The sequence below is a fragment of the Skermanella mucosa genome (assembly GCF_016765655.2).
Classification (GTDB): Bacteria; Pseudomonadota; Alphaproteobacteria; order Azospirillales; family Azospirillaceae; genus Skermanella; species Skermanella mucosa.
Genome location: NZ_CP086106.1, coordinates 4,427,119 through 4,653,320 on the forward strand (window position 1 = coordinate 4,427,119; position 226,202 = coordinate 4,653,320).

At 67.8% G+C, this 226,202-nt stretch carries 212 protein-coding genes, 1 other RNA gene and 1 pseudogene (2 of these 214 only partly in view); 124 read left to right on the forward strand and 90 right to left on the reverse strand.

What is annotated here, in order from left to right; all coding sequences use genetic code 11:
* The 4 genes from JL100_RS20585 to JL100_RS20600 form a co-directional block, all read right to left on the reverse strand.
* Positions 1-521: the start of an FAD-linked oxidase C-terminal domain-containing protein gene (locus tag JL100_RS20585; protein ID WP_202684638.1), read on the reverse strand. It extends 892 nt beyond the left edge of the window; the window shows 521 of its 1,413 coding nt (coding positions 1-521); its start codon is at positions 519-521; the stop codon falls past the left edge of the window.
* A gap of 95 nt (positions 522-616) precedes the next feature.
* Positions 617-922, reverse strand: a complete 306-nt coding sequence (locus JL100_RS20590; protein WP_202684639.1) for a c-type cytochrome — start codon at positions 920-922, stop codon at positions 617-619.
* Between the two features lie 65 nt (positions 923-987).
* Positions 988-2,238, reverse strand: coding sequence for a PQQ-dependent sugar dehydrogenase (locus JL100_RS20595; protein ID WP_202684640.1), 1,251 nt, complete (start codon positions 2,236-2,238; stop codon positions 988-990).
* Positions 2,239-2,373: 135 nt separating this feature from the next.
* Positions 2,374-5,964, reverse strand: a complete 3,591-nt coding sequence (locus JL100_RS20600; RefSeq protein WP_202684641.1) for a hydantoinase B/oxoprolinase family protein — start codon at positions 5,962-5,964, stop codon at positions 2,374-2,376.
* Positions 5,965-6,065: 101 nt separating this feature from the next.
* Here JL100_RS20600 and JL100_RS20605 point away from each other — a divergent pair, with 101 nt between their 5' ends.
* The 3 genes from JL100_RS20605 to JL100_RS36875 all read left to right on the forward strand — a co-directional run bounded on the left by JL100_RS20605 (position 6,066) and on the right by JL100_RS36875 (position 7,547).
* Positions 6,066-6,863, forward strand: a complete 798-nt coding sequence (locus JL100_RS20605) for a DUF3750 domain-containing protein (protein WP_202684642.1) — start codon at positions 6,066-6,068, stop codon at positions 6,861-6,863.
* 61 nt (positions 6,864-6,924) lie between these two features.
* Positions 6,925-7,188, forward strand: a complete 264-nt coding sequence (locus JL100_RS20610) for a type II toxin-antitoxin system ParD family antitoxin (RefSeq protein WP_202684643.1) — start codon at positions 6,925-6,927, stop codon at positions 7,186-7,188.
* Positions 7,185-7,547: a type II toxin-antitoxin system RelE/ParE family toxin gene (locus JL100_RS36875; protein WP_202684644.1), complete on the forward strand. Its 363-nt coding sequence runs from the start codon at positions 7,185-7,187 to the stop codon at positions 7,545-7,547. The genes JL100_RS20610 and JL100_RS36875 overlap by 4 nt, the downstream gene beginning before the upstream one ends.
* Positions 7,548-7,585: 38 nt before the next feature.
* Here the strand turns inward: JL100_RS36875 and JL100_RS20615 are convergent, their stop codons facing one another.
* Complete coding sequence (locus JL100_RS20615; RefSeq protein WP_202684645.1) at positions 7,586-8,152, reverse strand: GNAT family N-acetyltransferase; 567 nt, start codon at positions 8,150-8,152, stop codon at positions 7,586-7,588.
* 260 nt (positions 8,153-8,412) lie between these two features.
* Between JL100_RS20615 and JL100_RS20620 the strand changes: the two genes are divergently transcribed.
* The 23 genes and pseudogenes from JL100_RS20620 to JL100_RS20730 all read left to right on the forward strand — a co-directional run bounded on the left by JL100_RS20620 (position 8,413) and on the right by JL100_RS20730 (position 35,519).
* Positions 8,413-9,150, forward strand: a complete 738-nt coding sequence (locus JL100_RS20620) for a TerB family tellurite resistance protein (RefSeq protein ID WP_202684646.1) — start codon at positions 8,413-8,415, stop codon at positions 9,148-9,150.
* Positions 9,151-9,209: 59 nt separating this feature from the next.
* Entirely contained in the window at positions 9,210-11,033 is a 1,824-nt protein-coding gene (locus JL100_RS20625; RefSeq protein WP_202684647.1) for an ATP-binding cassette domain-containing protein, read from the forward strand.
* A complete protein-coding gene (locus tag JL100_RS20630; protein ID WP_202684648.1) occupies positions 11,030-11,905 on the forward strand; it encodes a DMT family transporter in 876 nt (291 codons plus the stop codon). Before JL100_RS20625 ends, JL100_RS20630 begins: the two co-directional genes overlap by 4 nt.
* Positions 11,902-12,630: an N-acetylmuramoyl-L-alanine amidase gene (locus JL100_RS20635; RefSeq protein ID WP_202684649.1), complete on the forward strand. Its 729-nt coding sequence runs from the start codon at positions 11,902-11,904 to the stop codon at positions 12,628-12,630. Before JL100_RS20630 ends, JL100_RS20635 begins: the two co-directional genes overlap by 4 nt.
* Positions 12,631-12,703: 73 nt before the next feature.
* An RNA gene (gene rnpB / locus JL100_RS20640) (RNase P RNA component class A) lies at positions 12,704-13,121 on the forward strand.
* Positions 13,122-13,633: 512 nt separating this feature from the next.
* On the forward strand, positions 13,634-14,134 hold the full coding sequence (locus JL100_RS20645) for a division/cell wall cluster transcriptional repressor MraZ (RefSeq protein ID WP_202684650.1): 501 nt from the start codon (positions 13,634-13,636) through the stop codon (positions 14,132-14,134).
* A 9-nt stretch (positions 14,135-14,143) separates the two neighbouring features.
* The gene (gene rsmH, locus JL100_RS20650) at positions 14,144-15,103 is read left to right on the forward strand and encodes a 16S rRNA (cytosine(1402)-N(4))-methyltransferase RsmH (protein ID WP_202684651.1); all 960 of its coding nucleotides are present in this window, start codon (positions 14,144-14,146) and stop codon (positions 15,101-15,103) included.
* The gene (gene ftsL / locus JL100_RS20655) at positions 15,100-15,525 is read left to right on the forward strand and encodes a cell division protein FtsL (protein ID WP_202684652.1); all 426 of its coding nucleotides are present in this window, start codon (positions 15,100-15,102) and stop codon (positions 15,523-15,525) included. Before rsmH ends, ftsL begins: the two co-directional genes overlap by 4 nt.
* A complete protein-coding gene (locus tag JL100_RS20660; RefSeq protein ID WP_202684653.1) occupies positions 15,522-17,276 on the forward strand; it encodes a peptidoglycan D,D-transpeptidase FtsI family protein in 1,755 nt (584 codons plus the stop codon). The genes ftsL and JL100_RS20660 overlap by 4 nt, the downstream gene beginning before the upstream one ends.
* Positions 17,263-18,732, forward strand: coding sequence for a UDP-N-acetylmuramoyl-L-alanyl-D-glutamate--2,6-diaminopimelate ligase (locus tag JL100_RS20665; RefSeq protein ID WP_202684654.1), 1,470 nt, complete (start codon positions 17,263-17,265; stop codon positions 18,730-18,732). The genes JL100_RS20660 and JL100_RS20665 overlap by 14 nt, the downstream gene beginning before the upstream one ends.
* Positions 18,732-20,243 carry a UDP-N-acetylmuramoylalanyl-D-glutamyl-2,6-diaminopimelate--D-alanyl-D-alanine ligase gene (locus tag JL100_RS20670; RefSeq protein WP_228420816.1) on the forward strand — a complete coding sequence of 504 codons (1,512 nt, stop codon included), beginning with the start codon at positions 18,732-18,734 and terminating at the stop codon, positions 20,241-20,243. The genes JL100_RS20665 and JL100_RS20670 overlap by 1 nt, the downstream gene beginning before the upstream one ends.
* A 12-nt stretch (positions 20,244-20,255) precedes the next feature.
* Entirely contained in the window at positions 20,256-21,341 is a 1,086-nt protein-coding gene (mraY, locus tag JL100_RS20675) for a phospho-N-acetylmuramoyl-pentapeptide-transferase (protein ID WP_202684655.1), read from the forward strand.
* Positions 21,342-21,345: 4 nt separating this feature from the next.
* Positions 21,346-22,743, forward strand: coding sequence for a UDP-N-acetylmuramoyl-L-alanine--D-glutamate ligase (gene murD / locus JL100_RS20680; RefSeq protein ID WP_202684656.1), 1,398 nt, complete (start codon positions 21,346-21,348; stop codon positions 22,741-22,743).
* Positions 22,740-23,864 carry a putative lipid II flippase FtsW gene (gene ftsW / locus JL100_RS20685; protein ID WP_202684657.1) on the forward strand — a complete coding sequence of 375 codons (1,125 nt, stop codon included), beginning with the start codon at positions 22,740-22,742 and terminating at the stop codon, positions 23,862-23,864. The genes murD and ftsW overlap by 4 nt, the downstream gene beginning before the upstream one ends.
* Entirely contained in the window at positions 23,861-25,045 is a 1,185-nt protein-coding gene (gene murG, locus JL100_RS20690; RefSeq protein WP_202684658.1) for an undecaprenyldiphospho-muramoylpentapeptide beta-N-acetylglucosaminyltransferase, read from the forward strand. The genes ftsW and murG overlap by 4 nt, the downstream gene beginning before the upstream one ends.
* Positions 25,045-26,489, forward strand: a pseudogene (gene murC / locus JL100_RS20695) (UDP-N-acetylmuramate--L-alanine ligase); the annotation flags it as partial. The gene murG and the pseudogene murC, both read left to right, overlap by 1 nt.
* Positions 26,472-27,431, forward strand: a complete 960-nt coding sequence (murB, locus tag JL100_RS20700) for a UDP-N-acetylmuramate dehydrogenase (RefSeq protein ID WP_202684660.1) — start codon at positions 26,472-26,474, stop codon at positions 27,429-27,431. The pseudogene murC and the gene murB, both read left to right, overlap by 18 nt.
* Entirely contained in the window at positions 27,428-28,357 is a 930-nt protein-coding gene (locus JL100_RS20705; protein WP_202684661.1) for a D-alanine--D-alanine ligase, read from the forward strand. The genes murB and JL100_RS20705 overlap by 4 nt, the downstream gene beginning before the upstream one ends.
* Positions 28,345-29,253 (forward strand): cell division protein FtsQ/DivIB, encoded by a 909-nt coding sequence (locus tag JL100_RS20710; protein WP_202684662.1) that lies wholly within the window; start codon positions 28,345-28,347, stop codon positions 29,251-29,253. The genes JL100_RS20705 and JL100_RS20710 overlap by 13 nt, the downstream gene beginning before the upstream one ends.
* A 135-nt stretch (positions 29,254-29,388) precedes the next feature.
* Positions 29,389-30,657, forward strand: a complete 1,269-nt coding sequence (gene ftsA / locus JL100_RS20715; protein WP_202684663.1) for a cell division protein FtsA — start codon at positions 29,389-29,391, stop codon at positions 30,655-30,657.
* A gap of 189 nt (positions 30,658-30,846) precedes the next feature.
* Positions 30,847-32,670, forward strand: a complete 1,824-nt coding sequence (ftsZ, locus tag JL100_RS20720) for a cell division protein FtsZ (RefSeq protein ID WP_202684664.1) — start codon at positions 30,847-30,849, stop codon at positions 32,668-32,670.
* Positions 32,671-32,960: 290 nt separating this feature from the next.
* Positions 32,961-33,905 (forward strand): UDP-3-O-acyl-N-acetylglucosamine deacetylase, encoded by a 945-nt coding sequence (lpxC, locus tag JL100_RS20725; RefSeq protein WP_202684665.1) that lies wholly within the window; start codon positions 32,961-32,963, stop codon positions 33,903-33,905.
* A 102-nt stretch (positions 33,906-34,007) separates the two neighbouring features.
* Positions 34,008-35,519 (forward strand): class I SAM-dependent methyltransferase, encoded by a 1,512-nt coding sequence (locus tag JL100_RS20730; RefSeq protein WP_202684666.1) that lies wholly within the window; start codon positions 34,008-34,010, stop codon positions 35,517-35,519.
* A gap of 12 nt (positions 35,520-35,531) precedes the next feature.
* On the opposite strand, the gene JL100_RS20735 is transcribed toward JL100_RS20730, so the two are convergent.
* Positions 35,532-36,476 (reverse strand): bifunctional riboflavin kinase/FAD synthetase, encoded by a 945-nt coding sequence (locus JL100_RS20735; RefSeq protein WP_202684667.1) that lies wholly within the window; start codon positions 36,474-36,476, stop codon positions 35,532-35,534.
* 134 nt (positions 36,477-36,610) lie between these two features.
* The gene (locus JL100_RS20740) at positions 36,611-37,060 is read right to left on the reverse strand and encodes a MaoC family dehydratase (protein WP_202684668.1); all 450 of its coding nucleotides are present in this window, start codon (positions 37,058-37,060) and stop codon (positions 36,611-36,613) included.
* Positions 37,061-37,312: 252 nt separating this feature from the next.
* On the opposite strand from JL100_RS20740, the gene JL100_RS20745 reads away from it, so the two are divergent.
* On the forward strand, positions 37,313-38,116 hold the full coding sequence (locus JL100_RS20745; RefSeq protein WP_202684669.1) for an SDR family NAD(P)-dependent oxidoreductase: 804 nt from the start codon (positions 37,313-37,315) through the stop codon (positions 38,114-38,116).
* Between the two features lie 7 nt (positions 38,117-38,123).
* Here the strand turns inward: JL100_RS20745 and JL100_RS20750 are convergent, their stop codons facing one another.
* On the reverse strand, positions 38,124-38,747 hold the full coding sequence (locus JL100_RS20750; RefSeq protein WP_202684670.1) for a LysE family translocator: 624 nt from the start codon (positions 38,745-38,747) through the stop codon (positions 38,124-38,126).
* Between the two features lie 170 nt (positions 38,748-38,917).
* Here JL100_RS20750 and JL100_RS20755 point away from each other — a divergent pair, with 170 nt between their 5' ends.
* On the forward strand, positions 38,918-39,952 hold the full coding sequence (locus tag JL100_RS20755) for an alpha/beta hydrolase (protein WP_202684671.1): 1,035 nt from the start codon (positions 38,918-38,920) through the stop codon (positions 39,950-39,952).
* On the opposite strand, the gene JL100_RS20760 is transcribed toward JL100_RS20755, so the two are convergent.
* Together JL100_RS20760 and pyrC are read right to left on the reverse strand one after the other, a co-directional pair.
* A complete protein-coding gene (locus tag JL100_RS20760; protein WP_202684672.1) occupies positions 39,911-40,624 on the reverse strand; it encodes an orotate phosphoribosyltransferase in 714 nt (237 codons plus the stop codon). The genes JL100_RS20755 and JL100_RS20760 overlap by 42 nt on opposite strands.
* A 36-nt stretch (positions 40,625-40,660) precedes the next feature.
* On the reverse strand, positions 40,661-41,719 hold the full coding sequence (gene pyrC, locus JL100_RS20765; RefSeq protein WP_202684673.1) for a dihydroorotase: 1,059 nt from the start codon (positions 41,717-41,719) through the stop codon (positions 40,661-40,663).
* A 179-nt stretch (positions 41,720-41,898) separates the two neighbouring features.
* Here pyrC and hisS point away from each other — a divergent pair, with 179 nt between their 5' ends.
* The 4 genes from hisS to thiE all read left to right on the forward strand — a co-directional run bounded on the left by hisS (position 41,899) and on the right by thiE (position 45,772).
* The gene (gene hisS, locus JL100_RS20770) at positions 41,899-43,248 is read left to right on the forward strand and encodes a histidine--tRNA ligase (RefSeq protein ID WP_202684674.1); all 1,350 of its coding nucleotides are present in this window, start codon (positions 41,899-41,901) and stop codon (positions 43,246-43,248) included.
* A 348-nt stretch (positions 43,249-43,596) separates the two neighbouring features.
* A complete protein-coding gene (locus tag JL100_RS20775) occupies positions 43,597-44,034 on the forward strand; it encodes a hypothetical protein (protein ID WP_202684675.1) in 438 nt (145 codons plus the stop codon).
* An 86-nt stretch (positions 44,035-44,120) separates the two neighbouring features.
* Complete coding sequence (locus JL100_RS20780) at positions 44,121-45,050, forward strand: class I fructose-bisphosphate aldolase (RefSeq protein WP_202684676.1); 930 nt, start codon at positions 44,121-44,123, stop codon at positions 45,048-45,050.
* A gap of 83 nt (positions 45,051-45,133) precedes the next feature.
* Entirely contained in the window at positions 45,134-45,772 is a 639-nt protein-coding gene (gene thiE / locus JL100_RS20785; protein ID WP_202684677.1) for a thiamine phosphate synthase, read from the forward strand.
* A 20-nt stretch (positions 45,773-45,792) separates the two neighbouring features.
* On the opposite strand, the gene JL100_RS20790 is transcribed toward thiE, so the two are convergent.
* Complete coding sequence (locus JL100_RS20790) at positions 45,793-46,245, reverse strand: hypothetical protein (protein WP_202684678.1); 453 nt, start codon at positions 46,243-46,245, stop codon at positions 45,793-45,795.
* A 210-nt stretch (positions 46,246-46,455) separates the two neighbouring features.
* Positions 46,456-47,658, reverse strand: a complete 1,203-nt coding sequence (locus tag JL100_RS20795; RefSeq protein ID WP_202684679.1) for an aspartate transaminase — start codon at positions 47,656-47,658, stop codon at positions 46,456-46,458.
* Between the two features lie 223 nt (positions 47,659-47,881).
* Here JL100_RS20795 and JL100_RS20800 point away from each other — a divergent pair, with 223 nt between their 5' ends.
* The 4 genes from JL100_RS20800 (at position 47,882) to JL100_RS20815 (ending at position 52,696) form a co-directional block, all read left to right on the forward strand.
* Positions 47,882-48,601 (forward strand): hypothetical protein, encoded by a 720-nt coding sequence (locus JL100_RS20800; RefSeq protein WP_202684680.1) that lies wholly within the window; start codon positions 47,882-47,884, stop codon positions 48,599-48,601.
* Positions 48,602-48,693: 92 nt separating this feature from the next.
* A complete protein-coding gene (gene uvrB, locus JL100_RS20805; RefSeq protein WP_228420817.1) occupies positions 48,694-50,859 on the forward strand; it encodes an excinuclease ABC subunit UvrB in 2,166 nt (721 codons plus the stop codon).
* 115 nt (positions 50,860-50,974) lie between these two features.
* Positions 50,975-51,577, forward strand: a complete 603-nt coding sequence (locus JL100_RS20810; protein WP_202684682.1) for an ATP-dependent Clp protease proteolytic subunit — start codon at positions 50,975-50,977, stop codon at positions 51,575-51,577.
* 387 nt (positions 51,578-51,964) lie between these two features.
* Complete coding sequence (locus JL100_RS20815) at positions 51,965-52,696, forward strand: hypothetical protein (RefSeq protein WP_202684683.1); 732 nt, start codon at positions 51,965-51,967, stop codon at positions 52,694-52,696.
* Here the strand turns inward: JL100_RS20815 and tnpC are convergent.
* The 5 genes from tnpC to tnpA form a co-directional block, all read right to left on the reverse strand.
* A complete protein-coding gene (gene tnpC, locus JL100_RS20820) occupies positions 52,684-54,279 on the reverse strand; it encodes an IS66 family transposase (protein ID WP_407697026.1) in 1,596 nt (531 codons plus the stop codon). The two genes, JL100_RS20815 and tnpC, sit on opposite strands and share 13 nt — an antisense overlap.
* Positions 54,280-54,462: 183 nt before the next feature.
* Positions 54,463-55,296, reverse strand: a complete 834-nt coding sequence (gene istB, locus JL100_RS20825) for an IS21-like element helper ATPase IstB (RefSeq protein ID WP_202685797.1) — start codon at positions 55,294-55,296, stop codon at positions 54,463-54,465.
* A complete protein-coding gene (gene istA / locus JL100_RS20830; RefSeq protein ID WP_202685796.1) occupies positions 55,293-56,795 on the reverse strand; it encodes an IS21 family transposase in 1,503 nt (500 codons plus the stop codon). Before istA ends, istB begins: the two co-directional genes overlap by 4 nt.
* 222 nt (positions 56,796-57,017) lie before the next feature.
* Complete coding sequence (tnpB, locus tag JL100_RS20835) at positions 57,018-57,371, reverse strand: IS66 family insertion sequence element accessory protein TnpB (RefSeq protein ID WP_202685889.1); 354 nt, start codon at positions 57,369-57,371, stop codon at positions 57,018-57,020.
* On the reverse strand, positions 57,368-57,721 hold the full coding sequence (gene tnpA / locus JL100_RS36570; protein WP_407696879.1) for an IS66-like element accessory protein TnpA: 354 nt from the start codon (positions 57,719-57,721) through the stop codon (positions 57,368-57,370). Before tnpA ends, tnpB begins: the two co-directional genes overlap by 4 nt.
* A 181-nt stretch (positions 57,722-57,902) precedes the next feature.
* Here tnpA and JL100_RS20845 point away from each other — a divergent pair, with 181 nt between their 5' ends.
* The 4 genes from JL100_RS20845 to JL100_RS20860 all read left to right on the forward strand — a co-directional run bounded on the left by JL100_RS20845 (position 57,903) and on the right by JL100_RS20860 (position 63,400).
* Entirely contained in the window at positions 57,903-58,202 is a 300-nt protein-coding gene (locus JL100_RS20845) for a hypothetical protein (RefSeq protein WP_202685832.1), read from the forward strand.
* Positions 58,203-58,950: 748 nt separating this feature from the next.
* Complete coding sequence (locus JL100_RS20850; protein WP_202685830.1) at positions 58,951-59,334, forward strand: hypothetical protein; 384 nt, start codon at positions 58,951-58,953, stop codon at positions 59,332-59,334.
* On the forward strand, positions 59,331-60,224 hold the full coding sequence (locus JL100_RS20855; RefSeq protein WP_202685831.1) for an IS3 family transposase: 894 nt from the start codon (positions 59,331-59,333) through the stop codon (positions 60,222-60,224). The genes JL100_RS20850 and JL100_RS20855 overlap by 4 nt, the downstream gene beginning before the upstream one ends.
* 227 nt (positions 60,225-60,451) lie before the next feature.
* Complete coding sequence (locus JL100_RS20860; protein ID WP_228420819.1) at positions 60,452-63,400, forward strand: DEAD/DEAH box helicase; 2,949 nt, start codon at positions 60,452-60,454, stop codon at positions 63,398-63,400.
* Positions 63,401-63,879: 479 nt separating this feature from the next.
* Here JL100_RS20860 and JL100_RS20865 read toward each other — a convergent pair whose 3' ends face one another.
* The 7 genes from JL100_RS20865 to JL100_RS20895 all read right to left on the reverse strand — a co-directional run bounded on the left by JL100_RS20865 (position 63,880) and on the right by JL100_RS20895 (position 70,567).
* Positions 63,880-64,491, reverse strand: coding sequence for a LysE family translocator (locus tag JL100_RS20865; RefSeq protein WP_202682606.1), 612 nt, complete (start codon positions 64,489-64,491; stop codon positions 63,880-63,882).
* A 36-nt stretch (positions 64,492-64,527) separates the two neighbouring features.
* On the reverse strand, positions 64,528-64,824 hold the full coding sequence (locus tag JL100_RS20870) for a hypothetical protein (protein ID WP_202682607.1): 297 nt from the start codon (positions 64,822-64,824) through the stop codon (positions 64,528-64,530).
* 99 nt (positions 64,825-64,923) lie between these two features.
* The gene (aguA, locus tag JL100_RS20875; RefSeq protein ID WP_202682608.1) at positions 64,924-65,937 is read right to left on the reverse strand and encodes an agmatine deiminase; all 1,014 of its coding nucleotides are present in this window, start codon (positions 65,935-65,937) and stop codon (positions 64,924-64,926) included.
* Positions 65,938-66,370: 433 nt separating this feature from the next.
* The gene (locus JL100_RS20880; RefSeq protein WP_202682754.1) at positions 66,371-67,207 is read right to left on the reverse strand and encodes an ABC transporter permease subunit; all 837 of its coding nucleotides are present in this window, start codon (positions 67,205-67,207) and stop codon (positions 66,371-66,373) included.
* Positions 67,207-68,088 (reverse strand): ABC transporter permease subunit, encoded by an 882-nt coding sequence (locus JL100_RS20885; RefSeq protein WP_228421392.1) that lies wholly within the window; start codon positions 68,086-68,088, stop codon positions 67,207-67,209. The genes JL100_RS20880 and JL100_RS20885 overlap by 1 nt, the downstream gene beginning before the upstream one ends.
* 136 nt (positions 68,089-68,224) lie before the next feature.
* Positions 68,225-69,370 (reverse strand): ABC transporter ATP-binding protein, encoded by a 1,146-nt coding sequence (locus tag JL100_RS20890; RefSeq protein WP_202682609.1) that lies wholly within the window; start codon positions 69,368-69,370, stop codon positions 68,225-68,227.
* A gap of 96 nt (positions 69,371-69,466) precedes the next feature.
* Positions 69,467-70,567, reverse strand: a complete 1,101-nt coding sequence (locus JL100_RS20895) for a polyamine ABC transporter substrate-binding protein (protein ID WP_202682610.1) — start codon at positions 70,565-70,567, stop codon at positions 69,467-69,469.
* A 274-nt stretch (positions 70,568-70,841) separates the two neighbouring features.
* On the opposite strand from JL100_RS20895, the gene JL100_RS20900 reads away from it, so the two are divergent.
* Positions 70,842-72,110 carry an ATP-binding protein gene (locus tag JL100_RS20900; RefSeq protein WP_202682611.1) on the forward strand — a complete coding sequence of 423 codons (1,269 nt, stop codon included), beginning with the start codon at positions 70,842-70,844 and terminating at the stop codon, positions 72,108-72,110.
* Between the two features lie 9 nt (positions 72,111-72,119).
* On the opposite strand, the gene JL100_RS20905 is transcribed toward JL100_RS20900, so the two are convergent.
* Complete coding sequence (locus JL100_RS20905; RefSeq protein WP_202682612.1) at positions 72,120-73,463, reverse strand: glutamine synthetase family protein; 1,344 nt, start codon at positions 73,461-73,463, stop codon at positions 72,120-72,122.
* A 199-nt stretch (positions 73,464-73,662) separates the two neighbouring features.
* On the opposite strand from JL100_RS20905, the gene JL100_RS20910 reads away from it, so the two are divergent.
* The 5 genes from JL100_RS20910 to JL100_RS20930 all read left to right on the forward strand — a co-directional run bounded on the left by JL100_RS20910 (position 73,663) and on the right by JL100_RS20930 (position 78,271).
* Positions 73,663-73,974, forward strand: a complete 312-nt coding sequence (locus JL100_RS20910) for a hypothetical protein (RefSeq protein WP_202682613.1) — start codon at positions 73,663-73,665, stop codon at positions 73,972-73,974.
* Between the two features lie 135 nt (positions 73,975-74,109).
* Positions 74,110-75,207, forward strand: a complete 1,098-nt coding sequence (locus JL100_RS20915; RefSeq protein WP_202682614.1) for a TRAP transporter substrate-binding protein — start codon at positions 74,110-74,112, stop codon at positions 75,205-75,207.
* A 127-nt stretch (positions 75,208-75,334) separates the two neighbouring features.
* A complete protein-coding gene (locus JL100_RS20920) occupies positions 75,335-76,147 on the forward strand; it encodes a phosphatase PAP2 family protein (protein WP_202682615.1) in 813 nt (270 codons plus the stop codon).
* Positions 76,147-77,424, forward strand: coding sequence for an NAD(P)/FAD-dependent oxidoreductase (locus JL100_RS20925; RefSeq protein ID WP_202682616.1), 1,278 nt, complete (start codon positions 76,147-76,149; stop codon positions 77,422-77,424). Before JL100_RS20920 ends, JL100_RS20925 begins: the two co-directional genes overlap by 1 nt.
* A gap of 115 nt (positions 77,425-77,539) precedes the next feature.
* Complete coding sequence (locus JL100_RS20930) at positions 77,540-78,271, forward strand: hypothetical protein (RefSeq protein ID WP_202682617.1); 732 nt, start codon at positions 77,540-77,542, stop codon at positions 78,269-78,271.
* A gap of 29 nt (positions 78,272-78,300) precedes the next feature.
* Here the strand turns inward: JL100_RS20930 and JL100_RS20935 are convergent, their stop codons facing one another.
* A complete protein-coding gene (locus JL100_RS20935) occupies positions 78,301-79,632 on the reverse strand; it encodes an aspartate aminotransferase family protein (protein WP_202682618.1) in 1,332 nt (443 codons plus the stop codon).
* Positions 79,633-79,840: 208 nt separating this feature from the next.
* On the opposite strand from JL100_RS20935, the gene JL100_RS20940 reads away from it, so the two are divergent.
* Positions 79,841-80,389, forward strand: a complete 549-nt coding sequence (locus tag JL100_RS20940; protein WP_202682619.1) for a cupin domain-containing protein — start codon at positions 79,841-79,843, stop codon at positions 80,387-80,389.
* Here the strand turns inward: JL100_RS20940 and JL100_RS20945 are convergent.
* Positions 80,386-81,498 (reverse strand): DUF2336 domain-containing protein, encoded by a 1,113-nt coding sequence (locus JL100_RS20945; protein WP_202682620.1) that lies wholly within the window; start codon positions 81,496-81,498, stop codon positions 80,386-80,388. The genes JL100_RS20940 and JL100_RS20945 overlap by 4 nt on opposite strands.
* A gap of 180 nt (positions 81,499-81,678) precedes the next feature.
* Positions 81,679-82,428: a DUF6969 family protein gene (locus JL100_RS20950; RefSeq protein WP_202682621.1), complete on the reverse strand. Its 750-nt coding sequence runs from the start codon at positions 82,426-82,428 to the stop codon at positions 81,679-81,681.
* Positions 82,429-82,785: 357 nt separating this feature from the next.
* Here JL100_RS20950 and JL100_RS20955 point away from each other — a divergent pair, with 357 nt between their 5' ends.
* Positions 82,786-83,466, forward strand: coding sequence for a DUF2927 domain-containing protein (locus tag JL100_RS20955; RefSeq protein WP_202682622.1), 681 nt, complete (start codon positions 82,786-82,788; stop codon positions 83,464-83,466).
* Positions 83,467-83,490: 24 nt separating this feature from the next.
* Here JL100_RS20955 and JL100_RS20960 read toward each other — a convergent pair whose 3' ends face one another.
* From JL100_RS20960 to JL100_RS20980, 5 genes are read right to left on the reverse strand one after another with little or no spacing between them, the layout of a single operon-like run.
* Entirely contained in the window at positions 83,491-84,462 is a 972-nt protein-coding gene (locus JL100_RS20960) for a TAXI family TRAP transporter solute-binding subunit (protein ID WP_202682623.1), read from the reverse strand.
* Positions 84,463-84,468: 6 nt separating this feature from the next.
* Positions 84,469-85,137 (reverse strand): ABC-type transport auxiliary lipoprotein family protein, encoded by a 669-nt coding sequence (locus JL100_RS20965; RefSeq protein WP_202682624.1) that lies wholly within the window; start codon positions 85,135-85,137, stop codon positions 84,469-84,471.
* A 4-nt stretch (positions 85,138-85,141) separates the two neighbouring features.
* Positions 85,142-86,149 (reverse strand): MlaD family protein, encoded by a 1,008-nt coding sequence (locus JL100_RS20970; RefSeq protein WP_202682625.1) that lies wholly within the window; start codon positions 86,147-86,149, stop codon positions 85,142-85,144.
* A gap of 3 nt (positions 86,150-86,152) precedes the next feature.
* Positions 86,153-86,989: an ABC transporter ATP-binding protein gene (locus JL100_RS20975; protein WP_228420820.1), complete on the reverse strand. Its 837-nt coding sequence runs from the start codon at positions 86,987-86,989 to the stop codon at positions 86,153-86,155.
* 4 nt (positions 86,990-86,993) lie between these two features.
* Positions 86,994-88,136, reverse strand: a complete 1,143-nt coding sequence (locus JL100_RS20980; protein WP_202682627.1) for an MlaE family ABC transporter permease — start codon at positions 88,134-88,136, stop codon at positions 86,994-86,996.
* Between the two features lie 107 nt (positions 88,137-88,243).
* Here JL100_RS20980 and JL100_RS20985 point away from each other — a divergent pair, with 107 nt between their 5' ends.
* Complete coding sequence (locus tag JL100_RS20985; protein WP_202682628.1) at positions 88,244-88,759, forward strand: adenine phosphoribosyltransferase; 516 nt, start codon at positions 88,244-88,246, stop codon at positions 88,757-88,759.
* Here JL100_RS20985 and JL100_RS20990 read toward each other — a convergent pair.
* Complete coding sequence (locus JL100_RS20990) at positions 88,747-89,751, reverse strand: Rpn family recombination-promoting nuclease/putative transposase (protein WP_202682629.1); 1,005 nt, start codon at positions 89,749-89,751, stop codon at positions 88,747-88,749. The two genes, JL100_RS20985 and JL100_RS20990, sit on opposite strands and share 13 nt — an antisense overlap.
* A 107-nt stretch (positions 89,752-89,858) precedes the next feature.
* On the reverse strand, positions 89,859-91,064 hold the full coding sequence (locus JL100_RS20995) for an amidase (RefSeq protein ID WP_202682630.1): 1,206 nt from the start codon (positions 91,062-91,064) through the stop codon (positions 89,859-89,861).
* Positions 91,065-91,296: 232 nt separating this feature from the next.
* Between JL100_RS20995 and JL100_RS21000 the strand changes: the two genes are divergently transcribed.
* The 4 genes from JL100_RS21000 to JL100_RS21015 all read left to right on the forward strand — a co-directional run bounded on the left by JL100_RS21000 (position 91,297) and on the right by JL100_RS21015 (position 94,882).
* Positions 91,297-92,082, forward strand: coding sequence for a cysteine hydrolase family protein (locus JL100_RS21000; protein ID WP_202682756.1), 786 nt, complete (start codon positions 91,297-91,299; stop codon positions 92,080-92,082).
* A 58-nt stretch (positions 92,083-92,140) separates the two neighbouring features.
* Positions 92,141-93,811 (forward strand): CocE/NonD family hydrolase, encoded by a 1,671-nt coding sequence (locus JL100_RS21005; RefSeq protein WP_202682631.1) that lies wholly within the window; start codon positions 92,141-92,143, stop codon positions 93,809-93,811.
* Positions 93,808-94,398, forward strand: a complete 591-nt coding sequence (locus JL100_RS21010; protein WP_202682632.1) for an NAD(P)H-dependent oxidoreductase — start codon at positions 93,808-93,810, stop codon at positions 94,396-94,398. The genes JL100_RS21005 and JL100_RS21010 overlap by 4 nt, the downstream gene beginning before the upstream one ends.
* Before the next feature lie 109 nt (positions 94,399-94,507).
* Entirely contained in the window at positions 94,508-94,882 is a 375-nt protein-coding gene (locus JL100_RS21015) for a response regulator (protein ID WP_202682633.1), read from the forward strand.
* 6 nt (positions 94,883-94,888) lie between these two features.
* Here the strand turns inward: JL100_RS21015 and JL100_RS21020 are convergent, their stop codons facing one another.
* The 4 genes from JL100_RS21020 to JL100_RS21035 form a co-directional block, all read right to left on the reverse strand.
* Entirely contained in the window at positions 94,889-97,960 is a 3,072-nt protein-coding gene (locus tag JL100_RS21020; RefSeq protein ID WP_202682634.1) for an efflux RND transporter permease subunit, read from the reverse strand.
* 4 nt (positions 97,961-97,964) lie between these two features.
* Complete coding sequence (locus tag JL100_RS21025; protein ID WP_202682635.1) at positions 97,965-99,059, reverse strand: efflux RND transporter periplasmic adaptor subunit; 1,095 nt, start codon at positions 99,057-99,059, stop codon at positions 97,965-97,967.
* Positions 99,060-99,240: 181 nt separating this feature from the next.
* Positions 99,241-100,575, reverse strand: a complete 1,335-nt coding sequence (locus JL100_RS21030; protein ID WP_202682636.1) for a cytosine deaminase — start codon at positions 100,573-100,575, stop codon at positions 99,241-99,243.
* Positions 100,576-101,060: 485 nt separating this feature from the next.
* Positions 101,061-101,867, reverse strand: coding sequence for a creatininase family protein (locus JL100_RS21035; RefSeq protein ID WP_202682637.1), 807 nt, complete (start codon positions 101,865-101,867; stop codon positions 101,061-101,063).
* Positions 101,868-102,019: 152 nt separating this feature from the next.
* Here JL100_RS21035 and JL100_RS21040 point away from each other — a divergent pair, with 152 nt between their 5' ends.
* The 7 genes from JL100_RS21040 (at position 102,020) to JL100_RS21070 (ending at position 108,398) form a co-directional block, all read left to right on the forward strand.
* Positions 102,020-102,763: a phosphodiesterase gene (locus JL100_RS21040; protein ID WP_407696881.1), complete on the forward strand. Its 744-nt coding sequence runs from the start codon at positions 102,020-102,022 to the stop codon at positions 102,761-102,763.
* Positions 102,764-102,803: 40 nt separating this feature from the next.
* Positions 102,804-103,574: an SDR family oxidoreductase gene (locus JL100_RS21045; RefSeq protein ID WP_202682639.1), complete on the forward strand. Its 771-nt coding sequence runs from the start codon at positions 102,804-102,806 to the stop codon at positions 103,572-103,574.
* Positions 103,575-103,983: 409 nt separating this feature from the next.
* A complete protein-coding gene (gene uvrC, locus JL100_RS21050; protein WP_202682640.1) occupies positions 103,984-105,945 on the forward strand; it encodes an excinuclease ABC subunit UvrC in 1,962 nt (653 codons plus the stop codon).
* Between the two features lie 65 nt (positions 105,946-106,010).
* Positions 106,011-106,640 (forward strand): CDP-diacylglycerol--glycerol-3-phosphate 3-phosphatidyltransferase, encoded by a 630-nt coding sequence (gene pgsA, locus JL100_RS21055; protein ID WP_202682641.1) that lies wholly within the window; start codon positions 106,011-106,013, stop codon positions 106,638-106,640.
* 43 nt (positions 106,641-106,683) lie between these two features.
* Positions 106,684-106,935 (forward strand): molybdopterin converting factor subunit 1, encoded by a 252-nt coding sequence (gene moaD / locus JL100_RS21060; RefSeq protein ID WP_158046646.1) that lies wholly within the window; start codon positions 106,684-106,686, stop codon positions 106,933-106,935.
* Between the two features lie 4 nt (positions 106,936-106,939).
* Complete coding sequence (locus JL100_RS21065) at positions 106,940-107,413, forward strand: molybdenum cofactor biosynthesis protein MoaE (RefSeq protein ID WP_202682642.1); 474 nt, start codon at positions 106,940-106,942, stop codon at positions 107,411-107,413.
* A 214-nt stretch (positions 107,414-107,627) separates the two neighbouring features.
* Positions 107,628-108,398 (forward strand): substrate-binding periplasmic protein, encoded by a 771-nt coding sequence (locus JL100_RS21070; RefSeq protein WP_202682643.1) that lies wholly within the window; start codon positions 107,628-107,630, stop codon positions 108,396-108,398.
* 193 nt (positions 108,399-108,591) lie between these two features.
* Here JL100_RS21070 and JL100_RS21075 read toward each other — a convergent pair whose 3' ends face one another.
* The 3 genes from JL100_RS21075 to JL100_RS21085 form a co-directional block, all read right to left on the reverse strand.
* Positions 108,592-108,861, reverse strand: a complete 270-nt coding sequence (locus JL100_RS21075) for a hypothetical protein (RefSeq protein WP_202682644.1) — start codon at positions 108,859-108,861, stop codon at positions 108,592-108,594.
* A 90-nt stretch (positions 108,862-108,951) separates the two neighbouring features.
* The gene (locus tag JL100_RS21080) at positions 108,952-109,815 is read right to left on the reverse strand and encodes a universal stress protein (protein ID WP_202682645.1); all 864 of its coding nucleotides are present in this window, start codon (positions 109,813-109,815) and stop codon (positions 108,952-108,954) included.
* A 144-nt stretch (positions 109,816-109,959) separates the two neighbouring features.
* Positions 109,960-111,513 (reverse strand): bifunctional aminoglycoside phosphotransferase/ATP-binding protein, encoded by a 1,554-nt coding sequence (locus JL100_RS21085; RefSeq protein ID WP_202682646.1) that lies wholly within the window; start codon positions 111,511-111,513, stop codon positions 109,960-109,962.
* Between the two features lie 241 nt (positions 111,514-111,754).
* Here JL100_RS21085 and JL100_RS21090 point away from each other — a divergent pair, with 241 nt between their 5' ends.
* The 7 genes from JL100_RS21090 (at position 111,755) to pqqE (ending at position 119,199) form a co-directional block, all read left to right on the forward strand.
* Complete coding sequence (locus tag JL100_RS21090; RefSeq protein WP_202682647.1) at positions 111,755-114,898, forward strand: phosphoenolpyruvate carboxylase; 3,144 nt, start codon at positions 111,755-111,757, stop codon at positions 114,896-114,898.
* Between the two features lie 81 nt (positions 114,899-114,979).
* On the forward strand, positions 114,980-115,915 hold the full coding sequence (locus JL100_RS21095; RefSeq protein WP_202682648.1) for a phosphatase PAP2 family protein: 936 nt from the start codon (positions 114,980-114,982) through the stop codon (positions 115,913-115,915).
* A 108-nt stretch (positions 115,916-116,023) separates the two neighbouring features.
* Positions 116,024-116,101, forward strand: coding sequence for a pyrroloquinoline quinone precursor peptide PqqA (gene pqqA / locus JL100_RS21100; protein ID WP_084165078.1), 78 nt, complete (start codon positions 116,024-116,026; stop codon positions 116,099-116,101).
* A gap of 40 nt (positions 116,102-116,141) precedes the next feature.
* Positions 116,142-117,056 (forward strand): pyrroloquinoline quinone biosynthesis protein PqqB, encoded by a 915-nt coding sequence (gene pqqB / locus JL100_RS21105; protein ID WP_202682649.1) that lies wholly within the window; start codon positions 116,142-116,144, stop codon positions 117,054-117,056.
* On the forward strand, positions 117,053-117,787 hold the full coding sequence (gene pqqC / locus JL100_RS21110) for a pyrroloquinoline-quinone synthase PqqC (RefSeq protein ID WP_202682650.1): 735 nt from the start codon (positions 117,053-117,055) through the stop codon (positions 117,785-117,787). Before pqqB ends, pqqC begins: the two co-directional genes overlap by 4 nt.
* Before the next feature lie 3 nt (positions 117,788-117,790).
* Positions 117,791-118,069, forward strand: a complete 279-nt coding sequence (gene pqqD / locus JL100_RS21115) for a pyrroloquinoline quinone biosynthesis peptide chaperone PqqD (protein WP_202682651.1) — start codon at positions 117,791-117,793, stop codon at positions 118,067-118,069.
* Positions 118,066-119,199 (forward strand): pyrroloquinoline quinone biosynthesis protein PqqE, encoded by a 1,134-nt coding sequence (gene pqqE / locus JL100_RS21120; RefSeq protein ID WP_202682652.1) that lies wholly within the window; start codon positions 118,066-118,068, stop codon positions 119,197-119,199. The genes pqqD and pqqE overlap by 4 nt, the downstream gene beginning before the upstream one ends.
* A 1-nt stretch (position 119,200) precedes the next feature.
* Here pqqE and JL100_RS21125 read toward each other — a convergent pair whose 3' ends face one another.
* Positions 119,201-120,571: a hypothetical protein gene (locus tag JL100_RS21125; RefSeq protein ID WP_202682653.1), complete on the reverse strand. Its 1,371-nt coding sequence runs from the start codon at positions 120,569-120,571 to the stop codon at positions 119,201-119,203.
* A 198-nt stretch (positions 120,572-120,769) separates the two neighbouring features.
* Here JL100_RS21125 and JL100_RS21130 point away from each other — a divergent pair, with 198 nt between their 5' ends.
* Positions 120,770-123,640, forward strand: coding sequence for a DUF4214 domain-containing protein (locus JL100_RS21130; protein ID WP_202682654.1), 2,871 nt, complete (start codon positions 120,770-120,772; stop codon positions 123,638-123,640).
* A 67-nt stretch (positions 123,641-123,707) separates the two neighbouring features.
* On the opposite strand, the gene JL100_RS21135 is transcribed toward JL100_RS21130, so the two are convergent.
* From JL100_RS21135 to JL100_RS21145, 3 genes are all read right to left on the reverse strand, one after another.
* Positions 123,708-124,067: a nucleotidyltransferase domain-containing protein gene (locus JL100_RS21135; protein ID WP_202682655.1), complete on the reverse strand. Its 360-nt coding sequence runs from the start codon at positions 124,065-124,067 to the stop codon at positions 123,708-123,710.
* On the reverse strand, positions 124,057-124,461 hold the full coding sequence (locus tag JL100_RS21140) for a HEPN domain-containing protein (protein WP_202682656.1): 405 nt from the start codon (positions 124,459-124,461) through the stop codon (positions 124,057-124,059). The genes JL100_RS21135 and JL100_RS21140 overlap by 11 nt, the downstream gene beginning before the upstream one ends.
* A 62-nt stretch (positions 124,462-124,523) precedes the next feature.
* Positions 124,524-127,514 (reverse strand): bifunctional [glutamine synthetase] adenylyltransferase/[glutamine synthetase]-adenylyl-L-tyrosine phosphorylase, encoded by a 2,991-nt coding sequence (locus tag JL100_RS21145; RefSeq protein WP_202682657.1) that lies wholly within the window; start codon positions 127,512-127,514, stop codon positions 124,524-124,526.
* Between JL100_RS21145 and JL100_RS21150 the strand changes: the two genes are divergently transcribed.
* Together JL100_RS21150 and JL100_RS21155 are read left to right on the forward strand one after the other, a co-directional pair.
* Positions 127,513-127,665: a hypothetical protein gene (locus tag JL100_RS21150; RefSeq protein WP_202682658.1), complete on the forward strand. Its 153-nt coding sequence runs from the start codon at positions 127,513-127,515 to the stop codon at positions 127,663-127,665. The genes JL100_RS21145 and JL100_RS21150 overlap by 2 nt on opposite strands.
* Positions 127,662-130,862, forward strand: coding sequence for a YhdP family protein (locus tag JL100_RS21155; protein ID WP_202682659.1), 3,201 nt, complete (start codon positions 127,662-127,664; stop codon positions 130,860-130,862). Before JL100_RS21150 ends, JL100_RS21155 begins: the two co-directional genes overlap by 4 nt.
* Before the next feature lie 27 nt (positions 130,863-130,889).
* Here JL100_RS21155 and tyrS read toward each other — a convergent pair whose 3' ends face one another.
* A complete protein-coding gene (gene tyrS, locus JL100_RS21160) occupies positions 130,890-132,143 on the reverse strand; it encodes a tyrosine--tRNA ligase (protein ID WP_202682660.1) in 1,254 nt (417 codons plus the stop codon).
* Positions 132,144-132,297: 154 nt separating this feature from the next.
* On the opposite strand from tyrS, the gene JL100_RS21165 reads away from it, so the two are divergent.
* From JL100_RS21165 to JL100_RS21175, 3 genes are all read left to right on the forward strand, one after another.
* Entirely contained in the window at positions 132,298-133,368 is a 1,071-nt protein-coding gene (locus JL100_RS21165) for an anhydro-N-acetylmuramic acid kinase (protein ID WP_202682661.1), read from the forward strand.
* 92 nt (positions 133,369-133,460) lie between these two features.
* A complete protein-coding gene (locus tag JL100_RS21170; RefSeq protein ID WP_202682662.1) occupies positions 133,461-134,645 on the forward strand; it encodes a type II toxin-antitoxin system HipA family toxin in 1,185 nt (394 codons plus the stop codon).
* Entirely contained in the window at positions 134,638-134,865 is a 228-nt protein-coding gene (locus JL100_RS21175; RefSeq protein ID WP_202682663.1) for a helix-turn-helix transcriptional regulator, read from the forward strand. The genes JL100_RS21170 and JL100_RS21175 overlap by 8 nt, the downstream gene beginning before the upstream one ends.
* Before the next feature lie 7 nt (positions 134,866-134,872).
* Here JL100_RS21175 and JL100_RS21180 read toward each other — a convergent pair whose 3' ends face one another.
* Positions 134,873-135,535, reverse strand: coding sequence for an alpha/beta hydrolase (locus JL100_RS21180; RefSeq protein WP_202682664.1), 663 nt, complete (start codon positions 135,533-135,535; stop codon positions 134,873-134,875).
* 367 nt (positions 135,536-135,902) lie between these two features.
* On the opposite strand from JL100_RS21180, the gene JL100_RS21185 reads away from it, so the two are divergent.
* The 7 genes from JL100_RS21185 to rpmB all read left to right on the forward strand — a co-directional run bounded on the left by JL100_RS21185 (position 135,903) and on the right by rpmB (position 140,926).
* Positions 135,903-136,379 (forward strand): Rrf2 family transcriptional regulator, encoded by a 477-nt coding sequence (locus JL100_RS21185; protein ID WP_158046665.1) that lies wholly within the window; start codon positions 135,903-135,905, stop codon positions 136,377-136,379.
* Positions 136,380-136,408: 29 nt separating this feature from the next.
* On the forward strand, positions 136,409-137,551 hold the full coding sequence (locus tag JL100_RS21190) for a cysteine desulfurase family protein (RefSeq protein WP_202682665.1): 1,143 nt from the start codon (positions 136,409-136,411) through the stop codon (positions 137,549-137,551).
* A gap of 130 nt (positions 137,552-137,681) precedes the next feature.
* On the forward strand, positions 137,682-138,350 hold the full coding sequence (locus tag JL100_RS21195) for a molecular chaperone DnaJ (protein WP_202682666.1): 669 nt from the start codon (positions 137,682-137,684) through the stop codon (positions 138,348-138,350).
* Positions 138,351-138,501: 151 nt separating this feature from the next.
* A complete protein-coding gene (locus JL100_RS21200; protein ID WP_158046668.1) occupies positions 138,502-138,831 on the forward strand; it encodes a ferredoxin family 2Fe-2S iron-sulfur cluster binding protein in 330 nt (109 codons plus the stop codon).
* A 6-nt stretch (positions 138,832-138,837) separates the two neighbouring features.
* Positions 138,838-139,509, forward strand: coding sequence for a thiaminase II (gene tenA, locus JL100_RS21205; protein ID WP_202682667.1), 672 nt, complete (start codon positions 138,838-138,840; stop codon positions 139,507-139,509).
* A gap of 116 nt (positions 139,510-139,625) precedes the next feature.
* Positions 139,626-140,510, forward strand: coding sequence for a glutamate racemase (gene murI, locus JL100_RS21210; protein WP_202682668.1), 885 nt, complete (start codon positions 139,626-139,628; stop codon positions 140,508-140,510).
* A gap of 116 nt (positions 140,511-140,626) precedes the next feature.
* On the forward strand, positions 140,627-140,926 hold the full coding sequence (gene rpmB, locus JL100_RS21215) for a 50S ribosomal protein L28 (protein WP_202682669.1): 300 nt from the start codon (positions 140,627-140,629) through the stop codon (positions 140,924-140,926).
* 30 nt (positions 140,927-140,956) lie between these two features.
* Here the strand turns inward: rpmB and JL100_RS21220 are convergent, their stop codons facing one another.
* Positions 140,957-142,267 carry an adenylate/guanylate cyclase domain-containing protein gene (locus JL100_RS21220; RefSeq protein WP_202682670.1) on the reverse strand — a complete coding sequence of 437 codons (1,311 nt, stop codon included), beginning with the start codon at positions 142,265-142,267 and terminating at the stop codon, positions 140,957-140,959.
* A 90-nt stretch (positions 142,268-142,357) separates the two neighbouring features.
* On the opposite strand from JL100_RS21220, the gene upp reads away from it, so the two are divergent.
* Both upp and JL100_RS21230 read left to right on the forward strand, forming a co-directional pair.
* On the forward strand, positions 142,358-143,008 hold the full coding sequence (gene upp / locus JL100_RS21225; protein ID WP_158046673.1) for a uracil phosphoribosyltransferase: 651 nt from the start codon (positions 142,358-142,360) through the stop codon (positions 143,006-143,008).
* A gap of 125 nt (positions 143,009-143,133) precedes the next feature.
* A complete protein-coding gene (locus tag JL100_RS21230; RefSeq protein ID WP_323378273.1) occupies positions 143,134-144,819 on the forward strand; it encodes an iron ABC transporter permease in 1,686 nt (561 codons plus the stop codon).
* A gap of 22 nt (positions 144,820-144,841) precedes the next feature.
* On the opposite strand, the gene ppk2 is transcribed toward JL100_RS21230, so the two are convergent.
* The gene (gene ppk2, locus JL100_RS21235; RefSeq protein ID WP_228420821.1) at positions 144,842-145,786 is read right to left on the reverse strand and encodes a polyphosphate kinase 2; all 945 of its coding nucleotides are present in this window, start codon (positions 145,784-145,786) and stop codon (positions 144,842-144,844) included.
* 156 nt (positions 145,787-145,942) lie between these two features.
* Between ppk2 and JL100_RS21240 the strand changes: the two genes are divergently transcribed.
* Complete coding sequence (locus JL100_RS21240) at positions 145,943-146,290, forward strand: hypothetical protein (RefSeq protein ID WP_202682671.1); 348 nt, start codon at positions 145,943-145,945, stop codon at positions 146,288-146,290.
* On the opposite strand, the gene JL100_RS21245 is transcribed toward JL100_RS21240, so the two are convergent.
* Entirely contained in the window at positions 146,271-147,710 is a 1,440-nt protein-coding gene (locus JL100_RS21245; RefSeq protein ID WP_202682672.1) for a protein adenylyltransferase SelO, read from the reverse strand. The genes JL100_RS21240 and JL100_RS21245 overlap by 20 nt on opposite strands.
* A gap of 184 nt (positions 147,711-147,894) precedes the next feature.
* On the opposite strand from JL100_RS21245, the gene JL100_RS21250 reads away from it, so the two are divergent.
* Both JL100_RS21250 and JL100_RS21255 read left to right on the forward strand, forming a co-directional pair.
* Positions 147,895-149,025 (forward strand): hypothetical protein, encoded by a 1,131-nt coding sequence (locus JL100_RS21250; RefSeq protein WP_202682673.1) that lies wholly within the window; start codon positions 147,895-147,897, stop codon positions 149,023-149,025.
* Positions 149,022-150,356 carry a hypothetical protein gene (locus JL100_RS21255; RefSeq protein WP_202682674.1) on the forward strand — a complete coding sequence of 445 codons (1,335 nt, stop codon included), beginning with the start codon at positions 149,022-149,024 and terminating at the stop codon, positions 150,354-150,356. Before JL100_RS21250 ends, JL100_RS21255 begins: the two co-directional genes overlap by 4 nt.
* Before the next feature lie 30 nt (positions 150,357-150,386).
* Here the strand turns inward: JL100_RS21255 and JL100_RS21260 are convergent, their stop codons facing one another.
* The 4 genes from JL100_RS21260 to JL100_RS21275 all read right to left on the reverse strand — a co-directional run bounded on the left by JL100_RS21260 (position 150,387) and on the right by JL100_RS21275 (position 152,355).
* Positions 150,387-151,124: an endonuclease III domain-containing protein gene (locus JL100_RS21260; RefSeq protein WP_202682675.1), complete on the reverse strand. Its 738-nt coding sequence runs from the start codon at positions 151,122-151,124 to the stop codon at positions 150,387-150,389.
* Between the two features lie 46 nt (positions 151,125-151,170).
* On the reverse strand, positions 151,171-151,647 hold the full coding sequence (locus JL100_RS21265; RefSeq protein ID WP_202682676.1) for a hypothetical protein: 477 nt from the start codon (positions 151,645-151,647) through the stop codon (positions 151,171-151,173).
* A 103-nt stretch (positions 151,648-151,750) separates the two neighbouring features.
* Positions 151,751-152,080, reverse strand: coding sequence for a hypothetical protein (locus JL100_RS21270; RefSeq protein ID WP_202682677.1), 330 nt, complete (start codon positions 152,078-152,080; stop codon positions 151,751-151,753).
* An 80-nt stretch (positions 152,081-152,160) separates the two neighbouring features.
* Positions 152,161-152,355 carry a hypothetical protein gene (locus JL100_RS21275; protein WP_202682678.1) on the reverse strand — a complete coding sequence of 65 codons (195 nt, stop codon included), beginning with the start codon at positions 152,353-152,355 and terminating at the stop codon, positions 152,161-152,163.
* Between the two features lie 514 nt (positions 152,356-152,869).
* Here JL100_RS21275 and JL100_RS21280 point away from each other — a divergent pair.
* The 4 genes from JL100_RS21280 (at position 152,870) to JL100_RS21295 (ending at position 156,648) form a co-directional block, all read left to right on the forward strand.
* Positions 152,870-154,681 (forward strand): methanol/ethanol family PQQ-dependent dehydrogenase, encoded by a 1,812-nt coding sequence (locus JL100_RS21280; RefSeq protein WP_228420822.1) that lies wholly within the window; start codon positions 152,870-152,872, stop codon positions 154,679-154,681.
* Between the two features lie 97 nt (positions 154,682-154,778).
* Positions 154,779-155,219 carry a c-type cytochrome gene (locus JL100_RS21285; RefSeq protein WP_202682679.1) on the forward strand — a complete coding sequence of 147 codons (441 nt, stop codon included), beginning with the start codon at positions 154,779-154,781 and terminating at the stop codon, positions 155,217-155,219.
* A gap of 68 nt (positions 155,220-155,287) precedes the next feature.
* On the forward strand, positions 155,288-156,103 hold the full coding sequence (locus tag JL100_RS21290; RefSeq protein WP_202682680.1) for a quinoprotein dehydrogenase-associated putative ABC transporter substrate-binding protein: 816 nt from the start codon (positions 155,288-155,290) through the stop codon (positions 156,101-156,103).
* Entirely contained in the window at positions 156,100-156,648 is a 549-nt protein-coding gene (locus JL100_RS21295) for a PQQ-dependent catabolism-associated CXXCW motif protein (protein ID WP_228420823.1), read from the forward strand. The genes JL100_RS21290 and JL100_RS21295 overlap by 4 nt, the downstream gene beginning before the upstream one ends.
* A gap of 7 nt (positions 156,649-156,655) precedes the next feature.
* Here the strand turns inward: JL100_RS21295 and JL100_RS21300 are convergent, their stop codons facing one another.
* Complete coding sequence (locus tag JL100_RS21300) at positions 156,656-157,300, reverse strand: hypothetical protein (RefSeq protein ID WP_202682681.1); 645 nt, start codon at positions 157,298-157,300, stop codon at positions 156,656-156,658.
* Between the two features lie 56 nt (positions 157,301-157,356).
* Between JL100_RS21300 and JL100_RS21305 the strand changes: the two genes are divergently transcribed.
* Complete coding sequence (locus JL100_RS21305; protein WP_202682682.1) at positions 157,357-157,863, forward strand: DUF3280 domain-containing protein; 507 nt, start codon at positions 157,357-157,359, stop codon at positions 157,861-157,863.
* Between the two features lie 26 nt (positions 157,864-157,889).
* On the opposite strand, the gene JL100_RS21310 is transcribed toward JL100_RS21305, so the two are convergent.
* The gene (locus JL100_RS21310; protein ID WP_202682683.1) at positions 157,890-158,243 is read right to left on the reverse strand and encodes a hypothetical protein; all 354 of its coding nucleotides are present in this window, start codon (positions 158,241-158,243) and stop codon (positions 157,890-157,892) included.
* Positions 158,244-158,405: 162 nt separating this feature from the next.
* Between JL100_RS21310 and JL100_RS21315 the strand changes: the two genes are divergently transcribed.
* Positions 158,406-158,792 (forward strand): hypothetical protein, encoded by a 387-nt coding sequence (locus JL100_RS21315; RefSeq protein ID WP_202682684.1) that lies wholly within the window; start codon positions 158,406-158,408, stop codon positions 158,790-158,792.
* A 21-nt stretch (positions 158,793-158,813) separates the two neighbouring features.
* Here JL100_RS21315 and JL100_RS21320 read toward each other — a convergent pair whose 3' ends face one another.
* From JL100_RS21320 to JL100_RS21330, 3 genes are all read right to left on the reverse strand, one after another.
* Positions 158,814-159,677: a quinoprotein dehydrogenase-associated SoxYZ-like carrier gene (locus JL100_RS21320; RefSeq protein ID WP_202682685.1), complete on the reverse strand. Its 864-nt coding sequence runs from the start codon at positions 159,675-159,677 to the stop codon at positions 158,814-158,816.
* Between the two features lie 24 nt (positions 159,678-159,701).
* Complete coding sequence (locus tag JL100_RS21325; protein ID WP_202682686.1) at positions 159,702-160,622, reverse strand: quinoprotein relay system zinc metallohydrolase 2; 921 nt, start codon at positions 160,620-160,622, stop codon at positions 159,702-159,704.
* A gap of 216 nt (positions 160,623-160,838) precedes the next feature.
* Entirely contained in the window at positions 160,839-161,516 is a 678-nt protein-coding gene (locus JL100_RS21330; RefSeq protein ID WP_202682687.1) for a sugar transferase, read from the reverse strand.
* A gap of 234 nt (positions 161,517-161,750) precedes the next feature.
* Between JL100_RS21330 and JL100_RS21335 the strand changes: the two genes are divergently transcribed.
* Positions 161,751-162,335 carry an NADPH-dependent FMN reductase gene (locus JL100_RS21335; RefSeq protein WP_202682688.1) on the forward strand — a complete coding sequence of 195 codons (585 nt, stop codon included), beginning with the start codon at positions 161,751-161,753 and terminating at the stop codon, positions 162,333-162,335.
* An 85-nt stretch (positions 162,336-162,420) separates the two neighbouring features.
* Positions 162,421-163,530, forward strand: coding sequence for an S-(hydroxymethyl)glutathione dehydrogenase/class III alcohol dehydrogenase (locus JL100_RS21340; RefSeq protein WP_202682689.1), 1,110 nt, complete (start codon positions 162,421-162,423; stop codon positions 163,528-163,530).
* Positions 163,531-163,620: 90 nt separating this feature from the next.
* Here the strand turns inward: JL100_RS21340 and JL100_RS21345 are convergent, their stop codons facing one another.
* The 4 genes from JL100_RS21345 to JL100_RS21360 all read right to left on the reverse strand — a co-directional run bounded on the left by JL100_RS21345 (position 163,621) and on the right by JL100_RS21360 (position 165,899).
* Positions 163,621-163,959, reverse strand: a complete 339-nt coding sequence (locus JL100_RS21345; protein ID WP_158046694.1) for a Gas vesicle protein V — start codon at positions 163,957-163,959, stop codon at positions 163,621-163,623.
* A 154-nt stretch (positions 163,960-164,113) separates the two neighbouring features.
* On the reverse strand, positions 164,114-165,121 hold the full coding sequence (locus JL100_RS21350) for a Tim44 domain-containing protein (RefSeq protein ID WP_202682690.1): 1,008 nt from the start codon (positions 165,119-165,121) through the stop codon (positions 164,114-164,116).
* Between the two features lie 62 nt (positions 165,122-165,183).
* Entirely contained in the window at positions 165,184-165,537 is a 354-nt protein-coding gene (locus JL100_RS21355) for a hypothetical protein (RefSeq protein WP_202682691.1), read from the reverse strand.
* A gap of 119 nt (positions 165,538-165,656) precedes the next feature.
* Entirely contained in the window at positions 165,657-165,899 is a 243-nt protein-coding gene (locus JL100_RS21360) for an RNA polymerase sigma factor region1.1 domain-containing protein (protein ID WP_202682692.1), read from the reverse strand.
* A 317-nt stretch (positions 165,900-166,216) separates the two neighbouring features.
* Between JL100_RS21360 and JL100_RS21365 the strand changes: the two genes are divergently transcribed.
* The gene (locus JL100_RS21365; protein ID WP_323378275.1) at positions 166,217-167,545 is read left to right on the forward strand and encodes a GntP family permease; all 1,329 of its coding nucleotides are present in this window, start codon (positions 166,217-166,219) and stop codon (positions 167,543-167,545) included.
* 10 nt (positions 167,546-167,555) lie between these two features.
* On the opposite strand, the gene JL100_RS21370 is transcribed toward JL100_RS21365, so the two are convergent.
* Entirely contained in the window at positions 167,556-169,397 is a 1,842-nt protein-coding gene (locus tag JL100_RS21370; protein WP_202682694.1) for a sigma-54-dependent Fis family transcriptional regulator, read from the reverse strand.
* A gap of 213 nt (positions 169,398-169,610) precedes the next feature.
* On the opposite strand from JL100_RS21370, the gene JL100_RS21375 reads away from it, so the two are divergent.
* The 12 genes from JL100_RS21375 (at position 169,611) to JL100_RS21430 (ending at position 182,143) form a co-directional block, all read left to right on the forward strand.
* A complete protein-coding gene (locus JL100_RS21375) occupies positions 169,611-170,654 on the forward strand; it encodes an NAD(P)-dependent alcohol dehydrogenase (RefSeq protein WP_158046699.1) in 1,044 nt (347 codons plus the stop codon).
* A 151-nt stretch (positions 170,655-170,805) separates the two neighbouring features.
* Complete coding sequence (locus JL100_RS21380; protein WP_202682695.1) at positions 170,806-171,048, forward strand: CDGSH iron-sulfur domain-containing protein; 243 nt, start codon at positions 170,806-170,808, stop codon at positions 171,046-171,048.
* Positions 171,038-171,355: a hypothetical protein gene (locus JL100_RS21385; RefSeq protein WP_202682696.1), complete on the forward strand. Its 318-nt coding sequence runs from the start codon at positions 171,038-171,040 to the stop codon at positions 171,353-171,355. The genes JL100_RS21380 and JL100_RS21385 overlap by 11 nt, the downstream gene beginning before the upstream one ends.
* A 35-nt stretch (positions 171,356-171,390) precedes the next feature.
* The gene (locus JL100_RS21390; protein WP_158046702.1) at positions 171,391-171,573 is read left to right on the forward strand and encodes a hypothetical protein; all 183 of its coding nucleotides are present in this window, start codon (positions 171,391-171,393) and stop codon (positions 171,571-171,573) included.
* Between the two features lie 491 nt (positions 171,574-172,064).
* Positions 172,065-173,729, forward strand: a complete 1,665-nt coding sequence (locus JL100_RS21395; RefSeq protein WP_201078147.1) for an aromatic/alkene/methane monooxygenase hydroxylase/oxygenase subunit alpha — start codon at positions 172,065-172,067, stop codon at positions 173,727-173,729.
* An 86-nt stretch (positions 173,730-173,815) separates the two neighbouring features.
* Entirely contained in the window at positions 173,816-174,874 is a 1,059-nt protein-coding gene (locus JL100_RS21400) for an NADH:ubiquinone reductase (Na(+)-transporting) subunit F (protein ID WP_202682697.1), read from the forward strand.
* Between the two features lie 41 nt (positions 174,875-174,915).
* Positions 174,916-176,037 carry an aromatic/alkene monooxygenase hydroxylase subunit beta gene (locus tag JL100_RS21405; protein WP_202682698.1) on the forward strand — a complete coding sequence of 374 codons (1,122 nt, stop codon included), beginning with the start codon at positions 174,916-174,918 and terminating at the stop codon, positions 176,035-176,037.
* A 31-nt stretch (positions 176,038-176,068) separates the two neighbouring features.
* On the forward strand, positions 176,069-176,425 hold the full coding sequence (locus JL100_RS21410) for an MmoB/DmpM family protein (protein ID WP_202682699.1): 357 nt from the start codon (positions 176,069-176,071) through the stop codon (positions 176,423-176,425).
* Between the two features lie 41 nt (positions 176,426-176,466).
* The gene (locus JL100_RS21415; RefSeq protein ID WP_202682700.1) at positions 176,467-177,525 is read left to right on the forward strand and encodes an amidohydrolase family protein; all 1,059 of its coding nucleotides are present in this window, start codon (positions 176,467-176,469) and stop codon (positions 177,523-177,525) included.
* A 5-nt stretch (positions 177,526-177,530) separates the two neighbouring features.
* Entirely contained in the window at positions 177,531-178,346 is an 816-nt protein-coding gene (locus JL100_RS21420) for a metal-sulfur cluster assembly factor (protein WP_202682701.1), read from the forward strand.
* Positions 178,334-179,971, forward strand: coding sequence for a molecular chaperone GroEL (gene groEL / locus JL100_RS21425; protein WP_202682702.1), 1,638 nt, complete (start codon positions 178,334-178,336; stop codon positions 179,969-179,971). Before JL100_RS21420 ends, groEL begins: the two co-directional genes overlap by 13 nt.
* A gap of 234 nt (positions 179,972-180,205) precedes the next feature.
* A complete protein-coding gene (locus JL100_RS21430) occupies positions 180,206-182,143 on the forward strand; it encodes a sigma-54-dependent Fis family transcriptional regulator (protein WP_202682703.1) in 1,938 nt (645 codons plus the stop codon).
* Here JL100_RS21430 and JL100_RS21435 read toward each other — a convergent pair.
* Positions 182,137-182,763 (reverse strand): trimeric intracellular cation channel family protein, encoded by a 627-nt coding sequence (locus JL100_RS21435; RefSeq protein WP_228420824.1) that lies wholly within the window; start codon positions 182,761-182,763, stop codon positions 182,137-182,139. The two genes, JL100_RS21430 and JL100_RS21435, sit on opposite strands and share 7 nt — an antisense overlap.
* A 101-nt stretch (positions 182,764-182,864) precedes the next feature.
* Between JL100_RS21435 and JL100_RS21440 the strand changes: the two genes are divergently transcribed.
* The gene (locus JL100_RS21440) at positions 182,865-184,067 is read left to right on the forward strand and encodes a Bcr/CflA family multidrug efflux MFS transporter (protein WP_202682704.1); all 1,203 of its coding nucleotides are present in this window, start codon (positions 182,865-182,867) and stop codon (positions 184,065-184,067) included.
* 49 nt (positions 184,068-184,116) lie between these two features.
* Here JL100_RS21440 and JL100_RS21445 read toward each other — a convergent pair whose 3' ends face one another.
* The 3 genes from JL100_RS21445 to JL100_RS21455 all read right to left on the reverse strand — a co-directional run bounded on the left by JL100_RS21445 (position 184,117) and on the right by JL100_RS21455 (position 186,494).
* A complete protein-coding gene (locus tag JL100_RS21445) occupies positions 184,117-185,064 on the reverse strand; it encodes an Rpn family recombination-promoting nuclease/putative transposase (protein WP_202682705.1) in 948 nt (315 codons plus the stop codon).
* A gap of 87 nt (positions 185,065-185,151) precedes the next feature.
* Positions 185,152-185,337 (reverse strand): hypothetical protein, encoded by a 186-nt coding sequence (locus JL100_RS21450; protein ID WP_202682706.1) that lies wholly within the window; start codon positions 185,335-185,337, stop codon positions 185,152-185,154.
* A gap of 305 nt (positions 185,338-185,642) precedes the next feature.
* Entirely contained in the window at positions 185,643-186,494 is an 852-nt protein-coding gene (locus JL100_RS21455; RefSeq protein ID WP_202682707.1) for an extracellular catalytic domain type 1 short-chain-length polyhydroxyalkanoate depolymerase, read from the reverse strand.
* 897 nt (positions 186,495-187,391) lie between these two features.
* Between JL100_RS21455 and JL100_RS21460 the strand changes: the two genes are divergently transcribed.
* From JL100_RS21460 to JL100_RS21475, 4 genes are all read left to right on the forward strand, one after another.
* Entirely contained in the window at positions 187,392-188,081 is a 690-nt protein-coding gene (locus JL100_RS21460) for a LuxR C-terminal-related transcriptional regulator (protein ID WP_202682708.1), read from the forward strand.
* Positions 188,082-188,164: 83 nt separating this feature from the next.
* Positions 188,165-188,383: a hypothetical protein gene (locus JL100_RS21465; RefSeq protein WP_202682709.1), complete on the forward strand. Its 219-nt coding sequence runs from the start codon at positions 188,165-188,167 to the stop codon at positions 188,381-188,383.
* A 285-nt stretch (positions 188,384-188,668) separates the two neighbouring features.
* Positions 188,669-189,922, forward strand: coding sequence for a glucose-1-phosphate adenylyltransferase (gene glgC, locus JL100_RS21470; protein ID WP_202682710.1), 1,254 nt, complete (start codon positions 188,669-188,671; stop codon positions 189,920-189,922).
* 69 nt (positions 189,923-189,991) lie between these two features.
* Positions 189,992-191,623 carry an alpha-D-glucose phosphate-specific phosphoglucomutase gene (locus JL100_RS21475; RefSeq protein ID WP_202682711.1) on the forward strand — a complete coding sequence of 544 codons (1,632 nt, stop codon included), beginning with the start codon at positions 189,992-189,994 and terminating at the stop codon, positions 191,621-191,623.
* A 36-nt stretch (positions 191,624-191,659) separates the two neighbouring features.
* Here JL100_RS21475 and JL100_RS21480 read toward each other — a convergent pair whose 3' ends face one another.
* The 6 genes from JL100_RS21480 to JL100_RS21505 all read right to left on the reverse strand — a co-directional run bounded on the left by JL100_RS21480 (position 191,660) and on the right by JL100_RS21505 (position 195,983).
* A complete protein-coding gene (locus tag JL100_RS21480) occupies positions 191,660-192,058 on the reverse strand; it encodes a response regulator (protein ID WP_202682712.1) in 399 nt (132 codons plus the stop codon).
* A gap of 72 nt (positions 192,059-192,130) precedes the next feature.
* Positions 192,131-193,966, reverse strand: coding sequence for an MHYT domain-containing protein (locus JL100_RS21485; RefSeq protein ID WP_202682713.1), 1,836 nt, complete (start codon positions 193,964-193,966; stop codon positions 192,131-192,133).
* A 154-nt stretch (positions 193,967-194,120) separates the two neighbouring features.
* Positions 194,121-194,444 carry a hypothetical protein gene (locus JL100_RS21490; RefSeq protein ID WP_202682714.1) on the reverse strand — a complete coding sequence of 108 codons (324 nt, stop codon included), beginning with the start codon at positions 194,442-194,444 and terminating at the stop codon, positions 194,121-194,123.
* A 110-nt stretch (positions 194,445-194,554) separates the two neighbouring features.
* Positions 194,555-194,899 (reverse strand): hypothetical protein, encoded by a 345-nt coding sequence (locus tag JL100_RS21495; RefSeq protein ID WP_202682715.1) that lies wholly within the window; start codon positions 194,897-194,899, stop codon positions 194,555-194,557.
* 229 nt (positions 194,900-195,128) lie between these two features.
* Entirely contained in the window at positions 195,129-195,323 is a 195-nt protein-coding gene (locus JL100_RS21500) for a hypothetical protein (protein ID WP_202682716.1), read from the reverse strand.
* 114 nt (positions 195,324-195,437) lie between these two features.
* Positions 195,438-195,983, reverse strand: coding sequence for a YgjV family protein (locus tag JL100_RS21505; protein ID WP_202682717.1), 546 nt, complete (start codon positions 195,981-195,983; stop codon positions 195,438-195,440).
* A gap of 543 nt (positions 195,984-196,526) precedes the next feature.
* Between JL100_RS21505 and JL100_RS21510 the strand changes: the two genes are divergently transcribed.
* Positions 196,527-197,108 carry a hypothetical protein gene (locus JL100_RS21510; protein WP_202682718.1) on the forward strand — a complete coding sequence of 194 codons (582 nt, stop codon included), beginning with the start codon at positions 196,527-196,529 and terminating at the stop codon, positions 197,106-197,108.
* Between the two features lie 90 nt (positions 197,109-197,198).
* Positions 197,199-198,038, forward strand: coding sequence for an SDR family NAD(P)-dependent oxidoreductase (locus tag JL100_RS21515; protein ID WP_202682719.1), 840 nt, complete (start codon positions 197,199-197,201; stop codon positions 198,036-198,038).
* A gap of 34 nt (positions 198,039-198,072) precedes the next feature.
* Here JL100_RS21515 and JL100_RS21520 read toward each other — a convergent pair whose 3' ends face one another.
* Positions 198,073-199,470, reverse strand: a complete 1,398-nt coding sequence (locus JL100_RS21520) for a nucleobase:cation symporter-2 family protein (RefSeq protein ID WP_202682720.1) — start codon at positions 199,468-199,470, stop codon at positions 198,073-198,075.
* A gap of 90 nt (positions 199,471-199,560) precedes the next feature.
* The gene (locus JL100_RS21525) at positions 199,561-200,097 is read right to left on the reverse strand and encodes an aspartyl/asparaginyl beta-hydroxylase domain-containing protein (protein ID WP_202682721.1); all 537 of its coding nucleotides are present in this window, start codon (positions 200,095-200,097) and stop codon (positions 199,561-199,563) included.
* Positions 200,098-200,360: 263 nt separating this feature from the next.
* On the opposite strand from JL100_RS21525, the gene JL100_RS21530 reads away from it, so the two are divergent.
* From JL100_RS21530 to JL100_RS21555, 6 genes are read left to right on the forward strand one after another with little or no spacing between them, the layout of a single operon-like run.
* Complete coding sequence (locus tag JL100_RS21530; RefSeq protein WP_228420826.1) at positions 200,361-202,514, forward strand: TonB-dependent siderophore receptor; 2,154 nt, start codon at positions 200,361-200,363, stop codon at positions 202,512-202,514.
* Between the two features lie 6 nt (positions 202,515-202,520).
* Positions 202,521-203,300, forward strand: coding sequence for an ATP-binding cassette domain-containing protein (locus JL100_RS21535; protein WP_202682722.1), 780 nt, complete (start codon positions 202,521-202,523; stop codon positions 203,298-203,300).
* Positions 203,297-204,208 carry an ABC transporter substrate-binding protein gene (locus JL100_RS21540; RefSeq protein ID WP_202682723.1) on the forward strand — a complete coding sequence of 304 codons (912 nt, stop codon included), beginning with the start codon at positions 203,297-203,299 and terminating at the stop codon, positions 204,206-204,208. Before JL100_RS21535 ends, JL100_RS21540 begins: the two co-directional genes overlap by 4 nt.
* Positions 204,201-206,234, forward strand: a complete 2,034-nt coding sequence (fhuB, locus tag JL100_RS21545) for a Fe(3+)-hydroxamate ABC transporter permease FhuB (protein ID WP_202682724.1) — start codon at positions 204,201-204,203, stop codon at positions 206,232-206,234. Before JL100_RS21540 ends, fhuB begins: the two co-directional genes overlap by 8 nt.
* A gap of 4 nt (positions 206,235-206,238) precedes the next feature.
* A complete protein-coding gene (fhuF, locus tag JL100_RS21550; RefSeq protein WP_202682725.1) occupies positions 206,239-206,976 on the forward strand; it encodes a siderophore-iron reductase FhuF in 738 nt (245 codons plus the stop codon).
* A gap of 20 nt (positions 206,977-206,996) precedes the next feature.
* A complete protein-coding gene (locus JL100_RS21555) occupies positions 206,997-207,602 on the forward strand; it encodes an MSMEG_1061 family FMN-dependent PPOX-type flavoprotein (protein ID WP_202682726.1) in 606 nt (201 codons plus the stop codon).
* Between the two features lie 5 nt (positions 207,603-207,607).
* Here the strand turns inward: JL100_RS21555 and JL100_RS21560 are convergent, their stop codons facing one another.
* From JL100_RS21560 to JL100_RS21590, 7 genes are all read right to left on the reverse strand, one after another.
* Positions 207,608-209,146 (reverse strand): amidohydrolase family protein, encoded by a 1,539-nt coding sequence (locus tag JL100_RS21560; RefSeq protein WP_202682727.1) that lies wholly within the window; start codon positions 209,144-209,146, stop codon positions 207,608-207,610.
* A 23-nt stretch (positions 209,147-209,169) separates the two neighbouring features.
* Positions 209,170-210,003 (reverse strand): carbon-nitrogen hydrolase family protein, encoded by an 834-nt coding sequence (locus JL100_RS21565; RefSeq protein WP_202682728.1) that lies wholly within the window; start codon positions 210,001-210,003, stop codon positions 209,170-209,172.
* Positions 210,004-210,016: 13 nt separating this feature from the next.
* Entirely contained in the window at positions 210,017-210,820 is an 804-nt protein-coding gene (locus JL100_RS21570; protein WP_158046736.1) for an ABC transporter ATP-binding protein, read from the reverse strand.
* Positions 210,817-211,722, reverse strand: a complete 906-nt coding sequence (locus tag JL100_RS21575) for an ABC transporter permease (RefSeq protein WP_228420827.1) — start codon at positions 211,720-211,722, stop codon at positions 210,817-210,819. Before JL100_RS21575 ends, JL100_RS21570 begins: the two co-directional genes overlap by 4 nt.
* Before the next feature lie 80 nt (positions 211,723-211,802).
* Entirely contained in the window at positions 211,803-212,885 is a 1,083-nt protein-coding gene (locus tag JL100_RS21580) for an ABC transporter substrate-binding protein (RefSeq protein WP_202682767.1), read from the reverse strand.
* Between the two features lie 548 nt (positions 212,886-213,433).
* A complete protein-coding gene (locus JL100_RS21585) occupies positions 213,434-213,910 on the reverse strand; it encodes a hypothetical protein (protein ID WP_202682730.1) in 477 nt (158 codons plus the stop codon).
* A gap of 17 nt (positions 213,911-213,927) precedes the next feature.
* Entirely contained in the window at positions 213,928-214,119 is a 192-nt protein-coding gene (locus tag JL100_RS21590) for a hypothetical protein (protein WP_202682731.1), read from the reverse strand.
* On the opposite strand from JL100_RS21590, the gene JL100_RS21595 reads away from it, so the two are divergent.
* Both JL100_RS21595 and JL100_RS21600 read left to right on the forward strand, forming a co-directional pair.
* Positions 214,118-214,849 (forward strand): peptidoglycan-binding protein, encoded by a 732-nt coding sequence (locus JL100_RS21595; RefSeq protein ID WP_202682732.1) that lies wholly within the window; start codon positions 214,118-214,120, stop codon positions 214,847-214,849. The two genes, JL100_RS21590 and JL100_RS21595, sit on opposite strands and share 2 nt — an antisense overlap.
* 104 nt (positions 214,850-214,953) lie before the next feature.
* Positions 214,954-216,891: a di-heme-cytochrome C peroxidase gene (locus JL100_RS21600; protein WP_202682733.1), complete on the forward strand. Its 1,938-nt coding sequence runs from the start codon at positions 214,954-214,956 to the stop codon at positions 216,889-216,891.
* A gap of 292 nt (positions 216,892-217,183) precedes the next feature.
* Here JL100_RS21600 and JL100_RS21605 read toward each other — a convergent pair whose 3' ends face one another.
* Positions 217,184-218,509, reverse strand: a complete 1,326-nt coding sequence (locus tag JL100_RS21605; RefSeq protein ID WP_202682734.1) for a DUF3422 family protein — start codon at positions 218,507-218,509, stop codon at positions 217,184-217,186.
* 315 nt (positions 218,510-218,824) lie between these two features.
* Here JL100_RS21605 and JL100_RS21610 point away from each other — a divergent pair, with 315 nt between their 5' ends.
* From JL100_RS21610 to ligA, 3 genes are read left to right on the forward strand one after another with little or no spacing between them, the layout of a single operon-like run.
* The gene (locus tag JL100_RS21610) at positions 218,825-219,646 is read left to right on the forward strand and encodes an outer membrane protein assembly factor BamD (protein WP_228421393.1); all 822 of its coding nucleotides are present in this window, start codon (positions 218,825-218,827) and stop codon (positions 219,644-219,646) included.
* A gap of 8 nt (positions 219,647-219,654) precedes the next feature.
* Positions 219,655-221,334, forward strand: coding sequence for a DNA repair protein RecN (recN, locus tag JL100_RS21615; protein WP_202682769.1), 1,680 nt, complete (start codon positions 219,655-219,657; stop codon positions 221,332-221,334).
* Entirely contained in the window at positions 221,334-223,448 is a 2,115-nt protein-coding gene (gene ligA, locus JL100_RS21620; protein WP_202682736.1) for an NAD-dependent DNA ligase LigA, read from the forward strand. Before recN ends, ligA begins: the two co-directional genes overlap by 1 nt.
* A 3-nt stretch (positions 223,449-223,451) precedes the next feature.
* Here the strand turns inward: ligA and JL100_RS21625 are convergent, their stop codons facing one another.
* The 5 genes from JL100_RS21625 to JL100_RS21645 all read right to left on the reverse strand — a co-directional run.
* Complete coding sequence (locus JL100_RS21625; protein WP_202682737.1) at positions 223,452-223,736, reverse strand: acylphosphatase; 285 nt, start codon at positions 223,734-223,736, stop codon at positions 223,452-223,454.
* A gap of 97 nt (positions 223,737-223,833) precedes the next feature.
* Complete coding sequence (locus JL100_RS21630) at positions 223,834-224,091, reverse strand: 2TM domain-containing protein (RefSeq protein ID WP_202682738.1); 258 nt, start codon at positions 224,089-224,091, stop codon at positions 223,834-223,836.
* Between the two features lie 16 nt (positions 224,092-224,107).
* Complete coding sequence (locus JL100_RS21635; RefSeq protein WP_202682739.1) at positions 224,108-224,749, reverse strand: phosphoribosylanthranilate isomerase; 642 nt, start codon at positions 224,747-224,749, stop codon at positions 224,108-224,110.
* Between the two features lie 9 nt (positions 224,750-224,758).
* Positions 224,759-225,460, reverse strand: coding sequence for an orotidine-5'-phosphate decarboxylase (gene pyrF, locus JL100_RS21640; protein ID WP_202682740.1), 702 nt, complete (start codon positions 225,458-225,460; stop codon positions 224,759-224,761).
* Positions 225,457-226,202: the 3' portion of an NAD(P)/FAD-dependent oxidoreductase gene (locus JL100_RS21645; RefSeq protein WP_202682741.1), read on the reverse strand. It continues 448 nt past the right edge of the window; only the last 746 of its 1,194 coding nucleotides appear in the window; the start codon falls outside the window, past its right edge; it ends in the stop codon at positions 225,457-225,459. The genes pyrF and JL100_RS21645 overlap by 4 nt, the downstream gene beginning before the upstream one ends.

Genomic DNA, 226,202 nt, shown 5'->3' on the forward strand with positions numbered 1-226,202 from the left:
TTCTCGCGCATGGTGCCGTAGCGCACCGCGTTGGTGCCGCTGGCCCGGGTCGAGGCCATGCCGCCCAGGGAGGCGTCGGCGCCGGGATCGATCGGGAAGAACAGGCCGGTGTCGCGCAGGTGCTCGTTGAGCTGCTTGCGGGTCACGCCGGCCTGGACCGTGACGTCCAAATCTTCCGGGCTGACCCGCAGCACGGCGTTCATGCCGGAGAGATCGATGCAGACGCCGCCGCGCAGGGCCGCGACTCCCCCTTCCAGCGAGGTTCCGGTGCCGAACGGAATTACCGGCGTGTCGTGGCGGGCGCAGGCCGCGACGACGGCCGCGACCTCCTCCGTGTTCCGGACGAAGGCGACCGCGTCGGGCGGGACGACGGGGTGGTAGGATTCGTCCTTGCCATGGTGTTCCCGGACCGCGGCCGAGGTGCTCAGCCGGTCGCCGAGCAGGGCTCGAAGCTCCTCGATCAGGGCTGCGTCGGCGGGAGCGCGGGACTCCACGGCATGCGCGGTCGCGGGGGCGGTCATGGCGATTTCCTCAAGCTGGCGTTTTCCGGCAGCCTAAGGGAGCGGGCCTGCCGCCGCAAGGTCGTGTGGTGATACCAATTCCGCAGGCCTGCCCGTCACGGGCCGGGCTTGAGACCTTCGTAATAGGCCGCCAGCGCCTCGATCTCGGCATCGGTCAGGGACTTGGCGACGACGTTCATCACCTCGCTCTTTCGCGCGCCGCTGCGGAAAAGCTCAAGCTGCTGGACCATGTAGAGGGATTTCTGGCCGGCCAGGTTGGGGAATACCGGGGAAGTACCGATACCGTCGCGGCCGTGGCAGGTGACGCAGGTGCCCAGCTTGGGGACGTTCGGTGCCTGGGCGGCGGCGACGAGGGGAGTGAACGCGATGGCGGAGGCCAGCGCGGCGGCAGGCAACTTCATGACGACCCCGGAAATGATTCAGGAAAACCCGGGACGCGGACGAGCGCGCCCCGGGATGACAGGCGTTACTGGCCTTCGTAGGAGATGCGGTAGATCGCTCCGGCCGTGTCGTCGGAGACCAGGAGCGAGCCGTCCAGGTACTGCTGGACGTCGACCGGGCGGCCGAGATACTCGCCGGTCTCCTCGTCCAGCCAGCCCGACGCGAACACTTCCGTGCCCGCTGCCTTGCCGTCCGCCCCGATCCGGGTGAACATGATCCGGGCGCCGATCGGGGTGGTACGGTTCCAGGAGCCGTGCTGGGCGCTGAAGATGCCGCCCCTGTACTGCGCCGGGAACATCTTGCCGCTGTAGAAGGTCAGCCCCAGGTCGGCCGCGTGGGCGTCCATCTCGACTTCGGGGAAGACGAGATCGGCCGGCGGCTCGTCCTTCGACCAGTCCTCCGTGCGCACCTTGCCGCCGCCGTACCACGGATGGCCGAAATTCTGGCCGGCCTGGGTGATGCGGTTGATCTCGCCCGGCGGGATGTCGTCGCCCATGCCGTCCACCTGGTTGTCGGTAAACCAGAGCAGCTTGTCGGCGGGATTGAAGGCGATGCCGACCGAGTTGCGGATGCCGCGGGCATAGGTCTCCTGCCCCGTGCCGTCCCGGTTCATGCGCTGGATGGTGCCGTAGGGGTCCATGTTCGACCCCTTTTCGTTGGGCCACACGTTGTAGGGCTGCCCCAGCGAGACGTAGAGCTTGTTGTCCGGCCCGATGGTGCAGACCCGGGCGCCGTGGTTGAAGTGCTCCTCCTCCTTGGGCAGGAACTGGTCCTTGACGACCTGCACGGCGACGTCGGGCCCTTCGTAGAAGAACTCGACCGCCGGGAAGGCCAGCACCCGGTTATGCTCGGCGACATAAAGGATGCCGTCGGGGCTCATGCACATGCCGTTGGGGATCTTGAAATTGACGCTGGGGGCGAAGCGCTTGACCTCTTCCGCGTGGCGGTCCTTGTCGCGGTCGGTCACCGCCCAGACGTCGGTCTTGCGGGTGCCGACATAGACGGCACCGACATTGCGGCCGACCGCCATGTGCCGGGCGTCGGGCACGATCGCATAGACGTCGATCTTGAATCCGGGAGGAAGCTTGATCTTCTCCAGGTTCTTGCGGAGCTGGGCCAGCTTCGCCGGGTCCTGGGGCACCGTCTTGAGCGTCAGGTCGGTTCCCGTGGTCCGGAAGTCCTGGAGGCGGTTGAGATTCTCCTGAGCCAGGGCGGGCGTCCCGGCGAGGCAGGTTCCAAGCAGAAGGCAGCCGACGAAAGTCCTCAGACCAGGCATGTATGTTTCCTCCCGATTGTTTCACCTGGAACTTCTTGCGAGTCCCATGGCTTGCTTGAACTTAATTCCAAGAGTACTTGGTCAAGGGCCGGACGGGCGGACGCGCAAGTGGTAATACCAGGGAGCGGACAGGTCTCACCCCGCCCGCCCGAACCCTCCGCCGCTGGGTGTTTCGATCACCATCACGTCGCCGGCGCGCATTTCGACCTTTTCCGTCGGCCCGAGGGCCTGGACGGAGCCGTCGGTGCGCTCGACGCGGGCGCTTCCCGGTTCGCCAGGCTCGCCGCCGTCCATGCCGAACGGGGGCACCACGCGGTGGTTGGACAGGATCGCGGCGGTCATGGGTTCCAGGAAACGCATGCGCCGCACGGTGCCGTCGCCGCCCCGGTGCCGCCCCCGGCCGCCGGAGCCCCTACGGATGCGGAACGACTCCAGCAGGACCGGGAAGCGCCATTCCAGCACCTCCGGGTCGGTCAGGCGGGAGTTGGTCATGTGGGTATGGACGGCATCGGTGCCGTCGAAATCCGGGCCGGCGCCCGACCCGCCGCAGATCGTCTCGTAGTACTGGTAGCGTTCGTCCCCGAAGGTGAAGTTGTTCATGGTGCCCTGGGCCGCGGCCATCACGCCGAGCGCCCCGTACAGCGCGTCGGTGACGCATTGCGATGTCTCGACATTGCCGGCGACCACGGCGGCCGGATAGCGCGGTGCCAGCATGGAGCCCTCGGGAATGACGATGCGCAGCGGCTTCAGGCAGCCGTCGTTCATCGGGATGTCGTCGTCCACCAGCGTCCGGAAAACGTAGAGCACGGCGGCCCGGCAGACGGCGGAGGGAGCGTTGAAATTGTCGTCGAGCTGGGGGCTGGTCCCGGTGAAGTCGATGACGGCGCTGCGCGCCTCCCGGTCGATGGAGATCCGGACATGGATCTCGGCGCCGTTGTCCAGGCGCTGGACGAAGCTGCCGTCCCTCAGCACGCCGAGCACGCGGCGGACCTGCTCCTCCGCGTTGTCCTGGACGTGGCCCATGTAGGCGGTCACCGTTTCCAGGCCGAAATGATCCACCATCCGGCGGAGTTCCTGGACGCCCTTCTCGTTGGCGGCAAGCTGGGCCTTGAGGTCGCCGACATTCTGGACAGTGTTGCGCACGGGGAATCGGCCGGAGGTCAGGAGTTGGTGCAGGGCATCCTCCCGGAAGGTGCCGCCGTCGACCAGCATGAAATTGTCGATCAGCACCCCCTCCTCCTCGATCGTCCGGCTGTCGGGCGGCATGGAGCCGGGGGTGATGCCGCCGACGTCGGCATGGTGGCCGCGCGAGGCGACATAGAACAGGACCTCGCGGCCGGCATCGTCGAACACGGGGGTGACTACCGTGATGTCCGGCAGGTGGGTGCCGCCGTTGTAGGGATCGTTCAGCATGAAGGCGTCGCCCGGCTTCATGCCCGACTCTCCGGAGACGCCGCGGCGGCGGATGATGGCGCGGACGCTCTCGCCCATGGAGCCCAGGTGGACCGGCATGTGGGGGGCGTTGGCGATCAGGCCGCCCTCCGCGTCAAACAGGGCGCAGGAGAAGTCGAGCCGCTCCTTGATGTTGACCGAATAGGCGGTGTTCTCCAGCGTCACGCCCATCTGTTCCGCGATCGACATGAACAGGTTGTTGAACACCTCCAGCATGACCGGATCGACGCGCGTGCCGACCGCGACGCGCGACGGCAGGGCCTGGACTCGGATCATGACGAGATGGTCGCGGCTGGTGACCTCGGCGCGCCAGCCGGGCTCGACCACGGTGGTGGCGTTGGTCTCCCGCAGGATCGCGGGGCCGTCGATCCGGTCGCCGGGGCGAAGCGCGGTCCGGTCGAACACGGGGGTGCCGCTCAGGCTGGCGAGCGGCCGGAGCGGGGCCTCGCGGGGATCGGGCGCCAGTTCCGGGTCGTCGGCCGCCGCGGTGGAGCCGATCACCTCGACCGACACCGCCTCGACCACCAGGGGCTTGCCGGCCATGGCGAAGCCGTAACGCTGGCGGTGCGCGGTCTCGAAGGCGTAGTGGATGGTCTCGGCATCGCCGAAATCGACGGCCAGGGCGGTGTCGGTGCCCTGGTACTTCAGGTGTACAGTCCTGACCGCGCGGACATCGGCGCCGCCCAGGTCCTGGACCGAAAGCTCATGGCGGCCGTCGGCCTCCAACTCGTCCAGGGTGGCGGCCAGGGCCGGGATCAGTCCCGGTTCCAGCAGGACCTCCACCGCCCGCTCGCGGATCGTCACCGTGTCGGCCAGCCCCATGCCGTAGGCGGACAGGACGCCGGCATGGGGATGGATGAACACCCGCTTCATGCCCAGTGCGTCAGCCACCAGGCAGGCATGCTGCCCGCCGGCCCCGCCGAAGCAGGTCAGGGTATAGCCGGTTACGTCGTAGCCGCGCTGGACCGAGATCTGCTTGATGGCGTTGGCCATGTTCTCGACCGCGATCTTCAGGAAGCCTTCGGCGACCTCCTCCGGCGTTCGGGTGTCGCCGGTGGCCCGCCGGATCTCCTCCGCAAGCGCCGCGAACTTCTCCCGCACCACGTCGGCGTCGAGCGGCTGGTCGGCGTCCGGCCCGAAGACCCGGGGGAAGAAGTCGGGGTGGAGCTTTCCCAGCATGACGTTGCAGTCGGTCACCGTCAGCGGCCCGCCCCGGCGATAGCAGGCGGGGCCGGGATTGGCGCCGGCGCTTTCCGGGCCGACCCGGTAGCGGCTGCCGTCGAACACGCAGATCGATCCGCCGCCGGCGGCGACGGTGTTGATCCGCATCATCGGAGCCCGCATCCGGACGCCGGCCACCTGCGTCTCGAAGGTCCGCTCGAACTCGCCGGCATAGTGGGACACGTCGGTCGAGGTTCCGCCCATGTCGAAGCCGATGATGCGGTCGAACCCGGCCATGGTGGATGTCCGGACGGCGCCGACGATACCGCCGGCCGGGCCGGAGAGGATGGAATCCTTGCCGTGGAACAGGCGGGCGTCGGTCAGGCCGCCGTTCGACTGCATGAACATCAGGCGGGTATCGCCCAGCTGGGCCGCCACCTGGTCGACATAGCGGCGCAGGATCGGCGACAGGTAGGCATCGACCACGGTGGTGTCGCCCCGGCCGACCAGCTTCATCAGCGGGCTGACCTCGTGGCTGACCGAGACCTGGGTGAAGCCGACCGAGCGGGCGACGTCGGCGACGGCGCGCTCGTGCTCCGGATAGCGGTAGCCGTGCATGAAGACGATCGCACAGGAACGGATGCCGGCCTCAAAGGCGCGCGTCAGCCCGGCCCGCGCGGCGGCCAGATCGACCGGGACCAGCGTCCGGCCGTCGGCGCCCACGCGCTCCGGAACCTCGACCGTGTGGGCGTAGAGCTGTTCCGGCAGGACGATGTGGCGGGCGAAGATCTTCGGCCGCGCCTGATAACCGATGCGCAGCGCATCGGCGAAGCCCCGGGTGGCGACCAGGACGGTGGGTTCGCCCTTCCGCTCCAGCAGGGCGTTGGTAGCGACCGTGGTCCCCATCTTGACCGCGTCGATGCGGTCGGCCGGGATCGGCGCTCCGGCCGGGACGCCGAGCAGGTCGCGGATGCCCTGGAGGGCGGCGTCGGCATAGCGCTCCGGATTGTCGGACAGCAGCTTGTGCGTGACGACCGCGCCGTCCGGCCTTCTCGCCACCACGTCGGTGAAGGTGCCGCCGCGATCGATCCAGAATTGCCACTTGCCGGTCATGCCCTGCCTGCTCCCCTGATTTCCGAATTGGTTTCGCATCGCAACATTATTGAGGCACACCCGCTTGGAATGTGCCACCCCTTGGGATTATCTTCTATGTCATGAAAGCCATGATCGTTTCGATGGCGGTCCTGTTGTTTCTGCTGACCGGTCCGATGCTGGTGGTGGCGATGGGAACCGTGACGCTGGGGGGCCACTGGTCCACCGCCAGCCGACAATCCTCCAACCAGGCGCCCGACCCGGCGACGACACCCGAAGCGGTCGTGCAGGTCTATGCCGCGCGCGCCTTCTCGTGGCGGGGAGCCTTCGGCACCCATCCCTGGTTCGCCGTCAAGCCGGCCGGCGCCTCGGACTATACCGTGTACGAGAAGATCGGCTGGCGCGTCATGCGGGGCCTGCCGGCGATCTCGATCGCCCGGCGCACGCCCGACGGCTACTGGTTCGGCCAAAAGCCGACGATCCTGGCGGAACTGCGCGGCCCGGCGGCGGAAGCGGCTATCGCGAAGCTGGATGCCGCCGCCAAGGCGTATCCGTACAACGATACCTACCGCATCTGGCCCGGCCCCAACAGCAACACCTTCGCCGCCTTCGTCGGCCGGGCGGTGCCGGAACTGCGCCTCGACCTGCCGCCCACCGCCCTGGGCAAGGATTACCTGGCGCCGTGGAGCCTGTTCGCGTCGGCCCCCAGCGGGACCGGCTGGCAACTGTCGATCTTCGGCCTGGCCGGCGTGCTGGTCGCGGTGGAGGAAGGCATCGAGTTCAACGTGCTGGGCCTGACCGTCGGCATCGACCCGCTCGACCTCGCGATCAAGCTGCCGGGCCTGGGCCGCCTGGGGCCGGGTCCGGGCGCCGAAGTGGACGAGGAGATCCTGGAGCGCGGCCGGGACCGCGAGCCCTAAGAGTTAGTTTTGACAAAATTTGCCAAATAACCGATGCTGCGGCGACTGGATGGAGGGTCATATGCCGACCATGAATGTAAGCCTGCCAGCGGAATTCATCGAGTTCGTGGAAAAGGAGGTCGCCTCCGGGGAGTACGGCACGGCGAGCGAGGTGATCAGGGATAGCCTTCGCCTGCTAAGGCGCGAAAGGGCCGCTCGGGAGGAGCGGCTCGCGGTGTTGCGCCGCGAAATCAACATCGGGGTCGAGCAAGCGAGAAATGGCCAGTTTTCAAAACTGACCATTTCCGATATCGCGGCCTCGTTGCGGGACGAAGACTTGCCGTGAGCGGTCCGGGTTACCGGCTTACCGAAGCCGCTGCCGACGACACCCGGGATATACTCAAGGCCTCCGCCAGACAGTTCGGACCTCTGCAAAGAGAGCGGTACGCCAAACTGCTCATCAGGGCCGCGGAGATGCTGGCGCAGGATCCGGAGCGCCCCGGGTCCTGGAACCGGAACGATCTCAGGGAGGGGGTAAGGTCCTTCCATGTCGAGCATGCGGCCGGACGACGGGGAGCCGCCTCCCACATCCTGTATTATCTGACTCGGCACTTGGACGACGGTTCGAACACAATCGTGATCGTTCGCATCCTTCACGAACGGATGCAACCAGCCCATCATCTTCCCGAAACTTTCGACTTCTGACCTGATCTCGTTCCGGCGATGATCGGCGCCGGAATAACTCACGCCGCGGCAGGCTCCGGGTCCGGGGCGCCCTGCCACTGGTCGAGCATGCCGTTGACCATGGCCGTGCCGCCGTCGAGCGCTTCCTGGAGCAGGCTCACCTGGTCGGGCCAGGGCAGTTGAATGCGGCCGGTGACCTCGCCGCAGTCGCTTTCCAGGTCGCCGAGGAACTTGCGGGCGATCGCCTGCATGCGGCGGTTGCTGGTCAGGCAGATCAGCACGAGGCGGCGAATCGCCCGGTTGCGCGCCATGGTCAGGATGCGGCGCATCACGCCCGACCCGAAGCCCTGGTTCTGGAAGCCCGGCTCGACGCTGACCGCCAGTTCACCGGCGCCCGGCCAGACCTTCGGCTCGGTGCGCAGTTCGGCGACGGCGCGGAGCTCGCCGCGCACGAAGCAGCCGACCATGATGGTGAAGCGCCAGTCGATGCCGCGGCAATAGCCCGCGATCGCCTCATCGGTCTTGAAACCGCAGAAGCGGGCATAGCGATCGTTGGCCGAGAGCCGGAGAAGGTGATCGCGATACGCGTTCAGGTCGGTGGGAAGGAGCTTGCGATAGACCGTCATGGACGTGGTACTTCCGTGGAATAACTGCGGCTGACGCCTTCATCCCAGGAGCTTCCTTCCCTTGGTCGCGGGCTTCGCCCGCTTCTGGCCGATCGGTGCGGCCATTGCTACTATATTGCACTGCAGCAAACGACTCTGAAGGGGAATGGTTGCCGCGTCGCGAAAAATCCGTGGCTGGTAACGTCCATGTCACAGTTGGCGAAGGCGAAATCGGTGGCTATGCTCGGCACGTCGCCACTGCCGGACCTGTTGCAAGCATCATGAGTATCTGGGGAAAAGTTCTGGGCGGAGCCGCGGGCTTCGCCGTCGGTGGCCCGATCGGCGGTCTTCTCGGGGCGGTCGCCGGCCACGCCGTCGACCTGTACCGCGAGGAGGATGGCGAGGCCGATGCCACCCAGCAGATCGCCTTCACCATCGGCGTGATCGCGCTCGGCGCCAAGATGGCCAAGGCGGACGGCGTGGTGACCCGCCACGAGGTCGACGCCTTCAAGCAGGTGTTCAAGATCCCGCCCGAGGAAATGAAGAATGTCGGGCGCATCTTCGACCTGGCGCGCCGCGACAGCCAGGGCTGGGAACCCTACGCCAATCAGATCGCCAAGCTGCTGGCCGACCGCCCCGCCGTACTGGAGGACCTGCTGGACGGGCTGTTCCACATCGCGCGGGCCGACGGCGAGCTGCGCGAGGCCGAGATCGGCTACCTGGAAGGCATCTCGAAGGTATTCGGCTTTTCCGACCGGGATTTCCTGCGCATCCGGGCGAGCAACGGCTGCGCTCCCAAGGACGATCCCTACGCCGTGCTCGGCCTGACCCCGGACGCCACCGACGAGGAGATCAAGTCGGCCCACCGCGGCCTGGTGCGCGACCATCATCCCGACCGGCTGATCGCCCAGGGACTGCCGCAGGATTTCGTCGACATCGCGAACGACAAGCTGGCGGCGATCAACGCCGCCCACGACCGGATCCGCAAGGAGCGGGGCGCCGTGATGGAAACCGCGTGACCGCCCTGCGGAGTTAGCGCTTGCCGAGACCGGGGGGATTTCCTTTATAGCTTCGGGTCATGGCATCTAATCCTCCCCTGGTCGCGCTGATGGGCGCCACGGTCACTTTCGGCGGTCTGCCGGTGTTCGAGAAGATCGATCTCGGCATCGCGCGGGGCGACAAGGTGTGCCTGGTCGGACGCAACGGCAGCGGCAAATCCACCCTCATGAAGCTCTTGTCCGGACAGATCGCGCCGGACGACGGCGAACGCTTTCTCCAACCCGGCGCGCGCGTGGCCTATCTGGCGCAGGAACCCTCGTTCGAGGGCTATGCGACGGTCCACGATTTCGTCGCCGAAGGGCTGCCGCCCGACGACCAGGACGCCCTGCACCGGGTCGACGCGGTGCTCGACCGGCTGGCGCTGGCGGTCGACCGGTCGCCCATGGAGCTGTCCGGCGGCGAGGCGCGCCGCGCGGCGCTGGGACGGGCGCTGGTCTCCGCCCCCGACGTGCTGCTGCTGGACGAGCCGACCAACCACCTGGACCTGCCGACCATCGAGTGGCTGGAAGGCGAGCTGCAATCCTACCGCGGCGGGCTGCTGCTGATCAGCCACGATCGCGCCTTCCTGTCCAAGCTGTCCAGGCGGACCCTGTGGCTCGACCGCGGCGGCATCCGCGAGACCGAGCGCGGCTTCGCGGAATTCGAAACCTGGCAGCAGGAGGTCTTCGCGTCGGAGGAGATCGCTGCCCACAAGCTGGACCGCAAGATCGCCGCCGAGACCCAGTGGATGCGGGAGGGCATCAGCGCCCGCCGGACCCGCAACATGGGCCGGGTGCGCGCCCTGCAGCAGCTTCGCACCGACCGCGCCGAACGGGTGCGCGGCGGCCAGCAGGTCAAGCTGGGGGTCGCCGAGGGCGAGGCCAGCGGGCGCATGGTGATCGAGGCGGAGCACGTCGCCAAGGGCTTCGACGCGCCGGACGGGCGGCGGGAGGTCGCGAAGGATTTCTCGACACGCATCCTGCGCGGCGATCGGGTCGGCCTGATCGGCCCGAACGGTGCCGGCAAGACCACGCTGCTGAAGATCCTGACCGGCCAGATGCCGCCCGATTCGGGGACGGTACGGCTGGGCGTCAACCTGCAGCCGGTCTATTTCGACCAGCGGCGCGCCTCGCTCGATCCCAACGCCACGATCCACCAGACGCTCTGCCCGTTCGGCGGCGACAGCGTCTCGGTCGGCGGCCAGTCCCGGCACGTCGCATCCTATATGCGGGACTTCCTGTTCGACCCGAAGCTGAAGGACACGCCGACCCGGGCGCTGTCCGGCGGCGAGCGGAACCGGCTGCTGCTGGCGACCCTGTTCGCCCGGCCGTCGAACCTGATGATCCTGGACGAACCGACCAACGACCTGGACATGGACACGCTGGACCTGCTGGAAGAGGTCCTGAGCGACTATGACGGCACGCTGCTGCTGGTCAGCCACGACCGCGACTTCCTGGACCGGCTGGTGACCTCGGTCATCGCGGTGGAGGGGGCAGGCGAGGTCCAGGAATATGTCGGCGGCTACTCGGACTACGTCGCCCAGCGCCCGGACCGCGCCGCGCCGGAGGCGGGCAAGGCCCGGAAGAAGGACGCGGGCCCGCCGGCCGAGGCCAAGCAGCGCCGCAAGCTGAGCTACCAGCAGCAGCGCGAGCTGGACCAGCTGCCGAAGCGGATGGAGGATCTGGGCGGGAAAATCAAGGCGGCGGAGACGAAGCTGGCCGACGCCGACTTCTTCAGCCGGGACCCCGCCGGGTTCCAGAAGACCAGCGAAGGCCTGGGCAAGCTCCAGGCGGAGCTGGAGGCGGCGGAGGAACGCTGGCTCGAACTGGAGGCATTGCGGGAAGAACTGGAAGCCTCCTCTTGAGCCCCCGCGATATCGCCGCCGCCCTGGTCGTCATGGTGATCTGGGGCCTCAACTTCGCCGTGGCCAAGTACGGCCTGCGCGAATTCTCGCCCATGCTGCTGATGAGCCTGCGGTTCGCCATGGTGGCGGTGATGCTGCTGCCGTTCGTGGCGGTGCCGTGGGGACGCATGAAGGAGATCTTCGTCCTGTCGGTGTTGCTGGGCGGCCTGCATTTCCCGCTGATGTTCACCGGGCTGACCCGGGTGGACGCGGCGGCGGCCTCGATCGCGATCCAGCTCCAGGTGCCGTTCTCCTCCATCCTCGCGGCGATCCTCTACAAGGACAAGCTGGGCTGGCGGCGCGGCCTGGGCATGGCGATCTCGTTCGGCGGCGTGATCGTGATCGCCGGCGAGCCCCGGGCCATGGACGGCAGCTGGTACCTGGGGCTGGTGGTGGTGGCCGCGCTGATCTTCTCCATCGTCAACATCCAGATCCGCCGGATCGGCTCGATCAACGGCTTCTCGCTCAATGCCTGGATGTCCGTCATGGCGGCGCCCCAGCTGATCGCCGTCTCGCTGCTGATGGAGAGCGGGCAGATCGAGCAGATCAGGGCGGCGTCCTGGCTCGGCTGGGGCAGCATCGCCTACATGGCGATCATGGTCACCATCGTGTCCTACGCGTTCTGGTATCCTCTGGTGCGCCGCTACCCGGTCAACCAGACCATGCCGTGGACGCTGCTGGTGCCGGTGTTCGGCGTGCTGTCCGGCGTCCTGCTGCTGGGCGAGCCGCTGACGCCTGCCATGGTGGTCGGCGGGTCGCTGACGCTGGTGGGCGTCGCGGTGATCATGATCCGGAAAGCTCCGAAGCAGAACCAGAACCAGTCGGCGACATGACGCTCTCCCCGATCCCGCGATCTTCACCAAACCAGGAACCGCGCCCGGACGGCGTGCCGGTCGATATCCTGCTGGTCCACTACACCGGCATGCCGACGGGCGCCGAGGCCCTGGAGCGGCTGTGCGATCCGGCCTCCCGGGTCAGCGCGCATTATCTGGTGGACGAGGACGGCACGGTGTTCGCCCTGGTGCCGGAGGAGCGGCGGGCCTGGCATGCCGGCGTCGGCTTCTGGCTCGGCGAGCGCGACGTCAACAGCCGCTCGGTCGGCGTGGAGCTGGTGAATCCCGGACACGAATGGGGCTATCGCCCGTTCCCGCCGGCCCAGATGGAGGCCTTCGCCGCCCTGGCGCGCGGCATCCTGGATCGGCATGGGATTTTGCCCCACCGGGTGCTCGCCCACTCCGACGTGGCGCCGGCCCGCAAGGAGGATCCCGGCGAACTGTTCGACTGGCGCAGCCTCGCGGCACGGGGCATCGGGCTGTGGCCGGAACCGGACGCGCTGGACGACGGGCCGGGCTACGCGGTGGCGGAGGCCCAGGACCTGCTGGGCCGGTTCGGCTACGAGGTCGCGGCATCGGGCGTGCTGGACGCCCCGACCCGGATCGCGGCGACGGCCTTCCAGCGGCATTTCATCCCCGACCGGGTCGCGTTCGGCCTGGACCGGACCTTCATGCGCGTGCTCCGGGCGGCGGTCCGGCAGGCGGAAGCGCCCGTTTCCCGCTGATTCCGGCCTCTTATCGCCTTCGGCATTGCAATTCTGTTGCATCGCACCCGTCCAGTGCCTAAGTTCCCGGCCGCCAGGTGGCTGGATGGCCGCTTCCCATGGGATCCCATGGGGAGAGGAAAGTCCGGGCTCCACGGAAATACGGTGCCGGGTAACGCCCGGCGGGGGCGACCCCAGGGAAAGTGCCACAGAAAGAAAACCGCCAGCCCAGCGCCGGAGTTCGTCTCCGGAGTCGGCAGGCAAGGGTGAAAGGGTGCGGTAAGAGCGCACCGCGGCTCCGGCAACGGAGACGGCATGGTAAACCCCACCGGGAGCAAGACCGAATAGGGGCGGCTTGGCCACAAGCCTAGCGCATTTCCGCGCCGTCGCCCGGGTTGGTCGCGTGAGGCGTCCGGTAACGGGCGTCCCAGATGAATGGTCATCCACCGTCCCCTTCCGGGAAACCGGATCGCGGGCGGGGACAGAACCCGGCTTACAGGCCACCTGGCACCCCTTAATTAAGATTTTCCTAATTCAACTTTCAGGATGTTCCTGCCGGTCGTGGGTTTTCATGGGCCGGAAGCTGGGACAATGATGGGACGTATCGGGATAATCCTGTGGACAAGCTGTTAATGACTGTTCCGCATGATTTCCGCGGCCGATTTTCCGATCCGAGTCGGTCAATGATTCAAGGACTCGTCGTTTGAGTTCGCCCGATCGTTATAAGAACATAAAGTGAACAAACTTCAGAGACGCTCTTAAGATTAACTTGATGTTTAGGTTCTCGCTAAAAAGCGTGGCATCCACAATCCAACCTTGAGGAAAGACGAACGCAGCCGCGAAATTTCTTGATTCCAAAGGCCAATTACTGGCAACGGCATTGACGGCCCATGAAATCCCATGTTATCCCATACTCACCCAAGCTGCTGGGGCGGTACCCTTAAGGGCTAACTCCTGGGGCGAACCTAACCAAGGCGAAGGTGGTGCGGGGCCGATGGCTCGGACCGCAGGGCTTGAGGGTTACATGGCCATCTTCTTGTCCTCTTTCTTGAACAAGGTAGACAAGAAGGGCCGGGTGTCGGTGCCGGCTTCCTTTCGGGGCGTGCTGGCCAAGGACTCCCCCGAAGGCGTTGCGTCCAGCGTGATCGTGTTCCGCTCCCTACAGTTTTCTGCACTCGAAGCGTGTAGCCCGGAGCATATGGACAGGCTGGCCGAAACACTGGATCAAATGGACATTCCGCCGGAAGAGAAGGACCTCTTCCAGGCGACGATCTTCGCCGGCTCGATTCAGCTGGGGATCGACGCCGAGGGCCGGATCCTGATCCCCCAGGACATGCTGGATTTCGCCGGGATCACCGAGCAGGCCTCGTTCGTGGCCAACAACAAGACTTTCCAGATCTGGGAGCCGGCCGCCCACGCCGCCCGCATGGAAGAGGCGCGCAAGCTCAGCCGCGCCGCCGGCCTGTCGCTCAGCAGCATCAGCCTGGCGGGCCGCCGGCCCGCCGCCGCCCCGGCGAAGGAATAGGAGGGCGGCATGGCGACGACCTACGAACATGTCCCCGTCCTGCTGGAAGAGGTGGTGGCCGCCCTGGCTCCCCGGGACGGCGGCATCTATGTGGACGGGACCTTCGGCCGCGGCGGCTATGCCCGCGCGATCCTGGCCGCCGCGGATTGCACCGTCTGGGGGATCGACCGCGACCCGGCGGCGGTCGCCGCGGGCTCGGCCCTGGCGGAGGAATTCCCCCATCGGTTGAACGTCATCGAGGGTCCCTTCGGCCGGATGGACTCGCTGCTGCGCGAGGCCGGGGTCGAGGGCGTCGACGGCGTCACTCTGGACCTGGGCGTCTCGTCGCCGCAGATCGACGACCCGGCGCGCGGCTTTTCGTTCCGCAGCGACGGGCCGCTGGACATGCGCATGGGAAATCATGGGATGACGGCCGCCGACGCGGTCAATTCCCTGGGCGAGACGGAACTGGCCGACGTGATCTACCGCCTGGGCGAGGAGCGGATGTCGCGCCGGGTCGCCCGCGCGATCGTGGCCGCCCGCTCCGAGCAGCCGATCGAGCGGACCGCCCGGCTGGCCGAGATCGTCCGGCGGGTCGTCCCGAAGAGCCGCGACGGCATCGATCCGGCGACCCGGACCTTCCAGGCGCTCCGGCTCTACGTCAACGACGAGCTGGGCGAACTGGACCGCGGCCTCGCCGCCTCCGAGCGGCTGCTGCGCCCCGGCGGCCGGCTGGCGGTGGTCTCGTTCCACTCGCTGGAAGACCGCCAGGTCAAGGAATTCCTGCGCCGGCGGTCGGGCAACAGCCCGGCCCCGTCGCGTCACGCACCGGTGGAGCGGACGGCCGAAGCGGCGCCGACGTTCCGCCTGATCTCCCGCAAGCCGGTGACGCCCGGCGACACGGAACTCGTCAACAATCCCCGCGCCCGGTCAGCCCGGCTGCGCGCGGCCGAACGCACGAAGGCGCCGGCCTTCGAGGAGGCAGCATGATCAGCAAGTCCACGGTGATCTGGCTCGGTCTGGCGGGCCTGGCGAGCGGGGCATTGTTCCACACGAGCTACCGGGTGCAGGCGCTCGGCGAGGACCTGGCCGGGCTGAACCGCGCGATCATCCACGAACAGGAAGCCATCCAGATCCTGAAGGCCGAGTGGAGCTACATGAACGATCCGACCCGGATCGAGGAAATGGCGCGCCGCCACCTGGTGCTCGGCCCGACCGCCGCCGGGCAGGTGATCGCCTCGGTCGAGACCATCCCGGCGCGGCTGCACCCGGTCGATCCCGACGCGCCGCAGGGCCCCGCGCTTGTCGCCGGGACGGTGCCGATGCCGTCGCGCAAGCCGGGCGCCGGCAGCCAGCCGGCAAGCCCGCCGGCCGGTTCCGTGGTGCTCGCCACCTACAAGGTGACGCAATGACCGGCATCCATGCGCCCCGCCACTGGCATATCGACCGCGCCCAGGCGACGGCGGCGGCCGGCGGCCGCACCGCCGAGCGGCGTACCGGGGGCCGCGCCGCGCAGGCTTTGGAACAGGCGCGCAGCCGGCTGATGGTGACCGTCGCGGTCTTTGCGCTCGCCTTCGGCGCGGTCGGCGTCAAGCTGGTCGATGCCACCGTGATGAGCCAGGGGGGAGACACGGGCCTGGCGCAGGCCGCCTCCGCCCATGCCATCCCGGCCAGCCGCGCCGACATCGTGGACCGCAACGGCGTGCTGCTGGCGAGCTCACTGGCGACCGCGTCGCTGCATGCCGACCCCAAGCTGGTGATCAACCCGCTGGAGGCGACGCAGAAGCTGACCTCCGTCCTGACCGACCTGGACTACCAGGACACCCTGGCCAAGCTGAAGAGCGACAAGCGGTTCGTCTGGATCCGGCGGAACCTGTCGCCGCGCGAGCATTACGAGGTCAACCGGCTCGGCATCCCCGGCCTCTATTTCCAGCGCGAGGAGCGCCGGGTCTACCCGAACGCCAACCTGACCGCCCATGTCGTGGGTTTCACCGGCGTCGACAACAACGGCCTGATGGGAGTCGAGCAATCGTTCGACAGCCGCCTGAGGTCGTCCAGCGAGCCGGTCCAGCTGTCCCTGGACGTGCGCCTCCAGCACCTGGTCAAGCGGGAGCTCCAGAGCGCCGTGGACGAGTTCCAGGCCCTGGGCGGCGCCGGCATGATCATGGACGTCAAGACTGGCGAGGTCCTGGCGATGGTCTCGCTGCCGGACTTCGACCCCCACGCCCCGACCAACGACGAGAACGCGCGCTTCAACCGCAACACGCTCGGCGTGTACGAGATGGGTTCGACGTTCAAGATCTTCAATTCGGCCCTCGCCCTGGAGTCGGGCAAGATCCGCATGGGCGACAGCTTCGACGCGACCAAGTCGGTCCGGGTCGGACGCTTCACGATCAGCGACTACCACGGCAAGAACCGTTGGCTGACCGTCCCCGAAGTCTTCATGTACTCGTCCAACATCGGCTCGGTCCGGATGGCGCTGGAGGTCGGCACGCCGGCCCAGCGGGCGCTGATGGACAAGCTGGGCCTGCTCAGGCGGTCGCCGGTTGAGATCCCCGAGGTCGGGGCGCCGATGGTGCCCAGCCCCTGGCGCGAAGCCAGCACCATGACGATCGCCTTCGGGCACGGTCTGTCGGTCAGCCCGATCCAGATGGCCTCGGCCACCGCCGCCACGGTCAACGGCGGCCTGCTGCACCCGCCCACCCTGCTGAAGCGCGATCCCGGCGACCCGGTACCCGCGGAGCGCGTAATTTCGCCACAAACCTCGGACCAAATCCGCCGTCTGATGCGCTTGGTCGTGACCCAGGGCACGGCGACCGGAGCGGCCGCCCCCGGCTACGTGGTCGGCGGCAAGACGGGTACGGCGGAGAAGACCAGTGGGCGTGGCTATGCGAAGAAGGCCCTGTTGTCGTCGTTCATCGGCGCCTTCCCGATCCAGGACCCCCGCTACCTGGTGATGGCGATGGTCGACGAGCCGAAGGGCAACAAGCGCACCTACGGCTACGCCACCGGCGGCTGGGTCGCGGCACCGCTGGCCGGCAGGATCATCCAGCAGATGGGGCCGCTGATGGGCATCGCCCCGATCGACGAGAACCGGCCCGACATCCGCACGGCCACGGAAATCCATCTCAATCCCCGGGGAAGCACCCTTGCGTCTTACTGACCTCGCCTCCTCCGACACCGCCCCGGCCGCGCCGCTCCAGGCCCGCGATCCCCTGATCGCGGGCCTGACGAGCGATTCGCGCGCGGTGAAGCCGGGGTTCCTGTTCGCGGCCCTGCCGGGGAGCCGGGCCGACGGACGGGCCTTCGTGGCCGACGCGGTGGCGCGCGGCGCGGTGGCGGTGCTGGGACCGGCCGGCACGGTGCTGCCGGACGGGACGCCCGACGGCGTGACCCTGATCGAGGACGAGAACCCCCGGCGCCGGCTGGCGCTGATGGCGGCCCGCTTCTACGGGCGGCAGCCGGCCCATGTCGCGGCGGTGACCGGCACCAACGGCAAGACCTCCACCGTGCAGTTCGCCCGCCAGATCTGGGCCCTGCTGGGCCACCGGGCGGCCAGCCTGGGCACTCTCGGCATCACGGCGCCGGGGCTGGAGCGCTACGGCTCCCTGACCACGCCGGACACGGTGTCGCTTCACCAGGCGCTCGCCGAGCTTGCCGACGCCGGGGTCGACCATCTCGCCATGGAGGCGTCGAGCCACGGACTCGACCAGTACCGCCTGGACGGCGTGACGATCGAAACCGCTGGTTTCACAAATTTGTCACGCGACCACCTGGATTACCACGGCAGTATGGAGGCTTACCTCGCGGCGAAGTCGATGCTGTTCGACCGCGTCCTGCCCCCCGGCGGGACGGCGGTGCTGAACGCGGACGCGCCCGAGTTCACCCCTCTGTCAGAGCTGTGTTCGCGGCGTGGTCATCGCCTGATCGGCTATGGCACACAGGCGAAGGAGCTTGCCTTGCGCGACCTGATCCCCCTGCCCCACGGACAGCGCCTGAAGCTGACCGTGCTCGGCCGGGACCACGACATCGACCTGCCGCTGGCCGGGCGCTTCCAATGCATGAACGCGCTGTGCGCGCTGGGCATGGCGATCGGCACCGGCGCCGACCCGGACGAGGCGGCGGCGGCGCTGGAACGGCTGGACGGCGTCCGCGGCCGGCTGGAGCAGGTCGCCCGCCACCCCTCGGGCGCCCCGATCTACGTGGACTACGCCCACACGCCCGACGCGCTGGAGACTGTGCTGAAGGCCCTGCGTCCCCACGCGGCTAAGCGGCTGGTGGTGGTGTTCGGCTGCGGCGGCGACCGCGACCGGGGCAAGCGGCCGGTCATGGGCGAGCTGGCGGACCGGCTGGCCGACCGGGTCATCGTGACCGACGACAACCCCAGGACCGAAGCGGCGGAGGCGATCCGGCGCGAGGTCATGGCCGGCTGCCCGGACGCCGAGGAGATCGGCGACCGCGCCGCGGCGATCCGCGCCGCCGTCCGGGACCTGGCCGAGGGCGACGTGCTGGTGATCGCCGGCAAGGGCCACGAGCAGGGCCAGACCGTCGGCACCGTGGTGAGGCCGTTCGACGACGCCGACGAGGCGCGCGCCGCCCTGCGGGAGGCCCTGGTCTGATGGCCCAAGCTCCGATGGCCCAAGCCCCCGTCCTCTGGACCGCCGGCGACGCCGCGGCGGCGACCAACGGCACCCTGAGCGGCGCCCCCGGCTGGCAGGCGGCCGGCGTGTCGATCGACAGCCGCACGATCCGGCCGGGCGACCTGTTCATCGCGCTGAAGGGGCCGAACTTCGATGGCCACCGCTACGTGGCGCAGGCCTTGGCGGCCGGCGCCGCGGCCGCGCTGGTGTCGCACCGGCCGGACGGCGTCGGGCCGGACGCCCCGCTGGTCATGGTCGAGGACACCTTCGCCGCCCTCCAGGACCTGGGCTCGGTGGCGCGGCTGCGCACCAACGCCAAGGTCGTCGCGGTGACCGGGTCGGTCGGCAAGACCAGCACCAAGGAGGCGCTGGGCACCTGCCTGTCGGCATTGGCGCCGACCTTCGCCACGGCGGGCAGCCTGAACAACCATTGGGGCGTGCCGCTCAGCCTGGCGCGCATGCCGGCCGACTGCACCTACGCGGTGTTCGAGCTGGGCATGAACCATGCCGGCGAGATCGGGCCGCTGTCCCGCCAGGTCCGCCCCGACGTCGCGGTGATCACGACCATCGAGGCCGTCCATCTGGAGCACTTCCCCTCGGTCGAGGCGATCGCCGACGCCAAGGCGGAGATCTTCGAGGGCATGGCGCCCAACGGCGCCGTGGTCCTGAACCGCGACAACCCCCATTACGCCCGGCTGGTCGCCGCCGCCCGCACCCGCGGCCTGTCGCGTATCCTGGGCTTCGGCAAGGCCGACGACGCCAGTGCCCGGCTGACCGACTGCTCGATCCACGCGACCTGCAGCGCGGTGAACGCCGTGATCAAGGGGGAGGCGCTGCAATACTGCCTGGCGCTTCCCGGCCGCCACCACGTGATGAACAGCCTGGCCGTGCTCCTGGCGGTCCGCGCGCTGGGCGGCGACGTGGTCGCGGCGGCGCGGGCGATGGCGACGCTGAAGCCGATCAAGGGACGGGGTGCCCGCCGGCGCGTGCAGCTGGCCCAGGGCGCCCTGACCGTGATCGACGAGAGCTACAACGCCAGCCCGGTCTCCATGGAGGCGAGCTTCCAGGTGCTGGCCAAGGGCGATCCGGGCGTCGGCGGGCGGCGCATCGCCGTGCTGGGCGACATGCTGGAGCTGGGCGAGCGCTCGCCCCTGCTGCACGCGGCCCTGGCCGAACCGCTGAAGGCCGCCTCGGTGGACCTGGCGTTCTGCGCCGGCCCCCACATGAAGCGCCTGTTCGACAGGCTGCCGGCCGACATGCGCGGCGCCTGGGCGCCGGACAGCGCGGCGCTGGCCCCCCTGGTGGCCGGGGCGGTGCGCGCCGGCGACGTCCTGATGGTCAAGGGGTCGGCCGGCAGCCGCATGGCCGCCGTGGTCGACGCGGTCGCCGCGCTGGATGCCGGTGCCGACACCCGTTCCGACCCAACCTCCCGAACGACTCCCGAAGATGCTCCCGACGACAAGGCGCACCGCGCCGCACGGCAGGGCTGAGGCGATTCAACGATGCTTTACCACCTGCTGTTTCCCCTGGCGGATGAGTTCATCATCTTCAATCTGTTCCGGTACATCACGTTCCGGACGGGCGGAGCGATCCTGACCGCGTCGGTGATCAGCTTCGTCTTCTTCCCGACCCTGATCCGCTGGCTGAAGTCCAAGCAGGGCGAGGGCCAGCCGATCCGCAGCGACGGGCCGGAAACCCATCAGAAGAAGAAGGGCACCCCGACCATGGGCGGCCTGATGATCCTGATCGCGGTGATGATCAGCACGCTGCTGTGGGCCGACCTGACCAACCTGTTCGTCTGGGTCGTCCTGCTGGTGACCATAGGATTCGGCCTGATCGGTTTCGGCGACGACTTCCTGAAGCTGACCAAGCGCAACACCAAGGGCCTGTCGGGCAAGCTGAAGCTGGCCGGACAGATCGGCACCGGCGGCGCCGCAGCCCTGATCATCGCGGTGTTCGGCCAGGACACCGTGTCCCACGGGCTGGCGGTCCCCTTCATGAAGGACCTGCTGATCGACCTGGGCTGGTTCTTCGTGCCGATGGCGGTGTTCGTGATGGTCGGGGCCAGCAACGCGGTCAACCTGACCGACGGGCTGGACGGGCTGGCGATCGTGCCGGTGATGATCGCGGCGAGCTGCTTCGGCCTGATAGCGTACCTGGTCGGCAACACGGTCTTTGCCAACTACCTGCAGATCCACCACGTGCCGGGAACAGGCGAGCTGGCGGTGTTCTGCGGCGCCATGGTCGGTGCCGGCCTGGGCTTCCTGTGGTTCAACGCGCCGCCGGCCATGGTCTTCATGGGAGACACCGGGTCGCTGTCGATCGGCGGGGCGCTCGGCGCCATCAGCGTCATCACGAAGCACGAGCTGGTGCTGGCGATCATCGGCGGCCTGTTCGTGCTGGAGACCGTGTCGGTGATCGTCCAGGTCACCTCCTACAAGCTGACCGGCAAGCGGGTGTTCCGCATGGCGCCGCTGCATCATCATTTCGAGAAGAAGGGCTGGGCCGAGCCGACCGTCGTCATCCGCTTCTGGATCATCGCCGTGGTGCTGGCGCTGGTCGGCCTGTCCACCCTGAAGCTGCGGTGACGCCATGATCGACCTCAAGCATCTCCGGGGAAAGCGCTACGCGGTCATGGGCCTCGCCAAGTCGGGACTGGCCACGGCACGGGCGCTGATGGACGCCGGCGTGGAGATCCTGGCCTGGGACGACGGCGAGGCCGGACGCGCCGCCGCCTCCGCCGCCGGCATCCCGCTGACCGACCTGAATACGGCCGACCTTTCAGGGGTCGAGGCGCTGGTGCTGTCGCCCGGCATCCCGCACACCTTCCCGAAGCCCAACGCGGTCGCGGCGCGGGCCAGGGATGCCGGCCTGCCCATCGTCGGCGACATCGAGCTGCTGTACCGGGCGCAGCCCAAGGCGTCCTATGTCGGCATCACCGGGACCAACGGCAAATCCACCACGACGGCGCTGATCGGGCACATCCTGGCGCTCGCCGGCCGGAGGATACAGGTCGGCGGCAATCTCGGCACGCCGGTCCTGAGCTTCGAGCCCCTGGGCGAGGACGGCGTTTACGTGCTTGAGATGTCCTCGTACCAGCTGGAGCTGGTGCCCTCCGTCGGGTTCAACGTCGCGATCCTGCTCAACGTCACCCCCGACCACCTGGACCGCCACGGCGGCATGGACGGCTATGTCGCCGCCAAGCGCCGCATCTTCCAGCACCCGAAGCGCTCGCACACGGCGATCGTCGGCGTGGACGACGCCCATTGCCGGGCCGTTTTCGAGGAGATGGAGCACACCGTCCCCTGCGCCGTGGTCCCCATATCGGCGGAGCGGCCGACCAAGGGGATCTTTGTCCTGGACGGCAAGCTGTACGACGGCGGCGCGGAGCCGGTGATCGACCTCGCCGGGATCGCCGCCCTGCCCGGCCGGCACAACTGGCAGAACGCCGCGGCGGCCTTCGCGGCGGCGCGCGCCTGCGGCGTGCCGCTCGACACCATCCTGGCGGGGCTGCGCAGCTTCCCCGGCCTGGCGCACCGCCAGCAGCTTGTGGCGGAGCGCGACGGCGTCCGGTTCGTCAACGACAGCAAGGCGACAAATGCCGACGCCGCGGCCAAGGCGCTGGTCTGCTACGACCCGATCTACTGGATCATCGGCGGCCAGCCCAAGGAGGGCGGCCTGGACGGGCTGGAGCCCTTCATGCCGCGCATCCGCCATGCCTTCCTGATCGGGCAGGCGACGGAGCAATTCGCCGCGTGGCTCCACGCCCGGGACGTCGCCTATACCCGGTGCGGAACCCTGGAAACCGCCGTGCCGGCCGCGGCGGCGATGGCGCGGGACGAGGCGCTGCCCGGCGCCACGGTGCTGCTGTCGCCGGCCTGCGCCTCCTGGGACCAGTTCAGGAACTTCGAGCATCGCGGCGAGGTTTTCGCGGCCCTGGTGGCGGCCTTGACGAGTGACGTATCGGTGAAGAAGGAAGTCGCGGGATGACCGCTTTCGCCCGGACCGACCATTCCATATTCGGCAAGTGGTGGTGGACGGTGGACCGCTGGACGCTGGCGGTGGTGGCGGTCCTGATGGGCCTCGGCATCGTGCTGGTCCAGGCGGCGAGCCCGGCCGTCGCCGAACGCATCGGGCTGGACAATTTCCACTTCGTCCAGCGCCATATCCTGATGCTGGTGCCCGCCTGCATGGTGATGGTCGGCGTGTCGCTGCTGAGCCTGCGCGGCGTCCGGCGGACGGCGGTGATCGCCTTCATCCTCTTCACGATCCTGCTGGCGCTGACCATGGTCATCGGGTTCGAGATCAAGGGTGCCCGCCGCTGGATCCATGTCCCCGGCCTGTCGATCCAGCCGTCGGAGTTCGTCAAGCCGGCCTTCGCCGTGGTCGCCGCCTGGCTGTTCGCCCACGGCAAGACCAGCGAGCGGTTCCCCGGCGCGGCCATCTCCATCATGCTCTACCTGATGATCGTCGGGCTGCTGATGATGCAGCCGGACCTGGGCATGACCTTCGTGGTCTCGGTGGTGTGGTTCTGCCAGTTCTTCCTAGCCGGGCTGCCGATCGTGCTGGTCGCCATCCTCGGCGTTCTGGGCATCACCGGCCTGGTCGGCGCCTACATGCTGTTCCCGCACGTGTCCAGCCGCATCGACCGCTTCATCGACCCGGCGGCGGGCGACAACTACCAGGTGACCCGGTCGCTGGAGGCTTTCCAGAACGGCGGCGCGTTCGGCACCGGCCCCGGCCAGGGCAGCATCAAGATGATGCTGCCGGACGCCCATGCCGACTTCATCTTCGCGGTCGCCGGCGAGGAGCTGGGGCTTTTCTGGTGCCTCGTCCTGATCACGCTGTTCGCCTTCGTCGTGATCCGCGGCTTCCTGCGGGTGATGCGCGACGACAACCTGTTCGTCGTCCTGGCGGTCACCGGGCTGCTGACCCAGTTCGGGCTCCAGGCCTGGATCAACATGGCGTCGAGCCTGCACATGATGCCGACCAAGGGCATGACCCTGCCTTTCATCAGCTACGGCGGGTCGTCGCTGCTGGCCCTGGGCTTCGGCATGGGAATGGTGCTGGCGCTGACCCGCAAGCGCTTCGGCGGAGGAGACGGGACATGACGATCCCTGTGACGCAAGGCCCCGTCGTCCTGGCCGCGGGCGGTACCGGCGGGCACATGTTCCCGGCGGAAGCGCTGGCCCGTGAGCTGCTGGCGCGCGGCCACCGGGTGGTGCTGGTCACCGACCGGCGCGGCAAGGCGTTCGGCGACGCCCTGCCGGAGGTGGAGGTCCACCGCATCCGCGCGTCCAGCTTCGGCAGCGGCGTCATGGGCAAGCTGCGCGGCGCCGTCGAGCTGGGCCTGGGAGCGATCCAGGCACGCCGGCTGATCGCGGCGCTGCGGCCGTCCGTCGTGGTGGGCTTCGGCGGGTATCCCTCGGTCCCGACGGTCCTGATGGCGCAGCGGGCGGGCGTTCCGACCGTGCTGCACGAGCAGAACGCCGTGCTCGGCCGGGCCAACCGGATGCTGGCGCCCGGCGCGGCCCGAATCGCCACCTCCTTCGCCGCGGTATCGGCGGTCAAGCCGGCCGACCGGGCGAAGCTGGTGCCGACCGGCAACCCGGTGCGCCCGGGTGTCGCGGCCGTGCGGGACCTGCCCTATCCGGCGCTGGAGCCGGGCGGCGAGCTCCGGCTGCTGGTGGTCGGCGGCAGCCAGGGAGCCCGGATCTTCAGCGAGATCGTGCCGGCGGCCCTGGCGCTGCTTCCGGACGCGCTGCGGCGGCGCATCCGCATCGCCCAGCAGTGCCGGCCCGAGGACCTGGAGGCGGCGAAGGCCGCGTTCGCCGAGGCGGGCGTCGATGCCGAGCTGTCCAGCTTCTTCCGCGACGTGCCGGACCGGCTGGCGGCCTGCCATCTCGCCGTCTGCCGGTCGGGCGCCTCGACCGTCGCCGAACTGGCCGCGGCCGGCCGGCCGGCCGTTCTGGTGCCCTACCCGTTCGCCATGGACGACCACCAGACCGCCAACGCGCAGGCCGTCGCCGATGCCGGCGGCGCCTGGCTGATGCCCCAGCCGGCCTTCACGCCGAAGGCGCTGGCGGACCGGCTGGAAGCGCTGCTCGACCTGCCCGCCACCCTGGGCAAGGCGGCGGAGGCGGCCCGGACGCGCGGCGCCGCGGACGCCGCCTCGCGCCTGGCCGACATCGTCACCGACATCGCCACGGGCGCCCCCAGGGGCGCCGCATCCCCCCGAAGCGACCGGGCGAAAGCCGGCGCGGACCATTACTCCACCGAGGCCGCCGAATAATGAGAGCCCTGCCCCTGTCCATCGGGACGATCCACTTCGTCGGTATCGGCGGGATCGGCATGAGCGGCATCGCCGAGGTGCTGCGGAACCTGGGCTATTCCGTCCGCGGGTCGGACATCGCCGACAGCGCCAACGTCAAGCGCCTGCGCGCCCTGGGGATCCCCGTCGAGATCGGCCACCGCGGCGAGAACCTGGCCGACGCCTCGGTCGTGGTGATCTCCTCCGCGGTCAAGAAGGACAATCCGGAGGTCGTCGCGGCCAGGAACGCCCTGATCCCGGTGGTCCGCCGGGCCGAGATGCTGGGCGAGCTGATGCGGCTGAAATGGTCGATCGCGATCGGCGGCACCCACGGCAAGACCACGACCACCAGCATGGTCGGCACCCTGCTGGAAGGCGCCGGGCTGGACCCGACCGTGATCAACGGCGGCATCATCAACGCCTACGGCACCAACACCCGCCTGGGCGCCGGCGACTGGATGGTGGTCGAGGCGGACGAGAGCGACGGCACCTTCACCAAGCTGCCGGCGCTGATCACCGTGGTGACCAACATCGACCCCGAGCACCTGGACCACTACGGCACCTTCGACGGGGTTCGCTCCGCCTTCGACAGCTTCGTCCAGAACATCCCGTTCTACGGCTTCGCGGCGCTGTGCATCGACCATCCCGAGGTCCAGGCGATGATCCCGCGCGTCGCCGACCGCCGGATCGTGACCTACGGCTTCAGCCCGCAGGCCGACGTGCGTGCGGTGGACGTGGTGACCGGGACCGACGGCGCCCGCTTCGACGTGGCGCTCAGCGACCGCGTCGCCGGGGAGCCGCGCGTGATCCAGGGCATCCACCTGCCCATGTTCGGGCTGCACAACGTGCAGAACAGCCTGGCCGCCATCGCGGTCGGCAACGAGATGGGCATCGACGGCGACAAGATCCGGTCCAGCTTCGCCCGCTTCTCCGGCGTCAAGCGGCGCTTCACCAAGACCGGCGAGAGCAACGGCGTGACCGTGATCGACGATTACGGCCACCATCCGGTGGAGATCGCCGCCGTGCTGAAGGCGGCCCGGACCGCCGGGACCGGCCGGACCATCGCCGTGGTCCAGCCGCACCGCTACAGCCGCCTGCACAGCCTGTTCGAGGATTTCTGCGCCTGCTTCAACGATGCCGACACCGTCCTGGTCGCCGACGTCTATGCCGCCGGCGAGCAGCCGATCGAGGGTGCCGACCGCGACGGCCTGGTCGAGGGGCTTCGCATGCGCGGCCACCGCCAGGTTCTGCCGCTGCCGTCGCCGGAAGCCCTGCCGTCCATGGTCCGCGACCTCGCACAGCCCGGCGACTTCGTCGTCTGCCTGGGCGCCGGCAACATCACCGCCTGGGCCAACGCCCTGCCGGGCGAGCTGGACAAGCTCCACGGCACCGAGGGAGGCAAGAAACGATGACGGCGGCCGCTCCCATGCACCACCATGAGCCCCACCTGATCGACCGCCTGCCGGCGGTGCGCGGACGGCTGACCGCGAACGCGCCGCTGGCGAACGTCACCTGGTTCCGCGTCGGCGGCCCGGCGGAGGTGATGTTCAAGCCGGCCGATGCCGACGATCTGGCCGCGTTCCTGGCGGGTTGCCCGGCCGACGTGCCGGTGACCGTGATCGGCGTCGCGTCGAACCTGCTGGTGCGCGACGGCGGCGTGCCCGGCGTCGTGGTCCGGCTGGGCCGCGCCTTCGCCGACGTGGCGGCGGACGGCCTGGAGATCCGCGCCGGCGCCGCGGCGCTGGACCTGAACGTGGCCGTGGCGGCGCGAGACGCCGGCATCGCCGGGCTGGAATTCCTGTCGGGCATCCCCGGCACGATCGGCGGCGCGATCCGCATGAACGGAGGCGCCTATGGCCGCGAGTTGTCCGACGTGGCGGTCTCGGCCACCGCCCTGGATCGGCAAGGGCGGGCACATGTGCTGGACCGCGACGCGCTGGGACTGACTTACCGGCACTGCGCAGTTCCGGAGGACTGGATCTTCACCGGCGCCATCCTGCGCGGCCATCCCGGCGATCCTCACGAGATCGGCGGCCGCATGCACGAGATCGCTTCGGCGCGGGCGGACAGCCAGCCGGTGCGGGCGCGGACCGGCGGCTCGACCTTCGCCAACCCGCCGGGCGAGAAGGCCTGGGCGCTGATCGACCGCGCCGGCTGCCGGGGCCTGATGATCGGCGGCGCGCAGGTGTCGGAGAAGCACTGCAACTTCCTGCTCAACCTGGGCTCCGCCACGGCGGACGACCTGGAATCCCTGGGCGAGGAGGTCCGCCGCCGCGTCTACGAGACGTCGGGCATCGAGTTGCGCTGGGAAATCCGCCGCATCGGCGTTCCCGCGCCGGGCAAGACCATTCCGGGGAGCACGCCATGACCGCGAAGCCGCAGCATGTCGCCGTCCTGCTGGGCGGCTGGTCGGCCGAGCGGGAGGTGTCCCTGGTCAGCGGCGCCGCCGCGGCCAGGGCGCTGCGGGAAAGCGGCTACCGGGTGACCGAGATCGACGTCTCCCGCGACCTGGGCGCGCTGATAGCGGCCCTGACCCCGCGCCCCGACGTGGTGTTCAACGCGCTGCACGGGCGCGGCGGCGAGGACGGGACGATCCAGGGCGTTCTCGACATACTGGGCCTGCGCTACACCCATTCCGGCATGGTGGCCTCCGCCATCGCCATGGACAAGACGCTGACCAAGCGGCTGCTGGAGAGCGTCGGCGTCCGCTCGCCCAAGGGAATGGTGGCGACGCGGGAGCAGGTGCTGGCCGGCGACATCATGCCCGCCCCCTATGTGCTGAAGCCCAACAACGAGGGGTCGAGCGTCGGCATCCGGATCGTCCGTCCGGGCGACAACCGCGACCCGGTGGACGCCGAGAGCTGGAACCACGGCGAGACGGTCCTGATCGAGCAGTACATCCCCGGCCGGGACCTGACCGTCGCCGTGATGGGCGACCGCGCCCTGACAGTGACCGAGATCCGGCCCCATTCCGGCTTCTATGACTATTCGGCGAAGTACACCGACGGCCGGGCTACGCACCTCGTCCCGGCCCCCGCCCCGCAGGCCGTTCTGGACGAGGCCATGCGGATGGCCCTGCTCGCGCACCGGACCTTGGGCTGTGCCGGAGTGAGCCGCAGCGACTTCCGTTGGGACGATGCAATTACGGATAGCGCGGGAGTTTATTTCCTAGAAATTAACACACAGCCCGGTATGACCCCCCTGTCTTTGGTTCCCGAACAGGCGGCGTATCTGGGTATACCGTTTGCTGATCTGGTCGTCTGGATGGTGGAGAACGCCGCATGTCACGTGTGAACAAGCCGACCCTCTGCGCGCCCCGCGACCTCCGCGCCCGCACGGCGGAGCGCGCGCGCAACGCGACACAGAAGGCCACGGAAAAGGCGAACCGCCGCCGTTCCTGGCCGCGCTGGACCGAGAAGGCGATGCGCCTGGGGCTGATCGCGTTCCCGATCCTGCTGGCCGGCGGCGCCGGGACCTGGGCGTACCAGACCGGATGGTTCGGGACCATGGCCGACCGGACGACCGCCGCCTTGATCGACCTGACCGTGGACGCCGGGCTGGAGGTCCAGGAGGTGCTGGTCGAAGGCCGGGTCGAAACCGACCGCAACGCCGTGATGGCCGCGATCCAAGTCAAGCGCGGCGACCCGATCATGCGGTTCGACCCCGAGGCGGCGCGCGCCGGCCTGGAGCGGCTGCGCTGGGTAGCCACCGCCACGGTGGAACGTCGCCTGCCCAACACCGTGTTCGTCAAGCTGGACGAGCGCCGGCCGATGGCGCTGTGGCAGCGCGACGGCAAGCTAGCGCTGATCGACCGGGACGGCGAGGTCCTGACCGAGCGCGAACTGGGCCGCTACAACAACCTGCTCCAGATCATCGGCGCAGATGCGCCGAAGCACGCGCCGGAACTGCTGGGCCAGCTGGCGACCGTGCCGGCGCTGTTCGAACGGGTCAACGCCGCCAGCCGCGTCGGCGGCCGGCGCTGGGACCTGCATCTGGCCAACGGCGTCGTGGTGCGTCTGCCGGAAAGCGACATCGGCGGCGCCCTGAAGCATCTGGCCGAGCAGGAGCTGAAACAACCGGTGCTTGACCGCGACATCGTCGCCGTCGACCTCCGCCTGCCGGATCGTCTGGTCATCCAGACTTCGACGGCTGCGGCACAACGTCGCCGTGTGCCCGAGGAAAAGATCTGATTGGGTAGCGGGCTAACCGAAATAGGTAATACATACCAAATGCAGTAAGGCAATCGCCGTTTGAAATACTGTATCTTGGGATGATAAAGTGATTACTGCGTTAGGCCGAGGCCTGAAGGGACTGCGAGCGAAACGATGGCCTTCAACGGGAGCAAGAGAGTGAAGCGACCGGTGCGCGGTGGGGTAATCGCCGCGCTGGACGTCGGCACAACCAAGGTCTGCTGCTTCATCGCGCGGGTCGAGGATGGCGGCGCCTTGCGGATCGTCGGGATCGGCCATCAGGTTTCACGCGGCCTGAGGGCCGGCACCATCGTCGACATGGACGCGGCGGAACAGGCGATCGGCACGACCGTCCATGCCGCGGAGCAGATGGCGGGCGAGACGATCCGCGAGGTGCTGGTCAACATCTCCGGCGGCCAGCCGGTCTCGCACACCGCGAACGTCGAGATCCCGATCGGCGGGCACGAGGTCGGCGACGCCGACGTGCGCCGGGCGCTGGCCCAGGCGCGGCAGTTCCAGGGCAGCGCCGACCAGGAGCTGATCCACTCCATCGCGGTCGGCTATTCGATGGACGGCAACCGCGGCATCCGAGACCCGCGCGGCATGTTCGGCGAGAAGCTGGGCGTCCAGCTCCACACCGTGACCGCCGGGTCGAACGCGGTGCGCAACCTCGCCACCTGCGTCGCCCGCTGCCACCTGGACATCGAGAGCTTCGTCGTCTCCCCCTTCGCCAGCGGGCTCGCGGCCCTGGTCGAGGACGAGATGGAGCTGGGCTGCACCCTGATCGACATGGGCGGCGGCACCACGACCATCTCGGTCTTCTTCGACGGCAAGTGCGTCTATACCGACTGCGTGCCGGTCGGCGGCAGCCACGTGACCAACGACATCGCGCGCGGCCTGACCACGCCCGTGGCCCATGCCGAGCGAATGAAGACCCTGTACGGCAGCGCCATCGCCAACGTCGCCGACGAGCGCGAGATCATCGACGTGCCCCAGGTCGGCGAGGACGAGCCGGCCCAGGCCAACCACGTGCCGAAATCGCTGCTGGTCGGCATCATCCAGCCCCGGCTGGAAGAGATCTTCGAGCTGGTCCGCGCTCGCCTGGAAGTCAGCGGCATGGGCAAGGTGGCCGGCCGCCGGGTCGTGCTGACGGGCGGCGCCAGCCAGCTGCCGGGCACGCGCGAGCTGGCCCAGCTCATCCTGGACAAGCAGGTCCGGCTCGGCCGGCCGATGCGGATCGACGGGCTGGCGGAAGCCACCGGCGGTCCCGCCTTCTCGACGGCGGCCGGGCTGCTGGCCTTCGCGGTGCAGAGCCACGCGGAGTTGCCGGGCTTCAGCGCCGAGGCGGAACCGCCGAAACATCTTTGGGGACGCGTGAGCCTCTGGCTGAAGGAGAACCTATGAGCCGGGGCCAGGAACAGTCGACAAAGCGGAACAGCGCGCCGCGCGGATGCCGGGATAGAGACGCCCGGATCCGTGAAAGCGATCGGACACGACGGGCGATATGCGGGCCGGCGATGACCGGCGGTGTGAAAACCAACATGAATTCATGGAATTGAATTCGGGCGAATTCGAAGGGAACTGGAGGCTGTCATGATCAATCTCAGCATGCCGGAAATCGAAGTGGATCTGCGGCCGCACATCACGGTGTTCGGCGTCGGCGGGGCTGGCGGCAACGCCGTCAACAACATGATCAAGTCCAACCTGGAAGGCGTCGAGTTCGTCGTCGCCAACACCGACGCCCAGGCGCTGAAGGGTGCCCTGGCGGAAAAGCGCCTCCAGCTCGGCACCACGATAACGCGCGGCCTGGGCGCGGGTTCCCGGCCTGATGTCGGCCGCGCCGCGGCGGAAGAGCAGCTCGCCGAGATCATGGGGTACCTGGAAGGGGCCAACATGGTCTTCATCACCGCCGGCATGGGCGGCGGCACCGGCACCGGTGCCGCCCCCGTGATCGCGCGGGCGGCCCGGGAGCAGGGCATCCTGACCGTCGGCGTGGTGACCAAGCCGTTCCACTTCGAAGGCGCGCACCGCATGCGCCTGGCCGAGACGGGGATCAACGAGCTCCAGCAGTTCGTCGATACCCTGATCATCATCCCGAACCAGAACCTGTTCCGCATCGCCAACGAGAAGACCACGTTCGCCGACGCCTTCAAGATGGCCGACGACGTGCTCCATTCCGGCGTGCGCGGCGTGACCGACCTGATGGTGATGCCGGGCCTGATCAACCTCGACTTCGCCGACATCCGGTCGGTGATGACCGAGATGGGCAAGGCCATGATGGGCACCGGCGAGGCGTCGGGCGAGCGCCGGGCGATCGACGCGGCCGAGGCCGCGATCAGCAACCCGCTGCTGGACGACGTGTCCATGAAGGGCGCGCGCGGCGTGCTGATCAACATCACCGGCGGCATGGACATGACGCTGTTCGAGGTGGACGAGGCGGCCAACCGCATCCGCGACGAGGTCGATCCCGACGCCAACATCATCTTCGGCTCGACCTTCGATCAGGACCTCGACGGCCGCATGCGCGTTTCGGTGGTCGCCACCGGCATCGAGGCCGAGAAGATCGCCCATCCCCGCCCGGCCACGACCCCGGCCACCAACGGCCTGAGCGTGGTCAGCGGCGGCCGCAAGACCGTCTCGCCGGCTCCGGGACCCGCTGGCCTCGTCGCGCGCGCCGACCAGGCCCGCCAGCCGACCGACTACCACCACACGCTGGTGGCCGCCCCGCTGCATCCAGGTGCCGCCCAGGGCCACGCCGGCCAGGGGCACCCCGGCCAGGGCGGTTCCCAGGGTTACGCGCCCCAGCCGCACGCTCCGCAGGGCCACGCCGCGGTCGGCAACACCGTCCGGACGTTCATCCCTGAGACGCAGCAGTACCAGCATCCGGAAGCGGCGCCCTCCGCCTACGCGCCCGCAGCCGAACCCGCAGCATCCCCGGCCCCGCAGCAGATGGAGGCCCAGCCGGCCCACCATCACTCGGAGCTGACGGCCCAGCCGCGCGGCCGCGAGCCCGAGCGGGTCAGCGGCCCGCTGCGCGGCCAGAACCAGGACGGCGTCTTCATCGCCCCGCGCCCGGCCGATTCGGGTCAGCGTCCGCAGAGCCAGAACCTCAACACGGAACGCTACCTCGCCCCGACGGCGGCCCTGCCGGAGGCGGCCCCGAAGAAGCGCGGCAGCTCCCTGTTCGAGCGGGTCACCGGCCTGGGCCGGCGGATCATGGAAGGCTCGGAGCCCGAGCAGCAGGCCCGCCAGGCGCCGCAGCCGCCGACCCCGCCGGTCGGGATCAAGCAGGCTCCGGGCGGTGCCCCGCAGGCACCGCGCCCGGCGCCCGAGCCGATGGACCGTCCGACCAAGATGAGCCATGCGGAAGAGGAAATGCTGGATATCCCGGCCTTCCTGCGCCGCCAGGCCAACTGACCCGCGGGTCCTAACCGGCCGGCGGCGCCCCGCGCGCCGCCGGCCCACCTGCCGAAACGAGCTCCCGGCCCTTGCGGCCGGGAGCTTTTTTCTTGGTCCAATGCTTTGAATACGAAGACGCAGGTGTGACGGTGATCACTCGATGACTATCCCGCATCTGCGTAACAATCCGTAACAAAGAGTGATTTGAGCTATGGCGTGGGACTTGTTAGGTATTAGCTGTGGGTAGCGCCCACGACAGCAAAGTGCCTATCGAAGTATTGCCCACACGACGCATAGCAGGTAATCAAGTGTCCGAGCAAAGCCAGAGTAACGAGACGAAATTTCAGCAGACGCTGAAGAGCCCGATCAATTGCACCGGCATCGGTCTGCATTCCGGGTCCAAGGTCTCCATGCGCCTGATGCCGTCGGATGCGAATACCGGCATCGTGTTCGTCCGGACCGACCAGCCGGCCGACCGCGCGACCGTTCGGGCAGACTGGGACCGGGTGACCGACACCAAGCTCTGCACCGTGATCTCCAACGACGCCGGGGTGTCGATCGGCACGATCGAGCACCTGATGGCGGCGCTGCGCGGCTGCGGCATCGACAACGCGGTGATAGAGCTGAACGGCCCGGAAGTGCCGATCATGGACGGCAGTTCCGCTCCCTTCGTGTTCCTGATCGAGTGCGCCGGCATCCGGCAGCAGGACAAGCCGCGCCGCCTGATCAAGATCCTCAAGCAGGTCACCGTCGGCGACCAGACCCGCTTCGCCAGCCTGACGCCCTCGCCGGTGACCGGTTTCAGCTTCGAGATCGACTTCGCCAGCGCCGCGGTGGCCCGCCAGGAGACCTACGTCAAGCTCGGCAGCGGCACCTTCAAGGGTGAACTCGCTCGCGCCCGCACCTTCGGCTTCCTGCACGAGGTCGACCAGATGCGCAAGCTGGGACTGGCCCGCGGCGGCTCGCTGGACAACGCCATCGTCATCAACGGCGACAAGGTGCTGAACGAGGGTGGCCTGCGCTACTCGGACGAGTTCGTGCGCCACAAGATCCTGGACAGCATCGGCGACCTGTACTTGGCCGGCGCGCCGATCGTCGGCCATTTCCACGGCTGCCGCTCGGGCCATGCTCTGAACAACCAGCTGTTGCGCGCCCTGTTCGCCGACCAGAGCGCCTGGTGCTACGTCGATGCCGACGAGGCAGGCGCGACGCCGGCCGAATGGGCCCGGGAGAAGATCGCGGCCGTCGCGTGAGCGGCGACCGACAAGCGGACTGACCGCAGCGAAAGGCACCGGAGGGCTTCCCTTCCGGTGCCTTTTTCGTTCTGATGGAGCCCTCAGTGGAGGGAGCGGGCCATGTCCGAAGACCGCGCGTCGGGCTATGTGACCGGGATCGAGTATACCAGCGGTTATTATCTCGAGTTGGGTCCGGTGCGGCTCAGCTTCGCCGCGCAACTCGCCGGCCTCGGCGGTCCCGATCCCGGCCTGCCCTTCACCTACCTGGAACTGGGCGCCGGCCAGGGACGCTCGACGGCGCTGCACGCCTCGGCCCTGCCCCATGGCCGGTTCTTCGCCGCCGACCTGAACCCCGCCCATGTCCGCAACGCCCGAGCTCTTTGCGAGTCGGCCGGCGTCGCCAACGTGACATGGCTGGAACGGAGCTTCGCGGAGCTGCTGGACGAGGATCTGCCCGACTTCGACTTCATCACGCTGCAGGGCGTCTATTCCTGGATCAGCGCGGAGAATCGGCGGTGCGTGGTCGAGCTGATCCGGCGGCGGCTCAAGCCGGGCGGGCTGGTCTATCTCAGCTACAACGCGCTGCCCGGCTGGACCGCGGCGGCCCCGCTCCGCCGGCTGATGACCGACCATGCCGCCCTGGGGACCGGGCCGCTGGAAGGCCGCATCCGGGATTCGGTCGGGTTCGCCCGGCGCCTGCGCGATGGCGGAGCCCGCTATTTCGAGCGCAACCCAGCGGCGGCGGCGCGTCTGGATCAGATCGCGGACAAGTCCGAGGCCTATCTCGCCCATGAATATTTCAACCGGGACTGGACGCTGTTCTATTCCGCCGACGTCGCGGCGGAGATGGCGGAGGCCGGGCTGCGTTTCGCCGGATCGGCCCACCTTATGGACCAGACAGACGCCCTGACGATCCCGTCGAGGGTGCGGCCGGCCCTGGCCGGTATCGACGACCCGGTATTCCGCGAGACCGCGAAGGACTTCATCACCGGGCGCTCGTTCCGGCGCGATGTCTTCGGCCGGCCGGGAACCCGGCCGATGTCAGACCCGGTCCTGGCCCTGGTCACGCCGCGCGAGGCGTGCCCCGACGGAGTCACGGTTCCGGCCGGCGACTTCCGGATGGACGGGGCGCTGCATGGACCCGTGCTGGACGCCCTTGCCGGCGAACCGCAGCCGCTTTCAAGCCTGCTCGCCTTGCCCGCCCTGGCCGCGCGGGGGTCCGCCGAGGCGCTGGACGCCGTCGTGACGCTGGCGGGGCTGGACCTGATCGGCCCCGCGCTGCCGCCCGCCGGTCTGCCCGGGCGGCTGGCATCCACGCGCCGTTTCAACGCGGCGATGCTGGACAGGCAGAAGGCCGGCCTGGAAAGCTCGGTTCATCTGGCGTCGCCGGTGCTGGGAAGCGGCGTCGAGGTCAATCTGCTGGAAGGCTTGGCCTTGGCTGCATGGCGGGAGGGCGCCGCCGATCCGGCGCGGTTCGTCTGGACCGTGCTGGCCGGACGGGGCCAGCGCCTCGTCAAGGACGGCAGGGCGCTGGAGAGCGAGGCCGACAATCTGGCGGAGATCGCGGAGCGTATCGACGTCTTCGCGGCAAGCCGCCTGCTGCTGCTGAGCCAGTTGGGTGTCGCGGAATGACCCGCGTTTCCGTCAGGGATTCGCGGCCAGAAGCCCGCGAGCGGTCCCGGCGTCGGTCAGGATCTGCTGCTTCAGCGCGTCGAAGCTCTCGAACTTCCGCTCCGGCCGGATGAAGTCGATCATCTGCACCCGCAGATGCCTGCCGTAGAGATCGCCGGAAAAGTCGAACAGGTGGACCTCCAGCAGTTCCTTGAGCCCATCGACCGTCGGCCGCCGGCCCAAATTGGCGACGCCGTCCGTCCAGATCGTCTGGGCGCCCTGGTCTATGCCGGCGCGCACGGCATAGACGCCGTAACGGGGCCGCAGATATTCGCCCAACTCCAGGTTGGCGGTCGGGAAGCCGATGGTGCGGCCGCGCTGGTCGCCATGCTCGACCCGGCCTTCCAATTCCCACGGCCGCCCCAGCACGGATGCTGCTTCCCGGGGATTTCCGGCGGCCAGGAGGTCCCGCACGCGGGTGGAGGAGAAGACGCCGCCGGCGGCGTCGGCCGCGGGCTTCACCTCGGTCACGCCGAAACCGGCGGTGCGCGCCGCCTGATAGAGATAGCCGACGTCGCCGCCGCGCTTGTGGCCGAATACGAAATCGTAGCCGGCGACCACATGGCTGGCGCCCAATCCCGCCACCAGCACCTCGTCGACGAACTGCTGTGCCGTCTTGCGGGAGAAAGCCTGGTCGAAATGGATGACGAACAGCAGGTCGACCCCGACGTTCTCGATATGACGGGCCTTGGTGCGGAAGGGGGTGAGGCGGAACGGCTCGTCGGCCGGCCGGAACAGGCTGCGGGGGTGCGGTTCGAAGGTGAGCACGGCGAGCGGCTTGCCGGTGGCTCTGGCGATATCGGCTGCGGTGCCGATCACGATACGGTGACCGCTATGGACGCCATCGAAATTGCCCAGCGCCACCACGGCGCCGCGCGCGTCTTCCGGCAGGTCTGTATAGTGTCTGAATAGTCTCATACCGGGCACCCCCTTGCCGCCCGGATCTCGATTAGCTCAAAAAAACAAGGATGTATATAGGCCGCGATCGGCGCGCGGTAAGCGTCCCGATCGCGGAGTCCCGCTGCGCCCGGGCAGACCGGGCGCTCCGCCCGTCACATCCGGGAGGGGACCATCAGGAGCGCGTCGCCGTCGATCACCACGTTGCCGGCCACGGTGCAGACCGTCTTGACCGCCACCCGGCGCTTCTCGGAGAAGATCTCGGTCACCGTGACCCGCGCCTGGACGGTGTCGCCCGGCTTCACCGGCGCCTTGAACTTCAGATTCTGGCTCAGATAGATGCAGCCCGGGCCGGGCAGCTTGGTGCCGAGCACGGTCGAGATCAGGCTGGCGGTCAGCATGCCGTGGGCGATGCGTCCCTGGAACATGGTGGTGCTGGCGAATTCCTGATTGAGGTGCACCGGATTGGTGTCGCCCGACACGCCGGCATAGAGCACGATGTCGGCGTCAGTCACGGTCCGCGCATACACGGCGGTCTGACCGACGGAGAGGTCCTCGAGAAAAAAACCGGTCAGGCCATCGTTGGCGCTGCGCACGTCATCCATAATCCGACCTCTTCGTGTTCCAATGCACACGGATTGTGCATCGGGCAGCCATTCTTTCGCAATGCGGCATAACCGCGCCCTTGCCGCGTTGATCCAGGCCACCATCCCATAAGACCTATGAAGGAGAGGTTAGTTCCGGACGCCTGTTGAATTGCCCTGAAGAGTTTGACTTTCCGGATACCCGAGCAACCGTCTATCGGACCCGCCGCAGTGGTCGGCACGGGTTTTCGGCATTTCAGGGGATAACACAGCATGAGTCACGGCTTCGCCCTCATCACCGGCGGCACCACCGGCATCGGCGCCGCCTTCGCCAGGCTGCTTCCGGAAAGCACCGGCCTGCTGCTCGTCGCGCGCAACGAGGAGAAGCTCGCCGAACGTCGCGCCGAACTGGAACGGCCGGGACGGACGGTTGAAACGGTCGCCGCCGACCTGTCCACGCGGGAAGGCCGCGACAAGGTCCTGGACAAGGCGGCCGAGTGCGAGATCGACCTGCTGATCAACAATGCGGGGGCCGGCCGGTTCGCCCGCGTCCTGGACAACGATCCGGACGACGAACTGGCGACGGTGGAACTGAACGTCGTGGCCCCCACCGTGCTGACCCGCGCGCTGCTGCCCGGCATGATCGAGCGCGCCCGGCGCGACCGCCGGCGGTGCGGGCTGATCCTGGTGTCGAGCACGACCGCCTTCCAGCCGATCCCGCTGCTGACGACCTATTCGGCGACCAAGTCGTTCGTGCTGGCCTATGGCGAGGGCCTGCGGGAGGAGACCCGGCACGACCCGCTGGACCTGCTGGTGCTCTGCCCCGGCGCCACGCGGACCGAGTTCAGCGAGCGTTCCGGCTTCGACCTGGGCAGCATCCCCGGCGCCGACGATCCCATGAAGGTGGCGCGCGAGGGGCTGGAGAACCTGGGCCAGCGGACGGTCCATGTGGTCGGTGTCGGCACCCGGGCGGCGCTGACGCCGTTCCTGATCCCGCGCCGCATCGCCACGGGCGGAGCGGGCGCGATCATGTCGATCCTGGGCAAGGTCAACCGCATGAAGCCCCGCCAGATGTGAGGCGGCATCACCCGGCGCGCAGGGCGTGCCACAAGGTGCTGAACGCGAAGCCGATGAACATCACCCCGGTCGCGCGGATGATCCAGATCTCCCCCGACCGGTACAGGCGGCGCAGCGGCGGCGTTCCGACCAGCCAGATCAGGATAGCGTCCGCGACCAGGAATCCGGCGAACACCGCGCCCAGCAGGAGCGGCGCATTCGCGGCGGTCAGGGACTCCAGGTCCTGGGCCAGCAGGGCCGTGAAGACCGACAGGGTGACCGGGTAGCTCTTTGGGTTGGTGATCCCGAACATCAGGCCGCGGGCCAGGGGCCGCCGCACGGAGGTGGAGACCTGCCCCGAGGCGTCGCGCCGGACCAGGACGGCGCGGGCTCCGAGATAGAGCAGGTACGCCCCGCAGACCAGCGCCAGCGCCTGGAACACGACAGGCGCTATGACCTTGGCGCCGATCAGCGCGGTCAGCGCCAGCATGGCCCACAGGGTGTCGCCGACCAGATGCCCGACCAGGAACCCGGCCCCGGCCCGCCGCCCCTGAGACGCGCCAATCCCCAGCAAGGCCAGCACGGCGGGACCGGGTGTCAGGACGACGATGGCGCCCGCCGTCGCGGCTGCCAGCAGGATCGACGCTTCCATAGTGATTCGCTTGTCCGTTCAGTGCATCGGGCTTCAAGGGGTGGCGGCATCCTGGAGCGGCGGAGGTTCGCGGGCAAGGGTCCAGGGTGCCCGGCGCCGGCCTTTTTAGGCGATTGCCTGCGCCCGCCGATGATGGCATTCAAAATGCCTCGTCTTCAACGGAGCTCCCTGTGCCGGACCTTGCCACATCAGCCGCATCCCCAGCCGATCTGGCGGCGGCGGAGCCTGCCCGCCTTGAGCCGCCGCCGGCCGTCGGGTGGCTGACATTGCCCGACGGGGCGGTGATCCGCCACGCCTGCTGGGAACCGGACGCGGCGCCCCGGGCGACGCTGCTGATGCTGAACGGCCGGTCGGAGTTCATCGAGAAATATGACGAGCTGGCACGGGACTGGAACGCGCGCGGGTTCCGCGTCCTCAGCCTGGACTGGCGCGGCCAGGGACTTTCCACCCGGCCGCTGCCGCCGCCGCGCCAGCAGCGCCATTACCTGACCGACTTCGCGATCCTGGAGGAAGACCTGCAGGTCTTCCTGGAACGGGTCGTCTTGCCGCGGCAGGCCGGGCCGCTGGTGCTCTATGCCCACTCCATGGGAGGGCATGTCGCGGCACGGTACCTTACGTCCGGCTGGCACCATTTCGCTGCCGCCGTGCTGTCGGCGCCCATGGCGGACATCAGCACGCAGGGGGTCCCCCGCCCGCTGGTCCGGGCGCTGGCGGCACTGATGAGCTTCGCCGGTTTCGGCACCGCCTATGCCTTCGGCCATGGCGACTATGATCCGGACCGGCAGGACTTCGCGACCAACCCGGTCTCCCACGACGCCAGGCGCTGGGCGATCCATCACCAGTGGTTCCGCGCCCATCCGGAACTGCGGGTCGGCGGCGTCACCTGGGCCTGGCTGCGCGCGACCTTCCGTTCCGTGGACCTGCTGGCCCGGCCGGAGACGTCGGCGGCCGTCGACCTGCCCATGCTGGTGCTGAGCCCGGTGCAGGACCCGCTGATCCCGCCCGAGGCCCACCAGGAACTGTGCCGGCGCTATCGCAAGTGCCGGCTGGTGCGCTACCCCGAGGCCCGGCACGAGATCATGATGGAGACCGACGATCTCCGCGCGCGGGCCTGGGCCGATATCGACGGCTTCCTGGCCGGGGTGCTGCCGGAAGCGCCCGCCCTACGAGGAGGGGTACTCGGCGACGCCGCCATGGGCGCCTGACCAGTCCACCGGGTTGTTCAGGAACTTCTCGACCTCGCCCAGGGTGTGCGTGTCGAAATAGTTGTTGTCCTTGGCGACCCGCAGCACGTCCCACCAGGTCGCCAGCGCGTGCAGCCGCACGCCCATGTTGGCCATGTTGGTGCGGCTCTGCGGGAAGATGCCGTAGTGGAAGACCACGAAGGTGTCGGATACCCGGGCGCCGGCGTCGCGCAGCGCCTGGACGAAGTTGATCTTGCTCTTGCCGTCGGTGGTCAGGTCCTCGACCAGCAGGGTGCGGGCCCCTTCCACCACGTCGCCCTCGATCTGGGCATTGCGGCCGAAACCCTTGGGCTTCTTCCGGATATACTGCATCGGCAGGGCCAGACGGTCGGCGATCCAGGCGGCGAACGGAATGCCCGCGGTCTCGCCGCCGGCGACGATGTCGATCGACTCGAACCCGATCTCCCGGGCCAGGGTCGCCGTCGCGAAATCGACCACCGCGTTGCGGGCGCGCGGATAGGAGATGATCTTGCGGCAGTCGATATAGACCGGGCTTGCCCAGCCGGACGTGAAGATGAACGGCTTGTCGCCGTTGAAATGCACCGCCTTGATCTCGATCAGCATCTTGGCGGTGAGCGTGGCGATGAAGTCCGGATCGTGGGTCGCGCTGAGCGAGGTCTGGGGCGAGGTCATGGGCGGGGTCCGTGGCAGGAGTCAGAAGATCGGAAATCAGGATTCGGGAACGAGGCGCCAGTCCAGGCGCTCGCCGCTCCGGAAGGGAAGCACGGCGTCGCCATCGGCGGACAGGACGATGTCCGGGACGGTCTGGCCGCTCCGTTCCAGCGTGACCGTGTCGGGATTGGGGTCCAGGCCGTAGAAGCGGGGACCGTTCAGGCTGGCGAATGCCTCGAACCGGTCGAGCGCCCCCTCCTCCGCGAAGACCTGGGCATAGACCTCCACCGCGGTCGGCGCCGTGAAGACGCCGGCGCAGCCGCAGGCGCTTTCCTTGGCGGTCACGGAATGGGGGGCGCTGTCGGTGCCCAGGAAGAACGGTGCCGCTCCCGACGTTGCGGCGCGGCGCAGCGCCAGCCGGTGGCGCTCGCGCTTGGCGATCGGCAGGCAATAGAGATGCGGCCGGATGCCGCCGGCGAAGATGTGGCTGCGGTTGATCACCAGATGATGGGCGGTGATGGTGGCGCCCAGCCGGCCGCTGGCGTCGGCGGACACGAAGTCCGCCGCCTCCTCCGTGGTGATGTGCTCGAACACCACCTTGAGCTCCGGATAGCGCTTCAGCAGCGGCGCCAGCACGCGGTCGATGAACACTGCCTCGCGGTCGAAGATGTCCACGTCCTGGTCGGTCACCTCGCCATGGACCAGCAGCGGCATGCCGATGCGCTGCATCCGCTCCAGCACGGCGGAGACCTTGTCGAGGTCGGTCACGCCGTGGGCCGAGTTGGTGGTGGCGTGCGCCGGGTAGAGCTTGACCGCGGTGAAGACGCCTTCCTCATGGCCTCGCGCGATCTCGTCCGGATCGGCGCCGTCGGTCAGGTAGCAGGTCATCAGCGGCTGGAAGGCCGAGCCTTCCGGCAGGGCGTCGCGGATCGCCTCCGCGTAGCGCTTCGCCTGATCCACCGTGGTGACCGGCGGCTTCAGGTTGGGCATGATGATGGCGCGGCCGAACTGCCGCGCGGTGAAGGGCAGCACCGCCTTCAGCATGGCGCCGTCGCGGAGATGCAGGTGCCAGTCGTCGGGACGGCGTATGGTGAGGCTGTTCGGCGTGTCTGACATCGCATGCGGTCCGCTGACGGGGGGATCTTCCGGCGTTCGCCTCAGCGGGTTTTAGAGACTTTGCCGTCCCGGCTCAACCGGCATGGGCGGTGGTCTGGTTTGCGCGAGCGCACGGAAGCCGCTAGATTGCCGGCCCTGTTGAAGCTCCCCGAAAAATCCGGCCCCCGAAGAAAACCGACATGAGCCTGATCCAAGCCAAGACCCCGCCGGGCGTGATGGAACTGCTGCCCAAGGACCAGATCGCTTTCCAGCGATTCCTGGACACCATCCGGCGCGGATACGAGCGCTTCGGCTTCCTGCCGGTGGAAACCCCGGTGTTCGAGACCGTGGACGTGCTGCTGACCAAGACCGGCGGCGAGACCGAGAAGCAGGTCTATTTCGTCCAGTCCACCGGTGCTCGCCAGCAAGGCAAGGACGCCGAGCTGGCGCTGCGCTTCGACCTGACCGTGCCGCTGGCCCGCTATGTGGCCGAGCACGAGCATGACCTGGCCTTCCCGTTCCGCCGGTACCAGATGCAGCGGGTGTATCGCGGCGAGCGGGCGCAGAAGGGGCGGTTCCGCGAGTTCTACCAGTGCGACATCGACGTGATCGGCAAGGACAGCTTGCCCGTCGCCTACGACGCCGAGATGCCGGCGGTGATCTACCACGTCTTCCGCGAGCTGAACGTCGGCGGCTTCACCATCAACTTCAACAATCGCAAGATGCTGGCCGGGCTGTTCGAGACCTTCTCGATCGAGGACGGCGAGCGGCGCAAGCTGGCGCTCCGCGAGATCGACAAGCTGGACAAGATCGGCCGGGACAAGGTGATCGAGAGCCTGTCCGGCGAGGGGATCGGGCTGGACCGCGAGCTTGCGACGCGGCTGCTGGACGCGATCGGCCTGACCGGCACCAATGCCGAGATCATGGCGGCCCTGGGCGCCATGGCGGGCAGGAGCGAGCTGTTCGCCCAGGGGCTGGCGGAGCTGGAAGCCGTGCTGGCCGGCCTGAAGGCGCTGAAGGTGCCGGAGGAGTTCTACCGGATCAACCCGGCCATCGCGCGCGGGCTGGACTATTACACCGGCACGGTCTACGAGACCTTCCTGAACGACTTCCCCGGGATCGGCAGCGTCTGCTCGGGCGGGCGCTACGACAATCTGGCGAGCCACTACACCAAGTCGAGGCTGCCGGGCGTCGGCATCTCGATCGGCGCCACCCGGCTGTTCTACCAGCTGAAGGAGGCCGGCGTCATCAAGGGCGACGGCAGCACCAGCGCCGTGCTGGTGACCCAGCTGGACCCGGCGCTGTCCGCCGACTATCTCGCGATCGCCGCCGAGCTGCGTGGCGCCGGGATCAACACGGAAGTGCAGTTCGAGGCGTCCAAGATCGCCAAGCAGCTCAAATACGCCGACCGCGCCGGCATCCGCTTCGCCGTCCTTATGGGCACGGACGAGCAGGCGCGCGGCACGGTGACGCTGAAGGACCTGGGCAAGGGCGAGCAGCACGACGTGCCGCGGGCGGAACTGGCGGAGCGGGTGCGCGGACTGATCTAGGGCCACGGATCACGGCGATGGCCGGAGATGATCCCGGCGGGATCTCCGACCATCGGCGCTGTCCGTGGCAGTCCTCGGCACGAATTGACCTTGTCGGCTCCGTGCCGCGGACGGCGCATGCTGGCTGCGCGAAGAGGTCCGACCCGGCTCAAGGCGGGGTCAGCTTTCGATCACTTGGTCGCGCAAACCCGGAAATAACCGGTGTTCCAATGGGTCCAAACGCCGTCCGGTTCCATTGCCTTCCAGGCGCCGAACAAGGGAACTCCTCGCACGAGGTTGAGGGTGATCTCCTATATAGGAGGGAGTGACAACCCTCCCCTGTACCGGGCCGAACCGGCGAGCAGCCACTTGATCTCTTCTCCCGCGCCGTCCCTCTCCGTTCCCCCGGCCGTCCTCGTCCACGGCATCGACGGCCTGCGCGCCGCCCTGGCCGCCGCGGCGAGCCTCGGGCGCCCGCTCACGGTGGTGAGCTTGCCCGGAGCGGCCGGGTCCGCCGGGGCGTCCTGGTTCCATGCCCTGGTCCAGGCGGGATCGGCGGAGCATCCGGACGTGCCGCTGACCGCGGTGCTGGATTGCGGCGACCAGCCCGGCCATGCGCTGGCGGCGCTGCGCGTCGGAGTCCGCCATTTGCTGCTGGCCGACTCGGTGCCGGCCTGGCCGCGCGTCCGGGCGATCGCGGAGGCCGCCGGCGCCACGCTGTACGGCTTGGCCGGCCCGGTCTTCGATCCGCGCTTCTTCCGCGACCCCGTCCGGGGATGCCGCGAATGGCTCGCGGTAAACCCATAGGGCGAACCGACGCAGCGTTGCAAACGGTGCCTCGAACGGCTATGCAAAGCCGTATTTCCGACAGAAAACAAATCGGGACCTGGACCATGAAGATCACGCGCCGCGTCAAAGAGATCCTCGCCAATTACGAGAGCGACAATCCGGGAACCAAGGGCAACCTCGCCCGCATCCTGATGGAAGGCCGTCTCGGCGGTACCGGCAAGCTGATCATCCTGCCGGTGGACCAGGGCTTCGAGCATGGCCCGGCGCGGAGCTTCGCGCCCAATCCCGCCGGCTACGACCCGCACTACCACTACCAGATGGCGATCGACGCCGGCCTGAGCGCCTATGCGGCTCCGCTGGGTCCGCTCGAAGCCGGTGCCGACACCTTCGCCGGCGCCATCCCGACCATCCTGAAGATGAACAGCGCCAACAGCCTGTCGCGCCAGAAGGAAGCCGCCGACCAGGCGGTGACCGCCAGCGTCAAGGACGCGCTGCGGCTGGGCTGCACGGCCATCGGCTTCACCATTTATCCCGGCTCGGACGCCATGTACCAGCAGTACGAGGAGATCCGGGAGCTGAGCGCCGAGGCCAAGAGCTACGGCATCCCGACGGTACTGTGGTCCTATCCCCGCGGCGGTCCCGTCACCAAGGACGGCGAGCTGGCGGTCGACGTGATCGCCTATGCCGCCCACATGGCGGCCCTGCTCGGCGCCCACATCATCAAGGTCAAGCTGCCGACCGAATATCTTGAGAACGCCGACGCCAAGAAGGTCTACCAGCAGCGCGAGATCCCGATCGGCACCTTGCCGGAGCGGGTGCGCCACGTGATGCAGTCCTGCTTCAACGGCCGGCGCATCGTGGTGTTCTCGGGCGGCGCCCACAAGGACGAGAATGCCATCTTCGACGACGCGCGGGCGATCCGCGACGGCGGCGGCAACGGCTCGATCATCGGCCGCAACAGCTTCCAGCGGTCCCGCGAGGACGCGCTGGCGCTGCTCGACCGGCTGATGAAGATCTATCTCGGGAAGGAATAACTCCCGGGCTTTCCGCTCCTCCGGGCCGGGCACCCGTGGCCCGGTCCGGGGGAGCGTTTTCATTTCTGGCGGAGTTATCTTCCATGGCGGACTGCCGCCTCTATCTCTGCACGCCGCCGGCGCTCGACCCGGTCGTGTTCGCCGACCAGCTGGCGCAAGCCCTGGACGGCGGGGACGTCGCCTGCGTCCAGCTCCGGCTGAAGGACGTGGACGACGACACCGTGCGCCGCGCCGTCGATGCGCTGCGGCCGGTCTCGCAGTCGCGCGGCGTCGCCTTCATCCTGAACGACCGGCCGGACCTGGCGGCGGAGATGGGATGCGACGGCGTTCATGTCGGCCAGAGCGATTGGCCCTATGCGAAGGCGCGGAAGGCCGTGGGAGCCGACGCCATCGTGGGCGTGACCTGCCATGACAGCCGCCACTTGGCGATGGAAGCGGCGGAGGCCGGCGCCGACTATGTCGCGTTCGGCGCGTTCTATCCGACCACGACCAAGCCGTCCCACTACCGGCCGGGGCCCGACCTGCTGCAATGGTGGTCGGAGATGATGGAAGTCCCCTGCGTCGCCATCGGCGGCATCACGCCGGAGAACTGCACGCCGCTGGTCAAGGCCGGCGCCGATTTCATCTGCGTCGTCACGGCCGTGTGGAACCACCCGGAGGGTCCGGGCGCCGGGGTCAAGGCGTTCAACGCGGCGATCGAGGCGGTGTCGGGAGCCGCCTGACCGCCGCGGCGGTACCGGTCTTAACGCGGCACGACAGTGCTTGCGGTGGCCAGAACCGCCGGCTCCGGCCATCGCGATCCGCGCGTTTCCAGGCTTTCGCGGGCCGCCCGGGCATCGCCGGCGACCACCGACAGGAACAGCGCCATGGACAGGATGGCCAGGAACGAACCGGCCAGCGTGACCACGAAGGCGACTGGGTTGCCGGTGCTGAGCAGAACCGCCAGCCCGCCGGCCATCCCGACGAAACCGGCGATCCCGGTACCGACCTGAACCTTCGCCAACCGCGTGACGGGACGGGCGCGTCCCCGGTGATAAAGGCCGTAGAGGCACATCGTCACCCAGCCCAGCAGGTTGAGGTGAGCATGCGCCGGGGCGAGCGTGAAGTCGTGCATCACGCCCATGTAGATGCCGAAGGACATTCCGGTCAGGGCCGCGGCGGCGGCCGCGACGAAACAGACATATTCCAGTTTCATGATCTTCCTCGTTGCCTCTCCCGCGCTGATCGGGAGCGAGCTTTTGAACTCGATGCGTGCCGCGGCGGGGCGGCGCGAACCGGGTCAAACTGGCAGGAGATGACGGCGAGGACTGTTGCCTGGTTCACACCGGGGCGCTCTCTTCCGGTCGGTATCCGACCGGAGAGGCACCGGGGTTCCACCCTGGCGGCGGAACCCTTTCGCGCCCGGTTACTTCAGCGCGGCGCAGGCGCGCTGGATGCGCTGGCAGGCCTCTTCCAGCTCGGCGGTCGAGGTCGCGTAGGAGATGCGGAAGAACGGCGCCAGCCCGAAGGCCGAGCCCTGGACCACCGCCACGCCTTCCGACTCCAGCAGGTAGGTGACGAAGTCCTCGTCCGTTTCGATCACCTTGCCGTCCGGGGTCGTCTTGCCGATCGTGCCTTCGCACGAGGGATAGACGTAGAAGGCGCCTTCCGGCTTGTGGCACTTGATGCCGCTCGCCTGGTTCAGCATCGACACGACCAGGTCGCGGCGCTCCTTGAAGGCTTCCGCCCGCTCCTTGATGAAGTCCTGCGGGCCGTTCAGCGCCTCGACGGCGGCCGCCTGGCTGACCGACGACGGGTTGCTGGTGCTCTGGCTCTGGATCACGCCCATCGCCTTGATCAGCTCCTTCGGGCCGGCGGCGTAGCCAATGCGCCAGCCGGTCATGGCATAGGCCTTGGACACGCCGTTGACCGTCAGGGTACGGTCGTACAGCGACGGCTCGACCTGGGCCGGGGTGGTGAACTCGAACCCGTCATAGTTCAGGTGCTCGTACATGTCGTCGGTCATCACCCATACGTGGGGATGGCGGACCAGCACGTCGGTCAGCGCCTTCAGCTCGGCCCGGGTATAGGCCGCGCCGGTCGGGTTGTTGGGGCTGTTCAGGATCAGCCACTTGGTCTTCGGCGTGATCGCCTTCTCCAGGTCCGCGGGCTGGAGCTTGAAGCCGGTGTCGGCCGGGCACTCGACCGGAACGGGCACGCCATCGGCCAGCAGCACCATGTCGGGATAGCTGACCCAGTAGGGCGCCGGGACGATCACCTCGTCGCCGGGGTTCAGGGTCGCCATCAGGGCGTTGTACAGGACCTGCTTGCCGCCGGTGCCGACCGTCACCTGTTCCGGCGTGTAGTCCAGCCCGTTCTCGCGCTTGAACTTGGCGCAGATCGCCTTCTTCAGCGCCGGGGTGCCGTCCACCGCGGTGTACTTCGTGTCGCCCGAGCGGATCGCCGCGATCGCGGCCTCCTTGATGTTGTCCGGGGTGTCGAAGTCGGGCTCGCCGGCGCCGAGGCCGATGATGTTGCGGCCGGCGGCCTTCAGCTCACGGGCCTTCTGGGTGACGGCGATGGTCGGCGAGGGCTTGATGTTGCTCAAGCGGGTGGCGATGAACGGCATGGCATGGGATCCGGTGCGGATTTCGATCTGGGCGATGTCTGTTGACTCTACGCGGCGGAGACCCTACGCCCGCCGCCTCCCCCGTGCAAGCGGCACGGCCGATGGATACGGGGCGTCCGGGCACCCTCCCCGCGCGCAGGATCCGCATGAGAGTCGACTGTCGCGTGCCCCCTATGCTAAAGTCGTTATCCTTCTCCACTTTAGTAGATGGAACCGTACGGCGGTGCACGCCCCAGGCCTCACCCAACTGCTGGTCTACAGCGCGTTCATCGTGCTGGGCATGGCCGTGCTGTACGCGTTCAGGCCACCGCCTCCCCCGAAGGTCAAGGGCCAGAGGCTCACGCTCCGCAGGACGATCGACAACCTCAACCACCCTTCCCTGCACGATGTCCGAATCATCGACAAGCAGGGCCGCATCGTCTGCATCGAGCACATCATCCGCCTGCCGTCCAGCATCGTGCTGATCGGGACGGTGGCCGCCTCCGCCAAGGGAGAGGTGATCGGCAGCGAGTTCTCCCGGACCTGGAAGATCTCCAACCGGGGCGGCACGACGACCTGCGTCAACCCGCTCCTGGAACTGCAACCCCTGAACCTCGCCTTCAAGCGCCGCTTCCCCCTGCTGCGGATACGCGGTCTCGTGGTGTTTCCCGACACCATCACTTTCCCGAACGGTGCGCCCAAGGGGGCGGTCTGCGCCTCCGACTTCGAGAAGTGGATCGAGGAAGTTCTGAAAATGGACGGCACCGTCAGCTCCGCGACCGAACAGGCGTGGCCCGCGATCACCGCCATGGTGGCGTCGGCCCAGGCCCGCATCGAGCAGGCGCGGGCCAAGGGCCTGCTGGGCGGGCAGGACGCGGGCACGGGCGGCGGCAAGGCGAAGCCCGCCAAGAAGTCCCTCGGCCCGGTGCCCGTGCGCGCGGCGGCGGCTTCCCGCGGACGCTGATGCAGGACGCGATCTTTTGGTGAACGGATTCGCTCCGGGGGGACTGGCAGCGGGTGTCCGCGTTGAATATCTTACCAGCCATGACAATGCCCATGCTGATGCCGAAAGCCGCCGCCCTGCCGAAGCTGGAGGGGGGCAAGCGGCTTGAGATCGTGTCCGATTACAAGCCGGCCGGCGACCAGCCGCGCGCGATCGAGGAACTGCTGAACGGTATCCAGCAGGGCGAGCGCGAGCAGGTGCTGCTGGGCGTCACGGGGTCGGGCAAGACCTTCACCATGGCCCACGTGATCCAGGAGATCCAGCGCCCCGCCCTGGTGCTGGCGCCCAACAAGACCCTGGCCGCCCAGCTCTACGGCGAGATGAAGAGCTTCTTCCCGAACAACGCGGTGGAGTATTTCGTCTCCTACTACGACTACTACACGCCGGAAGCCTACGTCCCGCGCACCGACACCTATATCGAGAAGGAAAGCTCAATCAACGAGCAGATCGAGCGGATGCGCCACTCGGCCACCCGGTCCCTGCTGGAACGCGACGACGTGATCATCGTGGCGTCGGTGTCGTGCATCTATGGTATCGGCTCGGTCGAGACCTATTCCGAGATGACGCTGGGCCTCCAGACCGGGATGATGGTCAACCGGTCGGAGCTGCTGTCCCGCCTGATCGACCTGCAATATAAGCGCAACGACCTTGGTTTCGGCCGCGGAACGTTCCGGGTGCGGGGCGACACCGTCGAGCTGTTCCCCGCCCACATGGAGGACCGCGCCTGGCGGTTCTCGCTGTTCGGCGACGAGCTGGAGGGGATCTTCGAGATCGACCCGCTGACCGGCGAGAAGCTGATGGCGCTCCAGGCGGTCAAGATCTACCCCAACAGCCACTATGTGACGCCCAAGCCGACGCTGCACCAGGCGATCAAGCAGATCCAGCACGACCTGAAAGTGCGGCTGGCCGAGTTCGAGGCGGAGGGCAAGCTGCTGGAGGCCCAGCGGCTGGAGCAGCGGACCCAGTTCGACATCGAGATGATGCTGGCGACCGGAAGCTGCGCCGGCATCGAGAACTATTCCCGCTACCTCTCAGGCCGCCAGCCGGGCGAGCCGCCGCCGACGCTGTTCGAGTACCTGCCGAAGAACGCGCTGCTGATCGTGGACGAGAGCCACGTGATGGTGCCGCAGGTCGGCGGCATGTACCGCGGCGACTTCATGCGGAAATCGACGCTGTCCGACTTCGGCTTCCGCCTGCCGTCCTGCAAGGACAACCGGCCGCTGAAGTTCGAGGAATGGGACGAGATGCGGCCGCAGAGCGTGTTCGTCTCGGCCACGCCCGGCCCGTGGGAGATGGAGCGGACCGGCGGCGTCTTCGTCGAGCAGGTCGTCCGCCCGACCGGCCTGACCGACCCGCCGGTGATCATCCGCCCGACCGAGACCCAGGTGGACGACCTGATCGCCGAGTGCAAGGACTGCGCGGCCAAGGGCCAGCGCGTGCTGGTCACCACCCTGACCAAGAAGATGGCCGAGGCGCTGACCGAATACATGCACGAGGCCGGCATCAAGGTCCGCTACATCCATTCCGACGTGGAGACGCTGGAGCGGATCGAGATCATCCGCGACCTGCGGCTGGGCGCCTACGACGTGCTGATCGGCATCAACCTGCTGCGCGAGGGCCTGGACATCCCGGAATGCGGGCTGGTGGCGATCCTGGACGCGGACAAGGAAGGCTATCTGCGGTCCCGCACCTCGCTGATCCAGACCATCGGCCGGGCGGCGCGGAACGTGGACGGACGGGCGATCCTGTACGCCGACCGGATGACCAACAGCCTCCAGGCCGCGATCGAGGAGACCAACCGGCGCCGGGAGAAGCAGAAGGCCTACAACGAGGCCAACGGCATCACGCCGGAGTCGGTGCGCAAGCAGATCTCCGACATCATGGAGAGCGTCTACGAGCGCGGCGACCGGGTGACGGTGAAGACCGGCGACGCCGACCGCAACAACATGATCGGCCACAACCTAAAGTCCTACATGGCCGACCTGGAACGCCGCATGAAGACCGCCGCCGCCGACCTGGAGTTCGAGGAGGCCGCCCGCCTGCGCGACGAGCTCCGCCGGCTCGAGGCCATGGACCTGGGGATCGACGGCGGCGACGCTCCCGCGATCGGCCTGGGCACCAACCGCGCCGTTCCCGACGGGAGCGGCCGGGCGTCACCCGCGCGCGGCGCCGCCGACGGACGGGGCAAGCCGAGGGGGCGGCGGCGCAAGGGGCCGTGATAGGCCGAACCGCCAACCGGTGCCGGTTGAACCTGCCGGCAAATCCGGCTATGCAAGTCATGCGAACGAAATTCGCCGTGCGCCTCTGCGCGGTGTGAGGTCCGAGGAGAATTTGATGTTTTGGGTCATGGACGAAGAGCCGAAGGAAGAGACGCCCAAGCCGACCCCGGCACCGTTCAGCACGGTTCTTCAAAACCTGTTCAAGTCGCGCACGGTCATGATCTTCGGCGAGATCAACCAGAAGGTCGCCGAAAGCACCTGCGCCCAGCTTCTGGCCCTGGCGGTCGAGAATGACGATCCGATCCGGATCATCATCAACTCGCCGGGCGGCCACGTGGAGTCGGGCGACAGCATCCACGACATGATCCGGTTCATCACCCCGCAGGTGAAGATGATCGGCACCGGCTGGGTAGCCAGCGCCGGCGCGCACATCTATCTGGCCGCGAAGAAGGAAAACCGGCTCTGCCTGCCGAACACCCGCTTCCTGATCCACCAGCCGCTGGGCGGTGCGGGCGGACGGGCGACGGACATCGCGATCGAGGCGAAGGAGATCATCAAGATGCGCCGCCGCATCAACGAGATCATCGCCCGCGAAACCGGCCAGCCGCTGGAGCGGGTCGAGAAGGACACCGACCGGAACTACTGGATGTCCGCCGAAGAGGCGAAGGACTACGGCATCGTCAGCCGGATCGTCCAGGGTGCCCAGGAAGTCGAGTGAGGGGCGGGGCTGGCGCTTCGGACAAGATGGTGAGGTGAGAATGCGGGCTTCGGCCCGCATTTTTTATGCCAATTGAGTCTTCACTTTGATCAAGGTGGGATCGACCGCGCCGGTATCAACTGCGAGGTGCGGATGTCCACCTTTCGCCAGGAGCGGACATAAGGCAGCCGACTCCGGCACTGCGGCGGTCATTGAATGCGATAACAACGAGACATGAACAATCTACTTATACCCTGGTCGCATAGATAGCACTAACAGGTGAGGGTTACGGTTGGTGTGGCCTGGGAGATTCATCTGATAGCTCGATAATCTTCAGAAAGATAATTATTAACGGTTGTTTATTATTTATGCGGTACATCTTCGGAGATTTCCGGAGCGCGAAAAGCAATGCATACCTGTCCACCGCCTAAGGAAGCGATTGAGGGATGGCTCAAACCTTACGATACCGTGCATGGACGGTACGGGCACTTACTGCTCGAACAGCAGGCCGACACAGACGATGATTTGATTGCCGCAATGCGGCCGTATTTTGAATCCGCTCATTTGGATGCGCGGGAGTATTTTCATGCGCAGATCGGTATCAGTTTGCACCCTGATGCCGACGCCGCAGGCCATCATGCTTGCTATCCCAATTGCCTACCTCCTAATGCACGCCGCGGCCTGTTTGGCGAGGTAATGGCTGGGATGATTTCAGAGGCGTTTCAAGACGTCTTTGTTGGCGGACATACATGGCAGGTGCCAATCTTCCTGTTCCGCAAGCATGCCGACGTCGAAGCCTATCTCTATGCTCTCGCGCGAGATGACCGGCGTCGACGTGAGGTCTTCGGTCGTTTCGGCAGCGACTTTATTGGGATTGCGCTCGGCGATACTGGGGAAATTGTACGTTTTATTGCCGGCGAGGCGAAGTGGCGGAGGAGGCTGACAGAGGCTGCCGTAGATGAGTTGATGCTGGGTGAGCTGATTGATGACCCATCCACACATAAGCGTGTACGATCGGGAAAGGGGATCTGGTTCGAGATTAATCGTAAGCGTCATCTGCTGACCACGTTGCGGAGCGGATCATCACGCGCGACAATGGCGGGGTGGTCTGCTGAGCGGGAGTTGGATCAGGCGGTCTGAACGCTCTGGCTACCGGATTGCTGAGTCCTCCAGGTCCACGGTAGCAGACAATCGAGTTGGTGAGCTTTGACGTCGCCGGACACGATGCGCTCGAGCACATCCTTCAGGTATTCGAACGGATTGAGGCCGTTCATCCTGGCGCTCTGGATCAGCGAGGTAAAGATCGCCCAGGATCGGGCGCCGGAGTCCGCCCCGGCGAACAGAGCGTTCTTCCTGGTGGTCGCCACGATCCGATGCAGGCGCTCGATGCTGTTGGTGTCCAGCTCGACCCGGCCGTCGTTCAGGAAGACGCACAGGCCGGCCCAGTGCCTCAGCATGTAGCGGATCGCCTTGGCCACCGGCATCTTTCCGGAGACGCGTGCCAATTGCTCCTCCAGGTAGACCTTGAGCGCCTCGACCTTCGGCCTGCTTCTGTCCTGACGAACCGTCCGCCGGACATCAGGCGGCTGCCCCCGGATCTCATCCTCGATGCGGTACAACTCAGCTATCCGCCGGAGCACCTCGCCGGCGATTGGCGACTGGCTTGACTGGTGAATCTCGAAGAACTGCCGACGACCATGCGACCAGCAGAACGCGAGGGTGACGGCGCCCGCGTCGTTTGGGACGGCATCCTGTTTGCCGGCCAGCCGTTCGAAGCCGCCCCATCCATCGACCTGCAGCACGCCAGCGTAGTCGGCCAGCACCTCGCGGGCGCGGTCCCAGACCCGGTCCTCGGTATAGACATAGGCCACCGCAGGCGGATGGTCGCCTTGCCAGGGGGTATCGTCCCGGGCAAGGCCCCAGAGATACCCGGTCCGGGTTCTGCCTTTGCCGGGCGCCAGCACTGGCAGCCGCGTGTCGTCACAGAACAGCTTGGGCGAACTCAGCACGCTGGTGAGCAGGAGTTCCCACAGCGGCTTGAGCCACCACGCCGTCCGGCCCATCCAGTCCGACAAGGTCGCGCGATCGAGACGGATGCCGTCACGCTCCAGGATCTGGACCTGACGGTATAGCGGCAGCCCGTCGCAATACTTCGACACCGCCAGATGGGCGAGCAGAGCCTCGGTCGGCAGGCCACCGGGAACGGCGCTGTCCGGTGCCGTAGCCTGCACGACCGCCTCGCCGCAACTCCGGCAGCCGTAGATCGGGCGCCGGATGACCCTGACGCGCAGGCGCAGAGGCACGGCATCCAGGCGCTCGGTTTCCTCGACGTCGATCTGGTGCATCGCCCCGCCGCAGCACGGGCAACTTCGGCTCTCCGGCTCGATCACCACCTCATAGCGGTCGAGATGGGCCGGCAGGTGACCGAGGTTGCGCCGTGCCGGGGTTCGCCGGGAACGCCGGCTTGCGTCACTGTCCCCGGCATCCTGCCGGGTGGCCTTGATCGCCGCGATCTCCTGCTCGACGTTTTCCAGGGTCAGCTGGAACTGGTCGGGATCCAGGCGCTCGGACTTGCGACCGAACTGCGCCCGGACCAGCTGCCTGACCATAAGCTCCAGCCGCTGGCGCTCGGCATCGGCCTCCTCGAAGGCGCCCTTGAAGTGATCGCGCTCGATCTCCAGAGCATTGAGCGCTTCTCGCTGCCGCTCAACAAGGGCTGCCATCTCGATCAGCTTGGCCTTCAGCTGATCTGGATTGGACATGTCTTCGAAGCCGATGGTTGACATGGCGCAATTATACTTGAACCATTCGATGTAGCGCGACAATCTGGATGGAGAGAGCGGCGATCAGGATAAGAATGCCTAAGGTCGCGGCGTCAGGATGATTGACGCTGATCGGGCTGGATTTCAAGTGTCCTGTCGTGGAGCGTCAATCAAGTTCGCGTTGATTGTCGCTCGGGACGGCGGCCGTCCAGGTCCGCGTTTTCGTTCCAGTGCGACCCTTCGACGATAGCTCTCCACGTTCATCTCGAAGATGGTGGCGTGGTGGACGAGCCGGTCGATGGCGGCCAGGGTCATGGCTTGGTTGGGGAAGATGCCGCCCCAGTCGCCGAACGGCTGGTTCGCCGTGATCAGCAATGACCGCCGCTCGTACCGGGTTCCAATCAGTTCAAACAGGACGCTTGTTTCCGCCTGGTCCTTGGCAACGTAGGCGAAGTCATCGAGGATCAGGAGGTGATACTTGTCCAGCTTGGCGAGGGCGGACTCCAGAGCCAGATCCCGCCTGGCGACCTGAAGCTTCTGGACCAGGTCGGTGGTTCGGGCGAACAGGACGCGCCAGCCATTCTCCACCAGGGCGTAGCCGATCGCGGCCGCCAAGTGCGACTTGCCGCCGCCGGCCGGACCGAACAGGATCAGGTTGGCGCCTTTTTCCAGCCAGCTGTCGCCGGCGACGAGGGCCATCACCTGGGCCTTGCCGACCATGGGGACCGCCTCGAACTCGAAGCTCTCCAGGGTCTTGCCCGGAGGCAGCCTGGCCTCGTCGAGATGACGCTCGATCCGGCGGCGGGAGCGCTCGGCGATCTCGTGCTCGGTCAGGGCGGCCAGGAACCGGGCGGCGGGCCAGCCTTCCTTGTCGGCCCGGTCGGCGAAGTCCGGCCAGATCACCTTGATGGCCGGCAGGCGCAGGTCGCCCAGGGCCAGCGACAGGCGGGCGGTGTCGATGGGATCGGTCGCACTCATGCCGCGGCTCCATGCACGAGTTCGTCGTAGACGCTCAGCGGCACGAGATCGACGACGACACCGGTGACCGGCGCCCCGGTGCGCTGGAAGCGTTCGCGCAGGGCCGGAAGGTCGGGCAGCCGTCCCGCTTCCAGGTCGGCATCGAGGACTTCGGCCAGTTCGGCCTCGCAGCCGCGCTCGTGGGCCAGCGACAGCAGGGCGACGGCCGTGGTGCAGGCCTGGCGGTCACTGCCGGCGGCGAGCAGCGCCTCGAAGGTGCGCTCGAAGGCCCGGCGGGGGAACAGCTGGTCCCGGTAGACGAGGTTGAGCAGGGCCATCGGCTTGCGTCGCAGGGCATGGATGACGTGACGGTAATCGACGACATGGCCGTGCCGGCCGTTGCCGCGCGGACGGCCGCGGGCCAGGGTGAGGACGCGCGTGCCGCCCAGGAAGCAGTCCAGGCGATCGTCGAACAGGTGGACCCGCAGGCGGTGGCCGATCAGCCGGGAGGGCACGGTGTAGAACACCTTGCGCAGGGTGAAGCCGCCACTGGAGGTGACGTGGACGAGGGTCTGCTCGAAGTCGGCGGTCCTGTCGGGCGGCAATGGCTTGAGGGTGCCGCGCTCCACCTCGATCGCCTTGGCCCGGCGGGCGTTCTGCTGGCCGACCACCTCGTCGATGAAGCGGCGGTAGTCCGGCAGGTCGGGGAAGTCCCGGCTGCCGCGGAGCAGCAGCGCATCGTCGATGGCGCGCTTGAGATGGCCGTGCGGGCTCTCGATGGAGCCGTTCTCGTGGGCGAGGCCGCGGTTGTTGCGGCTCGGCACCATGCCGTAATGGCGGCACAGGTCCTCATAGCGGCGGGTCAGATCCTCGGCGGCATCGCGGTCCAGGTTGCGGAACGCCGCCGACAGGCTGTCGCTGCGATGGTCCGCCGGCGCCCCGCCGAGCGACCAGAGCGCGTTCTGCAGCCCTTCGGCCAGGGCGACGAAGCTCTCGCCGCCCAGGATGACATGGGCGTGCTGCCAGCCGGAATAGGCCAGGCGGAAGTGGAAGAGACGGTGATCGAGCGGCTGCCCGGCAACGGACACGGCGGCGTCGCCCATGTCCGTGAAGTCCGACAAGCCCATCTTGCCCGGCTCATGATGCTGCCGGAAGATGACGTCCTGGTCCGGACCGTTGACGGCTCGCCAGGCCCGGATGCGGCGCTCCAGCGTTCGGCGGACCTTCTCGCTCAGGTCCGGATGCCGCCGGCGCATCTCGGCGAACACGGCGATCGAGCGCAGGCCCGGAGCGGCTTTGAGCATCGGCACCACCTCGCTGTCCCAGATCCCGGCCAGCGGATCCGGGCGGCGCCGGCCGCGGGGTAGGATCTTCTGCGAGGGTGGTCGGGGGTCCTGCTCGATGCGGTAGGCGGTTGACGTGCTGAACCCGGCTTTGGCCGCAGCGACGGCGGGAGTGTTGGTTTGTCGGTTTTTCATGTAAAGGCTCACTTGGCGGTCGGTGATGTGTGTGCCCGGCAAGATCGCGGTTCCTCATTGGCGTGAAGATCCTCGATCCTGGCCGCATTCACCGCTTCCGTCAGCGACGTCCTTTTCCAGGAAAGGATGTCGGTGTCGCGGTCGTGACTACGGTCAGGCTACGCCCGCCCTCCGTCACGACCGCGACATTCCATTCCGACCCTGATTGACGCTCTTCCTATCCTGATTGTCGGGCCATAATTCGAGATGATCTACGCCTTTGTCTCAGCACGCGGCCAACGGGCGGGTAACCGGCGGCACCTGCAAGCGTTCCCAGGGCAAGCCGGACAACAGGGCGGACATCTGCAACGCCGACAGCCGGACCACGCCGTCAGTCACGGGCGGCCACTTGAATCGGCCGGCTTCCAGTCTCTTCGTTATCAGAACCAGACCGGTGCCGTCATAGAGGATCAGCTTCACCCGGTCCGGACGCCGCGAGCGGAACACGAAGACATCGCCGGCGAAGGGATCAAGACGCAGGGTGACCTGCACCAGGGCCGCCAGGCTGTCCATACCGCGGCGGAAATCGACCGGCACCGGCCAGACCAGCACTCGGATACCGGGCGGCAACGTGATCATGCCAGGCTCCGGACCACCTCGAGAACTTGGCGCAGGGCCGCGGCATCGACGGCGCCGGTGAGCCGGACCGAAACGGACCCGATGACGATCTCGATAAGTCCGTTGGCAACGGACGCTTCGGGCGCCTCTGACACGACCGTGACCGGAACGAAGCCCAGCGCCTCGCCTGCTTGCCCGGCCTTCGCCGGTCGAACTCCGAAGGCGGTTCGCCAGCCGTAGAGTTGATTGCGGTGAATGCCATGTCGCCGGGCGACTTCCGCCACGATCACGCCGGGTTCCAGGCTCTCCGCGACAATCCTGGCCTTGTCCTCCTCCGACCAGCGGCGTCGGCGCTCAAGCCCCGTGATCACCTCAATGCGCCGGAGCGGTTCGTCCCTGATGGCGTCTGTATGGGGCAAATTATGCTGCAAACGATCCATGCCGGAAGTCCCCTGAAAATGGAACTTCCAATCCTGGAACGATTGTCAGATCACGCAAGGTGCCCGCCAGACGACGCTTACGATTAATCGAGACACACTCGTTCCGCATGGATTGCGTCAACTCCAGCGTCTGCTGGAAGACCGTGATCCCGAAGGGCATGCGGCTGCGATTCTATCGCTCGACCGCGCTCTGACCGTTGATCATCCACGACCGCTGCCCCGGACCAATCTCATCCTCATTGCTGGCAATGGTGCCAGACGCCGAGAAGATGGGGAAGCGTTGATCGGATGGCAAAAGATGCCCGAGGAATACAAGGCCAGCCATGATCTGCAGGTCGTTGAACTGATCCTGACCGATGGCGAGGTTCTGATTGACGGCATCTATTCGACTCTTTGGCAGGAGGAAGCTTAGTGCCTGTGCTCGATGCAGAACGGTTAGAGATCGCCGAAGAGTTGTGGCGCGCACTGGCTATCGAAAACACACTGTCACGGTCTCAGGCCCGAGCCTATGTGCGCTGCTTGCAGGCGACTTGGCAGATGCCGACAATTCAATGGAGTAAAAAAGAATCCGCACGTCAACTCGCCGATGCTCGGAGGTTGCTCCATGCTGCCCACATCTTCCGCAAGATCGAGGGACCAACCTCGACGCGTGCAGTAAGCTGCTACCGGCGCACTGGAGAGATCCTCGAATGGCTGTCCAGAGCCAGAGACGACATTCGCGCGGTCGCGCCAATAGAGTTGCTCGCAGGGGCGGCTTATCAGCTTGGCGGGTTACCGGCGATGGCGGCCGGCCTTCTTGACCAAGTTGACATTGAGTATGACGGCGTCTCCCTATATGCCGCGTTTCTGCGCGCAGACTTCGACGAAGTGTTGCGGCGATCTGTAGAGTTCTGGACCGCCCATCCCAATCTGACCAAGGCAGACACCTCGTCACGCCTCACTGACGGTTCAGTAGACGAGGAGCGGGAAGGTGATCACCTAATCGCGTGGTACTTCACTGTAGAGCTGGTGCGTAGCTTGGGAGTGATCGCTGACAGCCTACGGCGCGGCGATAATGATCGTCTTGCCTCAGCAATGGCCAAGCTACACGCGCTCGATAGCATGGCGGTGCGAACCTTCAGTGATCTGCCGTCGATGAAGTTGGACACCGGATTGTCCATATGGAAGAAGCGATGGAAGATCCGAAGAACACACCCAAGCTGCCGACGGACTCTGGTGAGAAAGCCGGGCCGAAGGTCATTCAGCGCTGGAGCGCCGCCCGCAAACGCGAGGTGGTCCTCCGTCTGCTGCGCGGTGAATCGCTCGACCTGATTTCCCGGGAGATCGGCATCGAGACTTATCGGCTGGAGCGTTGGCGCGACAAGGCGCTGACGGCGATGGATGCCGGCCTGAAGGAGCGCGCCGACGACGATCCCGTCCAGGCTGGTCTCGACGCCGCCCACAAGCGGGTCGGCGAGCTGAGCATGGAAGTCGAGTTGCTGCGCGCCAAGATCGGGCGCCTGGAGGCTGGAACCCCTTTTCCCCGGGCGAGGTCGCGAAGATGAGCGCGGCGATCTCGCCTTCAACCCAGCGGCCCTACGGCGTGCAGCGGGTCTGCCGCATCTGGGCCCTGCCGCGCTCGACCTTCTACCAGGCGCGTCGCCCGGCCAACGCCGCTCCTGCCAGGCCACGCGGCCCCAGGCCGCCGGTCGATGACGCCAGCCTGCTCGCCGCCATCCGGGCCGACCTCGCCGCCTCGCCGTTCTCCGGCGAGGGCCACCGCAAGGTCTGGGCGCGCCTGCACTACGGCCTGGGCCTGCCGGTCGGTCGCAACCGCGTGCTGCGCCTGATGCGCGACAATCAGCTGCTCTCGCCGTTCCGGCGGCCGCCGCGCCCGGCCAACGACCATGACGGCACCATCCTGACCGAGGCCCCGGACGTCCTGTGGGGCACCGACGCTACCCTGGTGCAGACATCCCAAGAGGGCCGGGTCTGGGTATTCGCCGCCATCGACCACTTCAACTCCGAGGTCGTCGGGCATCATGTCTCGACCGATGGCTCGCGCTTCGCGGCACTCGAGCCAATCAGCCAGGCGGTGACATCCCGGTTCGGCGGGATCGCGGCCGATGCCGCCCGCGGCGTGGCGCTGCGCTTGGACAACGGGCCGCAGTACACGTCCCACCACTTCTCCCAGCAGATCGGCCACTGGGGCATGGCGCTGAGCTACGCCTTTGCGCACCAGCCGCAAGGCAACGGCGTCATCGAGCGGTTCTTCCGGACCCTCAAGGAACAGGCGATCTGGGGCCGGAGCTTCCGCACCGCCGCCGAAGTCAGGGCGGCGGTCAGCGATTTCGTGGCCCGCTACAACGCCGCTTGGCGACTGGAGCGGCTGGGCTACCTCAGCCCGCGCGACTACCGGAACCGCCACCGCCAGCCGGAAAGCCTTGCCGCATGATCCATCCCGATGTTCGATCGAGGGCTGACCATCCCGCCGTCCCGACCTGCCACCCGGCAGGCCGCCGCGCGCAGGCCCGGTCAAGCAGGGCCATCGGCCCCCGCCACAGCGGCTTGTGCTTGACCGGGCCGAGCACGGTGGCATCCTTCCTTCAGGTCGGAAGCCCACAACCCCGACCAACCACCCCGTAACCCTTCGCCGGTGTCCAATCTATTGGTGGCGGTACAGTGCGAACCTTCAGTGATGACGCATCGCTGATCGTCACCCTACTCCGGCAAGTTGCCGATAGCTACAATGAGGCGAGCATTTACCGCCCGCTTCTGGCGCTCTCGGAATTGAATCCAGACAGACGCGGCAAGCTTATTGCCTATGCCCGGGACCAGTTTAGCCGAGGGCGCGGCATTCTCTGGACCTCGCAGCTCCATGGTCTCAACCGTCTCCTGCGTGACTCCTCGTTCGCGCTCTGCACGCCAACGGGTTCCGGTAAAACGCTTATTGCCAATATGGCGTTGATCAAGGAGCTTCTTTTGCATGTCCATGATGGACCTGCTCCGCTCGCCATGTATCTTGTTCCATCGCGGGCACTTGCTGGCGAGGTGGAAGCGAAACTCCACAATGAGCTGGGCAGCGAGATCGCTGTTACTGGCCTCTATGGAGGTGCTGATTGGGGCATTACCGACTATTGGCTGAGCGGTGAAGAACCGACTGTCCTGATCGTTACAGTCGAAAAGGCAGATGCTCTAACACGTTACCTTGGACCATTGCTCACCGAGCGATTACGCCTTCTGATCATTGACGAGGCGCACCAAGTTGTTCCTGAGGACGGTGAGAATACGCGCATTAGCTTCTCGGATCACAACAATCGATCTATTCGAATGGAGAGTTTTGTCTCTCGGATACTTGTACAACGACCGGACATTGTGCGAATCGCACTGACAGCGGTCGCGGGCGGTGCATCGCGGCCTGTCGCCCGGTGGATCGAGGGGCGGGCGGAAGCCAAGGCGGTCGGTGTCCACTATCGCAGCACACGGCAGGTAATCGGCATTCTAGAGACGGCACCGAATCTGCCAAGCCGTATCCTGCTTGACATGATGAATGGAAGGCCCCTTTACATCCGCGGTCAAGAGGAGCCAGTCTTCCTTGATTTGCGGGTTCAATCGATGCCGCGATTGCCGTCAGCGATGCGCAACAGCCTCAACCGCTTCAACAGCTTGGCCGTGCTGTGGACTGCGCTGCACTTGGCAGAGGAGAACCAGCGCATTCTGATCTCAGTCGCGCAGGAGCCGGAGCAAACGATGCGCTGGTTCAAGGAGGCGCTGGAATTGCCGAGTTGGGCCGGCGCACCGGCCTTTGCTCTTCCCGAAGGAGAACTTCGCGAACGTTTCGATGAAGCTCGCGCGGCTTGCGTGGATTATTGCGGTGAGGATTGCTTCGAGTTGGCGTTGCTTGATCGCGGGATCGCCACAAGTCATGGACAGATGCCGCAGCGACTCCGGCGTCTGATGACGGAGATGATCGACCGTCGCATCTGTCCCATCGCCGTGGCGACAGCAACCCTAACAGAGGGGGTCAATCTTCCGTTCGACCTGATTTTCCTGACCTCGCTGAAGCGCCGCGCTTGGAACGCCGAGTTAGAACAACCGGTAATCTCCCCGCTCTCCACCGCGGAGTTCCGCAACCTCGCTGGTCGGGCTGGTCGTCCGGGTGCAGCGCGCGGAATCGAGGGGATGACACTGGTAGCAATTCCTGCCAGAATTTCGACCACCGCTAATAGTTTTTCTGCCACCCAACGTAACCAGCTTGAAGAGCTGTCCAATGACTATTACGGCCTTCGTGAAAAGTTGCTGATAGAGGAGGTGGATGCTGACAAGGTAGAAAGTCCGCTTGCCCTGTTAATTGCTGCCATTCGCGAGAAGGCAATCCAACTCCTCGGCGTTCCCCCTGATCAATTTCTAACTTGGCTTGAACAGGTGACGCCCATTGATATCAGCGACGAAGCAGGCAAAGGCGCCACGAGTCCGCACGCCCGTTTCGCTGACAGCCTCGATGAGTTGGACGGCATCCTGCTGACCGCGTGTGAAGAGATAGCGCGGATGGACGAATTGGAAATGACTGGTCCCGCCGCTGAAGAGCAGTTGGCTGCGCTTTGGCAGACGACATTCACCGCCGTCGCTGCGGTACAGGAAGATTGGATGGAGCGGGCATTCGTCAGGCGTGGTCGCGCCATAGTGGAGACGGTTTATCCTGACGCCGAGGAAAGACGCCGACTTTATGAGTATGGCTTCTCGCCATTTGTTGGCCGCCGCTTCGAGATAGTTGCACTTCGGGTGCGTGCGCTTGTTGCCGCCGCGCAGACTTATGGTACAGACGATCCTGAGACACGACTGGACGTCTTCGAACAGATTGGCGATCTGCTCTCGGCAGACCGAGGTTTCGGATTTCGGGTACGGTCGACAATATCGGATCAAAGATTGCTTGGTCGTTGGAAAGAAGTGCTAGCGTGGTGGATGCAGGAGCCTGATGCCTCCGCCCCTGACGCTGACGAACTGCGAGGGTGGCAACGCTTTGTCGCAGATAATCTTGAATTCCGGCTGGGTGTTGCGATCGGAGCTGTGGTTGCCCAAGCTTGGTCGGCAGGGGCAGCGGATACCCGTGCCGTGCCATCGCTTGCGGAATGGAAGAAGACGACGGGACTTCCATGGTTTGGTTTTTGGGCTCGCGAGCTGCTGCGCTGGGGGACGCACGATCCCTTCGTCGCGTTCGCACTCTCCCGAGGGCTGGCCAAAACCCGAGAGGCGGCTGCGGAACGACGCGGTGAGTTTGAGGCTTGGCTGGATGAAGAATATGATGATCTCGAAGCTGAGAACCTTATCGATCCACAACTTTTCATCCAGTGGCAAAGCAGTTTTCTTCAGCCCGAGCGTGCGGCTACCGCATCACCTTCTGAGTCCGTCGACTTGACCGGCACTGATGGTCGTCGGAAGAGATACAATGTAATCCCAGCGACCGATGGCGTACTCGTTCGCTGGTTAGATCCGGCTGGGTTCGAATTGGCACGATCAGAAGATATTCCGGAGGAGTTTAGAGACAAATCGATCCGGAATGACTATGAATTGAGGAAAAATCGCCACAGATCATCGGTCTATCGGACATTTAGTGCGCCGATTAGGCGTTGAGCTCTGTCGAGACGTTAGGCGGCTCAATCACCAGAGGGACCTTTAGACGATAGCGGATTTAAAGCAACACAATTCAAGCTGTTCAGCCCTTGCCAGTCAAAGGGATAGTATTATTAGATGATTTAAGCTAAACGCCACTGCTGCTCAGGAAGCAGGAACGCTCACAGGAATAGCCAGACCAGCCATACTTGCCCAAGAGCCTGCCCGAAGAAAATAGAGGCGTGGCACATTACGCACAGCTTAGGCGGGCAGCAATTCCCTGGCTTGCGCAGCTTCGATTTTCCTCAATTGATTTACCAACAGTATCCGGAGGTTTGCCGGACACACCGTTAGCCCGTGCCGAATGTCCGCTTCGGGTCAAGAACAGACGTAAGTGAATTCTGATTCCTGGCGGCAAAACCCTGTCGAGAAGAGCTTCTGCAATTTGCAAGATAACGGCATCCGGCTTCGGCAAGCACGCTTGATGATCGAGCGGACCTCTACCGATCGGCAAACGCCAGCTTAGCCCCCAAAGCCGCGAAGGCGCCAGCGAAGGTCCGCCGCATCCAGACCAGTACCCGCGGCCGAGAGATCACGTGGCTCCGGATCGAAGCGGCAAACACCCCATAGCCGACGAAGACGGCGAAGGTCAGCAGCATGAAGGCGGCGCTGAGTTCCAGCATGCGCGGGAGCGGATTCGGTTCGTTGGCGCTGACGAACTGCGGCAGGAACGCCAGGAAGAAGATCGACAGTTTCGGGTTGAGGATATTGACCAGGACGGCGGAGACGATCACCTGAACCGCCGACCGGGGCGTGACGTCCTTGTCGACACTGAGCGCGCCCTGTTGCCTCAGCGTGTTCCAGGCCATGTAGAGCAGGTAGGCCACGCCCAGGTACTTGAGGACCTGGAACGCCAGCGCGCTGGCATGGAGCAGCGCCGCCAAGCCCAGGATCGCGGCGGCCATGTGCGGGATGATGCCCAGGGTGCAGCCGAAGGCCGCGATCAGGCTCGCCCGAAATCCGCGCGAAAGACCCGCCGCCAGGGTGAACAGGACTCCGGTACCGGGTGACGCGACGACGATCAGCGACGTTACCAGGAAGTCGATGTCCATGGCGGTCTCCAAAGGGCGGTCTCCAGAGGATGAAGCCTACGCTCGGATGTCCACCAAGCTGCCCCGCCCCTTCGGCGCCCCGCCCCCGGAGGTTCGCGACGAGATGGCCTGGGCTGTCGTATCGACGGACTGGCCGGTCTCGGTCGAACTCATCGCGCGCCGGGGCGCCTCGGCCTTGTAGACCGGAGCGGGTGCCTGGACCGTCTGGGTTCGCGTGACGGTCGCGGTCTGCATGGCCGCCGCCATGGCCGGGTTGACCGTATAGGCCGCCGAAGCCGCATTGTACGGCTTGGAGACGATCGGTGGCTGTACCGGCGGTATGTTGACGTTCATGACCCGCACCTTGAGGCTGGTTGAGGGGTGTCGAGCGGTCGCGTTACCCTATGATGGCACAACTTTCCGGCGGAGTCACGAAGCTTCCCATAATCCCGCTCAGCCGGCAGGCTGCTGCTGGGTGATGCAGTGGATGCCGCCTCCGCCCTTGACGATATCCAAGGCCAGCACCTGGAGCACCTCCCGGTCCGGGAACACCTTGCGCAGCGTGCGGAAAGCCTCGTCGTCGGCGGCGTCCTCGTAGGCCGGCATCACGATGCCGCCGTTGGCGATGTAGAAGTTGGTGTAGGACAGGGTCAGGCGGACGCCGTTGTGGTCGCGGCGGTGCGGCTGGCGCAGCGGCACCACTTCCAGTTCGCGGCCGTGGGCGTCGCGGGCGGCCTTCAGGCGGTCCAGGTTGTCCTGGAAGATCCTGAAGTTGGGGTCGCCGGTGTCGTCGGTGGTCAGCGCCAGGACCACGCCGGGCCGGGCGAAGCAGGCGATCTCGTCGATGTGGCCGTCGGTCTCGTCCTGCTCGTAGCCGCGGCCGAGCCAGATCACCTGGCGGACACCGAGATAGTCCTTCAGGTGCTGCTCGATCTCCGCCTTGCCCAGGTTGGGATTGCGGTTGGGGTTGAGCAGGCATTCCTCGGTCGTGATCAGGGTGCCCTCCCCGTCCACATGGAACGAGCCGCCCTCCAGGATCAGCGGCGCCTGGTAGCGCGGCAGCCCCAGATGCTCCAGCATGTGCCCGGCCAGTTCGGCATCGACCTGATGGTCCGGATAGTTGTTGCCCCAGGCGTTGAAGCCCCAGTCGACGCCGGCGACCTGGCCGGCACCGTTGACGACGAAGGAAGGCCCGGTGTCCCGGATCCAGCTGTCGCTGATCGGCATGGGCAGCACCTCGATTCCCGGGCCGCAGGCCAGGGACACCTCCGCGACGTCGGCCTGGTTGCACACCATGGCGACGGGCTCGAACTGGGCGATGCTCTGGGCGACTTCGGCATAGGCGGCGCAGGCGGCGTCGATGCCGCCGGCGAAGGTTTCGGGGCGGCAGGGCCACGCCATCCAGCAGCGGCTGTGGCGCTCCCATTCCGCCGGCATGCGGAAACCGTCTGCGGCTGGAGTGGACATGGTCTGGTACCCCTTCAATGAATACGCCCCGGTGACACTAACCACCGGGGCGCGATCTTGGCAACCTCCCGGAACGGGAGCAAACCCGGCCGGGATAATCGAAAATTTTTCTTTGAATAACGAAAGAAGGCCGAAGCGCTCTAATCGCGGCGCCTGGTCGGGGGGTGCAGGGCCGGGAACCACTCGGACTCGGTTGCCGGACGTTGAAAGCGGGTCTGGGCGGCGGGGCCGAGACGGAGCAGGCCAAGGAACACGAGGAAATTCACGATACGCCTCTTCAGCAGTTTCACCTGACGGAGAAGATATTCCCCGGCCTGGAGAAAGACAACCCCCTGCCCCCATGCGCCGCAGCCGCCATGCGCGGCACGCATGGGATGAATGCAGCGCCGCGCATGAAGGTTAATTCTGGACAGCGGAAGAAGATCGGAAAAACTCAGGCGCTTGACGAGGCCGCCATCTGTTCGTCCTGCTTCCGGATTCTTTCCTGGCGGGCCATGAAAACTCCGGCGACGATGATTCCGGTCGTCACCAGGGCCACGATGATCGTCGCCAGGGCGTTGATCTCCGGCGTCACGCCGAGCCGCACGCTGGAGAAGATCACCATGGGCAGCGTGGTCGAGGCCGGGCCGGACACGAAGCTGGCGATCACGAGGTCGTCCAGCGACAGGGTGAAGGCCAGCAGCCAGCCCGACACGATGGCCGGCGAGATGATCGGCAGGGTGATCACGAAGAAGATCTTGGCCGGCCGGGCGCCCAGGTCCATCGCGGCCTCCTCGATCGATTCATCCAGGCTGACCAGCCTGGACTGCACAATCACCGCGACGAAGGCCATGGTGAAGGTGATGTGGGCAATAGTGATGGTGGTCATGCCGCGCCCCGCCGGCCAGCCGATGAACTGCTCCAGGGAGACGAACAGCAGCAGCAGCGACAGGCCGGTGATCACCTCCGGCATGACCAGGGGCGCGGTGATCATGCCGCCGAACAGGGTACGGCCGCGGAACCGGCCGAACCGCGCCATCGCCATGCCGGCCAGCGTGCCGAGCACGACCGAGAAGGTGGCGCTGACCGCCGCGATGCGCAGCGACAGCCAGGCGGCGGACAGCATCTGCTGATTGTTCAGCAGTTCCGCATACCACTTGGTGGACCAGCCGCCCCAGACCGTGACAAGGCGGCTCTCGTTGAAGGAATAGATGATCAGCAGGATGATCGGCACGTACAGGAACGCGTAGCCGAACGCCATCATGGTGAGCACGAAGCTGGAACGCCGCATCATTGCTTTGCCGCCTCCTGCTGCTTGCCCTGGTAATACTGGAACAGCATGATCGGGACCACGAGGAACAGGAGCAGCGCTATCGCCACCGCCGAGGCGACCGGCCAGTCGCGGTTGGCGAAGAACTCGTTCCACAGAACGGCGCCGATCATCAGCGTGTTCGGTCCGCCCAGCAGCGACGGGATCACGAACTCGCCGACCGCCGGGATGAAGACCAGCAGCGAGCCGGCGACGATGCCGGGCACCGAGAGCGGAAGGGTGACGCTGAGGAACGCCTTGAAGGGTCTGGCGCCCAGGTCGGCCGCCGCCTCCAGCAGGGTGTCGTCCAGCTTCTCCAGGGTCGCGTAGAGCGGCAGGATCATGAACGGCAGGTAGGAATAGACGATGCCGATATAGATCGACGTGTCGGTGTAGAGGATCGCGAGCGGCGCGTCGATCACGCCCAGCCAGAGCAGGAAATTGTTGAGCAGGCCCTCCTGCTTCAGGATGCCGATCCAGGCATAGACCCGGATCAGGAACGAGGTCCAGAACGGCAGGATGATCAGCATCAGCAACGGCCCGCGCCAGGCCTGCGGCGCCTTGGCGATGCCGTAGGCCATGGGATAGCCCAGCAGCAGGCACAGCACGGTCGAGACGAAGGCGATCTTCAGCGAATTCAGATAGGCCACCGCGTACAGGCTGTCGGTCAGCAGGAACAGGTAGCTGCCGAAGTTCAGCCGGATGGCCAGGGATGTCTCCTCCGCCCATTCGACGAGGGCGGTATAGGGCGGGATCGCGATCGCGGCTTCGGAGAAGCTGATCTTCAGCACGATCGCGAAGGGGATCAGGAAGAACAGCAGCAGCCAGACATACGGGACCATGATGACCAGCCCACGCCCCATCAGGCCCAGCCGGCGCAGCAGGTCCAGCACCAGGCGGACGGGAAGGAACTGGCCGAGGTCGAAGCCCGGCGACGGCGCGTCCTTGCTCATGCGGTCCCCCAGCGGAACGAAACCCTGCCTGCTCATCGAAGCCCCCTCATTGGGTCAGCACGACACCCGCGAAGGGCTGCCAGGTGACGTACACGCGGTCCTCCCAGGTGATCGGCATCTCGGTCAGCCGGCTGAAGTTCGGCTGGGTGACCCGGACCATCTTACCGGACTCCAGTTCGATCAGATAGATCGACAGGTTGCCCAGGTAGGCTATCTCCCGCACCGTCCCGCGGGCCACGTTGCGGGCGCTGCCCGCCGCCGGCGGCTCCTTGGACAGCGCCATCTTTTCCGGCCGGACGGCGACCGAGACCGGCGTGCCCAGCGGAACCGGAACACCGTGGTTGATATAAAGGTCGCAGCCGGCCTCCTCCGACTGGATCAGCACATGGTCGGGCTCGTCCTCCAGGATGCGGCCGGCGAACATGTTGACCGAGCCGACGAACTCGGCCACGTATTTCGAATTGGGATACTCGTAGACTTCGGCAGGGGTGCCGATCTGGGCGATCCAGCCGCTGTTCATCACCGCGATCCGTGACGACATGGTCATGGCTTCCTCCTGGTCGTGGGTCACGATCACGAAGGTGATGCCGACCTGCTCCTGGATGTTGACCAGCTCGAACTGGGTCTGTTCGCGCAGGCGCCGGTCAAGCGCCCCCAGGGGCTCGTCAAGCAGCAGCAGCTTGGGCCGCTTGACAAGGCTTCGGGCCAGCGCCACGCGCTGCCGCTGCCCGCCGGAAAGCTGGTGCGGCCTGCGCTTGGCGAACCGGCCGAGCTGGACGAGGTCCAGCACCTCGGCGACGCGCTGGCGGATCTGGTCGCGCGGCACGCGGTCCTGCTTCAGGCCGAAAGCGATGTTCTGCTCGACCGTCATGTGGGGGAACAGGGCATAGCTCTGGAACATCATGTTGACCGGGCGGTCGTACGGCGGGATGTTCGACATGTCGACGCCGTCGATGAAGATCTTGCCCGAGGTCGGCATCTCGAAGCCGGCCAGCATGCGCAGGAGCGTTGTCTTGCCGCTGCCCGACCCGCCCAGCAGCGAGAACAGCTCCCCCCGGTAGATCGACAGGGACACGTCGTCCACGGCCGTGAAGTCGCCGAATTTCTTCGTGACCTTCTCGATCCTCACATAGGGCTGTTCCTTGGGATCCTGCCAGGGTTCCAGCTTTATCTTGCGGTTGGGCTGAGCCATTTCCGGGTTCTCCCTGCGATCACGGCATCCGGCAAACAGAAGCCCCGGCCGTCGCGACCGGCCGGGGCTTGGGTTACTTTGGACGGCGATACCCGCTTACTGGCCGGTCTTGACCCGGGTCCAGGAACGGGTGCGCAGCCGTTCGGCCGCCGGCGACACGGCCGAGACGGTGAACATGTTCTGCTTCGCCTCCTCCGACGGGAAGACCGCCGGGTTGGTCTTGACCGCCTCGTCCACCTGCTCCAGCGACGCCGGGACGGCGTTGGCGTAGTTGGTGTAGTTGGTGATGCCGGCCATGACCTCGGGCTTCAGCACGAAGTTGATGAACTGGTGGGCCGCGTCGGTGTTGGGCGAATCGGCCGTCACCGTCATCATGTCGAACCAGAGCTGCACGCCCTCCTTGGGCACGACGTAGTCGACGGTCACGCCGGCGTTGGCCTCGGCGGCGCGGGCCTGCGCCTGGATCACGTCGCCCGAATAGGCCAGCGCCACGCAGGCGTCGCCGGCCGCGAGATTATTGATGTTCTGCCCCGTGACGAAGTTCTTCACGTAGGGGCGGATCTTCATCAGCGTCTCCTCGGCCTTCTTCAGGTCCTCCGCCTTGTCCGAATTGGGGTCGAGGCCGAGATAGTGAAGCACGGTCGGGAAGGTGTCGGTCGCCGAATCGAGGATGGTGATGCCGCACGGCGCGATCTTCTTCGCGACTTCCGGATCGAAGATCAGGTCGAAGCTGTCGAGCGGCGCGTCGGGCATCAGGGCCTTGATCTTCTCGGCGTTGATGCCGATCCCGATGGTGCCCCACTGGTAGATGACGCCGTATTCGTTGCCGGGGTCGGACCGTTCGACCTGCTTCATCAGCACGGGGTCGAGGTTCTTCAGGTTGGGAATCTTCGACTTGTCGAGCTTCTGGAGCGCCCCGGCCTTGATCAGCCGGCTCATGGTCGGCTCGGCGGTGGGCACCACGAGATCGTAGCCGGACCGGCCGACCAGAAGCTTCTGCTCCAGGATCTCCAGGTTGTCGTAGATGTCGTAATTGTACGAGATACCGGTTTCCGCCTTGAAGTCCTCAAGGGTCGTCTCGCCGATATAATCGTTCCAGTTGTAGATGTTGACCGTCTGTGCCGACGCCAGACCCGGCGCCGCAATGGCGACGGCGGCAACGGCGCCGATCAGGCTGCTTACGATCCTCTGCTTCATCCCGCTGAACCCCGACCTTCTAGGAAATTTCATCACTCCGGCCAAGCGGACGCGTCCCCATTTACGCCGACCGGTTTGGGCATCGCCGCGTCGGCGGTTATTGCACTCATGGGCAGGGGGGTTGTCAACGCCGCAACGCGACATTCGCATCGAAGTTTTGGCGGGTCGGTCGGAGACGACAAGGATGGGGCGGAGCGGCGAAGAGTCCGCTATGATGCCGGCGGCAGGATCATGCACCTCGAATGCGGCGGCACGGACTGAACAGCGGGATCGTATGACCGGACCGGTTGACCTTGAAAGCCTCTCCAGGCGCGAAAGCGAGCAGGTCGAGTGGAAGGAAAACGTGGCCGACATCGATGATGTCGTACGGACCCTGTCCGCCTTCGCCAACGACCTCAGCAACCTGGGCGGTGGCTACGTAGTCTGCGGTGCCAAGGAGGACAGGGATGCCCATGGTTTTCCCCGGCTGGTGCGGACCGGCCTCACCTCGGCGCGCCTCCAGGAACTCAAGGGCAAGGTCCTGGCCCGGTGCAGGGACCGCGTGTTTCCGGCGCTGATGCCGCTGGTCGGCGAAGCGCCGGCCGACAGCGACGACCGCCGCATCCTTGTCTTCACCCAGCCTGCGACACGGCAGGCGCACACCTTCCGGCAGGACAGCGGAGCGTCGGCCCATTTCATCCGTGACAGCCGGTCCACCATAGAAGCGAGAAACGGCCTTTTGCGTGAACTCCTCGTCCGCAAGCACGCCTTGGAGCCGTGGGACCGCCGGCCCTGCGACGGGGCCACGTTGGACGACCTCGATCTCCTGGTGCTGCGCGACACGCTCCATCGGATGAGGGTATTCTCGGCCGACCTCGGACTCGATCCCTACCTGACGGGGGGCGAGACGCTCAGCCCGTTCGTCCCCACGCTCTGCGTGCGGGAGCCATTGACCGGAACGGTCAGGCCCCGGAACTTCGCGGTACTGCTGTTCGGACGGGAACCGCATCGTTTCGTGCCCGGCGCCGTAGGCCTCTTTTCGGTCTATCCCGGCACGGACCGGTCCGACGCCCACGCCCATAGGCACGAGATCGCCGGCGACCTCCTGTCCCAGGTCCGCCGGTTCCAGGAGCTGTCGAGCAACCAGACCTATACGATCTTCGACAAGACCGACCCTGTCTCCCCGAACGTGATGAAGTACCCGCTTCGCGCGCTTTATGAAGCGGTGGGTAATGCGGTGGCCCACCGGGACTACGAGGTGCCGGACCCGACCCGGATCACGGCTTTCGCCGATCGCATGGAGTTCGTGTCGCCCGGACCGCTGCCGCTCGGCACCGATCCGGAGGCGTTCCGCCAGGGTCGCGCCGGCCCTCGTTGGCGGAACCAGACACTTGCCTGGTTCTTTAACCGCTTGCAGATCGCCCAGGCGGAAGGGCAAGGCATCCCGACGATCCTGCGGACGATGCGGGAAGAAGGCTGTCCGCCCCCGATTCTGGAAGCGGACGCGAACCGTGTCGTCTGCATCCTGCCGGCGCATCCCCGGGCGGCAGCGGCGATTCGCTAGGGACAGCCCTCACACGTTCAGCAGCAGGTTCTCCCGCTCCCACGAGCTGATCACCCGCTGATAGGCGTCGTACTCCGCCTGCTTGACATGGGTGACGGCGGCGACGAAGCGCTCGCCGAAGATCTCTCGGAGCGGCTTGCAGGCGTTGAACTTGGTGATCGCGTCGGACTGGTGGCGCGGCAACGTGTAGGCCAGGCGGTGGGCGCTGCCCTTGACCGGGTCGGTCGGCTCCAGCGAGTGGATCATGCCGATGTAGCCGCAGGCGAGAGACGCGGCGAGCGCCAGGTAAGGGTTGGCGTCGGCTCCGGCGACGCGGTTCTCGACCCGCCGCGACTCCGGCTGGGAGACCGGGACGCGGAAGCCGGTGGTGCGGTTGTCGCGGCCCCAATGGACGTTGATCGGGGCATCCGACCCGGCGATCAGGCGGCGGTACGAGTTGACGTTGGGGGCGAGCAGCGGCATCGCAGACGGCAGGTACTTCTGGAGGCCCGCGATGTGGCTGAGGAACAGCGGGGTGTCCTCCCCGTCGGCGTTGGAGAAGAGATTCTCCCCCGTGTTCTTGTCGACCACGCTCTGGTGGACATGCATGGCGCTGCCAGGCTCGCCCTGCATCGGCTTCGCCATGAACGTGGCATAGACGTTGTGCCGGATCGCCGTTTCCCGGACCGTCCGCTTGAACAGGAAGACCTGGTCGGCCAGTTCCAGCGCGTCGCCGTGGTTGAAGTTGATCTCGATCTGCGCGGCGCCGGCCTCGTGGGTCAGGGTGTCGATATCGATCCGCTGCGCCTCGCAGTAGTCGTAGACGTCCTCGAAGATCGGGTCGAACTCGTTTACCGCGTCGATGCCGTAGGCCTGCCGGCCGCTCTCGGTCCGGCCGGAGCGGCCGACCGGCGGCACCAGCGGGTAGTCCGGGTCCTTGTTGATCTGGACCAGGAAGAATTCCAGCTCGGGAGCCACGATCGGCTGCCAGCCGCGCTCGTCGTACAGTTCCAGGACACGCTTCAGCACCCAGCGCGGCGAGATGTCCACCGGGCTGCCGTCGGCATAGTCGCAGTCGCTGATCACCTGCGCGGTCGCCTCGGCGTACCAGGGCACCATGCGAATCGTGTTCTCGTCGGGGCGCATGTAGATGTCGGAATTGGCCGGGCTGGTGACATCCTCGTCATCCGGGTACTCGCCGGTCACCGTCTGGATGAAGATCGCCTCCGGCATGCGCAAGCCGCGCTCGCGCAGGATGCGGAGGAACTTCTCGGCCGGCAGGATCTTGCCGCGCGCGATCCCGGACATGTCCGGTACGAGACACTCGACCTCGGTAATCTGGCGGCCCTGGATGAAATCGCTGAGGAGGTTCATACATCTGACGGCCCGGGCGCATCCCCGGCCGGCTCCGCGTTGTTGCGCTTGACACGGGACATTATGGGTCGATGGCGCGGCACGCGCCAGGGGGGCCGTTGCGGGTTGGGCAAAATTCGCTTGGCCAAACCCGATTTGGTGCTTGCACCGGGAGCGCCGTGGCCTTAGCGCATCGGGAGTACGAAGCGAAGGATCCTCCATGCGCATTGCTTTCCTGGCCTTGCCGCTGCTGCTGTCCGGCTGCGGTGTCATCGAAATGGTCGCCGGCGGCGTCGCCGACGGCACCAAGTTCGTCATCAACCGGGTCGAGAACGATCCGCAGGTACAGGAGACCCGACGCCAGCAAGGCTATGCCCCGGCGCGGGGCCGGGACCTGACGGTGCCGGAAGCGGCACCGGCCCAACCCTATCCCGACCAGACCCGGCCGTCGTACCAGTCCGGCGGGGCGACGGCGGCACCGGCTCCGTTGGCCGCTCCGGTCACCCCGGTGACGCGCGGCGAACCGCTCTGACCTGACGAGGCCCTTTGGCCGGGATATCGCCCGGGTTTCGCAGCCCGCGGGGGTATCTCCGTTGTGCGGAAGGATCGAAGGAGGCACTATGCCGCCCCCAAGGGTGCCGAACAGGCTTCCACCAAGAGAGGCGACATGAAAAGACGTCAATTCCTCACCACGGGCGCGGCCGGCGGCGCCGCAGCACTGGGTGCGGCCGCAAGCTTTCCGGCTCCCGCCATTTCCCAGGGCCGCCAGCAGTGGACGATGGTCACGTCCTGGCCCAAGAACGCGCCCGGCGTCGGCGTCAACGCCCAGCGGGCCGCCGACATGATCGGGTCCCTGAGCGGCGGCCGGCTCACGGTCAAGCTCTATGCCGCCGGCGAGCTGGTCCCGCCGTTCGAGGCGTTCGATGCCGTCGCCAGCGGCACCGCCGACATGCTGCACGCGACGCCCTACTACTGGCAGGGCAAGAACCCGGTGTTCCACTGGTTCACCGGCGTTCCCTTCGGCCTGACGGCCGCCGAGTTCAGCGGCTGGATCTACTACGGCGGCGGCCAGCAGCTTTGGGACGAAGCCTACGCGCCGTTCGGCGTCAAGCCGTTCTACGCAGGCAACAGCGGCGTGCAGGCGGGCGGCTGGTTCGTGCGCGAGGTCACGGGCTTGGCCGACCTGCGCGGCCGGAAGTTCCGGATCGCCGGCCTGGGCGGCGCCGTCATGCAGAAGATGGGCGTCAACGTCGTGCTGACGCCGCCCGGCGAGATCTTCGCGGCCCTGCAGTCGGGCGCGGTCGATGCGGCGGAGTGGGTCGGCCCCTGGAACGACCTGGCGTTCGGCCTGTACCAGATCGCCAAGTTCTACTACCTGCCCGCCTTCCACGAGGCCGGGCCGGCGCTGGAGATCAGCGTCAACAAGCAGAAGTACGACGCCCTGCCCAAGGACCTCCAGCAGATCGTCGCGGCCGCCGCCCAGGCGACGGCGACCACCACGCTGGCCGACTTCACCTATCACAACGCCCAGTCGCTGGAGCCTTTGGTCCGCGACCACGGCGTTCAGCTCCGCGAATGGCCGGAGGAGGTGGCGGTCGAGATGGGCCGGGCGACCCGCGAGGTCATGGCCGAGATCTCCGGCACCAACGACATGACCCGGAAGGTCCACGCCTCCTTCTCCGCCGCCCTGGAGAAGTCCCGCGCCTGGAGCCGGTGGAGCGACCTCGCCTACCTGAATTTGCGCGAGAAGGCGCTCGGCGGCTGAGCCGTCCCGGGCCGGGGGCCGCGCTGTTAGGGCGCGGCCCCCGACTCGGCGCCCGGGGTAGACACGCGGCGGCCTGCCGCCCATAAAGTCTCCCCGCCGGCCCCATGGCTCACTGCGGAACGCGACGATGGACCTCGACGAAACGATCCGGATCGACGGCGACCCGACCGTGCTCCGGTCCCGCCGGACACGCTGGATCACCCGGATGGGTCTTGCCACCCTGATCCTGCTGGTGCTGGTGCCGGCCATCGATCTCGGCATCTCCAGGCTGTTCTACGATCAGGCCGGCGGCTTCGTCTGGCGGAACCAGCCGGTACCGGAGGCGATCCACTCCGCGATCCAGGTCGCGGCGCGGATCATCGGCGCCGCGACCCTCCTGGCATTCCTGTATACCGCCGGCCGCTCGCTGTGGAACCTGCTTCGGACCTGCGAGGGCGCATCGGCGACGCTGATCGGGCTGGGACCTCGAAGCTGGGCCTTCCTGTTCCTGGGTCTGGTGCTCGGACCCGGGCTGGTCGCCAACGTCGTGCTGAAGGACATGTGGAGCCGCGCCCGGCCGGTGCAGGTGGAAGAATTCGGCGGCGACCAGTATTTCAGTCCGCCGATGGTGATCAGCAACCAGTGCCACAAGAACTGCTCCTTCGTCGCCGGCGACGCGGCCATGGGTTTCTACCTGCAGATCTTCGCCTATGTGGCGGCGCGGCGCTTCGCCGGACCGCTGCTCGCCGCGGGCATGGCAGCCGGACTCGCGGCGGGGCTCCTCAGGATCGGCATGGGAGCCCATTTCTTCAGTGACGTGATCTATGCCGGAGTATTCATGACCTTGACCATCGCCGGGCTGCATGCCGCCATGTTCTCGCCCAGGCAGACCCTGGACCGGTGGCGCCGCTGGACACCCTGGTGCGACAGCCGGTGGCCCTCCCGAGAAGGGCGGGCCTGATGGCCGGCCGCGGCCATCCCCGTTCCTGGTATGCCGAGACCGCCCTGCCCCAACCCGATCATCCGCCGCTGGCGGGCGACCTGCGGTGCGACGTCTGCGTCGTGGGCGGAGGCTATACCGGGCTTTCCGCAGCCCTGCACCTCGCGGAGCGCGGCTATGACGTCGTGCTCCTGGAAGCGGAGCGGATCGGCTGGGGCGCCTCGGGACGGAACGGCGGCCAGATCGTCACGGCATACAATCCCTCCATGGGGACCATGGCCGGATGGGTCGGCAAGGACGACGCGCGCCTGCTGTGGGACCTGGGCGAGGAGTCGAAGCGGATCCTGACGGACCGGGTGGAGCGCCACGGCATCCAGTGCGACCTGCGCTGGGGCTATGTCCTGGCGGCGCTGAAGCAGCGGCAGCTCGCCGGGCTGCGCGAGCTGGGGTCGGAGTGGAGCGACGATTACGGCTACCATGAAGCGCGCCTGCTGGACCGGGACGAGATCCGCTCCATGGTCGCCTCCGATGCCTATGTCGGCGGGCTGTTCGACGGCGGCAGCGGGCAGCTCCATCCGCTGAACTACGCGATCGGGCTGGGCCGTGCGGCCGCCGAGGCAGGCGTCCGGATCTTCGAGGGCTCCCGGGTCGAACGGCTCGACACCGGCGCCGCTCCGGCCGCCCACACCGCCGCAGGCACGGTCCGGGCGGACTACCTGATCCTGGCGGGCAACGCCTATCTGGGCGGGCTGGTGCCGGAGCTGGCGGCGAAGATCATGCCGGTCGCGACATACATGATCGCGACGGAGCCGTTGGGCGAGGAACGGGCGGCATCCCTGATCCCCTGCGGACACGCGGTCGCCGACGTCAATTTCGTGCTGAACTATTACCGGCGCTCGCCCGACCACCGGCTGCTGTTCGGCGGCGGCGTCAGCTATTCGGGGCTCGACCGGCCGGACCTGAAGCGTATCCTGCGCCGCACGATGCTGCGCTACTTCCCTCAGCTGGCCGACGCCGGGATCGACCATTGCTGGGGCGGCCATGTGGCGATCACGCTGAACCGCACGCCCCATTTCGGGCGGATCGGCTCCAACACCTATTTCGCCCAGGGCTACTCGGGCCATGGCGTGGCGCTGACCGGCCTGGCCGGGAAGCTGATCGCGGAAGCGGTCGGCGGGACCGCCGAGCGGTTCGACGTGCTTGCCCGGCTGCCCCATCGGCGTTTCCCCGGCGGCCCCGCCCGGATGCCGCTGCTGGTGCTCGCCATGGCCTGGTTCCGGCTGCGCGACCTATTGTGAAAGGAGTAGGGCCGGCACGCGGACAGTGCTCGGATCGATTGCAAAAAAGTCGTAATCTTAGGGACGAATGGTCTTCCCGTTCCGGAATTCCGTGCCAACAGCCAAGCGTCGATCCGTGCCCCCCAGAATCCTGATCCTGATGCTCGCCCTGCCCTTGTTCTGTGCCGTGGGGCCGGTCCAAGCCGCGGCGCAATCCTGCTCCACCCGGCCCCCTCCTCCGACGGTGACGGTCAGGACCGCCGGGACCGACGTGCTCGCCAGCGAGGATCTCAGTTTCAGCGAACTGACGCGCCTGTTCCGAAAACCCGGCGCCCATCCGGCCGGGCTCTACACCGGCGCTATAGCGGTCGGTCAATCGGCCCGGTACCGCTGGGTCAACGACGGCAGGGAGATCTGCGTGTCCATGGACACGATCGAGGTGACGCTGACCCTGACCGAGCCGAAGATCTATATCGGGCGCGAACTGGCGGACGACGCGTGCGCCCGCGAGTCGGTCTGGCGCCACGAGATCGTCCATTACCGGATCGACCAGGACGTGCTGCAGCGTTTCGCCCCGATCATGCAGCGCGCCGTCGAGTTCGCGGCGAAGCAGACCGGCGGGCAGGTCGCCCGGCGGGAAGCCGACGTCACCCGCATCGGCGAGCGGATGGCGCGGGCGGTGCGCCAGCACGTGGACCGGGTCTCGCGCGACATGCAGAGCGACCGCGACAGCCTCCACGACCGCCTCGATTCGCGCGAAGAATACGCCCGCACCTCGGCCGTGTGTTCCCGCGGCGACCTCGGCAACTCCCGGCCCGTGCTGTGCGCGTCCGAACCGCACCTCTGCACGAACCTGGAGAAGCCCTGAGGAGAAGCGGTAAGCGCCGAGGAGGCGTGCTACTCGATGGTTTCGAGCACCTCGCGGACGGTGGTGAACAGCCGGTCTATCTCGGCTTTCTCGATGATCAGCGGCGGGGACATGGCGATGATGTCGCCGGTGGTCCGGATCATCACGCCGCGCTCGTAGCACTTCAGGAAGGCTTCAAAGGCCCGCTTGGTCGGCTGGCCGGGCAGCGGCTCCAGCTCGATTCCGGCGATCAGGCCCAGGTTGCGCAGGTCGATGACGTGGCGAGCCCCCTTCAGGCTGTGGACCGCCTCCTCCCAATAGGGCGCCAGGTCGGCCGCGCGCTGGAACAGCCCGTCCTCCTGGTAAGTGTCCAGGGTCGCGAGCCCTGCGGCGCAGGCGACGGGATGACCCGAATAGGTATAGCCGTGGAACAGCTCGATGGCGCCTTCCGGACCGGTCATGAAGGCGTCGTAGATGTGCTTGCGCACGAACACGGCCCCCATGGGGATGGTGCCGTTGGTAATGCCCTTCGCGGTGCAGACGATGTCGGGCATGACGCCGAAATACTCGGTGGCGAAACCGGCCCCCAGGCGGCCGAACCCGGTGATCACCTCGTCGAAGATCAGCAGGATGCCGTGCTTGTCGCAGATCTCGCGCAGCCGCTGGAGATAGCCCTGCGGCGGGATCAGCACGCCGGTCGAGCCGGCGACCGGCTCCACGATGACGGCGGCGATGTTCGACGCATCGTGCAGGGTGACGATGCGCTCCAGTTCGTCGGCCAGATGGCCACCCCATTCCGGCTGCCCGCGGCTGAACGCCTGGTGCGCCTTGTCGTGGGTGTGCGGCATGTGGTCGACGCCGTTCAGCAGGCTGCCGAAGAACTTGCGGTTGGAGACGATGCCGCCGACGGAGATCCCGCCGAAGCCCACGCCATGGTAGCCGCGCTCGCGCCCGATCAGCCGCTGACGGGTACCCTCGCCCCGCGCCCGTTGATAGGCCAGCGCGATCTTCAGCGCGGTATCGACCGATTCGGAGCCGGAATTGGTGAAGAAGACGTGGTCAAGGTCGCCCGGCATGATCGTGGTCAGCCGCGACGCCAGCTCGAACGCCAGCGGATGCCCCATCTGGAACGCCGGCGCGTAGTCCAGTTCCGAGATCTGGCGCTGGACCGCCTCGACGATCTTCGGGCGACGGTGCCCCGCGTTGACGCACCAAAGGCCGGCGGCGCCGTCGAGGATCTGGCGGCCGTCCTGGGACGTGTAATACATGCCCTCCGCCGACACGAGCATGCGCGGCGCCTTCTTGAATTGCCGGTTCATGGTGAACGGCATCCAGAAAGCTTCGAGATTGTTCGGCTGGCTGGGCGTCGTACTGCCGTCCATGACGGGTTCTCCTTGAAGAATGGCAGGGAAGAATGGCTGAACTGCGATGGCCTGGACAAAACGGTCCATCTGTACTGATGTTCAGCGTAAGCCACGCTCAAGAAAATCGACAAGCGCTTTCCGGCCCGAAGTCGAGGCAATATGGGCCCTTGCGCGTCGGCAATGCTCTTGTTCAATATATTCAACAGGTTTAACAGGAGCGGCGGCGATGGACTTCGATGTGGGCGCCAGGCTGCGGGCGATCCGCGAAATGCACGGCCTGTCCCAGCGGGAACTGGCGAAGCGCGCCGGGGTCAGCAACGCGTCGGTCTCGCTGATCGAGCAGAACCGGTCGAGCCCGTCGGTCGGATCGCTGAAGAAGGTGCTCGACGGCATCCCGATGAGCCTGGCGGACTTCTTCTCGATGGAACAGGCCCCGCGTGAGCAGGTATTCTTCCGGGCCGAGGAACTGGTGGTGATCAGCGACGGCCCGATCCGCTATGCCCAGGTCGGGCGCGACCTGGCTTCGAGGGCGCTGCAGATCATCCACGAGCGTTACGAACCGGGTGCCGACACCGGGCAAAGCATGCTGCGCCACGCCTCCGAAGAGGGCGGCGTCGTACTGCGCGGCAAGCTGGAGGTCACCATCGGCGACCAGCGTCGGGTGCTCGGGCCCGGGGACGCCTATTACTTCAACAGCAGGCTGCCTCACCGATTCCGGACGGTCGGGGATGAGGTCTGCGAGGTCGTCAGCGCCTGCACGCCGCCAAGTTTCTAGACCGCCGGTTCGACCAGATCGCCCAACTTGTTGAGCAAATAATCGAGATCGTCCGACGCAAGATCCTCGTACTGGGTCAGGATGCGCTCGATCATGCGGCGGCGGTGGCGATCCAGGTCACCCGGTTCGCCGTCGAAAAGCGTCTCGTGCGAGACATCGACCGCGATCCTGAAGGCGGGCAGCAAGCGGGCCGGCAATCCCGCCCGCTCGTAGAGCGATTTCAGGCCGAGCCGCCCGGCATCGTGGATCAGCAGGCGGGCATTGGTCAGCGGAACCTTGCCGAGCAGGGAAAGGCTCGCCTCCAGGAAGGCCACGTCGCCCATGCAAAGCGCGCGAAGCATGAGGGACGGCGTCAGGCGCCCGTTCAGGCGGAGCTGCTCGACCAACCGCTCCACGTCGGCATCGTCCTTGCCGTCGGTGAACAGCGAAACCGTCGCACGTTCCCGGCTCTGCAGGACGAGGTCGCTCGCTATTCCGGCGGGGAGTTCGTGATGGGTGACCAGGTAGTCGCGCAGCGTGTCGGAAACCAGGGCGACCAGCCGTTCGGCGACGGTCACCGGCAACTGGTCGCGGTGGACCAGCGGCTCCTGGACGGCGGGGCTGTCGCCGAAGCGGTCCAGCACCCGGCCCAGGCTCTCCTCCGGGATCCGGGCGCCCGGGTTGGCGACGAGACGGGCGACGGCCTGCTCGGGCGCCGATTCGACCAGGACGTCGGCGACCTCGGCGCTTACCTCCGGCCGGCCGGCGATCGCGGTCTGCTTGGCCACCGTGCCCGTGCGGACCAGCTCGATCAGGTCGTCGTCGGTCAGGACGGACGAGGCGCCGAGGACCGGCAAAGCCACCGCCTCCACGTCGCGCGCCAGCGTCAGGGCCACGTCCCGAGGCAGGCTCTGCGACGACTTGAGGTTCTCCGCGAGCGCCTGGCGCACGCGTTCGGCCGCGTCGCGCGCCATCACCCGGACGATGCCTTCCGCCAGCTTGCGCTCGCCGTCGGTCAGTCTCACGCTTTCGAGGCTGGCCGCCACCTTGGCGGCCATTTCGGCCCTGGTCTGCGGCGAGGGATCCGCCAGCAGCCGTTCGACATCCCGTTGGGTCAGGTGTTCGGTCATGTTTCCAGTCGCGTTCAGGCGCCGCGGGACAGGGCGGCGCGAAGCCGGTTCCACCTTTTCGTAGCAAAACCATGATCCGGAAAAATGCTTAACGGACAGTGAAAGCCATTCAATACAGATCGAAACCTTCGGACGGGTCGCAGGATCTGCGACGGTGGCGGTCCTGAGCCGGGAGTGTTCTCAAACGGACTGCCGCGCCTCGGCGTTCTCGCGGCGGCGCGCCTTCGCGAGGGCCAGTTCGATCCGGGCGATCTGGTCCTCGATGGAGACCCAATGCTCCGACACCACCTCCAGCTCGCGGTCCTCGTAGACGTCGGTCCCGGGCCGTTTCTCCCTCCAGCGGGCGATCTCGGCGTCACGGCTTTCCAGCAACTTCACGATCTGGGGCCTGAACAGGCGAAGCAACGCGGTGATCCAGCGGTTCACGGCCCACGACGGCCGGGCATGGTCGATCACGAAGCATTCCAGCATCCGCACCACGTCGGGGGCCGAGTACCAGGTTTCGCCGGTGACCCACCGGTTGGTGGTGAACAGGCGGATCGGCAGGCCGGCGCGGTCCATGGAAATGCCGACGATGTGGCACAGCGCATCGTTATCGCCGCCCTGCTCCCTCGAGTCGGGAACCGCAGCCGCGGCGATGCCGGACGGCATTCCCAGCGGCCGCAGAAAGGTATGGAAATGCCCGTGCTCTCCGGAGACCCGTTCGTCCTCCGGATGGGCATGGTAATAGTATTGGGCGTGGAATTCGGCATCATAGACGTCACCGGGGGGATAGTGCCGCCATTCGTAGAAGGTGCCGGCGCCGCGCAGGACCTCCCCGACGATGTTGTCGCCGGTCTTGGCCAGGACGCGCTGGCAGTTCATCACTTCGCGCGCAGCTTCCGCCATCGCCTGCAACTCGCCGCGCGACAGCGAACCGAAATCGGTCATCGCCGAAACATCCCGTCTTCGAAGCCCGGCCTCCCGCCGGGTCATTGCAGCCCCGACCGCCGGAAGCCGACTTGCCATTTCCGGCGTCCCGCCCGATCACATCATCAGCTTAGCCCACAAACTTTAAATGGGCATTCGGGTTTTTCGACCTATCCCCGCATGGCGCAGACGAGCGCATCATCGGCCTGGAACAGTGCGGCCGTAGAATCGGTTACCCTCAGCGTTGCCGCCAGGGCCGCCGACGGAGTTGGGAACATGGTTGGGCGCTGCTTCGCGACATGCTGTGCCGTTCTTCTGACGGCCTGGGGCCACGGTGTCGCGGCGCCGGGCGGGGCGTCTGCGGGCGAGGCCCGTGCAATGCCATCGGGCCTGCCGGCCCTGGTCATGGCGGCTCCGCCCGATCCGGCGGGAGCGCGCCCGCAATGGCTGGCCCGGGCCGTCGGGCTGTTCGACCGGGGAGCGCTCGCCACCGAGTCGAACGTCAGGCGTCCCCTGACCAAGTGGACCGGGTCGATCGACATCGCGGTGCGCGGCGACGCGGGCGGCGACTGGCTGCCGCGGGTCGAGGAGATCGCCACCGAACTGGCGGAGCTGACCGGCGCGGGGATCGCCGTCCATGACAACCCGCTCTGGGCCGGCGACATCGACGTCTATCTGACCAACCGCGTCGGTTACTGGCCGTTCTTCGTCGATCCGGCCGACGGCAGGCGCGACCAGCCCTTCACCTGCATCGCCCTGCCCTCCGCAGTCGGCGGCGAGATGCGCAGTTCCAAGATCCACATCAACGCCGGAGCACTGCCGCCCCAGGCGGTCGGCGCCTGCCTGATCGAGGAGATCTTCCAGAGCATGGGCTTCTTCGGCGAGGCGCCGGACGACCCGACCTCGCTGCTCGACGACGGGGTCGGCTACCAGGAACTGGGCTCCATGGACCGGCTGCTCCTGCGAACCCTCTACGACCCGCGGCTGGCGGCCGGGATGGAAAGGACCGAGGCGCTGGCCCTCGCGCGGGAGATCCTGGAGGAGCATCTGTCCCGGTAAGGGAAGAGGGGAAGCCGCTGCCTGCTATCTTACGCCTGCCTCCTCGAAGTAGCGCGCCGCCCCGTCGTGCAGCGGGACCGCCAGCCCCTCCGTCGCGACGGAGGCTTTCTCCAGGGCCTGGAGCGCCGGGTGCAGGCGCCTGAAGGCCTCGAAATCGTCGAACACCGTCTTGACGACTTCATAGACCACGCCGGCATCGGCTTCGGCGGAGCTGGCCAGGACGGCCCTGACGCCGAAGGTCTCGACATCGTCCGGATTGCCGGCGTACATGCCGCCGGGAATGACGACACGCGCATAATAGGGGCCGTCATCGAGCAGCTTCCGGACCGGCCGGCCGTCGATGCCGATCAGCTTGACCGAACAGGTGGACGCGGCCTGCTGGATCAGCCCGTTGGGATGCCCCCCCGCATAGGCCACGGCATCCACCCGGTTGTCGCACAGGGCCAAAGCCTGCTCCGACGCCGGCAGTTCGGAGGCAAGGCTAAAATCGCGCGCCGTCCAGCCCCAGGCCTTCATCACCGTGTCCATCATCGCCCGGTTGCCCGACCCGGGTTCGCCGACATTGACCCGCTTGCCTTTCAGGTCCTCGAAGGCGTCGATGCCGGCCCCGACGCGCGCGACGACCGTGAAGGGCTCGCCGTGAAGCGCGAAGACAGAGCGCAGCTCCTTGTGGGGACCCTGGTCGCGGAACCGCCCGCTGCCCTTGTAGGCGTGGAACAGCCAGTCCGACTGGGTCACGGCCATGTCCAGCTCGCCGGTCCGCAAGGCGCCGAGATTGGAGAACGACCCCTCCGTGGCTTCCACCGCGCATCGGATGCCGTGCTGGGTGCGCGCCCGGTTGACCATCCGGCAGACGGCGCCCCCGGCGGGATAGTAGAGGCCGGTGACGGCCCCGGTGCCGATCGTGAGGTAGCGGGGCTCCTGGGCATGGCCCGGGACGGAGAGGGCCGGCAGGGAAACGGCGGCCACGAAGAGGGCCAGGATGGTTCTGAACATTGCTCCTCAGGAATTCCGGCGCGGGCTTTCGCGGTCGAGCCTCGCCGTCTCGGCCAGCGACCACTCGACGAGGCGCCGCAGCACCTTCCCCAGCGCCTCGTCATAGGCGGCGATGATGTCCTCGAAACCCAAGCCGCGGGCGGGTTCGAACGACTCGAAGGTCTTGCTGGCCTCGATGCTCCGACGCGGCATCGCGACCAGCTTGGCATTGATGCGCACATGGATGCGCGGAGGCGCGTTTTCCACCGCAGGGTCGTATTCGGCCTGGAACTCGCGCAGCTCGCTCTTGAGGATGATGTCGGAGCGCAGGCCGATGGTGTCGCGCCCGACGGAGATCACCTTGCCGGAATTCTCGAAGCTTTCGACCATCAGGGTCTGCACCATGGCAGGCGCCCGGTCGGTCCAGCTGACGTCCGCGTAATAGTCGAGGCTGGTGGGGGCACGGCTCAGCGCGATCCGCCCCGTGTCGATCCCGGCCGCGGCGACCGGCGGCTCGATCAGGATCTGGGAACGGACCACCGGCAACCCTTCGCTGAAGGTGTTCTTGGGCGTCAGGGTATAGAGCTTGGGCGGCGGCGCGAATCCCGGCAGCGAGCAGCCGGCGAGCAGCCCGAGGGCAATGCAGCAGGCAGGCAGGAGCCGCGCGAAGAGCGGAATGGGGCCGGACTGTCTCATGGGCTCACTCCACGCTCACGCCCTGGCGGGTTCCGCCGAACAGGAAATCCCCGGGGTCGCGCTCCAGCCGGGTCGTCACCCGGCCCAGATTGTTGACCAGACCCCGCAGTTCGGCGATCAGCAGGGTGAATTCGTACAGGCCGGTGCCGGTGAAGTCGGCGATCGGCTCGCGGTTCTCCTTGACCAGCGCCTCGGCTTCCAGGGTTGCCCGGTTGAGAGACGCCGCCAGCGTCCGCAGCTCGCCGGCCACCCGCGAGACATCAGCCGTCACCCGACTGGCATCCTTGCCGACTCCCCCCAGCGTGGCGCGCGCCTCGCCAAGCGTCGCGTCGGCGCCGTCCGTCAGGCGCCCGGCATGGTCGCGCAGGTCCAGGACCAGGCCGTTCACCATGCCGAGGGTAGTGCCCAGCTCCGCCACCGTCCCCTCCGCCCCGGCGGCGGCCCTGGCCAGATGGTCGGTCATGGTCCGGACATTGACCAGGATCCGGGAGACCTCGGCCTGGTTCTCCGCCGACAGGAAGCCGGTGAGTTGCCCGGACAGGCCGACCAGCCGGTTCAGCAGCTCGGGGGTCGTCTCGACCAGTGCCGCGAGCGACGACGGGCGGCTCTGGATGATCGGCAGATCGCCGTCTTCCGCCTTCAGGAGCGGGCTCTCCTGGGTGCCGCCGGATATCTCCACGTAGACGGCGCCGGACAGCCCTTCCAAAGCCAGGTAGGCGACCGCATCCTCCTTGATGGGTGTGTTCGCCGCGACCTCGATGGTGACGCGGACCCGGCCGATGTTCTTAGGGTCCAGCCGGATGTCCCGCACGGTGCCCAGCGCGATGCCGCGGTAGCGGACCGGACTGCCCTCCTGCAATCCAGCGACCGAGCCGGTGAACAGGATCTGGTAGAGCGACGAGCCCGCCTCCTCGAAGCCGGACTTGGCCAGCCAGACGGTCAAGGCGAACAGGCAGCCCATCAGGAACAGCGTGAACACCCCGACCAGAAGATAGCTCGCCCGCGTCTCCATGCTTCAGGCCTCTTTCGAGGGCGTTCCCGCCCCGGCATCCAGCGCCGCACGGCCCCGGGGACCGTTGAAGTAGTCGCGGATCCAGGGGTGATCCAGGAGCCGCAGCGCATCCAGCGTATCGACGACGATCCGCCGGTCGATCAGGACGGCGATACGGTCGCAGATGGCCCGCAGGCTGTCCAGGTCGTGGGTCACCATGAAGACGGTCAGACCGAGGCTGCGCTGGAGGTTGCCGATCAGTTCGTCGAACGCGGCGGCGCCGATCGGGTCGAGGCCGGCGGTCGGCTCGTCCAGGAACAGGATCTCGGGGTCGAGCGCCAGCGCCCGCGCCAGGCCGGCGCGCTTCCGCATGCCGCCCGACAGTTCCGACGGGTACTTGGCCCCGGCCGACGGCGGCAGGCCGGTCATGGCGATCTTGATGCGGGCGACCTCCGCGATGGTGAGCGGGTCGAGGCCGGTATGCTCCTTCAGCGGCACCATGATGTTCTGGGCGACGGTCATGGAGCTGAACAGCGCGCCGTCCTGGAAAAGCACGCCCCAGCGCGCCTGGAGCCGGATTCGGCCGGCGTCGTCCAGTTCCGCGGTGTCGTCGCCCAGCACCTCGATCCGGCCGGCGGCCGGGCGGTTCAGCCCGATGATCGTCTTCAGCAGCACCGACTTGCCGGTCCCGGACCCGCCGACCACGCCCAGCACCTCCCCCCGGCGCACGTCGAGGTCCAGGCCGTCATGGACGGTCTGGTTGCCGAACCGGGTGACGAGGCCGCGCACCCTGATCACCGGCTCGGACGCCGGGATCACCGGCTCGGACGCCGGGATCACCGGCTCGGACGCCGGGATCACCGGCTCAGACGCCGATATAGGAGAAGAGGATTGAAAAGAGCGCATCGAGCACGATCACCAGGAAGATTCCCACCACCACCGACCGGGTCGTCAGACGGCCGACGCTCTCGGCGCTGCCGCTCACCTTCAGCCCTTCGTAGCAGCCGACCAGCGCGATCACGAAGGCGAACACCGGCGCCTTGGACAGGCCCACCATCAGGGTGGACACGGTGATCGCGCCGTGGAGCTGCTGTACGAACTGTCCGAAACTGATATCCAACACGAAATAGCACATAACCGCGCCCCCCACGAGACCGACGACGTCGGCGTAGAAGGCGAGCAGCGGAAGGGTGACCATCAGCGCCAGGGCGCGCGGCAGGACCAGCAGCTCCATCGGGTCGAGCCCCAGCGTGCGCAGGGCGTCGACTTCCAGGTTGACCTTCATCGTGCCGATCTGGGCGGTGAAGGCCGACCCGGAACGGCCGGCGATGATGATCGAGGTCATCAGGATGCCGATCTCGCGCAGGATCGAAATGCCCAGCAGGTTGACCACGAACAGCTCGGCGCCGAACTGGCGGAGCTGGTCCGCCCCCTGGTAGGCCAGCACGACTCCGATCAGGAACGACAGCAGCCCGACGATCGGCAGGGCGTTCAGCCCGGTCTGCTCCATGTGGTGGACGAGCGCGGTGATCCGCAGCCGGCGCGGGTCGATCGCGGTCCGGCCCAGCGCCGCCACCATCATGCCGAGGAAGCTCAGCAGGCTCGCCAGTTCCCGCGCCGCCTGCACCGTGGCGCGGCCGGTCCGCTCGACCATCGCCACGATCGGGTGGGCCCGCGTCAGCCGCGACGGCTCGCAGCTCCGGTCGGCCCGGTGGACGGCCTCGATCAGGGCGGCATGCTCGGGCCGGGCGCCGGTAACCCCGACCTCGATCCCGTCGCCCTCCAGGCGGTCCACCAGCCGCAGCAACAGGAGCGCCCCCACGGTATCCACGGCGGCAAGGCCGGAGAGATCCAGGCCGAGGCGCGCGCCCGGCCGCGGACGCACCGCAGCGATATCCCGGGCAAGGCCGCCGGCGGTCGCGATCACCCAGGGTCCGGTCGCGGCAAGCACGCCGCCCGCACCCTCACCATCCCCGGCCCACGCCAGCCCGGCCCGATGATCCGTCAAGAAGGGTCTCCCGTTTGCAAGTGGGGCGCGGGGCGACTAGGATGCCGGCTCTTCAGCCTTCGACGGCGTCAGGCCCAAGGCAAGTCACGGGAACGCGCAGGACAGCGATGAACATCAAGGACCATATCCGAAGCATCCCGGATTTTCCCAAGCCGGGCATCCTGTTCTACGATATTTCGACCCTGCTCGCCCACGCCGATGCCTGGCAGGAAACCGTCCGCCAGCTTTCCGACGCGGTGAGGCCGCACAAGCCCGACTTGCTGGTCGGCATCGAATCCCGGGGATTCCTGGTCGCCGCCCCGCTGGCCCTCTCGCTCGGGCTGGGGTTCGTGATGATCCGGAAGCGCGGCAAGCTGCCGGGCGACATCATCACCCACAGCTACGACCTGGAATACGGGACCGACACCATCGAGATCCAGGCCGACTCCATCAAGCCCGGCTCCCGCGTGGTCGTCCTCGACGACCTGCTGGCGACCGGCGGGACCATGGCGGCCGCGGTCAGCCTGCTGCGCCGGATGGGCGCCGAAGTGGCCGCCGCGCAATTCATCATCGAACTCGGCTTTCTGAACGGCGCCGCCAAGCTCGACGTGCCGGCCCAGGCGCTGGTGACCTACGAGTCCTGACGCCGTTCCTCGTCCGCGAAAACGTCGTCGGGCGACGCCGCGGTCAGCGAACGCCTCAGAAGCGTGTCGAGCCGATCGGGCGAGGCCTGGAGCAGGCGGGCCTCAACCTCGGGCGGCACCAAGCCGAACCGAGTCTCCAGGGCCAGCCGGATGCTCTCCAGCTTTCCTTCCGCCCTGCCCTCCGCCTTGCCTTCCGCCCGGCCTTCGGCCTTGCCCTCGATCACACCCCTGGCATGACCCTCGTTCAGCCACTGCTGCGCAGCGAGCGATACCATGTCCTGCTCCCGGTTCGGCCTGACCCTGCCGTTCACCATCCTCATCATGTCGACGGAGATCCGCGGGTACATCTCCAGCATATAGTACAGCACTTTCTCCGCCAGGGGCGAGCCCTCGCGCAGGCCGGACAGCACCGCCTCCAGCAGCATCTCCGGGTCGGGCTGGCGGTAGACGTATTTCAGCGGCAGCAGCGCCGCCCGGACTTCCGGATCGGAGGACAGCTGGTCGTCGGGGATGGGCACGATGTTGCAGACGAGGTAGCGGAAGTCGCGCAGCAGGTCCCGCAGGCCCTCGTCGGCACCGATGACGTCGATGACGGAGGTCGGCACCGTCCAGGCGCTGCGCCCGTGATAGAACACCAGCGGGATGACCGGGGGCAGCCGGCGCATCCTGGAAGCGTCGTCGCCGACGAAGCTCTCCCAGATGTCGACCAGGTAGCCCAGCACCTGGAGCGGCGTCCGGGGATCGGGGTGGCTCTTGTGCTCCAGCAGCACATAGATCAGCAGGGTGCCGCCGTCGCGCAGGCGGACCGAGAACAGCCGGTCGACCCAGCTCGGCGTCAGCGTCCGGTCGACGAAGCTGCCGTCCAGCGGCACCGGCGGCTCGTCGCCCAGGCGGGCCGCGATATCGGCCGGCAGGTAATCGCGGATCAGGATGCCGGCCCGGACCGGATCGTCCAGCAAGGCGCGGAACAGAAGGTCGTGCTGCTGGCCCATCGGAAGGCGACCGTCCGCATGCGGTGGAATGAGGACGGCACAAGACAGCCGTCGGGTCCGATCGGCAATGCGGCATCTCGCCCCGACGCCCGTCCCGGGATCGAATCCTACAGCGCCGCCGCGGCCCGCTTCGCCGAGGCCAGCAGCATGGCGTCCTCGCCCCGGCGGGCGACCAGGGAGAGGCCGACCGGGCAGCCGTCGACTTCGGCCGCCGGAATGCTGACCTGCGGAAGGCGCGCCAATCCGGCGATGCAGGTCATGCTGAGGACGCGGGCGCGGAACTGGTCCAGATCGGCCTGCGGGGTGTCCCTCAGCGGCGCCACGGTGGGCGAGGTCGGCATCAGCAGCAGGTCGCCGGTGCCGAGCAGGCTGTCCATCTGCTCGGTCACGCGGCGCCGGAAATTGTCGGCCTTCGCCGCCGCCTCCCCGGTGACGGTGGACGCGGCCTTGAACCGCTCCGCCACTCCCGGCCCGAAATGCGGCCTGTGCCCGGTGATCCAGGCGCCGTGGGTGCTCCAGACCTCGTGCATCTGGAGTGTCCTGAAGGCGTCCAGCCAGCCGTCGGCCAAACCCTTGCGGCTGAGGGTGACGTCGCGCGGCGATCCCAGCGCCGCGGTCACCGCGTCGATCGCGGGTCCCAGCGCCTGCCGCACCGGGCCGTCGGTGAGCGCGAAGGCGTCCTCGACCAGCAGGATGTTGCGCGGCCGGCCGCCTTCTTCCCGCAGGCCCAGCAGCACCTGCCCCAGCTGTTCCAGCAGGCCGGCGTCGGGCGCGAACCAGCCGACCGTGTCGAAGCTGGGCGCCAGCGGCGTCACGCCGTCGATCGGAATGCGGCCGTGGGTCGGGCGGAAGCCGTAGATGCCGCAGAAGGAGGCCGGAACCCGGACGGAGCCTCCCGTATCGGTGCCGAGCGCCAGCGGAACGGCGCCGCCCGCCACGGCGGAAGCCGACCCGCTGGACGAGCCGCCGGGGATCCGTTGGGGCGCCCTGGGATTCAGCGGCGTGCCGTAATGGGCGTTCTCGCCGTTGATGCTGAAGGCCAGCTCGTCGGTAACGGTCTTGCCCACCAGCCGTGCGCCGGCGTCGAGCACCGCCTGCACCGCCGGCGCGGTGCTCGACGGCACGGGATGGGAGGCGAGCCAGGTGGGATTTCCGGCGCAGGTCGCGTGGCCGGCGACGTCGTAGAGATCCTTGGCCGCGAAAGTCAGCCCGGACAGGGGACCGTCGGCAGCTCCCGCGACGTCCAGATCGACATGGCGGCAGAAGGCTCCGAGCTTTTCCCTCGCGAGATGTTCCCGTTCGGCAGATCCCATTTGTCCCGATCCATCTTCCGCCTGTGACACTTTCCCATACGATAGCCCGCTTCCCCCGCGCATCAAGCCCATAAGGCGGGCAGAACCCCGCACAAATCCTGTGCAGGAGAGCGCCCTCCGGCGCGCCGGCCACGGCCATGCCGCGGTACGTCCGCTCCCGTCCCGTTTGGCACGGCATATGCGACTCGTGGCTACCACGGCGACCCCCGACCCTGGGAGGGATAACTTGACCATGACCCCGCTCGGCTCCGCACCGGCCAACCGGTGGAGGGTATCCAGGGAAACCGTGGACATGGTGCGGCCGCCGGCGACGCCTTACCCGCTCGCCGCCAGGGCCGAGCCGCAGAACCTGGTGATCGACCTGGTGCGGACCGCCATCGTCGTGATCGACATGCAGAACGACTTCTGCTCGCCCCGGGGCTGGCTTGCCCGGGTCGGCGTCGATGTGACGCCCGCACGCACGCCGATCGCGCCGCTGGCGGCGCTGCTGCCCAGGCTGCGCTCGAAGGGAGTGCCGGTGCTGTGGGTGAACTGGGGCAACCGGCCGGACCGGCTGAATCTCAGCCCGTCGCTGCTCCATGCCTGCGACCCGGCCGGCGAGGGATCGGGACCGGGCGATCCCCTGCCCGGCCCCCCGAGCCCCGCCGCCGGGGCCGGAGTGCTGGAACGCGACGGCTGGGGGACGGCGATCGTCGACGGGCTGGATGCGGCGCCGACCGACATCCATGTGGCCAAATACCGGATGAGCGGCTTCTGGGATACCGAGCTGGACAGCATCCTGCGGAATCTCGGCGTCCGGACGCTGCTGTTCGCCGGCGTCAACCTGGACCAGTGCGTGATGTGCACCCTGCAGGACGCCAGTTTCCTGGGTTACGACTGCATCCTGGTCAACGACTGCTGCGCCACCACGTCGCCGAGCTATTGCCTCGAAGCGACGCTGTACAATGTCAAGCAATGCTTCGGCTTCGTGACGACCTCCGATCACCTGCTGAACGGCCTGAAGGACCGAGCGACATGAACCCCATGGTCAAGACCGTCGCCGACGACAGGACCACCCCGCCGGAGCCACGGTCGCCATGACCTCGGCTCGGGCCGCCCAGGACCGCACGACGCCTCCGCTGCCGGTGCGGCCCCCCCGTACCGTCTCCATGACCACGCGCGACGGGGTCCGGCTGGATGCCGACATCCACGAGCCTGACGCCGCCGGTCCCTTCCCGGTGCTTCTGATGCGCCAGCCCTATGGAAGGGCGATCGCCTCGACGGTCGTCTACGCGCATCCCGCCTGGTACGCGGCGCACGGCTACATCGTGGTGATCCAGGACGTCCGGGGCTGCGGCACGTCTGCCGGCGACTTCCGGCTGTTCGAGCACGAGGCGGAGGACGGCGCCGACGCGGTCGCCTGGGCCGCTGGATTGCCGGGTTCGACCGGGGCGGTCGGCATGTACGGCTTCTCCTACCAGGGCAACACGCAGTTGCTGGCGCTGGCCGGCGGCTCCCCGGCGCTGAAGGCGCTGTGCCCGGCCATGGTCGGCTGGGACATGCATGGCGACTGGGCCTACGAGGGGGGAGCTTTCCGGCTGGCCGACAACCTGGGCTGGGGGATCCAGATGGCGGCCGAGGCCGCGCGGCGGCGCCAGGACTTCATCGCCCACCAGGCGCTCTACGCCGCCTCCCGCGCGCTGCCGCTGGACGAGGAATTGCCGACCCATCCGCGGGTGCTGCGGGGCTATGCCCGCTACACCCACTACGACGACTGGCTGGGCAATCCGCTGCCCGGCGGCTACTGGGACGCGATCTCGCCGCGCGCCGCACTGGCCGGCAGGGATGTGGACGTGCCGATGCTCCATATCGGCGGCTGGTTCGACCAGATGCTGACCGGCACGCTGGCGGCTTTCCGGGAAATCGGCGCCCGGACGGTGGCGCCGCAACGCCTGATCGTCGGTCCCTGGCCCCATCTGCCCTGGGGGCGCCGGGCCGGCACGGTCGATTTCGGGCCGGAGGCGGCACGCTCCATCGACCGCGAGCAGCTCGCCTGGTTCGACCGCTTCCTCAAGGGCGCGGCGGTGCCCGACGCCCCGGCGGTCGAGCTGTTCGACCTGTGCGCCGGGTGCTGGCGGAGCTTCGACGCCGTTCCGGACCCGGAACCAGCTTCGCTCCATATCTCCAGCTCGGGCTTGGCGGCGGCCACGACGGAGGACGGCGTGCTGGCCGAGCGGCCCGGCGCTTCCGGGACCGACCGGATCGTGCATGATCCATGGCGGCCCGTGCCGACCTTCGGCGGCCACGCCTCCAGCCTCGGCGGCATGCGCGACCGTTGGGAGATCGACCAGCGCGCCGACGTCGCCTGCTATACCACGGACCCGCTGTCGTCGGCGGTGCTGCTGGCCGGGGCGGTCACCCTCGAACTGACGGTGGAGGCCGACGCACCCAGCTTCGACGTATCCGCCGTATTGTCCAAGGTGGAGCCCGACGGGCGGGCATTCAATCTGACGCAGGGCCATGTCCGGGCCGAGGAAGGTGCGGCCACCCGGCCGCTGCGGATCCCGATGCGCGCGCTGTGCGCCACGGTGCCGGCCGGCAGCCGGCTTCGCCTCAGCCTGGCCGGCGCTTGCTTTCCCGCGTTTCCGGTCAATCCCGGCACCGGGGCGGAGCCGGCCGAGACCCGGCTGGTCGACTGCCGGACGATCACGCTGGCCTTCCATGCCGCTGGAACCCGCCTGCTCGTTCCGCTAGTCAGAACGGCATGAAAGTAAAAGTCATCTATGCCCACCCCGCCGACGGCAGCTTCAATGCCGCGATCCACCGCACCGTGGTCGATGCCCTGGCCAGGGCCGGCCACGAGGTTCGCGACTTCGACCTCTATGCCCGAGGGTTCGAGCCCCGGCTGAGCGCCGCCGAACATGGAGCCCACTACGCCCAGGGCGAGAACGAGGGGCCGGTCCAGGAGTATGTGGACGCCCTGCGCTGGGCCGAGGCGCTGGTCTTCGTCTTTCCGACCTGGTGGTACGGCGTGCCGGCGATCCTGAAGGGTTACCTGGACCGCGTCTGGCTTCCGGGCGTGGCCTTCCACCTGCCGGCGGACGGCGGGCGGATCCGGCCCGGCCTGACCAACATCCGGAAGCTTGCGGTGGTGACCACCCACGGAGCGCCCTGGTGGTTCATGAAGTTCTGGATGCGCGAGCCGGGCAAGGCGGTGTTCATGCGCGGGCTGAAGCCGTTGCTGGCGCGCGGCTGCCGGACCGTCCACATCGCCCACCCGTCCATGGACAAATCCACCCCGGAGAGCCGCGCCCGGTTCCTGCGGAAAGTCGAGAGGACCCTCGCGAGCTTCTGACCCCGTCGCCCAAGGACGATGCCGGGAAGTTCGACACATTCGCATTGAAAATTTTCATAAAGGGCCAGTAAATTCGAGTTTCGGTCCACTCGGTTCAAGCGGTGTCCCAATGCAGATCCTGATCGCCGAGGACAATGTCATCAATCAAAAGTTGGTGGACCTGATCTGCCGGAAAGCCGGTTACCAGACCCGCATCGTCCCGGACGGCGAGGCGGCGGTCGAGGCGATGAAGGACGGCGGCATCCAGCTGGTCCTGATGGACGTGATGATGCCGCGTATGGACGGAATCCAGGCGACGCGCCTGATCCGGGCCATGCCGGGGGATACCGGCCGGATTCCCATCGTGGCCGTCACGGCCCATACCGACGGCGACAACCGGGAGGCCTGCCACTCCGCCGGCATGGACGCCTTCATCGGCAAGCCGGTGCGCCCCGCGGAACTTCTGACCGTCATGGCCGACCTGCTGACCCGGGGATCGGCCTGACGGCGGCTACTCCGCCGGGTGGGGCTGGGCGCCGGCCGGCGCCGCATCCTCGAACGGCTTCTTGCGCGCGATGTAGGTATAGACCGTCGGTACGACGAACAGCGTCAGCAGGGTTCCCAGCAGCATGCCGCCAACGATCACCGCGCCGATCGCCTGCCGGCTTTCCGCCCCCGCGCCGGTCGCCAGGGCCAGCGGCACGGCGCCCAGAACCATGGCGCCCGTCGTCATCAGGATCGGCCGCAGGCGCAGCACGGCGGAGCGGACGACGGCGTCGCGCACGTCCACCCCCTGGCGCTGGAGCTGATTGGCGAACTCGACGATCAGGATACCGTGCTTGGTGATCAGGCCGACCAGGGTCACCAGCCCGATCTGGCTGTAGACGTTCATGGTGGCCCCGGTCAGCTTCAGCGCCAGCAGGGCGCCGGTCATCGACAGCGGAACGGTCAGCATGATCACGAAGGGATCGACGAAACTCTCGAACTGGGCCGCCAGCACCAGATAAATGAAGGCCAGCGCCAGCACGAAGGTGACGTAGAGGCTGCTGCTCGACTCGCGGAACTCCCGGCTCTGCCCGGCATAGTCGACCTGGGCCGCCGCCGGCAGCGACCGCTCGGCGGCCGCGGTCAGGAAGGCCAGCCCCTCCCCCAGGGTATAGTTCGGCCCCAGGGTCGCGGTGATCGTGGCCGAGCGAAGCTTGTTGAAATGGTTCAGCTCCTTGGGCGAGACCCGCTCCTCGACCTTGAGCAGGTTGGCGAGGCTGACCATCTCGCCCTGCTTGCCGCGCACATAGATCCGGGCGATGTCGTCCGGGTTGGTGCGGTCGATGTCGGCGACCTGGACCACCACGTCGTACTGCTTGCCGTTCTGCTTGAACCGGGTGACCTGCCGGCCGCCCAGCAGGGTTTCCAGCGTGCGGCCGATGGTGTCGATCTCCAGCCCCAGGTCGGCCGCCTTGTCGCGGTCGAGCGAAACCTTCAGCTCCGGCTTGTTCAGCTTCAGGTCGGTGTCGACGTTGACCAGGCCGGGATTGGCCCGGGCCTCCGCCAGCATCCTGTCCACCATGCCCTGGAGCTCGGCATAGGGGAGCGATGTCTGGATGACGAACTGGATCGGCTTCTCGGTCGGGCTCTGCCCCAGCGACGGCGGGTTGGCCGGGAACGCCAGGGTGCCGGGCACGCCGAAGAATTTCGGCGCGAGCTGCTGGACGACCTGCTGCTGCTTGACCTCGCGGTCATCCCAGTCGGTCAGCCGGACGAAGGTGATCCCTTGGTTGACCACCGGGAAGCCCACGACCATGAAGAACTTCTCGACCACCGGGACCTGCTTGATGAAACCCTCGATCGCCCGGGCATAGCGGTCGGTGTAGTCGATGGTCGATCCTTCGGGGGCGATGATGATCCCGACGATCGTGCCGCGGTCCTCGGTCGGGGCCAGTTCCGACTTGATCTGGCCGAACAGGACGTAGCTCGCCGCGGCGACGCCGATCCCGACCAGCAGGATCAGCGGCCGGGCTTTCAGCGAGACGCGGAGAAGCCAGCGGTAGCCGTTGGTCAGGCCGTTCAGCAGCGCCTCGATCGCGTTGTAGAAGAAGCCGTGGCGCGTCTGGTGCTTCAGCAGCTTGGAGCACATCATCGGCGACAGGGTCAGCGCCACGAAGCCCGAGACCAGCACGGCACCCGCCAGGGTCAGCGCGAACTCGGTGAAAAGCCGCCCCGTACGCCCGGTCTGGAAGCCGATCGGCGCGTACACCGCCGCCAGCGTGATGGTCATCGCGACGACGGCGAAACCGATCTCCTTTGATCCCTGGATCGCCGCGCGGAACGGCGGCATGCCTTCTTCCACGTGCCGGTAGATGTTCTCCAGCATAACGATGGCGTCGTCCACCACCAGCCCGATCGCCAGCACCATGGCCAGCAGGGTCAGCGTGTTGATGCTGAAATCGAACACGTACATGATCGCGAAGGCGCCGATCAGGGACACCGGGATCGTGACCAGCGGGATCAGGGTGGCGCGCAGCGAGCGCAGGAAGAAGAAGATCACCAGCACGACAAGCACGATCGCTTCCAGGATCGTGTGGAACACGGCGTCGATCGATTCGGCGATGAAGACGGAGCTGTCGTAGCCGATATCGACGCTCATCCCCTCGGGCAGGCCGGCCCGGATCACCGGCAGCGTCCGCTGCACCGCCCCGGAGACTTCCAGCGGGTTGGCGGTGGACTGCTTGACGACGCCCATGGCGACGGCGTTGCGCCCGTTGAATCGGGCGTTGACCCGCTCGTCCCGGGCGCCGAGCTCCGCCCGGCCGACGTCGCGCAAGCGGACCAGATAGCCCGCTTCGTCCCGCAGGATGACGTTCTCGAACTCGGCCGGAGTCCGCATGTCGGTCTCGGACACGACGGTGAACTCGCGCTGGGCGCTCTCCACCCGGCCCGCCGGGATCTCGATGTTCTGCCGCCGCAGCGCCGTCTCGACGTCCTGGGGCGTGACCTTGTAGGCGGCCATGCGGGTCGGGTCGAGCCAGATCCGCATGGCGTACTTGCGCTCGCCGAAGATCCGGACGTCGGCGACGCCCGGCAGGTTCTGAAGCCGGTCCTTGACGAACCGGTCGGCATAGTCGGTCACCTCCAGCGGCGTGTTCCGGTCGCTGGAGAAGGCGAGGTAGATGATCGGCTGGGCGTCCGCCTCGACCTTGGCGATCACCGGCTCGTCGATCTCGTCCGGCAGCGAGCCGCGCACCCGGCCGACCCGGTCGCGCACGTCGTTGGCCGCCACGTCGGGGTCGCGGGTGATCCGGAAGCGCACGGTGATCTGGCTGGTCTCCGACCGGCTGATGGAGGACATCACGTCGATGCCCTCGATGCCGGACAGGCTCTCCTCCAGCGGCTGGGTGACCTGGCTCTCGACGATCTCCGCGCTGGCGCCCTGGTACTTGGTGGTGACGGTGACCACCGGCTCGTCGATCTTGGGATATTCGCGCACCGCCAGCCGCTGGTAGGCGACGATGCCGATCAGCAGCACGGTCAGGCTCATGACCGTGGCGAGCACCGGGCGGCGGACGCTCAATTCGGATAGTTGCATGGCGTCAGCTCCCGACCGGGGGAACCACGGTGACCGGCGCGCCGTCGCGGATCTTCAGATGGCCGGCGGTGACCACCGTGTCGCCCGGCAGGAGCCCGTCCAGGATCTCGACCTTGGCGGCGCGGCGCTCCCCGGTGCGGACCTTGACCCGCTGCACCTTCCCCTCCGCCACCTTGAAGACGAACTGGTCGGTCCCGACCGCGACCAGGGCCTGCTCCGGCACGAGGATCGAGTCCTTGCGGGTCGTCAGGGCCAGGGTGACTCGGGCGAACAGGCCGGGGCGCAGCGCGTCGTCGCCGTTGGGCACCCGGGCGCGGACATTGATGCTCCGACCGTTGACATCGACCAGCGGGTCGATCGCATAGACGGTACCGGCGAAAGCCCGTCCCGGCACGGCATCGACCGTAACCGCCAGGTTCTGGCCGACCCGGACCGAGGGCAGGTAGAGCTCGGGCACGCGGAAATCCAGCTTCAGCGTGTCGATGGCTTCCAGGTTGACGATGTCCTTGCCGGACTGGACCACGTCGCCGACGCTGACCCGGCGCAGGCCGAGCACTCCGTCGAACGGCGCCGTCAGGTCCAGCTTGGCCAACTGGGCCCGCGCCAGCGACACCGAAGCCCCGTCCGCCAGCAGCTTGGCGCGCGCCTGGTCGCGGGCGCGGGCGCTGCCCGACCCTTGGCGGAACAGTTCGTCGGCCCGGTCCGCCTCGGTCCTGCTCAGGTTGAGGCTGGCCATGGCCTGCTCCAGCGTCGCCCGGGCGATGGCGTCGTCGAGCTTGAGCAGGACGGTGCCCTTGCTGACCCGCTCCCCCTCGTTGAACCGGATTTCCGTGATGCGTCCCGCGACCTCCGGCCGGATCACCACCGACTCGTCCGAGAGCAGCGTCCCGACCGAGGTCACCGTGCGCGACACGTCGCCGACCTCGACCTGCTCGGCCTCCACCGGGATGCCGCCGGGCGGCCCGCCGCCACCGCCGCCGGCCGGCGCCTGGGCGGCCGCCGGCATGTCGGCGCCCTGGTGGACGGTGAAGTACCACCAGGCCCCGCCGCCGAGACCCAGCAGGGCAACAAGGATGAACAGGCGAGCAAGCAGCTTCATGAATCGTTCCGGCCGCGACCGGCCCGGCCTCTCTAGGGAGGAGCTTCGACAGGTGCATAAGAAACCATCCGCACCCCTTTACTAAAATGATCATGGCTTTGTCGGCACGCAAAGTCGAGCCTGCCGAGCGGCGCGGCATGCATGCAAGGCATGCGGGCAAAGCGGCTCGGCGGCAGGCGGCTTACGCGAACAGTTCGTCCAGCTCCCGGTAGTCGGGCACCTTCGCCTCCAGCGGAACGCCGGCCCGCAGGACGGTGCGGTCGGACTGCGGCCGCGACAGCAACTCGCTGTAGGTGCGCGCCCGGAACGCCACCAGGTCGGCGGTCCGGCCGGCCCCGATCAGGCCGGCGTCGGGCAGCCGCATCACATGGGCCGGAACCGGCGCCGTGGTCAGGGGCCAGTCGCCGAACGGTCGGTCCAGGTGCAGGATGCGGGTCGCCTCGCGGTAGACCTCCACCATGTCGTGGTCGCCATAGCCGTAGAACGGGTCGCGGCAATTGTCGGAGGCGACCGCCACCGGGATGCCGCGCGCCCGCATCTCGTGCAACAGGGTGACGCCACGCCAGCGCGGGGTCCGGCCCGGCGTCCGGTCCTGGAGATAGAGGTTGCACATCGGCAGCGTCACCACGCAGAGCCCCGCTTCGGCCACTAGGTCCAGGGTGGCGAGCGCCCGGTCCGGCTCCTGGGTGGCGAGGCTGCAGCAGTGGCCGCACAGCACCCTGCCCTTGAAGCCGGTGCGCAGCACGGCCCGGGCGATGTGATGCAGGCTTTCGGCGGCGGGGTCGCCGGTCTCGTCCACGTGGAAATCCACGTCGAGCCCGCGTTCAGCCGCCAGCGCGAACAGCCGGTCGAGCGCCGCGTCCAGGTCGGGGATCATGTAGCTGACGCAGCCCAGCACGCCGCCGTGGCGCTGCACCAGGTCGGCGATCCGGACGGCCTCGTCGGTCAGGTAGGTTTCCACCATGATCAGCGAGACCGCCTGGAGGGTGATGCGGCCGGCCCAGCGCTCGCGCGCCTCGGCGAATACCGGCCAGGAGATTTCGGCCTGCTTGCCCAGCGAATCCAAGTGTGTGCGGACCGCGGCGGTGCCGTGGGCGTAGCTGCATTTCAGACCGAACTCCATCCGGGCGGCCACGTCCCGGGCGTTCCACTTGGCCTCCCGGTCGCTCTCGACGGCGGCGAGCGCCCCCGCGAAGGTGCCGTCCGGGTTCTCCCGGCGCGGCCAGATATGCCCCTTGTCCAGATGGGTGTGGAGATCCACCGGGCACGGCCAGACGATACCGTTCTCCAGGTTGACGCCCGGGCCGCAGCAGGGCGCCGTTCCGCCGGGCAGGACCGCCGCGACCTTGCCGTGCTCGATCCGCAGATCGACCGCGACAAGGTCGTCGCCGCCCGCTCGGGCCGCCACCTCGGGCGGCGGGTCCGCGAGCAGGGACAGGGGAACGGTGGCTTTCTTCAGCCAGAACTTCGCGCCCAGGGAGGCGCCGGCGAAGGACTTCTGGAAAGGAATCGGCATGATCTGCGACCGGTCTCTCGGCTACGGATACGGTTCTCTCGGATGGTCCCGCTTGTCGGTTTTCCCGTCTGGCGGTGCTCTTGAGCCAGCGCCTCGGCCTGGAGCGCCGGAGCGCCCTCGGCAGCATGAATAACACGATATCCAAAGCGGAGAGCATAATCAGCGCCGCGAACGGCTCGTCCCCCAGCGGCGGGCGTTGCCGATGGCGCCGGCACGGCGGCGCCCGGGATCGGGAAAAGAGGGGGGCGAGGTCCAATGCGGAGGGGACCATGACCCCGCCCCCCTTGAGTGAACTGTGGACGGATGATCCGGCCAGCCGTCGGCGCCCGATCGAAACCGCCATTTGACAGGTTGAGCTTTGAGCAAAATCCATACCAACATGGAAGTGTTGAAGCTCCGCCCGGTGCGGCATCTTCGTTGCCTGGAAAAGCGCCACGCGAGCGGCACTTGTGTAAAATTCAGGCAAGCAGCCGCCGCACCGGCGCTCACACCCGGTCGCGCAACGCGTCGAGCGGGAAGCGGTCCACCTCCCCCAGCAGTTCGACGAGGCAACGGGCGGCGTGGTCCACCAGCTTGGCGCCCCGGCCGGCATCGGCGTCCGTCGCGTCGCCGCAGGCGCCGAACAGGTTGAGATCCTGGGTCTGCCAGCCGAACCCGACCTTCCCCTCCGGGGTCAGGTACTTGAATTCCTGCTCCATCTCGATGCTCAGGGAGTCGAATTTCCGCCGTTCCGCCGGCCGGACCAGATCGGGGCGCAGGTGGAGCATCATCGATGTCTCGATGCCGCCGCCGTGGATGCCGTGGACGACCTCCGACGGCGGGAACAGCCCGTCCGGAAGGCCGGGGCTGAACCAGTTGCAGGTCACCACGAACATCTTGAGGCGGACGCGCAGGTCGCGCGCCACGATGTCCATGATCTGCGGCTGGCCGCCATGGCTGTTGTACAGGACCAGCTTGCGGATGCCCGCGCGGTGGACGCTCTCGCCCACCTCGGTCCAGACGCGGATCAGGGTTTCGGCCGACAGCGACAGGGTCCCGGGAAAGGCTTCGTGCTCGTCGGACTTGCCGATGGGGAGCATCGGCAGGATCAGCACCGGCAGATGCTCCGGGATCAGCGGCACGGCGCGGGCGACGATCCCGGCATTGATCGCGCTGTCCACCCAGACCGACAGGTGCGGCCCGTGCTGCTCCACCGCGCCGACCGGAAGCACGGCGATGGTCCGTTCGGCATCCAGCCCCGCGAACTCCTTGGTGGTCAAATCCTGCCAGAATCGGCTGTGCGGCACCGGCATCCAGTTTTCCTCCCCGCGTGATCGGGCGGACAGCCCGATCGAAACCCCGTTTGAGATAGTTTTGCCGGCCGGTCGTCTTCAAGTAGCATGCCACACGACGAACCCTACGAAGAGTGGCCGCGATGCTGATTGCCCAGATCACGGATCTTCATGTGACCGAACCAGGCGCGCTCGCCGCGGGCCGGATCGATACCGGCGCTGCCCTGGCCGCCGCCGTGGCGCACCTCAACCGCCTGCGTCCCCGGCCGGACCTGGTCGTGATCACCGGCGACCTGGCCAACGGCCCCCGGCCGGCCGAGTACGAGGCGCTGGCCCGTCTGCTGGCCCCGCTGGAGCTGCCCTGGTGCGCCATCCCGGGCAACCATGACGACCGGGACGCGCTCCGCGCGCTGTGCGCCGGCCAGCCCTGGCTGCCGGACCCCGGACCGTTCTTCCACTATGCCATCGACCACCTGCCGGTGCGGCTGATCGCCCTGGACACGGTGGTGCCCGGCGAGACGCCGGGGCTGCTGTGCGACCGGCGGAGCGACTGGCTGGCCGACCGGCTGGCCGAGGCGCCGGGGCGGCCGACCATCCTGCTGATGCACCATCCGCCCCATGAGGTCGGGATCGGCTTCATGGACGCGCTTCGCTGCTTCGGGACGGAGCGGCTGGCCCGGCTGGTGGAGGACCACCCCGCGATCGAGCGGATCCTGTGCGGCCATGTCCACCGGCACACCCTGGCCCGCTGGCACGGCACCGCCGTCAGCACCGCGCCCAGCGCCGCCTTCCAGTTCGCCCTCGACCTGGCGCCCGACGCGCCGCCGGCGGTTTCCGACGAGCCGCCGGCCCTGGTCCTCCATCTGTGGCGGGCCGGACAGGGGCTGGTCAGCCATCTCCAGGCCGTCGGCGCGTGAAGCCGCTTGCCAGCCAAGCGGGGCGGGTTAGAGTGGCGCCATGGTAAAGATCAAGAAGAAAGCCGTGTTGATCACGGGGGCCGGCAAACGCATCGGCCGGGCCATGGCGCTGGACCTCGCCTCCCACGGCTGGGGCGTCGCCGTCCATTATTTCACATCGAAGGACGACGCCGACGAGGTGGTGAACGAGATCACCCGCGCCGGCGGCCGGGCCGCGGCGGTGCAGGCCAATCTCGGCAACGAGGCCGACGCGATCGGCTTGGTCCCGGCGGCGGTCGAGCGGCTGGGGCCACTGACCGCCCTGATCAACAATGCCAGCGTGTTCGAGCGGGACGAGGCCGGCACCGCCGACCGGGCGAGCTGGGACCGGCACATGGAGGCCAACCTGCGGGCTCCCCTGGTGCTCTCCCAGGCGTTCGCGAAGCAACTCCCGGCGGAGGAGCGCGGCTGCATCGTCAATATCCTGGACCAGCGGGTCTGGAACCTGACGCCGCACTTCCTCTCCTACACCCTGAGCAAGGCCGGCCTGTGGACGCTGACCCAGACCCTGGCCATGGCGCTGGCGCCGCGAATCAGGGTCAACGGCATCGGACCGGGACCGACCCTGAAGAACGACCGCCAGACGGAAGAGCACTTCGCCGCCCAGTGGGAGAACATCCCGCTCCAGCGCCCGACCTCGCCGCAGGAGATCTGCGATGGCGTCCGCTTCATCCTGGACGCTCCCGCCATGACCGGCCAGATGATCGCGCTGGACGGCGGCGAGCATCTTGGCTGGGCGCAGCCGGGACGCGGATTCGTCGCAGTCGAATAGGCCGGGACGACAGTATCCGCATAACGGAACTGTCATGGTGACAGATCTGGCACCCCTCTCCTTTCGAGTTTTGCACATCCGCCGCACGCGCGGCGGCCCGTGTCTTGTCAACCCTGAAAAAGCGACCCGCCCCCATGCCGCAGCTGCTTGACAGTAAAATCCATGATTGAAATCAATGGCTTGTATTTTTTGCCTATTTTATGGGCAGACGGTGGAAACGCTGAGATATGCTGATTTCCCGGTGAGTCGTCCGCAGGTTATCGACATAGTTATCCACAGTTTCCGTGGATAGTCCCGAAGCGCGCCGGGATCATGACCGGGACATGAGTGAGTCGGAACCACCATCCCCGCCCGCCGGTTGACGGCAGCGGTTGACCGACAACGGAAAACCGCCAACATACCGCCCATCATGGCATCAGATCAGATCGTACAGCCCACGCCCGATATCACCGAACCGGATATCGCCGATAAGGCGGAACCCGCAGCGCCCGCCGCTCCGGCGTCCCGTCGGCGGGTGAGCGCGGGCAATCTGGCGCAGGGGGCGGAGGTGATCCGGGGATATCTCCGGACGCTGCCGAACAGCCCCGGCGTTTACCGGATGATGAACGAAGCCGGCGACGTGCTGTATGTCGGCAAGGCCAAGAACCTGAAGAAGCGGGTGGTCAACTACACCCACGTGATGAAGCTGCCCAACCGGCTCCAGCGGATGGTGGCGGAGACGACGACCATGGAATTCGTCACGACCCACACCGAGGTCGAGGCGCTGCTGCTGGAGTCGAACCTGATCAAGCGGCTGATGCCGCGCTACAACGTGCTGCTGAGGGACGACAAGTCCTTTCCCTACATCAAGATCACCCGCGACCACGACTATCCGCAGTTGACCAAGCATCGCGGCGCCCGCGACAAGTCGGCCGACTATTTCGGCCCGTTCGCGTCGGGCAGCGCGGTCAACCGGACGGTGACCGCCCTCCAGCGCGCCTTCCAGCTCCGCAACTGCGCCGACACGGTCTATGCGACCCGGACCCGGCCTTGCTTGCAATACCAGATCAAGCGCTGCACGGCGCCCTGCGTCGGCCGGGTGACGCCCGAGGAGTACCAGTCCCAGGTGGCGCAGGCGCGCGCCTTCCTGTCGGGCAAGAGCCGCGACATCCAGGCGGAGTTCGCCCGCCAGATGCAGGCCGCCGCGGAAGCGCTCGACTTCGAGACCGCCGCCCGATACCGCGACCGCATCCGCGCCCTGACCGCCACACAGGCGCACCAGGACATCAATGTCGAGGGGGTCGAGGACGCCGACGTGATCGCCTGCCACCAGGACGGCGGCTCCACCTGCATCCAGGTGTTCTTCTTCCGGGGCGGCAGCAACTACGGCAACCGCGCCTATTTTCCCAGCCACGACCGGAACCTGGAGCTGCCGGAGGTGCTGGGCTCCTTCATCAGCCAGTTCTACGACAACAAGCCGGCGCCCCGCCTGATCCTGGTCAGCCAGGAGCCGGCGGAGCAGGAACTGATCGCCGAGGCGCTGAGCCTTCGCGCCGGCCACAGGATCGAGCTGGTGGAGCCTAAGCGCGGGGACAAGAAGCGCCTGGTAGACCATGCCCTGGTCAATGCCAGGGAGGCACTGGGCCGCCGCCTGTCGGAGAGCGCGTCCCAGGCCCGCCTGCTGGAGGGCTTGGCCGAGGCCTTCGGCCTGGATTCGGTGCCGGAGCGGATCGAGGTCTACGACAACAGCCACATCCAGGGCACCAACGCGATCGGCGGCATGATCGTCGCCGGGCCGGACGGCCTGATGAAGAACAGCTACCGCAAGTTCAACATCCGCTCCGACATAGCGCCCGGCGACGACTACGGCATGATGCGGGAGGTGCTGGGCCGCCGCTTCTCCCGCGCGCTGAAGGAGGACCCGGAGCGCGAACGCGGCATCTGGCCCGACCTGGTGCTGATCGACGGCGGACAGGGACAGCTGAGCGCCGCCTTGGAGGTGTTCGACGAGCTGGGCATCACCGACTTGGCAGTCGTGTCGATCGCCAAAGGTCCCGACCGCAATGCCGGGCGGGAACGCTTCTTCATGCCCGGCCGGCCGCCGTTCGGGATGGACCCGAAGGACCCGGTGCTCTATTTCCTGCAGAGACTGCGCGACGAGGCCCACCGTTTCGCCATCGGCACCCACCGGGCGCGGCGGACCAAGGCGATCGGCCAGTCGGTGATCGACGAGATCCCGGGGATCGGGCCGTCGCGGAAGAAGGCCCTGCTTCACCATTTCGGATCGGCCCGGGGCGTCGAACGGGCGGGTCTGGCCGATCTGGAGGCAGTCGAGGGAATCAACCGGACGGTGGCGAAAAAGATTTATGACCACTTCCATCCAGACGGCTAGAATGCCGCTCCAGCCGCCGGGCCTATCCAGGTCCGCCGGAACGCCGCCAATCAGAGCCTTTTGTCATGCTGACCAGCCTGCCCAATCTCCTGACACTCTCGCGGATCATCGTCATCCCGATCATCATCGGGCTGTTCTTCGTCCGTGAGCACTGGGCGGCCTGGACCGCGTGCGGCCTGTTCGCGCTGGCCGCCATAACCGACTATTTCGACGGCTACCTGGCGCGGAGCTGGTCGCAGGTGTCGCTCGTCGGCAAGTTCCTCGACCCGATCGCCGACAAACTCCTGGTCGCGGCCGTACTGTTCATGCTGGTGGCGGTGGACAAGCTGAGCGGCATCTCGGTGCTGCCGGCCGTCGTGATCCTGCTGCGGGAGGTGCTGGTCTCGGGACTGCGCGAGTTCCTGGCGGGCATCCGCGTCGGCATGCCGGTCAGCAAGCTCGCCAAATGGAAGACCGCCATCCAGATGGTGGCGCTCGGCATCCTGATCGTGGGCGACGACGGCCCGTCCGGGGTGCCGGTCCAGATGATCGGCGAAGTGGGCCTGTGGGCCGCCGGGCTGCTGACCCTGATCACCGGCTGGGACTACATGCATGCCGGCTGGAAGCACATGAACGAGGAACGTGAACCCGAGCCGGAACCGGTGCCGCGCCCGGCCCAGCCGCACGGCGCCAATACGGCGCGGAGCGCGGGCTGAACCCGGGCCGGAACGGCTTCGGCCATATCAGGAAGCAATCGCCATGAAGCTGCTCTATTTCGCCTGGCTGCGGACCAAGACCGGGATCACCCAGGAAGAGGTGGCGCCGCCCGAGCATGTGCGCGACGTGGCGTCCCTGGTCGAGTGGCTGCGCACGCGAGGCCCCGGGTTCGCCGACGCCTTCGGCAACGCGGCGGTGGTCCGCGTGGCGGTCAATCAGGAATATGCCCGCCCCGACCATCCGCTCCGCGCGGGGGACGAGGTGGCGCTTTTCCCGCCCGTCACGGGGGGCTGAGCGCATGGCGATCCGCGTCCAGCGGGAGGACTTCGACATCGGCGCCGAGCTGGCGGCCCTCACCGATGGCAACCACGCCGTCGGCGGCGTCACCAGCTTCGTCGGCCTGGTGCGGGAGATGGGCGGCGGGCCGAGCGCCATGACGCTGGAGCACTATCCGGGCATGACCGAGCGCCAGCTGGCCGAAATCGAGGCCGAGGCGCGGCGGCGCTGGCCGCTCCAGGCGACCCTGATCATCCACCGCTACGGCCGCCTGGAACCGGGCGACAGGATCGTGCTGGTCGCCACCGCCAGCGCCCACCGCGAGGCGGCCTTCGAGAGCTGCCATTTCCTGATCGACTGGCTGAAGACCCGTGCGCCCTTCTGGAAGCTGGAGGAGACCTCCGAGGGCAGCCGCTGGGTCGAGGCCAAGGAGGACGACGATGCCGCGGCGGCCCGGTGGGCACCTCGGCCGCCGACGGGGGATGTCTCGCCCTGAGACTTCGGCATACAATATTCAGCTGCCCCACAATTACATAAGATAGTATTCACTCCGCAACGTTAACCAAGTTCATTCATTAGAATGCACCGAACACTTCGTATGACTTGGTAATTTTGCCGCACCCGCGGCATTTTAATTAAGCGATAACCATTTCAATTGACTATCCATCGCGACTAATCGGGAACTTACAACGAATCGAAAGGGATCCCCCATGTTCCAGCGCGATGGTGCGGTCAACAAGAGCAGCTTTTTCAGCAAGGCCATCCAAACCGCCGCAGCCCTGGTCCTGAGCGCCGGGCTGTTCGCCGCTGGTACGGCCCAGGCGCAGATCCGGATCGTCACCGGCGTCTTTCCCCCCTTGACCGATGATTCGGGAAGCGACAAGGGCTTCCTGTACGACGTCGTCGAGGAGATCAAGAAGCTGGTCAAGGTTTCGGCCCCGATCGAGATGATGCTCTGGACCGACGCGTCGAAGATCGCCCAGAACGAATCCAACATCGTGATCTTCCCGCTGACCCGGACCCCGCAGCGCGAGAACAGCTTCCGCTGGATCACCAAGATGTTCGACATGAAGCGATCGTTCACCACCCTGCCGGGTGCGGCTCCGATCAACACTCCGGAAGACGCCAAGAAGATCGCCTCGATCGGCGTGCTGGAGCGCAGCTCCTCCCAGACCTTCATGAAGGAATACGGGCTGACCAACACCGTCGAGTTCCCGTCCAACAAGGCCCTGGTCGAAGGGCTGGCCGCCGGCAAGGTCGCTTCGATCTACGGCATCAACGCGATGACCGTCAGCGAGTGGCGCGGCATCGGCCGCAAGGACCAGTTGGTGTTCGGCACCCCGGTCGAGGTCACCGGTTCCTTCATCGGCACGAGCCTGAAGGGCGACTTGGTCAAGATGGAAGAGTGGCAGTCGGCCTTCGAGGTGATCCAGCAGGACGGAACCTTCGACCGGCTGCTCGCCAAGTACGGCCTGAACTGACCACGCGCAACGACGATATCGATCCGGTCCCCGCTCGCGCGGGGGCCGGTTTCGTTTTTAAAGCTGCACCGACGTAGTCTGCCGTAGGTCGGCCGAAGGCCGACCTACGATGCTCCGGACCGCCACACCATCAAGATCCCCGTGCCGGTTCCCTGGACCCTGCCGCCATGGGCAGCGCACATCGGGACCCCGTTCAGCAGAGACCGCCGTCTTGGTGGGTGTCCATGAAATGCCGGAGCACCAGCTTCAGGCGGGCGACGTGCCGCATGTCGCCACGGTCCTGCGCGTGCCTGATGTCATCGAGGATGATCCCCTTGATGCAGGTCTCGCCGTCGGGACGGTGCAGAAGATAGTTCCCCATTTCCAGGGCGATCATCTCCGGCACGTGCTCATGCTCGGCGATGGCCAGGATCTCGTTTTCGGTCAGTTCACTGAGAGCGATGCAGTCCTCTATCGTGATCATGTCTTGGTACTCCTCCGGGATGTCGCCCCTGTTGACCGGGGCTTTTGATTTAGTCGCGTCCGCCTCGCTGTTCCCGTCCGCCGGTCCCCCTCAGTGCGCCATCAGGACCGGCAATCCGGGATGGGAGAGGATATGGCGGGTCACGCCGCCGAGGATCATTTCGCGGACCCGGCTGTGGCCGTAGCCGCCCATTACCAGCAGGTCGGCGCCCAGTTCGGTGACGCGGCCGGCCAGGGCGCTGCCCACGGACTCCTTCGTTGGCCGGATCGTGTCGACGGTGGGCTGGATGCCGTGCCAGGCGAGATAATCCGCCAGGCGGGCCGCCTCGTCGGCCGAGGTGACGGCGGTGTCCGCAGTGACGATGAAGACGGATGCGGCACGGATCAGGAAGGGCATGGCCGCCGCCACCGCCCGAGCGCATTCGGCCCCGCCGTTCCAGGCGATCGCGACCGTGCCGCCGATCTTGGCCGGCGGCCGTTCCGGGGCCAGCAGCAGCGGCCGGGCCGAACCGAGCAGCGTCGCTTCCAGCGTCACCGAAAGCCGGCTGTCGCCGACTCCCACGGCCTGCGGGAAGACGACCAGGTCGGCCAGCCTGACCTCGTGGGGGATCACGTCCTCCATCACGCCGGTCACCGACCGTATCCGGCCCGACGCCATGCCCGGCCCGGGAGCGGACTGCACGAGGGCCGCCTGGGCGGCGGCGCGCGCCGCCTCGAAATGCTTGCGGGCGATCTCGGCGTCGGCGGCGAATTCCTGCTCCGCCGCCTTCATGATCTCTTCGATCATGGCACCCGACAAGCCGTCGCCCAGCATGGGGACCATGTCGCGCGGATCGCCGCCGACATGCAGCGCCTCCACATGGGCATCGAATGTCTTGGCGACGGCGAAGCCCATCGCGAGGACCGAGCGGTCGCAATCGCGACCGATCAACGGCACCAGGATTTTTCGGAGCATTCCAGTCTCTCCCTCGATCGGGGAACCCTTATGGTTAGCATCAGCCTAAGACCGTCGGCCACGCTCCACAATGATGCACATCAATTCGAGCAGATAATCTTGCTGCCGGTGACTGTATGCGAACCGCCTTCAACTAAGGCGTAATTACAAAGTAATTTTCTCTATATTCGATATGATTGAAGCGGTATCGCCAACCGAAGGCACGCGCGACCAGCCGAGCGGTTCAATTTTATAAAGAAGCTGACGGCGCACCACATCCTCATCGGCGTCGGACGCGTCGCCGGTCCGCAACCGCACCCGGGCGATCAGGGTATCGGCGTCCGCCTCCAGCCAGACGCCCCGGAACGGCACGCCGGCGCTCCGCGCCATCTCCTCCAGGTCGGCCCGCTCCTCCGGCCGGGCATTGACGGCATCGACCACGACGGCGTGCCCGGCCCGGACGATGCGGCCCGCGCGCTCCAGCAGCTCGGCATAGACCCGGCGGGTCATCTCCCCGGAATAGGCATCGGGCGGCAGCCGCTCGACCTCCTCCACGCCGAGGAGCCGCTTCCGCAGCACGTCGCTGCGCAGGATCACCGCTCCCGGTGCCGGACCGATGCGGGGCGCCAGGGCGCGCGCGACCGTCGTCTTGCCCGTTCCGGAGAGGCCGCCGAGCGCCACCATCACGGGTCCGGGAGGCCGGATCGCGGCCACGGCATGGTCCAGGTAGGCCGCGGCTTCCGCCCGGGCCGCCGCCGGATCGGGCTGCGCCGCGGCGCCGCTCGCCAGCACCTTGGCCCGGACGGCGGCGCGGGCGGACAGGAACAGCGGCAGCAGCGCCAGCCCATCGCAGTCGCCCGTCAGCTCCAGCATCCGGTTCAGCAGCGTGTTGGCGAGCGGACGGAGCCCGCGATGCTCCAGGTCCATCAGCAGGAATGCCAAGTCGTACAGCACGTCGATGACGGCGATGTCGTCGTTGAACTCGACGCAATCGAACAGCGTGGGCCGCCCGTCGACCAGGCAGATGTTCCGCAGGTGCAGGTCGCCGTGGCAGAACCGGACGAACCCGCCGTCGCGGCGGCGGTCCAGCAGCCCCCCGAACCGGTCGAGCGCGGCGGCCGAGGACTCGCCGAGGGTTCGGACCCGATCGGGCGGAAAGACGTCCGGCCGTTCCGCCAATTCCGCGACGTTGTCCTCGACCACCCAGCGCATGGCGTCGGCCCCGCCGCGGTCGGTCACCACCTCGGCCCCGCCATGGAAGGACGCGATGGTCTCGGCGAGGTCGCGCATCAGGCCGGCGTCGAGGGCGCCGCGATCGGCCATGCGGTCGAACAGGGTGTCCTGGTCCAGCCGCGACATCACCACGACCCAGTCGACCGGGACGCCGCCGGCATCCGAACGGGGCGTCCCGATCCCGCCCAGCGCCAGGGAACCGTCGGGCCGGCGCAGCACGGGGGCGGCCCCGAGATAGACCGCCGGCGCCGTGCGCCGGTTCAGCCGAACCTCCGCCTCGCAGGCGATGCGTCGGCGCTCGACCGTGCCGTAGTCCATGTAGGGGAAGCGCACCGCGCGCTTCAGCTTGTAGACGCGGTCGCCGGCCAGGAAGACGATGCTTCCGTGGGTATCGACGCGCTCGACCGCGGCGCCCCCGTGGGTGTCCGGGGCGGACAGGAAGGCAACGACGCCGGCCTGGTCCGAAGGATCGGGATGATCGGTCATGCTGCAGTCTAGCAGCCGCCTCGCCCACCATGGAAGGCGCAGGCGGAGGGAAGGCGCCCATCCTTGCCGCACCGCGGCGGACATTTCCATAAAACGCGACCCTAAATCGTTGACAGCCGAATCGGTCCGACGCATCGTTCCCGCACCGCGGCGCAGCACCTCCGGCGCGCCGTCCCGCCTGGACCAAAGCTTCCCCGGAAGCCCCGACCCCGGAAGCCTCGACAAGGGAGAGACCGACGCCATGCCACGGCGCCCCCTCGCACCCGTTGCCGGCGCCGCCCCGGGCCGCAACCGCCCCACGAAAGCCCGCAAGATGCCCCAGGACGCCCCGGTCTCCGCCCCCGCCCCCATGCCGACCGCCCCCGGCCCGGCATCTGAACCCGCACGGCCCCCGATGGCGGACCTGCGCTGGCCGCTGCTGACCGGTGACGCCTGCTTCCCCGCGGGAAGCGCGCCGCCCGCCGATCTCGCCGCCCTGACGGCGGAACTGGGCGAAGCCTTGAGGCGGTTCTCCGCCGCGACCGACGACGATCCGTTCAGCAACCCGGTGCAGCGGGTGGCGCTGGAGCTGTGGCGCAGGATCGAGGACGGCTCGGTCTCCTACGCGACGCTGGAGCAGCTGATCCAGTACCTGTCCGCCGACGGCTTCATCGGCCGCGCCGCCCGCCTGTCGCGCTATGTCGGGGAGATGGACCCGGAGGCCAACGCCGCGTCCCTGGCCGCCCGGATCCGCGCGCTGGCCGTGCCGCCCGGCGCCGAGGCCCCCGTGCCGTTCGAGGCGTTCCGCGTCCAGGTGGAGCGCGAGCTGTTCGGCATCGTCATGACCGCGCACCCGACCTTCAACCTGTCGGGCGAGCTGATGGAGCTGCTGACCACCCTGGCGTCGGGCCGGGCCGGCGACGGCACGCCGCTGTCGGACTCGACCCGGGCCGAACTGGTCGAGCATATGGCCGGGCTGGTCCACCGCCCCGACGACGACCTGAGCCTGACCCGCGAGCACACCCTGTCGCTGATCGCGATCGGCAACGTCCAGGCGGCGCTGCGCCGGCTCTACGGGATCGTCTACGCCGTCGCGGAGGAGGTCTATCCCGAGCTCTGGACCGAACTGACGCCCAAGATGATCACGGTGGCGAGCTGGGTCGGCTACGACCTGGACGGGCGGTCGGACATCAAGTGGACCGACACGCTGCGCAAGCGCCTGATCGTCCAGGCCGGCCAGCTCCGCCATTACCGGGAGGAGGTGCGCGCGGTGCGCGGCCTCGCGTCGGCCGGGGAGGAGATCCGCCACACCCTGGACCTGCTCGAATCGCGGCTGGCGCTGGCGATCAACGAGGTGACCGACGAGATCGGCGTGTTCGGCCAGGACCCCGGGGAAGCCGGCGCCCTGCCCCACATCCAGCGGATCGCCCAGCGCATGCATGACGGCATCTCGCTGCGGCTGATCGACAATTCCCAGGCGATCGGCCTGATCGACCGGATCATCCGGCTGGCGACCTCGGGCGGCACCGACCGCGATCCGGCGATCCGCCGGCTGTGCACCCTGCGCGCGGAGCTGGCGAACTACGGCCTGGGCATGGCGCACACCCATGTCCGGATCAACGCGACCCAGTTGCACAACGCGATCCGCAAGACCGTCGGCATGGAGACGGCGCCCGACGACCCGCGCTACCGCCAGTCCTACCTGGCGTCGCTGAACGACCTGCTGGACAAGGTCAGGCCGCAGACGATCAATTTCGGCTCGATCATGTCGGAGCGGACCTCCGCCAAGCGGCTGTTCATGATCGTGGCGCAGATGCTGAAATATGCCGACGCCACCACTCCCGTGCGGTTCCTGATCGCCGAGTGCGAGTCCGCCTTCACGCCGCTGACGGCGCTCTACTACGCCCGCCTGTTCGGGGTCGCCGACAAGATCGACATCAGCCCGCTGTTCGAGACGGAGAAGGCGCTGGAACTGGGCAGCCGGGTGATCGACCAGCTGCTGGAGAACCCGCATTACCGGGCCTATGTCCAGGCGCGCGGGCGGCTCTGCATCCAGACCGGCTTCTCCGACGCGGGGCGCTACCTGGGGCAGACACCGGCCTCCGCCTCGATCGAGCGGCTCCGGCTGCGCATCGCGCGGCTGTTCCCCAAGCACGGCCTGACCGGCGTGCAGCTGGTGATCTTCGACACCCATGGCGAGTCGATCGGCCGCGGCGCCCATCCCGCGGGCTTCGAGGAACGGCTGAGCTATACCGCCACGCCCTATTCGCTTGAATTCCTGGCCGACAGCAAGGTGGACTTCAAGCAGGAGGTCAGCTTTCAGGGCGGCGACGGCTTCCTCTATTTCGTGACGCCGGCCGGCGCCCTCGCGGTGGTCACCCGGATCCTGGAGCATATGTTCGGCGACCGGGGCGACGCCCGGGGGGACCCGTTCTACGAGGACCCGGACTACATCACCGAGTTCTTCACCACGGTGAAGGAGTTCCAGGTCTCGCTGGTGAAGAGCCCGGACTACGCGACGCTGCTCGGGGCCTTCGGCACCAACCTGCTGTTCCCGTCGGGCAGCCGGGCGATCAAGCGCCAGCACGACAGCGCCGACGACAGCGAGCAGGCCTCGGTCAGCCAGATCCGGGCGATCCCGCACAACGCGATCCTCCAGCAGCTGGGCTTGCCGGCCAACACGATCAGCGGCGTCGGCGAGGCGATCGGCAAGGACCCGGAACGGTTCCGCCAGCTCTATGCCCGGTCCAGCCGGTTCCGCCAGCTGATCGGCATGGTCGAGTACGGCGCCGCGATCTCGTCGCCCGACGCGCTGCGGGCCTATGTGGACACGCTCGATCCCGGGCTGTGGCTGCTGCGCGCGGCCAAGACGCCGGACAAGGCGCGGGCGGAAGAGATGCGGCGTCTGGCGCGGTACCTGGAGGATACCCAGCTTCACGCCCGCCAGACCAAGGTGGGCCGCAGGCTGTTCGCCGACTATTGCCTGCTGCGCGACGGGCTGGCCCTGGTCGAGGGCGGCGGCTGCGGGGCGCTGGTGACCCCGGCCGCGCGCGAGCAGCTGGCCATCCTGCATGCGGTCCGGATCGCGCTGATCCACGAGATCTTCCTGCTGGCGACCCACATCCCGCAGTTCAGCAGCCAGCACAACACGACCCACGCCCGGCTGCTGATGCGGGTGCTCCACCTGGATATCCCGACCGCCGTCAGCCAGCTGGAACGCATCTTCCCCGCGACCACCGACGCCGCCGTGACCGGAGATTTCGGCGAGCGGGCGACCTATGCCAGCGACGAGAGCCAGAACTATCAGCGGGAGAACGAGGACATCTTCAAGCCGATGAACGGCCTGTACGAACTGATGCGCCGGGTCAGCGTCGGCGTCGTCCACCGCATCGGCTTCTTCGGCTGAGGCGATCCGGCCGGCAACTTCGCAGGTCCGCCGGCGTTGATGCGGCATCTGGTCAGCGTCGGGAGGTCCGTCATTTCCACCTTGAATCTACTGCTCGCCGTGGCGCTCCTGGCCGCCGGGCTGGCGATCCTCTACGGGCTGGCGCGCGGACTGCTGTGGCTGGTCAATCGGGGGGCGGAGCGCCTCCAGGGTCCCGTGAAGATGTCGCGGCACTGGGTGCGCGACCGGCCGGTGGTGGCGCTGTTCGAAAGCCGCTTCCCGCGGGCGTTCCGATTCCTCAAGGCGCGGCTGAGCACCCGCCCGTTCACCGGGCTGCCCCTGACGCTGATGGTGATCTTCACGGTCTATCTGGTGGCCCTGTTCGGCGGGATGGTGCAGGAACTGCACGAGGCCGAGGACTTGGTGGCGCTGGACAACGCCGTGGACCGCTGGTTCGACGCCCACCGGGTCGAGCCCTTCATCGGGGCCATGGTCTGGCTGACCCTGTGGGGCCAGGGACCGACCATCACCATCGTCGGGCTGGTCGCCTCCCTGCTGTGGTGGAGCAGCAGCCGAGGCCATCTGGTCGTCCCGTTCTGGATCTGCCTGATCGGGGCCCAGGCGACGACCTGGACCGCCAAATACGTGATCGCGCGCGAGCGGCCCGGGGCCTGGGACCTGCTGGACGAGCACAGCCCGGCCTTTCCCAGCGGCCACGCCACCGCCGCCATCTCCGTGTACGGGTTCATCGCCTACAGCGTCTGGCGGACCATCCAGACCCAGCCCCGCGCCCGCTTCGAGGTGCTGTTCTGGGGAGCGGTGGCGATCATGCTGATCGGCTTCAGCCGGATCTACCTGAGCGTCCACTTCGTCAGCGACGTCGCCAGCGGCTATCTGGTCGGCGGCTTCTGGCTGGCGGTCGCCGTGACGGTGACGGAGTGGCGCACAGCCCGGCGCGACGGCAGGCGGAACCCGAATGGTCATGGCACCGATCGGGGATCCGATAGGGGGCCTCCCCTTGACCTGATCGGCACTTAGACCAAAGTACAGCGTTACAGTCTCGTCCGGAACGCTATTATGGCGTTCCTTACCGCGAAAAGGTGAGGCGAGTGCTGCTCGTAACATCAACCTGGAGAGGATCACGCTATGAAGTGGAAGACCCCCCGCATCGTCGAGATCGCCGTCGGCATGGAAATCAACTGCTACGCCTGCGCTGAGATCTAAGCTATCCGCCCCCGCCTGCGGTTGAAGACTGGATACGGCCGTGAAAATAGTTGTGCTGGGCTCGGCCGCCGGCGGTGGCTACCCTCAATGGAACTGCAACTGCGACACCTGCCGGCGCGCCCGCACCGGTGATCCGGCGGCCAAGCCCCGGACGCAGTCGTCGCTCGCGATCAGCGCCGACGGCGAGCGCTGGTTCCTGCTGAACGCGTCGCCCGACCTGCGCCAGCAGATCCTGAACACTCCCCTGCTCCACCCGCGCCACGGAAGGCGGCACAGCCCGATCGCCGGGGTCGTCCTGACCAACGGCGACGTGGACCATATCGCGGGACTGATTAACCTGCGCGAAAGCCAGCCGCTGTCGCTCTACGCGACCTCGCGCATCCATGCGGTGCTGGCCGCCAACAGCATCTTCCAGGTTCTCAACCCGGACCTCGTCGAGCGCCGCACCCTGGCGCTGAACGATCCGGTCGAGCTGGTCGGCCCCGACGGCCCCAGCGGCATCCGCGTCGAGATGTTCGCCGTGCCGGGCAAGGTGGCCCTTTATCTGGAAGACGCCGCCCCCGTGCTGGACGGCGAGACCGAGGACACCGTGGGATTGCGGATCAGCGGCGGCGGCAAGAGCTTCTTCTACATTCCCGGCTGCGCGAAGCTGACCCCGGCATTGGCCGACCGCCTGCGCGGGGCCGACCTGCTGCTGTTCGACGGCACCCTGTGGCGGGACGACGAGATGGTCCTGAACGGCGTCGGTACCAAGACCGGCCGGCGCATGGGCCACATGAGCGTGTCCGGCGCCGACGGGTCGCTGGCCGCCTTCGCCGACCTGGGCATCCGGCGCAAGATCTTCATCCACATCAACAACACCAACCCCATCCTGCTGGATGACAGCCCGGAACGCGCCGCCGTCGAAGAGGCCGGCTGGGAAGTGGGGGAAGACGGACGGGAAGTTTCGCCATGACCGAACTGCTGAGCCAGGACCAGCTCGAAGAACGCCTCCGCGCCATCGGCGCCGCGCGCTACCACAGCCTCCATCCGTTCCACCAGCTGCTGCACACCGGCAAGCTGGATTTCGGCCAGGTGCAGGCCTGGGCGCTGAACCGCTACTATTACCAGTGCAACATCCCGATCAAGGACTCGGTCGTGCTGTCGCGCCTGACCAGCGTCGAGGACCGGCGGGCCTGGCGCCAGCGCATCATCGACCATGACGGCAGCCAGCCCGGGGAAGGCGGCATCGCCCGTTGGCTGAAGCTGACCGAGGGTCTGAAGCTCGACACCGCCTACGTGGAAAGCTGCGCTGGAATCCTGCCCGCGACCAAGTTCGCGGTGGAGGCCTATGTCCATTTCGTGCGCGACCGGACCGTGCTGGAAGCGGTCGCTTCGTCGCTGACCGAGCTGTTCTCGCCCGGCATCATCCAGAACCGGGTCTCCGGCATGCTGGCGAACTACGACTTCGTCAGCAAGGAGACGCTGGCCTATTTCAACAACCGCCTGACCGAGGCGCCGCGCGACGCCGACTTCGCGCTGGCCTACGTCAAGCGGGAGGCCCGCCGCCCCGACCAGCAGCAGGCGGTGCTGGCGGCGCTGGAGTTCAAGTGCGACGTGCTGTGGGCTCAGCTCGACGCGCTGTACCACGCCTATGTCTCCCCCGGCCACATCCCCCCTGGCGCCTTCGTGCCCGAGCGGCGCTGAGCCATGGCGACGATCACCGAGGAAAACGTGCCGCGCCTGCCGCGGCACGTGAAGTTCCGGTTCGACCAGGCCCGGGAGGCCTGGGTCGTCCTGGCCCCGGAAAAAGTCTTCATGCCCGACGAAATCGCGGTCGAGGTCCTGAAACGCTGCGACGGGGACACCACCTTGAAGGACATCATCGACGATCTGGCAAAGACCTTCGAGGCGGAACGCGACGTGGTCGCCGCCGACGTGGTCGCCATGCTCCAGGACCTGTCCGACAAGGGGATCATCACGATATGAACGCCCTCTCGCCGTCTCCCGCGAAGGACAGCACAGGCAAGGCTTCTCCTGCGCCGCCGCTGGCGCTGCTGGCCGAGCTGACCCACCGCTGCCCGCTGCAGTGCCCCTACTGCTCCAACCCGGTCGAGCTGGAACGCTCCGGCGCGGAGTTGGACACGGCGACCTGGAAGCGGGTGCTGACCGAGGCGGCCGAGCTGGGCATCCTTCAGGTCCACTTCTCCGGCGGCGAGCCGACCGTTCGGAAGGACCTGGCGGAACTGATCCGGCACGCGGCCAAGCTCGGCTGCTACACCAACCTGATCACCTCCGGCGTGCTGCTCGATGCGGCCCGGCTGAAGGAACTGTACGACGCCGGGCTGGACCATGTGCAGCTCAGCTTCCAGGACACCGATATCGAAAGCGCCGAGCGGATCGGCAATTTCGCGGGCGCCCAGGCCCGGAAGCTGGAAGTAGCGCGCCTGATCCGCGAAGCGGACCTGCCGCTGACCGTCAACGCCGTCGTCCATCGGCACAATCTCGGCCGTCTGGAGGAGATGATCCAGCTCGCGCTCGACCTGGGAGCGGAGCGGCTGGAGGTCGCCCATGTCCAGTATTATGGCTGGGCGCTGAAGAACCGGGCGGCGCTGCTGCCGACCCGCGAGCAGCTCGACCGGGCGACCGAGGTGGTAACCGAGGCGCGGGACCGGCTCAAGGGCCGGCTGATGATCGACTATGTCATCCCGGACTATTACGCCAAGCGCCCGAAATCCTGCATGGGCGGCTGGGGCCGCCAGTTCCTCAACGTCTCGCCGGCCGGCAAGGTGCTGCCCTGCCACGCCGCCGAGAGCATCACCGGGCTGGAATTCGACCGCGTCCAGGACCGGCCCCTGGGAGAGATCTGGCGGAACTCCGCCGCTTTCCAGGCCTATCGGGGCACCGACTGGATGCCCGAGACCTGCCGGACCTGCGACCGCCGCGAGATCGACTGGGGCGGCTGCCGCTGCCAGGCCTTCGCGCTGACCGGCAAGGCCGACGCGGTCGATCCCGCCTGCGGACTGTCGCCGTTCCACGACGAGATCTTCGCCCTCGCGGAACGGGAAGCGGGCGCGGCTCCCCCGCCCTTCGTCTATCGCCGGATCGGCGGGGCGTAAGTCACGACTCCGTCGGCACCGGGCAACGCCGCCCGGTCCAGGGCGGCGGCGCCGGGTCGGTCATGACGCCTTGGGCGCCGACACCGGCCAGCACGATCTGGTCCTCGGCGACGAGGTCGTAGAACTGGGTATAGCCCCCCTCGAACACGATGGTGAAGCGGGTGCCCAGTTCCTTGTAGGCCGATATCGCGCGCTTCTCGGTGCCGCCGAAGGTGCTCCACGAGGTCTGGACGCCGTCCTCCCATTGCAGGTAGCCGATGTCGCACCGGGCGCCCCACCGCCCGCGCAGCGGCGCCGGGACGGACGGCGAGCCCGCCACCGCGCGGGCGGCCTCGAAGCGGGACCGCGCGTCGGCCAGCCGCAAAAGCGCGGTCTCGCGGTCGATCGGGTTCGGCGTCCACTCCACGTGGGGCGGCGGCTCGGCGTCGGGACAGCGGACCAGCGTCGGCCCGCCCTCGTGCGGCCCGGTGCGGCTGCTGAAATAGGAGACCTGCCGGATCCTGTCCGGGGCCGCCGGGCGGTAGCGCGACTCGGTGACCCCGTCGAAAGCCGTGATGTCCCCTCCCTCCGCGCCGTAGAAGACCGGCCCGCCCGACGCGAGCGCCAGCCGCGCATCGACCAGGACGCTGCGATCGGGCAGGAAGATCAGGTAATCGCTCGCGCAGGCCTGCGCGTCCTTCGCCCATTTGCCCAGGATCGCCGATGTGTCCGCCGCCTGCTCCGGGGGAACGGGCTCGGCGGGGGGAACCTGCGCCGGAGCGGGGGGAACTGCGGCCGGCGGCGCGGGCGCCATGTCGGCGAGACGCGGGGGCTGTTCCGGCGGACGGGGCGGCGGCCGTTCGGGCAGGTTCAGCAGGGCGGCGCCGAAGATGCCCGAGATGACCAGCCCCGCGCCGATCGCCCGCCCGGCAAGCCGCCGGCTGGGCGGCCAAAGGCGAGGCGCCGCTGCCGCCGCCGGCCTGCCGCGGGAGAGCTTCCGCCTGGCGACCGCCCCCGGATCGTCGATTTCCGGCTCGGAACCCAGGCGGAAGGAGCGCGGGCCGTCCTCGTCCTCGCGGTCCAGCGGATGCCCGTCCGGCAGCGGGGTCAGGTCGAGGATGTCGGCGTCATCGGTGGCGTCGTCCGTGGCGTCGCCCGTGGCATCGTTTACCGTTTCTTCCGCCGGCGCCTTCAGGTGTTCCCAGATCACCCGCTCGGGACTGTCGCCCAGCGCCGGGTCGAACAGCGCCAGCCGTATGCCGTCATACGGATAGAGCGTCATCAGGGAATAGGCCATGCGCGCGGCGGCGATGTCGTCGGCCATCAGGCACAGCACCGACCATCTGCCTTTTTCCAGCGTCTCGACCGCGAATCTGAACCCGGCGACATCCATGCCGATTTTCCACCTGTGCTTGCGGCAATCCGCATGGCGATTGTCGCACATTACCCCTATCGAACGCGCCGGCAAAATTGGCGCAGCCGTCGGGATGGCGCGCATGCGGCTCAAATCCACTCTTTATAAAGAGGTAAATTTTCCGCGAATCCGACTATTTATCGTCCTTGTTCCGGCAGTCGATCAAGGGCGAGTTCCATGGGCATCCGTACCGTCTTCAAGCCCGGCAACGTCTGGGACCAGGGATTCTCGGCCGAGATCCTGGTGACCAACGATGGGCCGGAGACCGTGACCGACTGGCGCCTGTCGTTCGCGGCGCCGTGGGTCATCCAGTCCTGGTGGAACGTCACCGTGCTGCCGTCGCCTACGGGGGTGACCACCTTCGGCAATGTCGGCATGAACGGGACGCTGGCGCCCGGCCAGAGCGCCAATATCGGCTTCACGGCGCAAGGCACCCCGGCGGAGCCGGTCTTCCTGCCGTCCGCCTCCGGGCAAGCGGACGCGATGCCGTACCTGACGGTGACCGACGGCTTCGCGGTCGAGGGCGACTCCGGTACCACGCCGTTGACATTCGACTTCAGCCTGTCCCAGGCTTCGGCGACGCCGATAACGGTGCGCTGGGAGACGGCCGCGGGCGGTGCCACCGCCGGGACGGATTACGGGAACGCCGGCGGCACCGTGACCTTTGCCCCGGGCGAGACGAGGGCGACGGTCCGGCTCGACATCGTCGGCGACACCGGCGCCGAACTGAACGAGACGGTACGGCTGGCGATCAAGTCGGTCGAGGGAGCCGTTCCGGTCCGCTGGCAGGCGACCGGAACGATCCATGACGACGACGGCCCATCGCCCGCGACTCCTGGCTTGGTGGCCGACGGCTTCCTGTCCACCCGCGGCAACGAGATCGTCGATGCCGCCGGCACGCCGGTCCGCCTGGCCGCCGTCAACTGGTTCGGCCTGGAGTCCCTGCGCGCCTCGCCGGACGGGCTGAACGCCCGGAACTGGCAGGACATGATGAAGCAGATGGCTGATGCCGGCTTCAACGCGATCCGCCTTCCCTTCTCGTCCGAACTGCTGGACGGCAGGGTTCCGGCGAACATCAACGGCACCCTCAACCCGGACCTGATCGGGCTCGACGGCCTCGGCATCATCGACAAGATCGTCGAGCATGCCGGGCGGATCGGGCTGCGGATCATCCTCGACCATCACCGCAGCGCCGCCGGCGACGGACCGAACCAGAACGGCCTGTGGTACGAGGGCACCCATACCGAACGGGAGTGGATCGACGACTGGGTGATGCTGGCCCAGCGCTACAAGGGCAACAGCACTGTCGTCGCCGCCGACCTGCACAACGAGCCCCACGGCCAGGCGACCTGGGGCGACGAAAACCCCGCCACCGACTGGGAAGCCGCGGCCGAACGCGCCGGAGCGGCGATCCAGGCGGTCAACCCCGACTGGCTGATCCTGGTCGAGGGGATCGAGACCTACAAGGGAAGCTGGTACTGGTGGGGCGGCAACCTCCAGGGCGTCGCCGACGACCCGGTCGAACTGCCCGTCGCCGGCAAGCTCGTCTATTCGCCCCACGACTATCCCAACTCCGTCTATCCCCAGCCGTGGTTCCAGGGCGACGGCTACGCCGCGGATCTCCAGGACCTGTTCGACACCCAATGGGGTTTCATCGCGCGGCAGAACATCGCCCCCGTCCTGCTGGGGGAGTTCGGCACCAAATTGAACGACCCCAAGGACCTGGTCTGGCTGTCGAAGCTCACGGCCACGCTGAACGGCGACCTGGACGGCGACGGCGCGACCGACGCCGGACAGCCCACGGCCGGACTGTCCTGGGCCTGGTGGTCGTGGAACCCGAACTCCGTCGATACCGGCGGCATCCTGGCCGACGACTGGCGCACCGTCCTCCCGGATAAGCTGGCGGCCATCGCGGCCTTGCGCGGCAGCGTCTTCGCCACCGACGACGGCGGCTCCTTCGGCGACGGCCCCGTCGGGCTGACGCTTGCCGGAGGTGCCGGGCCGGACCTGCTGCGCGGCGCCGCCGGAAAGGACCTGATCCTGGGCGAGGCTGGCGACGACCGGATCTACGGCAGTGACGGCGACGACCGGATCTACGGCGGCACCGGCGGCGACTGGCTGGAAGGCGGCGCCGGAAGCGACCTGATCGACGGCGGTCCCGGCATCGACACCACCCTGTGGGCGGCACCCCGCCGGCAATACGCCTTGACCTTCGACACGGGCGGAGACCGCAAGGTTTCAGGCCCCGACGGCATGGACACCGTGCGCGGGGTGGAGCATCTGGTCTTTGCCGACGGACGCTACGTGACCGATACCGGGGATACCGCCGCACAGGTCTTCCGCCTCTACGGGGCCGCCCTGGGCCGCGCGCCGGAACCCGACGGCCTGCTCTGGTGGAAGGCGGCCCTGGACGCCGGAGGCCTGACGCTCACCCAGGCGGCCGACGGTTTCGTCGGGTCCGACGAGTTCAAGTTCCGGTACGGCCCGCTGGACGACCGGGGTTTCGTCGAACAGCTCTACCGCAACGTCCTCCATCGCGAGGGCGAGGAGACGGGCGTGTCCAACTGGACCGGCGCGCTGGGTGCCGGCCTCACGCGGGCCGAGGCGCTGGTCGGCTTCTCGGAGTCGGCGGAGAACATCCAGCGGACCGCTCCCGCCGTCGAGCAGGGACTTTGGCTGCGCGACGATCACGCCGCGGCGGTTGCCCGCCTCTACGACAGCGCGTTCGACCGCCTGCCCGACCCCGGAGGGCTGGTCGGCTGGACGGCGGCGGTCAAGGCCGGCATGACGCTGCATGAAGCCGCAGGAGGTTTCATCGGCTCCGACGAGTTCCAGCAACGCTACGGCGCCGTGGACAATGCGGGGTTCGTCAACCTTCTGTACCGCAACGTGCTGGACCGCCAAGGCGATCCGGACGGCCTGCGGAACTGGACCGGCGCCCTGGACGCCGGGATGACCCGGACCGAGGCGCTGGTCGGTTTCTCCGAATCTGTCGAGCACAAGATGCAGCGGGCGCCGTACATAGACGACGGGATCTGGTTCGCCTGACTGGAATCAATGGTTTAGAACATTGCGCCGGCCACACCGTCGGCGTCGGCCTCCGGCCGAGGCCGACCTACTGGCCGGGTACTGCCGGAAAGACGACCACGCCTTCGCGCATCGCCCGGGTATGGAACGAGTGGCGCTCGGCGAGGTAGCGGGCCAGGCGATCGTGCGGCACGTTGACGACATCGATCCGCTCGGCGTCCGGCAGCGTCAGCACGTCCAACGTCACGCCTTCATTGTCCGTCACCACCAGAAGGTCGATGTCCGACAGGCCGTCGAAGTCGCCGCGAGCCCACGAGCCGAATAGCCTGACCTCCCGCACGCCGGCGGGAGGATGCGCGGACATGGCGGCCCGAAGGCCGGCGATCAGGTCGTCCCGCCTGCGGGCGCGCACCGAGTTGGTCCGCGCGGCATACCGCTCATGATCCAAGGACGTGCATCCTCAGGAACTCGCGGATCCGCTCGGCCGAAGCGATGGCTCCCTCCGCCTGCGCCCGGGTGAACAGTTCGGCGGGCGCGATCGCTTCGTCTCCCATCGGATACCGCGCGAGCACATTGTATTGCGTGAGCATCCGGGCGTCGTCCATCAGGTCGGCAGCGACGGCCATTCCACCCATCTTCTGAACACGATCCAGCAAGGCTACGAGATTGTGGCCCCAAACCGAATCGGCGCCGAGAGACAGGAGAGCGGCCTTGAGGGACTTTTCCGCGGATTGGGAGGCCGCATAGCAGACCCAGTCGAAGCCGCCCGCCGCCAGGGAGTCGTGGGCATGCTTCAGATCATGATCCGCCTGCCTTATCCAGGCTGCCACCCGTTGGGACATACCAACCTCCGATTCCGCATCAAAGGCACCGCTTGCAGGGTCGATTGTCAAGCGGCGTCGCATTACCCCTCGTCGGCCAGCCGCGCCGCCGGTTCGTCCACCAGCTCGATGAAATGGCGGTGCGCCCGGGCGGCGATGCCGCGGGCCTTGGATTCCAGCGCGTCGAAACCGAAGCCGGCGTCATCGGCGCTTTCCGGGAAGGCGGCACGGATCAAGGCATGCCGCAGTCCGGCGGGAGCCTTCTCGGCGACGAACCGTCCCTCCGTGGTCAGGCGAAGGAAGCCCTGGATGCGGCGCCACAGGGACAGCGCCGCGCACAAATCATCCGCGATCCTGCCGTCCAGCAGGCCGGCGCGGGCCGCGGCGCGCAGGGACGCCGCGGCGTCGCCGCTGAGGATTTCCGGGTGCTCCGAGGCGTGGCGGAGCATCAGGTACTGGGCGACGAACTCCACGTCGATGGTGCCGCCGCGGACATACTTGACGTCCCAGATGTCCGTCGTGCCGAACTCCTTGTCGATCCGGGCGCGCATCTCGGACACGTCGCGCAGCAGCTTGCCGGAGTCGCGGGGGCGGGTCAGCACCGCGCGAACGGCGGCCTCCAGCCGCTCGACCAGTTCCGGCGGTCCGTGGATCACCCGGGCTCGGGTCAGCGCCATGTGCTCCCAGGTCCAGGCGTCGTTCGCCTGATAGCGGGAGAAGCTCTCCAGGCTGATCGCCAGGGGTCCGGCGTTGCCGCTGGGGCGAAGCCGCATGTCAACCTCGTAGAGGCGCCCCTCGCCGGTCGGCGCCGTCACGGCGTTGATCATGCGCTGGGTCAGCCGGATGAAATACTCGTTCGGCGCCAGCGGCTTCTCGCCGTCGGACGCGCCCAGGTCCGGCGGCACGTCGTAGACCATGATCAGGTCCAGGTCGGAGCGCAGGGTCATCTGGCGGCTGCCCAGCTTGCCCAGCGCCAGGATCGCCACCCCGTGCCCGTCGAACCGGCCGTGGCGGCGGGCGAACTCCTCCGTCACCCGCGGCTCCAGGGCCGCCAGCCCCAGGTCCGCGACGTCGGACAGGAAGGGACCGCAGTGCTCGCCATCGGTGATGTTGCGCAGGATATGGATGCCGGCCCAGACGATCTGGTCGTTGGTCCAGCGCCGGGTGATGTTCAGCACGTCCTCGAAATCCCGCGCCTGACGCAGCAGCAGGCCGAGCTGCTCGGCCAGCGCCTCGCGGGACGGCAGCGCGTCGAAGAAACCCGGCGTCAGGACAGCGTCGAGCCGGTTGGGGTTGCGGCTGAGCACTCCCGCGAGGCGTGGGGCGCTGCCCATGATCTCCGCCACCAGGTTCAGCAGGTTGGGGTTGCTGTAGAACATCGAGAAGAGCTGGACGCCGGCTGGCAGCCTTGCCAGGAACTCGTCGAAGCGGTTGAAGGCGTCGTCGGGATTGGCCGTGTCGCCCAGCGCCCGCAGCAGGGTCGGCGCCAGTTCGGTCAGCAGTTCCCGCGACCGGGTGCTTCGGGTCGCCCGGTAGCGACCGTGATGCCAGGCGCGCACCGCGGCGGCGATAGAGGACGGGTTGCCGAAGCCCATGGCGCGGAGCGTCGCCAGGGTATCCGGGTCGTCCTCCGTCCCGGTGAACACGAGGTTGCCCGCGCCGGCCAGGGGCGGCGCCTCCTCGAACAGGGCGGCGTAATGGTCCTCGACCAGGTCCAGCGTGCCCAGTAGGTCGGCGCGGAACGGCTCCGGCGCGTCGTAGCCCATGAAGGCGGCCAGCGCCGCGACACCGGCATCGTCGGTCGGAAGCGTATGGGTCTGACGGTCGTCCTTCATCTGGACGCGGTGCTCGACCTTGCGCAGGAAGGCATAGGCCCGGATCAGGTCGTCGGCGACCGAACGATCGATCCGTCCGGCCGCGACCAGGGCCAGCAGGCTCTCCACCGTGCCCGATGTCCGGAGGGTCGGGTCGCGGCCGCCGAAGATCAGCTGCTGGGTCTGGGCGAAGAACTCGATCTCCCGGATGCCGCCCCGGCCCAGCTTGACATTGTGGCCGTTGACCGCCGTCGTCCGGTAGCCCCGGTGGGCATTGATCTGGCGCTTGATCGAGTGGATGTCCTGGATCGCCGCGAAATCCAGGCTGCGCCGCCAGATGAAGGGAACCAGGAAGCGCAGGAAATGCGCCCCCGCCTCCAGGTCGCCGGCGACCGCGCGGGCCTTGATCATGGCCGCACGCTCCCAGTTCTGGCCCAGGCTGCCGTAATAGGACTCGGCGGCCGAGATGGAGACCGCCAGCGGCGTCGCGCCCGGATCGGGGCGCAAACGGAGATCCGTGCGGAAGACGTAGCCGTCCCGCGTACGTTCCTCCATAATGCGGACAAGATCGCGGGCGAGACGTACGAAGGTCCGGGCCATGTTGTCCGGCTGGGTGGTCTGGACGACATGGTCGTCGTAGAGGACGATCAGATCGATATCACTGGAATAATTGAGCTCCCGCGCCCCGAACTTGCCCATGGCCAGAATGATCAGACCGCTCCCGACCGAGGGCCGCTCCGGCTCGGGAAGGATCAGCGCCCCGCCCGCCGCCGCTTTCGACAGCAGATGGTCGCAGGCCAGCCGCAACGCGTCCTCGGCGAAGGTACTGAGCGCCCCGGTGACGCGGGCCAGGTCCCAGCCCCCGGCCATGTCGGCCAGCGCGGTGACCAGGGATACCCGGCGCTTGGCGACCCGCAGCCTCGCCATCAGGCGCGCCATGTCGCGTTCCCCGGCCAGATCGGCGCGGACTGCCTCCAGCTCGGCGTCGAAACTGGCGTCCCATCCCTCCGTCAGCATGCGCCGGGCGAAGGGCAGGTCCATCACCATGGCCTGGGTCAGGAAGGGCGAGTTCCCGAACACCGATTCCAGCAGCCGGCGGCCGGCCGGGTCCTCGGCATATGCGCGGGCGAACGCGGCGGCCTCGGCGTCGGGGCAGCGGGCGGCCTGCTCCGCCCAGCGCTCCAGCCCGAGGGCGGTCGCGTTGGGGTCGGCCGGCTTCGGCAGGGATGCTGGGTCGAAAAGGGCGTCGGCGGCTGTCATGGCGGCTGAACTGTTCGCTGCGGAGGTCCGGCTGGGGCCGGCGGTGGGGTCGAGACTGCGCGCCGGAGCCGTGCGGGTCAACCATGGCGCCGGCCATGGTGCCTCTATTTTCGCCAAGGGGACCGTCATCGGGATGGACGTGTCGAGGTGATCCGGAAGGCGGGACGATTTACCGGCCTCGTGCTGATCGAAGCCGTCAGCGCCGTCCTGATCGGCTTGACGGTCCTGGTGGCGCTGTTCCTGTGGCGGCTGTCCAGCGGCCCGATCCAGGTCGATTTCCTGACGCCGGTGATCGAGCAGACGCTGAACGACTCACGGATGGGCGTCCGGGTCGACATCGCCGAGACCGTGCTGAACTGGGGCGGCACGGGAGCCGAGGACGGGGAGAGCCCCTTCGACTTCCAGGCGTTCGACGTCCGCGCCCGCGACGCCCGGATCTACGGTCCGACCGGCGCGCTGATCGCGGCGGTGCCGGCGCTGGGCATCAGCTTCGATATGCGCGAACTGGTCCAGGGCCATGTCCAGCCGACCGTGCTGCGGGTTTTCCAGCCGGACATCCAGCTCCAGCGCGGGGAGGACGGCTCGATCGACGTCGACGTGCGCACCGGCGACCTGCCGGTCGAGCATGGCGAGGTCGACGTGGTGGAGGAGGTGCTGGAAGCGCTGCAACTGCCGCCCGGCAGCCGGCCCGGCCCGCTGTCGCGCCTGTCCGAGGTGCGGATTTCCGGCGCGCGCCTGACCTTGGACGACCGGCTGCTCGGCCAGGTCTGGCAGGCGCCCCGGGGCGACGTCACCCTGCGGCGCGACCAGGCGGGCCTGAGCGGGACCGCCCGGCTCGACCTGGAGATGGGCAACCGCGTCGCCCGGCTCGATACCCGGCTCCGGTTCCGAAGCGCCGACGGGGTCACCGAGGTCACGGGACGCTTCGCCGACGTGTCGCCGGCCGACCTTGCGGACCGGGCGCCCGCGCTCGGGCCGCTGTCCGCCGTCGCCATGGTGCTGGACGGCGAGGTGGAGCTTCGCCTGGACCGCGCCTTCATCCCGATGGAGGCGAATATCGACGTCTCCGGGCGCGACGGCGCCGTCACCCTGCCCGATTTCTACGCCGAGCCGCTGAAACTGGCGCAGGCGCGGCTGCGCGCCTCGTTCGACAGCCTGAAGCGCCGAGTCGTGGTGGACGAGCTCACCGCCGACCTGGGCGCGGAACCGGGAGGCCCGACGGTCTCGCTGAACGCCGTCGCGGTCGACCTCGGCAGCCGCAGGCTGGACGTGACCGGAACCGTCGAGGCCGCCGGCGTGCCGATCGACGAGCTGAACCGGCTGTGGCCGCAGGGCGTCGCCGGCAACCCGCGGAACTGGATCACCGCGAACCTGTCGGCCGGGCGCGCCGAGCAGGCCCGCGCGGCGGCCCATGCGGTGATCGACCTGGACGCGCCAGACGAGTCCACGCTGGAGTCCCTGGACAGCGAAATCCGGGTCAAGGGCGTGCAGGTCCGCTATTTCAAGGAGTTGCCGCCGGTCACCGGGGTGGACGGCGTGGTCCGGATCTCCCCGACCACGCTGACGGTGGACGCCGAAGGCGGGCAGCTCCGCGACATGGCCGTGGGAGCGTCGAAGGTCGTGATCACCGGGCTGGACCGCAAGGACCAGGCGATCGACATCGCGACACCGGTTTCCGGCCCGCTGCGGACCGCGCTGGAGGTGCTGAACCACAAGCCGCTGGGCTTCCCCGACAAGCTGGGACTGAAACCCTCCTCGGTCGGCGGATCGGCCAGCGCGCGGCTGACCTTCAAGTTCCCGCTGGTCAACCGCCTGACGGTGGACGACGTCGTGTTCGGCGCGAAGGGCAAGCTGTCGGACGTGTCGGTCAGCGGCCTGCTGCCGCGCCTGCCGGTGACCAAGGCCGACGGTGAACTGACGCTCGACCCGCAGAAGCTGGTCATCACCGGCAAGGCACGGGTCAACGGCATTCCGGCCGACATCAGCTGGATGGAAAGCTTCTCGTCCAAGGCCGACATCCTGACCCGGATCACCGCGCGCGGCGAGGTGGGGGACGCCGACCGCGAGCGGCTGGGCTTTCCCACCCGGCCCTATGTGACCGGTCCGGTCGGCCTGGACGCCGTCTATACCGTCGCCAAGCCGGGCCAGGGCAGGCTCGAGGCCAACCTGGATCTGCGGGACGCCGGCATGGCGGTGGAACTCCTGGACTGGACCAAGCGGCCGGGCGCTCCCGGCACCGCCCGCGCGACGCTGGAACTGGCCAGGGGCGACGCCGTCCGCCTCTCCGACATCGCCCTGGACACGTCGGGGCTCAAGGCGACCGGCGCCGTGGACCTGGCGCCGGACGGCGCGGTCCGGGGCGTGACCGTGGCCGGCCTGTCGCTTGGGGCGACGCGCCTTGCGGGCGACGCGGCGCCGATGGCGGGGGGCGGCTGGAAGGTGAACCTTTCCGGGCAGAGCCTGGACCTGCGCCCGCTCCGCGGCGGGGACAAGGTCAAGCCCGCGGACGGAGAGGACAAGGTCCCGCTCGAAGTGACGGCGGCACTGGGCCAGGTCGTCCTGGGCGAAGGGCGGAGCCTGGGCGAGGTCTCGGCCAATCTCCAGCGCGACCGGAAAGGATGGAACGCGGCCCAGGTCAATGCCCGGGTCGGCCAATCCGGTTCCCATCTGGTTCTCCAGTACGCGCCCGACGCGGCTGGCCGCCGGCTGGTGCTGGAGACCGGCGACGCCGGCGCGATGCTGTACGCCCTGGACCTGTTCGACAATATCCGCGGCGGCAGCCTGACCATCGTCGGACATACCGACCCGTCCAAACCGGGCAGCCCGCTGGCCGGACGGATCGAGATGAACGATTATTCCATGGTCAACGCGCCGGTGCTGGCCAGGCTGCTCAACGCGGTGTCACCCAGCGGCTTCGCCGAGCTCGTGGAGGGCCGGGGCCTGAACTTCGCCAAGCTGAACGGCGAGTTCAGCTGGGAACAGCGGCAGGAGAAGGTGCGCTTCAACGAGGTGCGCACCTCCGGATCGGCGCTGGGCCTGACCATGGAGGGAACCGTCGACGTCGGAGCCGAGCAGGCGGACCTTCAGGGCACCATCGTGCCGATCTATGGTCTCAACCGCCTGCTCGGCTCCATTCCCGTGCTGGGCGACATCCTGACCGGCGGCGAGGGCCAGGGAATCTTCGCCGCCACCTACCAGATCCAGGGGCCGCTGAACGACCCGTCGGTCCGCGTCAATCCGCTGGCCGTGCTGGCACCGGGGTTCCTGCGCAACCTGTTCTTCCTGGACCACGATGCCGGCTCGGACAAGAAGAGCCCGTGGGTCTACGAGTATCCCGAGAGCGACTGAGCCGAAGGGGACGAGCCGGCCGCCGGCTCACACCGCCTTGACCAGGGCGTGGCGCTTCTTGCCGGCCGACAGCTTCAGCACGCCCTCGGCGTTGAGATCGCCCGTGCCGGTCACCTGCGTCTCCTCGACCACCACGGCGTCGTTCAGGCGGGCGCCTCCGCCCTTGATCAGGCGCTTTGCCTCGCCCTTCGATGCCGCGAGGTCGGCGCGGACCAGCAGGTCGATCACCGGGATGCCGGCGTCGAGTTCGGCGCGGGCGATCCCGACCGTCGGCAGGCCCTCGGCCAACCCGCCCTGCTCGAAGGTGCGCCGGGCGGTCTCGGCCGCTTCCTGCGCCGCGGCCTCGCCATGGCACATCCGGGTCGTCTCGAACGCCAGGCGCTTCTTGGCCTCGTTGATCCCGGCCCCTTCCAGCCGCTCCAGCTCGGCGACCTCTTCCAGCGGCAGTTCGGTGAAGAGTCGCAGGAACCGTCCGACGTCGGCGTCCTCGGTGTTGCGCCAGAACTGCCAGTAGTCGTACGGCGACAGCCGGTCGGCGTTGAGCCAGACGGCTCCGCCCAGGCTCTTGCCCATCTTGGTGCCCGACGCGGTCGTCATCAGCGGGGTGGTCAGGCCGAACAGGCCGGCCTGATCGACCCGGCGGCCCAGCTCGACGCCGTTGACGATGTTGCCCCACTGGTCGGAGCCGCCCATCTGGAGCCGGCAGCCGACGCGGCGGTGCAGCTCCAGGAAATCGTAGGCCTGGAGGATCATGTAGTTGAATTCCAGGAAGGTCATGGGCTGCTCACGCTCCAGCCGCAGCTTGACGCTGTCGAAGGTCAGCATGCGGTTGACCGTGAAATGCACGCCCATGTCGCGCAGGAACGTGATGTAGCCGAGCTTCTCCAGCCAGTCCGCGTTGTTGACCATGACGGCGTCGGTGGGACCGTCGCCGAAGGTCAGGAACTGCCCGAACACCCGCTTGATGCCGTCCATGTTGGCCGAGATCTGCTCGTCGGTCAGCATCTTGCGGCTCTCGTCGCGGCCGGTCGGATCGCCGATCTTGGTGGTTCCGCCGCCCATCAGGACGATCGGCTTGTGTCCGCAGCGCTGCAGCCAGCGCAGCATCATGATCGACACCAGATGACCGACATGCAGGCTGTCCGCCGTGCAGTCGAAGCCGATATAGGCGGTCACGATCCCCTCGGAGGCCAGCGCATCCAGGCCTTCCAGATCGGTGCATTGATGGATGAATCCGCGCGTGGTCAGGATGCGCAGGAATTCCGAACGGAGATCGCTCATCGCTAGGGTCCTGGTCTTGAAGGATGGTACCGAGGGCGGCGTCTGTTAGCACAAACCCCGGGACCGGGCCAGCGGGGCTTGCGCGCCCGAGCCTTCCCATGGGAAACAGGACCTGATCTGACCAGCCCTGTTCTTCAGCACCATAGCAGCCATCATGACGCTTAATCCCGTTCGGACCGCCCTGGGCCTGATGAGCGGCACGTCGCTCGACGGCATCGACGCCGCAGTGGTCCGCACCGACGGCCTCACCTATGTCGAAACCGGCGATTTCATCACCGTTCCCTACGAGGACGGTTTCCGCGAGCGGCTGCGCAGCTGCCTGGGCGGCCGCGGCCCCGTCGAGGCGGTCGAGCGCGAGTTGACCGAACTGCATGCCGGCGTGGTCCGCCGGCTGGCGGAACGGGCCGGCCCGATCGATCTGATCGGGTTCCACGGCCACACCATCCTGCACGCCCCCGAGCGCCGCCGCACTTGGCAGATCGGCGACGGCGCGCTGCTGGCCTCGCTGACCGGCATTCCCGTGGTCCACGACTTCCGGAGCGCCGACGTGGCCGCCGGCGGCCAAGGGGCTCCCCTGGTCCCGCTGTACCATCAGGCGCTGTCGGCTGACCTGGACAGGCCGCTGGCGGTGCTGAACATCGGCGGCGTGGCGAACGTGACGTGGCTGGGCCGACGCGGCGGCAAGGACGTGCTCGCCTTCGACACCGGCCCCGGCAACGCCCTGATCGACGACTGGGTTCTGTCCCGCACCGGACGGCCCTTCGACGCCGACGGCGCGCTGGCGGCATCCGGCACCATCGACCGGAGTATCCTGGACCGCCTTTTGGCGGCGCCCTATTTCAAGAAGCAGCCGCCGAAATCGCTCGACCGCGACGGCTTCGACATCTCCCCGGTCAAGGCGCTGAACACCGCCGACGGCGCCGCCACCCTGACCGCCTTCACCGCGGGCGCGGTCGCCGGCGCGGCGGCGCTGCTGCCCCAGCCGCCGCTGCGCTGGCTGGTGACCGGCGGCGGGCGGCTCAACGGGTTCCTGATGGAGCTGCTGCGGGACATGCTGGGCGTGCCGGTCGAGCCCGTGGACAGCGTCGGCTGGCAGGGCGACGCGCTGGAAGCGCAGGCCTTCGCCTATCTGGCGGTCCGAAGCCGCGCCGGCCTGCCGCTCAGCGTGCCGGGCACCACGGGCGTTCCCCGCCCCATCACCGGCGGGCTCTTCAACAAGCCTTGAGCGGGACGGTTTTCCGTACCAAACTCCGGTCTGGTATGGTTTGATGTACCGAAGTCGCCCCGAGAAGGTGAGCGAGTACGGAAAACCATACCATGGCTACCCTTCGATACGGGATCGTTACCTACAAGGGCACCCCCGCCGGAACCCTGACCGAGGAACCGGCGGGCGGAACGCGTTTCCAGTACGCCGACGGGTTCGGCGAAACCATCGGCTGCGCCCTTCCGGTTGCCCGGCGGAGCCACGATGATCCCCATGGCCTGATCCCGTTCTTCGCCCACCTGGGTCCGGAAGGATGGTTGAGGCAGCGCCAGAGCGCCTATGCGGAAATCGACAGTGCGGACGATTTCGGACTCCTCCTGGCCTACGGCCGCGACTGCGTCGGCGCGGTCGGCATGGAAGACCCCGCCGGACATCCAGCGAGCCACGCTCCCAGGATGGCGGCCTCCTCCCTGGACCGTGCCGCGACGGCGGTCGAGCGGACGATCAGCGGAGTCCAGGCCAAGATCCTCTGCACCGACCGGAACGGCCTGATCTTTCCGGCCGGCGCGACCGGGCCGGCGCCCTTCATCGCCAAATATCCCGACCGCATGCTGCCCGGCATGATCCGCAACGAAGCGACCACCCTGGAGCTGTGCCGGATCCTGCTGGGAAGCGGCGAGGTCTGCGAGGCCCGCGTGGGAACCGTCGAGGGGGTGGACGGGGTCGGCCTGATCGTCCGGCGGTTCGACCGGCATGGAGAGGACAAGCTGCGCTGCGAGGATTTCATGCAGGTGCTGAACCGCCGGCCCGGCCGGGATCACCAGGGAAAGTACGATGCGGCCTATGAGGACCTGGCCGCCGCCTTGCGCCACTCGGCGGCTCCGCTGCTCGACGCCCGGCGCGTGTTCCGCAGGCTGACGGCTTACGTGCTGCTCGGCAACGTCGATTGCCACATGAAGAACTGGAGCCTCCTGGAAACGCCTTCGGGAATGAGGCTCGCTCCGGTCTATGACGCGCTGAACGGATACATCTACGCGGCGCAAGGCTACACCACGCGCTTCGGCCTGGAGTTCGACGGCGAGCGCCGCCAGTGGGACGTCTACGACCGGGACTTGCTGTTGGAAATCGCCGCCAGGCTAGGGCTCGGGCGGCCCGCCGCCGAAACCGCGCTCGCCTCGCTGGCGCGCGGAGGCGACCGGCTGTTCAGCCGCCTGGACCAGCCGCTCGGCCTGCCGGAGGAGCAGTCCCTGGCATATCGCGGGGCGGTGCGCGAAGCCTGGAGGAGGCTTTATGGATAAGCTTCCCTCGCTGCGCGAGATCGGCCGGATGGCGAGGGAGCGCCGGGTCGCCGAGCGGCTGTCGCAGAAGGAGCTCGCCGAGCTGGCCGGCGTCCACCACGCCACCATCGTGGCGCTGGAGAAGGGCGAAGGCACCCTGCGCCTGGTCAACGCCTGGCGCGTGCTCGGGGTCCTGGGGCTGGCGGAGTCCGATACCGGCGGGGAAGGCCCGGAACGGTGACGCCCGCCTATTCGGCGACCGCCGCCATGCGGCTTCCCAACGCGTTGTCGAGATAGTCGTCGACATGCTTGTCCAGCGCTTCCACGTGGGTCGAGAACAGGTGGGTGGCACCATCGACGACCTTGTACTCGATCCGGATGTCGCGCTGGTGCGACAGCTTGTTGACCAGCTTGTGGACCGAGTTCTCCGGCACCAGCTCGTCCTTGGTGCCGTGGACGATCAGGCCCGACGACGGGCACGGCGCCAGGAAGCTGAAGTCGAACGAGTTGGCCGGCGGGGCGACCGAGATGAACCCGTCGATCTCCGGCCGGCGCATCAGGAGCTGCATGCCGATCCAGGCGCCGAACGAGTGCCCGGCGATCCAGCAGGCCGACGCGTTGGGGTTGAAGGTCTGGAGCCAGTCCAGCGCCGAGGCCGCGTCGCTCAGTTCTCCCTCGCCCCGGTCGTAGCTGCCCTGGCTGCGCCCGACGCCCCGGAAATTGAACCGCAGCGTCGAGAAGCCGCGCCGGCCGAACGCATGAAACAGGGTGTAGACCACCTTGTTGTTCATGGTTCCGCCATGATGGGGATGGGGATGCAGGAACAGCGCGACGGGAGCGTTGGGCTGCTTGCCGTGAACATACCGGCCTTCGATCCGTCCGGCCGGTCCATTGATCATTACTTCGGGCATTGCGGTGTGGGTCCCGGCGAAAACAGGTTGGCCCATACCTGACGGCATGGGCGGCGGGGCTCGGGAGAAATCCCGACCAGGGAAAAACCGAGGCGGAAGGTAGGACATTCACCAAAGCATGAGAAGATCCCGCCGTTGCAATACTTGACCACTGCACTAGGTCATCATATATCGGATGCCACCTCCAACGTCATCAGGCGGGAACCGCCCCGACGTTGGTCATACCAGTCCGACAAGACCGCCGACTATATCACAGCGAGCAACCGAGTGATCAAGCATCTTCGCAAGCAAATCCATGGCGAGATCACCGGAAAATCGCGAGGGTAGTGCCGATGCACCGCCCGGGAACAGGAACAGGGAGGCCGACGTGAGACTGAGCACCAAGGGGCGGTACGCCGTGATGGCGATGGTCGATCTCGCAAGCAGCAGCCGAGGCGGCCCGATAGCGCTCGCGGACATCGCCGAGCGCCAGGAAATCTCGCTCTCATACCTGGAGCAGCTGTTCGCAAAGCTGCGCAAAGGCGGCCTGGTCAAGAGCGTGCGCGGTCCCGGCGGCGGCTACCTCCTGGCCCACCCGGCCGACGCCATGCGGATCTCCGACATCATCCTGGCGGTGGACGAGCCGATCCGCGCCACTCGCTGCGCCGCCGGGTCGCCGGCCGGCTGCAGGACCAACCGCAGCCGATGCCTGACCCACGACCTGTGGGAGGAGCTGGGCAACCAGATCCACCTCTATCTCAGCAGCGTCACCGTCGCCGACGTGTGCGAGCGCCGCATCCTCGGATCGTCCCACGTCATGCTGCCGGAAGCGGTCAGCGAGCCCCGGGCTGCGGCGGCCGAGTAGGAACCCGCTACGCGAAGAACCCGATCCCGATGTCCGGCACCGCCTATCTCGACTACAACGCGACCGCCCCGACCCTGCCCGCCGTGCGCGACGCGGTGATGGCGGCGCTGGAGGTCGCCGGCAACCCCTCCTCCGTCCACGGCTTCGGCCGGCGCGCGCGCCGGCTGGTCGAGGATGCCCGGGCCGAGGTGGCGGCGCTGGCCGGGGTCGTGCCGGCCCGGATCGTGTTCACGTCCGGCGGGACCGAGGCGAACGCGTCAGCGTTGGCCACGGGAGCCTCCGGGAGGACCGGCCGCCGCATCCTGGTGTCGGCGATCGAGCATGACTCGGTGCTGGAGACCGTTCCCGACGCGGAGCGGATCCCGGTCATGCCGGACGGCACGGTGGACCTCGCGGCGCTCGACCGGATGCTGGCGCGGGGAGACGGGCCGGCCCTGGTCTCGGTCATGCTGGTCAACAACGAGACCGGGGTGATCCAGCCGGTCGCCGAGGCGTCGCGCCTCGCCCATGCCCATGGCGCGCTGTTCCATTGCGACGCCGTCCAGGGAGCCGGCCGCGTCGCGATGGACGCCGATTCCCTGGGCATCGACCTGATGACCCTGTCGGCCCACAAGCTGGGCGGGCCCCACGGCGTGGGCGCCCTGGTGGTGCGGGAAGGCATCCCGATAGCACCCGTGCTGCGCGGCGGCGGACAGGAACAGCGCCGCCGGGCCGGAACGGAGAACGTCGCCGGGATCGCCGGGTTCGGCGCCGCCGCCAGGCTCGCCCGGAGCGCCGCGGACGAGGCCGTCCGGATCGGCCGGCTGCGCGACGGGCTGGAACGGCGCATCGCCGAAGCGGCCGAAGCCGCCGGCGTCGCCGTCACGATCCACGGCAGGGCCGCGCGCCGGGTGGCCAACACCACCTGCGTATCGATGCCCGGGGTTTCCAGCGAAACGCAGATCATGGCCCTGGACTTGGCCGGCGTGGCGGTCAGCGCCGGTTCGGCCTGCTCCAGCGGCAAGGTGAAGCCGTCCCACGTGCTGACGGCCATGGGAGTCGACGCAGGCGAGGCTTCCTCCGCCATCCGGGTCAGCCTGGGCTGGGCGACGGGGCCGGAGGACGTCGACCGCTTCGTGGACGCCTGGAGCACGCTGTGCCGCCGCCGGGCGCGGGCGACGGCCGGCCCCTGAAGGCCTGCTCAAAGGTCTGGCCGCGACGTATGGCGTTGCCCGGGCGGCACCTTATCTGTAAAGACGCGGGGGAGCGGGCACGGGTCCGGGCACCGGGCGGGGGCTCCACAACATTCAAAAGCGATGCGGCATGAGTGAACGCAAAGGCGGCGGGCCGCGGGGCGGCTCGGGAAAAGGCGGGATCGGCGGCGGGCCGGGAACGGTGGCGGGAGACCTGGTCCCTTGCTGGCTGTGCTCCCATTCTGTCTCGCCGCGCGCCCTGTTCTGCCACAACTGCGGCACGGTGCAGCCGCCGCGCTCGATCGATCCCTTCACGCGGCTGGGGCTGCCGATCCGTTTCGACCTGGACCCCGCCGGACTGGAGCGCCAGTTCGCCGGCTTCCGCCGGACGCTCGCCCCGGAACGGTTCGAAAGCAAGGGCCCGCGGGAGAAATCCAACGCGCGGGCGCAGCTCGACACCTTCAAGCATGCCTATGACACGCTGCGCGACCCGATCCGCCGCGCCCGCCTCCTGCTCGACGCCGCCCACGGCGCCGGCGCCCGGCAACCGCTCCCCGCCGACCCGGAGCTTGACGCCCTGGAGGGGGCCCTGGCGGATGCCGGCGACACGGCGGAACTGGACCGGGTGGCCAACCAGGCGGTGCGCGGCACGGAACAGTGCATCCACGACCTGGCGTCCGCGTTCCGCGCCGGGGATCTGGACGCCGCGGCGCGCATCGTCGATCGGCTGGAGCGGCTGGAAGCGCTCGCCGGCGCGGCGCGGCAGCGGCGTCCCGGCCTGCGCGGCGACGCTCCCTGAGATGGCCCGCTGCAAGGGCGTACCGGAAGGACACGCCGGGGAATTCTGTGGAAATGATGAAGGATTCGCTTGACGGGGCGTTGGAGCGAACCTTTAGTCCCGCGTTTCGGGTTTAGGACCGGTAAGAGAAGAACGACGGAGTTGTGGCATCATGCCGAAGATCACATTCATCGACACCGAGGGCAACAAGCGCGACGTGGATGCGCCCTTGGGCCTGTCGGTGCTGGAAATCGCCCATCGCAACGACATCGACCTGGAAGGGGCGTGCGAGGGCTCGCTGGCCTGCTCGACCTGCCACGTGATCGTCGAACCCGAATGGTACGACCTGCTGACCGACGCGTCCGAGGACGAGGAGGACATGCTGGACCTCGCGTTCGGCCTGACCAAGACCTCCCGCCTGGGCTGCCAGATCATCATGTCCGAGGAGCTTGACGGCCTGACCGTCCGGCTGCCGTCCGGCACGCGCAACATGATGGGCTGACGCCCGATGGCCGCACGCCTGTTCGACCGCCTGAAGGAGGCGGCGGGACCGGAATGGACGGGCTATACCCGCCACGAGTTCGTCCGCCGGCTGGGCGACGGCAGCCTGCCCGAAGCCTCGTTCCGCCATTACCTGATCCAGGATTACCTGTTCCTGATCCATTTCGCCCGCGCCTACGCGCTGGCGGTCTACAAGAGCGACACCCTGGCCGACATGCGGCAGGCGGGAGCCTCGCTCTCGGCGATCCTGGACCTGGAAATGGGGCTTCACGTCGGGTTCTGCGCCGGCTGGGGCCTGGACGAGGCGGCCATGGCGGCCTCCCCCGAGGCGGCGGGCACCCTGGCCTACACCCGCTACGTGCTGGAGCGCGGGACGGCCGGCGACCTGCTCGACCTGCATGTGGCTCTGGCGCCCTGCATCGTCGGCTATGCGGAGATCGCGGCGGAACTGACGGCCGACCCGGCGACGCGGCTGGAGGGAAATCCCTACCGGGCCTGGATCGAGATGTATGCCGGCGAGGAGTACCGGGCGGTCGCGGCGGCCGAGGTGGCCCAGCTCGACAGCCTGTACGGCCGGCGCGGCGGGGAGGCGCGGTTCCCCGACCTTGCCCGCACCTTCACGACCGCGAGCCGGCTGGAAGCCGGGTTCTGGGAGATGGGCCTGAAGCTGCTTCCCTGAGCCTGGCTTCCCTGAGCCCTCCCCGATTTGGCGGCAGACGTGATTAACCGCGTCTTCACCATATTGGCCCAGGGTCGGGGCATCCTTTCCCCTGGCCCTCCCTCCGGTGAGTCTCCATGACCTTCCATGACCGGCCGATCGGCATCTTCGACAGCGGGGTCGGCGGCCTGACCGTGCTGCGGGCACTCCGCGAGCGGCTGCCGACCGAGCCGCTGCTCTACCTGGGCGATACCGCCCGCCTGCCCTACGGCACCAAGAGCCCCGAGACGATCGCCCGCTACGCGGTCCAGGCGGCGGGATTGCTGGTCGAGCGCGGCATCAAGCTGCTGGTGGTCGCCTGCAACACGGCGTCGGCCCACGCGCTGGACGCGCTGCGCGACGCCTATCCCCAGATCGAGGTGACCGGCGTGATCGAGCCGGGCGCCGAGGCGGCCTGCGCCGCGTCGGCCAGCGGACGGATCGCGGTGATCGCGACCGAGAGCACCGCGCGGGCCGGCGCCTACGAGGCGGCGATCCGCCGGATCCGCGGCGACGCCGAGGTCGCGACCCGGGCCTGCTCGGTGTTCGTGGCGCTGGCCGAGGAAGGCTGGCTCGACGGGCCGGTGGCGGAAGCCGCGGCGCGGCGCTATCTGGCGCCGCTGTTCGCCGATCCGGAACCCGGCTCCAAGCCGGATACCCTGGTGCTGGGCTGCACCCATTTCCCGCTTCTGAGCCCCGTGCTGGAGACGGTCGTCGGGCCCGGCGTGACCCTGGTGGACAGCGCCCGCACCACCGCCGACCAGGTCGCCCTGATGCTGGACCGCGCCGGGGTCGCCTCCCGCAACGTGCATTTCCCGGCGGAGATCCGGCTGCTGGCGACCGACGCCCCGGACCGCTTCGCCCGCGTGGCCGCGAACTTCCTGCCCTTCCCGATCACGCCGGCCATGGTCGAGCTGGTCGATCTCCAGCAGGCTTCCCATAGAGCCGTGCCCGCCCTGCCGGCGCGGCCGCTGGAAGTTTGATTTCCGGGCGCCCTCGGCTTGACTTCTCCGGACGGCCTGCCTATAAACCCGCTTCCGCCGGGCGGAGGTGCCGTCCGGACCTGGTTTTTGTGTTCACAGAGTTAAGGACCTGTCCGATGGCACGACGTTGCGCCGTGACCGGCAAGGGCGTGATGTTTGGCAACAACGTCAGCCACGCCAACAACAAGAATCGCCGCCGCTTTCATCCGAACCTGCAGGAAACCTCGCTGCTGAGCGACGCTCTGGGCGGCATGGTGCGCCTGCGCCTGTCGACCAACGCGATCCGCACGATCGAGCACAAGGGCGGCCTCGACGCCTTCCTGCTCGACACCAAGGACGCGACCCTGAGCCTCGAAGCGCGCCGCATCAAGCGCCGCATCGCCGCCAAGGTCGAGCAGAAGCAGGCCGCCGCCTGACCTGCCCGGGCCCGGTCGACCGGAAAGCATTCACCGGGGATCGGTGCCGTAAAGTTCGATGGATTGGAGCCGGCCGCGCAAGCGTGCCGGCTCCAATCTTTTCCAGCCGCACGCTTCCGGGCTTTCGCCCGCCGCATCGATGACCTGACGCGAGGCCACGAGCGGCAGGCCCGCGGTCTTGCAGGTTTCCTCAAGCCGGGCGGCGACGTTGACGGTGTCGCCGAGCACGGTGAATTCCAGGCGGGCATCGTCCCCGATGGCGCCGCAGAACACCTCTCCCCAATGGACCCCGACGCCGACGGCCACCGCGTCCCGCCCGGCGGCAAGGCGCTCCCGGTTCCAGTTACATATCTCCGCCAGGATGGTCCGGGCCGCCGATAAGGCCTCGGCGGCGTCCCGCGGCCCGGGATCGGGCACGCCGAACAGCACCATGACGGCGTCGCCGATGAACTTGTCGATCACCCCGCCATGGGCGGCCACGGCGGTCGAGACGCGGGCGCGGAACTCGCCGACGAAGCGGCCCAACTCGACCGGGTCCAGCGACTCGGCACGCTGCGTGAAGCCCCGGATGTCGGTGAAAAGCACCGCGACCGTCTGGCGCCTGCCCCGCCGGGCCTCTTCGGATCCGGCCTCGGCCAGGCGCGCCGCGATCTGGGGCGGCAGGTAGCGGGTCAGGTTGGCGCGCCGCCGGGTCTCCTCGACCGCCTGGCGCAGGAGGCTCCGGGCCCTGGCCGCCGCGAGCGCCAGCACTGCGCCGGCCGCGACCAGCATGACCAGCCTCATGATGTTCGGCGGAACGCTGAAGAAAAGGCCCAACTGCTCCGGAACGCCGATGCGGGTCACGCTGTCCGGAGAGCCGCTGGTGGCCGCCGCCGCCGCGAGGCCCGCGGCCAGGAGCGCGGTCACATAGGCCTGGAGAACGGGATTGTAGCGCAACGCGCCGAACGCCAGGACCAGGGGTGACAGCCAGACTGCCGGAAAGCCCGCCAGATAGTCCGCCTCGATGCCGGTGTTCAGGATCGCGACCGCGACGCTTGCCAGGATGAAACCGACGTCCAGGGTGACGAAGACCCACGACATCCAGGGCCGGAAACGCCCGCTTCCGGTGACGGACCAGGCCAGCAGCCCGACCGCGGCATAGCCGCCGAGCGTGACGGCCACCATGGCCGCCTGCCGGTCCAGCACGCCGCCCAGCACCCCGTCCCCGTCTGGCCTCCTGCCGGAGACCGCGATGACGAACGCCAGGGCGAGGATGGCCGCCACGAGGATACGCAGCACGCCGACCGTGCGCTCGGCCCGCCTGTCGGCCTCGGCGAACAGATGCTCCGCGATGATGTTCACGACCGCCCTTTCTCACTCCGTCTCCGCGCGCTATCCTGCCGCGGTCGATTCGATCGCTTCGTCCCAACAGCTTCGGAAAAAAGCCCGCCCATGCAGACTCATCCCGATTTTCCGAACCTGTTTATCCTGAGCCATCCGCTGATCCAGCACAAACTCAGCCACATGCGCGACCGGAACCGCTCGACCATGGGGTTCCGCGCCCTCCTGAAGGAGATCGCGCTGCTGATGGGCTACGAGATCACCCGCGACCTCCCCATGACGACGGAGCGGATCGAGACTCCGCTGGCGCCGATGGACGCGCCGGTGCTGGCCGGCAAGAAGCTCGCCATCGTGCCGATCCTGCGCGCCGGCCTGGGCATGGCCCAGGGGCTGCACGAGCTGGTGCCGTCCGCGCGGGAGGGCCATATCGGCCTCTACCGCGACCACGAGACCAAGCAGCCGGTGGAGTACCTGGTCAAGCTGCCGGAGCCCGAGGGCCGCATCTTCGTCCTGGTCGACCCCATGCTGGCGACCGGCAACTCCGCCGCCTATGCCTGCGACGTGCTGAACCGCCACGGCGTGGAGGACCGCAACATCCGATTCATGGCCCTGGTCGCGGCGCCGGAAGGAGTTCGGGTCTTCCAGAAATCGCATCCCGACGTGGCGGTCTTCACCGCGGCGCTGGACAGCCACCTGGACGAGAACGCCTATATCGTCCCCGGCCTGGGCGACGCCGGCGACCGGATGTTCGGCACCAAGTAGCCCCGCTCCGGGCGCGCATCTGCCCCGAGCCGCGGCGGGTGCGGCGATCTTGTCATTGCGACTTATTAGCAGCATGTGGAACGATAGGGATTTCCGGTGAACCCTGTTCCAGCGAAGTCGAATCCTTGACCCTTCACGCCCTGAACAACGCCGCCGACCGAGCCCGCCACCGCCTGATGCCGAGCGGCTGGACGGTCGCCACCCTGCTGATCGCCTGCCTCGTGGCCCTTCCGGTGGCGGTGGTGGTGAGCCGCATCTTCATCCCGACGGACGGCGTGTGGTCCCATCTCGCCTCGACCGTGCTGCCCTATTACCTGGGCAACACGGTCAAGCTGGTCCTGGGCGTCGGGGCCGGCACGCTGGTGATCGGGGTCGGGACGGCCTGGCTGGTCACCATGTGCCGTTTTCCCGGAAGCCGCGTGCTGGAATGGGCGCTGCTGCTTCCCATGGCGGTCCCGGCCTATGTGATGGCCTATGTCTACACGGACCTGCTTCAGTTCGTCGGGCCGGTGCAGACGACGCTGCGCGAACTGACCGGCTGGACCCGCCACGACTACTGGTTCCCCAACGTCCGCTCGCTGGGCGGCGCCGTCGCCATGCTGACGCTGGTGCTCTACCCCTATGTCTATCTTCTGTCCCGCGCCGCCTTCCTGGAGCAGTCGGTCTGCGTGCTCGAAGTCAGCCGGACGCTGGGCCGCGGCCCCTACCGCAGCTTCTTCGGCGTTGCGCTGCCGCTGGCCCGGCCGGCGATCGTCGCCGGGCTGGCGCTGGTCCTGATGGAGGTGCTGGCCGACTTCGGCACGGTGCAGTATTTCGCCGTGGACACCTTCACGACCGGAATCTACCGGACCTGGTTCGCCATGGGCCAGCCGGTCGCCGCGGCCCAGCTCGCCTCGGTGCTGATGCTGTTCGTGCTGGTGCTGATGCTGATGGAGCGCTGGTCGCGGGGGTCCGCCAAGTTCCACCACACCACCAGCCGGTACCGCCGCCTGCCCAGCTATCGCCTGCGTGGCCCGCGCGGCGCCGCGGCGCTGGCCGCCTGCGCGCTGCCGCTGCTGCTGGGCTTCTTCGTGCCGGCGGCGGCGCTGCTGGACTTCACCTTCGAGGAAGGCGACGCGCTGCTCGGGCGGATGTTCTGGACCCTGGCGACCAACAGCATCGTGCTGGCGGCGCTGACCTCGGCGCTGGCGGTCACCCTGGCCGTCGTCCTCGCCTACGGGCTGCGGCTCCGCCCCTCCCCCGTCCTGAAGGGCGCCGTGCGGGTCGCCTCCATGGGCTATGCGGTGCCGGGGTCGGTGATCGCGATCGGCGTGCTGATCCCGTTCGCCCGGCTGGACAACGCGCTCGACGCCTTGATGGTGGAGCATTTCGGCATCTCCACCGGCCTGCTGCTGAGCGGCACGATCGCGGCGCTGGTGTTCGCCTATCTGGTCCGCTTTCTGGCGGTGTCGTTCAACACGATCGAGGCCAGCCTGGGCAAGATCCGGCCCAACATGGACCAGGCCTCCCGCGTGCTGGGCCAGACGCCGTCGCGCACGCTGGTCAAGGTCCACGCGCCGCTGATGCTGGGCAGCCTGCTGACGGCCGGCCTGCTGGTGTTCGTCGACGTGATGAAGGAGCTGCCCGCGACCCTGATCGTCCGCCCCTTCAACTTCGACACGCTGGCGGTTCGGACATACCAGCTCGCCGCCGACGAGCGCCTGGCCGAAGCCTCCGCCCCGGCGCTGGCGATCGTCGCCGTCGGCATCCTGCCGGTGATCCTGCTGAGCATCGCCATCACCCGCTCCCGGCCCGGCCACGCAGAGGATTGAGGCGGATCGGACCGCCTCGTCCTCAATAAATCCCCGGCACCCACCGCTGATCCGACTTCGCCGGGCGCTTGTACCCCGTGTCCGCCTGCCGCGGCGGCAGTTCCAGTGCTTCGGGCAGCAGGTCCTTGTAGGGGATCTGGCGCAGCAGATGGGCGATGCAATTCAATCGGGCGCGCTTCTTGTTGTCGGCGTCCACGATGTACCAAGGTGTGCGTTTCAGGTCGGTATGCTTCAGCATCACGTCCTTGGCCTGGGAGTACTCGACCCAGTGCTTGCGCGACTCGAGGTCCATCGGGCTCAGCTTCCAGCGCTTGATCGGGTTGGTGGTGCGCTCGATGAAGCGGCGTTCCTGCTCCTCGTCGCTGACCGAGAACCAGTACTTGATCAGGATGATGCCGGACTGGACCAGCATCTCCTCGAACAGCGGGCAGGAGCGCAGGAACTCCTTGTATTCGTCGTCGGTGCAGAAGCCCATCACCTTCTCGACGCCGGCGCGGTTGTACCAGCTGCGGTCGAACAGGACGATCTCCCCCTTGGCGGGCAGCTGGGCGGCGTAGCGCTGGAAGTACCATTGCCCCCGCTCCTTCTCGGTCGGGGTGCCCAGCGCCACGATCCGGCAGACGCGCGGGTTCAGGCTCTCGGCGATGCGCTTGATCACGCCGCCCTTGCCGGCCGCGTCCCGTCCCTCGAAGATGATGCAGACCTTCAGCCCCTCGACCCGCACCCATTCCTGGAGCTTGATCAGCTCGAACTGCAGCTTCGCCAGCTCGTCGACGTACTTGTACTTCTTCACCGGCTTGTCCGGCAGGTGACCGGATGCCAGGCCGTGCCAGTGGGCCTCGACCGCGGCGACCTCCCGGGCGTCGCGCAGCACCTCCCCCGCCAGTTCCAGGACCGCCTTCTTTTTCTTCCCGCCCGTCTTCCCGTCGCCCATGGCCGCATCCACCCGGTGGCTGGTTCTGATCATGTCAATAGTATTACAACCGAATCGGCTGGTGGGAGGATGGGACACATTACCGCTGCCGCGGGATCATCCGCAGCTGGACGCTACAGAGTATCTTTACCGTTGCCGCGCTATACCCCGTTCATCGGTTATGGGGTGCCTGGGAACTTCACTGTGATCATGAACGTGCTGGAAGTCGCGGTTTTCGCGATGGTCGCCCTGGGTCCGCACCAGCAGCCCTTCACCTGCGAAGTCTCGATCGGCGGCGTCCGGTGCTCGCATGGGATCGCCGCCTTCCGGGACGGCGCCGACGACATCATCATGTCCGACGGCATCAAGGTCGCGAAGTCGCCCAAGGGCGAGCTGCTGTTCTCCAACGGGATCCAAGCCCACATGGATTCCCTCGGCTGGGTCCAGTTCTCCAACGGGACCGCGGTGCGGCGCGAGGGAACTGAGAAGTTCCGCTTCAGCACCGGCATGGTGTGCCGCTACACGGCGGTGGGCCGGGTCAGCTGCGCCCGGGAATGAGGGTGCCGAAGGCGTCCGCCGCGGTCGCGATCTCCCTCAGCTTGGCGTGCCAAGCGGACCAATCGTCCGACTGTGCGATCGGCGCCCACAGGGCTTCGATCTCCTCGATCAGAAGCGTGCAAGGCTCTCCCTTGAAATAGGCGTGGGACAGGTTGGCGGCCGGTGTCGGCCGCCGTTCCATCAGGCCGGCGCGGACAGGGGCGAAATCGGCCCCGGCGTAAAGCTCCGCGACCGGGCTTTCCCCGGCGCGCCTCTCGCTCTCCGGGCCGCCGCGCCAGTCGAAGAAGAAGCGTTCGAACGGAACCCCGCTGGACGCCATGAAACCGTACAGGGCGCTGACGAAGTCCAGGTCGGCGGCGGGGTCGCCATGTTCCAGCGCCAGCCGGTCCAGGGTCGCCCGGGCCAGCGCGCCGGCAAACAGGGCGTCGAACCCGTTGACCGCAAGCTCCAGCTTCGCCGGCGACGTGAAGGGAAGCAGGCATTCGGCCAGCCGGCACAGGTTCCAGCGCAGCGCGTTGGGCTGCCGGCCGAAGGCATAGAGCCCGACCGGATCGAAATAGGCCGCGACGAACTTGGGATCGTAGACCGGCAGGAATCGGTAGGGACCGTAGTCGAAGCTCTCGCCCGTGACGGTCACGTTGTCGGTGTTGATGACGCCATGGACGAAACCGGCGGCTGTCCACTCCGCGCCCATGCGGGCGACGTTGGCGCAGGCGCGTTCGAAGAACGCCAGGGTCCGGGCGCCCTCGTCCTCGCTCCAGGCTTCCGGCATGTAATGACGGATGCCGTGGTCCACCAGCCGCCGCAGGCCGTCCTGGTCGCCCAGATAGGCCAGACGCTGGAAGGTGCCGATCCGGATGTGGGAGTGGCTGAGCCGGACCAGGACCGATGAGCGGGTCGGCGACGGCTCGTCGCCCCGGAACAGGTTCTCGCCGGTCTCGATCAGGCTGAAGCTCTTGGACGTGTTGACCCCGCGGGCCTCGAGCAGTTCGGTCGCCAGCACTTCCCGGATGCCGCCCTTCAGCGTCAGCCGCCCGTCCGCCCCGCGCGACCAAGGCGTCTCGCCGCTGCCCTTGGTGCCGAGGTCGAGCAGGCGTCCGTCCACCGGGTCGCGCAACTGGGCGAACAGGAATCCCCGGCCGTCGCCGAGCTGCGGATTGTAGTTGCGGAACTGGTGGCCGTGATAGCGGAGCGCCAGCGGCCGCTCCAGGCTGCCGGGCAGCGGTTCGAAACGGCCGAAATGCGCGATCCACTCGCTCTCGGTCAGGTTCCCCAGCCCGACCCGGTCGGCCCAGCGGTCGTTGCGCCAGCGCAGGAGGTGCTTGGGAAAGTCAGCGGGCTCGACCGCGTCGAAGAAGGCGTCACCCAGTTCCGCGTGGTGCCGGGCGGGAAGAAATCCGGCTGAGTCCGGTTCGGCCATGGGAGTCCCCGATCAGAATGGTTTCGCGAAGTTACCCAGGCCAACACGCGCGGCAGACAACCGTCACGATACGTCGATTCCCCGTATAAGTAATAAAATTCGCTCCATTCGGCGAATATATTGTATTAACCCCGATGTGATATTCCGACAGCCGTCGAGCAGTGCGTCCCTGGAGAGCTTCTGAATGAGTTCGGCCGACTTAATCGGGCAGATCATGGAAAAGCCGGCGGAGTTCGCTCCGTCGACATTCGCCCAGCGGGGGGTGGCGGTCGACTTCACCACGCCGCTGCTCGTCCAGGCCCGGATCAGGCAATCCAACGGAGATTCCGTGGAACTGATCCTGCCGAACCTCGCCGGCGGCCGGGGATCCTACATCCTGGCATGGCGCTCGCTGGTGCAGTTCGCCACGATCACCATGCACGACCACGCGCTGTACGAAGCCGTGCTGCGCGTCGATCGGATCGATCCGGCCACCGTGCGGACCGCGACGCTCGGCGTCGCGGCGGAAGGTCTGGCCGGCCGCGACGCCATGCGCCGCGCCCAAACCCTCCTCGCCCAGGAGAAGGAGGAGGCGTTGCTGACCAACTTCCTGCTGGTCGTCGACCTGCTGAAGCTGGCCGGCATCTCCGCCCAGGAACTCATGACGGGCCGTCCGGGGGAGGATACTGAAGTCCGCATGAAGCGGGCGATCTTCCAGGTCGCGGGGGCGCTCAACATCTCGCCGGAGATCCTGTACCAGCGGATCGAGGGCCTGACCAAGTCGGCCTTCTCGGTCGGGCTGCCCTGGGCTCCGGCGCCCGGCCGGCTCCGGCGCCTGCTGCTCGACCTGGATTCCTTCCAGGAGACGGTGACCCAATGGCAGAGCCGGGACATCTCCGGCGCCGCCGAGGTCGGCCGGTTCGCCGCCCAGGTGGCGATCCATACCACCACCATGGCGCGGCTCGCCCTGGCGGAAACCGACGCGATGCTCCGCAACGTCCTGAGCATCATGCGAAACTGGGATCGCGACTCCCGGATCGTCAGCGGCCAGATGTCACGGCTGGCATGGCTGCTGGACGGATGGTCCTACATCGTATCACTGTGGAATTCGGTCGAGAACGAGCCGCATGAGCGGCAGCGCGACGCGATCCTGGACCTCGCGAGGCTCATCCCGGTGATGCCCAAGGAGGTTTCGGAATGGACCGAAAGCGGCCTCGACCATGAGGCCCGGACGATCCAGCGCAAGTGGGTGCGGCTGAACCAGGATTGGCGCACCGGCAGGAACCTCCGCGACCAGGTGGTCCGGAACGAGTTGCTGAAGGGAGCCATGCGATGACGCTGAACTGGGCGGAACTGCAGCAGCTGGGCCTGGCGATCGCGCAGGCGTCGGACGAGAAGCTGGTCCAGATCGTCAGGATGGTGGACATCCTGCCGGAACGCACCCAATTGGACGACGCGATCGCCAAGGTCCGCCACCGGCTGTTCTGGCTGAAGCCTCCGCGCCCGCTTTCCATGGCCCGGATCCTGTTCTCCCCGGTCGAGGACCTGCTGGACACGCCGCTCCGCTACCGGCGCGGCACCCGGCGGTTCAACCGCGCCACCATCCGTCCGGTGGTCGAGCTGGTCGAGGCCGGCCTCGGCGCCCCCAAGGCCGCCGCGATCAGGGCCGAGTTGGCGGGCAAGACGACCCTGGACAAGGCCTTCATGCTGGCGCTGGGCGAGCGCCTGTGGCCGGTCGCGGCCGGGATCCTGGCGGATTTCGTCAAGCAGGCCGGGCTGGACGGCCGGCTGCGGATCGAGCGGATCGGGCGGGACGACGACGTGCTGGTCCAGATCGCCGATCTCAGCGGGTTCCTTCAGCTCGGCGCCAGGATCGAGCGCATGAAGGCCGACCTGCCGCCCAAGCCGTTCGACGACCTTCAGGCCCACCATGTGCAGCTGATCGAGGAAGCCTTCATCGCCCTGCCGACCGCCGAGGATGTCTCGCTGCTCACCCGCATCCTGCTGTCCCTGTCGGGCGAGCCGGCGAAGATCCTGGAACTGCTGGAGCGGGTCAAGCTCCAGGCGAACCAGCGGCAGCGCGACATGCTGGTCGGCGACCTGACCCAATCGGTGATCGACCGGCTGGGCGACGATGCGGAACGGCTGATCGACATCCCCGAGACCGACATCCAGGTGGCGGCCAAGGTCGCCAGCCGGCTGGTCAGCAGCCTGGACAGCCTGGGGCGCAAGCGCCAGTGGGGAACGGTCAGCATCGACAACCGCACGCTCGACCGGACGCGCCGCGCGATCGGCGACTTCGTGATGGACAACCTGGACCGCACGGCCGGGAAGTCGGAAGCGTCCCGCGCGGCGATCGCGGCCAACCCCGGCTCGTCCAGCGACGCCGAGGTGGCGGAGGCCGAGGACCGCGCGTCGGCGCTCCGCCAGTTCAGGGACCTGTCGCGCGCACTCAAGATCGAACACCAGACCAAGGCCAAGTTCGACTCCATCACCAGGTCGATGGAGGCGGAGGCGATCGAGCAGATCCGGTCCGCGGTCAGGTGCGGGCTGCCGCGCGCCGAGATCAACCAGATCATCGTGGACCGGCTGCGGCTGTGCGACATCCTCGAAGGTTACGACCGGGTCAAGGAGCTGAAGGCCAAGCTGCTCGCCGCGGCGGGGTGAGCCGGACCGCCTGCCCGCCTCAAGCCCGCCTCACGCCGATGGCCGCGCCGCCTCGGCCTCCGCGTACGGCGCCTGCCTCCGCTGCCCGGTCGGGCAAAGGTCGAGCAGGACGCAGCGGCCGCAGGCGGGATTGCGGAAATAGCAGCAGCGCTGCCCGTGCAGCATCATGACTTCGTGATTGTCGTAGATCCGCTGCGCGGTCCAGTCCTCCGGCAGCTGCGCCGACAGCACGGCGTGCGAAGGTCCCACCGCCAGGGTGGCCGGTATCATGCCGGTGCGGACGGCGACCCGATGGTGATGGCTGTCCACCGGCAGGGCCGGCCGCCGCAGGGTGCTGAAGCTCAGCACGGCGGCGCTGGTCTTGGGGCCGACGCCGGACAAGGCTTCCAGCCAGGCCCTCGCCTCGGTGACCGGCAGGTCCGCCAGGAAGTCGAGCGACAGATCACCGCCCCGCCGCTCGGCGATCCCCCGCAGGATCTGCTGGATACGCGGGGCTTTCTGCTCCGGCCAGGTCACCCCCGATATGACTTCCTGGATTTCGGCCAACGGCGCGTCGCGCACCGCGGCCCAGTCCGGATAAGCCGTGCGCAACGCCTTGAAAGCCCGCCCCGAATCGGCGTTGCGGGTCCGGTGGGACAACAGGGACGAGACCAGTTCGCTCAGCGGGTCCAGGCTGTGGAAATAGGCCACCGGACATTCGTAGGCGACGCAGAGCCTGCGGTGGATCTCCAGCACCTTCGCGGTCAGATCGTCCAGCTTTCCGGTCATCGGCAACCTCCTGTCGCAGGAACAACGACTTAGGACGATGGGCGGCTCAGAAAAGCCCATGCAGCAAGGTCCGGCGGGAGTGCCGGACGGTGACGACCAGCCCGGCCGCCCGGCGCTGGATGTCCTGGCAGCGGAAAGGGTCGGCGGCGCGCCCTGATTCGGTGAAGTCGCCGCCGCTGACCGCGTCGAACAGGCCGATCAGGTCGGAATCCGCGTCGAACCGGAAGACCCAGCTCTCGCGGTCGAGCAAGTCCAGCCACAGCTCGATCCGGCGCTGCAGGCCGAGGATCTCGGCACGCAGGCGGATTCCCTCCGCGCCCAGGTCGGCGGCGGGCAGGCTCCAGATGCGCACGCCCGCATCGGCGAAGCGCTCGATGTCCCGGCACAGGTCGTCGATCCTTGCCGAAAGGTCGCCGCTGCGCAGGCCCATGCGGTTCAACGCGGTGTTGGTCAGCGCCGTGAGCATCGCGCCGCCCAGCGCGCCGCCGAGCAGGCTGCCCAGGAACGCCTTGTCCTCCCACATGGATCCGCCCCCGAGCCATAGTTTGCGAACAAATGTTCTATGTTTGTTCACTATAACCGCGAGTTCGTCCGGAGCCAAGGGGCGGCTCGGCGCTTGGAGGATTTTATTCCAGGGAGTCGGAGGGGTGCGGCAGCCCGAGGATGTAGGATTCGATCGCCAGCTTCGTCCGGCGGTACCCCCCGTCCGCTTCTATGACGATGCGGCGGGCAAGATCCTCGCGGGAGAAACCTGCGGTTTCCAGGGTCGCGAAAACTTCATGAAGCCAAGCCATGGAATAGGACGGTCCACCTATTCTCAGCACCACGGTATCCCCGTGCCGCAGGGCCGGGACCAGCAGATCTTCACGGAACGCCTCGGCGCTGTGGGGACCGCCGCTGCGATGGCGGCCACCCGTAACCAGGGAAAAATCCCTGCCGATGTCGATCAAGGTCATCGCGTCCTCCGGCGTGGCGGCGATCGGTCCGCACCGGCGACATTAGCGAAAATCTCCCGAAACTTCGAGAGCGCTGTTGCTCAGGACCCGGTCAGGCCGCAACTCCATTTGCGGACGCGGTACTTGGGATGCGCGTCCGCCCACTGGACGGCGAGCCGCTGGCCTTCGAACATGCAGGCATGCATGCTCATCTGGCTGGATTCAAAGGGCGGCCATTCCTTGTGGCACTTGGTCGGGTCAGACGCGAGGCAGACGAGCAGGACCAACTCAATCATTCGAACCTCTCCACTTGGCTCATTGCGCGGAAGCCGGGCCTGGGATTCCCGTGCGGGGAATCGTCGGCGGGGTCACGTGATGAAACTGTGAACGGTTTAACGGACGGCCAGTGCCACCCGGCTCTTCGATTCGCCCTCGGCGATTCGCACTGAAGTTTTGTTTCTCGCGACAGTTTTCATGTTGCGCCGCCGAAGAAGAATGCTGCATCGCCGAGGAAACATCGCAATAAGTTTGCTAAAACTTAGTTTCATTCGCCTTTTAGTACGAACTAATGTGCCGACAACCCATCAAAAGATCTTACCCTAGAGCGCTAGTTGCACGCTGTTTCAACGCTTTAGGGTCAGTTCGCCTGAAGCCTTCTAAAGTCTTATTGTCGGCCTCCGAGAGAGGCGTTACGGTGATCTTCTAAAAATCCGCCCATTACCACGGAGGCGGATAAACGGTCGGCGGGGCAATGCCGACCGATCACAAAGTCGGTTGCGTCAGAGACAACGAACTCGGGAGGAGACGAATATGCGGCGGATGAAAATCCTGCTGACCACGGTTGCCCTAATCACCGCGGGAACGGCATACGCCAACGACGAAGTGATGAAGCTGCAGAAGGACCCGAACAACTGGGCGATGCAGCTCGGCGACTATTCCGGTAAACGCTACAGCCCGCTCGACCAGATCAATACCCAGAACGTCAAGAACCTGCGGGTCGACTGGAGCTTCTCGACCGGCGTCCTGCGCGGCCACGAAGGCGGCCCGCTGGTCATCGGCGACGTCATGTACGTCCACACCCCCTTCCCCAACATCGTCTTTGCCCTCTCCATCCCCGAGAAGGGCAAGATCCTGTGGAAGTACGAGCCGCGCCAGGATCCCAACGTGATCCCGGTGATGTGCTGCGACACGGTCAACCGCGGCGTGACCTATGCCGACGGCAAGATCTTCCTGGCCCAGGCCGACAACACGCTGGTGGCCCTCGATGCCAAGACCGGCGAGGAAGTCTGGAAGGTCAAGAACGGTGACCACACCAAGGGCGAGACCCTCACCGCCAACCCCGTGGTCGTCAAGGACAAGATCTTCGTCGGCATCTCCGGCGGCGAGTTCGGCGTCCGCGGCCACCTGACCGCCTACAACATCAAGGACGGCAAGCAGGTCTGGCGGGCCTACTCGACCGGTCCCGACGCCGACGTCAAGATCGACCCGCAGAAGACCACCATGCTCGGCAAGCCGATCGGCGACCGCGACCTGGGCGTGTCGACCTGGAACGGCGACGAGTGGAAGATCGGCGGCGGCACCACCTGGGGCTGGTACACCTACGATCCCGAGCTGAACCTCATATATTATGGGACCGGCAACCCGGGCACCTGGAACCCGGCCCAGCGCGCCAAGGACGGCAAGCGGGAAGGCAGCGACAACAAGTGGTCGATGTCGATCTTCGCCCGCGACGCGGACACCGGCGAAGTCAAGTGGGTGTTCCAGAAGACCCCGTTCGACGAGTGGGACTATGACGGTGTCAACGAGAACATCCTCGCGGACATCACCGTCAAGGGCAAGCCCGTCAAGGCTCTGGTCAACTTCGACCGCAACGGTTTCGTCTACACGCTCGACCGCGTGACCGGCGAACTGCTCGTCGCCGAGAAGTACGACCCGACCGTCAACTGGGCGACCCACGTCGACATGAAGACCGGCCGCCCGGCCGTGAACGAAAAGTACAGCACCTTCGCCAACGGGCCGGACACCAACTCCGAAGGCATCTGCCCGGCGGCGCTGGGGACCAAGGACCAGCAGCCGGCGTCGTTCTCGCCGGACACCGGCCTGTTCTACGTGCCGACCAACCACATCTGCATGGACTACGAGCCGTTCGAGGTCGCCTACAGCGCCGGCCAGCCCTACGTGGGTGCCACGCTGTCGATGTACCCGGCCCCGAACTCGCACGGCGGCATGGGCAACTTCATCGCCTATGACGCGGCCCAGGGCAAGATCGTCTGGTCGAAGCCCGAGGCGTTCGCGGTGTGGAGCGGCGCGCTGACCACCAAGGGCGGCGTCGCCTTCTACGGCACGCTCGAAGGCTACCTGGTGGCGGTCGACATGAAGGACGGCAAGGAGCTGTACCGCTTCAAGACCCCGTCCGGCATCATCGGCAACGTCAACACCTTCGTGGCTGACGGCAAGCAGCACATCGCGGTGCTGTCGGGCATCGGCGGCTGGGCCGGCATCGGTCTGGCGGCGGGCCTGAACGACCCGCAAGCCGGTCTGGGCGCCGTCGGCGCGCACGCCTCGCTCGGCCAGTACACCAACCTGGGCGGCGTGCTGACCGTCTTCACGCTGCCGGACTGATCGTTCCGACGCGCTGAACGTAGATCGCTAATGCTCCCGGTGTTTCCGTTCCGCGAGGGGCGGAAACACCGGCTCGTTTCACTGGACATAGAACGCCATGAATCTGTCTTTCCTGACGCGGGTCGCGACTGCCGGCGCCGCTTTCTTTTTCCTCGCAGCCGGAACTCCACACGCCCAGGACGCCGAAACGGATCCTTACGAAAGGCCCTACATCGTCGAAGACGGTAAGGTCGACCAGGGAACCTACAACGGATTTCGGCGCTATCACTCCTCCTGCCACGTCTGCCACGGCCCCGACGGCCTCGGCGGCTCCTTCGCGCCGGCCCTGGTGGAGTCGGTCAAGAGGCTCGATTACGACAAGTTCGCCGAGATCATCGCGAACGGGCAACAGCAGAGCGGAGCCACCGGCCAGCGCGTCATGCCGTCGTTCGGGACCGATCAGAACGTCATGCTCTACGTCGCCGACATCTACGGCTACCTGAAGGCCCGGTCCGACGGGAAGATCGACCGCGGACGCCCCGAACGTATCAAGAAGTAACGCATCAAGAAGTGACCTATCAGGAAGCAACGCATCCGCAAGTGACGCTGCCGTCACGGAGATTTGACATGCTGGCACGAATCTCGATGCTGGTCGCGGCCGCCCTGGTGGCGGCCGGCACGGCCTCGGCCGTCGAACTGCCGAAGCGCGACGCGCTTCGGGTCTGCGCCGACCCCAACCTCCTGCCCTTCTCCAACGACAAGCTGGAAGGGTTCGAGAACAAGATCGCCTCGATGATCGGCGAGGAACTGGGCGTTCCCGTCGTCTATACCTGGTGGCCCCAGACCATCGGCTTCGTCCGCAACACGCTCCGCGCGCGCAAGTGCGACATCGTCATGGGCGCGGCCTCGGGCGAGGGGCTGATGCAGAACACCAACCCCTATTACCGCTCGGTCTACACCCTGGTGTACCGGGAGAATTCCGGGGCGAAGATCACGGCGATGAACGATCCGGCGCTGCGCGACATGCGCATGGGCGTGGTCGCCCAGACGCCGGGCGCCACGCTCGCCACCATGAACCGGATCAACAACCTGGAGCCCTACCAGCTCGACGTCGATACCAGGGTCGACAACCCGGCGCGCCGGGCGGTCGAGGACGTGTCGTCCGGCAAGATCGACGCGACGGTGCTCTGGGGTCCGATCGCGGGTTACTTCGCGGCGCAGCAGCCGACCAAGCTGACGGTCGTGCCCCTGGTCGGCGAACGCGGGACCCGCGTGGAGTTTCCGATCACCATGGGCATCCGCATCGAAGAGCCGGAGTGGAAGCACTGGCTGAACGACTTCATCCAGCGGCGCCAGTCCGACATCGACGCCGTGCTGGCCCAGTACAACGTCCCTCTGCTGACAGCGAGCGGCCAGCTCCAGTCCGCCGCCGTCGCCCGGTGAACAGGCGAACCGTCGCCGCCGCGCTGGTCGCGGCGGCGGTGCTTTCTTCGCCGGCCATCGCGGCGGAATTCAGGATGTCGGACTACCGGGCGCCGACCCCGGACACGGTCCCCGGCGCGGCCACCGTCGGCACCGAACGGGTCCGCGAGATGGCGAACAGGGGCGAGGCCGTGCTGATCGACGTCTACCCCGCCCCGCCCCGGCCGGCCACGCTTCCCCCCGGCGCCGTTTGGATGCCCAAGGCGCGCCGGACCATCCCCGGCGCGGTCTGGCTTCCCAATGTCGGGTACGGCGCCCTGCCGGACGGCATGGACCGGCATTTCCGGGACAGTCTGGAGCGCCTGACCCGGGGCGACCGCGGCCGGCCGATCGTCTTCTTCTGCGAACCGGATTGCTGGATGTCCTGGAACGCGGCGCTGCGCGCCGTCGGATACGGCTACCATGCCGTCCACTACTACCCCGAGGGGGCCGGTGGCTGGACCGCGGCGGGGTTGCCGCTCGAACCGGCCCAGCCGACCCGGCCCGAACTCGATGAGGCCCCGTAGGGTGGCGTCACTCCATGTGGTTCGCGATGGTCCGGGCGAGCTGCCCCACCCGCCGCTCGACGATGACGGGCTGCTCGCACAGGGCGCCGAGCGAGCGCTGGCGCTCCTCGATGATCCGGCGCTGCCACGCCAGCTGATCGCCGAGTTCGCGGATGCGCGCCTCGTCCCGGGGCTCCGCGGCACGGGCCCTGTCCAGCTCGCCGACCGTCTTCGTCATGCCGGCGAGCATGCCCTTCTGTGCCCGGTCGAACTTGCGGATGGCGTCGATCGCCCGACTCCGCAGGCGGTTGGCCTCGTCGAAGACACCCGCGAACAGAAGCGTCAGCGTCTCGTTGCGATCGCCCTGGATGCTCTCGGCGAACCGGTCGACGGCGGCATTGGCCTCGTCGTCCGGAACCGCGCGGGAGACGACCCGCGTCGCCAGCGAGGCGACTTCCCGATTGTCCGGCCACGCCTTCAGGTAATCCTCGACCGGCGGGCCGGCCCAGATCGTCGCGGCCGAGAGAGTGGGCACGAAGACCTGGACGCACGGCCAGTCGGGAGGGGTCTCCACCCGGGGCTGGGCGTACGCCGCGGCGGCCGGCATAGCGGCGAGGCTCGCCCCGAGCAGGACGGCTTTCAGGCTCTTCTGTACGGAATTCCGGAAACGCATGTCTCTCCCTCTGGTCGCTCTTCATTCTTGATCGTTTTCAAAGGAAGCATACACCGATGCCACGGCTGATTCCGCTGCTGATCGCACTGCTGACGGCAGCCTTTCCCGCCGTCGCGGCTCCCCTGCCCGCCGCGGTCTTCGAGATCGAACTGGTCGATACCAGCGGCGAGGGTCGGTCACCGGCCCACGAGCAAAGGATCCGGGCGACGACCGAGGCGTTGCGCCGCGAGCTGGCCGAGACCGGCCTCTACGCCCCGCTGGACCTCGCGCCCGCGGCCGACCGGATCGACGACCATCTTTCCTGCGAACAATGCCTGCTGGACATCGCGCGGGACATGGGCGGCCGGGTGGCGGTGGTCGGCAAGGTCAACAAGATCAGCACGCTGATCCTCAGCATGGACATCGTCGTGCGCGACCTCGACGACGGCAAGGTGGTCGCCCGCGGCACCGCCGACATCCGGGGCGACAACGACCGCGCCTGGCTGCGCGGCATGGAATGGCTGGTGGAACACCGGATCGTGCCCCAGGGGGCGCCCCCCGGGGAGGAGCGTGCGCCCCGATGACGACGGGGCGCAGCCGGCTCTCCGGGTTACTGCTTGGCCCCTCCCTGCGGGGTCGGTTCCGGCGGGCGCTGCTGGGTTCCGATGGCGCCCTGGCGCTGCGCGGCGAGCGAGCCGGAGTCGGCATCCTTGGGACCGAACTGGAGGCCGCCTCCGGTGCCACCCCCGGTCGCCGCCTCGGCTTCGCTTTCGGCGCTGCCGGCACCGGACAGGTTGCCCGACTGGTCGGCGGGCTTCGGGGGCTGCTGCTGGTTGCCCATGGCCCCTTGCCGTTCCTGCATCAGGGTTTCGTTGGAATTGCTCTGCTGAGCCACCGCGATGGATGCGCTCCCCAGGGTCGTCGCCAGGACGGCGGCAATCATGGAAACCTTCGTCACGTTCATGAACATCCTCCAGTTTTATTGTTGATTCCCGATGGGTTCCGCCCCGATCGGTTCCGTCACCGACCATCAACACTGGACAAATCGTTTCATCACGAACGGACGACTGCGCCGACGATGCCCATATTGGTATAATCGAGGTAAATAATACGGGAGGACCTTCAGATGAAGGCTGCGATCATCGTGCTGGCGACGGCACTCTCCATCGGCGGAGCCAACGCCCAGACGGCCGGTCCCGCCGCCGGATCCACCGCCGGCCCCACTTCCGACCCCCATGACTATCCGACGTCCGCGCGGGTCGATTACGTGATCGGCTGCATGGCGACGAACGGGCAGACCCAGGAGGTCATGGAGCGCTGCTCCTGCAGCATCGACCACATCTCCCGGACGATCCCCTACAACAGCTTCGTACAGCTGGAGACCGTCCGCAGGATGCAGGACCAGCCGGGCGAGCGGGCGATGCTGTTCCGCGGCGTCGGCTGGGTCAAGGACCTGCAGGAGCGATTCCGCCTGGCCCAGGTGGAAGCCGACCTGGAATGCTTCCCGCAGTAAGCCTGCCGGCGGGCGGGGCGCTCAACTCGCCGGCTGCGGCGTGACCTTCCAGTCCCCGGTATAGACCTGGTCCTTGCTGTCGGTCACCCGGACGTCCAGCTCTCCCGGCCCCTTGGGCTGGAACGTGAAGTGGAGGCTCGGGTCCTCGCTCAGCGAGATGTCGGTCTCCACGTCCAACACGGGCTTGCCGTCATAGCTGACCTTGATCGACCGGATGAAATAGGGCGGCACGTAGGTGCGCGAGATCTGGTCGAACTGCATGCCGCTGTGGTTCGGGTGGCTGACCAGGAGCTGGGCCGTCACCGGCGCGTCCGCCGGGACCGACTGCGGCAGGTTCAACTTCATCCTGCCCAGCCGGGCCAGCGCCTGCTGCGGGTCCTTCATGGCCGGAGCCGAGCAGCCCCCCGCCGCCTTGACATAGCGCTCCGCGCTGAGCAGGCGGCCGTCGCTGGTCTCGGCCACGGCATGGATCAGGGTATATTCGTTGACCCGGACCCGCGTGCTGATCTCCAGCGCCTTGCGTTCGTCGAACAGGTGGAACTTGCCGGCCAGCGGCACGGGGTTGCCGTCGATCAGCAGGGTCAGCGTCCGGATCGACCAGCCGGCGTCCTCCGGGATCGTGGCCTTCATGGTGACCGGGACGAGCGCCGCGTCCTGCGCCCGGTACGGTGCGTCCAGCGTCAGGAAGGCGCTGCCGTCCTCGATCTCGCGATCGGGAAAATAGACCTCCCGGACGTTCTCCCAGCGGGCGTAGTCGTCAGGCTTGGCGTCGCTCGGCCGGGTTTCGGCCGACGCCGCGTCTCCGGCCGGCAGCAGGGCGGCAAGCAGCAGGGCGGCCAGGAACGATCCCAGCAGGGTTGCCGGACGCGAAGCTCGTGCGGACATGATGCGATCCTCCGATCAGGTTTCTTATTCCCATTCCAGTTCGGCGAACACGGTCACCGCGTTCCGGGGATTGTCCTCGTCGAACAGGTGCCAGCGCCCCCGTTCCGACGCGGCCGCCTCGGCCGAGGCCCGGTCGATGGTGCCGCCGTCCTTCTGGATGGCGCGGATGTCCCCGACCAGCGTGGTCAGATAGCGGCGGGTGTCTTCCGCCCCTTCCGGCCAGGGGGCCGACGCCGGCCCATGGCCCGGCACGACCCGCTTCGCCGGCAGCGCGGCCAGGGCGTCGAGCACGCGAAGCCAGCCGAGCCCGCTGCCGTCGACCGTGGGCAGGCGTTCCTGGAACACCAGGTCGCCCGCGAACAGCGTGCCGGTCGCGGTATCGAACACCGTCAGGTCGTTGTTGGTATGGCCGGTCGGGTGGGCCGTCAGTTCCAGGCTCCGGCCGCCCAGGTCGAGCCGGTGGGTGGCTTCGACCGTGATGGTCGGAGGGACCAGGACTGCGCGCCCGGCCTCCTCCGCGCCGAAACTCTCCTCCAGGCGCCGCTGGTAGGTGTCGGCGCGGGCCATCAGGGCGCCCTGGAAATCGGCATGGGCGACGAAGTCGGGACGGTCGTCGAGGAAGGCGCCGTTGCCGAACACGTGGTCCGGATGCATGTGGGTGTTGATCACGAACCGGATCGGCAGGTCGGTGCGCTGCCGGATCGCCTCGCGCAGGCCGCGGCCCAGGCCGGGCGTATTGCCGGTGTCGATCACCGCGACCGACTGGGTCCCGATGACGAACGCCATGTTGGCCACGTCGCCGCCGTTCGAGCGCTCGGCATATTCCGGAAGCCCGGCATGGACGAAAACCCCGGCCGCCACCTCCTCCACGCGCAGGGGATCGGCGACCGCCGGCGCGGCACCGCAGAGACACGACAGTATGATGACCGCTCTCGATATCCTCATGACACTAAATATGATAGTGGATCCCGGTTCCGCGACAAACATCTCGTTCGTCGAAAAGACCAGGCTGCAGATCCCAAGGTCGAATGCTGCATTTGCGAAGAAGAATTCCGGGCCGGGACAAGACGCTGCGGCAAGGACCGACGGCGGATGCTGATGGTCACGGCGAGCCCGCCTCTCCCCATCCCGGTGTCGGTGCCCCCACGACGGGCTTTCCGCTCAGATGCCGTCCGCCCGCACGATCACCATGACCGTGCGCCGCAGGATCGCCAGGTCCTGCCGGAACGACCGCCCCTCCACATAGGCGAGATCGAGGCGGAGACGATCCTCGAAGGTCGTGCGATGCCGCCCCGAGACCTGCCAAAGGCCGGTCATCCCGGGCTTCACGCGGGCGATGGCGGCGTGGGCACCCGGATGCCCTGCCAGCTCGTGGGGCATGTAGGGGCGCGGACCCACCAGGCTCATGTCGCCGGACAGGACGTTCCAGAGCTGCGGCAGCTCGTCCAGGCTGGTGCGGCGAAGGATCCGGCCCACGCGGGTCACCCGCGGATCGTCCCGCAGCTTGTGATGCCGCTGGTATTCCGCCCTCAGGACCGGATCGGCCGCCAGCAGCCTGTCCAGGCGGGCTTCCGCATCGGCATGCATGGTGCGGAATTTCAGCGCGTTGAACGTCCCTGCCCCGGCCCCGCAGCGCCGCTGCCGGAACAGGGCCGGCCCGCGGGTCTCCAGCCTCACCGCCAGCCCGACCAGCGCCAGCAGCGGCGCCAGCAGGCCCAGCAGGATCCCCGCGACGACGATGTCGAACAGGCGCTTCGCCACCCCATACCCCGACAGCGGCCCGGCCGAGGTCGGTATCGGTAGCGCCGTATCGTGACGCCCGGCCTCCGTAACGGACATGAATGATCTCCCCGTCAACCTTCGATCCCTAATTGTTGACGGCACATTAACCACTCGGTCCCGACGGCGCTGTGAACCCGATTACAACGGTGGCGCCCCTGGCAAGGCGCCAGGGTTGGGGCAATCTTGTTCGCAACGTCGGTGGATCGTTCCGTGGTCCGCGGCGTTCCCATCCCATGATTTCCGGATCGAAGGCGGATCCGAACCTTTGAAATCCCCGCGAGGAGCCCTTCCATGACCGACCAACAGACGCCGCTGCGCATAGTCGGAATCTCCGGCAGTCTGCGCAAAGGCTCGCTCAACTCCGCCGCCCTGCGCGCCGCGCGCGACCTGGCGCCGCCCGGCGTGACGATCGAGATCTTCGACATCTCGGGCATTCCGCTCTACAACGACGACACCAGGACCGAAAACGGGTATCCGGCGCCGGTCCAGGCGCTGCGCGATGCCCTGAAGGCGGCCGACGGCATCCTGTTCGCGACGCCGGAATACAATTACTCGGTACCCGGGGTACTGAAGAACGCGATAGACTGGGCGTCGCGGCCGCCGGAACAGCCCTTCGACGCGAAGCCGATCGCTATCATGGGTGCCAGCCCCGGCGTACTCGGCACCGTCCGCGCACAGACCCACCTGCGCCAGTTCTTCACCTACCTGAACGGATTCGTGCTGAACCGGCCCGAGGTGATGATCGGACAGGCGAATTCCAAGTTCGATCCGGAAGGCAGGCTGACCGATCAGGGCACGATCGACTTCCTCAAGACCTTCCTGGCCTCTTTCGCGGATCACATTCGTTACCACCAACGTGCTAAATCAAGGCATTAGACGGTTGGACGATTGACCTCACCGGACGAATGGTCAACGATCGCGGCACAAGGGAACAAGTGTCTCGGTTGGGAGGGATATAATAATGGACGTACGTGCTGCCGTGGCCTTCGAGGCCGGCAAACCACTCAGCATTGAGACAGTGCAGCTTGAAGGCCCCCGGGCCGGCGAGGTGCTGGTCGAGATCAAAGCCACCGGCGTCTGTCACACCGACGCCTACACGCTTTCGGGTGCCGACAGCGAAGGAAAGTTCCCCTGCATCCTCGGGCACGAGGGTGCCGGCATCGTGGTCGATGTGGGTCCGGGAGTCACCAGCCTGAAGAAGGGCGACCACGTCATTCCGCTCTACACGCCGGAATGCCGCCAGTGCGAATACTGCCTGAGCCAGCGGACCAACCTGTGCCAGGCGATCCGTGAAACCCAGGGCCGCGGCGTGATGCCCGACGGCACCAGCCGGTTCTCGCTGAACGGCAAGCCGATCTGGCACTACATGGGCACCTCGACCTTCGCCAACTACACCGTGGCGCCCGAGATCGCGCTGGCCAAGATCCGCGAGGACGCGCCGTTCGACAAGGTCTGCTACATCGGCTGCGGCGTCACGACCGGCCTGGGCGCCGTGATCTGGACCGCCAAGGTCCATCCCGGCGCCAACGTCGTCGTGTTCGGCCTGGGCGGCATCGGGCTGAACGTGATCCAGGGCGCCCGCATGGTCGGGGCCAACATGATCGTCGGCGTCGACATCAACCCGTCGCGCCGCGAGATGGCCGAGAAGTTCGGGATGACCCATTTCGTCAACCCGAAGGAAGTCGAAGGGGACCTCGTCCCGTATCTGGTGAACCTGACCAAGGGCGGGGCCGACTACAGCTTCGAGTGCATCGGCAACATCAATACGATGCGCCAGGCGCTGGAGTGCTGCCACAAGGGTTGGGGCATCTCGACCATCATCGGCGTCGCCCCGTCGGGCGCCGAGATTTCCACCCGCCCGTTCCAGCTGGTCACCGGCCGCGTGTGGAAGGGCAGCGCCTTCGGCGGTGCGCGCGGACGAACCGACGTGCCGAAGATCGTGGACTGGTACATGGACGGCAAGATCAACATCGACGACCTGATCACCCATGTCGTGCCGCTGGAGCAGATCAACGACACCTTCGACCTGATGCACGAAGGCAAGTCGATCCGTTCGGTCGTCACCTTCTGACGTCCTGCCGGATATCCCAAAAGGAACGCCCGCGCGTGGCCACACGCGCGGGCGTTCTCGTTCGGGATACCGGGTTTCGGCAGGCGGGTTTCAGTAGCCGGAGCGTCCGGGCCGGCCACGGGGCGGGAAGCGGCTCGACGTGGACCGGATTTCCTGGCGGGCGCCGCCGTCCTCGTCATCGTCGGGATTGCGCGCGGACTGCCTTTCCCGCTTGTTCTCGGCCTCCGCGCTGGCGATCGTCGCCTCCATTTCCCGGATGCGCTCCTTCAGGGGGGCGATCACCGAGCCGTCCGGCTTGCGGGCGATGAATTGTGCGAGATCGTGCTTCAATCTGGCGAGCTGGCTCTTCAAAAGCGGCACGTTGGGCTTGGCGTTGGGATTGGGCTTCCCACCGCCGACCCGGTAGGCTTGCTCCTCGTATTTGCTCACGACTTCCCTCCTGATTCGACCCGCAATACACGGGGACCGTCCGGTGTACCCATGGGACGGCATCAAGTACCGTAAGGCGCTTTGTCCCCGGGGTCACGCGGTTTAGGCCGCCGGCGTTTCGACCGGCGGCCCAAAGGCGAATGAAAGCCGGACCTTAGGCCTGCTGTATCGCCGAGAGAACCCAGCCGCCGCCGGCCGGGCGACGGAAGGTCCAGACCTCGACGGCCTCGGTCGGCTTGGTGCGATCGCCGTCGACCACGGAGTCGCCGGCCCGATCGACCGTATAGTCCACCAGCGAGTAGCGCATGGCGACGGTGGCGTAGTCGACGGCTCCCTCGCGCCACGCCTCGGACAGGTCGCCCTGGAGAAGGCGGACATCCTCGATGCGGTTGACGACGCCGCGCGCCGCGTTGGCGTCCAGCTCCTCGGTGAAGTAGGAGGCCATCTCCGGCGTGGTCAGCGAGCGCAGGGCCGCCCGGTCCTCATTTCCGTAGCCGGTCTGGATGTCGCGCAGCAACCGCTCGAACGCCTCGTAGTCGGCCGGTCCGATCCCGATGCCGTCGACCCCCTTGGGCGTCTTGGCCGTCCGGGCAGCACCGCCGCCGCCGAGACCCGCCCCGGTCCTGGCATATCCGCCCGGCGCCGCGTTCCGGTTCAACGGCCCCTGGCCCAGCGGGCCGCGGCCTCCGGAATTCCCGGCCCCGGCATAGGCCGGCTGGTTGCGGCTCCTGAAGAAGCGGATCGCCAGCCAGATCAGCCCGCCGATCAGCGCCACCTGGAGCAGGAAGCCGAGGATCGACGCGAAGCCGCCCAATCCGCCGAAGAAGCCGCCCCCGAGCAGCATACCGATCAGGCCGGCACCGAGCAGGCCGCCGGCAAGGCCGCCGAAGAAGCCGCGGTTTGCGGGCGCTGCCGGACGCTGGAGCCCGGCGGCCGCGCCGGGTTGCCCCGCGGTCGGGCGATCGGTCGCCGAGCGCTCCATCGGGGCGGCCGTGCGCGGGGCCGTATTGGTCGGTGCGGGAGCTTCGTAGGTGCGGGCGCCCCGGCTGCCTAGATTGCTGCTCCGCCCGGGACGGGCGTCGACCGACGTCGCGACGAGCGTCAGGACGGCGGCAAGGGCGATGAGCGCCTGGGTGCGCCTGGGCTTTCTGTTCTGGGTCATGACCTGCTTCTTTGGGCCTGTTTCTTTTGCTTCCCCCCATATGGGGGGTCATGACCGGAATTTCAGCGATTGTCGGAAGCGGAACCCACGGTATCGGTCCGGCCCGGGGGATCGCGCATCTGGCGCAGACGGTCGGACCGCCACTCCCAGTAGCTTGCGCCGATGTCTGCGATCTCGCCATATCCTCGCGCTGGGCGGACCCGCTCCGAGAAAGGGTCGGCCGGCGGCAGCGACGATCCCAGGAGCTGACGGTCGTCCGGCAGGGGCGTCAGGTTTCCGGCATGGTTCGGCGCCCCATAGGCGTCGCGGTATGTGTCGTAAGGGATGACGCCCTGAGCCGACGCGCTGGATGGCGCCAACAACAGGATCGCGCACAGGATGGCATGGCGCAGGGGAAGGGACATGGCAAGGGACATGGCGGCGGCTCCGGTTGGCACCCCAAGATTAACCGGAGGTCGGCCCGGCTCTCATGCCTCCGGCCGGGGTACGGCCGTTACTCTCCGGATCCCCTTCCGGTCACCCGGAATGCCCGGCGTCAGCGCGGGTAGATGATCTGCTCGTCGTTCAGCAGGTTGAAGTCCCCGTTGGCCGCCGGTGACCGTGCCAGGACGATGCTGATACCGCGGCTGCGAAGCGCGTCGAGCACCTCGTCGGCATCGCTGGTGTGGACGCTGCCGATCGGGAGCAATCTGTCGAATTCTTCGATCGTCACGTTTCCCTGCCGCTTGCCGATATCCAGCAGCCTCAGGACAGGAAATCTATGATCGACGGTAGCCACTGCCCGCCCTCCACCAAGGTTATTCCCATTCCATCCAACATGTTAGCAGCCGAATCGTCACTGTGGCCCGCCCGATCCGGCGAGACCGCGCCAGCGCTGAAAAGCAATCCCTTCGGATAAGGGCTCGCCAAATGATCAAAGGCCGAACTTCCGTGTTATTTGCTTTGCTGCAACGCACCGGTTAGAACCGCCAAAAACCTTCATATGAGGAAACCTCCATGGTAGGTCTTTTCGGCATCATACTGTCACTAGTATTGCTTATGTATCTGGCATACAGGGGCATCACGGTTCTCGTGCTTGCACCTTTGCTTGCCGCCATGGCTGTTCTTTTCGCCGGCGATCTACCGCTTCTGGCCACGTATACCCAGGTTTTCATGACGGCGGCGGGCCGCTTCGTGACCACGTATTTCCCGCTGTTCCTGCTCGGCGCCGTGTTCGGCAAGCTGATGGACGACAGCGGGTCCGCGCGGGCCATCGCCCACTGGATCGTCGAGAAGCTGGGAGCGGAACGCTCCATCCTGGCCGTGGTCCTGGCCTGCGGGATCCTGACCTATGGCGGCGTCTCGCTGTTCGTCGTGGCCTTCGCCGTCTACCCGATCGCCGTGGCCCTGTTCCGCGAGGCGCAGATCCCCAAGCGGCTGGTCCCCGGCGCCATCGCCCTGGGCTCCTTCACCTTCACCATGACGGCGCTGCCCGGCACCCCGGCGATCCAGAACCTGATCCCGATGCCCTATTTCGGCACCGACGCCTTCGCCGCCCCCGGCCTCGGCCTGCTGGCCGCCGCGATCATGCTGGTCGGCGGCACGGCCTGGCTGAGCTGGCGCCACCACCGCGCCCATGCCGCCGGCGAAGGGTACGGCACCCATCCCGACGATCCCCGCCCGGAACCGCGCGCCCGCTCCGTCGGCGCCATGGCGCTGGACCGGGACGAGGTCGCCGCCCCCGGAATCCTGATCGCCGTGCTGCCGATCGTGCTGGTGATCGCGCTGAACTACATCTTCACGAACTTCCTGATCCCGACCTGGGACACCGGCTACCTGGCCGACCCGAAATACGGCGCGACCACCGTCGCGAAGGTCCAGGGCACCTGGGCGATCATCATCGCCCTGATCGTCAGCAGCGTCGCCGTGGTGGCGCTCAACTGGCGGATTCTGCGCGACCGGGTCGCCACCTCGATCAACGAGGGCAGCATGGGCTCCCTGCTGCCGATCTTCAACACGGCGTCGGAGGTGGGCTACGGCGCGGTGATCGCGTCCCTCGCGGCCTTCACGATCCTGCGCGACTTCGTGCTCAACCTGTCGCCCGACAACCCGCTGATCTCGCTGGCGGTCGCGGTCAATGTGCTGGCCGGCGTCACCGGTTCCGCCTCGGGCGGCATGAGCATCGCGCTGGAGACACTCGGCAGCACCTATGCCCAGCTCGGCCAGGCGGCGGGCATCAGCCCGGAACTGCTGCACCGGATCACAGCGATCTCGTCCGGCGGCTTCGACGCCCTGCCCCACAACGGCGCCGTGATCACGCTGCTGGCGATCTGCAAGCTGACCCACCGCCAGTCCTATGTGGACATCATGATGGTCGCGGTCGTCATTCCGGTAACCTCGCTGATCGTCATCATCGCGCTGGGCACGATGTTCGGCTCGTTCTGAAGCCGCCCGCTCAACGCTGGCGGAGCTTCTTGTAGACCGTGTTGCGGGTGACGCCCAGGCGGCGGGCGGTTTCGGCGACGTTGCCGCCGGTCTGCTCCCAGGTCGCCACCACGCGGTCGATCACCGCCCGCTCCAGCGTCGAGGATGCCGGCGCCGGAGCGGCCCGGGGAGGGTCGACATGGCAGGTGTCGATCACGCCCTGGTCGCCGACCGCGATGGCGAGCCTGGTCAGCACGCCGCGCAGTTCGCGGATGTTGCCGGGCCAGGTCCGCCCGGCCAGCGCCGCCAGCGCCGCGTCGGCGATGGCGCAGCCGGGATCGATCTCCCGCAGCAGCCGGCGGGCGATCGCGTCGAAATCGGACCTTCCGGCCAGCGGCGGCAATTCCACCTCCACCGTGTTGAGCCGGTAGAACAGGTCGGCCCGGAAGCGCCCGGCGCCCACCGCCTCCCCCAGATCCACGTTGGTCGCGGCGACGAGCTGAAGATCCACCTTCCGCCTCGCCCCGCCGCCGACCGGGCGGACCGTCCAGTCGTCGAGCAGCCGCAGCAGGCTTCCCTGCACCGGCAGCGGCATGTCGCCGATCTCGTCCAGGAACAGGGTCCCGCCGTCCGCCTCTATGACCAGCCCGCGGGCGCCGCCGCGGCGCGCCCCCGTGAAGGCGCCGTCGGCGTAGCCGAACAGTTCGGCCTCGACCAGGCTCTCCGGCAGGGCCGCGCAATTGACCGGGACGAAGGCGCCGGTGCGACCGCTCGCGGCATGGGCATGGCGGGCCATCAGCTCCTTGCCGGTTCCCGTGGCGCCCCGGATCAGGATGGGCACCGCCCGCGCCGCGGCACCGGAGACCTGCCGCAGCGCCGCCTTGACGGCGGGATCCTCGGCGATGAAGCCGACCTGGCGATCGGGCGTCCCGCGGTCCTTCCGCGCGTGGATCGGACAGGCATGGCGCAGATTGTCGATCGCGACGACGTAGCTGCTGCCCTCGTGGTCCTCCAGCCGCACACGCTCCCGGCGATGCCCCTCGTCCAGGAACCGGTGGAAGCCGGTCCGGAACAGCTCCGCGAAATGATGCCCGGGACTGGCCGGCAGCCCCTGGAGGAAGAACTGCGCCTGCCGGTTGGCCGCCAGCACCCTGCCCTCCCCGTCCACCGCCAGCAGGCCGGCGCTCAGCGTGCGCAGATACTCGGCCCTGGTGTGGAAGATCAGGACGAGATGGTCGCGGTGGGCCTCGCGGAACAGCCCGTTCTCGATCTGGCGGACCGACATCTTCACCAGCGCCATGGTGTGGCGCTGCCGGGACCTGCAGTCGCTCGACGCGTCCAGCACGGCGGCGATCTCGCCGGTGGGGCCGAAGATCGGCGCCGCGTTGCAGGTCAGCCCGCCGTACGTCGTGAAGAAATGCTCCGGCCCGTGGACCGTCACCGGCGCCCGCAGGGAAGCCGCCAAGCCGAGGGCGTTGGTGCCCTGGTGCAGTTCGCCCCACAGGCCCCCGGCCCGGATGTTCTTGGCGTCGGCCGTGGTGCGGAAAGTATCGTCGGTGATGGTGTCCAGCACCATGCCGCCGGGATCGCCCAGGGCGATCATGAAGTTGGAGCCGGAGATCTGGTGGTAGAGGTTATGCATCTCGGCCAGCGCCAGCCGGCGGGTCGTTTCGTGCCGCTCGCGCGCCTCCTCCAGCTGGGTACCGGCGGCGTAGATTAGCTCGGGCGAGCGGTGCGGCTCCAGCCCCGCCTCCAGGCAGCGATCCCAGGACTGCCGGATCTCCGGGGCGAGCAGGTCCGGCGAAGCGATGCCCCGGTCCTGGAGTTCGATGCGCGCCTGCCTCAGGCGCTCCGCGGGCGAGAGCAGTCCCATGTCCCGTTCCTCCCCTGACGACCTGTTATGTTCAAGTCTTGCACAGCCAAGGTGTGAGCAGGCGTTGATTATGTAAACACGCAATTCGGGGCAATTCCGAGGAATGCCGCGAGTTCCCGCCTTTCCGCACCCTGGCACGCCCCTTGCCTTTACCGGTCCCGGTTCCAACGAGAACCTGAAGATCGACCGAATCACAAACGGGGAGGCTCATCCATGAAGGCGGCCGTGCTCTACGAATTCGACCCGTCGCTCACCAGCCCGCAGTTCGTCCGGTACGAGGAGGTCCCCGATCCCAAGATCGAGAAGACCACCGACGTGATCGTGCGCATCGGCGGCGCCGGCGTCTGCCGGACCGACCTGCACATCGTGGAAGGGATCTGGCGCAGCAAGGTCGATGTACAGCTTCCCTACATCATGGGCCACGAGAACGCCGGCTGGGTCGAGGAGGTGGGCAAGGGCGTCGAGGGCATCAAGGTCGGCGACCCCGTCATCTGCCACCCGCTGGTGACCAGCGGTCATTGCCTGGCCTGCAGGCGCGGCGACGACATGCACGCGACCGACAGCAAGTTTCCAGGCATCAATGCCAACGGCGGCTATGCCGAGTACCTGCTGACCGGCGTGCGGTCCCTGATCAAGCTGCCGGCCAGCCTGACCCCCAAGGACGTCGCCCCCTATACCGACGCCGGCCTGACCGCCTACCGCGCCGCCAAGAAGGCGTCCCGCCACTTGCTTCCCGGCGAATACGCCGTCGTGATCGGCGTCGGCGGGCTGGGCCATATCGGCGTCCAGGTCCTCGCCGCACTGTGCGCCGCCGAGATCATCGCGGTGGACCGCTCCGACATGGCGCTTGGTTTGGCGAAGGAGTGCGGCGCCCATCACTTGGTGAAGTCCGACGGCACCGAGGTCGAACAGATCCTGGCCCTGACCGGCGGGCGCGGGGCCGAGGCGGTGATCGACTTCGTCGGCGAGGGCGACGCGGTCGAGAAGGGCCTCGCCATGACCCGCAACGCCGGCTTCTACTACATCGTCGGCTATGGCGGGAAAGTGGAGATCCCGACGATCGAGATGATCACGTCGGAGAAGACCATCGTCGGCAACCTGGTCGGCACATATCCCGAACTGGTCGAGCTGATGGCCCTGGCGGACCGCGGCCTGGTCAAGCTGGCGACCCGCGAATACCGGCTTGAGCAGGCCAACGAGGCGCTGCACGACCTGCACCACGGCAAGGTCAAGGGCCGTGCCGTCCTGATACCCTGAGGCTTTGGAGCGCGTTCCATGAGCCGCGATGCGTTGGGCCACGGCCCAACGCATCGGCCCGGCTGCCCCGGCCTGATCGACCTGATCGGGCACGGCTCCTATACCCTGAGGCTCCAATACCCTGAGGCACAGATACTGGAAGGACATCGCCATGGGTTTCGAACCCGAGGTCGCCCAGGCCGGCCCGTACGAGTGGGAAGTCGAGGAAGGCGATCTGGTCTTGTGGTGCCGGTGCGGGCGCAGCGCCACCCAGCCGATCTGCGACGGCTCCCACGCCGGCACCGGGATCAGCCCGATGGGGTGGAGGGCGCCCGGCACCGGGACGGTCTTCCTGTGTGGCTGCAAGCATACCGCCAACGCACCGCTCTGCGACGGGCACCACAATGACCTCTGACGACGGACACTCCGACGACCCGTTCCAGATCCTGATGGCCGAACGCTACGCCATCGTCGCGAAGCTGACCGAGCTGAACTCGGCCCAGCTCACGCGGGAGGGCCGGCGCGCCGGGGTGGAGTTCGAGCTGTCCCGCTGCCGCCAGGACCTGGCGGCGGCGCCGACGCCCGAGCTGTCGGCCCGGCTGGCCGAACTGGAACGGGAACACCGCGACGCCATCGAGCAGACGAAGAAGATCGAGGCCGAACGCGAGGCCCTGATCCTCAAGCTGGAAGAGATCGTCCATCGATTGAACGAACCGCACTGAACGCTGGACCGAACGCAAACCGGAGACCCGACACCATGACCACTTCAGCGGCATCGGCCGAGGATGCATCCAAGGACGAATTCTTCAAGCGGCTCGCCGACTTGTCACAGGAGATGATCGCCGCCCATGGAGAAGACTTCACCATGGGAGCCCTGATCCTGGGCGCCCGCTACATCGCGGAGAAGAAGGCGAAGCCGGAGGAGACGGCGAAGAAGTAGCGCTGCAGTCAGTGGCTGGGCATGGCGAAGCGCATGAGGCTGTAGACGGTCACGACCAGTCCCGTCAACGCGACATACATGCAACCACACCCCTGCAAGACGGCCAGTTTTGAAACACTCCGGCGGCCCTGAACGTCCCACAAGTAAACAATGACCACAATCGAGATCGGGAGAAAGATCCGCAAGCCAGCATTTACAAGGGCCTGAGAGATGCCCAAGAACTGGCACACCGCTTGCTAACCATCGTAAGAACAACAAGCCACCGACCATGACGCGGTGCAATAAACAAGGAAGTAGTGCGGGGAAACGGCCATGACAGCAGCACGGCGGAAAATTTCTGCATTCCGGGCGTAAGGCACGCTCCGGAAAATCATGGAACGCCATCCCGGACTGAACTCAAGCCGGCCCGAAGAGCCGGCCAAGGCGGAAACCTGTCGTTATACGAAATGTCGGCAACGAGATTCCAGCCAACGAATTCCAGGGAGTAAACCATGCCTGACGGTTTGACGCTCAACAAGATCATCGCTCAGAAGGGCATCAGCATCGGCGAGGCGGCGCGCCGGGTCGCGGACTTGGGCTGGACGCCCTCCTATGTCCAGGAAGCCATGACCTTCCCGACCGACTACAAGATCTCCAAGGCGCCCAAGGACCCCATGAAGCAGGTCCTGCGGTCGTACTTCCCCATGCAGGAAGAGAAGGACAACAGGGTTTACGGCGCGCTCGACGCGGCGCTGCGCGGCGACATGTTCCGCAACGTGGAGCCCCGCTGGGTCGAATGGATGAAGCTGTTCCTGGCGATCATCCCCTTCCCCGAGATCTCGGCCGCGCGCTCCATGGCGATGGTCGGCCGGCTGGCGCCGGGCGATGACCTGCGCACCGGGTTCACCATGCAGATGGTCGACGAGTTCAGGCACTCGACCATCCAGATGAACCTGAAGAAGTGGTACATGGAGAACTACATCGACCCGGCCGGGTTCGACATCACCGAGGCCGCGTTCGGCAAGTGCTACGCCACCACCATCGGCCGGCAATTCGGCGAAGCCTTCGTGACCGGCGACGCGATCACCGCCGCCAACATCTACCTGACCGTCGTCGCCGAGACGGCCTTCACCAACACCCTGTTCGTCGCGATGCCGTCGGAAGCGGCTCGGAACGGCGACTACGCCCTGCCGACCGTGTTCCTGTCGGTCCAGTCGGACGAGAGCCGCCACATCGGCAACGGCCACTCGCTGCTGATGTCGATCCTCAACAACCCCGACAACCACCAGCTCCTGGAACGCGACCTGAAATACGCGTTCTGGCAGAACCACGCGATCGTCGACGCCGCTATCGGCACCATCATCGAGTACGGCACGACCAACCGCGACAAGAACAAGGAGAGCTACGCGGAACTGTGGCACCGCTGGATCTTCGAGGACTATTACCGGACCTACATGCTGCCGCTGGAGAAGTACGGCATCAAGATCCACCACGACGACGTCCACGAGGCGTTCGACCGAATCGTCAAGAAGAACTACGTCCACAAGGTCGCCCAGTTCTTCTCCGCCGGCTGGTGGGCCAACTTCTGGCGCATCGAGGCCATGACCGAGCGGGACTTCGAGTGGTTCGAGCACAAGTATCCCGGCTGGTATGACGAGTTCGGCGCATGGTGGGAGAACTACGCCAAGCTCAGCAAGCCCGGCAACCCGCCGATCACCTTCGTGGACACCGGCTACGTCTATCCGCACCGCTGCTGGTCCAACCTGGTGCCCTGCCTGATCCGCGAGGACATGGTCGTGGACGAGGTGGACGGCCAGATCTACACCTACGGCCACGAGGTGGACCGCTGGACCCACAAGGTCGCCTTCCAGGGCGAGTACGAGGGTCGGCCGACCCCCGCCATGGGCCGTTTCAGCGGCCATCGCGAGTGGGAGAGCATGTACCATGGCTGGGACCTGGCCGACGCGATCAAGGACATGGGCTTCGTCCGCCCCGACGGTAAGACCCTGATCGCCCAGCCCCACCTGTCGTTCGACGAGAAGGACATGTGGACCCTGGACCATGTGCGCGGCTACGAGATCAAGAGCCCCCTGATCACGCTCCGCGAGATGACCCCCGAACAGCGCGAGAAGCACGTCGCCGAGTACAAGAAGGGCTTCAAGGTCCATCGGATCTGACGCCCGGCCGGAAACAGGGGAGCGCCGCCAAGGCGCTCCCCGACTTCCGCCGCAAGCCGCCAGATCTTCGTCCAGGGGAATCCCACATGACCCAGAACCCGTTGGCCGCCCGCGCGGTCCACACGGTCCTGCTGCAGCCCGCCGGCATCGAAATGGAAGTCGAGGAAGGGGAAACCGTTCTCGATGCGGCGTTCCGCCAGGGCATCTCGCTGATGCACGGCTGCAAGGAAGGACAATGCTCCAGCTGCAAATCGGTGCTGATCGACGGTGACGTCGAACTGCTGAAATACTCCACCTTTGCGCTGTCCGAGATGGACCGCGACACCAACCACATCCTGCTCTGCCGCACGCTGGCCTACAGCGACATAGAAGTCGAGCTGCTGAACTACGACGAGGACCTGCTGTCCCGCTCGATCGCGGTGAAGGACTTCGCGGCCCGACTGACCGCCATCGTCCCGCTGACCCACGACATCTTCCGCCTGGAACTGGAGATCGAGCAGCCGCTGAAGTTCTGGGCCGGCCAGTACGTGGACATCACCATCCCGGGCAAGGGCATCACGCGCTCCTTCTCCATGGCGAACCCGCCGAGCGACCCGCACCGCCCCCATTTCATCATCAGGAAATACCCCCAGGGCGCCTTCTCGGCCCAGCTCGACGGCAGCCTGAAAGCCGGCGACAGCCTGATGCTGCGCGGCCCCTTCGGCACCTGCCTGCGGCGCGAGAACCGTTCCGGCCCGATGGTGCTGGTGGGCGGCGGCTCGGGCATGTCGCCCCTGTGGTCGATCCTCCAGGACCAGATCGGATGCGGCGAGCCCGCCCGGCCGATCCGCTTCTTCTACGGGGCCCGGCAGACCCGCGACCTCTTTTACCTCGACCGTTTCGCGGAGCTGGCCGAACGCCTGCCCGACTTCCGCTTCATACCGGCGCTGTCCGACGCGGCGCCCGACGACGGCTGGACGGGCGAGACCGGCTTCATCCACGAGGTGGTACGCCGGCATCTCGGCGCCCTCGGCGACGCCTCCGACATCGACGTCTATTCCTGCGGCCCGCCGCCGATGATCGACGCCCTGCTGCCGGTGCTCCAGATCGGCGGCGTCGAACCGGACCGCATCTATTTCGACAAGTTCACGCCGGCCCTTCGGTAAGGGCCGACCGCCAACCTTTGCAAACGGGGAGGAAAACAAAAATGACGGCACAGGTTCAGGAAACCGAAGTCAAGTCCGGCGCCGCCGGCGCGAAGAAGTTCCCGGGATGGGACAGCCGCAAATACAATTATTATGAACCGAAGGGCCGCAAGGCGACCCATTACGAGGACATGACGGTAGACGTCCAGCCGGACCCCGAGCGCTACCTGCTCCAGAACTGGATCATCTCCTTCGCCGACGGGACGCCGACCTACTACAAGGGCTGGACCAAGCTCCAGTCGTCGGACTGGCACAAGTTCCGCGCGCCCGACCAGGAGTGGGAGCGGACCCATTACCAGCGCCAGTCCACCATCGAGGGCATGATCAAGAACGTCGTGGACAATGCCCGCAAGTCGGGCGCCCCGTCGCGCTTCGATCCCCGCTGGGTCAAGATCCTCCAGGATCATGTCGGCGCCTACAAGCATGCGGAGTACGGGTTGGGCAAGGCGACCATGCATGCCCAGCGCTACGGCTACACGCAGATGGTCAACAACGCCATCCTGACCAACTCGTCCTACAAGCTTCGCTTCGCCCAGGACCTGACGCTGTACCTGAGCGAGATCGGCATGGACCTGCCCGTGTTCGACGCGACCGCCGGCAAGACCCACTGGCTCGAAGACCCGGTCTGGCAGGGCGTGCGCGAGGCGACCGAGGCCGTGATGGGCGCCGAGGATTACCTGGAGCAGTATTTCGCGACCAACGTCGTGTTCGAGCCCCTGGTCGCCGAACTGTTCCGCAGCGGCTTCGTCATGCAGCTGGCCGCCGCCCAGAACGATTTCGCGACCCCGGCCGTGGTGTCGGCGGCCGAGGCCGACTACGAGCAGAACCTCGCCAATACGGTCGAGCTGTTCCACCTGCTGGCCCAGGACCCCGAGCACGGCGAGGCGAACCGCAAGGTCATGGAAGGCTGGCTGGAGAAGCACGGCGCCCTCTGCGTCAAGGCGGCGAACCAGCTGCAGCCGGTCTGGTCGCAGCCGCGCGTCAAGGCGGCCCAGTTCACCGACGCCTTCGCGGCCTCGTCCAACCGCCTGAGGGCCATCTGTGCCGAAATCGGCATCGAAGTGCCCGCCGCCGTCGCGATCGCGCCGGCCGCCGCCCCCGCCCAGCCGGCCGCCGACGCCTGAAATTCCCGGATCGAGAGAGGAGAAAAGAGCCATGAGCGTCGCCCATGACTTCAACATCTTCAAGCCCATGCAGGACCTGACCTTCGAGCACACGATCTCGCACCAGTGCGGCGTCACCATGAACGACAGCGTCGAGGCGCGCTGCATCGCCGAGGTGATGGAGAACAAGCCGGGCATCAAGGTGACCTACATGCCGGCCATGATCCGCATCGACGGCGAAGGCAAGATGGAATTCAAGATGGACGAGATCAGCGAGGCGCTGGGCCGCGAGATGACCCCGCACCTGTTCGAGATCTCCACCTCCACCCACTACGGCCGCATGGTCATGATCGACGACAACACGGTCGTGTTGTTCGGCAACATGGACGACGCGCTCGAATACACCTGACCCGACAAGATCCAATCAAGAACCGATCGGCGGAGGAAACGATGTTCAAGACGGCGGAAGGCGAGGAAATCTTCATCATCGACGGCCATACCCACCTGTGGGACGGCAGCAAGGAGAACCAGAAGAACATCCATGGCGGACAGTTCATCGACTGCTTCTACGGCTACCATACCGCGCTCAGCCCCAAGGAGTATGTCTGGCCCAAGGAGAAGTTCGACAAGTACGGCGCGGAGACCATGTACAACGACCTGTTCGTCGAAGGCTACGACGACATGGCGATCTTCCAGCCCACATACCTGAAGGACTTCTACGTCAACGGCTTCAACACGACCGAGCAGAACGCCGTCCTCAAGGAGAAGTATCCCGACCGCTTCATCCTCAACGGCGCCTGGGATCCGCGCGACGGCGAAGCGGGCATCGAGGCGCTGCACGAACTGGTCGAGAAGTACAAGATCCAGGGCGTCAAGCTCTACACCGCGGAGTGGAAGGGTGCCAGCAAGGGCTGGAAGTTGACCGACGAGTGGGCGCAGCGCTACATGGCCGAATGCGTCAAGCTGGGCGTGAAGAACATCCACGTCCACAAGGGGCCGACCATCCTGCCCCTGAACCGCGACGCCTTCGACGTGGCCGACATCGACGACGCGGCGACCAGCTTCCCCGAGCTGAACTTCATCGTCGAGCATTGCGGCCTGCCCCGCCTGGACGATTTCTGCTGGATCGCCGTGCAGGAGCCGAACGTCTATGGCGGGCTGGCGGTAGCCCTGCCCTTCATCCACAGCCGGCCCGATTATTTCAACCAGGTCATTTCCGAGCTGCTGTTCTGGCTCGGCCCCGACCGGCTGCTCTACGGCAGCGACTACGCGATCTGGTCGCCCAAGTGGATGGTCGAGAAGTTCATGGCGCACGAACTTCCCGACACTATCAAGAAGGACAAGGGCGTTGACCTCGACCTGGACGCCAAGCGCAAGATCCTCGGGCTCAACGCCGCGAAGCTCTACGGCATCGACGTGCCGGCCCACAAGGCCAAGCTGAGCGGCACCGCGCCGGCCCGCGCGGAGGAGCAGACCATGGCGCAGGTCGCCGAAGTCCTGGGAGACTGAAGTCCATGACCGTTCACGTCACCCCGGGCGACCCGCGCGCGGCGGAGGTGTGGGCGAGCCTGGCGTCGGTGACGGACCCTGAACTCGACGAATCCGTGACGGAGCTCCGCTTCGTCACGCAGGTCGAAGTGGACGCGGAGGATCGCGTCCACATCGGGTTCCGATTGCCGACATACTGGTGCGCCGCCAACTTCGCCTTCCTGATGGCCGACGACATGCGGGTCGCGGTCTCCTCCCTCCCCTGGGTCCGGCAGGTCCTGGTCGACCTGCGCGACCACATGTATTCCGACACCATCAACGAGGGGCTGGCCAAGGGCCGCTCCTTCAAGTCGACCTTCAGCGACGAGGCGGCCAACGAGGACCTGGACGACCTGCGCCGGACCTTCCGGATCAAGGCGTTCCAGCGCCGGCAGGAAGCGGTGGTCCGTTACCTGCTCGACCGGGACTGGACGGTCCAGGCGATCCTCGACCTCGACTGCACGCACTTGGCGACGCTGGCGATCGACGATGCGGAAGCCGCCCGCCAGCGCGACCGTTACCTGGAGATCCGCCGCGAATTCGGCGGCCCCGGCGACATGGCCTTCACCACGGCGCAAGGCGAACCGATCGACCCCCGGAACTTCGCCGAATACCTGTCGCTGCTGCGCCGGGTCCGGATCAACACGGAGTTCAACGGACATCTCTGCCGTGGCCTGCTCCAGGCCCGCTACGGCGACCCCGCGCCAGACGGGGAACCCACCCTGGCCGACTTCATCGCCGGCCGGGTGGCAACCCAGGTGGCAAAAAGCAACACGGGAGGGAATGACGGATGCCGAAAATGATGCTCCACCGCGCCGAGGCGCGCGCCGCCCTCGGCCGGGGCGTCGAGAAGCTGACCCTGGCGGTCCAGGGCACCCTCGGCCCCAAGGGCATGAACGCGATCATCGACCGGCCCATCGGCACGCCGATCGTCTCCCGGGACGGGGTCAGCATCGCCGACGAGGTCGAGCTGGAATGCCGGTTCGAGAACATGGGCGCCCAGGTGGTGCGGGAGGTGTCCAAGCAGACCAACGAGATCGCCGGCGACGGCACCACCACCGCCACCGTGCTCGCCAACGCGCTGATCCAGGGCGGGCTCAAGGTCCTTGAGAACCAGGGCAGCCCGGTGGACTTGGTCGCCGGCATCGACCGAGCCGCCGGCGTCGTCATCGACGCCCTGAAAAAATCCGCCAAGCCGCTCTCCGGCCACACGCAGCTGGAAGCCGTCGCCACCATCGCCGCGACCGATCCAGCATTGGGGCATCTGGTGGCCGAGGCGCTGCGCCGGGTCGGGAGCGACGGCATCGTCGAGGTGACGTTCGGCCCGGGCGTCGAGACGACCCTGGAAGTGGTCGAGGGCATGTCGTTCGACCGGGGCTACATCTCCCACCACATGGTCACCGACGTGGAGACCATGCGGGCCATCCTGGACGATCCGCTCATCCTGATCACCGACCAGCGGATCGCATCGCCCGACCAGATCGCCCACATCCTGACGGAAGTCTCCGCTACCGGCCGTCCGCTGCTGATCATCGCCGACGAGCTGGCCCCCGAAGTCGTGGTGACCCTGATGGGCATGCGGCGCAACGGGGCGGGCCTGGCGGTCGCGGTCAACCCGCCGGAGTTCGGCCACTGGCGGAAGGCCATGCTGGAGGACATCGCGATCCTGACCGGCGGACGGGTGATCGCCCGCGACCTCGGCGGCCGGCTGGAACAGGTCACCCTGGAGGACCTCGGCAGCGCCGACCAGGTCCGGGTCGGCCAGAGCTTCACCTCCCTGATCCGGGGCCACGGCGACCCTGAGCTGATCCGCGCCCGCCGCGCCCAGGTCCAGCGCCAGTTCGACGCGGCTCCGCCCAACATCGAGCGGGACAAGTATACCGAACGGCTCGCCAAGCTGACCGGCGGCACCGCCACCATCCTTGCCGGCGGCGCCACCCCGGCGGAGCAGAAGCGCCGGGTCCAGCTGCTCGACGACAGCCTCAACGCCGCCCGCGCGGCGCTGGAGGAAGGCGTCGTGCCCGGCGGCGGAACCGCCCTGATCCAGGCGGCGCCGGCCCTGGACGTCCTGGCCGACCAGACCTCGGGCGGGGTCCGCGACGGCGTCCGGCTGTTCCAGCGCGCGCTTGCGGCGCCGCTCGGCTGCATCGCCGAGAATTGCGGCCTCGCGGCGAACGACATCGCGGCCCGCGTGGCGGAGGCGCCCCGGGGCACCGGGTTCGATGCCCGGACCGGCCAGTTCACAGACCTGATCGAGGCCGGCATCACCGATCCGGTCAAGGTCACCACGACGGCGGTGCGCAACGCCTCGTCCGCCGCGTGCCTGATCCTGAACACGCACACGCTGATCGCGGACAGGCCCGACGGGTCCGACCCCACGGCCGGACCGGCGCTCGGCGCCGGGGCGGAGAAGCTTGGCCGCCAATAGGCTTGGTCGGCAGTGAGATCCGCCGCTTCCTGCCGGCCGGGGGTGCGACGCACGGGGCGGACCGCCGGCCCCGTGCGTCAATCTCTCCCCGGTTCGTCAAGATCGAAGGAGAGTTCAAGAAGACATCATCCAAACTTTATCGTTACCCAAGGACTTCGCACAGTGTAAACTCCAAGATCCGGACCGCGCCGTCTGAGCAAAAATAATAGGATCCGGGCGAGGGAGTGTGAATACATGCCCAAGACGGGAATCGGGGCGACGATACCGCCCCGTGCCGCTGCCCATGCCGATGAAGCGTCGATCATGCGCGCGTGGGAAGATTTCCTGGCCGGCGTCGATCACCATCCACCGGTCCGGAACGTGGTCGTCAATTCCTGGCGGCGCAGCCTCGAAAGCGGCGTCAACGCCCACGGCTCAAGCGCCCCGCTGGCGGTCCGGGACGACGGGCTGCACCATCTCCGCATCCGGAACCGCGACCTGCTGACGGCGGCGGCCGGCACCCTCGCCGAAGCGGTGGACCTGTTCATCGGCACCGGGTCGATCATGCTGGTCACCGACCCCGAGGGCGTCGTCCTGACCACCGTGGGCGACCGCGCGACGTTGGAGGCCGGCCGGGAGATCCACCTGGAGCCCGGCGGCGCCTGGCATGAATCGGTGGCCGGAACCAACGGCATCGGCACCGCGCTGGTCACCCGGCAGCCGGTCCTGGTCCATGCGACCGAGCATTTCTGCGCCGGGGTCAAGACCTGGACCTGCGCCGCGGCGCCCATCCGCGACCCGATCGATGGTTCCCTGGTGGGATTGCTCGATATCTCCGGCCCCCGCCAGACCTTCCAGCGCCATAACCTCGCCCTGGCCGTCGTCGCCGCCCGCCAAGTCGAATGGGCCATGGCCGACCAGGCGCGGCAGGAGCGCGTGAAGCTGCTGGAGGCCTGCGTCGCCAAGCTGCCGACCTGGGTCGAGGACGGCATCATCGCGGTGGACCGCAAGGGCCGCGTCCTGCACATGAGCGAACGCGCCCGCAGCCTGCTGGAGCACGGCTCGGGTCCCGCGCGCGTGGTGCTCGACAAGGAGTCCCGGGTCGCCAGCCTCGACCCGTCCTGCTGGCCGGCCGAGTGGACCAAGCCGCTGACGGTGGACGGCGAGACCTTGGGAGCGCTCCTGGTCGTCCCAGCCAAGCCCCGGCGCACCGCCAGGCCGTCGGGTCCGCGCCATGAGGGCGATGCCCGGCGCGGCAGCTTCGCCGCCATAGTCGGCTCCAGCCCAGCTGTCCGCACCGCCATCGATCGCGCCCGCAGGCTGGCAGGCCGGCGGGCGCCGGTGCTGATCGAGGGCGAGACCGGCACCGGCAAGGAGCTGTTCGCCCGCGCCATCCACGGCGAGGGCGCGGCCACGCCGTCGGACCCCTTCGTCGCGTTCAATTGCGGCGCCGTTTCCAAGGAGCTGGTCGCCAGCGAACTGTTCGGCTATGTGCGCGGCGCTTTCACCGGGGCGGCCAACGAGGGGCGGCTCGGCCGGTTCGAACTGGCGAACGGCGGCACCCTGTGCCTGGACGAGATCGGCGAGCTGCCGCTCGACCTCCAACCCTACCTGCTCCGCGTCCTGGAGGAGGGCATCGTCTACCGCGTCGGCGACAGCGAGCCGCGGCATGTCGATGTTCGCCTGATCGCCATGACCAACCGCAACCTGCGCGACGAGGTCGCCGCCGGCCGTTTCCGGCAGGATCTCTATTACCGGATCAGCGTGACGACGGTCCGCATCCCGCCGCTCCGCGACCGTGCCGGCGACACCGACCTTCTGGTGCCCCATTTCAACGAATTGCTCGCCCGCCGCCACGATCTGGCGCCCAAGCGGTTCGAGCCGGCCGTGATGGACGCGCTGCGCCGCCACTCCTGGCCCGGCAACGTGCGCGAATTGCGGAACGTGGTCGAAAGCCTCCTGCTGATGAGCGACGAGGATACCGTCATGCTGGCCGACCTGCCGCCCGACATCGTGCCGGCCCCGGCCGAGCCTGCGATTCCCCACCGGCTCGACCAGCTGGAACGCCAGGCGATCGAGGCCACCATCGCCGCCCATACCGGCAACCTGACCTCCGCCGCCCGCGAACTGGGCATTTCCCGGACGACGCTCTACCGCAAGATGGAGCAGTACGGGCTGGAGCGGTATCAGTAGTCTCGGCCCGGGCGCGCCCTGTAGACCGGCAGCGAGACCCCGAAGACGATGCCGACCGCGCGTATTCCGAACGCGGCCACGAAGCCCGCTCCCTGGGACCACACGGCCCCCGCTCCCGCCAGGATCAGCAGGAGATAAGCCAATGCGCCGGCCGCCGCAGCCGTCGCATAGATCTCCTTGCGCAGGATCAGCGGTACCTCGGCGCACAGCACGTCGCGGATGATGCCGCCGAAGGTGGCGGTCATGACGCCCAGGATCACGGCGACCGGCAGCGGCGCTCCGGCCTCCAGCGCCTTCTCGGCCCCGGTCACGCAGAACAGCGCCAGCCCGGCGGCATCGGCCCAGAGCAGGGCCTTGTAGCGCGATTCCAGGTAGGGTGCCGTGAAGAACAGCAGGATGCCGACGCCGATGCAGGTCATCACGTATTCCGGCGCCGAGATCCAATAGACCGCCCCCTGCCCCAGCAGCAGGTCGCGCATGGTGCCGCCGCCGATCCCCGTGACGGTGGCGACCAGGCAGAACCCGACGACGTCCATCTGCTTGCGCGACGCCGTCAGCGCGCCGCTGGCGGCGAACACCGCGACCCCGCAGAGGTCGAGCCAGGCGATCCATTGGTCCAACGCGTATCTCCCATGCCGATGGTTTGGCCCCACACCTTCTATACAGGCGTTCCCGAGGGTGCGAAGCTGCGCCGACATATCCCCGCGACGCAGAAGACTCAATGACATCGCTGTCCGCAGGACGGGCCCGGCCCGTCAACCCTCATTGGCTTGCCATCGTCCTCAGTTCCCTGATGGCCTTCGCCCCGCTGGCCATCGACATGTATCTCCCGGCCCTGCCGGAGATCGGCCGGAGCCTTGCCGCCTCTCCGGCATCGGTCCAGCTTTCGCTCTCCAGCTTCTTCCTGGGCTTCGGCTCCGGCCAGCTGGTCTGGGGGCCCCTGGGCGACCGGTTCGGCCGGCGCGGACCGATCACCGCCGGCATCCTGATCTACATCGCCGCCAGCTTCGGCTGCGCGCTGACCACCGACGCGGACCATCTGGTGCTGTGGCGTTTCGTCCAGGCGTTCGGTGCCTGCGCCGCCCCGGTGCTGGCGCGCGCCATGGTGCGCGACCTGTTCCCCCAGGACCAGGCGGCCCGCATGCTGTCGCTGATGATGCTGATCATGGGCGTGGCCCCTATGATCGCCCCGCTGCTGGGCGGCCAGGTACTGGTGCAACTCGGCTGGCGAGCGATCTTCTGGGGGCTGGCCGCCTTCGGTCTCGTGGTGCTCCTGGCGCTTTTCTCGATCCCGGAAAGCCTCGCCCCGGCGGCGCGCCGGCGGGTCGGCATGGGCGCCATGCTGTCAGGCTACCTGCGCCTGATGGGCAACCGCACCTACCTTGCCTATTCGCTGGCCGGCGCCTTCTTCACCGGGGGCATGTTCAGCTATATCGCGGGAACGCCATTCGTCTATATCGAGTTTTTCGGGATCTCGCCGCAGTCCTACGGACTGCTGTTCGGCGTCAATGTCGTCGGCATGATGGCCTTCAACCTGGTGAACCGCCGGCTGGTTCTGGCGGTCGGCTCCGACCGCGCGCTGCGCTATGGAGCCCTTGGCTGCGCCGCTTCGGGCATCGTCCTGGCAGTGCTGGGCGCCACCGGAAGCTTCGGGCTGGCGGGGATCGCCGTGCCGCTGTTCTTTTATCTCGCCATGCTCGGGCTGGTCGGCGCCAACTCCATGGCCGGCGCCATGTCGGTCGTGCCCGGCATGGCGGGCGCGGCGTCGGGCCTTGCCGGAACGATACAGTTCGGCATGGGTGCGGCGGCGAGCGCCCTGGTCGGTTGGCTGTCCGACGGAACGCCCGGGCCGATGGTCCTGGTGATCGGCGCGATGGGGATCTGCTGCGCGGTGGCGGCGCTGGCGCTTCCGAACCGCTCGTGAAATGGCGGGCCGCGACCCGGCATGCGGCTCGGAAACTCACCCGTGCCGGTCAATGGCGCTGGTCATCCGGAAAGACGGCATCGAGCGACTCCGCCGTCAAGGAACGCCGCAGGATCACATCGAGCTGATCGAAGGGCGTCCTGCGAAGCCTTTCCTCGACAGCCGGCGGGATCAAACCGAATCGGGTTTCGAGGGCAATGCGGATACTCTCCGCCTTGCCTTCGATCACACCCTTGGCATGACCCTCGTTCAGCCATTGCTGTGCAGCGAGCGATACCATGTCCTGCTCCCGGTTCGGCCTGACCCTGCCGTTCACCATCCTCATCATGTCGACGGAGATCCGCGGGTACATCTCCAGCATATAGTACAGCACTTTCTCCGCCAGGGGCGAGCCCTCGCGCAGGCCGGACAGCACCGCCTCCAGCAGCCTCTCCGGGTCGGGCTGGCGGTAGACATACTTCAGCGGCAGCAGCGCCGCCCGGACCTCCGGGTCGGAGGACAGCTGGTCGTCGGGGATGGGCACGATGTTGCAGACGACGTAGCGGAAGTCGCGCAGCAGGTCCCGCAGGCCCTCGTCGGCGCCGATGACGTCGATGACGGAGGTCGGCACCGTCCAGGCGCTGCGCCCGTGATAGAACACCAGCGGGATGACCGGGGGCAGCCGGCGCATCCTGGAAGCGTCGTCGCCGACGAAGCTCTCCCAGATGTCGACCAGGTAGCCCAGCACCTGGAGCGGCGTCCGGGGATCGGGGTGGCTCTTGTGCTCCAGCAGCACATAGATCAGCAGGGTGCCGCCGTCGCGCAGGCGGACCGAGAACAGCCGGTCGACCCAGCTCGGCGTCAGCGTCCGGTCGACGAAGCTGCCGTCCAGCGGCACCGGCGGCTCGTCGCCCAGGCGGGCCGCGATATCGGCCGGCAGGTAGTCGCGGATCAGGATGCCGGCCCGGACCGGATCGTCCAGCAAGGCGCGGAACAGAAGGTCGTGCTGCTGGCCCATCGGAAGGCGACCGTCCGCATGCGGTGGAATGATCGCGGCACAAAACCGTGCCGGCACCCGCTCCGCAATGCGGCATCTCGCCGTGCGTCAGGCGGCCTTGCGAAGCTGATCGTTGGCGGGCTGGCCATTGAAGTTCGCGTTGCCGGCGCCGCGGGTGCCCTCGGCCAGTTCATCGCGGGTCAGCTTGCGCGCGATCACGGCGGTCACGGCGAAATGAACCATGGCGATCAGGGCGAGCAGGGTGACGATGCTGGCGGTGGCTTCGGTGAGCATTGGATTATTCCTGTCTTGGAAGTTCGTTTGTGCAGTGCAGTAAATATGACCCTGAACAACCCTGCATGTCAAATCCGGCATGAGGTATTTTGTATACCAAGCTCGGGAAGCTGCCTTGCGTTTCGCGGATAGGTAACGCAAACCTGATCGAAACCTTTATCGGAACCGGATTGGAGATATCCTCCGCGAACACTCCGCACCTTTTACGAGCTTTCTCGGAGACTCATTCCCTTCAGGAAATATTGTGACGCAATGCAGTATAAGAAAGCTGTTTCCTTGCCCGCCGAAATCCATATTCCATGATTTCATTGCCGGCCGGAGGGACGCTGTACGGTCCAGCGTCCGGGGCGCCGCTTTGACAGGCCCCAGAACCAGGCGATGTGCTCGACACAGGCGATACCCATGTCGAAGACATAGGGCGCCGTCATGACCGACCGCGCGCCGCTGCCGGCCCGCACCGGCGTGCCGTGCGCCATGCCCTTGACGACATATTCCTCGACAACGGCCTCCCCGGCCCGGTTCAGCCAGGCGCGCCGGATGTGCCCGCTGACCTTGTCCACGGTGCCCGGACTCCGGGGCAGCCGGTGGACGCCGATCCACTGCTTGACGATCTCCGCGCCGTTGGCGGGATTGACGGTCCGGTCCGAATCGCCGTGCCAGACCGAAATCCGCGGCCACCGGCCCCGGTGCGCCGAGGCGGCTCGGACCAGCCCCGCCCAGACGATGGACGGCCTGACCCGACCGTGGACCATGGCGTTGAGCGCGTCCATCCTGCCATAGGCGGCCTTGTACGGCATGCCGGCGATCACCGCTCCGCCGGCGAAGACGTCAGGATATGTCGCGAGGAGCGTGGCCGCCATGGCGCCGCCAGCCGACAGGCCGGTCACATAGACGCGGCCGCCGTCGAGCCTATGGTCGGCGACCATCCGGTCGACCATCTGGCGAATCGACAGGGGCTCGCCCTGGTCCCGCTCCATGTCGCCCGGCGAGAACCAGCCGAAGCACCGGTTGAAGTTGTTCGCCCGCCTCTGTTCCGGCAGAAGCAGCGCGAAGCCAAGGCGGGCGGCCAGTTTCGACCAGCCGATGCCATGGTCTAGGCTCGCCGCCGTCTGTCCGCACCCGTGCAGGGCAACCACCAGCGGAGCGTTCGCGGACAATTTTGGCGGCACATACCTATGCATCCGGAGATTCCCGGGGTTCGAACCGAACTCCGCCACTTCCACGATGTCGGGTCGCCATGACGGTGCCGCATGACCGGAACCCGGATTCCGGAATGCCGTCGCCATCCTGCCTGTCGCTCGGGCCATCGCCCTGCCTGTCGAAGTGATTGGAAGCGCTGGGGAGCCGGTCGCCTCGGCCGCCCGCTATCGGGATGAACCCGGCCGGAAAGGGACTCGTTCCTTCGCAGGTGCGAAATCATGGCGAAGCAGCGGAAGTGCCCTCGATTGCGGCAGATGCCACTGCCTAATTTTTCGGCATAGTTACAAAAAAAGGATATAAGAAAGTTGGAGCATTAAGCAGTTGGCAAGCGCGCCGATTTGTGCAAAAAAAAGGCCGCCCCGAAAGGCGGCCTGAGTCTAGGGAGGAAACGCCCAAAGAGGCGTATGCAGCATCACTGCTGCGACATCGAAGTTATCCGAAATCGGAACTCGATCAATGGGAAAGGCAGGTCGTCAGATCTGCCCTTCGCCATTTGCATGACCGCGCGCCCGTCTCCGGGAATGCGCAGGGCTCCAGCCACACCGATACCCCTTCCGGAAACGCGCGGCAGGGAAGGATCACCTCGAAACGCGCTTCCTTTCGGTCGCCGTTTTCCGTGCTCGGTAAGCCACCAACCTCTCGTCAGACCAGCGATTCTCTCCCTGCCTATACCGTTCGAACGACGGAGGTTCGCGGGATACGCCGATCTATCCCTAAAATTCTATTAATTTCCCCTTTATATTGGTCATTTTTTAGACCATTCTTGGTCTCAAGAAGATCACAGCCCACGAACGACTTACCAACCGGCCCCCCTCGTCTAGCTGCGCGGCAGCAATTTATAGGAACCCAAAGTCATGAACGCCAATGGCCGTACGATCCTCGTTGAATCCAATCGTCTTTTCCGTGAAGGACTTAAGCATCTGCTGGCCGGCACCCGCTTCGAGGTCGGTGCCGAGTTCAATACCATGGAGCAGGCGATCGCCCATGGCGGCCAGGAAGGCCCCGGGCAGGACGCCGAGCCGGCGCTGGTAATCACCGGACAGGCCATCAAGGCCGCGGCCGACCTGCAGCAGCTCCGGGATACCTATCCCTCTGCCCGTATCGTCGTGCTGGCCGACGACATGTCGGTGGACATGCTGCGCGATGCGATGGGCGGCGGCGCGGACGGTTTCCTGATCAAGAACGTCTCGCCCGAAGCGCTGATCCAGTCGCTCCAGCTCATCATGCTGGGCGAGAAGGTGTTCCCGACCAACCTGGCCGCGATGCTGCTCGACATCAACGCGCCCTCGCCGCAGAACTCGATCCGCGGCCTGTCACCCCGCGAGCAGGAGATCCTTCAATCGCTGGTCACCGGCGCCAGCAACAAGATGATCGCGATCCGGCTCGGCATCACCGAGGCGACCGTCAAGGTCCACCTGAAGACGCTGCTGCGCAAGATCGACGTCAACAACCGCACCCAGGCGGCGATCTGGGCCATGAACAACGGCTTCTCGGCGGAAGGCTCGGGCACGCCGACCCGCAATCTTCAGGCGGTTTCCGCCTGAGGCGAAGCCCCTCCCCGGGGAGCACTCCCCGGGATCACGACTGAAACCAGGACGGCGACAACAGGCTGCGGACGGGACTTTCCATGAGCGATCATTCCAAACTTCACACTATTCCTGTCAAACTTGGCCTCAGCGAACATTACCTGGTGGGTCGCATGCTGATGCTCCGGGAGCGTCTGACGCCGCAGCAGTGGAACGTCTACGACCGAAGCGCGGAAGCGATCTGCAACCAGATCCTCAGCCGCCTGCCCGCCGACAACCCCGACTCCGCCAAGTGGGACAACCGCCGCAAACGGGACTGAGGCACACGGCCGAAACCGAAACCGCGCCGATCCGAACGGCCGCGCCCCAGGCAACGGGGCGCGGCCGTTTGCCGTTTACCGAAGTACAAGTGACTGCCTGGAACTGTTCTTAATTCAGTCTGAAAAACATAGTAAACGAGGAGGGATTAATCCTCTGGACAAAAGCATCATCGCAGTGCAACAAGGCTACCTTTTCCCGCATCGGCTGTTACTCTGATACCGAAGTGCGAAAGCCATATCCAAGAGCGTCGATCCCCAACAGACGCCAGAAGAAGGAACAGCTTGATGCAACTCAAGATCATGGGACTGATCCTCGCCGGCGGCAAAGGCACGCGGCTGTTTCCGTTGACGAAGGAGCGGGCGAAGCCGGCCGTACCCTTCGGCGGCAAGTACCGCATCGTCGATTTCGTCTTGAGCAATTTCATCAACTCGGGAATTTTCTCGATCTATGTCCTGATCCAGTTCCGTAGCCAGTCCCTGCTCCAGCATCTGCGTGACGGCTGGCAGTTCGGCGGGCTGCTTCAGGAGCAGTTCATCATCCCGGTGCCGGCACAGATGCGCTCGCCCGGGGAGACCTGGTACAGCGGCACGGCCGACGCCGTGGCCCAGAACTGCAACCTGATCGAACAGTCCCGGCCCGACCTCGTGGTCCTGTTCGGCGCCGATCACATCTACCGGATGGACATCCGGCAGATGATCGAGTTCCACTCCCGCATGAATGCCGGAGTCACCGTCGCCGTGATCCCGGTCGACAAGAAGTACGCCAAGGAATTCGGCGTGATCGAGGTGGACGAGGATGGGCGGATCATCGGCTTCGTGGAGAAGCGCGAGGATGCCCCGACCATGCCGGGCGACCCGACCAAGGTCCTGGCGTCCATGGGCAACTACATCTTCTCGACCGACCTGCTGCTGAGGATGGTCTACGACGACGTCAAGAACCCGAACAGCTCCCATGACTTCGGCAAGGACATCCTGCCGAACCTGGTCGGCAAGGTCGAGATGTTCGCCTACGACTTCCAGACCAACCGCATCGCCGGCGACCCGCCCGACCGGGTCCCGTACTGGCGCGACGTCGGCACGCTGGACGCCTATTACGAAGCCAGCATGGACGTCCGCGCGATCGATCCGCCGCTCAATCTCTATAACCGCCAGTGGCCGCTGCGCACCTCGGGCTATTCCGACCCGCCGGCCAAGTTCGCCTTCGACGAGGACGATCGCCGGGGCCAGGCGATCGACAGCATGCTGTCCGGCGGCTGCATCGTTTCGGGCGGCGTCGTCAAGCGCTCGGTGCTCGGCCGCTGGGTGCGCGTCCATTCCGGTGCCCTGGTCGAGGACAGCGTGATCTTCGACAACGTGGACATCGGCCGCCGGGCCAGGATCCGCCGCGCGATCATCGAGAAGAACGCCCGCATCCCCGCCGACGCGGTGATCGGCTACGATCTCGACGAGGACCGCAAGAAGTACCATGTCACCGAAAGCGGGATCGTGGTCATCGACGGTACCCGCTCGCCGGTGCCGCTGGGTCACATCACCGTCTGAACCGCTATCCACGCCACCACGGCCGGAAGACGACCGGCCGCTCCACCGACCAAGCGAACAGGAACAGGAATGGCCCCGGTGATCGTCCAAACCACCCCCTTCAACGACCAGAAGCCCGGCACCTCGGGGCTGCGCAAGAAGGTGGCCGTCTACAGCCAACCGCACTACGTGGCCAATTTCGTCCAGTCGATCTTCGACGTGATGGACGGCATCCGGGGCCAGACCGTCGTGGTCGGCGGCGACGGGCGCTTCTACAACGCGGAAGCGATCCAGATCATCATCAGGATGGCGGCGGCCAACGGCATCGGCCGCCTGCTGGTCGGCCGCGGCGGCATCCTGTCGACTCCGGCCGCGTCCAACGTCATCCGCAAGTACAAGGCGTTCGGCGGGATCATCCTGTCGGCCAGCCATAACCCGGGCGGGCCCGACGGGGACTTCGGCATCAAGTACAATACCGGCAACGGCGGCCCGGCGCCGGAGCGGATCACCGACGCGATCCACCGCCGCACCGGCGAGATCACGGAGTATCGCACGGTGGAGGCGCCGGACCTCGACCTCGACCGACTCGGCGAGACCCGGCTCGACGGCATGGCGGTGGAAATCATCGACCCCGTCGCCGACTATGCCGAACTGATGGAGAGCCTGTTCGACTTCGGCCGCATCCGCGCGATGTTCCAGGGCGGCTTCCGCATGACCTTCGACGCGCTCAGCGCGGTCACCGGCCCCTATGCCACGGAGATCCTGGAAAATCGGCTGGGCGCCCCCGCCGGGACCGTGCTGAACGGCACTCCCCTGCCCGACTTCGGCGGGCACCACCCCGATCCCAACCCGGTCCATGCCCACGACCTCGTCGCCGCCATGACCGGGCCGAACCCGCCGGACTTCGGCGCCGCGTCCGACGGCGACGGCGACCGCAACATGATCATGGGACCGAACCTCTTCATCACGCCCAGCGACAGCCTGGCGGTCCTGGCGGCCAACGCCCATCTGGCCCCGGGTTATGCCACCGGCCTCAAGGGCATCGCGCGTTCCATGCCGACCAGCCGCGCCGCCGACCGGGTCGCGGCCAAGCTGGGCATTCCCGGCTTCGAGACACCCACCGGCTGGAAGTTCTTCGGCAACCTGCTCGACGCCGGCATGGCGACCCTGTGCGGCGAGGAAAGCGCCGGCACCGGCTCGGACCATGTCCGCGAGAAGGACGGGCTGTGGGCGGTGCTGCTCTGGCTCAACATCCTGGCGGTCCGGGGCGAGCCGATCGGCCGCATCATGACGGGGCACTGGCGCGAGTACGGCCGCGATTACTATACCCGGCACGACTACGAGGACATCGACACCGCGACGGCGGACGCCCTGATGGCCGACCTGCGGGCGGCCTTGCCGACCCTGCCCGGCACGGCCTTCGGGGAGACCTCGGTCGAGGCCGCCGACGATTTCGAGTACCGCGACCCGGTGGACGGCTCCGTCGCCAGCCGCCAGGGCGTGCGAGTCACCCTGAAGGACGGCTCCCGCGTGGTCTACCGCCTGAGCGGCACCGGCACCGGCGGCGCCACGCTCCGCGTCTACATGGAACGCTACGAGGCCGATCCTGCCGGGCAGGACAGGGATGCGCAGGAAGCCCTGTCGGGCCTTATCGCTATCGCCGACGGGATCGCCGGGATACGGTCCCGGACCGGCCGGGAAGCGCCGTCGGTCATCACCTGACCGGCGGCCGGGACGCCGCCCGCAGGGGCGGCCCCGTCAGGTGGAGGGAGCGGTTCCGGCTTCGGAGCCCAGCATGGACTTCAGCGTCCGCAGCATGCCGGCGAGGTCGAGCGGCTTGGTGAAAATCTCGATCGGGCCGTCGATCTCCACCCGCAGACGGTGTTCCACCTCCTCCGACAGGTAGCCGCTGGCGACGATCACCGGCAGCCGCGGCGCGGCGATCCGCAGGCGGGCGGCCAGTTCGTCACCGGTCATGCGCGGCATCTTCAGGTCGGTGACCACGGCATCGGCGCCGTCGCGCTGCCAGATGTCCCAGGCCTCCTGCCCATCGCCCGCCAGGCTCACCCGGAAGCCTCGCCGCTGCAGGACATTCTCCATCGCCATCGCGGCAAGCACCTCGTCATCGACGACAAGGATGTGGCGCTGGTCCGACATTGTCCGCTCTCCTTGAACCATATGAACCCATTGAACACCGGAACCGGGTCTTTAGCACTTCCGAAATCGTGCTTATTTCACAAGTGGCAGCCGGACCTCGAAGCGGGCACCCGTCACGGTACCGCCTTCGACGACGTTGGCGGCGGTTATGCGGCCCCCCATCGCCTCGACGATCCGGAAGCTGATGGCGAGGCCGAGGCCGGTGCCGCGCCCCGCTTCCTTGACCGTGAAGAAGGGATCGAAGATGCGGGCCATGTCGCGCGGCTTGATGCCGGTACCGGTATCGGAAACGCAGATCGCCAGCGTGCCCGCGGCGGCGTCGGCCCGGACCGTCACGTCGATCCGGCCGTCCCGGTCGGGCGCGATCGCGACCCTGTCCTGGACGGCGTCACGGGCATTGGTCAGCAGGTTCAGCACGACCTGCTCCAGCTGCAGCGGGCGGCCCCGCGCCTGGACCGGATCCTCCGGCAGGTCGAGCACGACGGTGACTCCCTCCGCCGCGAACTGGCGCTCGATCAGCTGGACCGAGACCCGCAGGCTGTCCCGCACGTCGAACACGTCGGTGGTGCCGGTATCGCGGCGGCTGAAGACCCGCATGTGGTCGACGATGCCGCGCAGGCGCTGCGTCTGCTCGACCGCCACCTTCATGACCTGCTTCAGATGGTCCCTGTCGAACTCGCCCTCCTCCATGGCCAGCAGCGCGTCCTCGCTCCACAGCGAGATGGCGTTGAGCGGCTGGCTCATCTCGTGGGCTATGCCGGCCGCCATGGTGCCGAGCGTGGCGAGGCGCGACGTCTGATCAAGTTCCTCCTCCAGTCGAAGCCGTTCGGTCAGGTCGCGGAAAGTCATGACGATCCCGGCCACCGCGGGCTGGTGCAGCAGGTTGGTCGCGATCACTTCCAGCGTCCTGTAACCGCCTTCGGGCAATTCCGTCCTCACCGTCCGGCTGACGCTTTCGCCCGGCCGGGACACCGCGTCGGAGACCAGCTCGGCGACGTTCCCGCCGTCACCCTGCACGATCTCCGCGGCGGGCCAGCCCAGCAGCGCGGTTTCGGGCCGGCCCAGGATCCGGTCGACCGGGCCGCTGGCGAAACCGATGGCGCCGGCATTGTCGATCAGCACCATGGCGTCCGACGCATTCTGGACCAACGCCCTGAAGCGCAGCTCGCTGGCCCGCAGCATGCCGGCTTCCCTCTGCGCCAGCCGGCGGTCGACCATCGCCGAGAACAGGGCCATGGACAGCAGCGAGACACTGACCACCGTCACCAGGGTGCCGACCACGGTCTGGTCCAGCCCATCGCCGCTCGGGCCGGGTAGATCGGCGTCCACCACGAAGGTGGCGGCCGCCATGCCGGTATAGTGCATGCCGACGACGGCGAGCCCCATGACGCCGGCCGCGGCGAACCGCTGGAGCCCCGAACCGGTGCGGAACGCCAGCCGCAACGCCGCGACCGAGGCGCCGATGGCGATCAGCACCGACACCTTGACCAGTACGGGATCATAGTCCAGCCGGGCCTGCATCCTCATGCCCGACATGCCGAGATAATGCATGGAGACGATGCCGCCGCCCATCAGGGCACCGGCGGCCAGGATCCGCCCGGTCGAGGATGAGTCGGCATTGACGACGAACAGGCCGATGCCGGTGACGACGATGGGGAGCAGCAGCGACGCGATGGTGACGCCGGAGTCGTAGGCGACCGGCATCGGCATCATCCAGGCCAGCATGCCGACGAAATGCATCGCCCAGATGCCGCCGCCCATCGCGACGGCGGCGGCGATGATCCAGGCCCTGGCGCCCTTTCCATCGGTGGTGCGGACGCGGGTGGCCAGGTCGAGAGCGGTGAACGAGGCGAAAACGGCGATCGCGTATGACAGCAGCACAAGCGCGGTGTTGTAGTGTCCGCTCATGCCCATGATCGTCCCGTCAATTTCAGCCTCCCTTTGGTTGCGAGGAGGCTTATACGACGGTCCGCGGCCGCTGGCACCTGACCTTTCGGCCCCTTCCTGTTCCGGATAGCAGGGATCTATGCCGAAGGTCCGTATGCCGGCCGGGTCCGGAGCGTCACCGAATGTCGAACCGCCACCACACGCTGGGCGGCGGCGGACGGTAATAGCGCGGCGGAGCCTGCCAGTGGCGGCGGCCCCCGCCGTCATGACGCGAGAAGCGATCGCGGCGCGCCGCCCGGCGCTCGCCGATGATCTCGCCGAGTTGGACGCAGGCGCGGCGGTTGCCGAAGTCGCAGGCCCGTTTCAGGCCGTGGGACTGGTAGGGATTGGAATGCAGTTGCCTGCCCCAGCGGTCCCCGTGCCGGTCCCAATCGGCCTGGGCCGGGAGAGCGGTCAGCAGAAGCAGGGACGCTGATGCGAGCAGGAGCCGGATACCCATGGGGTCACCTTGCAGGGATGTGTGCAAGGGTCAACAGCGGCCCCCGGGGGGTTATTCCCCCGGACCCGGGGGCGGCCGGAATGCCGCTCCCCGGGCCCGGATGGCCGCGGTCAGAGACCGGTCGCGGCGGTCCGGGTCGCGGAGTCGACGCGCAGCTTGTCGCCGTCGCGGGTCAGCACGAGACGGGCGGCCGGCGAGCCTTCGTCACCGGCCAGTTCGATCACGGCCGACTGGCCGGCGGCCAGGTCGTGGGTGAAACGCAGGGCCGGCGAGCGGTCATCGGCGGCGACGGTGGTGACGACTTCGAACTTGTCGGAGGAATTGGTGAAATAGACCACGGCGGAACCGTCGCGCAGGGAGACGGTACGGGCCTGGTCGGCGCTCACGACGTCGGCGGCCGAAGCGACCGAGGGAACCAGGAGGGCCAGGGCGGCAGCGGCGATGATGCGACGCATTGTGAAGTCCTTTCGCAGTGCAACAAACTGCGAGGATATATAGTAGACCTTGGTTAGGGAAACATGAATTTTTGCACTGCAAAAAATCTATAGGTGGTCTGCGCTTATCGTATCGGCCCGTTTGTGACGGGATGAGGCGCGTTCGGCATCGGACATACTCGCGCCGATTGCCGGGACAGGTTGACGGCATCTGCGGAAGATGCCGGTCAACCTGTCCTGGAAGTTCCGGTTACTTGCGGTTTTTCGGCGGGGTCAGCATCGGCATCCAGAACTGCATGGACATCCGGACCCAGCTCTGGATGAATTCCTGCTGCTGGCGCTGGAATTCGGCGTTCCAGGCGCCGCGCATCGTGTTGGCCGACGAATTGAAGGCCGAGAGCCAGACGCTCATGAAGGGGTTCTTGGCGGCGTAAAGGTTCTGCACGGGGACCTCCTGTCCTGGTTGTGAGTCGATACAACATCCCGCAGTGCGAAACGGCACCACGGGACACTCATCGGCCAACCGGCGGGAGATCGCGGCGCGCCGCCCGGGACTGCGTCACGTTGAAGCGGCGAGCCCCGGCAGGGCCGGAGCCGGCGGTGCCTGGCGCAGGCGGCGAAGCCCCAGCTCGTTCCGAAGCCGCCAAAGATTGCTGACGAAGCACATGGTGTCCGACGCCAGGCCGAAAGGCGAGCCGACCGCCATGTTGTGGGTCGCCCATCCCATGGAGCAGAGGATGAAGAAGCCGCGCAGCTTCAATGTGTCGGTCTGCCAGCGGCCCAGCGTCGCCATCGCCATCCCGAACGCGGCGCCCGCCGAGGCGAGCCCGTTCCAGGTCAGGACGGTCAGCAGCGCGATCATCGGCACGGTGGACCAGAACAGGATCGTGGTCGCGCGGCTGCGGCGTTCGGGCAGCGAGGCGAGCGCCTGGATCAGGGTCACGGCGCACATGGCCGAACCGCTCCACGCGCCGAGCAGGCCGTAGTGGATGCCGAACATGATGGTGGCGAAGGCCTGGACGGCGAGAATGGCGCGGCGGTCCTTGAGGAAACCCCAGGACGAACCGGCAATGACGCCGGTGATGCCAAATATTTCGGCGAGCATGGCTCTGGACAGCACTGCATGGGAGGGATGGGAAAGACAGTGTTGTATATACCCTGGCCGGTGTTCGGCCCGCCGTGCGATGTTCGCCGGGGTGCCATGCGGAAACTGTGCCCTCGAAGGCGCACTTGTCTCATCTCGGACACACCTTCAAGATCGGGGTGCTTTGATCCGAATGGGTGAGGCGGGTGTACGGTGCCGACTCGCGTCCGGTCCATGATTCCGCTGACCGCGTTGGACCTGGGCTCCGGCTGTCTTCGATGCCCCGCAGGCTGCGTTAAAATCAGGTTATCGAACCCTTCGGCATATGACGGGGACGAAAGGCCGAAGTTCCTTCGATAGGTTATAACCGTTAATTACTTTGAGCATATGCCCCGCCCCATGGACATGGACTTGCTTCAAATTTCTCTGGAATTTCCATGTATTGCAATGGGATGGCAAAATTGGTTTGAGGTCTAACTCCTGCGAAGTAGGTAATCATTCATTAACTTAACGAGCCGTATTTCAGATCCCAACAGATCACGCTGCGTATGGAGCACGTCGACCATGAAGGACGATCAGAATTCCGGCAATGACAACGGCCCCTACCTGCTCGGACAGGCCCTCTCGGGTCGACACCTGCTGGATTCTCCCGGTTCTTCGAGCGGCATCGACAATGCCGGAGCCAGGCGACCCGATGGCGATACCTACCTGCGGAGTTCCCGGCCCTTGCCCCGCCGGCCGAACCGGCGCATCGACCCGCGCGGCCTGGGCGACCGTCCGACGGCGCCGGACCGTCCGGCGGGCATTCCGGATCGTACCGCGGCGGAGCGGATCTCGGCCGCCGCCTCGGCCATGCAGGCCGACAACGACTTCGACCTGGACGACGACGATTCCGACGACCTGAACTCGAACGGCCTGATCTCGCGGTCCGGCTGCCCGCGCGGGTGGCTGATCAGCGAAGCCGAACTGGCACGCCGTTTCGCCCGCCTGGGCGGCCGGTTCGAGGACATCGAGGTGGACACCGAACTGGACCGCCCCGCCGTTTCCGCCAAGCCGGCCCGCCCCGCCCCCCGGGATGCCGGGCACTCCTCTTCCTATACGTCCCTGTTCGACCTGCCCCGCCGTCCCCCCGCTTCCAGGCGCTGACCGGACGCCCTGCGATCGAGGGCTTGAAACTTCCCGCCGCCGACGTGTTTCCTTCCCGGGGAATAGGCCCCACGGGAAGAGGAAATGGATATGTCGAACCACCCTGCCCTGGCATCCGGCCGCGTCGCCGTCGTCACCGGGGCGGCCAGCGGCATCGGCCTTGCCGCGGCACAGCGCTTCGCGGCGCTCGGCATGAAGGTCTGCATGGCCGACATCGACGCGGACGCCCTGGAAAAGGCCGCAGCCGGGGTCGGCGGAACGGCCGAGACGCTGGCGGTCCCGACCGACGTCTCCGACCGCTCGCAGGTCGAGCGACTCCGGGACAAGGCCCTGGACCGCTTCGGAGAAGTCGCCGTCCTGATGAACAATGCCGGCCGCGAGGGCGGCGGCGGGCTGTTCGGCGATCCGGCGCGCTGGCAGGCCATCCTCGACACCAACCTGTGGGGCGTCGTCCACGGCATCCAGGCGTTCGGCCCGGCCATGATCGCCCAGAACTCTCCCGCGGCCATCATCAACACCGGTTCCAAGCAGGGCATCACCTGCCCGCCCGGCGATACCGCCTACAACGTGACCAAGGCCGGCGTGAAGGTCGTGACGGAAGCGCTGGCCCACGAGCTGCGCAACACCGAAGGCTGCCAGGTGACCGCCCACCTGCTGATCCCCGGCTTCACCTTCACCGGCTTCACCCGTGTCCGCGTGCAGGAGAAGCCGCCCGGCGCCTGGACGCCCGAGCAGGTCATCGACTTCATGCTGCCGGCCATGGCCGCGGGCGACTTCTACATCCTGTGCCCCGACAACGACGTGACCCGGGAGATGGACGAGAAGCGCATCCGCTGGGCGGCCGAGGACATCATCCGCAACCGCCCCCCGCTGTCCCGCTGGCATCCCCTGTACAAGGAGGAGTTCGAGAAGTTCGACCCGAAGGGCTGACGCGGCAGGCGATCCGGACGGAAGCCGCAGCCCCTCACACGTGCTCGGCCGCCGCCGCCGCCGCGGAGGCCTCGCCGCGGGCATGCTCCGCGCTCTTCATGCCGTTGAAGAAGGCGTTCAGGGCGACCGCGACGATGGCGGCCAGCAGGATGCCGGATTCCAGCAGCGGGTGCAGGGCATGGGGCAGGTTCTTGAAGAAGTTCGGTGCCACCAGCGGGATCATGCCGAAGCCGATGGAGATCGCGACGATGAACAGGTTGTTCGGGTTGTTGCGGAAATCGACGGCGGTCAGGATCCGGGCGCCGGTCGCGGCGACCATGCCGAACATCACCAGCCCCGCCCCGCCGAGCACCACCACCGGCACCGCCTCGACCAGCGCCGCCATCTTGGGCAGCAGGCCCAGGATCAGCATGATCACGCCGCCTGCCACCGTGACCCAGCGCGAGCGTACGCCGGTGACGCCGACCAGACCGACATTCTGCGAGAACGAGGTGTAGGGGAAGGTGTTGAAAATGCCGCCCAGCAGCGTGCCGACGCCGTCGGCGCGCAGGCCCCGGGTCAGCGAGGCCTGGTTCACCTCGCGGCCGGTGATGTCGCCCAGCGCCAGGAACATGCCGAGCGACTCGATCATGACGACCAGCATCACGATGCACATGGTCAGGATCGGGATCAGGTGGAACTGGGGCATCCCGAAATGGAAGGGCAGCACCAGGTCGAACCACGCCGCGGTCGCGACCTTGCCGAAATGCATCAGGCCCAGCGACGCCGCCAGCACCGACCCGGCGACGATGCCCAGCAGCACCGCGATATTGGCGACGAACCCCTTGCCCCACTTGATCAGCGCCAGGATCACCAGCAGCACGAACAGGGCGATGCCCAGTCCGGTCACCTGCCCGTAATTGGGATTGGGGAAGGCCGCCGGCACGCCGTCCACCATCTTCGTCAGCATGGGCAGCCCGCCGCCGGCCCAGTTGATCCCGACCCGCATCAGGGAGATGCCGATCACCAGGATGATGGTGCCGGTCACGACCGGCGGAAAAAGAGGCAATAATCTGCTGATGAAAGGGGCAGCGACGATCCCGAACACGCCGGCCGCGATGACCGAGCCGTAGATCCCGAGCAACCCGATGTCGGGCGCCGCGGCCATGGACAGCATGGGACCGACCGACGCGAAGGTCACCCCCATCATGACCGGCAACCGGATGCCGACTCCGCGGAAACCCACGCATTGGACCAGCGTCGCCAATCCGCAGGCGAACAGGTCGGCGCTGATCAGGAAGGCGACGTCCTCCGGCGGAAGGCTGAGCGCCCGCCCGATGATCAGCGGCACCGCGACGGCGCCGGCATACATCACCAGCACGTGCTGCAAAGCCAGGGGTATCAGCCGCGGCAGCGGCAATCTTTGGTCCACCGGGTGGGTAATGGTCGCCATGGGAGTCCTCTGCGCCAAGAATGCATCCTTTGGCGCAGAGGGTTGCAACAATTACGCCACAATTCCACCCGACCGGCGGCCGGGCTCCCGTTACTGCCCCTGCCCGTAGGCCAGGACGTGCTCGGGGTAGTGGACATCGGCGGCGGGATCGCGCTTGAAGTCGAGCAGCAGGACGACCCGCGTCTCGCCGCTGCGGTTCCAGGCCTCGTGCTCGGTCGTGTCATCGAACAGCATCAGGCCGCCGGGGGTCCAGGACTTGGTCTCCGGCCCGACCCGGATCGCGCAATCCGGGGGCGTCAGCAGCCCGACATGGGCGCGCAGGACCTCGCTGGTATAGCCGAAATGCGGCCCGATATAGGTCCCGGGCGCCAGGGACGAGAAGCCGGCGGTGAGCAGTCCGGGAATCTTCTCGATCGCCTCGGTGGTGCGCGGGCAAAGCGCGCAGTGCTCCTCCACCTTCTGGCCGAACTTGTAGAGCGGGAACACCGTCCAGTTCCCGTCATAGATGCTCTTCTCGGGCCAGGCGATGAAATACTCCTTGGAGAGGGCGAGCAGTTCGGCCCGGATATCCATCCAGGCGTCGGAGAGGGCGGCCAGTTCCGGCACCTGCGCCGGGTCCATGAACATGATTGAACCTCTTGAATACAATGTAACTCAAAAGCGAATTATAATGGCACAGGATACTCCGGAGGGGCAATCGGCACTGCGGTGCCGAGCTTCAGGTGGCACCGGCTTCACGCCCGCCCGGGCACATCATCCGTAATCCCCTCGATTGACTACCCCAACCAAAACTATTGCAAGTCACTCGCATTATCATTAGCGTCCCGCAGCACCGTCCCGGCGCCTCCCCGACCGGCCGCCCTGTTTCTGTCTTCTGCGGGAAAGTCCCCATGCCTTCCGAAACTCGCCCAATTTCCCTCCTGGCAAGACTGCTGGGAACCGCGGCGGTCATGATCCTTCCCGCGGCCCTTCCCGCAGGTGCTGCCGCCCAGGGGACGGACGGCGGCCAGATCGTCCTGCCGCCCATCTCGGTCGAAACCACGGCCCCGACCGGCACCGGCCCGGTGCAGGGCTACGTGGCCCCGGTGACGTCCACCGCGACCAAGACCGACACGCCGCTGATCGAGACACCGCAGTCGATCTCCGTCATCACCCGCGACCAGCTCGACGACCGCGCCGTGCAGTCCATCACCGAGGCGCTGGGCTACACCGCCGGCACCTTCTCCGGAACCATCGCCGACCCGCGATTCGACGATCCCAACATCCGCGGGTTCAGCGCCGGCCCCAACCAGTTCCTGGACGGGCTGCGCATCCTGCGCAGCTTCGGGGCGCCGGCGATCGAGCCCTACGGCCTGGAGCGGGTCGAGGTCCTGCGCGGCCCCTCCTCCGTGCTGTACGGCCAGTCGGTGCCGGGCGGGCTGGTCAACATGGTCAGCAAGCGCCCGACCGAACAGAGCTTCGGCGAGGTCAACCTCCAGGCCGGCAGCCACGACCGCTACCAGGGCTCGTTCGACCTGGGCGGCCCGCTCGACCAGGAGGGGCAGTTCCTCTACCGGCTGACGGCGCTGGGCCGGAAGAGCGACACGCAGATGGACTATGTGGAGGACGACCGCTGGTTCGTCGCCCCGGCGCTGACCTGGAAGCCCGACGCCGACACCAGGCTGACCCTGCTCGGCCGGTTCCAGCACGACGAGGCGCAGTCGCCGCCGGGCCTGCCCGCCGTCGGCACCCTCTTCGGCAGCCCGTTCGGCGATATCTCCACCAGCTTCTACCCGGGCGAGCCGACCTTCCGCGACAGCGAGCTGGAGCTGTCCAGCATCGGCTACGATTTCGAGCACCGCATCGACGACACCTTCACGATCCGGCAGAACGCCCGGTACCTGCATCTCAGCTTCGACTACGACACGCTGTTCACGTCGGGCCTGGCCGCCGACCAGCGCACGCTCCAGCGCGGCAGCCTGATCCAGCGGGAAAGCTCCGACACCGTCAACATCGACACCTCGGGACAGGCGAAGTTCGCCACCGGCCCGCTGGGCCACACGGCGCTGCTGGGCGTGGATTACCGCCGCTTCTGGGGCGACACGCAGACCGGCTTCGGCGCCGCCCCGTCGCTCGACCTGCTGAACCCGGTCTACGGGCAGGCGATCGCCCTGCCCCCGATCGGGACCGACCGTGACGACGACCTCAGCCAGCTCGGCGTCTATGTCCAGGACCAGGTCAGGCTCCACAGGTGGCTGCTGACCCTGGGCGGGCGCCACGACTGGGTCGAGACCGAGCAGCGCAGCCGCATCACCGGCGCGGAGACCACGCAGGACGACAGCGCCTTCACCGGCCGCGCCGCCCTGATGTACCTGTTCGACAGCGGCTTCGCCCCCTATGTCAGCTACACCACCTCGTTCGACCCGGTGATCGGGACCCAGGCGCCCCAGCGCGGCGGCGGCACCTTCGAGCCGACCGAGGGCGAACAGTACGAGGTCGGCGTCAAGTACCAGCCGCCCGGCAGCAACAGCTTCTTCACCGCGGCCCTGTTCGACCTGACCCGGACCAACGTCACCACCACCGATCCCGACTTCCCGACCTTCCAGGTCCAGACCGGCGAGGCGCGGGTCCGCGGCATCGAGCTGGAGGCGACCGCCAGCCTGACGCAGGGCCTGGACGTCACCGCCGCCTACACCTACCTCGACTCGGAAGTGACCGAGAGCAACGCGGGGACCGAGGGAAACCGGCTCGCCGCCGTGCCCGAGCACCTCGCCAGCCTGTGGGGCGCCTACCGCTTCCCGGAGGGCAGCGCCCTGGAAGGCTTCGGCCTGGGCGCCGGCGTGCGCCATGTCGGCTCCCGCTTCGGCAACGAGGCCAACGACATCAAGGTGCCGGGCGTCACCCTGTTCGACGCCGCGATCCACTACGACTTCGACCGTTTCCGCGTGGCGCTCAACGCCAACAACCTGTTCGACAAGGAATACGTGACCTCCTGCGGCAGCGTCGGCGGCTGCTACTACGGCAACCGCCTCGCGGTGATCTCCACCCTGACCTACCGCTGGTAACCCGCCTTGGACGGAAACCTCTACGAACTCCAGGGCGCCGCCTTCGGCGTGCCCGGCCGCGACCTGCTCCACCCGCTCGACCTGACCCTGTCGGGGCGCCGCATCCACGGGCTGATCGGCCCCAACGGGTCGGGCAAGAGCACGCTGGTCAAGCTGCTGGCCGGGCAGCAGAAGCCCACGCGCGGGACCGTCCGGTTCGCCGGCCGGCCGGTCGGCGACTGGGCCGGGCGCGCCTTCGCCCGCAAGGTGGCCTACCTGCCCCAGTTCACCCCGGCCGCCGACGGCATGACCGTGCGCGAGCTGGTGGCGCTCGGCCGCTTCCCCTGGCACGGCGCGCTGGGCCGGGTCACGGCGGCGGACCGGGCGGCCGTGGAGGAGGCGATCGCGCGCACCGGCATGGCGGGCCTGGCCGGGCGGCTGGTCGATACGCTGTCCGGCGGCGAGCGGCAGCGCGCCTGGCTCGCCATGATGCTGGCCCAGGACACCGAATGCCTGCTGCTGGACGAGCCGACCTCCGCCCTCGACGTGGCGCACCAGGTCGAGGTGCTGGCCCTCGTGCGCCGGCTCAGCCTGGAGCGGTCGCTGGGCGTCGTGGTCGTCCTGCACGACGTCAACATGGCGGCGCGCTACTGCGACGAGATCCTGGCGCTCGGCGGCGGCCGGCTGGTCGCCCGCGGCTCGCCCGGGGAGATCATGCGGCCGGAGATGCTGGCGCGGATCTACGGCCTGCCCATGGGCGTGCTGCCCCACCCGGCGACCGGCCAGCCGATCGGCTACGTCCAATGACGGCGACCGCCGCCCTTTCCCGGCGGGCCTTCTGCGGAGCCGCCGCCCTGCTCGGCCTGCTGCCGTCCGGCCTCGCCGCGGCCCCGGCCCCGGCCCCGGCGCCCGCACCGTCGCGCGTCGCCGCGGTGGACTGGGCCATGCTGGAGACGGTGCTGGCGCTCGGCCTCGTGCCGGTCGCCGGGACCGAACTGGTCCACTACGCCCGCTGGGTCGTGACGCCCCCGGTGCCGGCCCCCGTCGCCGACCTGGGCCTGCGCGGCGCGCCCAACCTGGAGCTGCTGCTGCGGACCGCCCCCGACCTGATCCTCAGCTCCCATTTCTACGCCGGCATCCGGCACCGCCTCGGCCGGATCGCGCCGGTGCGGGAATCCTCGATCAACGCCCCGAACGGCCGCCCCTATGCCCGCGCGCTGGCCGAAACCGCCGAGCTGGGCGCCTTGCTGGGCCGGGCCGACGCCGCCCGGACGCTGGTGGACACGACCGAAGCGGCCATGGACGCGCACCGCCGCACCTTGGCCGGAACCGCCCGGCGCCCCGTCCTGGTGATGAACTTCGGCGACAGCCGCCATATCCGCACCTTCGGCGCCGACAGCCTGCTCGGCTCGGTGCTGGAACGGCTGGGCCTGCCCAACGCCTGGACCGACCGGACGCAGTACCGGGCCTCGGCCACCGTCGGCATCGAGCGGCTGGCGGAGATGCCGGACGCGGTCCTGGTAATTGTCGAGCCGACGCCCCCCGGCGTCGAGCCGGTGCTGGAATCGAGTCCGCTCTGGCACGCGCTGCCCGGCGTGCGGGCCGGCTCCCTGGTCCGCCTGCCGGCCGTCAATTCCTTCGGCGCGCTGCCCGCCGCCGCCCGTTTCGCGGAGCTGCTGGTGCCGCGCCTGACCGGGGAGCCCGCCCATGGCTGACCTGGCCGCCCCCCGTCGCGACGCGCCGGCACTGCCGCGCGGCCCCGCCCTGCTGGCCCTGGCGCTGGGGCTTGCGGCCTCGGCCCTGGCGTTCCGGGAACTCCACCTCCTGCTGCCCGTGGCCCGCTGGCCCGGCGCGCTGCTGGCGCCCGACCTGACGGACATGGACCAGGTGCTGTTCCACTACAGCGCCCTGCCCCGCCTCGCGATGGCGCTGCTGTGCGGCGCGGCGCTCGGGCTGTCCGGCGCGCTGCTCCAGCGGGTGCTGCGCAACCCGATCGCGGAGCCCTCGACGCTCGGCATCTCCGCCGGCGCCCAGCTCGCCCTGGGTGCGGCGACGCTGCACGCCCCCGCCCTGATGGAAGCCTCGCGGGAGGCGGTGGCGCTGGCCGGCGCGGTGGCCGCCATGCTGCTGGTCCTGGCGCTGTCGTGGCGCCAGGGCCTCCGCCCGGTCTCGGTCGTGCTGTCCGGCCTGGTGGTCGGCCTGACCTGCGCCGCCCTCGGCGGCACCCTGATCCTGCTGAACGGCGAGTACCTGATGTCGCTGTTCATCTGGGGCGGCGGCTCGCTCAGCCAGCAGGGCTGGGGCGACGTCCTGACCCTGCTGCCCCGCCTCGCCGCGGCGGGCATCGCCGCGGCCCTGCTGATGCGCCCGCTGACCCTGCTGGGGCTGGACGACGCGGCGGCCCGCAACCTCGGCGTGGCGCTCCACGCGACGCGGCTCGGCATCCTGCTGGTGGCGGTCTGGCTGGCCGCTTCCGTGGTCGCGCTGGTCGGAATCATCGGCTTCGTCGGCCTCGCCGCGCCGACCTTCGCCCGGCTCGCCGGCGCCCGGAGCCCGCGGCAGGTGATGGCCTGGGCTCCCCTGATCGGCGCCCTGCTGCTGTGGCTGGCCGACGCCGCCACCCAGACCTTCGCCGGCGGCCAGGCCAGTCTGGTCCCGACCGGCGCCATGACCGCCCTGCTGGGTGGGCCGCTGCTGCTCTGGATGCTGCCCCGGCTGCACGCCCTGGCCGGGCCGACCGACGCCGGGACCGCCTCGACCGGCATCGGGCGCACCGTCGCGCATCCCTGGCGCTTGGTCGCCGCCCTGGCCCTGGCGCTGCCGCTGCTGTGCTGGGCGGCACTGGCGCTTGGCACCGGGCCGGACGGCTGGACCCTGGCGACCGGCGACCAGTTCGACCGGCTGCTGCCCTGGCGGGGTCCGCGCCTCGCGGCCTCCGTCGCCGCCGGCGCGATGCTGGGCGCGGCGGGAACCATCCTCCAGCGCCTGACCGGCAACCCCATGGCGAGCCCGGAAGTGCTCGGCATCAGCTCGGGCGCCGGGCTCGGCCTCGCCGTGCTGATGCTGACCGCCGCCGCCCCGGGCCGGCCGGAACAGCTCGCCGCCACCTCGGCCGGGGCGGCGGCGGCGCTGGCCGTCATGCTCCTGCTGGCCCGCCGCTCCTCCTTCGCGCCGGAACGGCTGCTGCTGGCCGGCGTGGCGCTGGCGTCCTTCTGCGGCGCGGTGCTGGCCGCCATCATGGCGAGCGGCGACATCCGGGCGTTCCAACTGCTCGGCTGGATCACCGGATCGACCTATGGCACGGAAGCGCTGGACGCCCTCCTGGCCGGCGCCGCCGCCCTGGTCCTGCTGCTGGCGGTGCCGCCGACCGCCCGCTGGCTGGAGGTGCTGCCGCTGGGCGAGACCGCCGCCCGCGGCCTCGGGCTTCCGCTCGGCGGCAGCCGGCTGTACCTGATCGTGCTGGCGGCCCTGCTCAGCGCGGCGGCGACGCTGGTGGTCGGCCCGCTCAGCTTCATCGGGCTGATGGCGCCGCACCTCGCCCGCCTCGCCGGGCTGCGCCGGCCGCTGACCCACCTGGCGGGCGCCGTCCTGCTGGGCGCCCTGCTGATGGGCCTGTCCGACTGGCTGTCGCGGACCGTGGCGTTTCCCTACCAGCTTCCGGTCGGCCTGTTCGCGACGCTGGTCGGCGGCCCCTACCTGATGTGGCTGCTGGCCCGCCCCGCGGGCTCCGGCCGAGGCTGACGCGATGGAAACTCCCGTTCCCGCCCCCTTCGACTTCCTGGCCGGCCCGGCCGGCCGGTTCGGCGCCCGTCTGGTGCCGCCCGCGTCCGCCCCGGACGCCATCCCGGCCGCCGCCCTGGTCGCCGAGGGCGGCCTGGACCTGGCACTCGGAACCCTGCGGTCCCGCCATCCCGACGGGGAGTCGCGGGCGCTGCTCTCGCTCTGGTCGCGTCACTATTTCTACAGCCTGATCCCCCCGGTGGTGCTGGGCGCGCTGCTGGCCGGCCGGACGCTCCCGCTCGGCCTGTCCGGAACGGCGGTCCATCTGAACGGCGACGGCGTCCCCGCCGCGATCGTCCTGCCCCATGCGGGGACCGAGGGCGCCCCGGTCGCCGCGACCGACATGCTTCGGCCACTCGCCCGCGACCATCTGGAGCCGCTGATCGACGGCCTCGCCGCCCAGGCCGCCGTCTCGCCGCGCGTGCTCTGGGGCAACGCCGCCGGCTACCTGCATTGGGTGGTCGAACTGCTCGCCGGCGAGGACCCGGCCTCCCCGGCGCTCGCCGAAGCCCATGCCCTGATCCACGCGGGCGCCTGGCCGGACGGCTGGCCCAATGCGCTGGACGAGCCGATGCGCTATACCGACGGACCGGACGGCCGGCAGGCCTGGCGCAAGGTCTGCTGCCTGCTGTACCGCGTCCCCGGCCGTGACCTGTGCCCCTACTGCCCCCTGGCGCTCCGGGCGAGCCGCCGCGAACACTGACCCGAAAGGACTCCCGCCCCATGGACCATCACCCGACCGACTGGTTCGACGACGCCCATGGCATCCACGGCGTCGAAGCCCTGGCCGCCCGCTATCCGACGCCGCACGAGAAGGTCGTCGGCAAGCAGATCGACCGGCTGGACGGCCATTCCCGCACGCTGATCGCGGCATCCCCCTTCCTGGTGCTGGCGACAACCGGCGCTTTCGGCCTGGATTGCTCGCCGCGCGGCGGCACGCCCGGTTTCGTCCAGGTCCACGACGACCACACGCTGCTGCTGGCGGACTGGCCGGGCAACAACCGGCTCGACAGCCTGCGCAACATCGTCCAGAACCCGGCGGTCGGGATGGTCTTCCTGCTGCCGGGCATGGGCGAGGTGTTCCGGGTCAACGGCCGGGCGAGGCTGTCCGCCCATCCCGGCCTGCTCTCCCGCCTCGCGGAGGGCGGCAAGCAGCCCCGCTCCGCCATCGTCGTCACCGTGACCGAAGCCTTCATCCACTGCCCGCGCGCCATCGCCGTCGCCGACCTGTGGAACCCGGAGAAACACGTGGACCTGTCGGCGCTGCCCAGCGCCCGCACCGTCTTCGAGGCCCACGTGGCCCTGTCGTCCCGCAAGGTCCGGGCCTGAAGTCCTCAGAACATCGCGGACTGGCCGTAGAACGGCTTCGCCTCCCCTTCCCGGATATAGCCGTCGTAGAAGGACTTGACGTGCGGGAACACGGCGTTGCCCAGCTCCCGGCGGGCGACCTCGTCGGGCGTGCGCGGCCTGGACAGGGTCTCGGCGATCTCCGCCAGCACCTGGTCGCGGTCGATGCGGGTGAAGCGGCCCTCGGCGTAGACCAGGTCGCCGTCGATATAGACCGCGTCGACCGCGTTGGTCTTGGCCCGCTGGATGACGGCGTCCAGCATCGGGATGTCGGGGTCCTGGAACGGGTACGTCGCCGTCTTCCAGTTGATCAGCACAGCGTCGAAGAAGCGGCCGGGGTCCAGGCGGCCGATCTGCTCGCCGAAGGCGGTGGTGCGGGCGCCCGACTCGGTCGCCATCTTCAGCACCTGCGGGCAGGTCGGCACATCGTCCTCCATCCCCGGCGTGCGATGGACCCGCAGCGCCAGCCGCATCTCCTGGAGCATGTCGCGGTCGTCGTTGATCCCGGCCTCGTCCAGGCCCATGCCGACGGTGATCCCCTTCTTCTCGAAGAAGTTCAGCGGCGCGATGCCGGAGCGCAGGCGGAAATTGGACGAGCAGTTGTGGCAGATGCAGGTGCCGGTGTCGGCGGCGATGTCGATGTCCTCCTCGTTCAGCCAGACGCCGTGGCCGAGCGTCATGCGCGGGCTGAGCAGGCCCAGGTCGTGGAGGTGGCGCACGGCGGTCTTGCCGGTGCGGCGCATCGCGTACTCCTTCTGGTACGCGGTCTCCAGCAGATGCATGTGCATGGGAACGCCGGCGGCCTTCGACTTCTCGTTCAGCGCCAGCAGCCCCTCGTCGGTGCACCAGTGCAGGTTGGCCGGCGCCAGCTGGATGCGGGTCAGGCGCTGGCCCTCGTTCTCGCGCGTCAGCTGGTCGAACAGGGTCAGGAAATCCTCGAACGGCAGGGCCTGCGACTTCAGGTACTTCAGCAGGTCGGCACCGAGCGGCCCCGGCAGACGCTCGCAGAACGCCTCGTCGGCCTCGTAGACCAGCCGGTTCTGCTCGCGCACGGCATAGCAGTAGGACGCGCGCATGCCGAGGTCGCGGTAGGCCCCCAGCACCTTCGACGCGGCGCCGTGGACCGCGTCGTAGCCGCCCTGCATCCAGCCGTGGATATGCTGCACGGTGGTGATGCCGGACGAGATCATCTCGAACGCGGAATAGAGCGTGTCGAGATAGAGGTCGATCCGGCGGGCCGGCATCCGGCTGGCGAACCACAGCTCCAGCGCATGGTCCGGCGAGCCGAGCTGGAGCGGCGTCAGGCCCACATGGTGGTGGCTGTTGACGAAGCCCGGCAGCATGACATGGTCCGGATAGCTCCGAACCGACGCCAGCGGGGCCAGTTGCTTCATCTCGTCGAGGGTTCCGGCGGCGGCAACGACGCCGCCGCGCGACAGCACCGCGCCGTCCTCGATGACGACGGGGGTGTGGCGGTCCTGGATGCCGGTGACGACCCAGCGGGCCTGGACGATGAGGTCTCCCATGGGGGACTCCTTGGTGTTCATGATCATTGGGGAACGAAGGCGCGGAGCCGGCGCGCGGTCGGGTTGCGTTCCGCGGCGAGCAAGAGGCGGGCGGGATCGATGTCGGCGAGCACGGCGGCTCCCGGACCGGAGACGACCGTGCCGTCCGGTCCGACCGCGACCGTGTCGCCATCGTGGCGGACGCTGCGGCCGTTGATCGTTTCGATACCGGATCGAGCTGCCGAGACGGCGTAGACCGCGTTGGCCCGGGCATGGGTGCGCAGTTCGGCCAGGAAGATGCCGTCGGGATCGTCGGGCGCCGGGCCCGCCACCAGCACCGCGACGAGGTCGGCCCCCGCCGCGGCCGCCGCGCGCCAGCATTCCGGGAACCGGCGGTCGTAGCAGACCAGAGTCGCCAGCCGGATCGGCCCGACCCGGACGGTGCCGATCCGGGCCGGACCGGCATCGAAATGATCGGCCTCGCCGAACGGCTCGCCCGGAGCGGCGGGCGGCAGGTGGATCTTCAGCGCGATCGCTTCGGCGATACCCTCCGGCCGGGCGAGGACCGCCGCGTTGAACGGCTTGCCCGGCCCGCCCGGCGACAGCGCCATGCCGAACAGGATCGGGACGCCCAGGCGGGACGCGACCCCGACCGCCCATGCCGCGGTCGGGCCGTCCAGCGGTTCGGCGGGATGGGGGAAGCGGCCGGGGTCCTCCGCCGCGGCATAGGGCACGGCGAACAGCTCCGGCAGGATCACCAGATCGGCGCCGGCCCCGGCGAGCGCCTCGGCGGCCCGCTCCGCCCCGGCGAGGGCGCAGCCTTCCCCGCCGCCGGCCGGCCCCGTCGAGGCCGCGCCGACTCGAAAGAATTTTTCCATGAAGGATCGGCCCCTACGCTTCCTGTTCGGCGAAGGCGCGGTCCACCTCGTCGGCCAGCAGCTCGGTGAAGAGGTCGCGATACTCGTGGTAGCGTGGGTCGCGGCTCGGCCTGGGACGCGGCAGGTCGATCGGGACGATGGTCTTGACCTGCCCGGGACGCGCGGTGAAGACGACCACCCGGTCGGCGAGCGAGATCGCCTCGTCGATGGAGTGGGTGACCAGGATCACCGAGGCGCCGCTGTCCCGCCAGATCTGGAGCAGGAAATCCTGCATCTTCGACCGGGTCTGGACATCGAGCGCCGCGAACGGCTCGTCCATCATCAGCACCTTGGGCCGCATCGCCAGCGCCCGCGCGCAGGCGGCGCGCTGGCGCATGCCGCCCGACAGCTCGTCCGGCTTCTTGTCCAGCATGTCGCCGAGGCCCACCGACCGCAGCATGTCGGCGGCGACCGCGCGCCGTTCCGTCACCGGGACGCCCCGCACCGACAGCCCGAAGGCGACGTTGTCGGCGATGGTCAGCCAGGGGAACAGCGAGGCATCCTGGAAGATCAGGCCGCGCTCGGCCGACGGCTGGGTCACCGGGATGCCGTCCTGCTCGATGCTGCCGCCGGAGGCGCCTTCCAGCCCGGCGATCATGTAGAGCAGCGTGGACTTGCCGCAGCCCGAAGGCCCCAGCAGCACCACGAACTCGCCCGGCATGACGTCCAGGCTGAGGTTCCGAAGCGCGTGGACCGGCGGGCGGCCCTCCGGCATCCAGGTCTTGGCGACGTCCCGGATCGAGACGGCGGGTTGGACCGGTTCGTTCGCCGCGGTCATCGCGAACCTCCCTGGCCGGGGGCCACCCACCACAGCATGCGGCCCTGGATGGTGCGGAGCCCCCAGTCGAACAGGAAGCCCAGCACGCCGATGATCGCCATGGTGAAGAAGACCAGCTTGGCATTGAAGGTGGCCCGCGCCATGCTGGTGATCTGGCCCAGGCCGGTGCCGACCCCGACCGCCTCGGCGATCAGCACGACCATCCAGGCGGCGAACAGGTTCAGCCGCAGCGTCATGAACAGGCTCGGCAGGATGGCGGGCAGGATCACGCGCCAGAAGGTCTGCGCCTCGGTCGCCCCCATGATCCGGGCGACGTGCAGGTAGTTCTTCGGCACGCTCTCGAACTGGGCGACGGTGGACAGCACGATCGCGAAGAACACGGTGATGAACACCAGGAAGATCGCCGGCACGTCGCCGATGCCGAACACGAAGATCGCGACCGGCAGCCAGGCTACCGGCGAGATCGGCGCCAGCAGCAGGATCGTCGGCAGCAGCAGGTTTCGGACCAGCCTGACGTAATGGACCATGGCGCCGACCGCGACGCCCAGCACGAAGCCCAGCGTCAGGCCCAGCACGACGCGGCTGGTCGTCCACAGGATCGTCAGGAGGAGCCCGGTCAGCCCGCTGCCCGTCCCCCGGCTGCCGACCCTGTTGGTCTGGTCGAAATAGGCCAGCGTGCCGGGTATGTCCTGGAGGAACAGGTGAGGCGGCGGCAGCAGCAGCGGGTTGGCCCAGCCGACCGCCCACAGGATCTCCCAGATCGCGGTGAACAGGCCGATGGACGCCAATCCCCAGCCGAGGGAGACGACATGGCGGCGAAGCTTCGGCGATACCGGCGGACGGACGGCGGCGTCCTGGCCGCTTCCCCGTCCCAGGGTGCCGATCACCGTTTTGGTGGTCATGCTCATGCAGTTTGCTTCCGGTAGCGGGATGGCCGCGCCTGCGGGGCGCGGCCTCTCTTGCTTCGGGTCAAAAGGCGGGATCAGGCCGCGGACTTCAGGTTGAGCGAGCCGTACAGCTCGCCGTTCTCGGCGATGACCTGGTCCAGCAGGCTCCAGTCGAAGGCGCCGGCGTCGGGCATGTTGCGGATATAGCCCAGCTCCTGCATCGACCGGCCCCGGTCGATGATGAATTGCTGCTGGTTGCGCTGGTCGACGACGATGGGCTGCTTGTTGGACGCGTCCAGCGCCGCCTCCATGGTCGTCTTGTAATAGCTGCCGACGGTGTCGTTGAGGGCGGCCTGCTTGTCGGACTCGGCCTGCGACTGGGCGACCATCAGGGCCTTGATCACCGCCTTGACCGCGCCCGGATTGCTCTCCAGCAAGGGAATGCGGGCGGCCAGCACGCAGTCGGAATAGCCCTTGCCGTAGAGGTCGGTTCCGTCCGACAGCACGGTGGCGCCGGGGCGCCCCATGACGCACTGGGAGGCATAGGGCTCGATATGGCAGATCGCGTCCACGGCGCCGGCGATGAAGGCCTGGGCCAGCTCGGGCGAGGTGTTCAGGTAGCGGATATCGACGTCCTGGAAGCTCATGCCGGCCTGCTTCAGGTAGTCGTAGGGCAGGACCTCCAGCGTGTCGGCCTGGAAGGTGCCGAAGCTCTTCCCCTTCAGGTCGGCGGCCGACTTGATGCCTTCCTTCGCCACGATGATGCAGCCCTGGACGCCGCCGCCGGCCACGATGCGGACCGGGGCGCCGGCATCGTAGAGGGTCATGAAGTTGGAATACGGGATCATCGAGATGTCGACCAGCCCGGCCCCGAACATGGTCGTGATCTCGGTGTTGGACGGCGTCACGACGAATTCCAGCTCGACGCCGTCCGCCCTGGTCAGCTCCCGCTCCTTGGCGAGGAAGATGCCCATGTTGCAGAAGCCCGAGCCGTGGGTCGCCTTGACGGTAGTCGCGGCATGCGCGGCCGTCGGGGTCAGCAGGGCCGCCAGATGGGCGGGTATCGCCACCGTCGCCGCGGCTGCCGCAGCACCCGCGGCCGAGGTCTTCAGGAAGCCGCGCCGGGAAAAGTCGGGCGACGAGAAGTTACGGAAAAAGGTGCCGTCACGATCGCACATGGTCCACTCCAGCCGGTTGAAAGACCGTATGGAGACCGCACGAAGTCATAACTCCGCCCGCCGAGGGGACCGGAGTGGCGCTCGAACATGAAGTCCTTCACTGCGCCGGCCATTGCACGGAGTCCATACAATGGGCACGCCAACCCGAAAGAGCGTCGATCGCTCTGCGCTGATGGATTCCTCTACGCAACCGCCGTGCCAGTTCCGGATCCCGCCCCACGCCCCGCGAAGCGCCGGAATCTCAGGCACCGACCAAGGCCCGAACGCCCGGATATGCGCCAAATGCATCGAATTGATGCATACGCCATTATGTTGATCGAAGATCCACCCAGCCGGGTCCGCCGGCCACCGCTCCCGCACAATGCTTTTGATGAAGCCTGGCGGAACAGAGTGCCGTTGGTCGGCCTTCGCCCGTCAGGGCGAACGCCGACACCCTGCGTCAACGCTCCGGCCACGCTGTCGGCGTCGGCCTTCGGCCGAGGCCGACCTACGATAAATCAAACGAAGAACACTACGCCCGCCGCTTCCATCCTGCGGCCCCTGGTCGTCTATCGCAGGCCGACCTGCGCCACCTGGCTCTGCCGGGCCAGTTCGTCGGGACCCATTGCCACGGCGGTGTAGAACGGGCCGCGCATTTCCGAGCAATAATACTGGTCGCCCATGGCCAGCAGGCGCAGGGATTCGCCGTTGGAGATCCTTGTGTGCATCTTGTCGAACTCCGCCATGCCGCCCATCCGGTCCGCCAGCTCGTGCTGGGACCGGCGCAGGATCGCCGCGTTGCGGTTGGTGAAGCTGGCATACCGGGCGAAAGCCGTGGGATCGCCCCAGACACGGCCGCAGGCCAGCCCCGCCAGCATCGTCCGCGTCTGGAGCGAGACGATCCGGTCGGCCGAGCTGTCGCCCAGCATCAGCGGAGTCTGCGCCGTTTCCAAGACAGGATCAGGCGTTTCCGCGCAACCGGCCAGGACCAGCGTGCCGAATAGGATGCCGGCGATCGCTCCCGCATTCCTGAAGAGGTTTTTCATTCTTGCCCACCGGAAAGTCAAAGCCGAGCCGATGGTAGCATCTTTCCGCCCGTGAATTCGATAACGCCGACCGGCCACGGCACCGTCACCTCCATCAAGACTACCCCGACAGTGCCTCTTTTGTGTGCTGTACCCGGACCGACCCCAAGGCATTCTTCAGCGGTGATGGATTTTCCGTTATGGCTGACGTCGATGCGTGCGATCTTCATGGCCCTTCCGATCCTGCTCGCGGGCTGCGCCACCGGCATCTCCCCGGAGGCCGGCCAGGACCTGCATGCGTCCGAAAACGACTTGCCGGCGGAACGGCAGGACGACGGGACGGCGCGGCTGGTCGCCCACGTTCAGGAGCTCCTGGCCCTGCTCGGCCACGATCCCGGAACCGCCGACGGCATTCCCGGCCCGGCGACCAGATCGGCCATGACGAAAGCCGCCGCGGACCTCGGCATCACGGCACCGGGCGAGCCGGACCTCCGCTTCGCCCGCGCGCTGGAAACGGCGGTCACGGAGCGCGTCCGCACCGCCCAGCGCCAGCTTGCCGCCCGCGGCTACGATCCGGGAGCGGCGGACGGGCGTCTCGGCCCGCGCACCCGCAAGGCGCTCGCCCGCTACCGGACCGACAACGGCCTGCCCGACGGCCCGGCGATCCTGGCGGAATGGCCGGAGCCGGAGGAGAAACCGGTGCAGGCCTCCGCGAGCGATCCGGCCCCCCATGAACCGCTGGCGCCGGGCCGGCGCATCACCGTCCTGCTGCCGGGAGAGGCGGAAGGACGCGTCCTGACGGTCGGGGACGACGGCATGGTGGAGGTGCCGGGCATGGGTCCCGTCCAGGCCGCCGGCAAACTGCCGTCGGAGATCGAGAAGGACATCGCTGTCGAAATGCTCGACCGCTACATCGCGACCCTGATCGGCGCCGTCCGCGTCGATGTCCTGCCGCCGTGACCCGTCGTGCTCGTATGCCCTTCTGAGTAGGGTCTATTCCAAATTTTTACTACTTTCGTCTATCCGGAACGGATGCTTTCCATTCCAGCGGACGAGACGCGTTCATGAAATACACCCATATGGCATTGTTGCTCGCGACCGCGCTGCTCGCGTCGGGCTGCGACAAGATCAAGGAATTTCTGCCGCCCGACCTGCCGCCGGCCCCCATCGTCAAGGAGGCGAAGTGGCTGAACCAGAACTGGAGCCAGGCCGACCGGCACTGGTTCCACCATGCCACCCAGGGCACCTCTACCTTCCCGATTCCCTATTCCTGGTTCGTGGCGCTGGAACAGCCGGAGATCACCATCTTCAGCGCCGCCCCCCTGCTCCGGGACGAGACCTACCTGTCGCGCTTCGGCTTCATTCCCAGCCCCAAGGCGACGCCGGGCCTCGCCGCGGCCGAATCCAACCGCTGGGGCCAGAAGGCGGGCGAGGTCAACCCCGACACGCTGCCGGTCGGATTCGCCCGGACGCCCGGCTATGACGACCCCTCGACCGGCCGCAAGCTGCCCGACCAGATCGGCCTGACCTGCGCCGCCTGCCATACCGGCCACCTGGAATACAAGGGCGTCAGCCTGCGCTTCGACGGCGGCACGGCCCCGGTCGATTTCGGCAAGCTCCAGACCGTGCTGGGCCTGTCGCTGGCCTATACCAAGTACCTGCCGTTCCGCTTCGGCCGCTTCGCCGACCGCGTGCTGGGGCCGAACCACACCTCCGACCAGAAGGCGGAGCTGAAGGCCCAGCTCGACGCGCTGATCGTCGCCGGCGAGGCGCTGTCCAAGAAGATGAAGGAACTGCCGGGCACCGACGCGGCCGAAGGCTTCGCCCGCCTGGACGCCCTGACCCGGATCGGCAACGCCGTGTTCGTCAACGCCCTGATCGGCGCCAAGGACGCGCCGGGCTTCGACCCCTGGCAGAACTTCGCGCGCATCTCGGCGCCGGTGAAATTCCCGCACACCTGGAGCACCTCCTGGTTCGACTGGGTCCAGTACGACGCCTCGATCATGCAGCCGATGGTGCGCAACGCCGGCGAGGCGCTGGGCGTTGCGGCGAAGATCAACCTGACCAACCCCGGCCGGGAACTCTACGCCTCCTCCGTCCAAGTCGAGAACATCCACGATATGGAGGAGATGCTGGCCGGCTCCGATCCCCTCAGGAAGGTCCCCGGCCCCGACGGGCGGGAAGTGCCCCAGGGCTTCACCGGCCTGCTGGCGCCGACCTGGCCCGAGAAGGAGTTCGGCGCGATCGACCCGGCCAAGCGGGACGAGGGCCGCAAGCTCTACCGCGAGCTGTGCCAGGGCTGCCACCTGCCCCCGGTCAACGATCCGGACAAGGAGTTCTGGTCCGACAAGTACTGGACCGAACTGCCCCAGGCGACCGGCAAATACCTGAAGGTCACCCAGGTCCCCATTTCCGTGGTCGGCACCGATCCGGGGCAGGCTGACATCCTCCAGAACCGCACCGTGACGGTGCCGCCCTATGTCGCGATCGACTACAAGGACCCGTGCGCAGCGTCCTCGGCCGACGCGGCGCAGCCCGTGACCACCACCAGCTTCGCCGCGGCGCTGGGCTACACCGTGCAGCGGGCGACCGAGACCTGGTACCTGAACAACAAGGTGCCGCCCGAACGGCAGGAGGAGATGAACGGCAACCGGGCCAACTGTCTCCAGGCCAAGGCGATCTACAAGGCCCGCCCGCTCGACGGCATCTGGGCGGTCCCGCCGTTCCTGCACAACGGCTCGGTGCCGACCCTCCACGACCTGCTGCTCCCCGCGGCGCAGCGCCCCAAGAGCTTCTGCCTGGGCGGCCGTGAGTACGATCCGAAGAAGCTCGGCTACGAGGCGTCCTGCGCCAAGGGCACGACCGTGGTCGACACGACCGTCGCCGGCAGCCTGAACACCGGCCACGAGTTCAAGGACGGCCCCAAAGGCAACGGCGTCATCGGCCGCGCGCTCACCGAGGCCGAGCGCATGGCCCTGCTGGAGTACCTGAAGAGCCTGTAGACCTCCCGGCTCGTTGAGAGCAACCGTCGGTCGGCCTGCGGCCGGGGCCGATCTACGGCAATCCCCTCACCCGCCGCCACATCAGCCGCGAGTCGGCTGCCCTGGGGCAAATCGACCTGATCGGGCACCGACCCGGCGGGAGCGACGCAAGTGTGATTCGGGCTCTTGCCACAGATTACGGCGATGGACGAAGATACGGCCCGGATCATCTGGGGATATCGCCGTAATCTGTGGCCGATTCCCTTCATTCCATGCCGACCGCGAACAAGGCAGGCAGGATGCGGGCCGCCCCTCACCCGTGCCCCTCCCGCCCGGTCACCACCTTGCGGATTCGCCGCACCCCCTGCCACACCAGCACCAGCACCACCGGCACCGCGATGCCGACCGCCAGATCCGGGTCGATCGGCAGGCCGACGCCCTTCAGGGCTTTCGACAGGTACGAGACGATGCCGATCAGGTAATAGCTGATCGCCACCACCGACAGCCCCTCGACCGTCTCCTGCAATCTGAGCTGCATGCTGGCGCGGCGGTCCATGGAGAGGAGGAGGTCGCGGTTCTGCTCCTCCAGCGCCAGGTCCACCCGGGTGCGCAGCAGGTTGCTGGCGCGGCCGATGCGGGCCGACAGGGACTCCTGCCGCTTGGCGACCGCCTCGCAGGTATCGACCGCCGGGGTCAGGCGGCGGGCCATGAATTCCGCGATGGTCTGCATGCCCTCGATGCGGTCCTCGCGCAGCTCGACGATCCGCCGGGCGACCAGGTCGCTGTAGGCCCGGGCGGCGGCGAAGCGGTAGGTCGTCTCGGCCGAGGTCTGCTCCGCCTCGGCGGCCAGCTTCGACAGCTGCTGCAACAGCGCCTGCTCGTCCTCCATGCGGGCGATGTGGGTGGTCTGCTCGGTCAGCCTGGCAAGCTCCGCCTCGATCCCGCGGATTCGCGGCAGCACGCCGCGGGCCAGCGGCAGGGCCAGCAGGGCCATCATCCGGTAGGTGTCGATCTCGAACAGCCGCTGGACCATCCGCCCGGCCTGTCGCGGCTTGAGGCCATGGTCGGCGACCACGTAGCGCCCGAACCCGTCGGCATGGATGCGGAAATCGGTCCAGCCGGTGGCGCCGCCGCCGGCCATCCGCGCGCCGACGAACCCATCGGACCCGAACACGCCCTGGAGCCCCTCCGGCGTCGCCAGCGGCGAATCGGACTGGACCAGCGACAGATGGACGCCGGCCAGCATCTCGCCCGCGATGCCGGCCAGCCATTCCGGCGGCAGGGCCATCAGCGCCGTGTCGGAGAAGCCGTCACCGCCCCCGGGGTTCCCCCACGGCCGGAAGACCGTGTAGCTGCTGAACTCGGTGTGGCGCTCCCACTTGATCCGGCAGGTGCCCAGGTCGGCGCTGAAATGGGTGGCTCCCGGCGGCGGCGGCGCCACCCCGGCACGCTCGCACAGGCGGGCCAGGTGGGCACGGTCGCGCTCGCCGGCCCCCTCGCCCGACAGCATCGCGAGATGGGTGGCCCGGAGCGGCGCCCTCAGGCTCTCCGCCGGACGGGCATGGACCTCGTTCGCCAGCGTCTCGCGCAGGGCATGGTCCTTCAGCGGGCGCTGGGAGGTGGTCAGCGTGGCGGTCATGGCGGCAGGCACTGCATTGGCTTCGGGTGCGGCAGATTAGCGGGTTTGCCCGCCGAAGGCTCGCGGGAAACCGGTCGGGGCGGTCCGGCCGATAATTCGGGGAGCCGGTTGATATGCCGCAGGTGTTCTGGTAACGTTCCGGCAGAACCGCTCAACTTCGTCATATCGGAATGCTTCAAGGTTTTCGACAAATTAACCGGACCGGCGGTACCGTCGCGGGCATGCCCTCCGGACCCGGCGCTCCAAACGGTGTCGCGTCCGGGTTTGGGCGTGCTATACAGGCGCCAACTCCGTATCCCGTGTGAAATGTCGATGATGACCCGTCTGTCTCCCGCCCTGATCCGCCTGGTCGCCGCACCCCTGCTCGGCCTCGGCCTCGCCGCGTGCGCGTCCACCGAGGAGGCGCCCTATGTCGAGCGCCCGGTCGAAACGATCTATTCCGAGGCGGCCACCGCCATGGATGAGGAACGGTACAAGGAGGCGGCGCGCCTGTTCGACGAGGTCGAGCGCCAGCATCCCTACTCGCAATGGGCGACCCGGGCGCAGCTGATGGCGGCCTACGCCCACTATCAGGCGCTGGCCTACGACGACGCGATCATCGCGCTGGACCGGTTCATCCAGCTTCATCCCGGCAGCGACGACATCGCCTACGCCTATTACATGAAGGGCCTGTCCTATTACGAGCAGATCACCGACGTGGGCCGCGACCAGCGGATCACCCAGCAGGCGCTCGACGCGCTGGGCGAGGTCACGCGGCGCTTCCCGGAGTCGCCCTATTCCCGCGACGCGGCGCTCAAGATCGACCTGACCAACGACCATCTGGCAGGCAAGGAGATGGAGATCGGGCGCTACTACCTGCGCCAGGGCCACCAGAACGCCGCGATCGGCCGTTTCCGCACCGTCATCGAGAAATACCAGACCACCAGCCACGTGCCGGAAGCTCTGCATCGCCTGACCGAAGCCTATCTCGCCCTCGGCGTGGTGGACGAGGCGCAGGCGGCGGCGGCCGTGCTGGGTCACAACTTTCCGGGCAGCGAATGGTACGTAGACAGCTACGCCCTGCTGGTGGACGCGAACGTGCGGCCGGAGAGCAGCAGCAAATCATGGATCAGCCGGGCCTGGGCCTCGGTGTTCTAAGGCAGCCGATGCTTGTCGCGCTGTCGATCCGCGATGTCGTCCTGATCGAACGCCTGTCCCTGTCGCTGAACGCGGGGCTGTGCGTCCTGACCGGCGAGACGGGTGCGGGCAAGTCGATCCTGCTCGACGCGCTGGGCCTGGCGCTCGGCGGGCGCGGCGACAGCACCCTGGTGCGCCACGGCAGCGACCAGGCCTCCGTCACCGCGGAGTTCGACCTGCCGGAGGACCACCCGGCCGTGGCCCTGGTGCGCGAGCAGGGGCTTGAGATCGAGGACACCCTCGTCCTGCGCCGTGTCGTCACGGCCGACGGGCGGTCGCGCGCCTATGTCAACGACCAGGCGATCGGGGTGACCCTGCTCCGCCGGCTGGGGGAGACGCTGGTCGAGGTCCACGGCCAGTTCGACACCCACGGCCTGCTCAACCCGCAGACCCACCGCTCCGTGCTGGACGCCTATGCCGGCCTCGCCACCATGTCGGCGCAGGTCTCGGCGGCTTACCGCGCCTGGCGCCAGGTCGAGGCCGCGCGCGAGGAGGCGGCGGAGGAGATCGCCCGCGCCCGCTCGGAGGAGGACTATCTGCGCCACGCCGTCGCCGAGCTGGACGAGCTCCAGCCCCGCCCCGGCGAGGAGGAGGAGCTGGCCGAGACCCGCACGGTCATGATGCACCGGGAAAAGGTGGTCGAGGCGCTGAACGCCGCCTTCGGCGAGCTGGCCGGCGAGCGCGGGGCCGAACGCGGGCTCAACAGCGCCCACCGCGCGCTGATGCGCATCATCGACAAGGCCGGCGGCCGGCTCGAGCCGGTGATCGGCGCCCTCGACCGCGCCCAGGCCGAGATCGCCGACGCCGTCGCCACCCTCCAGGCGCTCTCCAGCGACGAGGACATGGACGCCAACGCGCTGGAAAAGCTGGAGGAGCGGCTGTTCGCGCTACGCGCCGCATCGCGCAAGCACAATGTCGAGGTCGACCGGCTGGCAGCGCTCCGCGAGGAGATGTCGCGCCGCCTCAACCTGATCGAGGACCAGGGCGACGCGCTGGAACGCCTCGCCCGCGAGGCCGCCCAGGCCCGCGACGCCTATCTGGAGGCGGCGAAGCGCCTGTCCGACTTCCGCCGCAAGGCCGCGGGCAAGCTGGACGCCGCCGTCGCCCGCGAGCTGCCGCCGCTCAAGCTGGACCGCGCCCGCTTCACCACCTCGCTGGAGCCGCTGGACGAATCCTCCTGGGGTCCCGACGGGATCGACCGCGTCGCCTTCCTGGTGGCGACCAACCCGGGCTCTCCCCCCGGCCAGATCAACAAGATCGCGTCCGGCGGCGAGCTGGCGCGCTTCATGCTTGCGCTCAAGGTGGTGCTGGCCCAGGTCGGCACCGTGCCCACCCTGGTGTTCGACGAGGTGGACACCGGCATCGGCGGCGCCGTCGCGGCCGCGGTCGGCGAGCGGCTGGCCAAGCTGGGCCGCGACCGGCAGGTGCTGGTGGTGACCCACAGCCCGCAGGTGGCGGCGCGCGGCGCCCATCACCTGAAGGTGCAGAAGCAGGTCCAGAAACAGGATTCGGAGGAACGGGTGACGACCGAAGTGGTGGAATTGGGCGACCGGCAGCGGCGCGAGGAGATCGCGCGCATGCTCTCCGGCGCCAAGGTCACCGAGGAGGCCCGCGCCGCGGCGGAAAGCCTGATCGCGGGGCACGGCTGATGACGGCCGGCGCCCGCGAAGCCATCCGCGGCATCCCCGTCGAAGACCTCTCCCCCGAGCAGGCCGCCGAGGAACTGGCGGCGCTCGCGGCGGAGATCGCCCACCACGACACCCTCTACCACCAGCAGGACCGGCCGGAGGTCACCGACGCCGCCTACGACGAACTCCGCCGCCGCAACGACGCGATCGAGCTGCGCTTCCCCGAGCTGAAGCGCGGCGACAGCCCGTCCCGGAAGGTCGGAGCCGCCCCCGCCGCGGGGTTTGCCAAGGTCCGCCACGCCGTCCCGATGCTGTCGCTGGGCAACGCCTTCGCGGGTGAGGACGTCCACGAGTTCGTCCAGCGCATCTGCCGCTTCCTGAACATCAAGGAAGCCGATTCGGTGGAGTTCGTCGCCGAGCCCAAGATCGACGGCCTGTCCTGCTCGCTGCGCTACGAGAAGGGCCGGTTCGTCCTCGCCGCCACCCGCGGCGACGGCCAGGAGGGGGAGGACGTCACCGCCAACGTCCGGACCATCGGCGACGTGCCGAAGCAACTCCCCGGCCCCGTCCCCGACGTGCTGGAGGTGCGCGGCGAGGTCTACATGGACCGGGCCGAGTTCATGGCCCTGAACGAGCGGCAGGCCGCCGCCGGCAAGCCGATCTTCGCCAACCCGCGCAACGCCGCCGCCGGCAGCCTGCGCCAGCTCGATTCGAAGATCACCGCGTCGCGGCCCCTGGGCTTCTTCGGCTATTCCTGGGGCGAGGTGTCGGAACCGCTGGGCGCCACCCAGTGGGAGGTGCGCCGGCGGCTGGAGGACTGGGGCTTCCGGCCGAACAAGCCGGCCGAGCTGTGCTGCGGCGGCGACGCGCTTCTGCGCTATTACGACCAGGTGCAGCAGGGGCGCCCGGACCTGCCGTTCGACATCGACGGCGTCGTCTACAAGGTCAACCGGCTGGACTGGCAGGACCGGCTGGGCTTCGTCAGCCGGGCGCCGCGCTGGGCGATCGCCCACAAGTTCCCGGCCGAGCAGGCCCAGACCCGCCTCAAGGACATCACCATCCAGGTCGGCCGGACCGGCGCCATGACCCCCGTGGCCGAGCTGGAGCCGGTGACCGTCGGCGGCGTCGTGGTCAGCCGCGCCACCCTGCACAACGAGGACGAGATCCGGCGCAAGGACGTGCGCAAGGGCGACCTGGTGGTCGTCCAGCGCGCCGGCGACGTGATCCCGCAGATCGTCCAGGCCGTGCCGGACAAGCGCCCGGCCGATTCCGAAGCCTACGTCTTCCCCGACCATTGCCCGGTGTGCGGCAGCGCCGCCGTCCGGCCCGAGGGCGAGGTGATCCGCCGCTGCACCGGCGGCCTGATCTGCGAGGCCCAGGCGGTGGAGCGCCTGCGCCACTTCGTCAGCCGCGACGCCTTCGACATCGAGGGGCTGGGCGAGAAGATCATCCGGGAATTCTGGGACGAGGGCATGGTCCGCCGCCCCGGCGACATCTTCCGTCTGCGCGAGAAGGACGCCGCCAGCCTGACCCGGCTGAAGAACCGCCACGGCTGGGGCGACAAGTCGGCGGCCAAGCTGTTCGACAGCATCGACAACCGGCGGCAGATTCCGCTCGACCGCTTCATCTTCGCGCTCGGCATTCCCCAGGTCGGCCAGACCACCGCCCGCCTGCTGGCCCGCAGCTACCGCAGCTTCGACCATTGGCGGGAGCAGATGGCCGCGGCCCAGGTCCACGGTTCCGAAGCCTACGGCGAGCTGATCGGGATCGAGCAGATCGGCCCCTCGGTCGCCGACGACCTGCTGGGCTTCTTCGCCGAGCCGCACAATCTGGAAGTGCTGGACGACCTGCTGGCCGCCGGCGTCTCCGTCACCGACTTCGTGCCGCCGAGGGTGCAGTCCTCGCCCATCGCCGGCAAGACGGTCGTGTTCACCGGCACCCTCGAGACCGTGACCCGCAGCGAGGCCAAGGCCCGGGCCGAATCCCTCGGCGCCAAGGTCGCCGGTTCCGTCTCGTCCAAGACCGACTATGTGGTGGTCGGCGCCGATGCCGGCAGCAAGGCGACCAAGGCCCGCGACCTGGGCCTCACCACCCTGACCGAGCAGGAGTGGCTCGACCTCGTCGCTTCGCAGTAAGCCTCAGTAGGTCGCCCGCTGCTCGAACCCGTCGACGCTCGGATAGCCCGCCGGCGCGACCGCCACGCCGGCGACGCGGGCATGCGTCGGCCCCCGCCGGCAGGCCTCGACCATGGCGTCGACCTGCTCGGCCTGGCCGGCGAAGACCGCCTCGACCGTCCCGTCGCTCCGGTTGCGCACCCAGCCGACCAGCCCGCGCGAGCGCGCCTCCTCGACCGTCCAGGCCCGGTACCAGACGCCCTGGACCTTGCCCGAAACCGTGACGTTGACTGCCTTGGTGTCACTCATGGACGTGAACCCCGCAAACCCTTGTATCGGCAATGACTTTGCCGGTGGTGGAGGGGCGGCGTCCCGCCGCCCGTGGTGCGCGGGACGCGCACCCTCCTCAACGCTTCAGGCGGTCGAACAGCCCCATGGCGAAGGCGGCGTGGATCGCCAGCGGCGCTCCCCACGCGACCAGGGGGAAGACGAACCAGACCCTGCCCGGCGTCAGCAGGAAATTGACCGGCACCAGCAGGATCATGGCCGAGAAATAAATGATCAGGTGGTTCAGGAACCCGCGCAGCCGGCGCTTCGCCGGGCCGGCCTCGTCCCGTTCCTCCACCTCGTCCCTGGGCTCGCCCTCGGGCGGCAAGTCGGTCATGGACGCTCCCGGAGGCTCAGCGGCCGGCGGCCTTCAGGAAGTCGCGGATCAGGTCCGGGTCCTTGTGGCCCGGCCGGTCCTCGACCCCCGAACTGACGTCGATCGACTGGGCACCGCTGACCGCGATGGCCTCCGCCACGTTCCCGGCGGTCAGCCCGCCCGACAGCATCCAGGGCTTCGACCAGGTCCGCCCGGTCAGGATGGTCCAGTCGAAGGCGATGCCGTTGCCGCCCGGAAGTGCCGCGACCTTGGCCGGCGGCTTGGCGTCGAACAGCAGCCGGTCGGCCACCGCGGCATAGGCGTCGGCCATGTCCAGGTCGGCGGCAGAGGACACCTTGATCGCCTTCATCACCGGCATGGAGAAGGCGGCCCGGATCTCCGCCACCCGCTCCGGCGTTTCGTCGCCGTGGAGCTGGATCAGGTCGAGCGGGACCTGGCTCACCACATGCTCCAGGTACTCGTTCGTGGGATCGACGAACAGCCCGACCGTCCTGACGCCCGTCGGCACCATGCGCGCCAGCTCCGCCGCCAGCGGCGGGGCCACGTGCCGGGGCGAGCGCTCGTAGAACACCAGCCCGATATAGCGCGCCCCGCCCTGGACCGCGGCCGTGACCGCGCCCGGATGGCTGACGCCGCAGATCTTCACCTGAACAGACATGTCCGATTCCTAAAGTTCGCCGACGATGGCGCGCGCGGCCTCTGCCGGGTCGGGCGCCTGGGTGATCGGGCGCCCGATGACCAGGAAGTCCGCCCCCTGCTCGACCGCGTCGCGCGGGGTCATCACGCGCTTCTGGTCGCCCACGGCGGAGCCGGCCGGCCGGATGCCCGGCACCATCAGCACGAAATCCGGCCCGCACTCGGCCCGCAGCGCCGCCACCTCGGCCGGCGAGCAGATGATCCCGTCCAGCCCGGAGGACTGCGCCAGCGCCGCCAGCCGCCGGGCCTGGTCCAGCACCGGCACGCCCTGCCCGACCGCCACCAGGTCGTCGTCGTCCAGGCTGGTCAGCACCGTGACGCCCAGCAGCCGGGGCCTCGGCAGATCGGTCATGGAAGCCGCCTCCGCCGCCGCGCGCATCATCGCCGGCCCGCCGCTGGTGTGGATGGTCAGGAAGACCGGCTGGATCGGCAGCACCGCGCGCACGGCGGCCGCCACCGTGTTCGGGATGTCGTGCAACTTCAGGTCCAGGAACAGCGGCAGCCGCACGCCGCCCATGACGGCCCGGATGCCCGACGGCCCCTGGCCGCAGAAGAATTCCAGCCCCAGCTTGACCCCGCCCACAAGGCCGGTCAGCCGCTCGGCCAGATCGCGCGCGGCGTCGATCTCGGGCGTGTCGATGGAAACGAAGATCCGGGAGGCCGGCGAAGTCATGATGATGGAATATCCGTCATTGTGTTCCGCGAGATGTCCCGCGAGGTGTCCCGCGGGACGGGTTGGCGGCCGGCGGCCCACGAGGTCAATGTCGGTCCCAGGTCGGGGTTTTCCAAGGCCGCCGCCATCCGTTCGCCCAGCACCGGGCCGAATTTGAAGCCGTGGCCGGAGAATCCGGTCATCACCCAGGTCCTTCCCCCCGACGGCCCGCCCCCGTCCAGCGGCTCCACGACGAAGCGCTCGTCCCGCTCGCAGGTATAGAAGCAGGTGGCGGCGCTGGCGATCGAATAGCGGTCCGGATCGGCCAGCCGCGCGCGGCCGAACGCCCAGATCCGCTCCGCCTCCTCCAGCCCGGCGTCGCGGTCCAGGTCCGGGTCGCCGGCCAGGGTGAAGCGGTGGTCGCCGATCTTCATGCCGGTCCCCGCCACCGGCGGCACCAGGTAGAAGCCGCAGTCCGGGTCGATGTCCAGCACCATGGGATGCTTCGCCCAGGCGTCGCGCAAGCCGTCCGGCATCGCCAGATAGGTCACAACCTGCCGCGACGGCACGGCCCGCTCCGCGACGGAGGGCACCAGCCGCCGCACCCAGGGCCCCGCCGCGACCACCAGGGCGTCGGCCCGGACCACGGTCCTGTCGGCCAGCCGGATCGTCGCGGTCGCCGGATCGACGTCGAGCACGGCGGCATGGGGATGGATGGTGACGTTGCGGCCGGGCAGATGATGCGCCAGCAGTTCCACGATGC

Coding starts and splice junctions, on each gene's coding strand:
- JL100_RS21045 (WP_202682639.1), top strand. CDS start 102,804: ATGGTAAAGATCAAGAAGAAAGCCGTGTTGATCACGGGGGCCGGCAAA.
- JL100_RS20885 (WP_228421392.1), bottom strand. CDS start 68,088: ATGGGGCGTGGGCTGGTCATCATGGTCCCGTATGTCTGGCTGCTGCTG.
- JL100_RS21575 (WP_228420827.1), bottom strand. CDS start 211,722: ATGACCACCAAAACGGTGATCGGCACCCTGGGACGGGGAAGCGGCCAG.
- pqqA (WP_084165078.1), top strand. CDS start 116,024: ATGAAGTGGAAGACCCCCCGCATCGTCGAGATCGCCGTCGGCATGGAA.
- JL100_RS21605 (WP_202682734.1), bottom strand. CDS start 218,509: ATGACCGCCACGCTGACCACCTCCCAGCGCCCGCTGAAGGACCATGCC.
- JL100_RS21380 (WP_202682695.1), top strand. CDS start 170,806: ATGGGTTTCGAACCCGAGGTCGCCCAGGCCGGCCCGTACGAGTGGGAA.
- JL100_RS21280 (WP_228420822.1), top strand. CDS start 152,870: ATGCGGCGGATGAAAATCCTGCTGACCACGGTTGCCCTAATCACCGCG.
- JL100_RS21305 (WP_202682682.1), top strand. CDS start 157,357: ATGCCACGGCTGATTCCGCTGCTGATCGCACTGCTGACGGCAGCCTTT.
- JL100_RS21420 (WP_202682701.1), top strand. CDS start 177,531: ATGACCGTTCACGTCACCCCGGGCGACCCGCGCGCGGCGGAGGTGTGG.
- JL100_RS20625 (WP_202684647.1), top strand. CDS start 9,210: ATGGCATCTAATCCTCCCCTGGTCGCGCTGATGGGCGCCACGGTCACT.
- pqqD (WP_202682651.1), top strand. CDS start 117,791: ATGGCGACGATCACCGAGGAAAACGTGCCGCGCCTGCCGCGGCACGTG.
- JL100_RS20915 (WP_202682614.1), top strand. CDS start 74,110: ATGAAAAGACGTCAATTCCTCACCACGGGCGCGGCCGGCGGCGCCGCA.
- JL100_RS21480 (WP_202682712.1), bottom strand. CDS start 192,058: ATGTCGGACCAGCGCCACATCCTTGTCGTCGATGACGAGGTGCTTGCC.
- JL100_RS21070 (WP_202682643.1), top strand. CDS start 107,628: ATGTTCCAGCGCGATGGTGCGGTCAACAAGAGCAGCTTTTTCAGCAAG.
- JL100_RS21365 (WP_323378275.1), top strand. CDS start 166,217: ATGGCTGTTCTTTTCGCCGGCGATCTACCGCTTCTGGCCACGTATACC.
- JL100_RS21075 (WP_202682644.1), bottom strand. CDS start 108,861: ATGATCACGATAGAGGACTGCATCGCTCTCAGTGAACTGACCGAAAAC.
- JL100_RS21485 (WP_202682713.1), bottom strand. CDS start 193,966: ATGAGCGGACACTACAACACCGCGCTTGTGCTGCTGTCATACGCGATC.
- JL100_RS21525 (WP_202682721.1), bottom strand. CDS start 200,097: ATGTTCATGGACCCGGCGCAGGTGCCGGAACTGGCCGCCCTCTCCGAC.
- rpmB (WP_202682669.1), top strand. CDS start 140,627: ATGGCACGACGTTGCGCCGTGACCGGCAAGGGCGTGATGTTTGGCAAC.
- aguA (WP_202682608.1), bottom strand. CDS start 65,937: ATGTCCACTCCAGCCGCAGACGGTTTCCGCATGCCGGCGGAATGGGAG.
- JL100_RS21300 (WP_202682681.1), bottom strand. CDS start 157,300: ATGCGTTTCCGGAATTCCGTACAGAAGAGCCTGAAAGCCGTCCTGCTC.
- JL100_RS21630 (WP_202682738.1), bottom strand. CDS start 224,091: ATGACCGACTTGCCGCCCGAGGGCGAGCCCAGGGACGAGGTGGAGGAA.
- JL100_RS20780 (WP_202684676.1), top strand. CDS start 44,121: ATGAAGATCACGCGCCGCGTCAAAGAGATCCTCGCCAATTACGAGAGC.
- tenA (WP_202682667.1), top strand. CDS start 138,838: ATGGCCGCACGCCTGTTCGACCGCCTGAAGGAGGCGGCGGGACCGGAA.
- JL100_RS20600 (WP_202684641.1), bottom strand. CDS start 5,964: ATGACCGGCAAGTGGCAATTCTGGATCGATCGCGGCGGCACCTTCACC.
- tnpB (WP_202685889.1), bottom strand. CDS start 57,371: ATGATCACGTTGCCGCCCGGTATCCGAGTGCTGGTCTGGCCGGTGCCG.
- JL100_RS21515 (WP_202682719.1), top strand. CDS start 197,199: ATGTCGAACCACCCTGCCCTGGCATCCGGCCGCGTCGCCGTCGTCACC.
- ligA (WP_202682736.1), top strand. CDS start 221,334: ATGACGGCCGGCGCCCGCGAAGCCATCCGCGGCATCCCCGTCGAAGAC.
- JL100_RS21000 (WP_202682756.1), top strand. CDS start 91,297: ATGACCCCGCTCGGCTCCGCACCGGCCAACCGGTGGAGGGTATCCAGG.
- JL100_RS20895 (WP_202682610.1), bottom strand. CDS start 70,567: ATGAAGCAGAGGATCGTAAGCAGCCTGATCGGCGCCGTTGCCGCCGTC.
- JL100_RS20710 (WP_202684662.1), top strand. CDS start 28,345: ATGTCACGTGTGAACAAGCCGACCCTCTGCGCGCCCCGCGACCTCCGC.
- JL100_RS20965 (WP_202682624.1), bottom strand. CDS start 85,137: ATGAGACAGTCCGGCCCCATTCCGCTCTTCGCGCGGCTCCTGCCTGCC.
- ftsW (WP_202684657.1), top strand. CDS start 22,740: ATGACCGCTTTCGCCCGGACCGACCATTCCATATTCGGCAAGTGGTGG.
- JL100_RS21005 (WP_202682631.1), top strand. CDS start 92,141: ATGACCTCGGCTCGGGCCGCCCAGGACCGCACGACGCCTCCGCTGCCG.
- JL100_RS21375 (WP_158046699.1), top strand. CDS start 169,611: ATGAAGGCGGCCGTGCTCTACGAATTCGACCCGTCGCTCACCAGCCCG.
- JL100_RS21275 (WP_202682678.1), bottom strand. CDS start 152,355: ATGATTGAGTTGGTCCTGCTCGTCTGCCTCGCGTCTGACCCGACCAAG.
- JL100_RS21065 (WP_202682642.1), top strand. CDS start 106,940: ATGGCGATCCGCGTCCAGCGGGAGGACTTCGACATCGGCGCCGAGCTG.
- JL100_RS20595 (WP_202684640.1), bottom strand. CDS start 2,238: ATGCCTGGTCTGAGGACTTTCGTCGGCTGCCTTCTGCTTGGAACCTGC.
- hisS (WP_202684674.1), top strand. CDS start 41,899: ATGAGCCTGATCCAAGCCAAGACCCCGCCGGGCGTGATGGAACTGCTG.
- glgC (WP_202682710.1), top strand. CDS start 188,669: ATGCAACTCAAGATCATGGGACTGATCCTCGCCGGCGGCAAAGGCACG.
- JL100_RS21555 (WP_202682726.1), top strand. CDS start 206,997: ATGGACCATCACCCGACCGACTGGTTCGACGACGCCCATGGCATCCAC.
- JL100_RS21565 (WP_202682728.1), bottom strand. CDS start 210,003: ATGGAAAAATTCTTTCGAGTCGGCGCGGCCTCGACGGGGCCGGCCGGC.
- JL100_RS21255 (WP_202682674.1), top strand. CDS start 149,022: ATGACGCTGAACTGGGCGGAACTGCAGCAGCTGGGCCTGGCGATCGCG.
- JL100_RS20745 (WP_202684669.1), top strand. CDS start 37,313: ATGAGTCACGGCTTCGCCCTCATCACCGGCGGCACCACCGGCATCGGC.
- JL100_RS20935 (WP_202682618.1), bottom strand. CDS start 79,632: ATGGACGGCAGTACGACGCCCAGCCAGCCGAACAATCTCGAAGCTTTC.
- JL100_RS21145 (WP_202682657.1), bottom strand. CDS start 127,514: ATGACAGCCGCCGACGCCCTTTTCGACCCAGCATCCCTGCCGAAGCCG.
- JL100_RS21530 (WP_228420826.1), top strand. CDS start 200,361: ATGCCTTCCGAAACTCGCCCAATTTCCCTCCTGGCAAGACTGCTGGGA.
- JL100_RS21250 (WP_202682673.1), top strand. CDS start 147,895: ATGAGTTCGGCCGACTTAATCGGGCAGATCATGGAAAAGCCGGCGGAG.
- JL100_RS21090 (WP_202682647.1), top strand. CDS start 111,755: ATGCCACGGCGCCCCCTCGCACCCGTTGCCGGCGCCGCCCCGGGCCGC.
- JL100_RS20750 (WP_202684670.1), bottom strand. CDS start 38,747: ATGGAAGCGTCGATCCTGCTGGCAGCCGCGACGGCGGGCGCCATCGTC.
- JL100_RS21200 (WP_158046668.1), top strand. CDS start 138,502: ATGCCGAAGATCACATTCATCGACACCGAGGGCAACAAGCGCGACGTG.
- recN (WP_202682769.1), top strand. CDS start 219,655: ATGCTTGTCGCGCTGTCGATCCGCGATGTCGTCCTGATCGAACGCCTG.
- JL100_RS21125 (WP_202682653.1), bottom strand. CDS start 120,571: ATGGATGTCGCCGGGTTCAGATTCGCGGTCGAGACGCTGGAAAAAGGC.
- pqqE (WP_202682652.1), top strand. CDS start 118,066: ATGAACGCCCTCTCGCCGTCTCCCGCGAAGGACAGCACAGGCAAGGCT.
- JL100_RS21080 (WP_202682645.1), bottom strand. CDS start 109,815: ATGCTCCGAAAAATCCTGGTGCCGTTGATCGGTCGCGATTGCGACCGC.
- JL100_RS21025 (WP_202682635.1), bottom strand. CDS start 99,059: ATGAAGCTGCTTGCTCGCCTGTTCATCCTTGTTGCCCTGCTGGGTCTC.
- upp (WP_158046673.1), top strand. CDS start 142,358: ATGCAGACTCATCCCGATTTTCCGAACCTGTTTATCCTGAGCCATCCG.
- JL100_RS21625 (WP_202682737.1), bottom strand. CDS start 223,736: ATGAGTGACACCAAGGCAGTCAACGTCACGGTTTCGGGCAAGGTCCAG.
- JL100_RS21410 (WP_202682699.1), top strand. CDS start 176,069: ATGAGCGTCGCCCATGACTTCAACATCTTCAAGCCCATGCAGGACCTG.
- JL100_RS21260 (WP_202682675.1), bottom strand. CDS start 151,124: ATGACCGGAAAGCTGGACGATCTGACCGCGAAGGTGCTGGAGATCCAC.
- JL100_RS21430 (WP_202682703.1), top strand. CDS start 180,206: ATGCCCAAGACGGGAATCGGGGCGACGATACCGCCCCGTGCCGCTGCC.
- JL100_RS20950 (WP_202682621.1), bottom strand. CDS start 82,428: ATGACCGATTTCGGTTCGCTGTCGCGCGGCGAGTTGCAGGCGATGGCG.
- JL100_RS20730 (WP_202684666.1), top strand. CDS start 34,008: ATGTCCGAAGACCGCGCGTCGGGCTATGTGACCGGGATCGAGTATACC.
- uvrB (WP_228420817.1), top strand. CDS start 48,694: ATGCTGATGCCGAAAGCCGCCGCCCTGCCGAAGCTGGAGGGGGGCAAG.
- JL100_RS20610 (WP_202684643.1), top strand. CDS start 6,925: ATGCCGACCATGAATGTAAGCCTGCCAGCGGAATTCATCGAGTTCGTG.
- JL100_RS21495 (WP_202682715.1), bottom strand. CDS start 194,899: ATGCGTCGCATCATCGCCGCTGCCGCCCTGGCCCTCCTGGTTCCCTCG.
- JL100_RS20645 (WP_202684650.1), top strand. CDS start 13,634: ATGGCCATCTTCTTGTCCTCTTTCTTGAACAAGGTAGACAAGAAGGGC.
- JL100_RS21265 (WP_202682676.1), bottom strand. CDS start 151,647: ATGTGGGAGGACAAGGCGTTCCTGGGCAGCCTGCTCGGCGGCGCGCTG.
- JL100_RS21415 (WP_202682700.1), top strand. CDS start 176,467: ATGTTCAAGACGGCGGAAGGCGAGGAAATCTTCATCATCGACGGCCAT.
- JL100_RS20815 (WP_202684683.1), top strand. CDS start 51,965: ATGCATACCTGTCCACCGCCTAAGGAAGCGATTGAGGGATGGCTCAAA.
- JL100_RS21460 (WP_202682708.1), top strand. CDS start 187,392: ATGAACGCCAATGGCCGTACGATCCTCGTTGAATCCAATCGTCTTTTC.
- thiE (WP_202684677.1), top strand. CDS start 45,134: ATGGCGGACTGCCGCCTCTATCTCTGCACGCCGCCGGCGCTCGACCCG.
- JL100_RS20955 (WP_202682622.1), top strand. CDS start 82,786: ATGCCATCGGGCCTGCCGGCCCTGGTCATGGCGGCTCCGCCCGATCCG.
- JL100_RS21520 (WP_202682720.1), bottom strand. CDS start 199,470: ATGGCGACCATTACCCACCCGGTGGACCAAAGATTGCCGCTGCCGCGG.
- JL100_RS20620 (WP_202684646.1), top strand. CDS start 8,413: ATGAGTATCTGGGGAAAAGTTCTGGGCGGAGCCGCGGGCTTCGCCGTC.
- JL100_RS21325 (WP_202682686.1), bottom strand. CDS start 160,622: ATGAGGATATCGAGAGCGGTCATCATACTGTCGTGTCTCTGCGGTGCC.
- JL100_RS20870 (WP_202682607.1), bottom strand. CDS start 64,824: ATGAACGTCAACATACCGCCGGTACAGCCACCGATCGTCTCCAAGCCG.
- JL100_RS21330 (WP_202682687.1), bottom strand. CDS start 161,516: ATGTCCGTTACGGAGGCCGGGCGTCACGATACGGCGCTACCGATACCG.
- JL100_RS20970 (WP_202682625.1), bottom strand. CDS start 86,149: ATGGAGACGCGGGCGAGCTATCTTCTGGTCGGGGTGTTCACGCTGTTC.
- JL100_RS20855 (WP_202685831.1), top strand. CDS start 59,331: ATGAGCGCGGCGATCTCGCCTTCAACCCAGCGGCCCTACGGCGTGCAG.
- JL100_RS20670 (WP_228420816.1), top strand. CDS start 18,732: ATGGCCCAAGCTCCGATGGCCCAAGCCCCCGTCCTCTGGACCGCCGGC.
- pqqC (WP_202682650.1), top strand. CDS start 117,053: ATGACCGAACTGCTGAGCCAGGACCAGCTCGAAGAACGCCTCCGCGCC.
- JL100_RS21540 (WP_202682723.1), top strand. CDS start 203,297: ATGACGGCGACCGCCGCCCTTTCCCGGCGGGCCTTCTGCGGAGCCGCC.
- JL100_RS20945 (WP_202682620.1), bottom strand. CDS start 81,498: ATGACCGAACACCTGACCCAACGGGATGTCGAACGGCTGCTGGCGGAT.
- JL100_RS20985 (WP_202682628.1), top strand. CDS start 88,244: ATGAACATCAAGGACCATATCCGAAGCATCCCGGATTTTCCCAAGCCG.
- JL100_RS21150 (WP_202682658.1), top strand. CDS start 127,513: ATGGCGGCTGAACTGTTCGCTGCGGAGGTCCGGCTGGGGCCGGCGGTG.
- pyrF (WP_202682740.1), bottom strand. CDS start 225,460: ATGACTTCGCCGGCCTCCCGGATCTTCGTTTCCATCGACACGCCCGAG.
- istB (WP_202685797.1), bottom strand. CDS start 55,296: ATGAGTGCGACCGATCCCATCGACACCGCCCGCCTGTCGCTGGCCCTG.
- JL100_RS21580 (WP_202682767.1), bottom strand. CDS start 212,885: ATGTGCGATCGTGACGGCACCTTTTTCCGTAACTTCTCGTCGCCCGAC.
- ftsA (WP_202684663.1), top strand. CDS start 29,389: ATGGCCTTCAACGGGAGCAAGAGAGTGAAGCGACCGGTGCGCGGTGGG.
- JL100_RS20810 (WP_202684682.1), top strand. CDS start 50,975: ATGTTTTGGGTCATGGACGAAGAGCCGAAGGAAGAGACGCCCAAGCCG.
- JL100_RS21590 (WP_202682731.1), bottom strand. CDS start 214,119: ATGAAGATCGCACGCATCGACGTCAGCCATAACGGAAAATCCATCACC.
- JL100_RS21020 (WP_202682634.1), bottom strand. CDS start 97,960: ATGCAACTATCCGAATTGAGCGTCCGCCGCCCGGTGCTCGCCACGGTC.
- JL100_RS21130 (WP_202682654.1), top strand. CDS start 120,770: ATGGGCATCCGTACCGTCTTCAAGCCCGGCAACGTCTGGGACCAGGGA.
- JL100_RS20990 (WP_202682629.1), bottom strand. CDS start 89,751: ATGGGCCAGCAGCACGACCTTCTGTTCCGCGCCTTGCTGGACGATCCG.
- JL100_RS21165 (WP_202682661.1), top strand. CDS start 132,298: ATGACGCTTAATCCCGTTCGGACCGCCCTGGGCCTGATGAGCGGCACG.
- JL100_RS21290 (WP_202682680.1), top strand. CDS start 155,288: ATGCTGGCACGAATCTCGATGCTGGTCGCGGCCGCCCTGGTGGCGGCC.
- JL100_RS21085 (WP_202682646.1), bottom strand. CDS start 111,513: ATGACCGATCATCCCGATCCTTCGGACCAGGCCGGCGTCGTTGCCTTC.
- JL100_RS21570 (WP_158046736.1), bottom strand. CDS start 210,820: ATGACCGCGGCGAACGAACCGGTCCAACCCGCCGTCTCGATCCGGGAC.
- JL100_RS21180 (WP_202682664.1), bottom strand. CDS start 135,535: ATGCCCGAAGTAATGATCAATGGACCGGCCGGACGGATCGAAGGCCGG.
- JL100_RS21390 (WP_158046702.1), top strand. CDS start 171,391: ATGACCACTTCAGCGGCATCGGCCGAGGATGCATCCAAGGACGAATTC.
- JL100_RS21450 (WP_202682706.1), bottom strand. CDS start 185,337: ATGCTCACCGAAGCCACCGCCAGCATCGTCACCCTGCTCGCCCTGATC.
- ftsL (WP_202684652.1), top strand. CDS start 15,100: ATGATCAGCAAGTCCACGGTGATCTGGCTCGGTCTGGCGGGCCTGGCG.
- rsmH (WP_202684651.1), top strand. CDS start 14,144: ATGGCGACGACCTACGAACATGTCCCCGTCCTGCTGGAAGAGGTGGTG.
- JL100_RS20790 (WP_202684678.1), bottom strand. CDS start 46,245: ATGAAACTGGAATATGTCTGTTTCGTCGCGGCCGCCGCCGCGGCCCTG.
- JL100_RS20905 (WP_202682612.1), bottom strand. CDS start 73,463: ATGAACCTCCTCAGCGATTTCATCCAGGGCCGCCAGATTACCGAGGTC.
- JL100_RS21285 (WP_202682679.1), top strand. CDS start 154,779: ATGAATCTGTCTTTCCTGACGCGGGTCGCGACTGCCGGCGCCGCTTTC.
- JL100_RS20850 (WP_202685830.1), top strand. CDS start 58,951: ATGGAAGAAGCGATGGAAGATCCGAAGAACACACCCAAGCTGCCGACG.
- JL100_RS20705 (WP_202684661.1), top strand. CDS start 27,428: ATGACCGCGAAGCCGCAGCATGTCGCCGTCCTGCTGGGCGGCTGGTCG.
- JL100_RS21270 (WP_202682677.1), bottom strand. CDS start 152,080: ATGACCTTGATCGACATCGGCAGGGATTTTTCCCTGGTTACGGGTGGC.
- murG (WP_202684658.1), top strand. CDS start 23,861: ATGACGATCCCTGTGACGCAAGGCCCCGTCGTCCTGGCCGCGGGCGGT.
- JL100_RS21560 (WP_202682727.1), bottom strand. CDS start 209,146: ATGGGAGACCTCATCGTCCAGGCCCGCTGGGTCGTCACCGGCATCCAG.
- tnpC (WP_407697026.1), bottom strand. CDS start 54,279: ATGGCAGCCCTTGTTGAGCGGCAGCGAGAAGCGCTCAATGCTCTGGAG.
- JL100_RS20605 (WP_202684642.1), top strand. CDS start 6,066: ATGAAAGCCATGATCGTTTCGATGGCGGTCCTGTTGTTTCTGCTGACC.
- JL100_RS21600 (WP_202682733.1), top strand. CDS start 214,954: ATGAAATACACCCATATGGCATTGTTGCTCGCGACCGCGCTGCTCGCG.
- JL100_RS20590 (WP_202684639.1), bottom strand. CDS start 922: ATGAAGTTGCCTGCCGCCGCGCTGGCCTCCGCCATCGCGTTCACTCCC.
- mraY (WP_202684655.1), top strand. CDS start 20,256: ATGCTTTACCACCTGCTGTTTCCCCTGGCGGATGAGTTCATCATCTTC.
- JL100_RS21355 (WP_202682691.1), bottom strand. CDS start 165,537: ATGTCCCTTGCCATGTCCCTTCCCCTGCGCCATGCCATCCTGTGCGCG.
- JL100_RS20900 (WP_202682611.1), top strand. CDS start 70,842: ATGACCGGACCGGTTGACCTTGAAAGCCTCTCCAGGCGCGAAAGCGAG.
- JL100_RS20925 (WP_202682616.1), top strand. CDS start 76,147: ATGGCCGGCCGCGGCCATCCCCGTTCCTGGTATGCCGAGACCGCCCTG.
- JL100_RS20740 (WP_202684668.1), bottom strand. CDS start 37,060: ATGGATGACGTGCGCAGCGCCAACGATGGCCTGACCGGTTTTTTTCTC.
- JL100_RS21445 (WP_202682705.1), bottom strand. CDS start 185,064: ATGGGCCAGCAGCACGACCTTCTGTTCCGCGCCTTGCTGGACGATCCG.
- JL100_RS21170 (WP_202682662.1), top strand. CDS start 133,461: ATGGCTACCCTTCGATACGGGATCGTTACCTACAAGGGCACCCCCGCC.
- JL100_RS21350 (WP_202682690.1), bottom strand. CDS start 165,121: ATGACCCAGAACAGAAAGCCCAGGCGCACCCAGGCGCTCATCGCCCTT.
- JL100_RS20635 (WP_202684649.1), top strand. CDS start 11,902: ATGACGCTCTCCCCGATCCCGCGATCTTCACCAAACCAGGAACCGCGC.
- JL100_RS21405 (WP_202682698.1), top strand. CDS start 174,916: ATGACGGCACAGGTTCAGGAAACCGAAGTCAAGTCCGGCGCCGCCGGC.
- ppk2 (WP_228420821.1), bottom strand. CDS start 145,786: ATGATCAGAACCAGCCACCGGGTGGATGCGGCCATGGGCGACGGGAAG.
- JL100_RS21245 (WP_202682672.1), bottom strand. CDS start 147,710: ATGGCCGAACCGGACTCAGCCGGATTTCTTCCCGCCCGGCACCACGCG.
- murB (WP_202684660.1), top strand. CDS start 26,472: ATGACGGCGGCCGCTCCCATGCACCACCATGAGCCCCACCTGATCGAC.
- JL100_RS21035 (WP_202682637.1), bottom strand. CDS start 101,867: ATGCCGGTGCCGCACAGCCGATTCTGGCAGGATTTGACCACCAAGGAG.
- JL100_RS21400 (WP_202682697.1), top strand. CDS start 173,816: ATGACCCAGAACCCGTTGGCCGCCCGCGCGGTCCACACGGTCCTGCTG.
- JL100_RS21510 (WP_202682718.1), top strand. CDS start 196,527: ATGAAGGACGATCAGAATTCCGGCAATGACAACGGCCCCTACCTGCTC.
- uvrC (WP_202682640.1), top strand. CDS start 103,984: ATGGCATCAGATCAGATCGTACAGCCCACGCCCGATATCACCGAACCG.
- JL100_RS21370 (WP_202682694.1), bottom strand. CDS start 169,397: ATGGGACTGCTCTCGCCCGCGGAGCGCCTGAGGCAGGCGCGCATCGAA.
- JL100_RS20940 (WP_202682619.1), top strand. CDS start 79,841: ATGGACTTCGATGTGGGCGCCAGGCTGCGGGCGATCCGCGAAATGCAC.
- JL100_RS20615 (WP_202684645.1), bottom strand. CDS start 8,152: ATGACGGTCTATCGCAAGCTCCTTCCCACCGACCTGAACGCGTATCGC.
- JL100_RS21030 (WP_202682636.1), bottom strand. CDS start 100,575: ATGCCGATTCCTTTCCAGAAGTCCTTCGCCGGCGCCTCCCTGGGCGCG.
- JL100_RS21310 (WP_202682683.1), bottom strand. CDS start 158,243: ATGAACGTGACGAAGGTTTCCATGATTGCCGCCGTCCTGGCGACGACC.
- JL100_RS21320 (WP_202682685.1), bottom strand. CDS start 159,677: ATGTCCGCACGAGCTTCGCGTCCGGCAACCCTGCTGGGATCGTTCCTG.
- moaD (WP_158046646.1), top strand. CDS start 106,684: ATGAAGCTGCTCTATTTCGCCTGGCTGCGGACCAAGACCGGGATCACC.
- JL100_RS20995 (WP_202682630.1), bottom strand. CDS start 91,064: ATGGGATCTGCCGAACGGGAACATCTCGCGAGGGAAAAGCTCGGAGCC.
- pyrC (WP_202684673.1), bottom strand. CDS start 41,719: ATGTCAGACACGCCGAACAGCCTCACCATACGCCGTCCCGACGACTGG.
- JL100_RS21190 (WP_202682665.1), top strand. CDS start 136,409: ATGTCCGGCACCGCCTATCTCGACTACAACGCGACCGCCCCGACCCTG.
- JL100_RS20880 (WP_202682754.1), bottom strand. CDS start 67,207: ATGCGGCGTTCCAGCTTCGTGCTCACCATGATGGCGTTCGGCTACGCG.
- JL100_RS21490 (WP_202682714.1), bottom strand. CDS start 194,444: ATGGGTATCCGGCTCCTGCTCGCATCAGCGTCCCTGCTTCTGCTGACC.
- JL100_RS21015 (WP_202682633.1), top strand. CDS start 94,508: ATGCAGATCCTGATCGCCGAGGACAATGTCATCAATCAAAAGTTGGTG.
- fhuB (WP_202682724.1), top strand. CDS start 204,201: ATGGCTGACCTGGCCGCCCCCCGTCGCGACGCGCCGGCACTGCCGCGC.
- JL100_RS21465 (WP_202682709.1), top strand. CDS start 188,165: ATGAGCGATCATTCCAAACTTCACACTATTCCTGTCAAACTTGGCCTC.
- JL100_RS21505 (WP_202682717.1), bottom strand. CDS start 195,983: ATGCTCGCCGAAATATTTGGCATCACCGGCGTCATTGCCGGTTCGTCC.
- fhuF (WP_202682725.1), top strand. CDS start 206,239: ATGGAAACTCCCGTTCCCGCCCCCTTCGACTTCCTGGCCGGCCCGGCC.
- JL100_RS21140 (WP_202682656.1), bottom strand. CDS start 124,461: ATGTCCCAACGGGTGGCAGCCTGGATAAGGCAGGCGGATCATGATCTG.
- JL100_RS21585 (WP_202682730.1), bottom strand. CDS start 213,910: ATGAAAAACCTCTTCAGGAATGCGGGAGCGATCGCCGGCATCCTATTC.
- JL100_RS20920 (WP_202682615.1), top strand. CDS start 75,335: ATGGACCTCGACGAAACGATCCGGATCGACGGCGACCCGACCGTGCTC.
- JL100_RS20760 (WP_202684672.1), bottom strand. CDS start 40,624: ATGACCTCGCCCCAGACCTCGCTCAGCGCGACCCACGATCCGGACTTC.
- JL100_RS21010 (WP_202682632.1), top strand. CDS start 93,808: ATGAAAGTAAAAGTCATCTATGCCCACCCCGCCGACGGCAGCTTCAAT.
- JL100_RS21195 (WP_202682666.1), top strand. CDS start 137,682: ATGAGTGAACGCAAAGGCGGCGGGCCGCGGGGCGGCTCGGGAAAAGGC.
- JL100_RS21595 (WP_202682732.1), top strand. CDS start 214,118: ATGGCCCTTCCGATCCTGCTCGCGGGCTGCGCCACCGGCATCTCCCCG.
- JL100_RS20795 (WP_202684679.1), bottom strand. CDS start 47,658: ATGCCGTTCATCGCCACCCGCTTGAGCAACATCAAGCCCTCGCCGACC.
- tyrS (WP_202682660.1), bottom strand. CDS start 132,143: ATGAGCGATCTCCGTTCGGAATTCCTGCGCATCCTGACCACGCGCGGA.
- JL100_RS21440 (WP_202682704.1), top strand. CDS start 182,865: ATGACATCGCTGTCCGCAGGACGGGCCCGGCCCGTCAACCCTCATTGG.
- JL100_RS21240 (WP_202682671.1), top strand. CDS start 145,943: ATGAACGTGCTGGAAGTCGCGGTTTTCGCGATGGTCGCCCTGGGTCCG.
- JL100_RS21315 (WP_202682684.1), top strand. CDS start 158,406: ATGAAGGCTGCGATCATCGTGCTGGCGACGGCACTCTCCATCGGCGGA.
- groEL (WP_202682702.1), top strand. CDS start 178,334: ATGCCGAAAATGATGCTCCACCGCGCCGAGGCGCGCGCCGCCCTCGGC.
- pgsA (WP_202682641.1), top strand. CDS start 106,011: ATGCTGACCAGCCTGCCCAATCTCCTGACACTCTCGCGGATCATCGTC.
- JL100_RS21475 (WP_202682711.1), top strand. CDS start 189,992: ATGGCCCCGGTGATCGTCCAAACCACCCCCTTCAACGACCAGAAGCCC.
- JL100_RS21335 (WP_202682688.1), top strand. CDS start 161,751: ATGACCGACCAACAGACGCCGCTGCGCATAGTCGGAATCTCCGGCAGT.
- JL100_RS20890 (WP_202682609.1), bottom strand. CDS start 69,370: ATGGCTCAGCCCAACCGCAAGATAAAGCTGGAACCCTGGCAGGATCCC.
- JL100_RS20960 (WP_202682623.1), bottom strand. CDS start 84,462: ATGTTCAGAACCATCCTGGCCCTCTTCGTGGCCGCCGTTTCCCTGCCG.
- ftsZ (WP_202684664.1), top strand. CDS start 30,847: ATGATCAATCTCAGCATGCCGGAAATCGAAGTGGATCTGCGGCCGCAC.
- JL100_RS21395 (WP_201078147.1), top strand. CDS start 172,065: ATGCCTGACGGTTTGACGCTCAACAAGATCATCGCTCAGAAGGGCATC.
- JL100_RS20735 (WP_202684667.1), bottom strand. CDS start 36,476: ATGAGACTATTCAGACACTATACAGACCTGCCGGAAGACGCGCGCGGC.
- JL100_RS20660 (WP_202684653.1), top strand. CDS start 15,522: ATGACCGGCATCCATGCGCCCCGCCACTGGCATATCGACCGCGCCCAG.
- JL100_RS21385 (WP_202682696.1), top strand. CDS start 171,038: ATGACCTCTGACGACGGACACTCCGACGACCCGTTCCAGATCCTGATG.
- murD (WP_202684656.1), top strand. CDS start 21,346: ATGATCGACCTCAAGCATCTCCGGGGAAAGCGCTACGCGGTCATGGGC.
- JL100_RS21610 (WP_228421393.1), top strand. CDS start 218,825: ATGACCCGTCTGTCTCCCGCCCTGATCCGCCTGGTCGCCGCACCCCTG.
- JL100_RS21635 (WP_202682739.1), bottom strand. CDS start 224,749: ATGTCTGTTCAGGTGAAGATCTGCGGCGTCAGCCATCCGGGCGCGGTC.
- JL100_RS20865 (WP_202682606.1), bottom strand. CDS start 64,491: ATGGACATCGACTTCCTGGTAACGTCGCTGATCGTCGTCGCGTCACCC.
- murI (WP_202682668.1), top strand. CDS start 139,626: ATGACCTTCCATGACCGGCCGATCGGCATCTTCGACAGCGGGGTCGGC.
- JL100_RS21340 (WP_202682689.1), top strand. CDS start 162,421: ATGGACGTACGTGCTGCCGTGGCCTTCGAGGCCGGCAAACCACTCAGC.
- JL100_RS21175 (WP_202682663.1), top strand. CDS start 134,638: ATGGATAAGCTTCCCTCGCTGCGCGAGATCGGCCGGATGGCGAGGGAG.
- JL100_RS20910 (WP_202682613.1), top strand. CDS start 73,663: ATGCGCATTGCTTTCCTGGCCTTGCCGCTGCTGCTGTCCGGCTGCGGT.